We start from the raw sequence: 226,774 nt of genomic DNA on the forward strand, positions 1-226,774 counted from the left end.
GGTCGCGGTGCCGCCCGCCCAGGACACCGCCGTACTCCACGCGGTACCGGAACCACCCCTGCCGCCGCCCCTCCCGCCCGGCCCGGTCCGCCGTGCCCCGCTCGGCCTGGTGGCCGGCGCCCGCAGCGGCGACAAGGGTGGCGACGCCAACGTCGGCGTGTGGGCGCGGACCGAGGACGCCTGGCGCTGGCTCGCCCACGAACTGACCGGCGACCGGTTCCGCGAGCTGATCCCGGAGGCCCGCGACCTGCCCGTCACCCGGCACCGACTCCCCAACCTGCGCGCCCTCAACTTCGTCGTGGAGGGCATCCTCGGCGAGGGCGTCGCCGCACAGGCCCGCTTCGATCCCCAGGCCAAGGCGCTCGGCGAGTGGCTGCGCTCCCGGCACCTGGACATCCCGGAGTGCCTGCTGTGACCGCCCCGCCGCACGCTCCCGTCCCGGTCGGCGCCGCCGTGCCCGTGCCGCCGTACACGTCCGTCCCGGTCGGCGCCGCTGTGCCCGTGCCGCCGTACACGTCCGTCCCGGTCGGCGCCGCTGTGCCCGTCCCGCCGTACACGCCCGTCCCGGACGGCCCCGTCGTGACCGCCCCGCCGTACACCCCGGAGGCCCCGCTGTGACCGTCCTGTCCTCCGCCCTGGACCCGGCCGCCCCCGACCACCGCGCCCACCGCGAGGCGATGCTCGCCAAACTCGCCGACCTGGACGCCGAGCACGCCAAGGCCCTCGCGGGCGGCGGCGAGAAGTACGTCGCCCGGCACCGGAAGCGCGGCAAGCTGCTGGCCCGCGAGCGCATCGAGCTGCTCCTCGACCCCGACACGCCGTTCCTGGAGCTGTCGCCGCTGGCCGCCTGGGGCAGCGAGTACACGGTCGGCGCCTCCCTCGTCACCGGCATCGGCGTCGTGGAGGGCATCGAGTGCCTGATCACCGCCAACGACCCGACCGTGCGCGGCGGCGCCAGCAACCCCTGGTCGCTGAAGAAGGCCCTGCGCGCCAACGACATCGCGCTCGCCAACCGGCTGCCCTGCATCAGCCTGGTGGAGTCCGGCGGCGCCGACCTGCCCTCCCAGAAGGAGATCTTCATCCCGGGCGGCGCGATCTTCCGGGACCTGACCCGGCTGTCGGCGGCCGGCATCCCCACGGTCGCCGTCGTCTTCGGCAACTCCACCGCCGGGGGCGCCTACATCCCCGGCATGTCCGACCACGTGATCATGGTCAAGGAGCGGGCCAAGGTGTTCCTCGGCGGGCCGCCGCTGGTCAAGATGGCCACCGGTGAGGAGAGCGACGACGAGTCGCTGGGCGGCGCCGAGATGCACGCGCGCACCTCCGGCCTCGCCGACCACTTCGCCGTCGACGAACCGGACGCCCTGCGCCAGGCCCGCCGCGTGGTCGCCCGCCTCAACCACCGCAAGGCGTACGCCGATCCGCCGCTGGCCGAACCGCCGAAGTACGACCCCGAGGAACTCCTCGGCATCGTCCCCGGCGACCTGCGCACCCCCTTCGACCCGCGCGAGGTGATCGCGCGGATCGTCGACGCCTCCGACTTCGACGAGTTCAAGCCCCTGTACGGGACCAGCCTGACCACCGGCTGGGCGAGCCTGCACGGCTATCCGGTCGGCATCCTCGCCAACGCCCGGGGCGTCCTGTTCAGCGAGGAGTCGCAGAAGGCGGCCCAGTTCATCCAGCTCGCCAACCAGCGGGACATCCCGCTGCTGTTCCTCCACAACACCACCGGCTACATGGTCGGCAAGGAGTACGAGCAGGGCGGCATCATCAAGCACGGCGCCATGATGATCAACGCGGTCTCCAACTCCCGCGTCCCCCACCTGTCCGTCCTGATGGGGGCCTCCTACGGCGCCGGTCACTACGGCATGTGCGGCCGCGCCTACGACCCGCGCTTCCTCTTCGCCTGGCCCAGCGCCAAGTCCGCCGTCATGGGCCCGCAGCAGCTCGCCGGCGTCCTGTCCATCGTCGCCCGCCAGTCGGCCGCCGCGAAGGGACAGCCGTACGACGACGAGGGCGACGCCGCCCTGCGCGCCATGGTGGAGCAGCAGATCGAGTCCGAGTCGCTGCCCATGTTCCTGTCCGGGCGGCTCTACGACGACGGCGTCATCGACCCCCGCGACACCCGCACCGTGCTCGGCCTGTGCCTGTCCGCCGTCCACACCGCCCGCTACGAGGGCGCGCGCGGCGGCTTCGGCGTCTTCCGGATGTGAGGAACCACGTGATTGCTTCCGTACTGGTCGCCAACCGGGGCGAGATCGCCTGCCGCGTCTTCCGCACCTGCCGCGAGGCGGGCATCCGCACCGTCGCCGTGCACTCGGACGCCGACGAGAACGCCCTGCACGTGCGCGTGGCCGACGCCGCCGTACGCCTGCCGGGCGCGTCGCCCGCCGACACCTACCTGCGCGGCGACCTGATCGTGAAGGCCGCGGTCGCCGCCGGAGCCGACGCCGTCCACCCCGGCTACGGCTTCCTCTCCGAGAACGCCGACTTCGCGCGCGCGGTGCGGGACGCGGGGCTGGTGTGGATCGGGCCGCCGCCCGAGGCCATCGAGGCGATGGCGTCCAAGACGCGTGCCAAGCAGCTGATGGGCCTCGCGCCCCTCACCGACGTCACCGAGGCCGACCTGCCGGTGCTGGTGAAGGCGGCGGCCGGCGGCGGCGGACGCGGCATGCGCGTCGTCCGGGACCTCGCCGACCTCGACGCCGAACTGACCGCCGCCCGCGCTGAGGCCGCGAGCGCCTTCGGCGACGGCGAGGTGTTCGTCGAGCCGTACCTGGAGAACGGCCGCCACGTCGAGGTGCAGATCCTCGCCGACACCCACGGCACCGTGTGGGCGCTCGGCACCCGCGACTGCTCCCTCCAGCGCCGCCACCAGAAGGTGATCGAGGAGGCCCCGGCGCCCGGACTGAGCCCCGGGCTCACCGCCGAGCTCCACGACCTCGCCGTACGCGCCGCCCGCGCCGTCGACTACGCCGGCGCCGGGACCGTCGAGTTCCTCGTCGCCGACGGCAGGGCGCACTTCCTGGAGATGAACACCCGCCTCCAGGTCGAACACCCCGTCACCGAGGCCGTCTTCGGCATCGACCTCGTCGCCCTCCAGCTCGCGATCGCCGAAGGACAGGCCCTCGAAGGCGATCCCCCGCCCGCGCGTGGCCACGCCGTCGAGGCCCGCCTGTACGCCGAGGACCCGTCCCGGGGCTGGGCCCCGCAGACCGGCCGCCTGCACCGCCTGACCGTGCCCGACGGCATCCGCCTGGACACCGGCTGCACCGACGGCGACGACATCGGCGTCCACTACGACCCGATGCTCGCCAAGGCGGTCGCCCACGCGCCCACGCGCGCCGAGGCCGTCCGCCGCCTCGCCGGAGCCCTGGAACGGGCGGCGATCCACGGCCCGGTCACCAACCGCGACCTGCTCGTCCGCTCCCTGCGCCACGAGGAGTTCACCTCCGGCCGCATGGACACCGGCTTCTACGACCGCCACCTGACCGGCCTGACGCGGCCCGCCCCCGACCCGCTCGCCCCCCTGGCCGCCGCCCTGGCCGACGCGAGCACCCGCGCCGGCCGCTTCGGCGGCTGGCGCAACCTGCCCTCGGGACCCCAGGTCAAGCGCTACGCCGTGGACGGCGAGGACGTCGAGGTCCGCTACCGCCACACCCGTACCGGTCTCGCCGCCGACGGCGTCCGCGTCGTCCACGCCGACGCCGGCCTGGTCGTCCTCGAGACCGACGGCGTGCAGCGCCGTTTCGCCGTCGCCCGCTACGGCGACCAGGTCCACGTCGACGCCACCCGCCTCACCGCCCTGCCCCGCTTCCCCGACCCCACCACCCAGCACGCCCCCGGCTCCCTCCTGGCGCCGATGCCCGGCACGGTCGTGCGCGTCGCGGACGGCCTGACGGAGGGCGCCACCGTCCAGGCGGGCCAGCCGTTGCTGTGGCTGGAGGCCATGAAGATGGAACACCGGATCACTGCTCCGGCCACGGGAACGCTCGCCGCGCTGAACGCCGTACCGGGACAGCAAGTGACGGTCGGCTCCCTGCTGGCGGTGGTGCAAGCGTCCTAGGGGCGCGGGGAACTGCGCGACAAGCCACGACGAAGCCCGCACCGAAGGAGCACGCAGATGTCCACCCTCGTCGAATCCGAAGAGCACAAGTCCCTCCGCGAGGCGGTATCGGCCTTCGCCAGGACCCAGCCCCACGTCCTCGACGCCGACGACGGCAAACGCCTCTGGCAAGCCGCCGCCAAGCTCGGCTACATAGGCGTCAACCTGCCGGAGGCATACGGCGGAGGCGGCGCCGGCATCACCGAACTCTCCCTCGTCCTCGAAGAGCTGGGCGCCGCGGGCAACCCCCTGCTCATGATGATCGTCTCCCCGGCGATCTGCGGCACCGTCATCGCCCGCTTCGGCACCGAGGAACAGAAGCGCGAGTGGCTCCCGCCGCTCGCCGACGGCACCCGCCTCATGGCCTTCGGCATCACCGAACCCGACGCCGGCTCCAACAGCCACCGCATCACCACCACCGCCCGCCGCGACGCGGCCACCGGGGACTGGATCCTCACCGGACGCAAGGTCTTCGTCTCCGGCGTCGACATCGCCGACGCCACCCTGATCGTCGGCCGCACCGAGGACGCTCGCACCGGCAGGCTCAAGCCCTGCCTGTTCATCGTCCCGCGCGACACCCCCGGCTTCGGGCGCCGCCCCATCGACATGGAACTGAACGCCGTGGAGCGGCAGTTCGAGCTGACCCTGGACGACGTACGGCTGCCCGCCGACGCCCTGGTCGGCGACGAGGACGCGGGGCTCCTCCAGCTCTTCGCCGGTCTCAACCCCGAGCGCGTGATGACGGCCGCGTTCGGCATCGGCATGGGCCGCCACGCCCTCGGCAAGGCCCTCGCCTACGCCCGTGAGCGCACCGTGTGGAAGACCCCCATCGGCGCCCACCAGGCCATCGCGCACCCCCTCGCCCAGGCCCACATCGACCTCGAACTGGCCCGCCTGATGATGCAGAAGGCCGCCCACCTGTACGACGCGGGCGACGACGTGGGCGCCGGCGAGGCCGCCAACATGGCGAAGTACGCGGCCGGGGAGGCCTGCGTGAAGGCCGTCGACCAGGCCGTGCACACCCTCGGCGGCAACGGCCTCACCCGCGAGTACGGTCTCGGCCGGCTGATCACGGCGTCGCGCGTCGCCCGGATCGCCCCGGTGAGCCGGGAGATGATCCTCAACTACGTCTCCCACCAGACCCTGGGCCTTCCCAAGTCGTACTAGGCCGTACACAGCCCGCGTTGGAGGAACCGTGTTCCGCAGCGAGTACGCAGACGTCCCGCCCGTCGACCTGCCCATCCACGACGCGGTGCTCGGCGGGGCCGCCGCCTTCGGCGCCACCCCGGCGCTGATCGACGGCACCGACGGCACCACCCTCACCTACGAGCAGGTGGACCGCTTCCACCGGCGCGTCGCCGCCGCCCTCGCCGCCTCCGGCGTGCGCAAGGGCGACGTCCTCGCCCTGCACAGCCCCAACACCGTCGCCTTCCCCCTGGCCTTCTACGCCGCCACCCGCGCGGGCGCCTCCGTCACCACCGTGCACCCGCTCGCCACCGCCGAGGAGTTCGCCAAACAGCTCAAGGACTGCGCCGCCCGCTGGATCGTCACCGTCTCACCGCTCCTCGCCACCGCCCGCCGGGCCGCCGAACTGGCAGGCGGCGTCCAGGAGATCCTGGTCTGCGACAGCGCGCCCGGCCACCGCTCCCTCGTCGACACGCTGGCCTCGACCGCACCCGAACCGTCCGTCGCCTTCGACCCCGCGGAGGACGTCGCCGCCCTGCCGTACTCCTCGGGCACCACCGGCACGCCCAAAGGCGTGATGCTCACCCACCGGCAGATCGCCACCAACCTCACCCAGCTCGAACCGCTGATGCCCGCCGCACCCGGCGACCGCGTCCTCGCCGTGCTGCCGTTCTTCCACATCTACGGCCTCACCGCCCTGATGAACGCCCCGCTGCGGCTCGGCGCCACCGTCGTCGTGCTGCCCCGCTTCGACCTGGAGCAGTTCCTCGCCGCCATCCAGAACCACCGCATCACCAGCCTCTACGTCGCCCCGCCGATCGTCCTGGCCCTCGCCAAGCACCCCCTGGTCACCGACTACGACCTGTCCTCGCTGAAGTACGTCGTCAGCGCCGCCGCCCCGCTGGACGCGCGCCTCGCCGCCGCCTGCTCCCAGCGGCTCGGCCTGCCGCCCGTCGGCCAGGCCTACGGCATGACGGAACTGTCCCCGGGCACCCACGTCGTCCCCCTCGACGCCATGGCCGCCGCGCCACCCGGCACCGTCGGCAAGCTCATCGCCGGCACCGAGATGCGGATCATCTCCCTCACCGAACCCGGCAAGGACCTCAGAACCGGCGAAGCCGGGGAGATCCTCATCCGCGGGCCGCAGGTCATGAAGGGCTACCTGGGCCGGCCCGACGCCACCGCCGCCATGATCGACGAGGAGGGCTGGCTGCACACCGGCGACGTCGGACACGTGGACGCCGACGGCTGGCTGTTCGTCGTCGACCGGGTCAAGGAACTGATCAAGTACAAGGGCTTCCAGGTGGCCCCCGCCGAACTGGAGGCCCTCCTGCTCACCCACCCCGGCGTCGCCGACGCGGCCGTCATCGGCGCCTACGACGACGACGGCAACGAAGTACCGCACGCCTTCGTCGTCCGTCGGCCGACCGCACCCCGGCTCGCCGAGGGCGAGATCATGATGTACGTCGCCGAACGCGTCGCCCCCTACAAACGCGTCCGCCGGGTCACCTTCGCCGACGCCGTCCCCCGGGCCGCCTCCGGCAAGATCCTCCGCCGGCAGCTGAGGGAGCAGCGATGACCCTGATCAACCGCACCGGCGCCAGGGGCGTCGAGACCCTCACCCTCGACGCGCCGCACAACCGCAACGCCCTGTCCGCGGCCCTCGTCGGCGACCTCGCCGACGCCCTCGCCGAGGCGGGCGGCGACCCCGGCGTCCGCGCCGTCGTCCTCACCCACACCGGCACCACCTTCAGCGCCGGCGCCGACCTGCGCGACCCGCCCGACCCCGACGCCCTGGTCGGCCTGTTCCGGCAGATCGCCGAAGTGCCGAAGCCGGTGATCGCCCGGGTCGCCGGACACGTCCGCGCGGGCGGCCTCGGCCTGGTCGCCGCCTGCGACATCGCGGCGGCCTCCACCGCGTCCACCTTCGCCTTCACCGAGGTCCGCATCGGCGTGGCACCCGCCGTGATCTCCCTGACCCTGCTGCCCCGCACCGACCCCCGCGCCCTCGCCCGCTACTACCTCACCGGCGAGCGCTTCGACGCCGCCGAGGCCGCCCGCATCGGCCTGGTCACGGCGGCGGGCGACGACGTGGACGCCGTACTCGAACCCGTCCTCGACGGTGTGCGCCGTGCCTCACCCCAGGGTCTGGCCGAGACGAAACGGCTGCTCACGGCTAGGGTGCTGGAAGCCTTCGACCGGGACGCGGCCGGCCTGACCGCGCTCTCGGCCCGGCTGTTCGCCTCTCCGCAGGCCCGCGAGGGGATGACGGCCTTCCTCGAACGACGGGATCCGCAATGGGTGGTGTGAGCGGCGCCGTGGGCGCGGCCGAGCGCGCGGAGCGCGTACCCAAGCAGGACCGCAGCCGGGCCACCCGGCAGCGGCTCCTGGAGGCCGCCGTGGCCTGCCTCGCCGCACGCGGCTGGGCCGGGTCCACGGTCTCCGTCGTCGCCGAGCACGCCGGTGTCTCCCGCGGCGCCGCCCAGCACCACTTCCCGACCCGGGAGGACCTCTTCACGGCGGCCGTGGAGTACGTCGCCGAGGAACGCTCCACCGCGCTGCGCGCCCTCTTCCCCGACGGTGCCACCGCCGGTGACCGGCGCGCCGTGGTCGCCGCCCTCGTCGACCTCTACACCGGCCCCCTCTTCCGCGCCGCCCTGCACCTGTGGGTCGCCGCCTCCAACGAGGAGCAGCTGCGCGGCCGGGTCACCGAACTGGAGGCCCGCGTCGGCCGCGAGAGCCACCGCGTCGCCGTCGACCTCCTGGCCGCCGACGAGACCCGCCCCGGCGCCCGCGAAACCGTCCAGGGCCTCCTGGACATGGCCCGCGGCCTGGGCCTGGCCAACCTCCTCACCGACGACGCGGCCCGACGGGAGAGAGTGGTCGAGCAGTGGACGCGCCTGCTGGAGCAGGCGCTGGACTGAGCCGGACGGTCACCGCACGGCGTACGTCCGGGGCAGGCTCCGGGCGAGGCGCCGAGACCCGTCACGGACTCAGCCGCTCCACCCGCCAGCCCCCGCCGCCCTCCGCCACGTACCGCAGCCGGTCGTGCAGCCGGTTCTCCCGGCCCTGCCAGAACTCCACCGCCCCCGGCACCACCCGGAACCCGCCCCAGTGCGGCGGCACCGGCACCTGCTCGCCCTCCGGATAGCGCGCGGCCAGCTCCGCGTACGCCGAGTCCAGGGCGTCGCGGCCCGGCACCACCGAGGACTGGACGCTCGCCCAGGCACCCAGCTGCGAGCCGTGCGGCCGGGTCCGGAAGTAGGCGGCGGTCTCGTCCCGCCCGGTGCGGCGCGCCACACCCGTGACCACGACCTGCCGGGCCATGGGGTGCCAGGGGAACAGCAGCGAGACGTACGGGTTCGCCTCCAGCTCGCGCGCCTTGCGGGAGTCGTAGTTGGTGTAGAAGACGAACCCCTGCTCGTCGAAGTGCTTCAGCAGCACCGTGCGCGAGCTGGGCCGCCCCTCGGCGTCCGCGGTGGACACCACCATGGCGTTCGGCTCGAACAGCCCGCCGTCCGTCGCCGCCTGCTTGAACCAGCGCGCGAACTGCTCGACGGGCGTCGCCGCCAGCTCGGGCTCGGCCAGCCCCTCGGCCCGGTACTGCTTGCGCATCGAGGCGAGGTCGAAGGGGACGTCGGCGCCGGCGGGGCGGGTGGAATCGGCTTCGCGATCGGTCACGCCGCCCATCCTGCCGCATCCCCCCGTCCCCCGGACCCGGCTGGCACCGAGTGCCGCACCCACTCCCCAAGCGCGGCACGCGGGGATATCGTGCTTGCTCCCGCTCCGGCCGGATGACCGACGGCCGCACGGGGCATCACAGGGGTGACCGGCAGGACCGCGAGTCGAACAGGACCGTGGATCCATGGGGGCGCCGCACCGTCTCCCGCCCAGGTCGCCGTACACCACTGATCACGAGGAGCCGCCTGATGTCCGACTTCGTACCCGGGCTAGAGGGAGTCGTCGCCTTCGAGACGGAGATCGCCGAACCCGACAAGGAGGGCGGCGCCCTGCGCTACCGCGGCGTCGACATCGAGGACCTCGTCGGGCACGTCTCCTTCGGCAACGTGTGGGGCCTGCTCGTCGACGGAGCCTTCAACCCCGGCCTGCCGCCCGCCGAGCCCTTCCCCATCCCCGTGCACTCCGGCGACATCAGGGTCGACGTCCAGTCCGCCCTCGCCATGCTCGCGCCCGCCTGGGGCCTCAAGCCCCTCCTGGACATCGACGCCGGGCAGGCCCGCGACGACCTCGCCCGCGCCGCCGTCATGGCCCTGTCCTACGTCGCCCAGTCGGCGCGCGGCCAGGGCCTGCCCATGGTCCCGCAGCGCGAGATCGACAAGGCCGAGTCGGTCGTCGAACGCTTCATGATCCGCTGGCGCGGCGAACCCGACCCCAAGCACGTCGCCGCCGTCGACGCCTACTGGACCTCCGCCGCCGAGCACGGCATGAACGCCTCCACCTTCACCGCCCGCGTCATCGCCTCCACCGGCGCGGACGTGGCCGCCGCCCTCTCCGGGGCCGTCGGCGCCATGTCGGGGCCGCTGCACGGCGGCGCCCCCTCGCGCGTCCTGCACATGATCGAGGAGATCGAGCGCACCGGCGACGCCGAGGCCTACGTCAAGAAGACCCTCGACGCCGGCGAACGCCTCATGGGCTTCGGCCACCGCGTCTACCGCGCCGAGGACCCCCGCGCCCGCGTCCTGCGCCGCACCGCCCGCGAGCTGGGCGCCCCGCGCTACGAGGTCGCCGAGGCCCTGGAGAAGGCCGCCCTCGCCGAGCTCCACGCCCGCCGCCCCGACCGCGTGCTGGCCACCAACGTCGAGTTCTGGGCCGCGATCATGCTGGACTTCGCGGAGGTCCCGGCGCCCATGTTCACCTCGATGTTCACCTGCGCCCGCACCGCCGGCTGGTCCGCCCACATCCTGGAGCAGAAGCGCACCGGCCGCCTGGTCCGCCCGTCCGCCCGCTACGTCGGCCCGGGCACCCGCGACCCGCGCGAGATCGAGGGCTACGACGACATCGCGGGCTGACCGCCCCGGTCCCGGAACGCAGGCGACCCGCGAGTCTGGTTCCTCCGTGGAGGAGCCGGCCGGACGTACCGGCGACTCGCGGGTCGGGTGACTGCATTGGGATTGGGCCGGCTGCACGCGTCTTTCACGCGCTGGTCCGGCGCCGCACTCCGTGTGGTGCCGGGCCGCTAGCCCGCAGCCACCTCACGCGTCCGGTTGTCATACATTCGCCGGATCACCTCCCTTCGGTGTGAGGCCCACACTAGGAATGAGTCGCGCCTCCATCAACCTCTTTTTGAGAGGGATTCGACTCGGCTCGTGCGCCGTACTCGTACCCGTCGCCCCGCTGCAACGGTCGCAGACGCTCGTGGAACACGTCGATCCGGCCTCCCGGCGTGGTGACGCTGTGCTGGCCCCTGGCACGGACCGATACTCGGCCGGTCCAAGTGCCCACCCACATGCCCGAGGTCACGACGGCACGCACGAGATCCCCGGTCACGTATCCGAAGTGCTGTTTGGTGCGGGATCGGTGCAACCGCGGAAATCCATAGCGGTCTGGCGTGGTGCGTGCGTACGATCCCCGCCCAGTGGCTTTGGCGACGAGGACCTGTTCGGCGACACGTACGATCCGGCTCCCGGAATCGTGATCAAGGTACCCGACCGACAGGGCGTCCATGGTGTGCGTCTTGTAGAGGCCGGAGAGGTCCCGCGCCTTCTTGGTGAGCCGACCGGACCAGCCATGTACCGGTCTGCCGAGAACGCTCAGCGCTTCGGTGAGCCGAGGCGAGACGGCATTCATGACTGCGGCGTCGTCGAGCGGCGAGAGGACCTGCTGGAGGACCGTGGCGAGTCGCTCGGGCCGGTGTGCCAGAAAGTCCTCGACAGTTCGGCTTCCCTTGGCCTGGTTGCACGGCACACAGGCCAGAACCAGGTTCGAGATGCGGTTTGAGCCGCCTCGGCTGCGGGGTCTGACGTGCTCCACATTGAGACGGACCCCGGCGACCCCGCAATAGGCACAGGTACTGTCCCACCTGGCCCGCAGACGCGTACGGGTATGCCCGCCCGAGTGACCTCGCCTGCGCATGTTGAAGGCGGCGCTTTCCACGTGAATCTCGGTGACGGGGGCGTAGCGGGTCAGACGGTTGGCCAGCGAGGTGGTGGTGTCGACTCGGTGACGCACGGAAGGTGGCAGCCACCCGATGGGCCGGGTGCGGTTCCATGAGCGTGGTGCTCGGTAGCGGCGGTTGGCCGAGCGCCGCCGACGTCGATATCCGGCGCGCTGTTGCATGCACGCGCGAATCTGGTCACCGCGATGCTGGAGCTCGACCGAGAACAGACCACGGCGGACCGTGATCACGGCATTGTGTGTGCCGGATTCCTTCTTTTCGTCGGTGAGGACGAGGCCCGTGCCGTGGGAGCCGGGGTCGATGCGCAGCTGTACGCCGTCAACGCATGACTTCGTGCGGGTCCGGTCCTTCAGCCGGATGGCAAAGGGCACGCGGCGGACAACCACCGCCCTGCCGCGTGCCAGCAGCTTCCGGGCACGAGCGGGGTGGCAGGGCATGAGTGGCTGCCCGTCCCTGGACAGTACGAAGACCCTGGCCGCGCCGATGCCCCCTTCGTAGACCGGTTCGACTGTGGGAACGTCACCGCTCCCCTTCTCTGCCGCCTGCGCCACCGGGGCAGCGCTCTTGGCGTGACGCCGACGAGCTTCGGTGCCTCGCTCGCCGGTCTCCCCTCGCCCATGTCTCCTACCGGCGTCCCGCGTTGCGGCGGGGTCTCCGTGAGCCGTTTCGTCCCTGCTCCCCGGGGTGTCTGCTCCCACGGATTCCAGAGCAGGCTGCTGAGGAAGCACAGCCTGGTGGGTCTGCTCGCCTGTAGGCAACGTAGTCATCGGGGCACCTCCCTGGTCCACCGGACCTTGATGACTGGGGCTGGTCACTCGACGACCTCACGGTGGGGAGCGAGTGACCTCCCTTCTTCGGCTCCTTCGACGCTAGGGGGCCGCGGGCGACCGATGCGGGCGCGCTCCGGAGAATCGCCCGGATGTGCGAAATTCGGGCTTGCCCGCGACGCGCGGTCGAAGCATCTGCTATGCGTCAACCGGCGCGTGATCTTGGCGTATCAGCTGATTGATCACTTCCCGGCTGGTCACCTACCGTTCGGCCCATGACGAAGCGACAGGGGGAGCCTTCGGTGCGGCGAGCGATCGGCAGCGGTTCGACGTTCGAGGAACGGATCGGGTACGCCCGGGCCGTCGTCGACGGGGACCGGGTGCACGTGTCGGGGACGACCGGCTTCGACTACGCGTCGATGACGATCCCCGAGGGCGTGGTGGAACAGGCCGAGCAGTGCCTGCGGAACATCGGGGCCGCGCTGGCCGCGGCGGGGTGCACCTTCGAGGACGTCGTCCGGGTGCGGTACCTGCTGCCCGCCCGGGAGGACTTCGAGCCGTGCTGGCCCGTGCTGCGGGAGGCGTTCGGGCGGGTGCGGCCGGCCGCGACGATGATGGTGTGCGGGCTCGCGGACGAACGCATGCGCATCGAGATCGAGGTGGACGCGCGGCGGGGCCCGGTCGCCGCCGGAGCGGGCTCGGGGCTGCGGATCGAGCCGGTGGACGGGGACGCCATGGTGGAGGAGTGGCGGCACGTGCACAACGTGATCGTGCCGCCGGCCGCCATGACCCCGGACGAGGCGCGGGAACGCGCCGGGCGCAACCGGCTGGCCAACGCCTACCTCGGGGACGTCCTCGTCGGCTGCTCCACCGTGCGGCCGCCCGGGGGCGGGGAGCGGGTGGCGACCGTGATCGCCCGGGTGCTGCCGGCGTACCGGGGACGCGGGATCGGCACGGCGCTCCACGAGGAGGGCCTGGCGCACGCGCGCGTGCTGGGCGCCTCGGTGGTGGAGACCGTGGTGCTGGCGGCCAACGCCGACGGACTGCGGTTCGCCGGGGCGCGGGGGTACGTGGAGACGGAGCGGTACGTGCTCGACGGCGAGCGCGACGAGTGGGTCGACCTGAGGCTCGCCGACGCCCCGGACGGCTCCCACGGGGCGCCCTCATGACGGGGGCTTATGCCGAGTTTCCGCAGTACAACGATTTCCGCGAAGTTGTGGGAACCCGGTGTGTGCTGCATCACGTTCGAGTTGAATGAAGGCCAGCGAGTGAACCGACGTACGGTACGGCGGACGCAGCCTGCAGGGGGTCCAGGTGAGTGCTTCCCGGCGTAGTGGGACCACCGACGAGCTGGGGCCGGACGAGCCGGAGCAGCCCGAGCGGGACGGCGCGGACCTGTTGGCCGCGCTCCTCGACGGCATGGACGCGGCCTTGTGCGCCTTCGACGCGGACGGGGTGGTGACCCATTGGAACCGCGAGGCGGAGCGGATCCTCGGCTGGAGCGCGGCCGAGGCCGTGGGACGGCAGGGCTTCGCGGGCTGGGCCGTGCGCAGCGCGGACGCCGGTGAGGTCGAGGACCGGCTGCTGTCCGCCATGCGGGCGCCCGGGCGCCAGGTGCACGAGTTCGCCCTGCTGACCAAGGACGGCGGCCGGGTGCTGGTGCGGACGCAGTCCGCGGCGGTGCGGGGCGCCGACGGGAGGCCCGCGGGCGTGTACTGCGCGTTCAGCGAGGTGCACGCGCAGATCGACCTGGAGCGGTCCATCGCGCTGAGCGAGGCCCTGCTCGAGGACGCGAGCTGGGGTGTCGTCCTGGTCGACGCGGACCTGCGGCCCGCCGTGGTCAACGCGCACGCGGCGCGTGCCCTGGGTGCCGGGCGCACGTCGGTGCTCGGGCGGCCGCTCGGCGACTTGCTCGCCCAGGGCGTCGAGGAGCTGGAGAACGCGCTGACGCACGTCCTGGCGGAGGGCGCGCCGCCCGCGCCGGCCGAGGTGTGGGTGAGCCTGCGCACGCCGGAGGGTGAGCGGCGCCGGTGCTGGCGCAGCGGGTTCGTGCGGCTGGCCTCGCCGCTCGCCGAGGAGCCGGTGCCCCTGGGCGTCGGCTGGCTGTTCCAGGACGTCACGGAGTCCAGGCAGGCCGAGCAGGAGGCGTCGCTGCTGCGGTTCCGGGCCAACCAGCTGCACCGGGCGGCGCGTGCCGCGGCCGAGTGCGAGGACCCGGCGGAGGCAGCCGTCGTCCACCTGGACTTCGCGCTGGCCGGGTTCGCCGACCACGCCCTGATCGACCGGGTCGTGGGCGGGGCGGTGCCGGACACCGACGCGGCCGAGCCGGTGCGGCTGGTGCGGGTCGCGGCCACGCCGTCCGGCGCGCCGGGGCCGAGCGTGCCGTCCGGGACCTCCGGGCTGCCGGTGCGCTACGGCGAGGGGCACCCCGCCGTGCAGTGCGTCGAGCGGGCGGGCTCGGTGCGGGCCAGTGCGGGTGTGCGGACGGTGCCCGAGGAGCAGGTGCGGCGGTGGGCCACGGCCCGGCAGTGGCCGGCGGACACCGTGCACGGCTTGTGCGCGGTGCTGCGCAGCCGCGGCCGGACCCTCGGCGTCGTCACGTTCCTGCGGGGCGCGGGCCGCAGCGCGTTCGAGCGGCAGGACGTGATGTACGCCGAGGACGTGGCGGTACGGATCGCGATGGCGCTGGACCTGGCCGGCGCGGCGGAGCAGCGGTAGCGCCGGTCCGGCGGATCACACCGCGGGTAAGCCGCGGCGCCTCGTCGGCACCGGCGACGCCGGTCGCGGTGGGTGCGCGGGACGGCGGAGGAGGCGTGGGCGCGGGGCGCCGGCGGGCGAGGCGGCGTGGCGAGCGGGCGCGCCCCGCGCTGCGCCTGCGGCATGCTCCAGCGGCCCCAGCGAGCGCCGGTGGTCTGCGTGGCCGCGGCGCGCGCCCCGACGGCGGCCGGCGGGTCTCCGGCCGAGCGGTTCACGGCCCGAGCGGCCCCGGCGGCGGTCGCGGAGCCCGGCGGTCTGCGGAAGCCTGGCGGTCGGCGGGCCCCGAGCGCGCGCTCAGCTGGTAGAAGCTGCGGTCCCGGTACCGGCGCCCCGGCGGCGGGGCGCGCTCACGGCCCGAGCGGCTCACGGCCCGAGCGGCCCCGGCGGTCGCGGAGCCCGGCGGTCTGCGGGAGCCTGGCGGTCAGCGGGCCCCGGTGGTCGGCGGGCCCGGCCCGCTTTCAGCGACGGTAGAAGATGCGGTCCCGGTACTGCTCCAGGACGCGGCCGTTCCACTCGTGGCCGCCGTCCACGTTGCCCGAGCGCAGCAGCGGGGGTTCGACGCCGCGGTCGGCGAGGGTGGCGGCCGCCGTGGCCGTCATCGCCTGCATGAGGGCGCTGGTGACGACCGTGGAGGCCGGCGCGAAGGGCGCCGGGACGGTGTCGAGGCTCAGCTCCGCGTCACCGACGGCGATCTTCGAGTCCAGCACGAGGTCGCAGTGGTCCTTGAGGAACGTGCCGGAGGAGTGCCGCGAGGTCGTCTCGGAGGCGTACGCCACCGAGGTCACGCCGATGACCCGGACGCCGAGGGCCCGGGCGTTCATGGCCATCTCCACGGGCAGGGCGTTGCGCCCGGACAGCGAGATGATCACGAGGGCGTCGCCCTCGCGCAGCGGGGAGGAGTCCAGCACGGCGCTCGCGAGGCCGTCGACGCGCTCCAGGGCGGAGCCGAGCGTGGCCGGCATCACGTCGACGCCGACGACGCCGGGCACGGTGAGCAGGTTCATCAGGGCGAGCCCGCCGGCCCGGTACACCACGTCCTGGGCGGCGAGCGAGGAGTGCCCGGCGCCGAAGGCGAAGAGCCGGCCGCCGCTCTGCACGGTGTCGGCGAGCAGCGTGCCGGCCGCCTCGATGCCGTCCGCCTCCTCGTCGCGCACGCGGCGCAGGAGATCGATCGCCGCGTCGAGGAACTGGCCGGCCGGCTTGCGGTCGCTCATGCGGGGCCCCTTCGGTGTGGCTGTGTCGCGGATCACGGTGCGGTCTGGACCAGTGCGGTGTCAATACGGCGTCGACGCGGCGGGGCCGGTGCGAGCGGGCGTGTCGGGGCACCGCTTCCGACGGCGGGGCACGGTTGTCGGTGGTATGCGTCAGAATTGGTGCAGGGCCAGCGCACGCGCCGGTGGGCCGTAGCCTCCGGCAATCTCATCGAGGGGCACGAATGTCCGGACTGATCGACACCACGGAGATGTACCTCCGCACCATCCTCGAGCTGGAGGAGGAAGGTGTGGTCCCGATGCGTGCGCGGATCGCCGAGCGGCTCGACCAGAGCGGTCCGACGGTCAGCCAGACGGTGGCGCGCATGGAGCGCGACGGCCTGGTGGCCGTGGCGGCCGACCGGCATCTGGAGCTGACCGAGGAGGGCAGGCGGCTGGCGACGCGCGTGATGCGCAAGCACCGGCTCGCGGAGTGCCTGCTCGTCGACGTGATCGGCCTGGAGTGGGAGCAGGTGCACGCCGAGGCGTGTCGCTGGGAGCACGTGATGAGCGAGGCCGTCGAGCGCCGCGTCCTGGAGCTGCTGCGGCACCCGACCGAGTCGCCGTACGGGAACCCGATCCCGGGCCTGGAGGAGCTGGGCGAGAAGGACGGCGCCGATCCGTTCCTGGACGAGAGCATGGTGTCCCTCGCCGACCTCGACCCGGGGCTCGAAGGCAAGACGGTCGTCGTGCGCCGCATCGGCGAGCCGATCCAGACGGACGCGCAGCTGATGTACACGCTGCGCCGGGCCGGGGTGCAGCCGGGCTCGGTGGTGAGCGTGACCGAGTCGGCCGGCGGCGTGCTGGTGGGCAGTGGCGGCGAGGCCGCCGAGCTGGAGGCGGAGACCGCTTCCCACGTGTTCGTCGCCAAGCGCTAACCGGACCCGGCAGGGCCCGGTGACCGGGTCCCGTCGATTCGGCGGCCCGGTGCCGCCGAACGGCAGCGGCCGGACGCTTCGCGTGCCAGGCTGTGCCGTGGGGCGGTGGACGCGAGAGGCGAGACGCGAGGGACTCCGGCCGCGGCTGACAGCGATGTCGCCGGGGGCCGGAGAGGGGGAGGGAACATGACGGAGAGACGGAGAGGGCCCCGGCGCCGAGTGGCGCCGGGGCCTGTCCTCCCCTGTGCTGACCTGGAGCCCCGAGCTCTCAAGGTCAATCCCCTCGGACCGTTTTCCCCGAGCGGTCCGCCTCCCGTTGAAGATCTCCCCCGGGTGGCTGCGATCAATCCCTGAGGGGTGTCACTCGAACGAGGGGTGTTGTCCTCCGGGACGGCTCTTTCGAATGGGTATTCGATACTCTGCACGGCAGGCAGGACACGGTTCACAGGACCGGCCGGCCCGCGAGGGCGGGCGGGTCCGAGCGGAGCTTGGGGGTGCCAGGACCTATGGCGCGGCGCATCGATGTGACCGGCGCGGGCGGCGTGCGCCTCGCCGCCTGGGAGTTCGGGGACCCTCCCAAGACCGACCGGACGCAGGGCGCCACCGCTCCCGCGTCCGGCGCCCAGGACCTGCCCGGCGTGCTGTTATTGCACGGCCTTATGGGCCGTGCCTCGCACTGGGCCCCCACCGCCCGCTGGCTCTCCGCCCGGCACCGGGCCGTCGCCCTGGACCAGCGCGGCCACGGCCGCAGCGACAAGCCCCCGCGCGGCTCCTACACCCGCGAGGCCTACGTCGGGGACGTCGAGGCCGCCCTGGAGCAGCTCGGTCTCGGTCCGGCCGTCCTCATCGGCCACGCCATGGGCGCGCTGACCGCCTGGCAGCTCGCCGCCAAGCGCCCCGACCTGGTCCGCGGTCTGATCATCTGCGACATGCGCGCCTCCGCCCTCGGCGCCGCGTCCCAGCACACCTGGACCGAGTGGTTCCGTGCCTGGCCGGTCCCCTTCGCCACGCTCGCCGACGTCCGCAAGTGGTTCGGCGAGGACGACCCCTGGGTGGAGCGCCCCAACCCGGCCCGCGGCGAGTTTTACGCGGAGGTGATGGCGGAGTCCCCGGACGGCTGGCGTCCCGTCTTCGAGCCGGAGCAGATGCTGCGCTCCCGGGAGACCTGGGTGTACGACGCCCACTGGGAGGAGCTGACCCAGGTGCGCTGCCCCGCCCTGGTCGTGCGTGGTCTCGACGGCGAGCTGGGCCGCGCCGAGGCCCAGGAGATGGTCCGCGTCCTGCCGAAGGGCCAGTACGCGGAGGTGGCCGACGCCGGCCACCTCGTCCACTACGACCAGCCGGAGGCCTGGCGGGCGGCCATCGAGCCCTTCCTGGACAGCCTCAGGGACACCTGAGGCCCCCGGACGGCCGGGGCACCCGAGCGCCCCGGACGGCCCAGGTCGCCCACCCGCTCGCGGTCACCGCCGGACGGGACTCTCACCCCCTGCTGACCGCCGTGAGGATCTCCGGCAGCCGCCGGGCCGTGCGCGGCGCGGCCAGCCGCAGGCCGAGCAGCGTCAGCGCCGCGCCGTACACGGCGCCGACCGGCAGCAGCAGCCGGGCCCACCCGTCCGCGCCGCCGACGTGCAGCCAGACCGTCAGCGCGATCACGGGCGCGCACAGCAGGGCCGCGCCCGCCATGCCGCCGAAGATCGAGATCCAGGCGAGCCCGACCTGTCCCGGGGCGACGTTCTTGTACCCCTCCTGCGGGATGGAGTACGGGAAGCGCGCCGAGGTCCACGCGCCGGTCGCCAGCATCGCGCCGAGCAGCGCGAAGGACAGGCCGAGCGCCTCGGGCAGGGTCCGCCAGTCGCCGAGCATCGCGGTGGTCAGGACCGTCACCAGGGTCGCGTACGGCAGGGTGATCAGCAGCAGCGCCAGCGCGCGGGCCCGCAGCTCGACGTAGGCGTCCCGGGTCGACGAGATGGTCATGGCGACCATCCAGAACGCGGACGTGTCCTGCCCGAACTGGTTGTACATCTGGATGCCGAGCATCCCGGCGGCGAAGCAGGCGAAGTAGACCGAGCCGGTGCCCTGCCAGGCGTTGAACACCGGCACGATCAGGCCGATGGCCAGCGAGGTCACCCACGCCGCCTTGGTCTTCGGGTCGCGCCACACGTAGCGCAGGGTGCGTTCCATGGTGGTGCCGGTGCGGCCCGCCGGCAGCCACCGGGCGGCGCCCGCCGAGCCGCGCTCGCGCGCCGCCCCGGTGTCGCCCTGGACCGTGGAGCCGTCGGGCGCCGTCATCAGCCGCGTCAGATGCCGCGCCCACACCCGCAGCAGCAGCACCAGCGCCGCCGCGGTCAGCGCCAGCTGGGCGACCGCGACGCCGTACGACCCGTCGCTCGCCGCGTCCATCGCGCCGACCGCCGACGCGGGCGGCACCCACCGCAGCACGTCGGCCACCGGGTCGAGCTCTCCGAGCCCCGACGAGCCCAGCCGCTGCGCGCCGAAGTTCACGAGCTGCGCGCCGATCGCGACGACCAGCCCGCTGAGCACCGCGAGATCGCGTCCCCTGCGGCTGGTCAGCAGCCGTACGTTGGCCGCGGCGACGGCCCGCGCGAGGGTCACGCACACCAGCAGCGCCAGGACCGCGCCGACGACACCGACGACGTACGCCGGCCCGCCGTGCGCGACCGCGACCACGGAACCGGCGAACAGGCACAGCGTGAACAGCGGGCCGATGCCCACCAGCGAGGACGTGAGCAGGGCCCGCACCAGGGGGCCGGGCCGCAGCGGCAGCATCACCAGCCGGGTGGGGTCGAGCGTCTCGTCGCCGCCCGGGAAGAACAGCGGCATCACCGCCCAGCCCACCGCGAGCACCGCGGCGAGCAGCACGACCAGCGCGTCCACGTGCGCGTACCCGCGCAGCGCGATCAGGCCGATCAGCTGGAGCGCGGCGAAGAGCAGCACGAGGACGGCCGAGGCGATCCAGGCGGCCCGTCGACCGCCGGACTGCCGCAGCCCGTTGCGCAGGAGCGACAGCTTCAGCCGCACGAAGACCGAGGTGAGCGAGGGGACGGAGCCGCGCGGGGAACCCGGCGGGGACGACGCCGGCGGAACCGATGCGTCCGGCGAGGTCGGCGCGCTCATCGGGACCCGCCGCCCAGCCAGTCCAGGTCCGAACCGGCGTCCCGGCCCTGTGCGCCGACGAGTTCGAGGAACGCCTCCTGCAACGACGCCGCCCCGCCGCGCACCTCGGCGAGGGTGCCGGTGGCGCGGATGCGGCCGGCGGCCATGACGGCCACCCAGTCGCACAGGGACTCCACCAGCTCCATGACGTGGGAGGAGAAGACGACGGTGGCGCCGGAGGCGGTGTAGCGCTCCAGGACGCCCCGGATGGTCTGGGCGGAGACCGGGTCGACGCCCTCGAACGGCTCGTCCAGGAACAGCACTTCCGGGTTGTGCAGCAGCGCGGCCGCCAGCCCGATCTTCTTCCGCATGCCGGTCGAGTAGTCGACGACCAGCTTGTGCTGGGCACCCGCGAGGTCGAGCACGTCGAGGAGCTGCGTGGCCCGCTTGTCGACCTCGTCGCCGGGCAGCCCGCGCAACCGGCCCGTGTAGCCGAGCAGTTCCCGGCCGGAGAGCCGCTCGAACAGCCGCAGCCCTTCGGGCAGCACGCCGATCCTGGCCTTCACCTCCACCGGATCGCGCCACACGTCGTGCCCGACGACCTCGACCGTCCCCTGGTCCGGCCGCAGCAGTCCGGTGACCATGGAGAGCGTGGTGGTCTTCCCGGCCCCGTTCGGCCCGACCAGCCCGATGAACTTGCCCGCCGGCAGCTCCAGATCGATCCCGCCCACGGCCACCTGCTGCCCGAACCGCTTCCAGAGCCCCTGAACCCGCACGGCGCTGTTGCTCACCACGTCTCCCTCCGTCAACTGCGCACCCTACGGGGGAGGAGCGCCGGCAAGGGGCGCGGGACCGTGTCGACATGCGGCTCCGCCGCGTGAGCGCGATCAACCACGGACGACCGGCAGCCGCCAGGACACAGCCACCCGGCAGATGAAGGGGCGCCCCCTAACGATCCCGACCGCACGCATACGCCAACGCCGAGATCAACTCCTCGACGTCCGGCAGCCACCGGTTCGCGGGCGTCGGCCGGCAGGCCCACTGCACCGCCCCCCACGTCCCCATCCGCGTCGGCGGCGCCGCCACGTACGCCCCCTCGCCCAGCACGCCCAGATCGAGAACCCGCGGCGACCACCCCGACCGCCGCACCAGATCGGGCACCTTCGCCCCGGCCCCCGGAAGGACGAAGAACCGCATCCGCCGGTCCGGCGCCAGCGTCACCGGGCCCAGGTTCAGCTCCATCCGCTGCATCCGGGCCAGCGCCAGGAACCCGGCGGTCTCGGGCACGTCGACCGCGTCGAAGGTCCGCCCCGTGGGCAGCAGGATCGACGCCGTCTGCTGCTTCTGCCACATCCGCCGGGCGACGGTCGCGCTGCCGGTCGCCTGCGCCGCCCAGTCCTCGCGCGCCGGGTGCGCCCCCGGGGCGGCGCACGCCGCGTCCCCGCAGGAGCAGCACTGCCCTCCGCCGGCGGGCACCAGCCAGGTGCCGGGAAACACGTCCCAGTGGCGCTCCTCGGCGTAGCGAACGGCGGTCTCCAGCAGCGACGTGCCGCGCTGCTGCGGGATCTGGGCGGCTTCGGTGCCGGGGATGGTCTCTTCCACGAGAACCTCAACTCCCGCGCCCACCGGGGGTTACGGGGGCCCTGCGCGCGGGGGAGGGGCATCGTCGCCGCGGTCGGGGCGCACGGGTGCACATCCGGGGGCGCGCGGGAGGATTCACCGCGGGAGCTGGGTAGCCACGGGTGGGGCCGACGGGCCGACGTGTGCCGGCGCCCCGGAAGTTCACGCAATCCTCGCAAGCTCCGCAAGTCTCGCATTGTCGGCACATCGACGGGGCATTGATCTTCAGGGCCGGATCCGTCTCGTCCGACGGTCCGCCGGGACAGATCGAGACCGCATGAGACCGCATGGGGGTTACGCCATGGCCGCAAGGCCTCTCGTCGCGCGGCAGCCGAACGAACGACTGCAGGCGCTCATTCAGGAAGCGGGCTGCTCGAACGCGGGCCTCGCCCGCCGGGTCAACGTGTGCGGGGTCGAGCACGGTCTCGACCTGCGGTACGACAAGACCTCCGTGGCCCGCTGGCTGCGCGGACAGCAACCGCGGGGCCGGGCCCCGGCGATCATCGCCGAGGCGCTCGGACGCAAGCTCGGCCGCACGGTCACGATCGACGAGATCGGCATGGCCAACGGCAAGAACCTCGCCTCCGGCGTCGGCCTCCAGTTCTCGCCGACGGTACTGGGGGCCATCGAGCAGGTCTGCGAGCTGTGGCGCAGCGACGTGGGCCGCCGGGACTTCCTGTCCGGCTCCTCGGTCGCCGCCTCGGCGCTGGTGGAACCCAGCCGGGACTGGCTGATCTCCGCCCCCGACTCGCAGGTGTCGCGTTCGGCGGGGCCGCGGGTGGGCCCGTCCGACGTGGCGGCGGTGCGGGCGATGACGCAGGCGCTGGTGGACCTGGACCACCAGTACGGCAGCGGGCACGTGCGCCCGGTCCTCGTGCACTACCTGAACAGCGTCGTCTCCGGGCTGCTGGCCGGTTCCTACCGGGAGGCGGTCGGACGCGAGTTGTTCGCCACGGTCGCCCGCCTGACCGAGCTGGCCGGGTACATGGCCGTCGACACCGGCCAACCGGGTCTCGCCCAGCGGTACTACATCCAGTCGTTGCGGCTCGCGCAGGCAGCCGGGGACCGCGGCTACGGCGGATACGTGCTGGCCGCGTCCATGAGCCACCTCGCCGCACAGCTCGGGAACCCGCGCGAGATCGCCCAGTTGGCCCGGGCGGCGCAGGAGGGCGCACGCGGGCGGGTGACGCCGCGCGCGGAGTCGATGTTCCACGCGGCCGAGGCCCGCGGCCACGCGCTCCTGGGCGACGTCCGGGCGGCCCACGAGGCGGCCGGACGGGCGGTCGGCGCGATGGAGTCGGCCGACGCGGCCGCCGGGGACGACCCGGTGTGGATCGCGCACTTCGACGAGGCGTACCTCGCCGACGAGTTGGCGCACTGCCACCGTGACCTCGGGCAGGCCGACGCGGCGGCGCGCTACGCCCGCCAGTCCCTGGACGGGCACCCCGAGTCGCGGGCCCGCAGGCGGGCCATCGGCCATGTGCTGTTGGCCACGGCGCAGGTGCAGCAGCGCGAGATCGAACAGGCCTGCCACACGGCGACGAAGGCGGTGGAACTGCTGGAGACGCTGCGCTCCAACCGGGGCGCCGAGTACCTGGACGACTTCCAGGCCCGGCTCGAGCCGTACCGGGAAGAAGCCGTGGTCAGAGAGTTCGGCGCGCGGCTCGACCTACAGGCCGCCGCGTGAGGGGACGGGGCGCGGATGAGTGAACTGGCGTGAGAATCCGCCGCGGTGAGCGCGAAGGGACATCAACAGCGTGCCGCGGCCGGGTTTTGTTACCGCCGTCACAGGGAAGGAGTTGACGCCCCGGGCGGCGTGGCAGCGGGCTCGGGGGACCCGGTAGCGTGAGCCGACGATTCCGAAGGTCCCCCATTCGTAGGAGTCCCGGTGACGCAGAGTGGACAGGGCGAGGAGCCCTCGGCGCGGCAAGCGCGCGAAGGCATCGTGCTGCCCTCGGACGGCGGCGAGCCCTTGCTGCCCGGCCGGACCGGCACGCCCGTCGGCCCGCAGGCCGGTGGCCCGCCCGCGTCGGCGCCGCCCGGCGGCCAGGCATGGGACCGGCCCTGGGGGCCCGAGCAGCAGCAGAGCCCGCCGCCGGACCAGGGCTGGCCCACCCCGCCCGGAGCCCAGCCGTGGGGTGCACCGGAGTCCCCCCAGCCGTCCGCGCCGTCGCCCGACCCGTCCTACGCGCCGCACGCCTGGCCGCCCGCGCAGGGCGGCCCGGCCCAGGCGCCCGGCGCCCTGCCGCCGCAGTCAGGCCCCGGTCCGCTCCCGCCGGAGGGCGCGCAGCCCCCGGCGTACGGAGCGGCGGCTGGCGACCCGTATCCGGGCGGTCAGCCGTCGTACGGTCAGCACCAACAGCAGCAGTACCAGCAGCACCAGCAGTACGAACAGCACCAGCAGCACCAGCCGGACCAGCAACACCACCAGCACCAGCAGCAGTACGGCGGGGCGGTCGCGCCGCTGCCGTCCGCGCCCCTGCCGCCCGCCGACGAGGGTGCCACGCAGTACATGCCGCCGGTCGTGCCGTCCGCCGACGAGGGCGCCACCCAGTACATACCGCACATACCGCCCGCGGGACCGGGTGCGCTGCCGCCGGAGAGACCCGCGCAGCCGCACGCCGCCGAGTCGACGCAGTACCTCGGCCAGGCCCCGCAGTACCCCGCGCAGCCCGCGGCCGGGCACCAGCCCCCCGCGTCCCACCCCGACGCGGAGGCCACGCAGTACATCGCGCCGGTGCCCGGTGGCCCCGCCCCGTTCGGTGCCGGCCCCGGTGCCGACGAGGGGCGTCAGCCGCCCGCCGAGTTCGACAACCTCTTCCGCGGCGCGCCCGGCGCCGACGGCCCGGCCTCGGCCACCCAGCAGATGCCCCGCTTCGACGCGCCCCAGGCGCAGTACTCCGGCGACCGGCCCGGATACGCCCCGCAGGGCCCGCGCGGCGGTGACGGCAGGCGGCGCGGGACCGGCGGCGACGACGGCGGCCGGGGCGGACGCTCCGGTTCGCGGCTGCCGCTGATCGCGGCCGTCGGTGTGGGCATCGCGGTCGTCGGGATCGGCGCCGGCGCGATGATGGCGAGCGGAGGGGGAGACGAGGACAAGGGCGGCAACCAGACGGTGTCCGCCACCGCCCCCGCCTCCGAGTCCGAGGCCGCCTCGGCCTCGCCGTCCGTCGACCCGGTCCGGCAGCAGGCCGTCGAGCTGGACAAGCTGCTCGCCGACAGCGGCGACAGCCGCACCACGGTGATCAACGCCGTGAGCGACGTGCGGACCTGCGACAACCTGTCGCAGGCGGCCAAGGACCTGCGCGACGCCGCCAAGCAGCGCAGCGGGCTGGTCGACAGCCTCGGCAAGCTCTCCGTGGACAAGCTGCCCCGGCACACCGAGCTGACCGCCGCGCTCACCAAGGCGTGGCAGGCCTCGGCGTCGGCCGACAACCACTACGCGGCCTGGGCCGACCGTACGGCCGGCAAGAAGGGCTGCAAGAAGGGCAAGGCCACCACGCAGCCCTCGCTGGCCAACCGGGAGAGCGGCACGGCCAGCAAGGAGAAGGCCGAGGCGGCGAAGCTGTGGAACGCCATCGCCAAGCAGTACGGCCTCACCGAGCGGCAGCCCACCCAGCTGTGAGCCACCGGGCCGCCCCGGCCGGGCTGCCCTCGTGGCGGGCTGCCGGGGCTCCCCCTAGACCACGTTCGCGCTCTGCAGCGTGCGGGTGGTGTCGACGGCGCCCTCGCGGGCCGAGGTCAGGTGGCCGTCCCGCACGACCTGGAGGGTGACCTCGGCGTTGACCAGGCGCGGGAAGCCGACCGAGGCCAGCTTGTCGGCGAAGGTCCACCGCAGGGCGGGCGTCAGCCCGCCCGTGCCGACCTCCAGGCCGTCGTCGAGGGCCCGTCGGACGGTGTCGGCGCTCACCTCGCCGTCGCCGAGCGAGTCGACGACCTCCTTGAACACGGTGTACGCGATCCAGGTCGTCTGCACCCCGGCGTCCGCCGCGTCGACGGCGTTGTCGCCGAACGCCTGCTCCTTGATCAGCTCCTTCATCCCGGCCCAGGCCGGGTCGTCCGCCGGCGGGTACCAGCCGGTGACGTACGCCCCTTCGTAGGGCCCGGACGCCCCGCCGCTCGCGTTGACCGTCGTCTGGTCGACGCTGCCGAGCACGGTCGCGGTCCGCACGCCGGGGTGGTCCTCGCGGGCCCGCCGGAAGGAGTCCATGAAGGTGCCGGTGCGGTCCCCGAGGACGGGCACCACACACCCCGGCGTCCCCCCGCCGGTCCGCTCCTCCCGGGCCAGCGCCTGCGCGGACTGGTCGTCGTAGGCGGTGGCGTCCTCCGCCGCCCGCTGGTCGTGCGACCGCTCGTGCCCGCCCGAGACCAGCCCCGAGTCCAGCAGCGCGGGCAGCTGGTCGCCCGCGATGGTGTCGGGGCGGACCAGCGTGACCGGCCCGCAGGACCCGGCGAGGGTGCTGCCGAGCCCCGCGAGCAGGGCCGGCTGGCCCCCGTTGACCGGGTACGACAGCGGGCTGGTGAACTCCGCGTTGGTCAGCCCGTATCCCCCGATGTACGGGATGCGGGCGCCCTCCAGCACGGGGAAGAACGAGTCGGCGTACTGGCTGTAGGAGCCCACCACGGCGACCGCCTTCTCCTTGACGGCACGGCGGGCGCATTTCGCCGCGGCCACGCTGTCGTTGTGGTCGTTGCAGGTCAGGACGTTGAGCTTGCGGCCGCCGAGGCCGCCCTGGGCGTTGACCCAGCGGGCGTAGGCCTGGGCGAGCGCGGGCATGCCCGGCTTGTTGGTCGCGCCGGTGTCCTGCGGCGCCCAGGTCATGACGGTGATCGGGCCGTCGCCCCCGGAGCCCCCCGTGGCACCGGGGACGACCCCGCAGCCGGCGGCGAGCGCCGCGCACGCCGCCAGCGCACCTGCGGACAGCGCGCCGGTGCGGATGGCCCGGGAACGGCCGCGGGGGCCGCCGGGGAGGGTGCTGCGGGTGGGTCGCCTGCCGGTCATGTCCCCGCACGATTCCTTCACCCGGCCAACCCGGGAGTGACCGGCGGTCAACGCGTGGTGACGCGGAGGTGAATTGCGGGGGCCGGCGGTGCGCGGGGAGGGGGAACGTAGGATCGATGACCGTGCAAGGTTCGGAGAAGTCTTCCCGTCGCGGCCGTCGCTCCACCACCATGGGCGGCATGCCTCTCAACGACATGCCGTGGTGGCGCTGGCGCAGTCAGGTGCGCTCCGCGCTGCACATGCTCTCCGCCCCCGCCTTCCAGCGGGACGTCTGGCTGGCCGGCGTCGACGGCTACGGGGACGTCACCGACGCCGTGTACCGGCTGGTGGAGGACACCTGGCTCGACCACTGGTCGGCGGAGAAGTACGTGGGCACGGTCTTCCGCGACTCGCAGGAGGCGGCGCTCGTCGACACGGCCGTGCTGCGGGTCCTGCGGATCATGCACCAGGTCGGACCGGACGCGCCGGTGACCGCGTACCTGGAGCACACGGACTGGCCGGAAGCGGTGCGGGCGGCCCGCGACGCGCACGTACGGCTGGCCACCAGCGACGGCGAGGACCCGGAGGCCGAGCCGCGCACGCTCGAGGTGCTGCAGATCCTCACCCGGTCCGCCTGACGGGACGGCACGCGGGCCGCGGGACCGGATATGGGACCCTGTGCTGCATGAACGCGCAGTCCTCCGCCGCCGTCCCCTCGGCCGACGCCCCGGCCGACCAGTACGTCCTCACCCTGTCCTGCCCCGACAAGCAGGGCATCGTGCACGCCGTCTCGAGCTACCTGTTCATGACCGGCTGCAACATCGAGGACAGTCAGCAGTTCGGGGACCACGACACGGGTCTGTTCTTCATGCGGGTCCACTTCTCGGCCGGTGAGCCGGTGACCGTGGACAAGCTGCGCGCCAGCTTCACCGCGATCGGGGACGCCTTCCACATGGACTGGCAGATCAACCGGGCCGACGCGAAGATGCGCATCGTGCTCATGGTGAGCAGGTTCGGTCACTGCCTGAACGACCTGCTCTTCCGCGCGCGGATCGGCGCGCTGCCCGTGGAGATCGCGGCCGTGGTGTCCAACCACACCGACTTCGCGGAGCTGGTGGGGTCCTACGGCATCCCGTTCCACCACATCCCCGTGACGAAGGACACCAAGCCGGAGGCCGAGGCCCGGGTCCTGGAGATCGTGCGCGAGGAGAACGTCGAACTCGTCGTGCTGGCCCGCTACATGCAGGTCCTGTCGGACGACCTCTGCAAGCGGCTCAGCGGCCGCATCATCAACATCCACCACTCCTTCCTGCCGAGCTTCAAGGGCGCGAAGCCGTACCACCAGGCGCACACCCGGGGCGTGAAGCTGATCGGCGCGACCGCGCACTACGTGACGGCCGACCTCGACGAGGGGCCGATCATCGAGCAGGAGGTCGAGCGGGTCGGCCACGACGTCACCCCGGACCAGCTGGTGGCGATCGGCCGGGACGTGGAGTGCCAGGCGCTGGCGCGCGCCGTGAAGTGGCACGCGGAGCGGCGGATCCTGCTGAACGGCCGCCGCACGGTCGTCTTCGCGTAGCACCGCACGGTCGTCCTCGTCCGGAGCCGTACGGTCGTCCTCGTCCGGAGCCGTACGGTCGCCTTCGTCCGGATCGCACGTCTTCGCCCGGGACCCGTCCGACGGGTTCCGGGCGAAGACGTGGGGGCCTCGGTGGTCACCGCGGTCACTTCGGGTCGCTGTTGAACTTCGAGGTCGACCAGAGGTAGCCGAGCACGGTCAGGGCGAGGCACCAGCCGACGGCGAGCCAGCCGTTGTGCCCGATCTCCGTGCCGAGGAGCAGGCCGCGCAGGGTCTCGATGGCGGGCGTGAAGGGCTGGTACTCGGCGACCGGCTGGAACCAGCCCGGCATCGCGTCGACGGGGACGAAGGCGCTGGAGATCAGCGGGAGGAAGATCAGCGGCATCGCGTTGTTGCTGGCCGCCTCTGCGCTCGGGCTGCTCAGGCCCATGCCGACCGCGATCCAGGTCAGCGCCAGCGTGAAGAGCACCAGGAGCCCGAAGGCCGCCAGCCACTCCAGGGCGCCGGCGTCCGCGGAACGGAAGCCGATGGCCACGCCGACGGCGCCGACGAGGACCACGCTCATGACCGACTGCACCACGCTGCCGACGACGTGTCCGACGAGGACGGATCCGCGGTGGATGGCCATGGTCCGGAAGCGGGCGATGATGCCTTCGGTCATGTCGTTGGAGACGGAGACCGCGGTGCCGATCGTGGTGGAGCCGATGGTCATCAGGAGCAGGCCGGGCACGAGGTAGGCGACATAGGCGGACCGGTCGCCGCCGCCGATGCCGGCGCTCATCGTGTCGCCGAAGACGTAGACGAAGAGCAGCATCAGCATGACCGGCGTGAGCAGCAGGTTCAGGGTGAGGGACGGGTAGCGCCGGGCGTGCAGGAGGTTGCGGCGCAGCATCGTGGACGAGTCGCGCACGGCGAGGGAGAGGGTGCTCATCGGACGGTCTCCTTCATCGGGTCGGCCGGGTCGGCCGGGTCGGCCGGGTCGGCCGGGTCGGCCGGGTCGGCAGGATCGGTCTGGGCGGGGAGGGCGGTGGTGGCGGTGAGGGCGAAGAAGACGTCGTCCAGGTCGGGGGTGTGCACGGTCAGTTCGTCGGCTTCGACGCCCGCGCGGTCCAGACGGTCGAGGACGGTGCGCAGCGCGCGCTGGCTGCCGTCGCTGGGGACCTGGAGGGTGAGGGAGTCGTCGTGCCGGGCGCCGGTGGGCAGGGCGGTGGCGGCGTCGCGGTAGGCGGTGGGGTCGGTGAAGCGGAGCCGGACGTGTCCGCCGGGGACGAGGCGTTTGAGTTCGTCGGCGGTGCCTTCGGCGACGATCCGTCCGCCGTCGAGTACGGCGATGCGGTCGGCGAGTTCGTCGGCTTCCTCCAGGTACTGGGTGGTGAGGAAGACGGTGACGCCGCCGGTGACGAGCTCGCGGATGATCTGCCACATGGAGTGGCGGGAGCGGGGGTCGAGGCCGGTGGTGGGTTCGTCGAGGAAGATGATCCTGGGGTCGCCGACCAGGGTCATGGCGATGTCGAGGCGGCGTTGCATGCCGCCGGAGTAGGTGGAGGCGGGCTTCTTGGCGGCCTCGGTGAGGTCGAAGCGTTCCAGCAGTTCGGCGGCGACCCGCCGTCCTTCGGCGCGGGGCAGGTGGTGCAGGTCCGCCATGAGGAGCATGTTCTCCTCGCCGGTGATCAGGCCGTCCACGGCGGAGAACTGGCCGGTGACCCCGATCGCGGCCCGCACGGCCTGCGGAGCGGTGGCCAGGTCGTGCCCGCCGACGCGGACGGTGCCCGCGTCGGCGGTGACGAGCGTGGAGAGGATCTTGACGGCGGTGGTCTTGCCGGCGCCGTTCGGGCCGAGCAGGGAGAAGATCGTTCCTTCGGGTACGGCCAGGTCGACACCGTCGAGGACGGTCTTGTCGCCGTAGGACTTGTGCAGTCCGTTCGCCGCGATGGCCAGTTCTGTCATGGCTGTTGCTCCTCAGAGGCTGCGGGCGGTGATGTCGCCGTGGTCGGTGGTCGCGTGGATGGTGAGGGCGGGGGTGCCGTCGGTGTTGCGCAGCGCGTTGTGGACGCGGCCGAAGCCGGTGCCGGAGTCCAGGGCGGCACTGACGCCGGTGGCGGCGCCGACCGAGATGTCGCCGGACCGGGTGCGCAGCACGACCTCGCCGCCGACGGCCTCGGTGATCCGGATGTCGCCCTTCTCGGTGCGGATCTCGGCCGGGCCGCCCAGGCGGCCGATCGTGATGTCGCCGGCGCTGGTCGTGAGGCGGACGCTCGCGGCCTCGTCGAGCTTGACCGGGCCCTGGGCGCCCTCGTAGCCGACGTCGCCGAGCCGTCCGACGCCCCGGAACTCGGCGGCGGCCGTCCTGGCCTCGACGCGGGAGCCGGCCGGCAGCCGCAGCGTCACCTCCACGGACCCGGCGGAGCCGATGAACTGGTTCTTCGCCGGGGCCTCGATCCGCAGGACGCCGTCGGCGAACCCGACCCTGGTCTGCTCGGCCAGCTTCACGTCCCGCCCCTTCGACGCGTCGGCGGGCAGGACCTCGACCGTGGCGTCGGCCCGGTCGGCGGCGATGACCTGGACGCGGCCGGCGGGAACGTCGAGGACGGCGGAGATCGGGGCGGGGGTGTCGAAGGTCTGCATGGTGCCCTCCTGGGCTCGTTCGCTCTTTCTGACACCGGAAACGCTACGTTGCGTTCATGGATTGCTCAAGATAGTTGTTGCCTTGTTTCTTAATAACCGCAGGTCATTTACAGTATTTCGTTGCAACAAGCCGAGAAGTAACGCAACGTCAGGCTCGCGTACATTGCAATGAAGTGGAAGTGAACGCTATGGTCGGACCCACCGAGGAGCGCGAAGGAGATCACCATGCCGGGAGGCAGGCTCAGCCAGCAGGAACGTCAGCAGATCGCACTGGGGCTGGCCGACGGCCTCGCCTACGCGGAGATCGCCCGACGTCTCGACCGGCCCACCTCGACCGTCACGCGCGAGGTGATGCGCAACGGCGGCCCCACCGCCTACCGCGCCGACCTCGCCCACCGGGCCACCGAGCGCCGCTCCCACCGGCGCAGGCAGGCGGCTCCCCGGGGAGCGGAGGCGCCCCCGCCCGTCCACGGGCGGGACACCGAGGCGGTGCGGGAGTTCGAGGAGACGCTGACCACCGTCTTCATGCAGAACGGCACGCCGAAGATGATGGCCCGGGTGATGGCGTGCCTCTGCGTCAGCGACACCGGCAGCCTGACCGCGTCCGAACTCGTCGGGCGCCTCCAGGTCAGCCCGGCGTCCATCTCCAAGGCGGTCGCGTTCCTCGACAGTCAGGGCCTGGTCCGCCGGGAACGCGACGATGCGCGCCGCGAGCGCTACGTCATCGACGACGACGTCTGGTACCAGTCCATGGTCGCCAGCGCCCGCGGGACCCTCCAGGTGGCCGAGACCGCACGCCAGGGCGTGGCCGTCCTGGGCTCCGGCACCCCGGCGGCCGAGCGCCTGGAGAACATCGCCCGCTTCCTCGACTACATCTCCGAGAGCATCATCCGGGCCGCCGACCAGGCCCGCGAGGTCCTCCACACGGCGCCCGCCGCGCCTGCGGACGCCGACACCGACACCGACACCGAGTGAACCCCGGCGCCGACGGCGAATGGACCCCCGGCCGGGCGGGTCCCGTCGCACGACCCGGGCTCCGGACCTGCCAGGGCCCGCGCCACGTCGGCGCCCCCGCCCGCCGGGGCCCGCGCCGAGCCGGGGCCCGCACCGCGTGCGGGACCGGCCCCTACATCCGGCTCAGGCAGGCCGCCGCGAACAGGACGTCCCTGATCGCCTCACGGTCGCCCACCTGACCGGCCGCCGCCTCGGCCGGAGGCACGTGACCCGCCGCCAGCCGGCAGAACTCCACGCCGTCCAGGGCGACGTGGGCCACCTCGTGGTCGGCGGATCCCACCGCGCCGGGCGAGTCCAGCGGGATGAGCCACTCGCCGCCGCCCGAGCCCTCGATCTCCAGCCGCAGGCTGCGTCCCGGCTCACCCGCGGTCACCAGGTGCGGGCGGTCGCCGGGCGCGGCCAGACCGGCCCGGCGACGGGCCGCGAGGGCTCCGGGCAGCAACCGGGCCGCGAGGTCGATCATGCCGTTGAGATGACGCCCGGACGGCGGCTCGTACGGGTAGTCCACCGCGTCGGCGATGTCCTCCGCGTGCACCCAGCACTCGAACGCCCGGTCCAGCATGGCGTCCCGCAGCGGCAGCTCGAAGTCGCCGTACGAGACCGGCATCCCGCCCGCGTCACCGGTGAACGCCACCGTCCGGACGATGCCGTGACTCTGCTCACGCCAGGGCGCCCGCACCGCGCGGGTGGGCGGGTAGTGGGAGGCCCGCCAGTACGCCTCCGTGCGGGCGGCCGGTGCCCCGGTCGGGGCGGCGATGTCCCCGAGGGGGTCGTCGAGGCCCAGGGCGCTCGCCACGGTCCCGTCGACCGACAGCAGGTGCGCGATGACCCCCGCGACGGTGGTGCGGCGGCTCGCGGCGCCGTCCTCTTCGTACCAGCGCAGCCGGACCGGGGCGTGCCACTCGGCGTCCCCGAAGTCCTGGAGCAGCGCGTCCAGGCGCGCGGTCTCGGCGTCGTAGGGAGCGGCCCAGTCGGGCACCGGGATGCGGGGCGGGCGCCGCTCCAGGCAGCCGTCCAGGACGCGGGTGCGCAGCGCGGGGTCCAGATCGAGGCTCTCCGGCCGCTGGAGCAGCGTGACCGCCTCGCGCAGGCGCAGCGCCTCGTCGGCGCAGGCGTCGCACTCCCCGAGGTGCTCCTCGACGGCGGCCGCCTCCTGCGCCGAGCAGGCGGCCAGTGCCCACGCCCCGAGCAGCGACGTCAGCACGTGGTGCTCCAGCGCGGCCGGCGCCACCTCGGGCAGCGCTCGCCCACCGTCCTCGACGGGGGCCCGGGGCAGCGGTATGCGCGCGCCGCCGCCCTTCCCGTGGCCGTCAGGGCGGACAGGGCCCTCGGTCCCGGGACGCTCGGGAGTGCCGTGGCTCCCATGACCCCCGTCGTCCCCGACGCCCCGGTCGTTCTGGATGGACCCGCCGTTCCCGCCGTTCCCGTCGTACGCGCCGTTCCCGTCGTACGCGCCGTTCCCGTCGTACGTGCCGGTCTCGTCGTACTCGTCGCTCGCGCCGTCCCCGTCGTACGCCGTCATGCCGCACCCCCGTATCCGGGCGGTGCCCCGGGCGGTCGCGCCGCGGTGCCGGCGTCGCGGGCCGTGGCCAGGAGCTGGAGGCCGAGACGCAGCCGGCGGCGGGCCTCGTCCTCCGTGACGCCGAGGTCGGCGGCGGTCTGGCGGTAGTCGCGGCGCTGGAAGTAGGCCAGCTCCAGGGCGGCGCGCAGCGGAGCCGGCATGGACTGGACGATGTAGTCGGCGCGGGCGGCGACCGAGGCGCGGCGCACCTTGGTCTCCAGCTCCTCCGCGGTGCCGGGGCCGCCCCGGACGAGGGCCGCCGTCTCGGTGGCACGCAGCCGCTGGACGGCGAACCGGTGGGTGAGCGCGGCGACCCAGGTGCGCAGCGGGCCCTGCCGGGGGTCGTAGGCGTCGGGGTGCTCCCAGACGTGCGCGAAGACGTCGCGCGTGATGCGGTCGGCGGCCCGCTCGTCGTCGAGCACCCGGTGTGCCAGGCCGTGCACCAGCGAGGCGAACCGGTCGTACAGCTCACCCAGGGCGGCTGCCTCGCCGCGTGCGAGCCGCTGCTGCATCTTGCGGTCCCAGCGCAGCGGCACGTCCCTCTTCGCCATGCGGTCCCTCCACCCCCTCTTCGGACCCAGCCTGCGGCCACCCCGTCCCCGAATGTAGTCGGCACGTCCGACCGCGCACGCCCCTTTGTGGCAATGTGCGCCCCCGGTCGACCGGAGGTGATATGCGCCTCCACTACCCTCTAGCGTGGGACTGGAATCGATCGAATGGGATCGAAAGCGTCTGGAACAAGCCTTTTCTGATCGGGCTCCGTTTCCATCACGGCGTTTGCGGGCACGGCCGCTGGGCAGGCGCGCGGCCAAGAAGCGTAAGTAGGGCTTCCGGTTCGGCCGAAGCCGTGCGTTCCGACGAATGAAGGGCATGGTGGTGACGCTCAACGTGACCGGCGGCGAGCAGGGCCCGTGGGCCGTGCTCCAGGTGTCGGGCGAACTGGACCTGGTGACGTCACCGGTGCTGCGGCAGCGCGTGCACGACGAGGTGGCGGAGGGGCGGCACAGCCTCGTCCTGGACCTCTCCGAGGTCCTCTTCTGCGATTCCAGCGGGGTCGGCGTCCTCATCGCCTCCCGGCGGCTCATCCGCTCCTGCCAGGGCAGGCTGCGCCTGATACTGCCCGCCCAGGGCGCCGTCGACGGCTCCCACGTCAACCGCGTCCTCGGTGCGCTCGGCGTGCGCCGGCTCTTCGACTGCCACCCCGACCTCGCCTCGGCGACCGGGGACGAGCCGCGCCCCCTGTCCGCGTGACCGGTGCCGCGGCACCGGCACGGCACGCCGCGGCCCATCGCGGCAAGTCCCGTCCGCGACGGCGTCAGGCGACGTACGCTCCGGGCGGAACGTACCCGAACACCGACGTGAGGCGGCCGGAGAGAACCATGGTCAACAGCGAGTACGAGCGCAGGATTGCCGCGCGGTTCACCACCTTCGACCAGGACGGCAACGGCCACATCGACCGTTCCGACTTCAGCGGGGCGGCCAAGGCCCTGCTCGCCGAGTTCGGCGTCGCCGCCCGCTCCGAGAAGGGCCAGGCCCTGTACGGCGGCGCGGAGGCCCTCTGGCAGGGGCTGGCCGGCATCGCCGACCGGGACGGCGACCAGCGCATCACCCGTGAGGAGTTCGTCACGGGGGCGGTCAAGCGGCTGCGGGACAAGCCGGACCGGTTCGCCGAGATCGCCCGCCCCTTCCTGCACGCCGCCCTGGACGTCGCCGACGCCGACGGTGACGGAACGGCCACCGTCGCGGACACCGCGCGGGCGCTGACCGCGTTCGGCGTGCCCGGGGAGCTCGCCCGGTCGGCCGCCGAGGCGCTCGACACGGACGGCGACGGCAAGGTGGGGGAGTCGGAGATCGTGCCGGCCTTCGCCCGCTACTTCACCGTCCCGGAGTAGCCCCCGCTCGGGCGCCGCATGTCGCGGATCGTGGCAGAGCGGCGTCACGGAGCGTTGATACCGGGTGGTGTCCGCGGCGTGAGCCGTCACGGCCCGGAGTCGGTGCCACGCTCCGGTACCTTGTGGGGGATGCGAGTGGTCCTGAGCGTCAGCCGTACCGGAGTTGCCCCTGGGGCGGCCCCGGAACCGGCGGTGTGCGCCTTGCCCCGCAGGGTGGAACGGCCGTCGGCCGCCGCCTGTTCGACTTCCCGGAACGTGCGTCGCACAGTATGCCGCACACGTACTCCTTCGCGCTGGAATATGCCCGAAGCGCTTGTTGACGTGACTGTCCGTCAACCATGCTGTGCCACAAGGGATTCACGTTCGGTGATCCTCGTCCCGGTCGTTGTTCTGGCCATGCTGGAAATGGCCATGATCGTGGCCCTCATGAGGCGCGAGCCTTTGTGTCCGCCGGTTCGGATGGTGTGAGCGGTGCAGGTGCTTCAAGTGCAGCTGGAGGTCCGTCCAGACCCCTCGGAAGTGGGTCGCGCCCGGCGCTGGGCGCGGTCACGACTCGCCGGGTCGGGGATACGTGCCGATGAACCACTCGCCGAGACGCTGGTCCTGCTCGTCTCGGAACTCGTCACCAACGCCGTGGTGCACACCGGGCGTTCGGCGGTCCTGCGGCTGGTGCTGCCGGGCCCGGTGACCGAGGAGACGAAGGAGGCCGTCGTCCGCCTGGAGGTGGAGGACGCCAGCGACCGGGCCCCCGTGCCCCGTTGTGCGGGCGGCGAGGCGACGGGCGGCCGGGGACTGGCCCTCGTGGACGGTCTCGCCGACCGCTGGGGCTGGAGCCGGGAGGGCACCGGCAAGCGCATCTGGTGCGAGCTGGACCGCTCCTCCGGCGGCGAGGGCACCGCACCCGACTGCGGGAGCGGCGGCGGCGCGGTGGCGTACGAGGGCTTCGCGTACGAGGTCGTGTAGCCGTGCGCCGGGGTGTGCTTCCGTGCGCGTCCCCGGCCGAGCGGGCCGCACGGGAGGAAACCCCGCCCGCCGGTTGACGGATCGTGACCATGTCCTCACGCTGGTAGCCACGATTCGCCGCGAGGGGACGACGAGGGCTCGGTGACGGAGCCCTCGACGAGCGTGGGTCGTGTCGGCGGCGGTTCCCTCGGGGGTGACGGGAGCCGGGCGGGAGCGCCGGAGTCGGGTGGCGGCGCGCGATGCCGTGCTCGGGGCGGACAGCGCCGCGCCGCCGGCCGACGAGTTCGGGAGGGACCGCTCATTCTCCACAGGCTGTGGACAGTTCCGCGCGGAAGGTCCGCCGGTACGCGGTCGGTGTGACCCCGAGCGCCGCCTGCAGGTGCTGCCGCATCGACTGCGCCGTGCCGAACCCGGCGTCCTGGGCGACCTGGTCGACCGAGAGTGTCGTGGACTCCAGCAGGTGCCGGGCCCGTTCGACGCGCTGCCGGGTGAGCCACTGACCCGGACTGACACCGACCTCCTCGCGGAAGCGGCGGGTGAAGGTGCGGACCGACATCGACTCCCGCGCCGCCATGTCCCGCAGCTGGATCGGCTCGTGCAGACGGCCGAGCGCCCAGGCCCGGGCGCCCGTCGTGGACGACTGCTGCGGATCGGGCACCGGCCGCTCGATGTACTGCGCCTGGCCGCCGTCCCGGTGGGGCGGTACCACGGTGCGGCGGGCCACCTCGTTGGCGACGGCGGTGCCGTGGTCCCGGCGCACGAGGTGCACGCACAGGTCGATCCCGGCGGCGACTCCGGCCGAGGTGAGCACGTCGCCGTCGTCGACGAACAGCACGTCGGCGTCCACCCGCACCTTCGGGAACAGCCGCTGGAAGTGCTCGGCCGAGGCCCAGTGCGTGGTCGCCGGGCGGCCGTCGAGGTACCCGGCGGCGGCCAGCACGTAACCGCCCGTGCAGATCGCCACCAGCCGGGTGCCGGGCCGCACGAAGGACAGCGCGGCGGCCAGCTCCGCGGTCAGCACGCCCTCCTCGTGCACCGGGCCCAGCTCGTAGGAGGCGGGGACCACGACCGTGTCGGCGGTGGCCAGCGCCTCGGGGCCGTTGCCGACCAGGATGTCGAAGTCGGCGTCCGTGGCGACCGGGCCCGGCGGCCGGACCGAGCAGGTCACGACCTCGTACAGCGGACGCCTGCGCTCGTCGCGGGCGAGGCCGAAGATGCGCTGTGCGATGCCCAGTTCGAAGGGGAGCAGACCGTCGAGGGCGAGGACGGCGACGCGGTGCGGCCGGTCGGGGGTGCCGGTGGTCCCGTAGGGAGCGGGGACAGGTGCGGCGGTGGAGGCGGCGGCGGGGGCGGGGGCCGCGCTGGAGGAGGCGGTGGGGACGGGGGCTGCGGTGGAGGAGGCGGCGCGGGCGGAGGGCATGGCCCGATCCTAGCGAACCGTGTCCTTCGGGCCACTCGTCCGGACGGGGCGCGCTGCCGAAACTCGTTGACGTGACCGAGACAACCGACGCCCTCGCAGTCCCGCAGGCCCCGCAGGAGCCCTCCCGCCGCCGTCGGCGTGTGCACCGCGCCTGGTGGGTCGCCGCCGTCACCTTCGTGACGATCATCGGCGCCGCCGCCTTCCGCTCCCTGCCCGGCATCCTCATCGACCCGCTCCACACGGAGTTCGGCTGGTCGCGCGGCACGATCGGCGCCGCCGTCTCCGTCAACCTGGCCCTGTACGGGCTGACCGCCCCCTTCGCCGCCGCGCTGATGGACCGCTTCGGCATCCGGCGGGTCGTCGCCGTCGCGCTGATGGTGATCTCGCTCGGCTCGGGCCTGACGGTGTGGATGGACTCCGCCTGGCAGCTCATCCTGTGCTGGGGCCTGCTGGTCGGCCTCGGCTCCGGCTCGATGGCCCTGGCCTTCGCCGCCACCGTCACCAACCGCTGGTTCACCGAGCGGCGCGGCCTGGTCACCGGCGTGCTCACCGCCGCCTCCGCCTCCGGGCAGCTGATCTTCCTGCCGCTGCTGTCCTGGATCGTCGAGACGTACGACTGGCGCCCGGCGGCCGTCACCGTCGCCCTCGCCGCCCTGGCCGTCGTCCCCTTCGTCTGGCTCCTCCTGCACGACCACCCGGCCGACCTCGGCCAGAAGCCGTACGGCGCCGAGGCGTTCGTGCCCAAGCCCGCCCCCGTGCCCGGCGCCGCCCGGCGCGCCGTGACGGTCCTGTTCTCCGCCGTCCGCACCGGCCCGTTCTGGCTGCTGGCCGGCACCTTCGCGATCTGCGGCGCCTCGACCAACGGCCTGATCCAGACCCACTTCGTGCCCGCCGCCCACGACCACGGCATGCCGATCACCGCCGCGGCCTCGCTGCTCGCCGTCATCGGCGTCTTCGACGTGGTCGGCACGATCGCCTCCGGCTGGTTCACCGACCGCTTCGAACCGCGCCGCCTGCTCGCGGTGTACTACGCCCTGCGCGGCGTCTCCCTGCTCTTCCTGCCCATGCTGCTCGCGCCGAGCGTCCACCCGCCGATGGTCTTCTTCATCGTCTTCTACGGCCTCGACTGGGTCGCCACCGTCCCGCCCACCCTCGCCCTGTGCCGCGAGCAGTACGGCGAGGACAGCGCGATCGTCTTCGGCTGGGTGCTCGCCTCCCACCAGGTGGGCGCCGCCCTCGTCGCCTTCCTCGGCGGCCTGGCCCGCGACCGCTTCGGCTCGTACGACGTGGTGTGGATCGCCTCCGGGGCGCTGTGCGCGGCGGCGGCCCTGATGGCCCTGGTGATCCGGCGGCGGCCGGCACCGGTGGTGAGGGCCGTGTGAGCTGGTCGTAGGGTGCGGACATGGGGTGGGGAGCACGGCCGGAGGCCGAGATCGTGCGCGGGACAGGGGCGGGCGAATGGAGCCGCGCGGCAGCCCTGTGCGCGGGGCAGCTGCCGGTGCTCTGGCTGGCCTGGTGGTTCGTGACGGTGGCCGGGACGGACGACTACGGCTACGGCGGGGGCGGTTATCTCGGCATCATCTGCGTTCCGGTGGTCCTGCCGTTGCTCGGGCTTGCCCACGCCACCGTGCAGATCATGCCCGCCGTGGCACTCTCCCGGCTCGTGCCGCACCGGCTGCGGGTGCCCGAGTGGGCCTGGCGCCTGGTGGGCTCCGCGGCCGTCGGCGCCTGCTGGTTCGCGCTGGGGAACGCGGTCTGGGGCTGGTCGCTCGCTGTCCTCCCGTGGTTCGCCGGGGCCGGAGTCCTGCCGGTGCTGGGCCTGGCGGCCCTGCGCCGACGCAAGTGGGGGGTGTGGCGGAGCTGGCTGCTGTCGGCCGTCGCCGGCTTCCTCCTGTTCGTCATCGTCGTGCCGATCGGGGAGGTACTCGTCGACGACTACGAACCCCCTCGGCTGTCCGCGGCGCGGGTCGCCGGGGACTGGCACGGGGGGCACGGCAGCGTGCTGCGGCTGGATCCGGGCGGAGAGGCCCGGCTGACCCGCCTGCCGGTCCAGGCGGGCGACGCCGAGGAGGGCGACCTCTCCCTGTGCGACGGGTCCGGCACGTGGACGTTCGAGCGGGACGACGAGTTCATGGACACCGACCGCGACGGCGTCCTCCTGCACATCGACGGCGCGTGCGGCGGGCGGACGTACTGGACCATCGGCGGCACCGAGCAGGACCCCGAGCTCTTCGTCCGCTTCGGCGACCCCGACGGCGGCGACCTGCGCATCCTCACCCGGGACTAGCCGTCCCGTACGGGCCGGGGGCCGGCCGTGCCGCCGGGGTCGGGGTCAGCCCGGCAGGCGGGAGACCCGTCCCGCCTCCCGCTTCGACACCGACGCGGCGATGCGCCCGGCGTCGATCGCCAGCTCGCGGAGCATCCCGCTGATCGGGTTGGTGAACCCGGTGAAGTACAGGCCGGGCGCGCCGGCCGGGGTGCGGCCCCCGTGGGCGACCGGACGGCCGGTGCCGTCGAGGACGCCGAGGTGCCCGACCAGCCCCTCCAGGCCCCGCCGGTACCCCGTGGCCGCGATCACCGCGTCCGGGGCGACGCGGGTGCCGTCGGCGAGGACTGCCTTGCCGTCCTCGAAGGCGTCGACGGCGGCCACCACCTCCACCCGGCCCGAGCGGACCGCGTCGATCAGACCGACGTCCTGCACCGGGATCGCGCCCTGGGCGGCCCGGGTCAGCAGGCCCGCCTCCGGGCGGGGCAGCCCGTGGGCCGACAGGTCGGGCGTGCTGATCCTGGCCAGCGGACGGGCGAGCCGGTCGGCGAGCGCGGTCGGCAGGCGGCGGACCAGGACGCCGTTGTACTGGGCGGCCCACCCCGCGGTCGAGCGCCGGACGATGTGCGGCGCGGTGCGCACCGAGAGCCGGACCCGCGCGGCCCCGCCCTCCACCAGGTCCACGGCGATCTCGGCGCCGGTGTTGCCCACGCCGACCACCAGGACGTCCCGGCCGGCGTACGGGGCCGGGGAGCGGTACTCGGCGGCGTGCCGGAACTCGCCGGTGTACGTGTCCCGGCCGGGCCAGTCCGGCAGGCGCGGGGTGTGGTTGTAGCCGGTGGCGACCACCACCGCGGAGCCGGTCAGCTCCCGGCCCCCGGAGGCGTGCAGCAGCCAGCCGGCGCCGTCGGGCGCCCGCTCGACGCGGAAGACCTCCACCCCGGTGACGATCTCCAGCTGGTGGTACTCGGCGTACTTCTCCAGGTACCGGACCACGTCGTCCCGGGCCACCCAGCGCCCGAAGCGGCGCGGCATCGGCAGGCCGGGCAGCGCAGACAGGCGACGGGTGGTGTGCAGCCGCAGCCGGTCGTAGTGCCGCCGCCAGGAGGAGCCGACGTGCTCGGCCCGTTCCAGGACCACGGCCCGCAGCCCGCGGGCGCGCAGCGCCTGGGCGACGGCGAGACCGCCGGGGCCTGCGCCTATGACGTACACGGGGCGGCCCGCGGGGTGGGCGGGCTGCTGCGGTTCAGCGGACGCTGTGGAGTCGGCCATGCGGCGAGCGTAATCGCGCTCTGGGTTGATGGGTCTCGGTCAAGACCGGAATCGGTTGCGGATCGGTCACGCCTGGGGGCCGTTGGGCTTGAATGGCCGGATGGCCCACACACGCAGGTACACCCTCGACCCCTCCCTCGTCCCCTCCGAACCCCGCGGGGGCGGCCTGAGCCTGAGGGCCTGGGACGCCACCTCCGACGAGGACGCCCAGACGTGGCTGGTCGGTTGTCTAGACCCGGACTTCCAGCGCTGGAACACTCCGCTCAAGCCGTGGACCGACCTCGCCGGTGCCAGGGAGTCGCTGCGGGCCCGGGCGCGGGACGCGGCGGACGGCAGGTCGGCCTCGTTCCGGATCACGGACGACGAGAGCGGCGCGGCCCTGGGGCACGTCGGCGTCAACGAGATCAGCCTGCCGATGAAGACGGCCCGGGTCGGCTACTGGGTGCTCCCCGAGGCCCGGGGCCGGGGCGTCGCGACCCGGGCCCTGCTGCTCGCCACCCGCTGGGCCTGTGCCGAACTCGGCCTGCACCGCCTGGAACTGGGGCACGCGGTGGGGCACGAGGTCTCCTGCCGGGTCGCCGAGCGCAGCGGCTACCGCGCCGAGGGGATCCTGCGCGGGGCCATGTTCGAGGCCGGGCGGCACGACGCCTTCCGGGACGTGCACCTGCACGCGCGGCTGGCGACGGACGAGGAGCCGGCGCCGCCCGGCGCGCGCTGAGCGCGGTTCACGGCCACAGCAGCCGCCGGTCCCAGCCGTCGTCCCCGGTGCGCCGGTAGACCAGCCGTACGTGGCGCCGGCGGGCCTCGCCCTGGAAGAACTCCACCTCGTCGGGGCGCAGCCGGTACAGCGTCCAGGACGGGGCCGGCGCGTCCGGTTCCCGCCCGGCCCGTTCCCAGGCCGCCTCGGAGGCGCGGGCCAGCTCGTCCGTCGAGCCCAGCTCCGCGCTCTGCCGTCCGGTGAGCGCGGCGGCCAGGGCGCCGGTCGAGCGCGCGTGCAGGTCGGCCCGCGCCTCCTCGGCCGGAGCGGCGGCCACCGGGCCGCGCAGCCGCACCTGGCGGCCCAGCACCGGCCAGTAGAAGACGAGCGCGGCGTACGGGCGGGCGCCGAGGTGGCGGCCCTTGCGGCTGCCTGCGTGGGTGGCGAAGGCCCAGCCGTCCCCGTCCGCGCCGTGCAGCATGACGACGCGCGCGTCCGGCAGGCCCTCGGCGTCCGACGTCGCCAGCGACATCGTGTGCGGCTCGCGCTCGCCGGCCCCGGCCGCCTCGGTGAACCACCGGGTGAACAGCTCCAGCGGGTCGCCGGGCGCACCGGCCGGGTCGAGGGGCGGCAGTGCGGTGACCGCGGGGTCCCACACCCGCAGCGACCTCAGCAGCTCGTGAAGATCGGTTCCCATCCCCCGATTGTCGTGCCCTCAGGGACGCCCGGGGCTCATACGGAGCCGAGGTCGGTGGAGACCCAGCGTTCGGGCCGCATCCGGAGGATGACCTGCTCGCCGTGGTTCTCCCAGGCGAAGGCGACGTAACCGTCGACCTTCTCGGCCGGGAGGTAGCGCGCGGACATCTCCCGCAGGGCCTCCTCGGTCGCGGCGGCCGTCTCGACGACCGGTCCCTCCACCGACACGTAGCGGATGGTGGGCTCCAGCCGGTCGACCATCAGGGAGAACCGGCCCGCCCTGCCGATCAGCTCGTTCTTGCGGCTGTTCAGGCCCGTCATGATCCACACATCGCCGCCGGGCTCGTACTGGTACCAGATCGGCACGGTCAGCGGGGCGCGGCCCGCTCCCGCGTCGACGGCGAGCGCGGCGATGTGCGGCTCGGCCAGGAACGTCTCACGCTCTTCGCGGGTCAGGGCCATGTCGGTCTCCTCCAGCGGGTGCGGAAGCGGATGTCGCTGTGGGGCACAACACCGGCCGGACAGAAGGCTGTTCCCCGGGCGGGCGGCGACGGCGCGCTGGAGGCGCGGTGGGCCGGGAGCGGCGGACGGTGACGCGGCCGGGATGACAGGGTGCCGCGCGACGGGCCGCTGATTGCGTGGTGTTACTTCGTGGGCTTCTTTCCGGTCATGCCGAGATACGTCAACAGGGCGAGATGCGGCTTGAGTTCCGCCTGTTTCACGCCCCACGAGGAGAACCCCTTCTGGTGCGAGGCGGCGGCCGCGAGCATGACGACCAGAGACCCGGCGATCGCCGCGGGGTTCACGTCCTTGTCGACCTTGCCCTTTGCCTGGAGATCGGCGACGGAATCCGTGAGGGAGGAATTCACCGAATTCAGGATCTTCATGCGGATTTTGGCGAAGCGCTTGTCGCCCTCCGCCGCACCGAGATCCACGACGCGCAGAATGGCGTCGTTCTTCCGCCAGAACTCCAGGAATCCGTCGACGAGTTCCTGTGCCGTCTGCCAGCCGGCCTTGCCGACCCACGAGCGGCCCGCCGTCAGTTCGGCCAGCGAGGAACTCTCGGCGGCCATGCGGTCGGCGATCTCCAGGACGGCACCCTCGACGTCCGGGAAGTACTGGTAGAAGGTCGCGGGCGACGTGCCCGCCCGGCGGGCGACATCGATGACTTTGACATCGCGATAGGGGGAGGAGCTGAGCATTTCGCTGAGGCAGTCGAGCAGTTTCTGCCGGGTCGCCTGCCCACGTCGACCGGCCACGCGGCCGTCGACGGTACGCACTTGTCCTGTCATGCCGTCAGCTTACCGACGGGTGATCGGAGCGCTATTCGGCCGACTGCAAATGGGGTGCGGGCGCGAAGAGAGGCTGGTGTGCCTGCTCTGCGCGGTGCTCTCGGCGCGGTTACTTTGGCGGCATGGCCGAAAACGGGGCATTCGAGAACAGCGCGTCAAACGGTCCGGCCGCCCGCCGGGAGGGCGTCCCCTGCTGGGTGGACGCACAGCTCTCCGACGTGGCGGCGGGCAGGCGTTTCTACGGCGAGCTGTTCGGCTGGACCTTCCGGACCGCGGACGGGGACGCGGACGCGGGGGAGGGACCCGCGGCGGAGTCGGTGCGGGCGTGCCTGGACGGCGAGCCGGTCGCCGCGCTGGTCCGCAAGACGGACGGCCGAATGCCCACCGTGTGGTCCGTGTACTTCCACACCCCGGACGCCGTCGCCCTGGCCGCGCGCGTCCGGGCGGGCGGCGGCCGGCTCGTCACGCCGCCCCACCGGGTCGGCGACCTGGGCGCCGCCGCCCTCGCCGCCGACCCCGACGGTGCGGTCTTCGGGCTCTGGCAGCCGGGCCGCCTCACCGGCTTCGGACGCCGCCGCGAGCCGGGCACCTTCGCCTGGGCCGAGCTGTACACGCGGGACACGGAGGCCGCCAACGCCTTCTACGGCGACCTGTTCCACGACGCCCTCTTCGCCGAGGACGCCTCCCCGGACTTCGGCCGGGCCCGGGTCTCCGACGTCTTCCCCGCCGAGATGCCGCCGCACTTCCTCGTCCACTTCCTGGTCGAGGACCTGACCGCCGGGCTCGCCGCGGTGACACGGCTCGGCGGGCGGGTGCGGGTGCCGGCCTTCGAGGCGTCGTACGGGCGGGTGGCCGTGGTCTCCGACGGGCAGGGAGCGTCGTTCGCGCTGCTGGAGCGCTGAACTAGGCCGCTGAACGGGGCCGGGGAAGGGCCGCGCGCGAGACCCTTTGCCCGTAATCAGGTAAGACACCCCGATTGTCGCCAGGTTCGCCACCAGCGCTTCGGACAGGAAGAATCGGGGTGCGTGGCGCCACACGGGTGCGGTGGTGAGACGCTGCACTTCGGTCGCGTACATATGTGGGTGGCGCGGCTCGTACGGGGAGGTGGCAGGCAAGTGGTGGATCAGCTGACGCAGCACGATCCGCGGCGGATCGGGCCGTTCGAGGTGCTGGGGCGGCTCGGCGCCGGCGGCATGGGGCTGGTCTATCTCGCGCGCTCGGCGTCCGGGCGGCGCGTGGCGATCAAGACGGTGCGCACGGAGCTGGCGGAGGACCAGCTGTTCCGCGTCCGCTTCACCCGCGAGGTGGAGGCGGCCCGCGCGGTCTCCGGCTTCTACACCGCCGCCGTGGTCGACGCCGACCCGCGCGCCGCGGTGCCGTGGCTGGCCACGGCCTACGTGCCCGCGCCCTCCCTCGAGGAGATAGTGAACGAGTGCGGGCCGCTGCCGGCCCAGGCGGTGCGCTGGCTGGCCGCGGGCGTCGCGGAGGCGCTCCAGTCCATCCACGGCGCGGGCCTGGTCCACCGCGACCTGAAGCCCTCCAACGTCCTCGTCGTCGAGGACGGCCCGCGCGTGATCGACTTCGGCATCGCGTCCGGCGTCTCCAACACCCGGCTGACCATGACGAACGTCGCCGTCGGCACCCCGGCCTACATGTCCCCGGAGCAGGCGAAGGACTCCCGCAGCGTCACCGGCGCCAGCGACGTGTTCTCGCTCGGTTCGATGCTGGTCTTCGCCGCCACCGGGCACCCGCCCTTCCACGGCGCCAACCCGGTCGAGACGGTCTTCATGCTGCTGCGCGAGGGCCCCGACCTGGAGGGGCTGCCCGACGAGCTGCGCCCGCTCATCGAGTCCTGCATGCAGATGGAGGCCACCGGCCGGCCCAACCCCGCCGACCTCCAGGCCCAGCTCGCCCCGCACCTGTTCGGCTCCGGCTCCGACGACAGCGGTACGGCGTCGGCCTGGCTGCCCGAGCGGGCCGTGAGCCTGATCGAGGGCCGCCGGGGCGGCCGCCCCGCGGTCAAGCCCGCCACCACGGCGGGCGGCCGGGTACCGGGCCCGTCCGGTGCCCGCGGACCCGGCCACGCGCCCCCGCTGCCGCCCCCGCCCGCGCACGACCCCGTCGTACCGGCGCGGCCCGCGCACGGCCCGGCGGTGCCCGCCCCCGACGGCGGGCCGGTCCGGCTGCCCGGTGCCGCGGTGCCCATCGGCCCGGGACCGCGCGTCGCCGACATGCGCGCCGCCGTCGTCGCCGCGCCCCCTCCGGAGTCCGCCCTCGCCGCGTCCTGGTCCCGCCCGCGCCCGGGCGTCAACGGCGCCGACCCCGCCGTACCGGCCCCGACGTCCGCGCCGGTGTCCGCCCCGGAGGCGTCGCCGGCCGGCTGGCGCCCCTGGCGGTTCCGGATGTCCAACGACGTCTGGGGCACGCCCCGGGTCGCCGACGAGCTGGTCTACGTCACCTCCTTCGAGGTGCACGCCCTGGACGTGGGCACCGGGCGCCGCCGCTTCAAGACCAGGGACGTCGCCTGGTCGATGGCGGTCGCGGACGACCGTGTGCACGCCTCCGACGGACCCACCCTCTTCGCCCTGGACGCCCGCGAGGGCGCCGACCTGTGGCGCGTCCAGACCGACGCCTGGGTGTACTCGCTCCGGGCCGAGCGCGGCACCGTCCTCACCGCCACCCGCGGCGGCGGCGTCCAGGCCTGGGAGGCCTCGGGCGGGCAGAAGCTGTGGGAGATCACCGGCGCCCAGACCGACTTCGAGTCCCCCGAGGCGGGCGCCGCGCTGCACGACGGCACGGCGTACGTGTGGCAGGACGCCCGCCTGCGCGCCCTGGACGCCCGCACCGGCGACGAGAGATGGTCGTACCCGATCGGCGACGCGGCCTCCTGCGGCGGCGTCCCGGTCCGCCTCACCCAGGCACCCGACGGCTACGTGTACGTCGCGGCCGGCACCCGGGTCCTCGCCCTGGAGGCCGCCTCGGGCCACGTCCGCTGGCACTTCGAGGCCCCCGCGGTCTTCCTCGCCCCGCCCACCTTCGTACCGGGCCCCGCGGTGACCGGTGGCGGGGTCTACCTCGCCGACTACCTCGGCACCGTCTACGCCCTGGACGCCACCGACGGCCGTGACCGCTGGCGCATCGCGACCGAGGCCCGCTCCTCGACCGATCCGGTGCTGGTCGTCGCCGGCCACGTCCACGTGGGCAGCGGCAAGGGCCTCTACACGCTGGACGCGGTCACCGGCACCCCCAAGTGGCGCTTTCAGGCGGGCGGCGACATCGTGGGCGCGCCCGCGGTCGCCGAGGGCCGCATCCACTTCGGCTCGACCGACCACCTGCTCTACACGCTGAAGGCCGACGACGGCCGCCTGCGCTGGAAGCTCGCCACCGGCGGCGAGATCACCGGGTCCCCGGTGGTCCGCGACGGCATCGTGTACGCGTGCAGCAAGGACCGCTGCGTCTACGCCCTGGACGCGGAGAAGGGCACGGGGACGGCCCGCACGACGTGAGGACGGTGGTACGTCCGCGGCCCCCGCGTCGCGCGGACGGCCGTACCGCCGCGGTCCGTACGGCGTGGAGGGCCGTGCCCGGCTGGTGACGTGTCCGTGACATCCACGCCCTAGCGTGATCGTCATGACGACACGGGGGCGAGCACTCAGGTACACGGCGATCTCGGCACTGGTGGTCCTCAGCCTGACCGGCTTCTCGACCGGCCGCCACGGCCACGGTCACGGAGGCGACGGGGGCGGTTGCAGCAGCTCCGGCCAGGACCACGACAGTTCGTCGTCCACATCGGGCGGCGGCGCCTACAAGGACGACGACGACACCTACGGCAGCGGCGGCAGCGGCTACCACGACCACGACGACGACACCTACGGCGACGACACCGGCAGCGGGGACGGCGGCAGCACCGACGCCGTCGAGGCCGCCGCCTTGTCGCTGGTCGCCTGCGCCGAGGAGGGCCAGCCGTACGCCACCGTCGAGGTCACCAACCCGAACGCCGTGGAGTACACGTTCCCCGTCACGGTCCTCTTCAAGGACGCGGACGGCACGACCCTCACCGAGGGCAGCGAGGAGGTCACCGTCCCCGCGGACGGTGTCACCCCGGTCCGCGTCCCCTACGACGGCTCCGCCGTGCCGGACCACTGCGAACTGGACCACACGGTGACGGAGCCGGTCTCCTGAATCCCCCCGCGCACACGTCGGCCGCGGCGGCTCCCCTCCGCGCCGCCGCGGCCGATCCCCGTGCCGGAAGAAGGTCTACTTGCCGCCGCCGTCCAGGCCCAGGGCCGGAGGTGCGGGAGCGTGGTTCTCCAGCGTCGTGATCTGCTCCTCGGCCGGGGGCTGGGGAGCGTGGTTCTCCAGGAGCCTGGCCTCGCCACCGCCGACGGGCGGCGCCGGAGCGTGGTTCTCCATGGTGACGACCTCGGCCGGCTTCTTCTCGGTCTCGCTCATGCTGCTCCCCTGGAACTCGTGGAGTACGGCTACCGATCGCCCCTGTCCGGCGACTCCCCCGAGTATCGCCGGACAGAGGCTCCGCGCGGCCTCCCGGGTGGGCGGCCGCGGTGACCCGCCTGCCCCCCGACGCGACGGATCCGGGTAAGAGCATGGCCCGCGGCCATAAACGTTCGATGAACGCCCGTGCCGCCGCCCCGTCACGCGGCGTCGACGGGTGAGCCGAGCAGGCGGCGCACCTCCGACACCTCGGGGGCGTCGGCGCGTTCCAGCAGCGTCAGGGCCTCCAGCCAGCAGGCGCGCGCCCGGTCGCTCTGCCCGAGGGCGCCGAGGCTGCGCCCCAGGGTGTTCAGGATGCTGCCCCGGATGAGGTCGCCGCCGATGAAGCCGATCGCCAGGGCCTGTTCCGCGTGCTGGGCCGCCGCCGCGGGACGGTTCGCGGCCAGGTGCAGCTGCGCGATGCGGAAGTGCGCGGTGCCCTCCCACAGCCGCTGGCGGTTGCTGCCGAACATCACCAGGGCGTCCTGCATCTGCCGCAGGCCCTCGGCGTGCCGGTCCGCCCGCAGCAGCGCCACCCCGAGCGCGTAACGGGCGTTCGCCAGGCGCAGCGTGAGGCCGAGCTGCCGGAAGATCTCCACACCCTGCTGCGCCAGCGCGATCGCGCTGCGGGTCCGGTTCATGCGTTCGTGCAGCCGCGAGAGGTTGCACAGGGCGCTCGCCTCGCCGGGACGGTTGTCGTCCGCGCGGTAGCCGTCCCGGGCGGTCGTCAGCAGCTCCTCCGCCTCCTCGTACCGGCCCTGGCTCAGGGCGATGATGCCCCGGTCGGTGGCGGCCCAGCCGATGGGCGTGGAGTCCGCCGCCTCGGTGGCCAGCTCGATGGCGATCCGCGCCTCGTCGTCCGCCCGCGCGTACTGGCCGGCCGCCAGGCACACGTTGGACAGGGCGGTCCTGGCCCGGCTCTCCGCCCGGATGTCGGCGCCGGCCCTGGCGGCGTCGCGCAGCGCCGTCGCGGCCGTCTCGTACTGCCTGGCGTTGGCCCCGGACTCGGCCAGGTCCTTGGTCGCCCACAGCAGGTCGACGGCCCGGCGCAGAGCGCTGCCCGTCACCTGCTGCTGGGCGCAGGCCAGCAGGTTCTGCGCCTCCGTGTAGAGCCAGTCCAGGGCGTCACCCCGGTCCTCGAAGACCAGGCCCGTGTAGGAGGTGGGCTCCAGGTGCTCGACCGTCCGGTCGCCCGGCCGCTCGATCGCGTACACCCCCGCCGCCGTGGCCAGGTAGAAGTCCAGCAGCCGCGACAGCGCCGCCGTCCGCTCGCTCGGCGGGTCCTCGTCCCGCTGCGCGCAGGCACGCGCGTAGAGGCGGACCAGGTCGTGGAAGCGGTAGCGGCCCGGCGCCGCCGATTCGAGCAGCGAGGTGTCCACCAGGGACTCCAGGAGGTCCTCCGTGTCCTCCACCGGGAGGTCGAGGACCGCCGCCGCGGCCGCCAGCGAGATGTCCGGGCCGTCCGCGAGGCCCAGCAGCCGGAAGGCGCGGGCCTGGGCCGTCTCCAGCTGGCCGTAGCCCAGCTCGAAGGTGGCCTCGACCGCGAGGTCCCCGGCCTGCAACTCGTCCAGCCGGCGCCGCTCGTCCGCCAGTTTGGCCGCGAGGACGGAGACGGTCCAGGTGCGGCGGGCCGCCAGCCGGGACGCGGCGATGCGGATCGCCAGCGGCAGGAATCCGCACGCACCGACCACGTCCAGGGCCGCCTCCCGCTCCGAGGCGACCCGCTCCTCGCCGACGATCCTCGTGAAGAGGGCCAGCGCCTCCTCGGGCGACATCACGTCCAGGTCGACCAGGTGCGCCCCGGCGAGGCCCACCATCCGCACCCGCGCCGTCACCAGCGCGGCGCAGCCCTCCGTGCCGGGCAGCAGGGGCCGCACCTGGGCGGCGTCGCGGGCGTTGTCCAGCAGGACGAGGACCCGGCGGCCGTCCAGGACGGAGCGGTACAGGGCGGCGCGCTCCTCCAGGGAGTCGGGGATCGCCGCATCGGCGGTGCCCAGGGCGCGCAGGAAGGAGCCCAGCACCGTCTCCGGCTCCGCGGGCCGCGCGCCGGCGCCCTGGAGGTCGACGTACAGCTGTCCGTCGGGGAAGGCGGCCCGCGCCTGGTGGGCGACGTGCACCGCGAGGGTCGTCTTGCCGACGCCGCCGATCCCGGCGAGCGCCGAGACCGCCATCACGCGGCCCGTCGCCGGGTCCCCGGACGCCGAGGACAACACGTCGCTCAGCTCGCGGACGAAGGACGCGCGGCCGGTGAAGTCGGGAACCGTGGCCGGGAGTTGCGCCGGGCGCACCAAGGGGGTCGCCGCCGCCGCGGCCGGGGCAGAGGGCTCGGCCAGGCCGGGGTCGGCCCGCAGGATGCGCTGTTGCAGGTCCCGGAGGCCGGGCCGCGGGTCGACGCCCAGCTCGTCGGCGAGCAGGCGGCGCGTGTCCGCGTAGACGGCCAGGGCCTCCGCCTGGCGGCCGCTGCGGTACAGCGCCAGCATCAGCAGCTCGCGCAGGCGTTCGCGCATTGGGTGGACCGCCGTGAGCGCCGTCAGCTCCGAGACCGCCTCCGCGTGGCAGCCCTGGTCGAGGTCCATGTCGAGCCGCGTCTCCAGCAGTTGGAGCCGCCACTCGTCCAGCCGGACGCGCTGCGTGCGGGCGTACGGACCCGGCACGCCGGCCAGTACTTCGCCGTCCCACAGGGCCAGCGCGCGGCGCAGCAGCTCACGGGCGTGGCCCAGGTCGCCGGAGCTCCGCGCCTTCTCGGCCCCGGCCGCCAGGTCCTGGGCCCGCGCCAGGTCCAACGCCCCCTCGGCCAGGCCCCGTACGGCGTACCCGCCCGACTCGCTGGCCAGCACCCCCGGGTCGAGCACCTTCCGCAGCCGGGACGCGTACGTCCGCACCGCCGCCAGCGCCTGCGGGGGCGGCTCCTCGCCCCACAGGGCGTCGATCAGCTCGGCCGCGGTGGCGGTACGGCCCTCGCGCAGCAACAGGGCGGCCAGCAGCGCCCGCTGCTGGGGCGAGCCGGTGGCCAGCGGCTCCTCGCCCCGCCAGGCGCGCACCGGTCCGAGCACGCCGAAGCGGAGCGCGGCCGACCCGTCCGGTTCCGCCGGGAATCCGGGACGCCGCTGCTCCGGAACCCGCGGTACACCGTCCATGCCGTCCCCCTAGACATCCTGAGCAACCAGGTCAGTTTGCCTTGTTCATGCCGACCACGTCAGCCGTGGGAGACGCCGATCACAGCTTCTCCATCAGCTTCGTTCCCCCGGCCCCTCCAACTCCACCCGCACCGTGAGCAGTCCCGTCCGGGCGCCCATCGCCCGTACCGCCAGGCTGTTGTAGCGGGGGAGGCGGCGCAGCCGGGCGAGCGGGTCGTCGTCGGGCAGGAGGTGGGCCGTCCCCGGGTACCAGCGGCCCCGCAGCCGGACCCGGACGCGGGGATCGGCCCGGATGTTGCGGACGTACTGGGACCGCTCGCCGAACTCCGACACCAGCCAGAAGGAGTCGCCGGTGCGGCGCCCGCCCACCGGGGTCCGGCGGGGGAGGCCGGAGACCCGGCCGGTGGTCTCCAGCAGGGTCTGGCCGGGCAGCCGGCGCACGACCGCGTTGAGCCGGCGCTGGAAGGCCGTCACGGCCCGGTACTTCTTCTCGGCGTTGGAAGACATCGTCCGTTCACGCTCCCGTCTCGTGTGGCTCCATGTTCCCCGGAAAACCTCAAGGGGACGGTGTGGACGGGTCGGAGAGACGGGTGGTGCGGGCGTGCGGGTCGTGACCTGGAACCTGTGGTGGAGGTTCGGCCCGTGGGCCGACCGGCGTGAGGCGATCCTCGCCGTGCTGCGGGAGCTGAAGCCGGACGCCGTCGGGCTCCAGGAGGTGTGGGCCGTCGACGGAGGCGAGAACCTCGCCGAGTCGCTCGCCCGTGACCTGGGCCTGCACTGCGCCTGGTGGCCCTCGCCCGCGCCCGAGCGGTGGCAGCGGCGGATCGGGGACCACGCGGTGGGCGTCGGCACCGCGGTGCTCAGCCGCTGGCCCGTCGTGGAGCGGGCGGTGCTGAGGCTGCCCGCCCCCGCGGAACTGGACGACGGGCGGCTGGCGGCGTACGCCCGGCTGGACGCGCCCGGGCGCCAGGTCCCCTTCTTCACCGTCCATCTGACCTCGGGCGGTCACGCCCGTGCGGTGCGCCGCGAACAGGCCGCCGCCCTCGCCGGGTTCGTCGACCGGCACCGGCACGGCACCGCCCACCCGGCCGTCGTCACCGGCGACTTCAACGCCCGCCCCGAGTCGCCGGAGGTCCGCCTGCTGCGGGCCGCGGGACTGCGCGACGCCTGGGCGCTGGCCGACCCGGACGAGCCCTCCGGCACCTGGGACACCGCGAACCCGTACGTGGACCACGCGGACGGCGAGCCGAGCGTACGGATCGACTACGTCCGCGTGGGCCCGCCGGGACCCGGCGGACTCGGCCGGGTCCTCGCGGTGCGGCGGGCCGGTGCCGGTCCCGTCGACGGAGTCTGGCCCTCCGACCACGCGGCGGTCGTCGCGGACCTGGCCGACACCGGCGCGGCCACCGCACCGGAGACACCGGATCGGTGACGGCGGCCGGCGCCCCGGCATGGACGTGGCCGTCGGGGCCGGTCACCGTCCCGCCGGCACCGCGTCGGTCACCGCCCCGTCGGCACCCCGTCGGCTACCGTCCGAGGAACACCGGGTTGGTGAAGGCGGCCAGTGCCCCCGGCAGGGGGCCCGCCGCCGTCTCGTGCCGTACCTCCGCCCGCACGTAGGCGGCGTACGAGGCGGTCGTGCGCCACTCCACGGTGCCCGCGCCGGACACCGGCAGGGGATCGCCGGTGAACAGCACCCCCTGGTCCGTCACGAACCGGACCGTGCAGCGCGGGGCGCCGGTCACCTCCAGGCGGACGGTGACCGGGGTGTCGCGGTCCACGCGCAGCCGCTCGCCGATGCCGGCGTACTCGCCCCGGCCGCCGGACGCGGTGAAGGACAGCGACAGCTTCGACGACTCGGCCACGTACGAGCGCCCGGCCCTGATGCCCTCCTGGATCGCCTCCCGGGTCAGGTCGTCGGCGAGGACGACGGTCTGCGGGCGGCCGATCACGTCGGGGGAGCGGTGGGAGTCGCTGCTGCCCATCGCCGGGAGCCAGCCCCGCCCGGCGTCCCGCACGGCGGCGACCAGCATGCCGTCCCAGTCGGCCAGCGCCACCTCGTCGTCCGGCGTGTAGGCCCCGTTCCACACCTCGACCGCGTCCGCCTCCCCGAACCCTAACTTCCAGTTGCAGCCGATGCAGGTGGCGTGCGGATGGGCCGGCACCACCAGGCCGCCGGCGCGGCGGATCTGCCGGGCGAACCGGCCGAAGCGGTTGTCGCGCGCCCGGTAGCGCCAGTCGACGAAGGTGCCGGGATCGGTGCCGAGGGCGACGACGTGGCCGTTGCGGGTCGTCACCTCCTCGCCGAGCAGGATCAGCAGGTCGTCCCCGGCGAGGCCGGCCCAGTGCGGGTGCGCTGAGTGCGTGTTGTGCTCGGAGGAGTTGATGAAGTCCAGGCCCGCCGCGCGCGCCTGCTCCGCGATCTCGGCGAGGGTGTAGCGGCCGTCGGAGTACTCGGAGTGCAGGTGGCAGTCGCCCCGGTACCAGGCCCGGCCCCGGCCCCGGGCGCGCTCGGGCGGGTACACCGGCCGGGGCGCCGGCTCCTCCTCGCCGTAGGTCAGCGTGATCGTGATCTCGTACGCCAGGCCCTGCGGGGCGACCGTGTACGGGCCGAGCGCGATGTGCCAGGTGCCCGCCCGCACCGGCCCCGCGACGTAACCCGGCGTGGCGGCGTCCGCGCGGACGAAGAACTCCGTGCGCGCCCCGCCCGACCAGCCGCGGAAGCCCCGGCCGCCCAGCTCGGTGCCGCGCTCGTCGAAGAGGCCGATGTCGAGGGCGTTGCCCTGGGTGCCGGCCGGGACGGCGGGGCGGTCGTAGGTGTAGGCGACGTGGATCTCGCGGACCCCGCGGGGGACGTCGACCGGCACGTACACGAAGTCGGGGGAGCCGGGCGGCAGGGTGCCGCGCACGGTTCTCCTGCGCTGTTCCCGGGGTGCCGCCGCGGCGAAGCTCACGCTTCCCAAGGTAAGCGCGGCGGCGGCGCCCGTCGCGAACACGGCGCGCCTGCCGATCCCGGTGCGCCCGTGCCCGTGCTCGTGCCCGTGCCCGTGCTCGTGCTCCTGCTCGTGGTCGTCCTCGCACATGCTGCTGCTCCAGGTGTCGTCGTCGTGTGTCGTCGGTGACATGACGTCGGTGGTGCAGGGGTGGTGCGTGCAACCCTCGTATTGAGCCGTGAACTCCCGGGCAAGGAAAGGGGTTCGGCGCATTGAGGGGGCATTGAGGTCCGGAAACGCCGGCCGGGCCGCCGGGACGGGCGGGCGGAGCCGATCACGCCGCTCGTATGCTCGAAGGATGACGACTTCCGCGACCTCCGGAACCGGACCCGCCGACCCCGCAGGGCCCACCGAGAACTCCATGCGTCGCGCCCTCAAACGCGCCCGGGACGGCGTCGCCCTCGACGTGTCCGAGGCCGCCGTGCTGCTCCAGGCGCGCGGCGAGCACCTCGACGCCCTCACCGCGTCCGCCGCCCGGGTCCGGGACGCGGGCCTGGAGGCCGCCGGACGGCCCGGCGTCATCACGTACTCGAAGAGCGTCTTCGTCCCGCTGACCCGGCTGTGCCGGGACAAGTGCCACTACTGCACCTTCGTCACCGTCCCCGGCAAGCTGCGCCGGGCGGGCCACGGGATGTTCATGTCCCCGGACGAGGTGCTCGACATCGCGCGCAAAGGCGCGGCCCTCGGCTGCAAGGAAGCCCTCATCACCCTCGGCGACAAGCCCGAGGAGCGCTGGCCCGAGGCCCGGGAGTGGCTCGACGCGCACGGATACGACGACACGATCGCCTACGTCCGCGCGATCTCGATCCGCATCCTGGAGGAGACGGGGCTGCTCCCGCACCTCAACCCCGGCGTCATGACCTGGACGGACTTCCAGCGGCTCAAGCCCGTCGCCCCCTCCATGGGCATGATGCTGGAGACCACCGCGACCCGCCTGTGGTCCGAGCCCGGCGGCCCGCACCACGGCTCCCCGGACAAGGAACCGGCCGTACGGCTGCGCGTCCTGGAGGACGCCGGGCGCTCCTCGGTGCCCTTCACCTCCGGCGTCCTCATCGGCATCGGCGAGACGTACGAGGAGCGGGCCGAGTCCCTCTTCGCGCTGCGCAAGGTCTCCCGCGCCTACCACGGCGTCCAGGAGCTGATCATCCAGAACTTCCGCGCCAAGCCCGACACGGCGATGCGCGGCATGCCGGACGCGGAGCTGGACGAGCTGGTCGCCACGGTCGCCGTCGCCCGGCACATCATGGGCCCCTCCGCATGCCTCCAGGCACCGCCGAACCTGGTGGACGCGGAGTACGAGCGGCTGATCGGCGCGGGCATCGACGACTGGGGCGGCGTCTCCCCGCTGACCATCGACCACGTGAACCCCGAGCGCCCCTGGCCGCAGATCGACGAACTCGCCGCGAAGTCCGGGGCCGCCGGGTTCACGCTGCGGGAACGTCTCTGCGTGTACCCGGAGTTCGTCAAGCGCGGGGAGCCCTGGCTGGACCCGCGGCTGCGCCCGCACGTGGCCGCGCTCGCCGACCCGGAGACCGGCCTGGCCCGCGCGGACGCGGTGGTCGAGGGACACGCGTGGCAGGAGCCGGACGAGGCGTTCACCGCCACCGGCCGCACCGACCTGCACGCCACCATCGACACCGAGGGCCGCACGTCGGACCGCCGCGACGACTTCGACGAGGTGTACGGCGACTGGGGCGCCCTGCGCGAGGCCGCCGCCCCCGGCATGGCGCCCGAGCGCATCGACACCGACGTCCGCGCCGCGCTCGCCACGGCGGCCGACGACCCCACGCGGCTGACGGACGACGAGGCACTCGCCCTGCTGCACGCCGACGGCCCCGCGCTGGACGCCCTGTGCGGCATCGCGGACGACGTCCGCCGCAGCACCGTCGGCGACGACGTGACGTACATCGTCACCCGCAACATCAACTTCACCAACGTCTGCTACACCGGCTGCCGCTTCTGCGCCTTCGCCCAGCGCCGCACCGACGCCGACGCCTACACGCTCTCCCTGGACCAGGTCGCCGACCGCGCCCAGCAGGCGTGGGAGGTGGGCGCGGTGGAGGTCTGCATGCAGGGCGGCATCCACCCGGACCTGCCCGGCACCGCGTACTTCGACATCGCGCGGGCGGTGAAGGCCCGCGTGCCCGGCATGCACGTGCACGCCTTCTCACCGATGGAGGTCGTCAACGGCGCCACCCGCACCGGCCTGTCGATCCGCGAGTGGCTGACCGCCGCGAAGGAAGCGGGCCTGGACTCGATCCCGGGCACGGCCGCGGAGATCCTCGACGACGAGGTCCGCTGGATCCTCACCAAGGGCAAGCTGCCGACGGCCACCTGGATCGAGGTGATCGAGACGGCCCACGAGCTGGGCATCCGCTCCTCGTCCACGATGATGTACGGCCACGTCGACCAGCCCCGCCACTGGCTGGGCCACCTGCGCACCCTCGCCGGGATCCAGCGGCGCACCGGCGGCTTCACCGAGTTCGTGACGCTCCCCTTCATCCACACCAACGCCCCGGTGTACCTGGCCGGCATCGCCCGGCCCGGCCCCACCCCGCGCGACAACCGCGCGGTGACCGCGATGGCCCGCCTGCTCCTGCACCCGCACATCCCCAACATCCAGACCAGCTGGGTGAAACTGGGCACGGAGGGCGCGGCGGAGATGCTCCGCTCCGGCGCCAACGACCTGGGCGGCACCCTCATGGAGGAGACGATCTCCCGCATGGCGGGCTCGTCCTACGGGTCGTACAAATCGGTCAAGGACCTGGTCGCGGTCGCGGACGCGGCGGGCCGTCCGGCGAAGCCGCGCACCACGCTGTACGGCCCGGTCCCCGAGGAGCGGCAGCGGGCGGCGCGGGACTCGGACGGGCACCTGCCTCAGCTGCTGCCGGTCCTGGACTGAGGAGGCGCGGGGCCGGGGGCGCGGGCTTCGGGAGTGCGGCGGACGCGCAGTACGATGATCTGGCCCCCGGTGTGTCGGGGTTCTCGTAGCTGAGGAGATGCGTGCCCGTGCCAGCCCGACTTCCCTCATGGGCGTGGGTCTCCGGTCTGACCGTGGGGGCGATCGCGGCGGTGACCGTCCTGGCCGTGCAGGCGGACCAGGGGCCCCAGCCCACCGCCGCGGCGGCCAAGCCGAAGCCGTCGGCCTCGGCGGACGCGCACCCCAGGCCGAAGGAGACCGCGCCGGCCCGGGTACCGGCGGATTCCGGCACCGGGCGGCGCGTCGTCTACTCGGTCGGCCAGGACCGGGTGTGGCTGGTCGACGCCAGCGACGCCACCCGGCGCTCCTTCAAGGTGTGGCCGGGCACGGTCGACCCCGACCCGGGCAAGTACAGCGTCGGCACCCGCCGTGAGGAGCCGACGACGGGCTCCGACGGGGTCCGCATCGAGCAGATCCTGTACTTCACCCAGGAGGACGGCGTCTGGGTCGCCTTCTCCAACGCGGTGGACGGCTCCTCGCCGCCGCCGGCCGCCTCCGGCGCCAGGACCGGCGGCATACGGCTGCCCAAGGCGGACGGTGACGCGCTCTGGGAGTTCGGCACGTCCGGCACGACGGTCACTGTGGTCGCCTAGCCTCCGTCTCTCCGGACGGCAGGTGCGCCACGATCAGCACGACGCCGCTGAACAGCAGCACGCGCGTCGCCGCCTCCAGCCCGTTCCAGTCCTCCGACTGCCACATCGCGAACCACTCCCCGCCGATCGCGAGGAACCCGGCGCCGAAGAGCAGCATCAGCATGAGCGTGCCGTACGTGGTGAAGCGCCGCGCGGGAGCGTGCTGCCGGCGTATCCAGAGCCAGGTCGCCCAGATCAGCACGAGCGCGGCGGCGGTCTCCCACACGATGATCGCCACGTAGGCGGTGTCCTGGAGACCCTTGCTCGTGATCGCCCGCCACATCAGGTCGTCGTCCTTGAACGTGGTGTCCATGGCGAGGACGTGGTGCACGTACTGCTGGTTGTTGTCGAAGTCGGTGATGTTCCCGAGGGCGACGAGGGCGATGTAGAGGGCGAGGACCGCGGTGAGCACGGTGGAGGCGAGTAAAAGGGTGCTGCGGGGGTTCTTGGTCATGGCAGCACTATCCCGAAGCCGGACACCCGGCGGGCGGGAGGGTCCGGGAACGTGATCCCTTCGCAGCGTTCCGGCAGTTCCTCGCCGCGCTGACGGAGCACGGAGGGTGCCCGTCAGCCGTCCGTCGCGACGGTGTGCACGAACACGGTCCAGGAGACGTCGGTGAAGGTCAGACGGGCGCCTTCGCGGTCCTTGGAGTCGCGGACGTGGACGGCGGGGTGGGCGGGGGCTATGGCGACCTCGACGCAGTCGGGGCCGTCATTGCTGCTGTAGCTGCTCTTGAACCACTGCAAGGTGGCGGTCATGTCTCTTCTCCCATGACTTTCTCGATGAAGGCCAGTGACTCACGGGGCGCGAGAGCCTGCGCCCGGATCATTCCATAGCGCATCTCGAGAACCTGGACGTCCCTGGGATCACTGACGAGCCGACTGTGCAGTTGGGCCTCCAGGTGCCCGAGCGTCTTGCCGTCCAGGAGCTTGAGCAGTCGCAGCGATCCGGCCATTCCCGCGTGATCGTCGCGGTCCGTCGGCATGACCTGGATCTCGACGTGCCTCAACCGACCCACCTCCAGCAGGTGTTCGAGCTGTTGACGCAGCACCGTTCTGCCGCCGAGCGGGCGCCGTAGCGTCACCTCTTCCTGGACGAAGGTGAGCTGGGGCCGGGGGACACGCTCGAACACGGTCTTCCGAGCCATGCGGGCCGAGACGTAGCGGTCGACTTCCTCCTCCGTGAACGCCGGTCGGCGCATCGCGTACAACGCGCGCGCGTACTCGGGGGTCTGCAACAGCCCGTGGACGTGGTGGCCCGCGTAGGCCCCCAACTCGACCGCCTCCTCCTCCAGCTTGGCCAGGTCCCGCACCTTCTTCGGGTAGCGGGCCTTCTCCACGTCCTCCTTCATCGTCGCGAGCTTCCCGCCCGCGCCCAGCACCTCGTCGGCCTTGTCCAGGAAGTCGGGCTTGGGCACCCGCCGGCCGCGCTCGACCGACGAGACCATGTCCTCGCCGTACCCGATGGCGGCCCCCAGTTCGGCCTGGCGCAGACCCGCCGCCTCCCGCCACAGCTTGATCTGCCGCCCGACCGCCTTGAGCACGGCCGCGGCCTCCTCGTCCTCCATGTCATCCCTCCCGACGTACGACCCGTACGACCACGGCAGGCACCCGGACAGTCACTCTCGGTACCGAGGTCGTTGCTGTTCAGAGTAGGGACGGGCGGCCACGCTGGGTGACGTGAACCAGAAATCGGACCTGCCTTTCGCGCCGAACGCGCCCCACTTCGCCGTCCAGTTGTCCGCGACCCGCAGAGGAGCCCGGCTGGCGCGGCTGCTCACGGAACGCCAACTCGACGACTGGGGAGTGCCGTCCGAGGGGGCGGTCCAGGTCGTCGCCGAACTCGCGGCGAACGCGGTGCTGCACGGCCGGGTGCCGGGACGGGACTTCCGGCTGGCTCTGCGGCTGCTGCCGGGCGGGGCCCTCCGCGTCGAGGTCACGGACGCCCGGGGCGACCGGGTCCCGTGTCTCCCCGGCCCGGCGTCCGACGACGCGGAGGCCGGGCGCGGACTGCGCATCGTGGCGGCGTACGCGGACCGCTGGGGCGTTCGCGAGGGACCGGCTCCTTCGAAGACCGTCTGGGCCGAGCTGCCACCCGGTCGTGGCCGCCCGCCGGGGCTCGATGGCGGGGCCGAGGGCCGAGCTCGGGGCAGGCAGTCGCCCGAAAAGGGTGAGCACTCGGCGGAGAAATGTCATCAACGCGCTCATTGAAGCGTTTGGATGACACATCGGGCCGGACTGCTCACACCTTTCGGGTCACACGGCCATCCCCACGGCGAGGGCCGCGGCGTTCAGCGCCAGGTAGCCGAGGGGGAACGCGATGTTGTGGAAGACCCGGGCACGGACATGCGCGGCGACCGCGCCCACGAAGAAGAGGACGAGACCGGCCGCCGCAGCGCTCCCGAGCGGCCTGGCGCCCAGCAGCCCGGCGAGGAGCCCGGCGGCTCCGGCCGCCTTGAGACCGGCCAGCCACGGGAGCCACGACGGGGGGACCCCCACCTCGGCCGAGTTGGCGAGGACGAACCGGGCCCGCAGCAGGTCCGCGACGGCTATCCCGGCATCGGCGACGATCGCGGTGACACCGACGACCACATAGGCGGTGAACATGGGCTCCCCTTTCGGCGCGACCTGCGTCCAGCCTCGTCGGCACCCACCGCGGCGTCCAATACCTGCTTCTATAACCTGGCGGAATGGACGTGGACACCCGATTGCTGCGGTACTTCGCGGCCGTGGCGGAGGAAGGCAGCCTGACCCGCGCGGCTCAGCGGCTGTACGTCTCCCAGCCGGCGCTGACCAAGCAGATCCGGCAGCTGGAGTCCGCACTGGGCGTGCCTCTTTTCACGCGCTCCCGCAGCGGCATGGCCCTCACCGAGCCGGGCCGGGCGCTGGCGGCCCGCGTGCCCGGTCTCCTCGCCGGGTGGGAGGCGGCGCTGCGCGAGACGAGGTCCACGGCGAGCCGGGCGGACCGGATCCTGCGGGTCGGCTTCCTCGCCAGTGCGGCCAACGAGGCGACGCAGCCGATCATCGCCGCGTTCGCCCGGCGCCGTCCGGACTGGCGGGCCGAGATGCGGCAGGCCTCGTGGTCGAACCCCTCCGCCGGACTCGCCGACTCGGACGTCGACGTCGCCCTGGTGCGGCTGCCGTTCCCCGGCCAGGAGGCGCTGCGGGTGGTGGAGCTGTTCAGCGAGCCCCGCTGCGTCGTGCTCCCTGCGGCACACCCGCTGGCCGCGCGCGAGACGATCGACTTCCGTGAACTGCGGGACGAACCCTTCGTGGCCGCCCCGCCCGAAACGGGGCCCTGGCGTGCGTACTGGCTGGGCGCCGACGAGCGCGACGGCCACCCGGTCCGCGTCGGCGCCGTCACCGAGCACCCGGACGACTGGCTCACCGCGATCGCCAACGGCTACGGCATCGCCCTCGCACCCGAGTCGGCGGCCCGCTTCTACACCCGTCCCGGCGTCGTCCACCGCCCCGTCACCGGGATCGCCCCCAGCCGGGTCGGTGTCGCCTGGGACCCCGCCGACGACGCCGACCCCGTGGTCCGGGACTTCGTCCGCTGCTGCCGCGAGGTGTGCGCCCGCACGTGAACGTTTCCACACCGTTCCAGCCCTGACCGACCACTTCTGTTCGCATACAGTGCTGGGCGTCGTACGTACGCACAGCGCCGAGCGGAGGTCCAGGTGGGCGCGACAGCCCGTGCCGTGTGGGGGCGTGCCGAGCAGCAGGACTTCCGCAGCCGGGTGCGCGGCACGCTGCTCGGTGCGGCCGTCGGGGACGCCCTGGGAGCGCCCGTCGACGGTCTCGCCCTCGACGCGATCCGGGAGGCGCACGGAGCGGAGGGGCTGTCCGACCTCGCCACCGCCTACGGCCGGCGCGGTGCCGTCACCCACCTGACCCAGCTCACCCTGTTCTCCGTGGACGGGCTGATCCGCGCCCAGGTACGGCGTGACACCGGCGCCTGGCACCCGCCGACCGACCTGCACCGGGCCTACCGGCGCTGGGCCGCCACCCAGCGCGACTGGGGGCCCGACCTGCGGCGCAAGGAGGACGGCTGGCTGGCCCACGAGGAGTGGCTGTACGCCCGCCGGGACGCCCCGCGCTCCCTGCTGCTCGGCCTCGGCGACGAGACGATGGGCACCCCCGAGGCACCCAAGAACCCCGACGAGCGCGGTCCGGAGGCCGCCGCCCGCTCGGCGCCGTTCGGGCTCCTGGTCGGCTGGGAGCCGCAACTGGTCGCCCAGCTCGCCGTGGAGTGCGCCGCGCAGACCCACGGCCACCCCACCGGGCGCCTGGCGGCGGGCGCGTACGCCGTGATCGTGCACGGGCTGGCGCGTGGCGAGAGCCTGGACGCCGCCGTGCAGCGGGCCCTCGCACTGCTCGCCGCCCGGCCGGGACACGAGCCCGTGGCGGACGCCCTCCAGCACGCGCTGGGCGCGGTGCGGCAAGGGCTGCCGACCCCGGCACGGGTGACCGAGCTGATCGGCGCGGGCACGGCGGAGGGCCTGGTCGCCGCCGCCGTGTACTGCGCCCTCGTCGGCGAGGACGTACGGCACGGGCTGCGGCTCGCCGTCAACCACGACGGTGCCTCGGCGGCGACCGGGGCCCTGACGGGCGGCCTGCTCGGCGCCCTGCACGGCGAGACGGCCCTGCCCCCGGCCTGGCTGGCCGAACTGGAGGGCCGTCCGACCCTCCTGGAGCTGGCCGACGACTTCGCCATGGAGATGACCCAGGGCCCCGCCCTGCACGGCCCGGCGGGTTCGTCTCCCGGATGGCTGGCGCGGTACCCGCGAGCCTGAGGTCACGTCCGGAGAAGCGCCGCACCGGGGGCCGCCGCTAGCGTGGCGGCCATGGACATCAGCATTCACACCACGGTGCTTCCGCACGACGACCCGGACGCGTCCCTGGCCTTCTACCGGGACGTCCTCGGCTTCGAGGTCCGCAAGGACGTCGGCGACGGCAGGATGCGCTGGATCACGGTCGGGCCGGCCGGCCAGCCGGACGTCTCGCTGCTGCTCGCGCCGCCCGCCGCGGACCCCGGCATCACCGAGGCCGAGCGCCGCACCGTCGCCGAGATGATGGCCAAGGGCACCTACGGGTGGCTCCTCCTGGCCACCGAGGACCTCGACGGCACCTTCGAGAAGGCCCGCGCCGGGGACGCCGAGATCGTCCAGGAGCCGACCGAGCAGCCGTACGGCATCCGGGACTGCGCCGTCCGGGACCCCGCAGGCAACCAGATCCGCATCCAGGAAGTGCGCTGAACCGGCGCGGCCGGTGACCGCGGTCCGCGGTCACCGGCCCCGCCGGTGGGACGGGTGCCCGTCGGGGATCTCTAGTCGCCCACCCGGTTGCGGCCCACCACGTCGTCCACCCCGCCCGCGGGCGCCGGGACCGCGGCCGCCGCGCCGGAGTGGCCGTCGTCCCCGTCCGTGTTGACGCGCTCGATGATCGCGAGCCGCTCCGGGGTGTCCTCCGGCTTCAGGAAGCCGACCACGACGTACAGGACCAGCGAGACCGCCAGCGGGATGGAGACCTGGTACTCCAGCGGCACCCCGCCGTCCACGTTCCAGTTGATCGGGTAGTTGACCAGCCAGAAGGCGAGCAGGCCCAGGGCCCAGCTGGTGAGCGCGGCCGTCGGGCCGGAGCGGCGGAAGGGCCGCAGCAGACCGAGCATCATCGGGATCGCGATCGGGCCCATCAGACCGGCCACCCACTTGATCACGACGGTGATGATGTCCTTGAACGTCGGCGAGTCGACCTGGGTCGCCACCGCCATCGAGAGACCGAGGAAGACCACGGTGGTCAGCCGGGCCGCCAGCAGCCCCGACCGCTGCCCCCAGTTGCGCGCCGCCTTCGACAGCACCGGCGCCACGTCACGGGTGAAGACGGCCGCGATGGCGTTGGCGTCCGACGAGCACATGGCCATGGTGTGCGAGAAGAACCCGACGATGACCAGGCCGAGCAGCCCGTGCGGCAGCAGCTGCTCGGTCATCAGGGCGTAGGAGTCGGAACCGTCCGGCTTCTGCGACTCCACCAGCAGCGGCGCCATCCACATCGGGAAGAACAGCACCAGCGGCCAGACCAGCCACAGCACCGCCGACAGCCGCGCCGAACGCTCCGCCTCGCGGGCGTTGCGCGTGGCCATGTAGCGCTGGGCCTGGTTGAGCATGCCGCCGTTGTACTCGAAGAGCTTGATGAAGAGGAACGCGAGCAGGAACACCGTGCCGTACGGGCCGACCAGCGGTTTGCCGTGGCCCTGGAGGGCGGGCTCGTCCCAGACACCGAAGAAGCCGCCGTGGTCGCCGAGCTTCATCACGACGGCCACGAACATCGCGACACCGGCCAGCAGCTGGATGATGAACTGGCCCAGCTCGGTCAGCGCGTCCGCCCACAGACCGCCGATCGTGCAGTAGATGCCCGTGATGACACCGGTGATCAGGATGCCCTGGTTGAGGGTGATGCCCGTGAAGACCGAGAGCAGGGTGGCGATGGCCGCCCACTTCGCGGCCACGTCCACGATCTTCAGCAGCATGCCGGACCAGGCCAGCGCCTGCTGGGTGGGCAGGTTGTACCGGTTCTTGAGGTACTCCAGCGGCGAGGCCACGTGCAGCCGTGAGCGCAGCCGGTTGATGCGCGGCGCGAACAGCTTGGAGCCGATGGCGATGCCGAGGGCGATGGGGAACGACCACGTCACGAAGGACGTGACGCCGTAGGTGTAGGCGATGCCGGCGTAGCCGGTGAACATCACCGCGCTGTAGCCCGACATGTGGTGCGAGATGCCGGACAGCCACCAGGGCATCTTGCCGCCGGCCGTGAAGAAGTCGCTGACGTCGTCCACGCGTTTGTGCGACCAGACGCCGATCGCCACCATGACGGCGAAGTAGCCGATGAGCACGGACCAGTCGAGACCGTTCATGTGCCCCCTTCCGGGGTCCGCCTTGTGAACTCCGCTCAGCCGGTTGGCACTTCGCTAGAGCGGAGCAAGGGCGTGGCAGGCCGCGAAGTGCCCGCTCATCGTGGGTGCGACGACGCGGGCACGACAAGGAAGGGGAAGGTCAAGAGACAGTAAAAAGGTTCGGATCGCTGACCTGCGTTCACCTACATGAACAATCTCGGGCGGCCTCCGAAGAGACCGCCCGGGCCGCCGCCGGTCCGCCGCCGGCCGCTACTTCAGCTCGTCGGGGCACGGCGTGCCCCGCTTCAGCCCGTACGGCGACGCCAGCCGGTACGTCCCCGCCTCGGGGGCGACGAGCGTCGTCCACACGTCGCCCTCGGCGGTCTCCTCGGTCTCCGCCAGACAGCCGTTCACGTTGTCGTACGTCTTCGGCGTGCCCTCCGGGGCGTTCTCGGAGGCCTCCGTCTCCTGGGGCGGCTGGAGCTTTTCGCCCTCCTCGTCGACGAGGCTCAGCCACGGCGAGTACGGCATCCGGATCAGGATGCGCCCGGGCCGCTGCACGTCGATGACCCACTCGTCCTGCTCGGCCCGCCGGACCACCGCGTCGGGCTCCGCCAGCGGCGTCGGGTCGGTCACCTGGAACAGCTGCCAGTTGGCGTCGCCCCAGATCTGCTTCAGATAGGGCAGGCCCCGCTGCAACAGCTCCCGCTCCCGCTTGCCGCCGTCACCGTCCGGCTCGCCCTTGGGCAGCACCACGTAGTGCACGGCCCAGCGCTTCAGCCACTCGTGGTAGTTCGCCGAGTTGAGCGTGTCGTCGTAGAAGAGCGGATTACGCTCCATGTCGGCCTGCCGGGTCCAGCCGCGGGCCAGGTTCACGTACGGCGCGAGCGCCGACGCCTCCCGGTGGGAGCGGGCCGGCACGGCCTCCACCCGGCCCTGCTCCGCGCCGACCTCCTGCAACTCGTTGACGAGCGGCGCCAGCTCGCGCGCCCAGGAGGCGGCGGGCGTGGTGTGGACGGCGTCGTCGGCCGACTTGAAGCCGATCCAGCCCGCGAAGACGGCGAGCGAGGCCACCAGCGCGTACCACTTGCGTGACTTGGGCACCGTGAACGGCAGCGCCGCCACCAGCACCACCCCGGCGAAGAGCATCGGCAGGCGGGTGATGTTGGAGCCGATCTGCGAGCTGATCAGCCAGACCAGCAGCACGGCCAGGCCGTAGACCGCCGACGTGATCCGCACCGTCTTCCAGGTGCTTGGCACGAGCCAGTACACCAGGCCCGCGAACAGGATCGGCAGCACCGTCGAACCGAACCCCATCGGCTGCGTGCCGGAGAAGGGGAACAGCACGGCCGAAAGACCGACGACCACGCTCGGGGCCAGGCCCAGCGACCAGGCCCCCGGCCGGCGCTTCTGCAGGAACAGCGCCACCGCCACCAGGCCCACGAACAGCCCGGAGACCGGCGAGGCCATCGTCGACAGCGCGGCCAGCGGCGCCGCGCACAGTCCCTTGGCCCAGCGCTCGTACCGCCAGCGGTGCGGCCAGCAGAACACGGCGGCGACCGCGCCGAGCCCGAACATCATGCCGAGCCCGAACGTCACCCGGCCCGACACCGCGTTGGCCAGCAGCCCGAACAGGCCCGCCAGCGACGCCCACAGCGGATTGCGGACCACCCGGCTGCGGATCAGGACCATCGTCAGCAGCCCGGCCGAGATCGTCCCCGCGATCATCATCGTGGTGCGCACGCCGAGCACCGACATCAGGTACGGCGAGATCACGCTGTACGAGACCGGGTGCATGCCGCCGTACCAGGCGAGGTTGTACGCCGAGTCCGGATGGCGGCCGACGAACTCGGCCCAGGCGTCCTGCGCCGCGAGGTCGCCGCCGCTGTTCGCGAAGGTGAAGAACCACACTATGTGGAGCACCCCGGCGAGGGCGGTCACGGACAGCACGGGGTGGCGCAGCATGCGCTCGCGCAGGGCCAGGAAGGCGGTGTTCACGGCCGACGGCGCCTTCGGGCCGCCGGGCTCGGGCTCACCGTCGCCGTCCGCCGGGCCGGGCCCGTCGCGCCGGTCCTCCGGGCTCTCGGTCCCCGCCGGGCTCGCCCCGGCGTCCCTGCGGGGCCCGGGCACCCGCGGTCGCGGGCCGGCTCCCGGCCCCGGATCGGCGTCGTCGGCGCGTGTCGGCTCCGCAGTGGCCACCTGAAGGCACTCCCCGTGTCCCGTCTTCTTCTTCGGGCCGTGTCCCGTTCCCACGACCGGCGACTGCCCCGCTTCGTGACGCTAGCACGCGGCCCCGCACGGGTGCCTCCTCCGTTTCCGGGGCCTCCCGGCGCCCCGGGGCTCCGTGCGGCCCTCGCGGGCCCCGCGGCGTCCCGAGGCGCCCCGGGGAACGCGAGCGCCCCCACGGCCGGGTGACCGCGGGGGCGTTCGGTGTGGGGCGTGGGGTGTCGCGGGCGGCCCGGACGGGCCCGGGTCAGCCCAGCCGGGTCAGCTTGTCCGAGAAGCCGGGCTCGGCGAGGTCGTCCCGCAGGGCCACCGGCACCTTCACCGCGCCGCTGGTGCCGCCGTCGCCGACCGTGAGGGTGCCGACCTTGGTACCGGCCTTCGCCGTGTGCGGCACCTCGTCCGCGTCGAAGGTCAGCTTCACGGTCAGTCCGCCCCAGCCGACGGCCTTGACGTCCTGCGTGGCGACGACCGGCGTACGGCCCCCGAGACCGTCGTCGACGTACCCGACGACGCTGCCCTTCTCGATGATCGTCGACGACTTCAGGGTGCCCTGCGCGGCCCGGATCAGCTGGTCGCCGGCGTCCAGGGCGGCGGCGAGGATGCCCTTGTCCGCGGTGGCGGGCTGGCGCACCACGGCCCCGACGACGGTCCGGGTCTCACCGCCGACCTCCTTCTTCGCCGCGAAGACGAGGTTGCCGAGCGCGGAGGTGGTGGTGCCGGTCTTGATGCCCACGACGTCGTTGTGACCGACCAACTGGTTCCAGTTGCCGTGGTTCGTGCCCTTGTAGTCGTCGTACGACATCATCGCGGCGACTTCGCGGAACGCGGGCGCCTTCATCGCCTCCTTGGCCAGCTTCACCTGGTCCACCGCCGTGCTCACCGTCGTGTTGTTCAGTCCCGACGGGTCGGTGTACGTGGTGTTGGTCATGCCGAGGTCCTTCGCGGCGGCGTTCATCTTCTCGACGAACCCCTTCTCGGACCCCGAGTCCCAGCGGGCGAGCAGACGCGCCACGTTGTTCGCGGACGCGATCAGGATCGCCTTGAGGGCCTCGCGCTGGGAGATCGAGTCGCCCGCGTAGACGTGGACGGTCGACTCGTCGCCCGCCTCCGACTGCTCCTCCGCCGCCTGGTCGATCTTGATCTTCGGCCCCTCGGCGCCGCTCTTGAGCGGGTGGTCGCGCAGGATGACGTACGCGGTCATGACCTTGGCCACGCTCGCGATCGGCACCGGCTTCTGGTCGCCGGACGAGCCGAACGTGCCGATGCCCTGCACGTCGAGCGCGGCCTGCCCGCTGGAGGGCCACGGCATCTCCGGCTTGCCGCCCTCGAAGGTGAAGCTGTCCTTCGCCGTGAGGTCGAGGGTCGGCGCGGGCAGCGGGCGCATGGACTGCACGATGCCGATGATGATCACCAGCAGGATGACCAGCGGCGTCCAGATCTTGACCCGGCGCACCGTCGTCCGCAGCGGGGTCTCCGGGGGCGGCGGGGTGTTGGTCAGCTCCGCCAGCAGGTCCAGCGGCGGCTTGGGCGGCAGCGGCTGCTGGGTGGTCCGGTCCGGCCCGACGTGCGAGACGGGCGCGGTGACCCCGGTGCGTGGCGTCCGGGCCGCCGCGGGGGCCTCCTCGGGGGCCGCCCCGGGGCTCTTCGGCGCCTGCGGTGCCTGCGGGGGCCTGCGGGTCGCCGGGTCGTCCGGATTCCGCAACGCCACGAACTTGCTGGTCCGCTCGGCGGCACCGGGGTCGGCGTCGCCCGCGCCGGTCTTGCCGGCGGCGCCGGGACCGGTCTTGCCGGTGGCGCCCGCGCCGGTCTTGCCGGTGGCGTTGGGGTCAGCCTTGCCGGTGGCGCCCGGACCGGTCTTGCCGGTGGCGCTCGGGCCGGTCCTGCCGGCGGCGGAGGCGGCGTCGCCGAGCTTCAGCATGGTCGTCGGCTGATCGACGGCGGGTCGCGGCGCCTTGAACACGGCCGTGGGCTGATCCACCTGCGGCTCACTGCCGGCCTCACCCTCGCCCTCGTCCGCCGCCGAATCCGACGCCGGGGCGGCGCTGGAGTCCGCGGGAGCGTCCGGGTCCGCGTCGGCGGCCGGGCCCTTGCCCGAGCCGGAAGTGGAACCCGAGCCGGAAGCGGGGGACGACTGCGCCCCGGAGGTCGCATCCGCCCCGGAGGCCGCATCCGAACCCGTGGGGGCGACCGCGTCCGAGCCGGAGCCGAGGCCGGTGGCCCCGCCGGTACCGGAGGTTGCGTCCGAGCCGGAGTCCGGGCGGGACGCGACGTCCGCGCCCGTGTCGGCGCCGGAGTCCGTGGTCGTGACGGGCTTCGAGCCGGTGGCCGCATCCGAGTCCGGGCCACCGGCCGCACCGGAGCGGGCGTCCGCGCCCGTGTCCGTGCCCGCGGTGGCGTCCGAGCGGGAGCCGGAGGCCGGGCTCGTGTCCGAGTCGGAGTCCGCGCCTGCAACGGCGTCCGAGCGGGAGCCGGAGTTCGTGTCCGTGTCCGGGGCCGAGCCGCTGGCTGCGCCCGTGACGGAGTCCGAGCCCGCGCCCCGGCGGGAAGCCGTACCCGTGTCGGTGCCGGTGGCCGAGTCCGCGTCCGAGCCGGTGGCTGCGTCGGAACGTGCAGCCGCGTCCCCGCCCGGACCGGAAGCCGAGTCCTGGGCGGAGCCCGAGCCGGACGCGGCGTCCGCACCCGTGTCCGGACCGGAAACCGAGGTCGTACCGGACTCGGAGCCGGAGGCGGTGGCCGGAGCGGAGACGCCGTCGGAGCCGGAGCCGGAGCCGGAGCCGGACTCGGAGCCGGAGCCGGAGGCGTCCGCGGTGGCTGCCTCGGGCTCCCCGGTGCCCTGTCGCGGGCCGGGCTCGTCGTTGTCGCCGCCCTCGGCCGGGGCGGCCTTCAGGCCCTCGGGCGCGTCGGCGCCGGCGGAAGCGCCCTCGCCGCCCTCCAGACGTGCGTTGGCGGCGGCACGCTCGTCCGCGGTGGCCACCCAGGCCGCGACGACGTCCCGCAGCCGGCCTTCGTTCGCGGCGGCAGGCTTCTCGCGGTCGGTCTCCGCCGCGCCGGACGCCTCGTCGTCGGCCTCCCCGTCGGCGGCGTCCGCCTCCGGTGCCGTCCCACGGGCCGACAGCACCCGGGTCGCGGTGTCGACGCCCCCGCGGGACCCCGCACCCCCCGCGGAGCGCTTCGCGTCCTCCCGTGCCGCCCCGAGCCGCGGATCACGCTGTTCGCTCGCCTCGGTCCTGGCTTCGGGAACCGGACCCGCGCTCCCCGACGTCGGTTCTTCCGACGACTCGCGCTGCTTCGACCTGTCGGGGGACTCGCCCGCCACCGATGCCTCCTCCATGCGCCGCACGTGCTGTGCGCGCTACCGAACCCGTACCGAAACCATTTACCAGTGTCCTGTGTACGGGTGGAACCCACGCGGAAGACGAGAACGACATACCTACTGGTTCCACTACGAAGCGGTCACGCACCCTCGACAGACCAATGTGAGAGGGGTCACCCTGTCTGTCATCCACGCGGGGAGGCATGGATGGGCAGGAGCCGCAGAACACTTCCGGAGGAGCTTCTGCTGCTGGCGTTGGACCCGACCACGGGTACCACCGCGCAGCCGCAGTCGCTCGACCTCGGTCTGGCCGGAGCACAGCTGGTGGAGCTGGCGCTGGCCGGACGGATAGCCCCAGACGGGGATCGTATCGCCGTGGTGGCCCCACGGCCGACAGGAGATCCAACACTGGACTGCGCGTTGGAGTTGCTGCGAAGGCGTGGCGCTCCCGTGCGTGCGGTCAACTGGATAGGAGGGCCCCGCCTGGGGCTGCGCCAGACCTATCTCTCGCATCTGGAGCGATGCGGCATGGTGCATGCCGTGGAGGGCCAGATGTGCGGGGTGCTGCCGACGACTCGCTACCAGGCGACGGACACGGCGATCAGCAGGGAGATCAAGGCCCGGCTGGACTCGGCGATCCGCACCGGCGTCCCGCCGGACCCGCGGACCGCGGCGCTCGCCGCGCTGGCCCACGCGGTCGGGCTCGGCAAGCACCTCTACCCGGGCAACGAAGGACGCTCGTCACGGTCCCGGCTGCGGGACCTCATCAGGCACGACCCCATGGGCGGACTGGTGGCGCACGCGGTGATGGACGTCCAGAACGGCGCTGCGGCACAGCCACGCCGCAGTCCGGCCCCGGCCGGCCGTCAGGCCCCGGGACCGGGGGGCAGGCCCGTCCCGGAACCCGCCCGCGGTGTTCCGGCGCAACCACGCCACGGATCCATGGCGCGAGCGGTGGCCCACTAGCCCCACGAGCACACCGCACGGCATCACGGCGCACGGCACCACAGAGCACCGACGGCACCGACAGCACGAGCACCCGCACCAACAGCACCAACAGCACCGCCGCACCGCCAGTCCCCAAGCCCGGTCACGGGAGCCGCAGGTCCGCGCGGGGTGGCGGAACCGACCGCACGTCCGGCCCACCCGGACCGCGGAAAGGTTCCGCCACCCCGCGCGGCCGCATGTGGGGGTGGTGTTCCGAACTGGCGTGTACGCGGCGCATATCGACCGTTTCCCAGCGGTAGAAAGCACCTTGGTGGCAGTCTGCTCAGCAGCAGATACACAAAGTGGCAAGTGCGAGTCACCCAGCCGGAGGTGCACGTCCCGTGGCGTCGAGTGTCAATCCCACCGTAAGGCGGCGTCGGCTGGGCCAGGAGCTGCGCCGGCTCCGGGAGCAGAAGGGCATGACGGCCGAGGAGGTCGCCGAGCGCCTGCTGGTCTCCCAGTCGAAGATCAGCCGTCTGGAGAACGGGCGGCGCAGCATCAGTCAGCGGGACGTCCGCGACCTGTGCGGGGTGTACGAGGTCGAGGACCAGCGGGTCGTCGACTCGCTGATGCAGATGGCGAAGGACTCGCGCCAGCAGGGCTGGTGGCACGCCTTCGGGGACATCCCGTACAGCGTCTACATCGGCCTGGAGACCGACGCCGAGTCGCTGCGCACCTACGAACCCCAGATCATCACCGGCCTGTTGCAGACCCGGCCCTACGCCGAGGCCCTCATCCAGGGCGCGTTGCCCGAGACGTCGGTCGCCGACGTGGAGAAGCGGGTGCAGGTCCGCATACGGCGGCAGGAGCGCATCTCCGCCGAGCACAACCCGCTGCGGCTGTGGGTGGTCCTCGACGAGGCGAGCCTGCGCCGCGTGGTGGGCGGCAGGCAGGTGATGCGGGAGCAGCTGGAGCACGTCGCCGAGATGTCGCAGCTGCCGCACATCACGGTGCAGGTGCTGCCGTTCGACGTCGGGGCGCACCCCGGCATCAACGGCCAGTACTCCATCCTGGAGTTCGCCGACACCGCCGACTCCAGCGTGGTGTACATCGAGGGCGTGACCAGTGACCTGTACCTGGAGAAGGCACCGGACGTGCAGAAGTACACGGTGATGTACGAGCACCTGCGGGCGCAGGCCCTCAACGTGGAACAGTCGCGGCAGCTCATCGAGGACGTGGCGAAGGAATACGCCCGCTGAGCCGCTGAGTCGCTGAGCTGCTGGGCCGTTCAGGCCCTCAAGGCCGGGGGAGGCGGGATAGTACATCCCCGCCACGGGGTACTGGAAGACTCACCTGGAATATGCCACCCGGTCGAGTGAACGGCTGCTCCGTGCGGGAAGGCCAGCGAGTAGCGTCGATCACGCCAAAGATCAAACGTCATTGGCGTGAACCACACTCGCGACTCGCCATCGGAGCAGACATGGCAATTGTTCAGGGCGCCCAGGATTCGTGGACCAAGTCCTCCTACTCCGGAGGAAACGGCGCGTGCGTCGAGGTCAGGTCACCGCTCGTGGCGGCGCTCGCCGTCCGCGACTCCAAGGTGACCGCCGGCCCGGTCCTCGCCTTCCCCGCCGACGCGTGGAACGCCTTCGTGACCTCGGTCAAGGAGTAACGCCGCCACGCGGCACCCGCCCGTACCGCCGACGGAGCCCTCTCGACCAGTTCGCCGACCTCGCCGAGAGGGCCCCGTCGCCCCAACCCGCCCGACCCGGCCCCACCTCACCGGGAAGGCCGCGCCGCATACGGGCCAGGGGCAAGGTCAACCGGCGAGGTGCGCCTCCACCGCCGCCACGACCTCCGCCGACTCCGGCTCGGTCTGCGGGGAGAACCGGGCGGCGACCTTCCCGTCCCGCCCGATCAGGAACTTCTCGAAGTTCCAGCGGATGTCCCCGCTGTGGCCCTCGGCGTCCGCGAAGCCGGTCAGCCGGTCGTACAGCGGATGCCGGCCCTCCCCGTTGACCTCGGCCTTCTCGGTCATCGGGAAGGTGACGCCGTACGTCGCCGAGCAGAACTCGGCGATCTCGTCGGCGCTGCCCGGCTCCTGGCCCATGAACTGGTTGCAGGGCACGCCCAGCACGGTGAACCCCTGCTCGGCGTACCGCTCCTGAAGCCGCTCCAGGCCGGAGTACTGCGGGGTGAGCCCGCACTTGGAGGCCACGTTCACCACCAGCACGACCCGGCCCGCGTACTGGGAGAGGTCCGCGGCCCCGCCCTGGAGGGCGCCGATCTCGACGTCGAGGGGAAGGCTGTCGTCGTTCCGCGTGTTCGGTGAGCTCGTCATGCACCGGATGCTAGTCCGGCGCGGTGCCTGCCCGGCTCCCCGCCTCCGTCAGCACCTCCCCGGCCGCCGTCCGCGAGTACAGCACCGAGCGGCCCGCACGGCGCCGCTCCACCAGGCCCGCGTCGAGGAGTACCCGCAGGTGCCGGCCGACCGAGCCGAGGCCCTGCCCGGTCACGCCGACCAGCTGGCTGGTGCTCATGGGGGTGGCCAGCAGCGTCAGCACGGCCGCGCGGGCCGGTCCGAGCAGCGTGCCGAGGGCGGCGGGCACCCGCCGGGCCCCGTCGTCCGCGAGGGCGCCCGCGCACGGGTAGACCACCGCGTACCGCTCCGGCTCCTGCCACGCGACCCAGCCCTGCCGCTGCGCGGTGACCGGGACGAGGATCAGCTCGGCGCCGGCCAGCTCGCGCGGCGGGTACGGGTTGAGGTTGATCTGGAGCCGGTTGCCGCCCAGCCAGCGGGTGCCGGGCCGCAGCGCGTCGAGCACCGTCGCCCAGCCGCCCCGGCTCACCTGGGCGGTCCGTGCGACGACGTCCGCCTCCAGGACCCGGCGGCGCCGCTCCCAGTCCGGCCGTACCGCCCGCGCCCAGACCTCCTCGACGAGCGCGGCGGCCCGCTCGGGAAGGTCGTCGCGGTCCAGTACGGCCGGGAGCGGGCCCCCGCAGGAGACGGCGAGGTCGGCGCGGGCCCGGTCGGGCCGGGCCGACCGGATCCGCTCGACGCCCTCCTCGAAGGTGAGGCCCTCGGCCGGGGCCGGGGTCAGGAAGTCGGCGTTCCACCCGCGGCCGAGTCCCGCGCCGACCAGCAGCGCGGCCACCGGGTCGGCCGCCATGCGGCGCAGGTGGGCGGGACGGTGGGTGTCGAGCCACGCCCGTTCGCCGGGGTGCCCGGCCGCCCCGGAGTGCAGCAGCTTCAGGCAGGCCAGCGTCTCGTCGAGCGGCGAGACGACGAAACGGCTGCGGGCGAGCGTGTCGGCGTTGACCTCCCACCAGCCCATGCGGCTGCCCCCTTCGGCCCTCACCTTTCGCGTCCCTGCGAAACATTAACGGCCGGTCTCCCGCCCGTCCCACACTCCGGACATGCCCGACACGAGCCGCAGAAGCTACGCGAACCTCTTCCGCACCCGGGAGTTCACCCCGCTCCTCCTCTCCACCGCCGCCGGCGTCGCCGCCCAGACGGTGAGCGGCCTCGCCCTCGGCACCCTGGTCTTCCGGGCGACGAACTCGCCCCTGCTGTCCGCGGTCAGCATGTTCGGCCCGGCGCTCGCCCAGGTGGTGGGTGCCACGTTCTTCCTGTCCGCCGCCGACCGGCTGCCCCCGCGGGCGACGCTGGTGGGACTCCCGCTGGGCTTCACCCTCACCACCGCGGCTCTCGCGCTGCCCGGCCTGCCGGTGTGGGGGATGCTCGCCGTCGTCCTGGTGAAGGGCCTGATCGCCTCCGTCGGCGGCGGGGTCCGCTGGGGACTGCTGACCGAGATCCTGACCAGGGACGGCTACCTGACGGGGCGTTCCCTCTTCAACATGATGCACGGCCTCCTCCAGATCGCCGGCTACGCGGTCGGCGGGGTCCTCGTGGCCCTGCTGTCACCGCGGCTGTGCCTGCTGCTCGCCGCAGGTCTGTACGTCACGGCCGCCTGCGTCGCCCTCCGGCTGAGCCGCCGCCCGCCGCGCACCGCCGGCCGCCCCTCCGTACGGGCCACCTGGCGGGCCAACGCCCTGCTGTTCTCCTCCCGCCCGCGCCGCCACCTGTACCTGGCGCTGTGGCTCCCCAACGGCCTCGTCGTGGGCTGCGAGTCGCTGTACGTCTCCTACGACCCCCGCGCCGCGGGCACGCTGTTCGCCTGCGCCGCGCTCGGCATGCTCGCCGGGGACGTGACGGTCGGCCGGCTGCTCCCGGCCGGGGTCCGCCCGCGTCTCGGGGTGCCGCTCCTGGTGCTGCTGGCCACGCCGTACCTGGTCCTCGTCCTGCACCCGCCGCTGCCGCTGACGGCGGTACTGGTGGCCGTGGCGTCGGTGGGTTTCGGGGCGACCCTGGTGCAGCAGGAGCGCCTGATCGCCCTGACCCCGGACGACCTGTCCGGGCACGCCCTGGGTCTGCATTCCTCGGGGATGCTCACCATGCAGGGCGTCGCGGCGACCCTGGCGGGCACGGTGGCCCAGTTCACCTCACCCGCGACGGCCATGACCGTGATGGCGCTCGCCTCGCTCACGGTCACGCTGACGCTGACGGTGGTGAGCCGGCGGGACGCGGCCGACGGCGGTCTGCTGCCGACGCGGGCGGCGGTGCGGTCCGCGTGACGTGACGGGGCGCACGGCCGGAGGGCGCGGCGCCCCGGACCGTACCGGACCGTACCGGACCGGACGCGCGGGTCGCCGGCCGCCCGGTACCGGGCCGGGCACCGGTCAGGACCGGACCTCGATCCTGGCCAGGGAGCCGGTCAGGACCGGACCTCGATCCTGGCCAGGGAGCCGGTCTCCAGCGCGCACCACAGGGCGCCGTCGTGCACGGCGATGCCGTGCGGTTCGCTGTCGGCGCGGGAGAGCGCGTACGCGGTGACGTCGCCGTCGACGGTGATCCGGCCCACCCGGCCGCTGCCCCACTCGGTGAACCACAGCGCGCCGTCCGGCCCCGCCGTCACCGCGTGCGGCCTGGCCGCCGGGTCGGACAGCGGGAACTCGGTGATGTCGCCGCCGACGGTGATCCGCCCGATCCGCCCGGCCCCGATCTCGGTGAACCACAGGGCGCCGTCCGGGCCCGCGGCGATGCCCACCGGCGCGGCGGCCGGCGTCGGCAGCGGATACGCGGTGCCGTGGCCGTCGGTGGTCAGGCGTCCGACGGCGTTGCCCTGGTTGAGCGTGCACCACAGGGCGCCGTCCGGCCCGGTCGTGAGGGCGGACGGGAAGGCGCCGGGCGCCGGGTACTCGGTGACCTCGCCGTCCATGGTGATGCGCCCGACGCGATCGGCCGCGGAGAGCGTGAACCACACGGCACCGTCCGGTCCCGCGGTGATCCCGAACGGACCACCCTCGGGGGTGAGCGGGGCGAAGGACGCGTAGTCGCCCCCGGGCGTGATCCGGCCGATGCGGTGGGTCCGGTACTCGGTGAACCACAGGGCGCCGTCCGGCCCCGGCGCGATCACGGTCGGGCCCTCGCCGACCGGGTGCACGGTCACCCGCCCGTCGCCCGGGTCCCGGCGGGCGACCGCACCCCGGTGGACGAGGGTGAACCACAGGGCGCCGTCGGGTCCCTCGGCGAGCGCGTACGGACCGGCGTCCGCGTCGCTCACCGTGAACTCCCTTACGGATCCGGTGCCGTGCTTCTCGCTGAACGCGTTCACCGACGCCACGCTAGGGCGAGCCGGTTCCGCCCGCCAACGCTTTTTGCCCGCGGCGCACGGGCGCCGCGCCCACGGGTGCCGTACGGGTCGCCGGCACGACCCCGGTGTGCGGATGCGGGGGCGCCCGGGCGAGCGCAGACTGACCTGGTGAGCGGAACCCGCACCGAGCGGGACGAGACCGCGCCCGGTGCCGGTCGCCGCGTCCCCTCCCAGCCCCTGGCCCTCGCCGCCATGATGTTCGCGGTGGCGATGACGTTCATCGACCAGACCATCGTCTCGATCGCCGCCCCCGACATCGTCTCCGAACTCGGCCTGTCGGCCTCGGGCATGCAGTGGGTGGTCAACGCCTACCTGCTCTCCCTGGCCGCCTTCTTCGCCCTGGGCGGTCGCCTCGCGGACCTGTGGGGACCGCGCCGCGTGGTCGTCGTCGGCACCCTGGTCTTCGTCCTCTCCTCGGTCCTGTGCGGCTGCGTGCCCTCCGGCGACTACGCGCTGACCTGGCTCATCGTCTTCCGCGCCGTCCAGGGCCTGGGCGCCGCGCTGCTCTTCCCGGCCGCGCTCGCCGTGGTCGTCGCCGTGTTCCCCGTCGAGCGCCGGGGCCGCGCGCTCGCCCTCTTCTTCGGCCTCACCGGCGCCCTGACCGCCGTGGGGCCGCTGCTCGGCGGCTGGCTCACGTCCTGGACCTGGCGGGCGATCTTCTGGGTCAACGTCCCCGTGGCCGTCGCCGCACTGGTCCTGACCGCGCTGGCCGGCATCCCCGACCGGCGGCGCGAGGAGTCACTGGACGTGAAGGGCGCCCTGCTGATCGTCGCCGGCATGGGTCTGAGCGTGCTCGGCTTCCAGCAGTCGGCGGCCTGGGGCTGGGACAACGCGGCGACCTGGGTCTGCATCGCGGGCGGCCTCGCGATCCTCTACGCGTTCTGCCGCTACGAACTGCGCACCCGCCACCCCCTGGTCAACCTCGCCGTCTTCCGCGACCGCGCCTTCACCGTTGACGCGCTGGTCCTCTTCTTCGCCATGCTGGCGTTCGTCCCGCTGTTCTTCTTCGCCTCGGTCTACGCCCAGGTCTCGCTGAGCGCCTCGCCCAACCAGGCCGCCCTGTACCTGCTGTACTTCTTCGCGGGGTTCGCCCTCGCCTCCCAGTGGGGCGGCCGCATCCTCGACAAGCGCGGCGCCCGCCCGGCGATGCGGATCGGCTGCGCCCTGGGCGCCGTCGGCTTCGCCCTGTGGGCGGGCAAGCTGACCGACCTGTCCATGCACGACCAGTGGCCCTACGCCGCCCTCGCCGGCGCGGGCATCGGCTTCGTCCTCGCCCCCGCGTCGACGGACGCCGTCAACCGTTCGATCGACTCCTCGTACGGCGAGGTCACCGGCATCACCCAGACCGTCCGCAACTACGCCGCCAGCGTCGGCCTGGCCGTCTTCGGCACCCTGCTGACGCACTCCATGACCGACCGGGTCGAGGAGACCCTGAGCACCCGCGGGGTACCGCCGGACGCCCGGCACTCCATGGCCCGGGACGTCACGGAGGCGATCACCGGCAACGCGGACACCCGCGCCCCGACGGGCGACGGCCCGGCCCAGAGCGCCATGCGGGACGCGATGTCCGCCGTCCGCCTCGACTTCGCCGAGGCCAACCAGTACGTCTTCTACGGCATGGCCGTCGCCCTCGCCGTCGGCTACTTCTGCGCGCTGCGGCACCCGGGCGGCCGGGTGGCGGGCGTGGACGCGGCGCCGGGCGGCGCCGCTTCGCGCTCCGAGGATCCCCCCGGCCCGGTCAGCGGCCCCGCCGGTGACGGGAGTTGAGCCGGGCGGCCTGACGCGTCAGGTGGTCGCGCTCGGCGAGCCCGGACGCCTTGTGGGCCGCCTCGGCGTACAGCCGCGCCGCCGTGTCCAGGTCGCCGTCGCGCTCGTGCAGGTACGCCGCCACCGCCGTGTACCGGGGCAGCGCGTCGTCCAGCGCCGCGAGCGCCGCCAGCCCGGCGCGCGGCCCGTCGGCCTCCCCGACGGCGACCGCACGGTTGAGCCGCACCACCGGGTTGTCGGTCAGCCGCGCGAGCTCGTCGTACCACTCCACGATCTGCACCCAGTCGGTCTCCCCGGCGGTGGGCGCGTCCGCGTGCAGCGCGGCGATCGCGGCCTGCGCCTGGAACTCGCCCAGCCGGTCCCGGGCGAGGGCCGCCTGGAGGATCCGCACCCCCTCGGCGATCGACGCGGTGTCCCACCGTCCGCGGTCCTGCTCGGCGAGCGGCACCAGGGAGCCGTCGGGCGCGGTCCGCGCGGCGCGCCGCGCGTGGTGGAGCAGCATCAGCGCCAGCAGCCCCGCCACCTCCGGGTGGTCGACCGAGGCGGCGAGCTGCCGGGTGAGCCGGATGGCCTCGGCGGCGAGGTCGACGTCGCCGGAGTACCCCTCGTTGAAGACCAGGTAGAGCACGCGCAGCACGGTGGCGACGTCACCGGGCCGGTCGAACCGGACGCCGGAGACGGTGCGCTTGGCCCGGCTGATCCGCTGCGCCATGGTCGCCTCGGGCACCAGGTACGCCTGCGCGATCTGCCGGGTGGTCAGCCCGCCGACGGCGCGCAGGGTGAGCGCCACGGCCGAGGACGGCGTCAGCGAGGGATGCGCGCACAGGAAGTACAGCTGGAGGGTGTCGTCCACGTCCGGCGCGGGTCCGGGCGCCGGTTCCTCCTCGACGCGGTCCTCGCGGCGCCGCCGGGCGGTGTCGGCGCGGGTCGCGTCGAGGAACCGCCGCCAGGCCACGGCGACCAGCCACCCCTTCGGGTCCCGCGGCGGGTCGTCCGGCCACCCGCGGACCGCCTCGACCAGCGCGTCCTGCACCGCGTCCTCGGCCGCCGCGAAGTCGGCTCCGCGGCGGACGAGGACGGTCAGCACGCCGGGCGTGAGGCTCCTGATCAGGGCCTCGTCCATGGTCGGGTCACTCCGTGACGGTCGGGGGCTCGACCATGAACGGACGCAGCTCCAGCCACTCGTGGATCGGCCTGCCGCCCGCGCCCGGGGCGGCGGACAGCTCCCCGGCCAGCTCCACGGCACGCTCGTAGCTGTCGACGTCGATCACCATCCAGCCGGCGATGAGGTCCTTGGTCTCGGCGAACGGCCCGTCGGTGACCGGCGGCTTCCCCTCGCCGTCGTAGCGGACCCACGTCCCCTCGGGCGCGAGAGCCTGCCCGTCGACGAACTCCCCGGTCTTCTCGAGCCGCTCCGAGAAGTCCCGCATGTACTGGATGTGGGCCGAGATCTCCTCCGGCGTCCACTGGTCCATCGGCGCGCAGTTGACCGGTTCCGGGGCGCCTCGGTAGTGCTTGAGCAGCAGGTACTTGGCCATGGTGGTCGTCTCCTCGGTGCTGGTGCGGCCCATTGTGGCCGCCTTCACCCCTGGGACGGAGCCGGACGCGCGTTCTCGACACGGAGACGGGCGCCGGCCGGAAGTTTTTTCCGGGAGCCCCTCTCAGTCCTCCTCCGGCGCCCGCCCCACGACGTCTCGCAGCACCCCATCCACGCCGTGCAGGAAGGTCTCGGAGACCAGCTCGGGGTCGAAGAGGCACCCGGCCGCCATCGCACCGTCCCGGAGCATCACGAAGTGCCGCCCGGCGGCCTCGGCGGGCGTGCCGGTCTCCCCGGCCCGGGTCAGCAACTCCGTGACGGTGTCCAGGAACCACTGCCGGTGGGCCAGTACGGCCCGGTGGACGGAGTGGTCCGGGTCCGGGTACTCGGCCACGGCGTTCAGGAAGGCACAGCCGCGGAAACCGGGGGACCGGATCCCGTCCACGATGGACCGCGCCACGGCCCGGACCCGCCCCACGGCCGAGGGCGTACTGCCCGCGGCCGCCGCCACCTGCCCCCGGATGCCCCGGTCGGCCTGGTCGAGGTAGGCGAGGATGAGGTCTTCCTTGCCCGCGAAGTGCCGGTACAGCGTGGCCCGGGTGACCTGCGCCTGTGCGGTGATCCGGTCGATGCCGACGGAGTGGATGCCCTCCGCGTAGAAGATCTCGGTGGCGGTGCCGAGCAGCCGGGCTCGCGCTTCGGAGGTGGTGCGGTTTTCCGCGCTCGGACTCATGCGGTCAGCGTACCAAGGGAGTGAGGGAGAACGTTCGGTCTTGACAAGGAGGGTGGCCGGCTCTTGACTACGAGATGAGACCGAACGTTCTACCTCACCGGTTCGGCGCCCCACCTCTCCCGAAAGGCCCTCCCGTGCCCTCTGTGCCTTCCGTGCCTTCTGCGTCCTCTGCGTCCTCTGTGCCTTCGGTTGCCGCCGCCGGCGCCGCAGCGCCCGCCGGCGCCCCGGTCACCCTCCGCAAGCTGTACTTCGTCCGCTTCGCGTTCGCCGCCGTATGGGCCGCCCTGCTCTTCGCCACCGCCGACACGCTGGGCCCGCTCAGCACGACGCTGCTGCTGGTCTACCCGCTGTTCGACGTCGGGGCCGCGGTGGTCGACGTACGGTCCGTGCGGGCGAGCGGCGGCCCGGCCGTCCCCCTGTACGCCAACATCGCGATCAGCTCCCTGACGGTCCTGGCCCTCGCCCTCGCCGCGACCTCGGGCATCCCCGCCGTCCTGCGCGTCTGGGGCGCCTGGGCCGTCACCGCGGGCATCGTCCAGCTCGTCACGGGTGCCGTCCGCCGCAGGCTCGGCGGTCAGTGGCCGATGATCGTCAGCGGCGCCGTCTCGACGCTGGCCGGGATCTCGTTCGTCACGCAGGCGGGCGCCGGTGACCCGTCACTGGGGAGCCTCGCGGGCTACGCCTTCCTGGGCGGGGTCTTCTTCCTGGCGTCGGCGGTCCGCCTGACCCGGGGGACACGCCGCCGGGCCTGACCGGGAGCGTCCCGTGGCCCGCCCCGGTCCTGACCGGGGCGGGATCCCGGGCCCGGCCGGTCCTGACCGGGGCGTGACCCGAGCCGGGCCGTCCCCGGCCGGGAGTGTGATCCCGGGCCCCGCGAGCACTCGGGGCAGTACCGGGGGAGCCGCGAGCGACGGAAGGGAGCCGACCGTGCCGCACCACTCACCCACACCACCCGAGCCGGAGAAGCGGAATCCGAGGGCGGAGGGGAAGCCGCCCGAAGGCACCGCCGACCTCCAGTTCATCGGCAACGCCACCCTGCTGATCCGCTACGGCGACCTCACCCTCCTCACGGACCCCAACTTCCTCCACCGCGGCCAGCGGGCCCACCTGGGCTACGGTCTGGTCGCGCGCCGGGTCACCGAACCGGCCCTCGACGTGACGGAACTGCCGCACCAGGACCTGGACGCCGTGGTCCTCTCCCACCTGCACGGCGACCACTTCGACCGGGTGGCCCGCCGCGGCCTGGACCGGGGCCTGCCGTTCGTCACCACCCCGCACGGCTCCCGCCTGCTGAAGGGCCTGTACGGCTTCCGCCGCGCCACCGGCCTGCACACCTGGCAGTCCCACACCCTGCGCCACGGCGACTCCACCGTCCGCGTCACCTCGCTCCCCGGCCGCCACGCCCCCGGCCCCGCCCGGTTCCTGCTGCCGCCCGTGATGGGCAGCCTGCTGGAGTTCGGCGACCGTACGGGCGAGACCCGGCTCGTCCTCTACCTCTCCGGCGACACCCTGATGTACGAGGGCCTGCGCGAGATCGCCGAGCGGTACCCGAACATCCACCTGGCGGTCCTGCACCTCGGCGGCACCACCCTGCCCGGCGCACTCGTGGTCACCATGGACGCCGAGCAGGGCGCCGACCTGCTCGACCTGCTGCGCCCCCGCCGGGCCCTGCCCGTCCACTACGACGACTACACGGTCTTCCGCTCCCCGCTGGACGACTTCCTCACCGCGGCCGCCCGCCGCGGCCACGCCGCCCGCCTGCTGCGGTGCGCGCCCGGCGAGCACGTGCGGGTGGGCGCGCGGGCGGGAGCGTGACGGAAGCGGCACGGGCGGGCGGGAGCGTGACGGAAGTGGCGCGCACGGGAAAGCAAGGAGACCCGGGGCTTGCCCGGCGCACGGACACCCGAGGAAGATCACCACCCGTGCGCCTCAACGAACTCAACGTCCACGAACGCCGGTTGTGGGACGCCTACCCGCAGGGCGGCCCCGTCGACACCCGTGACACCCGGGACGTCCCGGCGCCCCCGGACCCGGTGGTCCGGGCCGACGTCATCACGGCGCTGCTCCTGGGCGCGCATGCCGAGCACGCCCCCGGTGACCACCCCGCACTGCGGCTGACCGGCGCCCGCATCACCGGCCGCCTGGACCTCGCCTTCACCGACGTCGTCGCACCGGTCCGCCTGACCGACTGCCGCTTCGACGAGGCACCGCTGCTGCGGGGCGCCCGCACCCGCGAGCTGATACTGAGGGACTGCGCCCTGCCCGGCCTGGTGGCCGACACGGCGCAGATCGACGGCGGACTGGTCGTCTCCCGCTGCCGCATGACGGGCCCCCTGGTCCTCACCCGGACCGTGATCCAGGGAGATCTGAACCTGTGCGGCACCGCGGTCAGCCACCCCGACGGCGAGGCCATCACGGCCATCCACGCCCAGGTGGGAGGTAACGCACTGTGCACCGACCTGGCCGTAGAGGGGACCTTCCGGCTGTCCGGCGCGGCCATCGACGGCGAGTTCGACCTGGAGGGCGCCTCGCTCCGCGCCCCCGGCCGCCACGCCCTGGACGCCTACCACGTCCGGGTCGCCGAGGACTTCACCTGCCACCCGCGCTTCAGCGCCGAGGGCCGGATCATCCTCTCCGGCGTCACGGTCGGGGCCGCCGTCGGATTCTGCGGGGCCCGGCTGAGCCATCCCGGCGACCTCGCCCTGGAAGCGGTGGACGTCACGGTCGCCCGCAACTTCGACCTGGGCCTCGGACTCACCGTCGACGGCGGGGTGAAGCTCGACGGCACGCACGTCGGCACGGAACTCAGCTTCCGCGACGCCGAACTGGCCCACCCGGGCGGCACCGCCCTGTCCCTGCGGGCCACCCGGGCCCGGGACACGGACCTGCGCACCCGAGGCCCGGTCGTCGGAGCGGTGGACGTCCGCAAGGCCCACCTCGGCACGCTGCACGACGCCCGGGACACCTGGCCCGCCGACCTCCGCCTGACCGACACGACGTACGACACGCTGGCCTCGCCCCTGCCGGCCACCGAGCGCGTCCCTTGGATCCGCCGCTCACCCGGCGGCTACCACCCCCAGCCCTACGAGCAACTGGCGGCGGCCTACCGGCGGATGGGCCACGAGGACGAGGCCCGTACGGTCCTGCTGGCCAAACAACGCCACCGCCGTGCCGGTCTCCCCGCGCCCACCCGCCTGTGGGGCCACGTCCAGGACGTCTCCGTCGGCTACGGCTACCGCCCCCTGCGCGCCGGCCTGTGGCTCCTGGCCCTGCTGGCCTGCGGCGCCCTCTACTTCGCCCTGCACACCCCCGCCCCCCTCGACCCCGGCAAGGCCCCGCCCTTCAACGCCGTCTTCTACACCCTCGACCTCCTCGTCCCCCTCGTCACCTTCGGCCAGGAACCCGCCTTCGCCCCCCGGGGCGCAGGACAGTGGCTGTCCTACGCCCTGATCGCTGCCGGCTGGGTCCTGGCCACCACGGTCACCGCAGGAGCCTCCCGGGCCCTCAGCCGCCAGTGACGCCGCCCCCCGGACGACCGCCGCGCTGCACCACGCACAGGGCCCAGATGATGAAGCCCGAGATGGTGATCATGACGACGGACCACACCGGGTAGTACGGCAGCGACAGGAAGTTGGCGATGATCACCAGCCCGGCGATGGCGACCCCGGTGACGCGTGCCCACATCGCCGTCCTGAGCAGCCCGGCGCTGACGACCATGGCGAGCACGCCCAGCGCGAGATGGATCCACCCCCACCCGGTGAGGTCGAACTGGAACACGTAGTTGGGGGTGGTGACGAAGACGTCGTCCTCGGCGATGGCCATGATGCCCCGGAAGAGGCTGAGCAGCCCGGCGAGGAAGAGCATCACCGCCGCGAAGGCGGTCAGACCCGTCGCCCATTCCTGCCTCGCGGTGTGCGCCGGGTGGTGCATGTGTGTCGCGGTCATCTCGGACCTCGTTTCGTGGGATGCGGACGGTTCAGCGGGCGGAGGCGCCGGTGCCCGGCGCGCCCGACCGCTCTGCCGGGCCGTGACCGGACAGGACCAGTTCCTTCGCCCTGCGGAACTCCTCGTCCGTGATGGCACCCCGGTCCCGGATGTCGGAGAGCCGGGCCAGCTCGTCGACGCTGCTGGTCCCGCCGGCCGCGGTCTTCCTGATGTAGGCGTCGAACTCCTCCTGATGGGCCCGGGCCCGGGTCGTCTCCCGGTGCCCCATGTTCCTGCCGCGGGCGACCACGTAGACGAACACGCCCAGGAAGGGCAGCAGGATGCAGAAGACGAGCCAGCCGGCCTTCGCCCCGCCACTCAGTCCGTCGTCCCGGAAGATGTCGGTGATGACGCGGAAGAGCAGGACGAGCCACATGATCCACAGGAAGATCATCAGCATCGTCCAGAACGCCCCCAGCAGCGGGTAGTCGTACGCCAGGTAGGTCTGTGCGCTCATGTCCGTCCTCCGTTCCGGACGGCCCGGCGGCCGTCGTTCCGTACGGAACCCACGGTGGCCCGGCGGCCGTCGTTCCGTACCGGATCCACGGTGGTCACGAGCGCACCGTGCGGGCATCACCCGGCACGGGTGATTGAGCCGCCGCGGGCCGTCCCGGCCGGGTGCCGGACCGTCGGTGTCATTGGGGACGCGCCCCCAGCGTGAAGCGGGCCGCCGGTCCGCGGCGGCCGGCGTCCCGCCGGGACGGGAGGGCACCGGCCGGACCACGCCGACGAGGCCCGGGTCACCCCTCACGGGTGATCCCGGCCCGCCGTCGGGACGGTGAGGTGGGTTCCGGGAACGATCCGCCCACCGGCCCCGGACGAGACGAAGTGGCGTGAGATGAGCGAAGCGACCTCAGGAGACAGGAGCCGGCCCCCCTCAGGACCGCCCGCACGCGGCCGGATCCGTTCCCGCCGAGGCGTCACGGCGGTAGCCGTCGCGCGTGCGGTGTTCGTCGCCGTCGGACTCGTCACCGCCTACTACCTGCTGCCCCTGGACGAGCGGCTCACGGCCGGCACGGCGGTGCTGCTGGTGTGCGGCCTGCTCGCGGTCCTTCTCGTGTTCTGCTGGGAGGTGCGCGCCATCGCGCGCTCCCCTCACCCACGGCTGAGAGCCGTCGAGGGCCTGGCCGCGACGCTGGTGCTCTTCCTCGTCCTCTTCGCCGGCTCCTACTACCTGCTGGACCGCTCCGCGCCCGGCTCCTTCAGCGAGCCGCTGAACAGGACGGACGCGCTGTACTTCACCCTGACCACGTTCAGCACCGTCGGCTTCGGCGACATCACGGCCCGCTCCGAGACGGGGCGGGTGCTCACCATGGCGCAGATGGCGGGAGGGCTGCTGATCGTCGGTGTCGCCGCCCGCGTGCTGGCGAGCGCCGTGCAGACCGGACTGGACCGCAAGCGCCGGGAACGGACGGGCGCGCCGGGCGCCGGTACCGGTCCCGTACAGGAACCGGAGGCCGGACCATGACCGTACCCAGCGCCTTCACCGCCTCCCTGCCGCCCGCGGAGCGGGCCGCGTACGGCAGGAAGGCCCGCGAACGGGCACCCCGTTCGTGCCACGGCCGGTACGAGACGGGGCAACGGCGCGCCGACCCGGTCGACCTCCTGGAGCGCCAGTCCGCCGAGCGCGTCCCGGCGCTGGTGCCTATCCGCTACGGCCGCATGCTGGAATCGCCCTTCCGCTTCTACCGCGGCGCCGCGGCGATCATGGCGGCGGACCTGGCCCGGCTGCCCGACAGCGGACTCCGGGCGCAGCTGTGCGGGGACGCCCACCCGCTGAACTTCAGGCTCCTCGCCTCACCGGAGCGCCGCCTGGTCTTCGACATCAACGACTTCGACGAGACCTCGCCCGGCCCCTTCGAGTGGGACGTCAAGCGGCTGGTGGCCGGCTTCGTCATCGCGGCCCGGGCGAACGGCTTCTCCCCCAAGGAGCAGAACCGCACCGTACGGGCCTGCGCACGGGCCTACCGGTCGCGCATGCGGGAGTTCGCCGGCCTGCCGACGCTGGACATCTGGTACGCCCAGGACGACGCCGAACACGTACGGCGGCTGCTGGCGACGGAGACCGAGGGGGAGGCGGAGCGCCGGCTCAGGGACGCGGCCGCGAAGGCCCGCACCCGCACGCATCTGAAGGCGTTTGCGAAACTCACCCGCGTCACAGCCGAGGGCCGGCGCATCACACCGGACCCGCCGCTGATCACCCCGCTCGCCGACCTGCTGGCCGAACCGTCCGAGGCGGGCCGGGAGGAGGAACTGCGCTCCCTGGTGAGCGGCTACGCGCGGACCCTGCCGCCCGAGCGACGGCACCTGCTGCGCCACTACCGGCTCGTGGACATGGCCCGGAAGGTGGTCGGCGTCGGCAGTGTCGGCACCCGCTGCTGGGTGCTGCTCCTGCTCGGCAGGGACGACGACGACCCCCTGCTGCTCCAGGCCAAGGAGGCCTCGGAATCGGTGCTGGCCCCCCACACGGGCGGTGAACGCCACGACAACCAGGGCCGCAGGGTCGTGACGGGCCAGCGCCTCATCCAGACGACCAGCGACATCTTCCTGGGCTGGACCCACGTCACCGGCCTAGACGGCAAGGGCCGGGACTTCTACGTGCGCCAGCTGTGGGACTGGAAGGGCATCGCACGGCCGGAGACCATGGGGCCGAACCTGCTGTCCCTCTTCGGGCGGCTGTGCGGGGTCTGCCTGGCGAGGGCCCACGCCCGCTCGGGCGACCCCGTCGCGCTGGCCGCGTACCTGGGGGGCGGCGACCGCTTCGACCGGGCACTCGCCGAGTTCGCCCAGTCGTACGCCGACCAGAACGAACGCGACTACGAGGCCCTGAGGGCGGCCTGCCGCTCCGGCCGGATCACGGCCGCCCGGCCCTGACGTCACCCGGCCCCGACGGCCGCCCGGTCCTGACGGCCGCCCGAAGCCGTTCAGCCGGGCGCCGTCGGGACGACGCCGTCCGTTCCCTGCCGTCCGTCCACGGGTGCCGTCCCGTCCGCCGGTGCCGTCCCGTCCGGCGATGTCACTCCGGGAGCTGCCGCATCTCCATGACCCGCAGGCCCAGCGACTGGCAGCGGGTGAGCAGCCCGTAGAGCTGGGCGTCGTCGATCACGGTGCCGAACAGGACGGTCTGACCGGACATGACGACGTGCTCCAGCTCCGGGAACGCGTTGGCCAGCGTTTCCGACAGGTGTCCCTCGACGCGGATCTCGTAGCGCACGAGCGGTCCTTCCCCTGGACGGGCTCGGGACACCGCCCGGGAGTCCGCGGCGGACGGTGCCCCCGTGACGATCCTGCGCCCGGTCACCCTCGGGCGCCCTCACCCGGTACAGGTGACTCCCACGGCAGCACCGGAGTCTCAGTGCGTCACCGCGATCTTGACGACGACGATCAGCAGACCGAGCAGTGCGTTGACCGAAGCGGTGGTGAGCACGAGCGACCGTGAGGCCCCCGCGCGGTGTGCCGCGGCGACGGACCAGCCCACCTGCCCGGCGACGGCGACGGACAGCGCCAGCCACAGGGCGCCCTGGACGTTCAGACTCAGCAGGGGGCTCACGGCGACGGCCGCGGCCGGCGGCACCGCGGCCTTGACGATCGGCCACTCGTCGCGGCACACCCGCCGGATCACCCCGCGGTCCGGCGGATGCCGGGCGAGGCGCGCTCCGAACAGCTCCGCGTGCACATGGGCGAGCCAGAACACCAGGCTGGTGAGCAAGAGCAACAGGACCAGCTCGGCACGGGGGAAGGAGCCCAGGGAGCCGGCCCCGACGACGACGGAGGCCGCGAGCATGGAGCCGTAGACGCCACCCGTGTAGTCCGCGTGGGCCCGGTGGTCGGCGCGGCGCTCCCGCCGGTCCGCTGCCCGCACGGCCCTGCCCGTGTCCCTGGACACCACGCTCTCCTTCCGAGGCCGGATCCACGCCCGCCGGAACCGGGCCGTCCACGAAGCGGCCGCCGCGCCCCGCCCCGCGTCGCTCCCGGCGCCACGCTCCGCCCCGCGTTCTCCCATCGCAGCCGAGGGCGGCGCCGCGCGCCTCACCCCCCGCGGGGGAGGCCGTGCCGCAGTGCCCTGACGCACTCGCCGTGGCCGAGGGGCCCTCACCCGTCCCGGCGGCGCCCCCTCACAGCTGACCGAGCTCGCGCGCACGGCGCACCGCGTCGCCGCGCCGGTTCACCGCCAGCTTCCGGTACGCGCTCTTGAGGTGGGTCTTGACCGTGTTCACGGACACGTACAGATCGGCGGCGATCTCCTCGGTGGTCATCATGCGCGCCAGCCGCCGCAGGACGTCGCGCTCCCGTCCGCTCAGCTCCACCGGCACCAGGGGCGCCTGATCGGACCCGGGCGGCGGCGGCTCGCCCCGCCCCCGCGGCCGGCCGGGCAGCAGCCAGCCGTCCGCGAGGTCGCGCAGCGAGGCCGTGGCCAGCAGCGGTTCGATCCAGTCCCCGGCCTGGAGGAAGGGGCGCCGCAGCCGCTCACGCCGGGCGTCGAGAAGAGCGCGTGCCACGAGTGCGCGGGCGGTGACCGCGTCCCCCGACCCCTGAGCCGCCCGGGCCCGGGCGAGCGCCGCCCCCACGCTCACCGCGGGGCCGGCGCGTCCCTGGGCCCGGACGGCACCGAGTACCTCGGCCGCCGCACCGGGACTCCCCGCGGCGACCTGGATCGCCGCCGCCTCCACGGCGCACGCGGGCTGGTCGCGGCGTACCCCCCGGAGCAGCCCTACGGCTTCGTCCGGCCGTCCGTCGGCGAGGCAGGCGGCGGAGCGGACGACGGCCGCGTGGCTCTCCGCCCAGGGGGACGCCACGGCCGCGGACAGGACCGGCTCCACGGCCTCGGCGGCGGCGTGCGGTTCACCGGCGTCGAGGAGGAGGCGGGAGAGGACCAGCGCTCGCCCCGCCGTCGGCACGGGGTCGTGCTCCCGCGCCGGCAGTCCGGCCGTCTCGTCGAGCAGGGCCCGCGCCCGGTCCAGCTCCTGACGGTCCACCGCCACCGCGGCCAGGACCAGCCGGCCCAGACCCGCACCGGGCGGCCGCGGCAGGCCCGCCCGCTCCGCCTCGGACACGGAGGCCAGAGCCCTGCGCTCCGCCCGGCCGAGCCAGCCGCTCAGGTAGTCGATCAGCGCCAGGTGCCCCATCGACTCCGCGCGGGGCAGGACGGTCGCGGAGCCGCCCCGGGCGTCGGTCACCCGGGTCAGCGCGGCACGCGCGTCCTCGAAGCGTCCTTCCCACAGGCGGGCGGACCCCACGTGTGTCAGCAGCAGGGCGGTCAGCTCCGGATGCTCGTCCAGCAGCCGGTCCGGCAGGTCCCGGCGGAGTTCCTCGGCCGCCACGGCGGCCCGCTCGGCCTTCGGAGGGCACCCGGTGAGCCGGGCGGCGAGCGCCTCCAGCAGCGCGCAGCTGAGCCGGGCCGCCGCCGGCCCCGGGAAGCCGGACTCCTCGGCGTCGGACAGCTGGTCCCGGGCCCGCCGCAGCCGGTCCAGACCGCGATCGAGGTCCCGTCGGGTCAGCGCCCCGGCCGCCCGTACGAGGTCACTGGCCGGGCTCGCGGCTTCGGGCCCCATTCCGGCGAAGAGCTGGGCCAGGGCGTCCGAGCGCAGGCCCGTGAAGAGCTGGCCGATGGCGAGGTCGTCGACGAGCGCGCCGGCGGCCAGGTCGAAGTCGCCGCCCGCGACGCCGTGGGTCAGCGTCTCCGCGAGGAAGCCGGAACGGCGAAGCCACCGGGCGGCCCGCAGGTGCAGCTCCGGTTCCACCCCGGGCATGCGTGCGCGCAGGTGGGCCCGGAGTATCTCCCGGAAGAGCGGGTGCAGCCGGTACCAGGAGTGCCCCAGCCGCTCGATGAACGCGTTCTCCCGGTACAGCCCCGCCAGGAGCCGTTCGGCATCGGTCCGCAGCGTCAGGGCGTCGGCCAGGGCCGGGCAGAAACGGTCCAGGACGCTGACCCGCAGCAGCAGGTCCTGTTCCTCCTCCGGCCTCCCCCTCAGGACCTCCGCCAGCAGGAAGTCCGCGACCGTGCTGTGGTCCGCCTCGAACTCCTTCAGGTACTGCTCCGGGTCGCTGCTCTCCCGCGCCGCCAGGGCGGACAGCCGCAGCCCTGCGGCCCAGCCCCGGGTGCGCTCCACCAGGGCGGACGCGGCCGGCGGGGAGAGGCGCAGCCCGTGCAGGCGCAGCAGCGCCTCCGCCTCCTCCGGGGTGAAGGACAGCTCGGCCCCGCGGATCTCCGTCAGCTGGTCCGCGGTCCGGTACCGGTGCAGCGGGAGCAGCGGCTCGGTCCGGGTGACGAGGACCAGGCGCAGCCCCTGCCCGGCGTGGTGCAGGACGAACTCCACCTGCTCCGCCACCTCGGGCGCCGTCATCCGGTCGTACTCGTCCAGCACGAGCACCACGGGACGGTCACGGGCGTTCAGCTCGGCGGCGAGCGAGGACAGCAGCCCGCGTCCCACGCCGCCCGAGTCCGCGGGCCTCCCGGCGCCGACGTCCGCCCGCGCCCCGCACCTGCGCAGCGACTCGAAGACGTAGGCCCAGAAGACCCCGGGCCGGAGATCCCCGGCTTCGACGGTCAGCCAGGCGACCGGCAGCCGCAGCCCCGACGCCCAGTCCGCCGTCAGGAGCGTCTTGCCGGCCCCGGCCGAACCGTTGACCAGCGTCAGCGGCGTACGCAACGCCTGGTCCAGATGCGCGACGAGCCTCGGCCGCCGCAGGAAGGTGGCAGGCCGCGACGGCGCGGCGAACCGTGTACGCAGGTACGGATCCCCCAACGGGTCGGTCCCGGCGCCGACGGGCTCCGGTGAGGCCCCACCGGTCGTGACCACGCCCCTCACCCCCGCGGCCCCGGGCCGCCGGTGCCGAACAGGACGGTGCTGGACAGAACGGTGCCGGAGCGGGCGATCCAGCGGTGCATCGCGACCCCCTTCCGACGGCGGCGACGTCGCCACCACGGTGGCCTGCCGCGGGGGGTCGCTCCGGCGCCCGGCGCGCGTCGTCCCGCGGCTGCTCCCAGTATCGCTTCGGGCAGCCGCCCGGGCACGCCGACGCCGAGCCCTCACACGGCCGACGCACCCCGCCCGGCGCCGCTCACCGCGCCGTCGGAGCCGACCACCGCTCGGGGCGGGTCCCGGGCCACCTCCCGCACGACGCACGAAGACCCTCCCGCCGCTCGGACGGAAGGGCCTCCCGGATGCTCCGCCGTGCCCACTCCCGCGGCACGGCCGGCAGGTCAGTTCGCGTTCGTCCGGCCGTCGCGAACCCACGTGACCGTGGTCAGGATCGCCGTGACGAACATCAGGACACTGAAGGTGCCCACCGACTCGACGTACTGCTCGTAGCCGTCCGCGCGCAACTGAAGCGTCAGAGCGCCGAGCGCGGTCCCCAACGTGGCGGTAGCGGCGGCCATGGCGACGAACGGGCCCTTGGTCATCGGTGTTTCCCCCAAGCCGAGAGACAACTGGTCGCCGTCGAGGCTACATCCGTCGTGATCGCCGGCGTCCAGCCGGACCACCGGGGTCAGGAACGGATGAACGCGAGGATGTCCGGGTTGAGGACCTCCGGGTGCGTCGACAGCATCCCGTGCGGATAGCCCTCGTAGGACTTGAGGGTCCCGTTCTTCAGGAGCTTGACCGTCAGAGGCGCCGAGTCGTCGTACGGGACGACCTGGTCGTCGGTTCCGTGCGCGACGAGCACGGGCACCTCGATCTGCCGCAGGTCCTCGGTGAAGTCGGTCTCGGAGAACGCCGCGATGCACTCGTAGTGCGCGTTCGCGGCGCCCATCATGCCCTGGCGCCACCAGTTGTCGATCAGGCCCTGCGACACCTCGGCTCCGGGACGGTTGAAGCCGTAGAACGGCCCCGAGGGAATGTCGATGAACGACTGAGCCCGATTCTCGGCGACACCCGCACGGAAGCCGTCGAAGACCTCCCTCGGCAGGCCGCCCGGGTTGGCCTCCGTCTTCAGCATCAGCGGAGGAACGGCGCCCACCAGGACCGCCTTCGAGACGCGGCCGGGCTTGGCGCGGGCCACGTAGCGGGTGACCTCGCCGCCGCCGGTGGAGTGGCCGATGTGCACGGCGCCCCGCAGGTCGAGCGCGTCGGTCAGGGCGGTCACGTCCGCGGCGTAGGTGTCCATGTCGTGGCCGGTCGCGGTCTGGGTGGAGCGTCCGTGGCCCCGCCGGTCATGGGCGATGACCCGGTAGCCCTGCGCCAGGAAGAACAACATCTGGTTGTCCCAGTCGTCGGCGCTCAGCGGCCACCCGTGGTGGAAGACGATCGGCTCCCCCTCCCGCGGACCCCAGTCCTTGTAGAAGATCGTGGTGCCGTCGTCGGTGGTGACTGTACCCATCGGTGACTCTCCGCTCGTCCGGGCGCACCCCAGCCACAGCCACGGAGGAATCGGTAGGGGGTACGCGGGATCTGCACGCCAGCAGGCGCGGTCCAGATGCACGGCCCACGTTACGCCCCGCCCCCGCGAGCCACATCCGCAGCTTGCCGCCGCCCGCCAAGCCTCGGTCGGACGGAAGCTGCGACCGTCAACGCGGACGGCTTCGAGACCCGCGATCACGGCCGCCGAGGCGCCTGCTCAACCGACGGCGACCGGTCCGACCGCCCGTCCTTGCGCTTCTCCATGGAGTCCCACGACCCTTGTTCCCCGCTCCGTTCCGCTCCCTCGGGCACGTAGGGGCCACAGAGGTGCTGTCGACGTCCAGGCCCGTGTCACACCGCGATGGGGGCAGTCAGCGTCGGGTCCTGGCCGGAGCGGCGCAGTGCCCTGGCGACGAATCCGGACGTCACCAGCTCGGTCACGAGGCCGCTGAGGAACTGAGTGGTCTCCGGACGCCGCTCCCTCGTGGTACCCATGGCCTGCCGGATCGTCATGAACGCGGGCTCCAGCAGCCGCAGTTCCGGCCTCTGGGAAACATGCGCGGTCAGCGGCTGGCGGATGCCGGCCGCCACGTCCAGGCCCTCGGCGCGGAAGACGTCGATCCCCTCGTCGCCGCGCACCACGGTGGCATGACGCAGGGTGCGGCTCAGGTAGAGGTCGTACGCGGACCCCTTCTTGACGCCGATGCGCACCCCGGCCCGGTCCACGTCATGTGCAGAGACGAACGCCGAGTCCACCGGTGCCGCGTACACCCCTTCGATGTGCACGTACGGCGTGCTGAACGCGACCTCCTTCTCACGGTCCGGGTCCACTGCCAGGAAACACAGGTCGGCGTGGCCCTCGGTCATCGCGGCGTACGACTTCCGGGCCGCATCGAAGCAGATGAACTCCACCGGCAGAGCCAGACGCGCGGCCACCTCACGGGCAAGCTCGACGGCGACCCCGGAGGGCTCGTCGGGGGTGCCCTGAGCAAGGACCGGATTGCCCAGGTTGATGGAGACCCGCAACACCCCGGAGGGGGCCAGGTCGTGCGCAAGCTCTGCGTCCATGGCTGTTGCCTGCTCCTTCGAGGTCAAAGCCTCGGGACCATTGCTGCGGGACAGCCCGATCAGGCCGGGGCGGGCAACTGGGCGTCCGTACTCCAGGATGCGCGGCAGCACGTCACGCATGCGTGCCAGGTCCGCCGCAGGCGCGCGAAGCACCGCCTCGACGACGGGGTCGGTCAACCCGAGGGCGGTCAACGAGGCAGGATCCAGGCTCACCCGCAGCACATCGCCGCTCAGCTCGACTTCGCGGACGCAGCCGTAGGCGGTGCCCTGGCCGGGTGTGACAAGGCAATGGGTGTCCATGCCCAGGGACACTTCCTGTGCGTCGGGCTCGCCGAAGTCGCACATGAACAATAGGGAGAACGCTTCCGCGTCGTCCGACTCGGCCAGGCCCGCCATCATGCAGTCGTCTTCGTCAGGGTCGTCGAGCCCGCAAGCAACCCGTGCCGTGAATCTGTACGTCATGCATGAGTTCTAGCACTGGTGTCCGACAGTCGTGATCACGTGCGATGTGGGCCGGCGGGGCATACGGTGCGGGCCGGAGTGCGCCGACGCATGCGCGGAGGCATTCTGAGGTCACCTGTGGTCGCGGGCGACCGACAAGAAGGGTCCAGTCATGCGGGTGGTACTCCTGGCGGATCCGGATGCGCCGACGGAGATCGCTCGGCGTGTGGCGCGGAGACTTCCTGATCGGCTCGCCGAGAAGTCGGGCCGGGGGAGACGGTTCGACGTCGAGGTGGTCAGTGAGCCGTTCACCTCGGCGACGGAGGACCCGCCCACCTTGATGCGCCGGATGAGGGACCGGGGGCGTGCGGAGAACTGGGACATCGTCGTGGGCCTCACCGATCTCCCGCTGCACTCGCATGGGCGCAAGCTCGTGGTCGATCTGAGTCACGAAGACGGACTGGCGCTGCTGTCCCTTCCCTCGCTGGGGGGCCTGCGGCTGCAGAAGAGGGCCCGGCGAGCCGTGGAGGAAGCCGTACTCAGCTTGGCGGATGCGTGCGCCAGGGAGGGTGAGGAAGACGGATCGAGCCGGCTGTCGCTGGGGCCCTCCGTCGGCCGTCACGCGCCTGTCCGATCAGACCCGGTCGATGAGGAGGAATCCGTCGACCTGAGGTACGTCACCAGTGGGCCGCGCGGATACCTCAGGGTTCTGGTCGGCATGGTTCGCGCCAACCGGCCGTGGCGCTTGGTGCCGGGCCTGTCGAAGGCCCTGGCAGCCGCACTCGCCACGGGAGCCATCGCTACGGTGAACTCCACCGTCTGGAGTCTCGCCACGTCTCTGAGCACGCCACGCCTCGTGATCGCCACGGTCGGCTCTCTCGCGCTCATGATCGGCTGGCTGATCGTGGACGCGCACCTGTGGCACCGAACGGCGGAGGAGTCCCCGGAGGCGAGGAAGCAGGCAGCCCTCTACAACATCTCGACCGTCGTGACGGTGGGCATCGGGGTGGTCATCTGCTACGTGGGCCTGCTGGTCATCAACTTCGTGTGGGCGTTGTTCATCCTCAACGACAGGGTGTTCACCTCCTTCACTCGAAACCCGCTGGACGCCACGGCGTACTGGACGCTGTCCTGGTTCGTCGCTTCGATCGCCACGGTGGGCGGCGCCCTCGGATCGGGCTTGGAGACCGACGAGGCGATCCGGGCAGCCGCCTACTCCAAGCGCGAGCAGGAGCGTCGCCGCATGCTGCAGGGCGATCAGGACCACTAGCAAGACGCGTCTACAGGGCAACGACAGAGTCCGGAGAATTGCGCCGATCGGGCGGTGCGTGGCTGTTATGCGTGGAGGTCCACGGGGACCCGGACAGCATGCCGCCGGAACACCGGAGTTCGCCCGGCTGGACGGCGGCACCACCGTTCCCCCTTGATCCGGGTGAACGGCCCGCAGAGGCGTGCCGGAGTCGAGTCCCCCTCGCAGCGACTCACGGGAGTCAGGCTCTACGCCGTCTCGACCCGTCAGTGCCGTGCTCGAGCAGCGGCACCGAAGGAAGTCATCATGAAAGCAGCGGTATACGAAGGTCCCCGAACGGTCGCGGTGAAGGACGTACCGGACGCGAAGATCGAGCATCCCTGCGACATCATCGTCAAGATCACCGCGACCAACATCTGCGGTTCCGACCTGCACATGTACGAGGGCCGCACCTCGTTCGAGTCCGGCCGCACGCTGGGACACGAGAACATGGGCCAGGTCGTGGAGGTCGGCCCGGCCGTGAGCAAGGTGAAGGTCGGCGAGTACGTGGTCCTGCCCTTCAACATCGCCTGCGGCTTCTGCAAGCAGTGCGAGCGAGGGCTGACCAACTACTGCCTGACCATGCAGCCGGAACCCGCCCTCGCCGGAGCCGCCTTCGGTTTCGCCGACATGGGCCCCTACCAGGGTGGCCAGGCAGAACTGCTGCGTGTGCCCTACGGGGACTTCAACGCGCTGCGCCTGGGCGAGGACGCCGCCGAGCGGCAGAGCGACTACGTGATGCTCGCCGACATCTTCCCCACCGGTTACCACGCCACCGAGATGGCCCACGTCAAACCCGGCGACCAGACGATCGTCTTCGGGGCCGGGCCCGTCGGGCTGATGGCGGCCTACTCCGCCGTGCTCAAGGGCGCCGGCCGCGTCTGGGTGGCCGACCACCAGCCCGACCGGCTGCGCAAGGCGGAGGAGATCGGGGCCATCCCGATCAACACCGCCGAGCAGGACCCGGCGGAGGTCGTCAAGGAGGCAACGCTCGGTCTGGGCGCCGACAACGGGTGTGAGTGCGTCGGGTACCAGGCACATGACCCCGAGGGCCACGAGGACGCCAGCCTCACGCTCAACAACCTGATCGACTCGGTCAGGTTCACGGGAGACATCGGTGTGGTGGGCGTGTACCTGCCTCAGGACCCTGGCGGCGAAGAGGCCCAAGGCGAGCTGGAGGCACAGGGCAAGGTGCCCATCGACTTCGGCATGATGTGGTTCAAGGGCCAGCACATGGGGACCGGACAGGCGCCGGTGAAGAGGTACAACCGGGCACTGCGGGACCTGATCGCCGGCGAGAAGGCGACGCCGAGCTTCATCGTCTCCCACGAGCTCGGCCTGGACGAGGCCCCCACCGCCTATGAGCACTTCGACGCCCGTGACGAGGGCTGGACGAAGGTGGTGCTGCATCCCGACGGCCACAGCAACGGCCACAAGCAGTAGGGGCCCCGGGGGACTGCCCTCCGCTCTCCACCCCGGACCGGTCCGACCGACTCGTGGCGAGCGGTCCGGGGCGGGGTCGGCCCCGGCATCAGGTGACGTCGCCCTCCGCTTCAGCGTCGACGGTCCGAGCGCCCACCTCGGCGCCCCCAGCAGCCTCGCCTGCTCGCTCTTCAGGAGTCCGACTACGTCTTCACCACCCGTACCGGCCGCCAGGCCGTGCAGCGGAACGGGCACCGCCACGCTCCTCACAGCGGCCGTCGTCGCGCCTCGCGTGATGAGGGAGATCCTCGGGCACGCGCAGGGCAGCAGCACCATCGCCCTGATCGTGAGTGACCGCCCTGTTGCTGTCAGACGTGGATGTCATAAGACGTGGATGTCACAAGGGGGCCACCTCCGGAAATCCGGAGGTGGCCCCCTTCTGAACTGGTGCCCCCGGCAGGATTCGAACCTGCGACACCCGCTTTAGGAGAGCGGTGCTCTATCCCCTGAGCTACGAAGGCGGGGCCGCCGCTGTGGGCGGTGGTGCCAACAGGTTAGCTGATCGAAGGGCCGGGGTGGGGGTCACGTCGGGGGGACGTGGACGAAGTGGCCCGCTACGCGGAGGTCGGCCTCGACGGCGGTCGCCGTTCGGGTCAGTTCGGGGAGGATCTCCGTCTCGCAGGCCCCGGTCGTGCGGCGGGCGGCGTGCAGGGCCACGTTGAGCGCCGCCACCACCCGGCCCGTGCGGTCGCGCACCGGGACCGCGATGGCGCGCAGGCCGGCCTCCAGTTCCTCGTCGACCAGGGCGTAGCCCCGTGCGCGGACCTCGGGAAGGGCCAGCAGGACGCGGCCCAGGGCCGTCGCGTGGGCCGGGAGGCGGGCGCCGACGGTCACGCGGGCGCTCAGGACGCGGGGCGCGGACGCCCGGGCCGTGTACTGGATCTCCCCGCCCGAGTCGGACAGGACGGCGAGGGACGTCGACTCGTGGACGCGGTCGGCGAGGGCGTTCAGGTGGGGCTGGGCGATCTCGGGGAGGGAGGTGCGGGACAGGGGCGGGAAGCCGAGGGAGAGGACCCGGGGGGTGAGGGCGAAGGTGCCGTCGGGGGCGGGGGACACCAGGCCCGCGTGCGTGAGGGTGATCAGGGCCCTGCGTGCGGTGGCCCGGGCCAGGCCCGTCGCCCCGGCGACCTGGGTCAGGGTCAGCGCGGAGCGGCCCGCGCCGAAGGCGGTCAGTACGGTCAGGCCGCGGGCGAGGGACTCCACGAACTCCCGGCCCAGTTTCTGTTTCGACGCGCCCGTCCAGGTGGCCAGGCCCGCGCGGGGCGGTTCGGGGTGCGGGGGAGGGGCGGTGCGCAGGTCGTCCTCCATCGCGGCGACCGCCGTGCGCAGACGGGGGAGCAGGGCCGCCCGAAGGTCCGTCGCCGGGTGGCGGCTGGTGTGGCTCACCACGCTCGCCACGCAGGCCACGGCGCCGGTGCCGGGGTCCCGTACGGGAACCGAGAGTGCCACCAGGCCCGGTTCGATCAGCTGGTCGTCCAAGGCGTGGCCGTCGGCCGCCGCCCGCTCCGTACGGCGAACGAAGTCCTCGTCGGGGGTGGGGTGTTCGCGGGGCGGTACGGCGGGGAAGGTGCGGTCCGCCGGGTCCGCGGTCCGGCGCTCACGCCAGTGGTGCCAGTCGGCGTCCGTCCACCGCGTGGCGAAGAGGGGTCCTGGGGCGGTGCGTTCGGCGGGGAGCAGGTCGCCGATGCGGAAGCTGAGGGACATGGCGCGGCGCCGGGTGGCCTGGTGGATGAAGCGGATGCCGTCCCGGTCGCCGACCGCCAGCGACACCGACTCGTCCAGTTCGTCGGCCAGGGCGTCGGCGCGGGCGGAGAGGAGGGCGGGCAGGCGCAGGGCGGCCAGGTAGGCGTTGCCCAGTTCCATCAGGCGGGGGGCCAGGGTCACGTCGCGGCCGTCCAGGCGGACGTATCCCATGCGCGCGAGGGTCGAGGTGAGGCGGTCCACCGTGGAGCGGGCCAGGCCGGTGCTCTTCTCCAGGGCGCTGAGGCTGAGGGTGCCGCCGTCCGCGTCGGTCAGCCGGTGGAGTACGGCGATGCCCCGGAGGAGCGGGGTGACCGCCTCGGCCGGTGCCACCGCTTCCGGTGCGGTGCCCGTGGCCGAAAGGCTGGTGCCGGTGCCGGTGCCGGTGCCGGTGCCGGTGCCGGTGCCGGTGCCGGTGCCCGCGCCCGTGCCCGGCGCGGTGTCCGTGTCCGGTGCGGCGGCGGCCCGGTCGTGGGGCCCGTCGGGGGCGGCGACGTGAGGGGTGTGGGCGGGCATCGACTCTCCGGTACGGCGATCACGGCAGGGCGCCGGCGCCTACGGTAGCCCCGCCCGGCCTCGCTTCGGGACGTCGGTGCGACGCGTCCCGCCGGCCCACCGTCCGGGACCCGGGCGGCCTACTTCCGTGTCACCCGTATCCGCATGTCTCCCCCCGCCTCCTTCTCCGACACCTTGATCGTGACGCCCTTGCGCGGGTCCTGGAAGGTCTCGCCCTCGGTGAAGGTGGCGTCCGAGAGTTCGGCGTGGACGTTGGGGCTGCGGGTGCAGCCGCCGCTGTCGCGCTGGGAGTCGTAGATGCGGACCGGGCCCATTCCGGTGTCGACGTCCGCGTCGACCTTGTAGATCAGTACGCCGGGCCGGCACACCGTCTCGTCGTTGCCCGCGCGGGTGCGCAGTTCGACCGCGTAGCCGGAGGTGCCGCTCAGCGGGAGGACGACCAGCTTGTCGCCGCCCTTGCGGGCCAGCGGGGTCAGTGTGTACTCGGTCGTCCCGGGCGCGGACGCGCAGTGCACCTGGCTGCGGTCGAGCCAGCCCAGCTTCCACTTGTGCCAGCCGAGGAGGTCGTTGTTGGCGCCCCAGTCCTCGCTCATGATGTCCCAGTGGCCCACGGCTCCGCCGCCCTCCTGGGTGTAGAGGTCCGGCAGGCCGAAGACGTGGCCGTTCTCGTGCGGGAGGACCCGGTAGCCGGTCGTGTCGTAGGAGCCGGAGCCGTCGTCCTGGCGGGAGTAGACGAAGGAGGCGTTGGCCACCGGGACGCCGTCGGCGACCGGGGCCTCCTGGTTCCCGGCGAAGGTCACGGACAGCACCGTGTCCAGGGCGGAGGGGCCCGCGTTCGGGGTGACCAGGACGTTCAGGAGGTCGTACGAGCGGAAATTCACCTTCGGGTCGGCCGCGGCGACCAGGTCCTGGACCAGTTCGCGGTAGCCGGGTTCGAAGGGGGCGCCGCGCTCTATGCCGTACTCCGCGAACGACTTGGGCATCCGCAGCCAGTCCCGGATCGGGGCCTCGGGGCGGTAGTCGAGGCGGCCGTAGCTGCTGGTGCCGAACCACTGCCGGGTCTTCGGGAAGAACTCCGCGTACCGGTCGAGCGCCTTGCCCTCGCCGGGGGCGTCGGAGAAGTCGACCATCAGGTTGAGGGCGCGGACGGTGCCGGTCGAGCGGGCGTAGCCGGTGGAGGTCGGCACGCCCTCGGACATCTGGATCTCCGCGCCCCCACTGATCATGCAGGGGCCGTGTGCGGAGGAGCGGGAGAGGGCGGCGGGGCCGGGGCCCGCCATCGAGGTGCCGGGCGCGAGCCGGCCGGTGCCGGCCGAGGTGCTGAGCGCGAGGGTCAGTACGGCGACGGTGCCGGCTGCGGCCAGCCGGCGCGGGCGTATGCGGCGGTTCGGCGGCTGCACCTGCCCGTGCGGCTGCATGCGGACCTCCCCGTGCCACGGCAGCCGCCCGACACCGACTGCGCCCTTGGGCTCACCCTGTGCCGCGGGGTGGGTGGGCGCGCGCTGGAGCGGCCGATCGTGGGTTTCTCGCCGGTAGCCGCCGGGCGGGGCAGGGGTCCGCAGCCGGTGTGACCCACGTCACTGGAATGTTTTCCGGGAGCGGGAAATAACCGGGGATCGATTCCCCGTTTAGACCTGTGTCCGAGCGAAACGGGGATTCCTTCCCCGGATCGCGAACCAGGTGGCCGACAGGGGCCGACGGTGGCCGTCGAAGGCCGTCAACGGCCAGGACGGCCATCAGCAGTCACATCCGTCACCGTCACATCCGTCACCGACACCGAGGAGTCGCCGTGCAGACCGCGATGCCTGATCAGCGCAAGGTGGCCCGGCCCCGTGCCGATGCTCTGCGCAATCGGGAGCGGATCGTCACCGCCGCCCGCGAGATGTTCGTCGAGCACGGCCCGGACGTGCCGCTCGACGACGTCGCCCGCCGGGCCGGCGTCGGCAACGCCACGGTGTACCGCAACTTCCCCGACCGCGACGCCCTCGTCCGCGAGGTCGTCTGCTCGGTCATGGACCGTACGGCACGGGCGGCCGAGCTGGCGCTCGCGGAGACCGGCGACGCGTTCGGGGCGCTGGAGCGCTTCGTGCACGTCTCCGCCGACGAGCGGATCAGCGCCCTGTGCCCCATGGTGTCCAGCACCTTCGACCAGCACCACCCCGACCTGGAGGCGTCACGCGAACGGGTCGAGCGGCTGGTCGCCGAGGTCATGGACCGGGCCAAGGCGGCCGGTCAGCTCCGCGACGACGTGGACGTGGGTGATCTGATGATCGCCGCGGCCCAGCTCAGCCGGCCCCCGGCCGGAACGGGATGCGTCAACGCCGACCGGTTCGTCCACCGTCATCTTCAGCTGTTCCTGGACGGGCTGCGGGCTCCGGCCCGCTCCGTCCTCCCGGGTGCGGCCGTCACTCTGGAGGATCTGCGCCGGCCCTGCGACCAGTAGTTCCGCCACGTCCATCAGATCCGCGCCTTCCAGCGGATCCACCCGGATCCACCGGATCCGCCGTTTCCACCGGATCCACCCGATCCACCGGATCCGCCGGCTTCACCACCGGATCCGCCACCGATGCCACGCTCCCGGCTCCACCGTCGCTGCCGGTAACGGGCAGTCGGTGCGGCCTCAGTCGTCCCTTTTCTCGTCTTTTTCCGTCACGAAGTCCGAAGTGGGTATCCCCATGTCTCAATCAGCCGTCAAGGCCTCCGGCGTCACCGACGCCCCGGACGCCGGACGCTGGAAAGCGCTCGTCTTCATCGCGCTCGCCCAGCTGATGGTCGTCCTCGACTCCACCATCGTGAACATCGCCCTGCCCTCCGCCCAGCAGGACCTCGGGATCTCCGACGGCAACCGGCAGTGGGTCGTCACGGCCTACGCCCTCGCCTTCGGCGGTCTGCTGCTGTTCGGTGGCCGGATAGCCGACAAGTGGGGCCGCAAGCGCACCTTCGTCACCGGCCTGGCCGGCTTCGCCGCGGCCTCCGCGCTCGGCGGCGCGGCCACCAACGAGGCGATGATGTTCGGCTCCCGCGCCCTCCAGGGCGTCTTCGGTGCCCTGCTCGCGCCCGCCGCGCTCTCCCTGCTCGCCGTGATGTTCACGGACGCCAAGGAGCGGGCCAAGGCGTTCGGCATCTACGGTGCCATCGCGGGCGGCGGCGCCGCCGTGGGTCTGATCCTCGGCGGTTTCCTCACCGAGTACCTGAACTGGCGCTGGACCTTCTTCGTCAACGTCCCGTTCGCGGCCGTCGCCGCGGCCGGCGCCTACCTCGTCATCCGCGAGCCGAAGGGCGGACGCAACCGCGCGCCGCTCGACATCCCCGGCGTGATCCTGTCCACCCTCGGTCTGGTCGCGCTCGTCTACGGCTTCACCCGCGCCGAGTCCGAGGGCTGGAGCGACGCGGTGACGGTCGGCATGTTCGTCGGTTCCGCCGTGCTCCTGCTGGCCTTCGTGCTGGTCGAGTCGAAGGTGAAGACCCCGCTGCTGCCGCTGCGCGTGATCACCGAGCGCAACCGGGGCGGCATCTACCTCTCGCTGGGCCTGGCGATCATCGCGATGTTCGGCCTGTTCCTCTTCCTGACCTACTACCTCCAGGTCGTGAAGGGCTACACGCCGGTGAAGACCGGCTTCGCCTTCCTGCCGATGGTCGTCGGCATGATCACGGGTTCCACCCAGATCGGCACCCGTCTGATGACCCGGGTCCCGCCCCGGCTGCTGATGGGCCCCGGCTTCCTGGTCGCCGCCGTCGGCATGCTGCTGCTGACCCAGCTGGAGGTCGACACCTCCTACGCCGGTGTGCTGCTGCCCGGCATGCTGCTGCTCGGCCTCGGCATGGGTACGGCGTTCATGCCGGCGATGTCCATGGCCACCATGGGCGTGGAGCCGCGGGACGCCGGTGTGGCCTCCGCGATGGTCAACACCTCGCAGCAGGTGGGCGGCGCGATCGGTACGGCGCTGCTGAACACGATCGCCGCCTCCGCCACCACCTCGTACATCACCGACCACATCGGGAGCGCGACCTCGCGCTCGCAGCAGCAGCTGGTCCAGGTGCAGGGTCAGGTGCAGGGCTACACCAGCGCGATCTGGTTCGCCGTCGGCATCCTGGTCGTGGCGGCCGCGATCGCCCTGACCTTCGTCAACGCCGGACGGCCGGGCGGCAGCACCGTCGCCGGGTCCGGTGCGGGCGACGCGGTCGAGGACGAGCTGCCGGTGCCGGTCGTCGCCCACTGACGACGCCTGACCCGGTACCCGCTCGGACCTCGGGCCCCTGTTCCACCCGTGCGCACGGGGAGGGGACGCCCCGTCCGCACGGTTCCCCCGGACCTGCCCCGGCCGCGCGCTCAGCGCAGCCAGGGCAGGTCCGCACCCGCTTCGCTCGGCTGAAGTCCCTCGGCGACGATCGTCATGATCTCGCCGAGGGACTTCTGCTGTTCCGGGGTGAGCCGGTCGAAGACGGCCTGGCGCACGGCGTTCACGTGGCCCGGCGCGGTCCGGCGCAGCACGTCGTACCCCTCGTCCGTGAGGATGGCGAACTGGCCGCGCTTGTCGGAGGGGCAGTCCTCGCGGCGGACCCAGCCGTTCTTCTCCAGGCGGGCGACCGCGTGCGAGAGCCGGGAGCGGGTGATCTTCGCGTACTTGGCCAGCTCCGTCATCCGCAGCCGCCGACGCGGCGACTCGGCCAGCTTGACCAGCAGGCCGTAGTAGACGTGCGGCATGCCCGCGTCGCGCTGGAGCTGCCGGTCGAGGTGGTCCTCGAGGAGGGTGGCGGCCTCGATGTAGGAGCGCCAGACGAGCTGCTCCTCGGCGGTGAGCCAACGGGGATCGTCGTTCATGCCCCCACTGTACGAAACGACTTCTTGAACATTAAACAAAAGGGGCGTAGATTTGCCGGGAAGAAAGATTGAGAGTTCAAGTATTGGAGTGGTAGTCATGGCCACCGCCGCCCCGCAGGAGCGCATGCCCGCCCTCTACCTCAGCCACGGCGCCCCGCCGCTCGCCGACGACCCCGTCTGGCCCGGTGAACTGGCCGCCTGGGCCGCCGCCCTGCCGCGCCCCCGGGCGATCCTCGTCGTCTCCGCCCACTGGGAGGAGGCCCCGCTCGCCCTCGGTGCCACCAGGACCGTCCCCCTGGAGTACGACTTCTGGGGCTTCCCGGAGCACTACTACCAGGTGCGTTACGAGGCCCCCGGTGCCCCCGCGCTCGCCGAGTCCGTACGGAAGCTGCTGCGCGCCCCCGGTACGCCCGTGCAGGACGTCCCCGACCGCGGCCTCGACCACGGCGCATACGTGCCGCTGGTCGAGATGTACCCCGGCGCCGACGTCCCGGTCCTCCAGGTCTCCATGCCGACCCTCGACCCGGCGCGGCTCATGGAGATCGGCCGCAGGCTCGCGCCGCTGCGGGACGAGGGCGTGCTGATCATCGGCTCCGGCTTCTTCACCCACAACCTCGCCGCGCTCCGCCAGGGCGGCATCCCCTCCTGGTCGGCCGAGTTCGACGACTGGGGCCGGCGCGCACTGGAGGGCGGGGACGTGGACGGGCTGCTCGACTTCGCCCGCAAGTCCCCTGCGGGACGGCTCGCCCACCCGCGCACCGAGCACTTCGCCCCCCTGTTCGTGACCATGGGCGCGGCGGACGCGGCGGGTGAGCTGGACCTGCGGCGGTCGGTGATCGACGGGTTCTGGATGGGCCTGGCCAAGCGCTCGGTGCAGTTCGGCTGACCGTCGCCGGGCCGCCGCAGCCTCCGCGGCCCGACCGCCGGCTACAGGGGCTTCTCGTACCAGGCCACGTCCCAGTACTGCCCGAACTTGCGGCCCACCTCCCCGTACGTCCCCACGTGCCGGAAGCCGAAGCGGGCGTGCAGGCGTTCCGACGCCGGGTTGGGCTGCGCGATGCCCGCGTAGGCCCGGTGCACGTCCTCGGCGGCCAGGGCGTCGAAGAGGGACGTGTAGAGCAGCGAGCCGATCCCGCGGCCGCCAGCGTCCGGGGCGACGTAGACGGTGGTCTCCACCGAGGTCCGGTAGGCGGACTTCGCGCGGTAGGGGCTCGAGGTGGCGTACCCCAGGATCTCCTGTGAGTGCGCGTCCGTCGCAACCCTGAGGCGGTACGGGCCGTCTTCAGGGTGGGAGAGCAGCCAGGGGCGGCGCTCTTCCGGAGTGAACGGCTCGGTGTCGAACGTGATGGGCGTCTCACGTACGTAGTGGTTGTAGAGGTCGGTGAGGGCCTTCAGATCGTCCTCGATCCCCGGCCTGACCTGGATCTCCGCGCTCTCCGACGGCATCGCCCCTCCTCGTGTGGCGGCACAGGGTACTGCATGATCAGAAAAATCGAGGGGCGGGTTGGGAATTCTGTCCGGATTCCAGTCGTTGTTTCCATCGGATGCAGGGCACCCGAGGAGAGTCCCCGGCAGGGACGGAGACAACACCACACGGAGCCCGACCGTCCACAGGACCCACCCGCTGAACCACCATCGCAAGGGAGCACGCATGGCAACCCGTGCCGTCGCCCGTCGTAAGTCCGCCACCGGCGAGACCTCCGGCGCGGCAACCAGCGTCCGCGCCAACGGCGGAGAGCTCGCCGACCGCGATCTGGTCGGCATGTACCTCGACGAGATCGCCCGGACCCCGCTGCTCGACGCCGCCAAGGAGGTCGAGCTGTCCCAGACCATCGAGGCCGGTGTGTTCGCGCGGCAGGTCCTCGAAGGCTACGAGGAGACCGGGGCGGACGCCACCCGGGAGGAGCTCCAGGCCCTGATCGACGAGAGCGAGCGGGCCAAGGACGTCTTCATCCGCTCCAACCTCCGGCTGGTCGTCGCGGTCGCCCGCCGCTACCCGCGCAGCGGTCTGCCGCTCCTCGACCTGATCCAGGAGGGCAACGCCGGCCTGGTGCGCGCGGTCGAGAAGTTCGACTACCGCAAGGGCTTCAAGTTCTCGACGTACGCGACCTGGTGGATCCGTCAGGCCATCACCCGTTCCATCGCCGACCAGTCGCGCACCATCCGGCTGCCCGTCCACCTGGTGGAGGAGCTGGGCCGGATCCGGCGCGTGCAGCGCGAGTTCAACCGGGAGCACGGCCGCGAGCCGGAGCCCGCCGAGATCGCGGCCGAGCTGGGCTCGACGCCGGAGCGCGTCACCGACGTGCTCGACTGGGCCCGCGACCCGGTCTCGCTGAACATGTCGGTGGACGACGAGGGTGAGACCCAGTTCGGCGACCTGCTGGAGGACACCTCCGCCGTGTCGCCCGAGCAGTCGGTGCTGACGCTGCTGCGCAGTGAGGAGCTGGACGACCTCATCGGCCGCCTCGACCCGCGCACGGCCTCCATCATCAAGATGCGGTACGGCATCGACGACGGCCGCGAGCGCACGCTGACCGAGGTCGGCAAGGAGCACGGCCTCACGCGCGAGCGCATCCGCCAGATCGAGAAGCACGCGCTGCTGGAGCTGAAGAAGCTGGCCCGCGACACCGGCTTCGAGGCGGCGGCGTAACGCCACCGGTCACCACGAGCGCGACGGCGGGTCGGTCCCAGGGACCGGCCCGCCGCGGCGTCTGTCGGAGGGGTGTGTGCTCCCGTCCGCGGCGGGCCCGCTGCCGGACGGTCGGCCGTCGTGCGGAGGGCGGTGGCGCGGAGGACGGTGGCGCAGCTGCTCGCCTCGCTTCCTGCGCCGACCGGGCGGACCGGGCGGGTAGGACCGGCCGGTCGCGTGACGCCGGGGGCGGGACGTGGCGGGTGGGGCGTGCGCCGGGTGCTGAACGCGGCGCGAACATGGCCGTACAACGCCGCTTCAACCCGTCGCGACCGGGAACAAGAACCCCGGGCCCGTCCGTCACGAGCCTCAGGGCCGGCCTCACGCGATGCCGCCCCACCACACCCGCAGACCATGTCCCGACGCACTCCCCCCGGCGCCGGGACTTCCCGAGCCGGGCTCGGTGCCCCTCCCCCCGGGCGCCGCAGCCCGGCTCCCTGCGCTGCGGAGCGTCGGCCGGCACGGGGTGGAGGCGGCGGGTGGAGGCGGCGGGGAGGCGGGGCACCCCGAACCTGAACCCCGGGGTGGCCCGCCGAATGGCAGATTCTGCCACAGCGGCATAGCCTGCCGAAGTGAGCACCACCGTCCCAGCATTTCCCGACCCCGGTCCGGGGCCGGTCTCCCTGACCGAGCGGCGCAAGGCCGAGACCCGGATGGAGATCGCCCGGGCGGCGGCCCGCCTCTTCGTCGGCCAGGGCCTGCGGGCCACCCGGGCCGAGGACATCGCACGGGCCGCCGGTGTCGCCCCGCGCACCTTCTACCGCTACTTCGCGGCCAAGGAGGAGGCGATCGCCCCGCTCTACGCCCTGGGCGCGGAGCGCTGGGTGCGCGCGGTGCGCGACGCCCCGGCCGCACTGACCCCGCCCGAGGCCCTGGAACACGCCGTGCGGCACGCGCTGACCCCGGGCGCCGGTGTCTCGGCGCCCTCCTGGGAGTGGGCCCGCACCCTCATCCGGCTGGCCGCGAGCAGTCCGGCGCTGCGCAAGGTGTGGGCGGAGGTCTGCCTCGCCACGGAACGGGGGCTGGTGGGGGCGCTGGCCGCGCGGATGTCCGGGGGCGACGACAACGTTGCCGCACGGCTGGCCGCCACGTCCCGGCTGCAGTTCGCGGCCGCCGTGGCGAGTGCGGCCGTGCGGGTGGCGGCGGAGTACTGGGCGTCGTCGTCCCCGCAGGAGACGCGCAGCCCGCTGGACCAGGCGCTGCTGAATCTGGAGGTACTGCGGGACTTCGCCTGGGAGGACGGCGCCGGGGAGCACGGCACCGTCGAGGACCGCATCGGGGAGGACGGCACCGGCGAGGACCGCACCGGCGAGGACCGCACCGGGGAGGACGGCACCGGGCAGGAGGGGTGACGACCGGATGCGGGCGGTGCGGCGGCCGGTCAGCCGGGCTCCGCCGCCCGTCCCAGCCGGGCGCCCAGCTCCCGTACGCACTCCACCAGCTCCGCCGGTTCGCGGACCCGGAACTCCATCCCGGTCGTCGCCAGCCGGACCGCGATCCACTCCACCGAACCGCTCACGGTCGCCCGCACCACGCACGACGGGGAGCCGTCCACCGGCTCCGGCGTGCCCATCCAGGGCGGCAGCAGGGGCGCGACGGCCTCGGCCGGCGCGTGGAAGACGACCGTGATCTCGTAGCTGTCGTTCCGGCGCTGCATCGAACGCCGTAGATATTCGGCCGCGTCCCCGGTCGGCAGCTCCCGCGGCGCGAAACGCGCCCCCGTGGCGAAGGGCCGGCTCACCCGGTCGACCCGGAAGGTCCGCCAGTCGTCCCGGTCGACGTCGTACGCGACCAGGTACCAGCGCCGCCCCGTCGACACCAGCCGGTACGGCTCCGTCACGCGCCGCGTCTCGGTGCCGTCCGCCGCGCGGTAGGCGAACCGCAGCCGCTCGTGCCCGGCCACCGTCGACGCCATCACGGTCAGCGTCTCCGGCGCGATGCTGGGACCGTCCCCGCTGGTCAGCGGCGTGGTCGCGGACTGGAGCGTGGCGACCCGGTGCCGCAGCCGGGACGGCAGCACCTGCTCCAGCTTGGCCAGCGCCCGCACCGACGCCTCGTCCAGACCGGCGACCGCGTGCCCGGCGCCCGCCCGCAGCCCGACCGCGATGGCCACCGCCTCCTCGTCGTCGAGGACGAGCGGCGGCATCGCCTTGCCCGCCACCAGCCGGTAGCCGCCGTCGGAGCCCATCGTGGCCTGGACCGGGTAGCCCAGCTCGCGCAGGCGGTCGATGTCCCGCCGGACCGTGCGCCGGGAGACCCCGAGCCGGTCGGCCAGCTCGCCGCCGGGCCATTCGCGGGGCGTCTGGAGGAGCGAGAGAAGCGTCAGCAGCCGGGCCGGGGTGTCCGTCGTCATGCGGTCGAGCATGCCGCATATCTAGGACACGATCAGACCTACTGGCCTCCTACCTTCCTCCCATGACCTCCACGCACACCTCCGGCCCGGCACCGGTTCCACCCGCCGTACCCGTCCCGCCCTCCGCGCCCTCCGCGCCCGCGACTCCCGCGACGCCCGCCGCGGGCGACCGGCGTCGCTGGTTCGCCCTCGCGATCGTGATGACCGCGGCGTTCATGGACCTGGTGGACGTCACCATCGTCAACATCGCCATCCCCTCGATCCGGGAGAACGAGGGCGCCTCCTTCAGCCAGATCCAGTGGATCACCGCCGGTTACGCCCTCGCCTTCGCGGCCGGCCTGATCACCGGGGGGCGGCTCGGCGACATCCACGGCCGCAAGCGGGTCTTCCTCGTCGGCATCGGCGGCTTCACCCTGGCCTCGGCGCTGTGCGGTGTCGCGGCGAACCCGGAGATGCTGGTGGCCTCCCGCATCCTCCAGGGCGGCATGGCGGCGCTGATGGTGCCGCAGGTGCTGTCGATCGTGCACGCCACCTTCCCGGCGCACGAACGGGGGAAGGTCTTCGGGCTGTTCGGCGCGATCGTCGGCCTCGGCGCCGTCTCCGGCCCGCTGCTGGGCGCCCTGCTCACCGAGTGGAACCTCTTCGGGCTCGAATGGCGGCCCATCTTCCTCATCAACCTGCCGGTCGGTGTCGCGGGCCTCGTCCTCGGCAGCCGCTTCATCACGGAGTCCAAGGCGCCGCGCGCGCTCCGCCTCGACCTGGTCGGGGTCGCGCTGGTCACGCTCGGGCTGCTGATGCTGGTCTACCCGCTCACCCGGGGCGAGGAGCTGGGCTGGCCGCTGTGGGGCCACCTGACGATGGCCGGCTCGCTCGTGGTCCTCGCGGTCCTGGTCGCCTACGAGCGGCGCAAGAGCGCGCGGGACGGGTCGCCGCTGGTGGAACTGTCGCTGTTCCAGGTGAAGAGCTTCGCCGCCGGGATCGCCGTGCAGACGGTCTTCGGGGTCGCGCTCGGCGTGTTCTTCCTGGTGTGGACGCTGTACCTGCAGGTGGGGCTCGGCTGGACGCCGCTGCGGGCCGGCCTGACCGGCGTGCCGTTCTCGATCGCCGTCTCCGCGGCCGCCGGGATCTCGGTGCAGAAGCTCGTCCCGCGCTTCGGACGCAAGGTGCTCCAGGCGGGCGCGCTGGTGATGGCGGCCGGAGTGCTCCTCTACCTCTGGGAGGCCGGTCACTACGGGCTCGCCATCACGTCCTGGCAGATGGCGCTGCCGCTGGTGGTGATGGGCCTCGGCATGGGTCTGATCGTCGCGCCGCTGACCGACGCGGTGCTCTCCCAGGTGCCGCGCGAGCACGCCGGGGCGGCGTCGGGGCTCATCAACACCGTGCAGCAGATGGGCAACGCGCTCGGCCTCGGGCTCGTGTCGGTGGTCTTCTACGGTGCCATGAGCGATCACCTCACCCCCGCCCGCCTCGGCCCGGCCTACGTGGACGCCTTCCAGAACGCGCTGGGATGGGTGGCCGCGGTGCTGGCCGTCATCTTCCTGCTGATGTTCGCGCTGCCCAGGCGGCCGGCCCAGCACGTGGAAGGCAGCGGGGCGGACGACCCGGCGGAGGCGAGGGAACCGGCGCTGGTCTGAGACCGAAGCGGCGGGTGCCGTCCGGGACCGAAGCGGCGGGCGCCGTCCGGGACCGAAGCGGGCGGGGTCTTCCGTGAAGTGCAGGGGGCCTTCCGGGATTGAAGTGGGGGGGGGGGGGGGGGGGGGGGGGCCGGGGGCGCGGGGGGGGGCCCCCCCCCCCCCCCCCCCCCCCCCCCCCCCCGCCCCCGCGGCGGGGGGGGGGGGGGGGGCGGGGGGGGGGGGGGGGGGGGGCGGGGGGGGGCGGGCGGGGGGGGCGGGGGGGCGGAGGGCAGAAGCAGGGCGCCCCCCGCCCGCGCCCCCCCCCCCCCCCCCCCCCCCCCCCCCCCCCCCCCCCCCCCCCCCCCCCCCCCCCCCCCCCACTTCGTCCCCCGCCCCACTCTTGCCCGTTCATGTCCGAGTGAGTCTGAGTGCTTCCGGTTCCTGTTTACATTCCGGACAACCGGGCGTAGCCTCCCCGGGAAACCACAGGTTCGGGCACAGGTCGGAGGTGAACGGTCATGTACGCACCGGAGCGGCAGCAGGAGATCCTCCGGCTCGCCCGGGACGGCGGCCGCGTGGACGTGGTGTCGCTGGCCGAGGAGTTCCAGGTGACGGCGGAGACCATCCGCCGCGACCTCAAGGCCCTCGACCGCGCCGGTCTGCTCCGCCGGGTGCACGGCGGGGCGATCCCCGCCGGGCGGCTCGACTTCGAGCCGGACCTCGCCGAGCGCGAGTCCACGGCCGCGGACGAGAAGGACCGCATCGCCAAGGCCGCCCTCGCGGAGCTGCCGATCGAGGGCACGATGATCCTCGACGCCGGTTCCACCGTGGCCCGCATGGCCGCGGCGATCCCGCCGGACGCCTCGCTGACCGTCGTCACCCACAGCCTGCCCATCGCCGCCCGCCTCGCCGACCATCCCGGCGTCCAGCTCCACCTGGTCGGAGGGCGCGTGCGCAACCGCACCCGCGCCGCCGTGGACGCCTGGGCGCTGCGCGCGTACGGCGAGATCCGCGCCGACGTGGCCGTGGTCGCGGCCAACGGGTTCTCCGTGGAGCACGGCCTGACCACCCCCGACCTCGCCGAGGCCGCCGTCAAACGGGCCGCCCTGACCGCCGCCCGGCGTGTGGTGCTGCTGGCCGACTCCTCCAAGTACGCCCAGGAGCACTTCGCCCGCTTCGGCGCCCTGAGCGACGTGGACCTGCTCATCACCGACGACGGCCTGACCCCCGAGGACGCGGGCGACATCGAGCGCGCCGGCACGGAAGTAGTACGCGCATGATCCTGACCGTCACCCCGAATCCGTCGCTGGACCGCACCTACGAGGTGCCCTCCCTCGACCGCGGCGAGGTCGTCCGCGCCACCGGCGAGCGGGTCGATCCCGGCGGCAAGGGCGTGAACGTCTCGCGTGCGGTGACGGCCGCCGGACGGCGCACCGTCGCGGTGCTGCCGCTGGGCGGGGCGCCGGGCGCACTCGTCGCCGACCTGCTCGACGCGCAGGGCATCGAGGTCGCGCCGGTGCCGATCAGCGGGTCCACCCGTTCCAACATCGCGCTCGCCGAGGCCGACGGCGTCCTGACGAAGATCAACGCCCCCGGCCCCGAACTCTCCCCGGCCGAACGGGAGCTGCTCCTGGAGACCGTACGGCGCCAGTCGCCCGGCGCGGACTGGATCGCCTGCTGCGGCAGCCTGCCCCGCGGACTCGCCCCGTCCTGGTACGCCGACCTGGTCGCCCGGGCGCACGCCGCCGGTGCCCGCATCGCCCTGGACACCTCCGGGCCCGCCCTGCTGCGGGCGTTGCGCGAGCGGCCCGACGTGGTCAAGCCGAACGCCGAGGAGCTGTCCGAGGCCGTCGGCCGTCCGCTGGCCACGGTCGGTGACGCCGTGAAGGCCGCCGAGGAACTGCGGGAGCTGGGCGCCCGTTCCGTGCTCGCCAGCCTGGGCGCCGACGGACAACTCCTCGTGGACGACGCGGGCACCTGGTTCGGCACCGCCCGCGTGGACGCCGTACGCAGCAACGTCGGCGCCGGGGACTCCTCCCTCGCCGGCTTCCTCGTCGCCGGCGGGACCGGGCCCGCGGCCCTCGCCTCAGCCGTCGCGCACGGCGCCGCCGCCGTCCAGCTTCCCGGCAGCGTCATGCCGACGCCGTCCGACCTGGAACCGGCCGGCGTGACGGTCACGGCCGAGGTGCCGGTGGACCGCGTCCTGACGGAACCGGCGCCATGACGCCCCGCCCCGCCCGCGCCCACCTCCCCGGGGCCTTTCCCGGCCCCCGCCCCCGTGCCTCCGGTCCCCACCGCCGCACCCCCGTTTCCCACCGCTGTGCCTCCGGTCCCCACCGCCGCACCCCCGTTTCCCACCGCTGTGCCTCCGGTCCCCACCGCCGCACCCCCGTTTCCCACCGCTGTGCCTCCGGCTCCCACCGCCGCACCCCCGTTTCCCACCGCTGTGCCCCCGTCCCCCTCCCCGCCCCCGCCCCTCACCCCACGGTCCGGGCGATACGCGAGCTAAGGAGCCCGCGATGAGCGACATGATCACCGCGGACCTGGTCGACCTCGACCTGTCCGCCGACACCAAGGAAGAGGCGGCGCGTGCCCTCGCGCAGCGGATGGCGGCCCTGGGCCGGGTGACCGACCTGAAGGGCTTCCTCGCCGACGTGGCCGCCCGTGAGGCGCAGATGCCGACCGGCCTCGACGGTGGCATCGGCATCCCGCACTGCCGCAGCGAGCACGTCACCGAGCCGACCCTCGCCTTCGGGCGCAGTGCGGCCGGCGTCGACTTCGGGGCGGCGGACGGACCGGCTGACCTGATCTTCCTGATCGCCGCTCCGGCGGGCGCCGACGACGCCCACCTGACGATCCTCTCCTCGCTGGCCCGGCAGCTGATGAACGCCGAGTTCACCGCGGCGCTGCGCTCGGCGGACAGCACGGCCGCCGCCGCGGCACTGATCCGCGGGGAGGAGCCGGGCGGTGCCGGTGACGCCGGTGCCGACGAGGTGGGTTCGGAAGACGGCCAGGACTCCGTGGCGACCCCGGCGGCGGCCTCCGCCGGGGCCGCCACGGTCGACAGCGCCGCGACGCCCGCGACGCCCGCGACGCCCGCGACGCCGGGACCGGCCGGGGCACCCGGACCGGCCGAGGTGCCGGGACCGGCCGGGGCGTCCGAACCCACCGGGTCCGCGCGGCCGTTCCGGATCGTCGCCGTCACCTCCTGCCCCACCGGCATCGCGCACACCTACATGGCGGCCGAGTCGCTGGAGAACGCCGGCCGCGAGGAGGGTGTCGAGATCGTCGTCGAGACCCAGGGCTCGGCCGGATTCACCCGGCTCGACCCGGCGGTGATCGCGGCCGCGGACGGCGTGATCCTCGCCCACGACGTGGCCGTACGCGACCAGGACCGCTTCGCCGGGAAGCCCACCGTCGACACCGGCGTCAAGGCGGCCATCAACCGGCCCGGCGCGCTGATCGGCGAGGTCCGCGAGAAGGCGGCCCGCGGTGAGGTCACGGCGGCCGCCGGCGGCCGGGGCGGCGCGGACGGGACGACACCCGTCGAGCGCGGCGGGGAGTCCGGTGAGGGCTACGGCACCAAGCTGCGCAAGTGGCTGATGTCCGGCGTCAGTTACATGGTCCCCTTCGTCGCCGCGGGCGGTCTGCTGATCGCCCTCGGCTTCGCGATCGGCGGCTACGAGATCAACAAGGCGCCCGCCGTGACGGAGCACTTCGTGTGGACCCAGGCGGACAGCTGGGGCGCGCTGCTGTTCCAGATCGGCGGCGTGGCCTTCGCCTTCCTCGTCCCGGTGCTGGCCGGCTACATCGCCTACGGCATGGCCGACCGGCCGGGCCTGGTCCCCGGCTTCGTCGGCGGCTCGATCGCACTCACCGTCAACGCCGGTTTCCTCGGCGGCCTGGCGGCCGGTCTGATTTCCGGTGCGGTGGTGCTGGCGATCCAGCGCGTGCGGATACCGAAGGCGCTGCGCGGCATCATGCCGGTGGTGGTGATCCCGCTGATCTCGGCGGCGGTCGTCGGATTCCTGATGTTCGTGGTGATCGGCAAGCCCATCGCCTCGGCGCAGTCGGGGATGACCGACTGGCTGAGCGGGCTGTCCGGCACCAACGCGATCCTGCTCGGCGCGCTGCTCGGCCTGATGATGTGCTTCGACCTCGGCGGCCCGGTCAACAAGGTCGCCTACGCCTTCGCCACCGCCGGCATCGCCGTCGCCGACCCCAGCGACTCCGCGATGAAGATCATGGCGGCGGTGATGGCGGCCGGCATGGTCCCGCCGCTGGCGATGGCCCTGGCCACCACCGTGCGCGGCCGGCTCTTCAACGCCACCGAGCGCGAGAACGGCAAGGCCGCCTGGGTCCTGGGCGCCTCCTTCATCTCCGAGGGAGCCATCCCGTTCGCCGCGGCCGACCCGCTGCGCGTCATCCCGTCCTCGATGGTGGGCGGCGCGGTCACCGGCGCCCTGTCGATGTCCTTCGGCGCGACGCTGCGCGCCCCGCACGGCGGCATCTTCGTGGTCCCGCTGATCGGCAACCCGCTGCTCTACCTGGTCGCCGTCGCCGCCGGGGTGTGTGTCACCACGGCCCTGGTGATCGTCCTCAAGGGGCTGCGCAGGCCGGCGTCCGGAGCGACGGCCCCGGGGACGGACGCGGGAGCGGACCACCCGGGCCCGGCGCCGGAACCGAAGCCGGCCGTGGCCGCGCAAGGGACCTGACGGGAGCGGGGCGCGCCACGGGGGCACCCGCGCCTACGGGGTCACCCGCGCCGCGCGCCGCTCCATCGCCCGGCGGGCCGTGTCCTCGCTGTCGTACACCTCGCACATGTGCCGTCCGTCCGGCGTGGCCGTGTGCTCGACCTCCCACAGGGAGACCTCGGCGCCGTCACGCAGCAGGAACGCGTGCTCGTAGAGCGAGAAGCCGACCCGGGCGCGGCCCGCGCGGCCCGGACCGCCGAAGGCCTGGGTGATCCGGTGCCCGCACGCCGTCGACAACCGGGCGGCGAGGGCGGGCCCCGGCCGGTCCGTGTTCTCCGCGCGGCGCAGCAGCCGGCGGGCGTGGTCCGCGGAGGCCTCGGGAACGTAGGCGTGACGCGGGCTGGGGACCGGCGACAGCTGCACCTGCACCGGCAGCTCGAAGTCGGGAGTCTCGGGCGGCAGCCCGAGCCGGGAACCGGCCGCGCGCAACTCCTCCTCGTCCACGAAGACCTCGTGCCGGGGCTCGCTGCCCGGGGTGGTGTTGTGGACCAGCTCCCACAGCGTGAGGGCGGATCCGTCGGCGAGCAGCCAGGTGTGGCGGTAGGTCTCGCGGTGCAGCCCCGCGCTGTGGTGCGCGGAGTGCAGTGAACCGTCGTGCGCCAGCGCGCAGTCCAGCCGCCGCAGGATCTCGTCCGGCAGCTCGAAGGAGTTCAGGGCACGTCCGAGCAGCCGCATCAGGTGCTCCTCCGGAGACTCCGGCGACTCGGGTGGTTCGTACGCTGCCGTCTCGTACGGAACGCTCAAGGTTTCTCCCGGCGTTGCTGCATGTCACCTTGTGGGTGCATACCGTAGCCCCTCGGTCGGACATCATGTCCGGGAACCGAGAAAACGTACGCACGAAAAACGCGGGGGCCGCGCGAAATGTTCCCGCGCGTCCCGACGAACCGTCAAAATCCGCTGGTCAGAAGCCGTCCCGACCGGTCAGGTCGTTGTGCCCGCGTCTCCCGCGGTCCACTCGCTCCAGGGCATGTTCCAGCCGTTGAGGCCGTTGTCCGGCGCGATCGTGTCGTCCGGGGAGTTCTTGACGATCACCACGTCGCCGACGAGCGAGTTGTCGTAGAACCACTTGCCCGGGGTGTCGCCCTGCGCCCCCTGGGCGTCCGCCAGGCCGACGCAGCCGTGGCTGGTGCCCTGGGCGCCGAAGGGCGGGTTACCGCGGCTGTACCAGTAGTTGCCGTGGATGAAGGTGCCCGACTGGCTCAGCCGCATCGCGTGCGGCACGTCCGGGATGTCGTACTCGCCGCCGAAGCCGACCGTCGACCCGTTCATGCGCGTCTGCTCGGACTTCTCCGAGATCACCATCTGCCCGTTGTACGTCGGGTTCGAGGCGCTGCCCGCCGAGATGGGGACCGACTTGAGCGTCTCGCCGTCGCGTACCACCGTCATGGTCTGCGTGTTCACGTCGACCGTGGAGACCTGTGCGCGGCCCACGGTGAAGGTGACGGTCTTCTTCTGCACGCCGTAGAGGCCGTTAGCACCCTCCACCCCGTCCAGGTCGATCTTCATGGTGACCTTGGAACCGGCCTTCCAGTACTCCTCGGGCCGGAAGTCGAGCCGCTGCCCGCCGAACCAGTGCCCGACCACCTTCTGCCCGCTGCTGGAGGTGACCGTGATGTGCGACTGCACGCTCTTCCGGTCGGTGATCGCCTTGTCGAACGTGAACGACACCGGCATCCCCACCCCGACCGTGCTGCCGCCGTCCGGGGTGTACGTGCCGACGAAACTGTTTGCCGGCGAGACGGTCGTGAAGACCGAGTCGGCGGCGGCCGTGCGGCCGTCGGCGTCCTCGGCCCGCGCCGTGATCCGGTACTTGGTGCCCCGCTCCAACCGCTCCTTCGGCTTCCAGCTGCCTCCGTCGCCGGACACCGCGCCCGGCACGGCGGCACCCGTCTCCGCCACGGTCATCCGCACGTCGGTCAGCTTGCCGTCGCTGACCTTCACACCCGTCGAGTTGACCGAGGCGCCGGTCGACCCGTCCTTGGCCGAGATGACGAGCTTCGCGACCGAGGTGTCGGCGGACCCGGCACCGCCCTTGCCGTCCCGCTTGTCGTCGGCACTGGCGCTTCCACCGCAGGCGGTGAGAGTGAGGGCGCCGACCACCAGGGCGGCACAGGCCCCCAGTACGCGCCGCGTGGCTATGTCCGGCCTTGTCACGGGCTGCTCCAGGTTCGGGTGTTGTGACGGTGTTCGCTTCAGCCGGGTAGAGGGGGGGCGGCGGCCCCCGAGGTTCCCGCCGGCCGCCTTGAGCGCCGACGCGTGACAAAACCCGGACAATCGCAACGCGGACGCCTCAACCCGCCCCGCACAGCCGCCCGTACACCTCCTCTCGCACCTGTCCGCACACCACCTCACGCCCTCCCCGGAGTCCGTCCGTACAACTCCCCGTACGAGGGCCAGGCCCCGCCCGGACCGTCCACCGGCTCGGCGGCCCGCACCGCCCGCACGATCGCGCGCGTCACCACGTCCGCACCCGCCGCCAGCACCTCGTTCAGCGCGAGCGGCTGTCCGGCGTCGAGCGGACGCTCTCCGGTGGCGAGGGCGAACACCGTGTCCCCGTCGCTGAGCAGATGCACCGGCCGTACGGCACGTGCGATGCCGTCGTGGGCGGTGCCGGCCAGCTTCTGCGCCTGCGCCTTGGACAGGTCGGCGTCGGTGGCGACGACGGCGAGCGTGGTGTTCAGCGGAGGCGGCGCGTTCCTCGCCGCGACCTCGGCCAGCCGGCGCCCCGCGGCCTCGTGGACGTCCGGCGCCGGGTACGCCACGCGCCCACCCCGGAACAACTCCCCGTACAGCACCCCCGTCTCCGGATCCGTCACCGATCCCGCCGCGTTGGCCACCACCAGCGCCGCCACCGTGATCCCCGACTCCAGCACCGTGCTCGCCGTGCCGACCCCGCCCTTCAGGGTGCCGACCACGGCGCCGGTGCCCGCCCCGACACACCCCTCGGTCACCTCGGCGCCCGGCGCGCTCGCGTGCGCCGCCGCGGCCGCCGCGTATCCGGTGGCCGCGTCCGGCCTGGCCCGGAAGTCGCCCCCGCGCCCCAGGTCGAAGACGCAGGCCGCCGGCACCACCGGCACCACGTGCGCCGGGTCCGGGCCGACCCGCACCCCGCGGCCCCGCTCCTCCAGCCAGGCCATCACTCCCGAGGCCGCGTCGAGCCCGTACGCGCTGCCGCCGGTCAGCACCACCGCCTGGACCCTCTGCACGAGGTTGCGCGGGTCGAGGGCGTCGGTCTCCTTGGTGCCGGGGCCGCCGCCGCGCACGTCCACGGCGGCGACCGCCCCGCCCTCCGGCGCGAGCACCACCGTCGTCCCGGTCAGCCAGCCGCCCCCGGCGCGCGTCTCGTGCCCCACCGACAGGCCGGCGACGTCCGTCAATGCGTCAACTGTCATGCGGCCAGTGTGGTCCAGTCGCCGACGGCGACACGGGACCCGGCGGGCCCCGAGGGTGCTTCAGGCGGCCGGCGCCGCCGTCCTGCGCTCGCGTTCCGTCCGCCGTGCCGTCAGGGCCACTCCGGCCGCCACGGCCAGCGCGGACACGATCCCCGCCAGGAGCACCGCCTCGTCGCCGAGGAAGGTGCAGCCGATCACCAGCAGCGCGGCCGTCGGCAGCACGAGCTGCTCGGCGACGCCGACCTTGAAGTGCCGGGCGTGCAGCGTCCACACCGTGAGCAGGAACACCGCCGTCGGCACGGTCACCGCCGCGGACGCGGCGAGCGTCGAGAGGTGTGCCTTGCCCACGGCCTGCTCCACCGCCACCTCCAGACCCGCCCCGATGGCCGCCGCCGAGGCGAACACCAGGTAGTGGCCGTAACCCCACAGGAAGGCCTGCCTGCTGGAGCGCAGATAGCTGTGGACGGGCACGACGAAGTAGATCCACCAGGCCGCGAAGACGATCAGCAGTCCGCCCGCGGCGATCGGCAGCACCTCGCCCAGCGCGTCGTTCTCCTCGATGCCGGACTTCACCGCGACCGTGGCCGCGGCGATGGTCTCGCCGAGCACGATGATCGTGAGCAGCCCGTACCGCTCGGCGATGTGGTGCGGATGCCAGGACGACGGGTGCCCGCCCTCGGCGAACGCCGGCACGCACAGCTCCAGCACCACCATCACCAGGAACAGCCAGCCCCGGCCGCCCTCCGGCACGATCAGCAGCCCCAGCCAGCCCAGCTGGCAGATCAGCACCCCGGCGGAGTACCTCCGGGCCATGGTGCTCTCCGGCGGCGCCGCGGACCGGGCCGCCCTGAGCCACTGTGCCGCCATGGCGATCCGCATGATCACGTAGCCGATGACGACGGCCGTCCAGTCGTGCTCCTCGAAGGCCCGGGACACCCCGGCCGCCAGGACCAGCACCCCGGCGATCTGGACCAGCGTGACGACCCGGTAGAGGACGTCGTCGTTGTCGTACGCCGAGGCGAACCAGGTGAAGTTCATCCACGCCCACCAGATGGCGAAGAAGACCATCGCGTAGTTCAGGACGCCTTCGCCGGTATGCCCCTCGGCGACGGCGTGCACCAGTTGCACGCCCGCCTGGGCGATGGCGACGACGAAACACAGGTCGAAGAAGAGCTCCAGCGGTGTGGCGACGCGGTGCGGCTCGTGCCGGTGCCGGGCCTTCAGCCGGCGCACCGGAGGGTGGCCGTCGGACGGCGGTCCGGTGGGTGCGCTCGTGGAAGGAGGAGGGGACGTCATGGCTCACAGCACAGCAGAGACGGCGCGGATGTGCTCGCGGGCTGCCCTCACCCACCCGACGAACCGTACGAAACAGGTACATCTCCCAGGTCGGCCGGACGGGCGGGGCTCCGGGGCCGTGGACGGGGCCTCGTCCAGGGTGCGAGCCGTACCCTGGAGTCATGAGTACCGCCCCCGAACCCGAGCCCCGTGCGCCCCGGCCGGCGCTGGTCTTCGACGACCCGCTGGACCAGCAGACCTCGGACGACACCGACCGCGGCTGGGGCGAGCGGCCCGAGGGCGACAGCGCGGCCGACCTCAAGCGCTTCCTCGACGAGAAGCCGCCCCACCACCTCTGAGCGGCCGCCGCGAGCCCTACGAGCGGTCGTGCCCCGAACCGCGCTGGGCGACCAGCGCGTCGCGGATCTCCTTGAGCACCTCCAGCTCGGAGACCTCGATGACCTCCTGGGTGCTCTCCTTCGCCTTGCGCCGGGCCTCCTGCCGGGCCAGGTACTTCGACATGGGCAGCACCATCAGGAAGTAGACGACGGCCGCGGTGATCAGGAACGTGAGCGTCGCGCCCAGCACGTGGCCCCACAGGATGCGCACGCCCGTCGCGCTGTCGCCCGTCCCGGTGCACGGGGCCTTCAGGCAGGAGCTGTAGGCGTCGAGACTCTGTGTGCCGAACGCTCCGACCAGTGGGTTGATGACCCCCTCCACCACCGAGTTGACGATCTTGGTGAAGGCGGCGCCGATGACGACCGCGACCGCCAGGTCGATGACGTTCCCGCGCATCAGGAAGGCCTTGAAGCCCTGCCACACGCTCGGCTCGTTCTTCTCGCTCACGGGGGGAGCTCTCCTCGCTTGAACAGGTGTAGGTACCAAACGCTCCGCAACCTACGACAGCGTTGCGCCGTCCTGTCCAATCCGGGCCCTCGAACGAGCGACGTGACGGGCTCAGCACAAGGTCACCGCCAACCGTGCCGTGGTAGCGGCGCCGACCAGCCGGTGGGCGGTGGCACGCGGCACCGACACGACGATCAGCGCGCCGCCCGCCGCCGAGTCCTCCACGGATTCCGGCACCCTCGTCACCCGCACCCCGCGTGCGAGCACCGAGGCGTCGCCCGCACCGCCGTCCCCGGTCGCGACGACGTCGACACGGTCGCCCGGCCTGAGCAGCCGCACCGTGGCGGCGTCGGCGATGCGCACCGGCGCCGCCACGAGGCGGGTGGCGCGCCGCTCGCCCACCGGCTCGGCCACCGGATGCCCGCGCGCCCGCTGCGTCTGCTGCCCGTCGGCCCCCCGGTGCGGGCCCGCCGCCACCAGCGCCGCGGCCGTGACGGCCAGCCCGACGGCGAGGGCCCGCCGCCGGTGACGCACGAGCCGGTACAGCCCATGGCGCCCGCCGCGCACCCGCACCGGGGCGAAGTGCGGCACCTCGCAGGTGGCCGGCGCGTCGGTGCCGGGCGGAAGCGGGCCGGGGAACGGGTCGGCGCCGGACGTGACGGCGTCGGACGTGACGCCGCCGGGCGGGACGGGAGAGGGCAGGGCGGGCGGAAAGGGCAGGGCGGGAGGGAACACGGTGACCACCACCTGTGACGAGGGACCGGCTTACGCTCCCACGATGAGGCTTTCCGCCGACTCCCGCCGAGGCCCGTGGACCACCGGCCGGTTGTGGACAACTCCCTCACCGGAACGAGACGTTCCGCTCCTCCGTCTGCTCCTCCACCACCACCCTCTCCTCCTCCGCCACCGTCCTCTCCTCCTCCACCACCGTCCTCTCGCCCTCCTCCGACGGCCCCAGGCGCCGCTACGGCAGCGCGATCCCCGGATCCATCCCGCCCAGCGCCGCCCCGCACGGGCAGTCCCGCGCACCGGTCTCCGGCAGCGCGGCCACCGCGTCGAACAGCACGCTCCGCAGCCGGTCCACGTTCGCCGCGAACACCCGCAGCACCTCCTCGTGCGACACGCCCTCGCCGCTCTCCGCACCGGCGTCGAGGTCGGTCACGAGAGTCAGCGAGGTGTAGCAGAGCTCCAGTTCACGGGCGAGTGCCGCCTCCGGGTGGCCGGTCATGCCCACCACCGACCAGCCCTGGGCCCGGTGCCACCGCGATTCCGCCCGGGTCCCGAAGCGGGGCCCCTCGACCACGACCAGGGTGCCGCCGTCCACCGGTTCCCAGTCCCGCCCCCGGGCGGCCTTCAGGGCGGCGGCCCGCCCCGTGGGGCAGTACGGGTCGGCCAGCGACACGTGCACCACGTTGGGCACCGAGCCGTCGGGGGTCGGCAGCCCGTCGAAGTAGGTCGACGGGCGGGACTTCGTACGGTCGACGAACTGGTCCGGCACCAGCAGCGTGCCCGGACCGTACTCGGGGCGCAGGCCGCCGACCGCGCACGGGCCGAAGACCTGGCGGGCGCCCACCGAACGCAGCGCCCACAGGTTGGCGCGGTAGTTGATCCGGTGCGGCGGCAGATGGTGGCCGCGACCGTGCCGGGGGAGGAAGGCGACGCGCCGGCCGGCGACCTCGCCGAGGAAGAGGGAGTCACTGGGCGGCCCGTATGGGGTGTCCACCCGGACCTCGGTGACGTCGTCGAGGAACGAGTAGAACCCGGAGCCGCCGATCACGCCGATCTCGGCCCGCGCGTCCCCGGCCGCGCTCTCCACGCGCGCGTCCTCCGCCCCCGCGTGCCGGTCGGGCCCGTTCCCGGTGTTCACCTTGTTCGCCATGCCCGCACCCTAACCGCCCCCGGCAACGCCGAGGACCCCGTCGTCGGACGACGACAGGGTCCCGTAAGAACTGGTCCCGCGCGGCGGTGGGCCGGAGGGTCCTACGCGGCGGTGGTGCCGGCGGAGGAGCTGCTCGAACCCGACGACGAGCCGGAGCCCGAAGAGGACGAGGACGAACCCGAGTCCGACGACGAGGAGGCCGAGGACGCCGCGCTCTTGGCGGACGACGACGCGGGCGAGCTGCTCGACGAGCTGCCGCGGCTGTCGTTGCGATAGAAGCCGGAGCCCTTGAAGACGATGCCGACCGCCGAGAACACCTTCTTCAGGCGACCCTGGCAGTTCGGGCACTCGGTGAGGGCGTCGTCGGTGAACTTCTGCACCGCCTCGAGGCCCTCGCCGCACTCGGTGCACTGGTACTGGTACGTCGGCACTGTCTTCCTCCTGGCACTCTCACTCGATGAGTGCTAACGACGGTCTATAGTGACCTATTCCTCGGGATCAGTCCACTGTGGCGGGCGCGCGGTGACCGACACCACGTGCGACCGTCCGGCCCTGGGGCCGGGTCGCCAGCCGCGAGCGCAGCGTCACCAGGACCGCGAGGGCGAGGACCGTGCCGCCCATCGGCACCAGGAACCCGGCGCCCTCCCGGAAGCGGTCCTCCAGCTGTCCGGCGACCGTCACGGCCGCCGCCTGGCCCAGCGCCACCGCGCCGGTCAGCCAGGTGAAGGCCTCGGTGCGGGCGCCCGCCGGGACCAGGCCCTCGACCAGGGTGTAGCCGGTGACGATGGCGGGCGCGACGCACATGCCAACGAGCAGTCCGAGGCCGGCCAGCACGAGCACCGAGTGCGCGGCCCACAGGCCCGACGCGGTCAGCGCGAGGGCGGTGTAGCCGACCAGGAGGCGGCGCTGCGGGGCCACCTTCCAGGCGATGGCGCCGCAGGCCAGGCCGGAGATCATGTTGCCCGCCGCGAAGACGCCGTACAGGACGCCGTTGAGACCGGGCTCGCCGATCGACTCGGTGAACGCCGCCAGCGACACCTGCATGCCGCCGAAGACGGAGCCGATGCCCAGGAAGGCGACGATCAGGACCCGGACGCCGGGGACGCGCAGCGCGGACACGTGCTCCACGCGCGCGTGCTCCTCGCTTGCGCCGCCGACCTTCGGCTGGGTGCTCTTCTGCGCGGCGAACAGCAGTCCGCCCACCAGGGTGAGCGCGGCCTCCGTGACCAGGCCGGCGGCGGGGTCGACGGCCGTGCACAGGGCGGTCGCCAGCAGGGGGCCGAGGACGAAGGTCAGCTCGTCGGTGACGGACTCGAAGGCGGCCGCGGTGCTCAGCAGCGGGGAGTCCTTGAGCCGCACGCCCCAGCGGGCCCGGACCATGGGACCGACCTGCGGCACCGAGGCACCGGTGGGCACCGCCGCGAGGAAAAGCGCCCACAGGGGGGCGTCCGCGAGCGCGAGGACGGTCAGGGTCAGCCCGGACGCCGCGTGCACGAGGACACCGGGCAGCAGGACGGTGCGCTGCCCGTGGCGGTCGGCGAGCCGGCCGCTGTAGGGGGCGAACAGGGCCATGGAGACGCCGGTGACGGCCGCGGCGGCGCCGGCCACCCCGTAGGAGCCGGTGGTGTGCTGCACCAGCAGCACGATGGAGAGCGTGAGCATGGCGAACGGCTGGCGTGCCGCGAAGCCGGGGAGGAGGAACGTCCAGACGCCGCGGGTGCGCAGCAGCTGCCCGTATCCCGGACGGGTGACCGTGGATGCCACGGCCCGTGCCTTTCTGCCGCCTGGTAGCGCCGCCCCGCTTCGTGGTGGTCGTCGTGCGGGAGCGCCGAGAGCTGTCCACTTGCGCGGACTGCGGTAGATGCCGGAGCCCGCGTGGATGAGGGGGCGATCCGACCGCCATACGGTCGCGCCAGCTCTGCTTCAGACAGAGGTGGTTCGATCAGGTGCGGCCTTCATCGTACAGGGGGTGGGAGGGGTGCGACCTGTGAAAGGGAGCACCCCTCATCCGCTCACCTGCGATTGCCGCGGGCGCCCTCGGTGCCTCCGGTGCCCAGCCAGCCGGCCAGCTTGCCGCCGTGGCCGACCGCACGCAGCCGCTCCTCGGCGGCGTCTCGGACGGGGTCGGTGGCGACCACCAGCAGCTCGTCCCCGCGCCGCAGCCCCGTGGTCGGCAGCGGCACGAAGGACGTCCCGTCGCGGACGACCAGCGTGACGGCGGCGCCGGTGGGCAGCCGCAGCTCGTTGACCTCGACGCCGTGCATCCTGGAACCCTCCGGGATCGTCACCGACAGCAGGTGCCCGCGCAGCCGCTCCAGGGGGGCCGACTCGATGCCCAGGTCGGCGGCCTCGTCCCCGGTGCCCAGGCGCAGCTTGCGGGCCAGCCACGGCAGCGTCGGGCCCTGGACCAGGGTGTAGACGACGACCAGCACGAAGACGATGTTGAAGATGCGGTGGCTGCCGGTGACGCCCTCCACCATGGGGATCGTCGCCAGGATGATGGGCACCGCGCCGCGCAGCCCGGCCCACGACATCAGGGCCTGCTCCTGCCACGGCACCCGGAAGGGCGCCAGGCACAGCACGACGCTCAGCGGGCGCGCGACCATGGTGAGCACCAGGCCGATGACCAGGGCGGGCAGGATGTCGTCGCCCAGTTCGTGCGGGGTGACCAGCAGGCCGAGCAGCACGAACATGCCGATCTGGGCGAGCCAGCCGAGCCCGTCCGCGAACCCCCGGGTGGCGGGCCAGTGCGGCAGCCGCGCGTTGCCCATGACCATCGAGGCGAGGTAGACGGCGAGGAAGCCGCTGCCGTGGGCGATCGCGCCGGCCGCGTAGGCGGCGATGGCGATCGACAGGACGGCGATGGGATAGAGGCCGGAGGCGGGCAGCGCCACGCGCTTGAGACCCCAGGACCCCAGCCAGCCCACCGCGAGGCCGATGGCCGCGCCGATGGCCAGTTCCAGGGCGATCTCCCCGATCAGCACGTACCAGTGCTCGATGGGGCCCGCCGTGGAGAAGGCGACCACGAGGATGACCACCGGGGCGTCGTTGAAGCCGGACTCGGCCTCCAGCGTGCCCGTTATCCGCTTCGGCAGCGGGATCCGGCGCAGCACGGAGAAGACGGCCGCGGCGTCCGTGGAGGAGACCACGGCCCCGATGATGAGCGCCTGCCGCCACTCCAGCCCCGTCAGGTAGTGCGCGCCCGTCGCGGTCACGCCGACGCTCACCGCGACTCCGGCCAGGGCCAGTGCGGAGGCGGCCGGCAGGGCCGGTTTCGCCTCCTTCCACTTCGTGCCGAGTCCGCCCTCGGCCAGGATCACGACCAGGGCCCCGTAACCGATGACCTGGACGAGTTCGGCGTCGTCGAACCTGATGTCGCCGATGCCGTCCTGGCCCATGGCGACGCCGATGGCCAGGTAGACGAGCAGACTGGGGAGCCCGCTGCGCGAGGAGATCCGGACCGCCGCCACGGCGATGAGCAGGACGAGCGAGCAGACGAGCAGAAGCTGGTTGAGGTGGTGGACAGTCAGCGGCCGTTCCCTTCCCTGGCGCACAGCACGGATCACGGCGGCGGCGAGCACGCCCGCTCGACGCGCTGGGCGTGCACCGGCGCACCCCCATGGCACACGAATCCGTCATGCTCTGCGGGCAACTACTTCGTTACCTTACCTAACTCTTGACGTTTTCTTGACGCTCGGCTTGGCAAGATCGAACGCTCGTGCGTCCCGGTACCCGACTCCGCGTCAAGGCGGCATTGGGTCTGCGCCTACAGTTGCTCCAGCGCTCGGCGCTCAGCGCTCAGCCTCCGTACGAAGCACAGCCCGCCCCTGCCGCTCGTGTTAGGACAGCAAGGACAGCGATGCCCCCCACCACCACCGCCTCCACGGGTCAGCAGTCCGGCACGTCCCGGACGTCCGGCAGGAAGAAGGGGCGCAAGGGCCGGCTGCTCGTCCTGGTGCTGGTCCTGGCCGTCATCGGCGGCCTCGCCTTCGGGGCGTACTGGACGATCAGCACCGTCCGCGCGTCCTTCCCGCAGACCAAGGGCTCGATCACGCTGGACGGCCTGTCGGGGCCGGTCGACGTGAAGCGCGACGGGTACGGCATCCCGCAGGTCTACGCCTCCACCGACGAGGACCTGTTCATGGCGCAGGGCTACGTCCAGGCGCAGGACCGGTTCTACGAGATGGACGTCCGCCGGCACATGACCGCGGGCCGCCTGTCGGAGATGTTCGGCAAGGGCCAGATCGACAACGACGAGTTCCTGCGCACCCTGGGCTGGCACCGGGTGGCGCAGAAGGAGTACGACGAGAAGCTGTCGGCCTCCACGAAGAAGTACCTCCAGGCGTACTCCAAGGGCGTCAACGCCTACCTGAAGGGCAAGGAGGGCGCGGACATCTCCCTGGAGTACGCCGCGCTCGGGTTCACCAACGACTACAAGCCCCAGGAGTGGACCCCGGTCGACTCGGTGGCCTGGCTCAAGGCGATGGCCTGGGACCTGCGCGGCAACATGCAGGACGAGATCGACCGCGCCCTGATGACCAGCCGCCTGGGCCCCAAGCAGATCGCCGACCTCTACCCGGCGTACCCCTACGACCGCAACAAGGCGATCGTCCAGGAGGGCCAGTACGACGAGCTCACCCGGACGTTCGACGGCGGCGACGGCGGCTCGTCCGGCGGCGACGGCACGGGCACCGGAACGGGCACGGGCACCGGAACGGGCACGGGCACCGGAACGGGCACCGGTACCGGCTCCGGGAACGGCTCGGGCACCGGCTCCGGCAGCGCACTCCAGGGACAACTGGCCGGACTCCAGGAGGTCCTGGACGACGTCCCCACCGCCGTCGGCGTGAACGGCAACGGCATCGGCTCCAACTCCTGGGTCGTCTCCGGCAAGCACACCATCACCGGCAAGCCGCTGCTGGCCAACGACCCGCACCTGTCGCCGTCCCTGCCGTCGGTCTGGTACCAGATGGGCCTGCACTGTCGCACCGTCTCCGCCAAGTGCCAGTACGACGCGGCCGGCTACACCTTCGCGGGCATGCCCGGCGTCGTCATCGGCCACAACCAGGACATCGCCTGGGGCCTGACCAACTCCGGCGCCGACGTCACCGACCTGTACCTGGAGAAGATCACCGGCGCGGGTTACCAGTACGACGGCAAGGTGGTCCCCTTCAAGACGCGCGAGGAGACCATCAAGGTCGCCGGCGGCGACGCCAAGAAGATCGTCGTCCGCGAGACCAACAACGGCCCCCTGCTCTCCGACCGCGACGACGAACTGGTGAAGACCGGCAAGAAGGCCACCGTCGACAGCTCCGCCCCCGACCGGGGCGACGGCTACGGCGTCGCCCTGCGCTGGACCGCGCTGGATCCGGGCACCTCCATGGACGCCGTCTTCGCGATCGACAGGGCGCGCGACTGGGACGACTTCCGCGAGGCCGCCACCCTGTTCGACGTGCCCTCGCAGAACCTGGTCTACGCCGACAGCGAGCACATCGGCTACACGCTGCCCGGCCGCATCCCGGTGCGCGCCGAGGGCCACGACGGGTCCGTCCCGGCGCCGGGCTGGAGCCCCAAGTACCGCTGGACCGGCGAGTACATCGACCAGGACGAGCTGCCCTACGAGTACGACCCGGACCGCGGCTACATCGTCACCGCCAACCAGGCCGTCGTCGACGAGGACGACTACCCGTACACGCTCACCACGGACTGGGGCTACGGCGCCCGCAGCCAGCGCATCACCTCCCTGATCGAGCAGAAGATCAAGGACGGCGGCAAGATCTCCACCGACGACATGCGCCAGATGCAGCTGGACAACAGCAGCGAGATGGCCAAGCTGCTCGTGCCCCAGCTGCTGAAGATCGACATCGCCGACAAGGACGTCCGCGAGGCGCAGAAGCTGCTGGAGGGCTGGGACTACACCCAGGACGCCGACTCGGCCGCCGCCGCCTACTTCAACGCCGTCTGGCGCAACATCCTCAAGCTCGCATTCGGCAACAAGCTGCCCAAGGAGCTGCGGACCGAGGGCCAGTGCCTGTGGGTCGACCCGGTCAACACCACCGGTCCCGCGGACGAGACCAACAAGGTCCGCGAGTGCGGCCAGCGCGAGGCCGGCCAGGCCCAGCCGGACGGCGGTGACCGCTGGTTCGAGGTGGTCCGCACGATGCTGGACAAGCCGAAGAGCGACTGGTGGACGACGCCGGCCAGCGGCACCCGCAAGGGCGCCGACCACAACCGCGACGACCTGTTCAAGCGCGCCATGACCGACGCCCGCTGGGAGCTGACGGCCAAGCTCGGCAAGGACATCGACTCCTGGAACTGGGGCCGGCTGCACCGCCTGTTCCTGAAGAACCAGACCCTGGGCACCGAAGGCCCCGGCTTCCTGAAGTACGCGCTCAACCGCGGTCCCTGGAAGCTGAGCGGCGGCGAGGCGGCGGTCAACGCCTCCGGCTGGAACGCGGCCGGCGGCTACGGGGTGATCTGGGTGCCGTCCATGCGGATGGTGGTCAACCTCGGCGACCTCGACAAGTCCCGCTGGATCAACCTCACCGGCGCCTCCGGACACGCCTACAGCGCCCACTACACCGACCAGACCGACAAGTGGGCCGAGGGCGAGCTGCTGCCGTGGTCCTTCTCCAAGAAGGCGGTCGACGAGAGCACGAGCGACACGCTGGTGCTCAAGCCGTAGCCGTCGCGCGCCGACTGACGGCAAACGGCCTCCACGCACGCGTGGAGGCCGTTTCCCTTTTGCGCCCCGGCGCCGGCGGTACCTGCGCGCCGGCGGGCGCTGGGCGTCAGCGGAACCTGCGCACCCCCGACGGCGTCACCACCGCGTCCACCGGCCGGTCGTGCGGCTCGGCGGGGACGCGCGCGACGACCTCCCGGTCGTACAGCAGCACCAGCAGCGCGGGACGCGCGCCCGCCGCCTCCAGGCGCGCGAGCACCCGGTCGTACGACCCGCCGCCGCGGCCGAGCCGCAGGCCGCGCCCGTCCACCGCCACCCCGGGCAGCAGCACGACGTCGGCCCGCGTCACCGCGTCCGGCCCCAGACGCTCCCCGGCGGGCTCGCACAGCTCCATCCGCCCGCCGTGCCGCACGCGCGCGAGGGAGTCCTCCCCGGTGTACTCGCCCCAGTCCAGGTCATTGTCCGGCAGCAGCGCGGGCAGCAGGACCCGGGCACCCCGCGCGCGCAGCGCGTCCAGGAGCGCGAGAGTGCCGGGCTCGGCGCCCACGGAGACGTACGCCGCCACGGCGCGCGCCCCCGCAAGCTCCGGCAGCCCGAGCGCCCGCCCGGCCAGCGCCCGCGCGGCTGACCGCACGTCATCCGGTGTCAACCTGTTCCTCGCCGCGAGGATGTCCCGCCGCAACGTCCGCTTGTCAGGTTCGTCCACAGGGCCGAGGTGAGACATGGATGACTCCCGTACCGCGCTAATGCGCTCATATGAGCGCCTATGATCCCGAGTCACAGATTCTCCCTATAGGCACCGGATATGGTGGCGCGCATGACTCAGTCCCACCCCAGGATCAGCAAGGCTGTCATCCCAGCAGCCGGTCTCGGTACCCGGTTCCTGCCGGCCACCAAGGCCACTCCCAAGGAGATGCTGCCGGTCGTCGACAAGCCGGCGATCCAGTACGTGGTCGAAGAGGCCGTGGCCGCGGGCCTCGGCGACGTCCTCATGGTCACGGGCCGCAACAAGCGCCCCCTCGAGGACCACTTCGACCGCAACTACGAACTGGAGTCCGCCCTCCAGAAGAAGGGCGACGCGGGCCGCCTGGCCAAGGTCCAGGAGTCCAGCGACCTGGCAATGATCCACTACGTCCGCCAGGGCGACCCCAAGGGCCTGGGCCACGCCGTCCTGTGCGCCGCTCCGCACGTCGGCCACGAGCCCTTCGCGGTGCTGCTCGGCGACGACCTGATCGACCCGCGCGACCCGCTGCTCCAGCGCATGATCGACGTCCAGGAGCAGTACGGCGGCAGCGTGGTCGCCCTCATGGAGGTCGAGCCGGAGCAGATCCACCTCTACGGCTGTGCCTCCGTCGCCCCGACCGGCGACGGCGACGTCGTCAAGGTCACCGGGCTGGTCGAGAAGCCCGAGGCGGCCGAGGCCCCCTCCAACTACGCCATCATCGGCCGTTACGTCCTCGACCCGCGCATCTTCGACATACTCCGCAAGACCGAGCCCGGCCGCGGCGGCGAGATCCAGCTCACCGACGCCCTCCAGCAGCTCGCGGCGGACGAGAAGGCCGGCGGTCCCGTGCACGGCGTCGTCTTCAAGGGCCGCCGTTATGACACCGGTGACCGCGGCGACTACCTGCGTGCCATTGTCAGACTCGCATGCGAACGTGAAGACCTGGGCCCGGACTTCCGGACCTGGCTCCGCAGTTACGTAGCCGAGGAGATGCAAGGACGTTGAGCAGCAGCGCGCACCGTGACACCGGCCACGACCACGCCCTCGCGGACCCGGGACCGGACCGGCTGTGGTCGGTCCAGGACCACCTCGACGACGTCCTGGCCACCGTCCGCCCCCTGGACCCGATCGAGCTGAACCTGCTCGACGCCCAGGGCTGCGTTCTGGTCGACGACATCACGGTGCCGCTGTCCCTGCCGCCGTTCGACAACAGCTCCATGGACGGGTACGCGGTGCGGGTCACCGACGTCGCGGGGGCCAGCGAGGAGTTCCCCGCCGTCCTGGAGGTGGTCGGAGACGTCGCCGCCGGCCAGGCCGACCCGGTCACCGTGGGCCCCGGCCAGGCCGCCCGCATCATGACCGGCGCCCCGCTGCCGCCCGGTGCCGAGGCCGTCGTCCCCGTGGAGTGGACCGACGGCGGGCTCGGCGAGGGCCCCGTGGCGGGCATGCGCGCCCGCAGTCTCGCCCCCGAGGGCGCCGAGGGCCACGTCCACGTGTACCGCCCGGCCGAGGAGCGCGCGCACGTCCGCGCCAAGGGCAGCGACGTCCGCTCCGGCGACCGCGCCCTGGCGGCCGGCACGGTGCTCGGCCCGCCGCAGATCGGCCTGCTCGCCGCGATCGGCCGGGGCACGGTCCGCGTGCGCCCGCGCCCGCGCGTCGTGGTGCTCTCCACCGGCAGCGAACTCGTCCAGCCCGACGAGCAGCTGGCGTCCGGTCAGATCTACGACTCCAACAGCTTCGCGCTCACCGCGGCCGCCCGCGACGCGGGCGCCATCGCCTACCGGGTGGGCGCCGTCACCGACGACGCCGACACCCTGCGGTCCACCATCGAGGACCAACTGGTGCGCGCCGACCTGATGGTCACCACCGGCGGCGTCAGCGTCGGGGCGTACGACGTGGTCAAGGAGGCGCTGGCGCACGTCGGCGACGAGGACGAGCCGGGCAGCGGCGTGGACTTCCGCAAGCTCGCCATGCAGCCCGGCAAGCCCCAGGGTTTCGGCTCGATCGGCCCCGACCACACCCCGCTGCTCGCGCTGCCCGGCAACCCGGTGTCGTCGTACGTCTCCTTCGAGCTGTTCGTACGGCCCGCGATCCGCACCCTGATGGGACTGCCCGACGTGCACCGCCCGACGGTCACCGCGTCGCTGGCCGCGGACAAGGCGCTGACCTCGCCGAAGGGCCGCCGGCAGTTCCTGCGCGGCAGCCACGCCGACGGACGGGTCACCCCCGTCGGCGGCTCCGGCTCCCACCTGGTGGCCGCCCTCGCGCAGGCGAACGCGCTGATCGTCGTCCCCGAGGACACCGAGTCCGTCGAGCCCGGCGCCCGGGTCGAGGTGGTCCTGCTCGGCTGACCGGCCCCCGATGGCGGTACCGTGTCGCGCACAGCAGGCCCACGCGCCGCACCGCGCCGGGCCGTGACCGGGAGCGCCACACGAGCATGAGTACGCAGGACCGAGCGCCGAGCGGCGGACAGGACCCGCAGGACCGGCTGACCCACATCGACGAGGCGGGCGCCGCCCGCATGGTCGACGTGTCCGGCAAGGACGTGACCGCGCGCACCGCCCGCGCCAGTGGACGCGTCCTGGTCGCGCCCCGCGTGGTCGAGCTGCTGCGCGGCGAGGGCGTACCGAAGGGCGACGCCCTGGCCACCGCCCGCATCGCGGGCATCATGGGCGCCAAGCGCACCCCCGACCTGATTCCCCTGTGCCACCCGTTGTCGGTGTCCGGTGTGAAACTGGACCTGTCGGTCGCGGACGACGCCGTGGAGATCACCGCCACGGTGAAGACGACGGATCGCACGGGCGTCGAGATGGAGGCGCTCACCGCGGTCTCCGTCGCCGCGCTCACCGTGGTCGACATGGTCAAGGCGGTCGACAAGGGAGCGGTCATCACGGACGTGCGGGTGGAACAGAAGACGGGCGGCAAGTCCGGCGACTGGAACCGGTCATGACGCCCGGCGGTTCCCTGGGCGGCGCACCGTCCGGCTCGTACACCGCCCTGGTGGTCACGGCGTCCAACCGTGCCGCCGCCGGTGTCTACGAGGACAAGGGCGGCCCGCTGATCGCCGAGGGCCTGCGCCGCTTCGGCTTCAGCGTCGACGGCCCCCGGGTGGTGCCCGACGGCGACCCCGTCGAGGCAGCGCTGCGGGCGGGCGCCGACGCGGGATACGACGTGATCGTCACCACCGGCGGCACCGGCATCTCGCCCACCGACCGCACCCCCGAGGCGACCCGCGCCGTGATCGACCACGAGGTCCCGGGCATCGCGGAGGCGATCCGGGCGTACGGCCGGGACAAGGTGCCGACCGCGGCGCTCTCCAGAGGCCTGGCCGGAGTGGCGGGCAGGACGCTGATCGTCAACCTGCCGGGCTCCTCCGGCGGCGTGAAGGACGGCCTGGCCGTACTGGAGCCGCTGCTGAGGCACGCCGTGGACCAGCTCCGCGGCGGCGACCACCCGAGACCCGCCAGTGACGGGGGTGCGAGCTGAACGGCCCCTCCTGGCCTGCGGAGCTGAGGGACGGCGACATCGTCCTGAGGCCGATAAGGCTGCGCGACCAGCGGATCTGGCGCGAGGTCAACCGGCGCAACCGGGACTGGCTGCGCCCGTGGGAGGCCACCATTCCGCCGCCCGGTCCCGCCGGTCCGATCGCGCACCGGCCGACCTACCGGCAGATGGTGCGGCACCTGAGGTCCGAGGCGCACGCGGGCCGGATGCTGCCGTTCGTGATCGAGTACCAGGGGCGGCTGGTCGGCCAGTTGACGGTGGCCGGCATCACCTGGGGCTCGATGTGCTCCGGACACGTCGGCTACTGGGTGGACGAGGCGGTGGCCGGCCGCGGCGTGATGCCGACGGCCGTGGCGATGGCCGTGGACCACTGTTTCCGCACCGTCGGACTGCACCGCGTCGAGGTCTGTATTCGCCCCGAGAACGCGCCCAGTCGCCGGGTCGTGGAGAAACTCGGATTCCGCGAGGAGGGTCTCAGGCCGCGTTATCTGCACATCGACGGAGCCTGGCGGGACCATCTCGTCTTCGCGCTCACCGCGGAAGAGGTTCCCGAGGGCCTGCTGCGGCGCTGGCGCCGGTCGCGGGACCGCGGTGCGCCGAACGCGGGCAACAGCGGGAGCGGCCCGAGCAGCGGGAACGCCGGGAACACCGGGAATTGAATACACGTTCGAATTTGGTCGCATGGCGATCGTCCGGGGACGGGTAATTTCCCGACCCTGGCAGTCGGCTGATCGGATCGGTCACAAGAAAAGTTCGAAATATCAGCCAGATCGTGCGACACACCGGCTCAATTGGCGGATGGCCTCACACAAACCCCTCTACCGTGTGAGGCGTGAGCAGCAGCGGCCTGATCTACGCAGTCATCGTCGGGGCCTGGGCCGCCTACTTGGTGCCGATGTGGCTCCGTAGGCAGGACGAGCTGAACGAGGCCCGTCCGACGGAACGCTTCAGTACCGCCATCCGGCTGCTGTCCGGACGGGCGGGCATGGAGCGCCGGTACGCCAAGGACCTGCGGTCGCGCCCCGCCGGCGAGGCGGAGCCCGACGCCGACGCCCCGGACGCCGTCACCGACTCGGTGGACGTCCGGGCGTTCGCCGTGTCCAGGACCCGACGGCACACCCGGCCGGCCCCGCCGCAGCAGACGGCGGAGCGGCCCGAGACGGCACGCCCGCAGCCGGGCGGACCCGGGCACCACCCCGGATCCGGGCAGTCCCCGGCCCTCGACCACCCGGTGGAGAGCGGCACGGCACCGGCGCGGGGGCAGGTTCCCCACGCCCGGCGCGCGCCCGAGTCGCCTGCGGCGGCCGCGGCACGGGCCCGGCGCACCAAGGTCCTCGCCCGCCGTCGTCGCACCACCGTGATGCTCTTCCTGGCCTTCACGCTCGGCGCGGTCGTCGCGGCGGTCGGCGGACTCGCGTTCCTGTGGGCGCCGGGGGTGCCGGCGGTGCTGCTCAGCGCCTACATCGCCCACCTGCGCGCGCAGGAACGCCGCCGCTTCGCCTTCCAGATGGACCGCCGCCAGGCCGAGGTCGCCGCTCAGCGGCTGCGCGACCGCGACCCCCGCCCGCGCCGGCGCACACCCGCCGCCCCCGGCGGGCCCGGCGGCCCCGTCGGCGACCTCGACACGGAGGAACCGGACGACGGCCCCGACGCGGAGCCCGGTGCCGGCATGTCGGCGCTCGCCGCGGACCGGCGCGCGCTGGTCGAGCAGACCGACCACGCCGAGTGGGTCGACCAGCAGCGGGAGCGCCGAGGGCGTCCGCAGGGCGACAGCTGGGACCCCGTGCCGGTGCCCCTGCCCACCTACGTGACCGCGCCGGTCGCCCCCCGCGCCACGCCCGACGTGGACCTCGCGGCGCCGGACGCGTGGAGCTCGGCCCGCTCCAGCGCCGTCGCGCCCGACCAGGAGGACGCCGCCCAGGCCTCGACGCCGGACCGGGACCGCCCGGCGGCCCCTGCCGAGGAGCGTCCGGCCGCCGAGGCGGAGGAGCGTCCGGAGACCCCGGGCCGCAGCGACGCACGCCGCGCCGCGTCGGCCCGCCGGGCCAGGGAACGGGGCCGCACCCCGCTCTTCGACCAGTACGAAGACGGCGACCGGCCCCGCGCGGCCAACGAGTAGAAGCGATTTTTGAGCAGGCCGGTCGGGGTGCTAAAGTTTCACTCGTTGCAAGGGCCTGTGGCGCAGTCCGGTAGCGCACCTCGTTCGCATCGAGGGGGCCAGGGGTTCAAATCCCCTCAGGTCCACGCACGGCCGTCCTTGAGTCAGCTCAAGTTCGGTTGACGAGATCCCGGCGATCATGACGATCGCACGGGATCTTCGTCGTTTCCGGGGGTGTTCGCCGGACGTGCCGCGGACGGCGGGCAGTTCGTCCGCCGACGGACAGGCTCACGTCGGCGTTTCCTGGAGACGGTCTGCCGTGCGGGCGCGGGGATCGACGGCCGTACGCACCCCTGAACACAAACACCGGGTCACGTCCGGCAGTTGCGGAAGCCGGCGGTGCTCCGACGCCGGAGAGCCGGCTCACGACGGTGTGATGCCGTCGTGAAGTGCCGGTCCGGCGAGGTGGGCATCCGCACCACTCGGCCGGTGAGCGGCGTGGGGAGGGCGCACCGAGGCGAAGGCCGCGGTGAGCTGGTCGAGCAGGGGCGCCGCGCTGGGGTGGGGATCGCGACGTGACGTGATCGCGTAGATCCCGCGGGTCGGGGGATCGACGAGACCCACGGTGGTGACGTCGGTCCGCAGTGCGCGTGCCAGCACTCCCGGGATCAGTGCGATGGCGTGGCCGGTTGCGACCAGGGCCAGTTTGCCGGGCAGATCCGCCGCGGTGAGGTCGATGCGGGCGCTGACTCCGGCTCGGGCGGCGTGCTGGTGCAGGAGTGCCGCCGAACCGTCGTTGTCCTCGGCCCAGATCTCGTCGGCCAGCGTTCGGATGTGCACCGGGCCGCGCCCGGCCGACGGATGGCCGACGGGCAGTGCGACGGCCATGGCGTCCAGCCCGAGGAACCGGCGTTCGACCCGCGGGTCGACCGGCAGGCCAGGCGGTGCGTCGGTGACGACGGCGATGTCGAGATCGCCGGTGATCACACGGTGGTGCAGCTGTGCGCTCAGGCCGGGAAGCAGGCTCCACCGCACGGAACCGGCCTGCCGCAACAGGGCCCGGACGGCCTCGGGCACGATCCCCGCGGCGAGAGAGGGTGTGGCACCGACGGTCAGTGGCCGGCTGAACGCCCCGTCGCCTGCCTCTCGGGCCGCGCGTACGGCACGGTCCGCCTCGTTGAGCGTGGCCAGAGCGTGGTGGCGGAACACCTCACCGGCCGGGGTCGGGCGCACACCGCGCGCGTGCCGCTCCATCAGGGGCACGCCGAGCTGCCGCTCCAGCCCGGCGATCTGCCGGGAGACGGCCGACTGCGTGTGATGCAGCTCGGCGGCCGCCGCCGACAGCGACCCGAGTCGGCACACGGTCACGAAGGTCCGCCACACCGTCAGTTCCATCACGCCAGTATGCCCAGCCGGTATGCGGACTCCGCAGAGCCGGCCTGCGCGATCTGCGCTTGTCGCAGCCCTGGTGCTGCACCACCCTGGCGCGCATGACCCCACCCCACACGATCGCCGTCCTCGGCCTGGGACGCATGGGCGAGACGATCGCGACACGACTGGCCGTCCAGGGCTGGGACGTCGTCGGCTGGACACGCTCCGGGCACACGTCAGGCACCGTCAGGACGACCGGTGATCCGAAGGGCGCCGTGGCGAAGGCCGACCTCGTGCTCCTGGCACTGTTCGACGGCCCCGCCTGCCGACAGGTCCTCGACGACGTCCGTGACTCCCTGCGGGCGGGGGCGACGGTCCTGAACACCAGCACCGTCGCCCCCGCCGAAGCCGCGGCCCTGGCCCGGCACATCGGCCCGGCCTACATCCACGCGCCCGTGCTCGGCTCCGTACCGGCTGCCGCCGCCGGAGCCCTGCAGATCCTTGCCGCCGCCGACCGGGAAGCACTTGACCGAGTGCGGCCGGTACTGGCGGCGCTGGGCACCGTGCGGCCTGTCGACGACGCCTCCACCGCCGCCGCCCTCAAGCTGATCGCCAACCACAGCCTCGCCGGCGCCGTCCTCGCGCTGCGCGACTCACTACGGCAGGCCGACGCCCTCGGCCTGCCCCGGGCCCAGGTGCTGGACGTCCTCGAACTCGGCCAGCTCGGCGGGCTCGTGGCCCGCAAACGCCCCTTCCTCACCGACCGGCCAGGCGTCGGCACGGCCGAATTCACCATCGGCGCACTGGCCAAGGACATGTCTCTGCTGGCCGCCGCGTCCCAGACCCCCCTGCGCGGCGCGGCCGGCCCGGCCCACATCCCGGCCGACTCCGAGGCCGACATCGCCGTCGCCGCCACGGCCCCCGCCGCGGCGGACGCGGTACTCGAACCACTCCGCGCCTACATTCGCGGACACGCCACCGGCGACCCCGCCCACTTCCGCGACGCGTTCCTTCCCACCGCCCACATCGAGGGAGTCCGCGGCGGCGCATTCGTCTCCTGGACCATGGACGAGTACTGCGCCCTCTTCCTGGGCCGGCCGGCCCCGGACGAGTCGGCCCGCTCCCGCCGCATCGACACCCTCGATGTCCACGGCACCGTCGCCACCGCGACCATGACGCTCTCGCACGGCCCCGACACCTTCACCGACGTCTTCCTGCTGGTCCAAGCCGACGACAGCTGGCGCATCGCCAACAAGGCGTATCACCGTCACCCCTGAGAAGCCGGAGAACCCTCACCGCCCACACAGAGAACGACCTTCAGGGCGTCCGTGCCGGTGTGTGCGGGTGTGTGCCGGTGCGGCGGCCTACGGGAGCTGGAGGGCCTTCGCGTAGCAGAGGCTCTCCTCGTGGAAGCGGTAGTAGCCGAACTTCCCGCACGGCTCGTAGCCGCTGGACGTGTACAGGGCCACGGCCTCCGGCTGCTTGGTGCCCGTCTCCAGCACCATCCGCGTCCGGCCCGCCGCACGGGCGTCCTCCTCCAGGGCGGCCAGGATGCGGCGGGCCAGCCCGCGTCCGCGCATCTGCTCGATCACGAACATCCGCTTCAGCTCCGCGTCCCCGTCGAGGTTCCCCTCGTCGTTGGCGTCCTGGCTGCGCCAGCCGCCCGAGGCGACCGGGACCCCGTCCTCGTCGTACGCGATCAGGTAGTGGCCGTTCGGCGGTGCGAAGTCCGAGGGGTCCAGGTGTGTGGCGTCGCCGCCGTCGCCGTAGCGGACGTCGTACTCGGCCTGGACCTCGTCGTTGAGCTTCACGGCGTCGGGGTGGTCGAAGGGGACCCGGCGTATGTTCATGCTACCTACCGTATATCGATGCGAAGTCCCGGATCGGGGCACCGTCCAGTGTGCCGGTATCGTGCCGGGATGCTCACCGTGACCTCCGTCAACGTCAATGGCCTGCGCGCCGCCGCGAAGAAGGGCTTCGTGGAGTGGCTCGCCGGCACCTCCGCCGACGTGCTGTGCCTTCAGGAGGTGCGGGCCGAAGCCGGCCAGCTGCCCGAACACGTCCGCACCCCCGAGGGCTGGCACGTGACGCACGCCCCCGCGGCCGCCAAGGGCCGCGCCGGCGTCTCGCTCTACACCCGCCGCGAGCCCGACGCCGTCCGGGTCGGCTTCGGTTCGTCCGAGTTCGACGCCGGCGGCCGCTACGTCGAGGCCGACCTGCCCGGTGTGACGGTCGCCTCCCTCTACCTCCCCTCCGGCGAGGTCGGCACCGAGCGCCAGGACGAGAAGGTCCGCTTCATGGGTGAGTTCCTGGCCTACCTGAAGGAGCTGCGCGAGCGCGCCGCCGCCGGGGGGCGGGAGGTCGTGGTCTGCGGCGACTGGAACATCGCCCACCGTGAGGCCGACCTGAAGAACTGGCGCGCCAACAAGAAGAGCTCCGGGTTCCTGCCGGAGGAGCGGGAGTGGCTGAGCCGCGTCCTCGACCCGGCCGACGGCGGCTACGTGGACGTCGTGCGCGCCCTGCACCCGGACGTCGAGGGGCCGTACTCGTGGTGGTCGTACCGGGGCCGGGCCTTCGACAACGACAGCGGGTGGAGGATCGACCTCCACGTCGCCACCCCGGGCCTGGCCGCCAGGGCGATCAAGGGGTACGTCGAGCGGGCCGCCACGCACGCCGAGCGCTGGTCCGACCACGCGCCGGTCACGGTGGTCTACGACCGCTGAGAGGTCACTCGCTCCCCGTCCGGTCCGTCTGCCTGCGCATCCGCCGGTCCAGCGCCAGGGACAGTTCCGCCTCCACCACGCTGCGGGCCAGCGGGCGCAGACGGTGGAGTTCCCGTTCGGGGGCGTGGCGCAGTATCAGGTCGGCGAAGAGTTCGGCGAGGGCGTCGGCGTGTTCGCGGACGCGGGCGCCGGCCTGGAGGACCTCGCCGAGCGGTATGCCCTCGCGGACCAGGGCGGAGGAGACCTCCAGCAGGCGGTGGCTGATGTGGACCAGTTCGTCGCCGTCGGTGCCGAGGTAGCCCAGCTCCATCGCGGCGGCCAGGTTCTCCGGGGTGACCTCGCCCTCGAAGCGGGCGGCGAGTTCCTCGGGGGTGAGGCGGACCGGGGTCTCCTCGGTGGGCTGGCCGAGTCCGAGCAGGTCGCCGACGTCGCGGCCGTGGTCGAAGGCGTCGGCCAGTTCCGCGATGCCGTTCAGGGTGTGGCCGCGGTCCAGCAGCGCGGCGATGGTGCGCAGCCTGGCCAGGTGGTGGTCGTCGTACCAGGCGATGCGGCCCTCGCGGCGGGGTGGCGGGATCAGTTTGCGTTCGCGGTAGAAGCGCAGGGTGCGCACCGTGATGCCGGCCAGCCGGGCCAGTTCCTCTATGCGGTATTCGCGCGTGGTCACGTCCACGACCTTAGGGCGTACCGCCGGTAACTTTCCTCCGCCCGACCCCTACCCATGAGTACGGACCTGCTCTACGCTCCCATTGCGCCAGTGTTCACTGGCATGGTTCGAGACGGTTCCAGGTTCCAGACGGTCCAGGCAAGCGTGGAGGCTCCCAGATGGCCGAGCAAGGGCAGGTTCACGAACACGTACGGGTGGCGGTGATCGGGTCCGGCTTCGGCGGCCTGGGGGCCGCCGTGCGGCTGCGGCGCGAAGGGATCACCGACTTCGTCGTACTGGAGCGGTCCGGCAGCGTCGGCGGCACCTGGCGGGACAACAGCTACCCCGGCTGCGCCTGCGACGTGCCGTCCCACCTGTACTCCTTCTCCTTCGCGCCCAACCCCGAGTGGCCGCGCACCTTCTCCGGGCAGGAGCACATCCGCGCCTACCTGGAGCACGTCACCGACACCTTCGGGCTGCGCCCCCACCTCCGCTTCGACTCGGAGGTGAAGCGGATGGCGTGGGACGGCGAGCAGCTGCGGTGGGAGATCGAGACCGTGCGCGGCACCCTCACTGCCGACGTCGTCGTGTCCGCGACCGGGCCGCTGTCCGACCCCAAGATGCCGGACGTCCCGGGGCTCGACTCCTTCCCCGGCAAGGTCTTCCACTCCGCCCGCTGGGACCACGACTACGACCTCACCGGCAAGCGCGTCGCCATGATCGGCACCGGCGCCTCCGCCATCCAGATCGTGCCGTCCATCCAGCCGACGGTGGGCCGGCTCACCCTCTTCCAGCGCACCCCGGCCTGGGTGATGCCCCGCATGGACCGGGCCATCAGCGGCGCCGAGCGAGCCCTGCACCGGGCGGTGCCCGCCACCACCAGGCTGCGCCGCGGGCTGCTGTGGGGCATCCGGGAACTCCAGGTGCAGGCGTTCACCAAGCACCCCGACGAGCTGGGCTTCGTCGAGCGGATCGCCAAGCGCAACATGGGCGCCGCCATCAAGGACCCGGCCCTGCGCGCCAAGCTCACCCCCGACTACCGCATCGGCTGCAAGCGGATCCTGCTGTCGAGCACGTACTACCCGGCGCTCGCCGAGCCCAACGTCGACGTGGTCGCGAGCGGGCTCAGCGAGGTGCGGGGATCGACGCTGGTCGCCGCCGACGGCACCGAGGCCGAGGCGGACGCGATCATCTTCGGCACCGGCTTCCACGTCACCGACATGCCCATCGCCGAGCGGGTCGTGGGCGCGGACGGGCGGACGCTGGCCGAGACCTGGAAGGGGGGCATGGAGGCGCTGCGCGGCGGCACGGCGGCCGGCTTCCCCAACTTCATGACGGTCATCGGGCCCAACACCGGCCTCGGGAACTCGTCCATGATCCTGATGATCGAGTCCCAGCTGAACTACCTGGCGGACTACCTGCGTCAGCTGAACGTCCTCGGCGGCCGCACCGCCCTCGACCCGCGCCCCGCCGCCGTGCGCAACTGGAACCACCGGGTGCAGGAGCGGATGAAGCGCACGGTGTGGAACACCGGCGGCTGCACCAGCTGGTACCTGGACGCGAGCGGCCGCAACACCACCGTCTGGCCCGGCACGACCGCCGAGTTCCGGCGGGAGACACGGCGCGTGGACCTCGCGGAGTACCAGGTGCTGCGCCCGGCCCCCGCGAAGGCCGCCGCGGAGCCCGCCGCGAGGGCCGCCGACGCGGACGCCGAGGTGAGCGCGTGAGCCGCCCGACGCACGTCGCCGACGGGCCGTACGCCCCGCCCGCGCCCGAGCGCGAGCTGACCGTCACCGCCGCCGACGGCGCCCGGATACACGTGGAGGTGCACGGCCCCGAGGACGCCCCCGCGGTCGTCCTCGCCCACGGCTGGTGCTGCTCCATCGCCTTCTGGGCGGCGCAGATCCGCGAACTGGCCGCCGACCACCGCGTCATCGCCTACGACCAGCGCGGCCACGGACGCAGCCCGGCCAACCCGGCGTACGGCACCGAGCCGCTCGCCGACGACCTCGAAGCCGTCCTCACGGCCACCCTCGCGCCGGGTGAGCGGGCCGTGATCGCCGGGCACTCCATGGGCGGGATGACGCTGATGGCCGCGGCGACCCGCCCCGCGGTGCGCGAGCACGCGGCTGCCGCCCTGCTGTGCAGCACGGGCAGCGCGGGTCTGGTGGCGTCCGCCACCGTGCTGCCGATGCGGGCGGGCCGGGCGCGCACCTGGCTGACCCGGCGGATCCTGGGCTCCCGGGCGCCGCTCGGGCCGGTCACACCGCTCGCCCGCCGGATCCTCAAGTACGGGACGATGGGGCCGGGTTCGGGAGCGCAGGTGGTCGACGCCTGCGCCCGGATCGTGCACGCCTGCCCGAGCCGGGTGCGGCACGGCTGGTCGCAGGTGCTCGACCTGCTCGACCTCGACCACGGCGTACGGGAGTTGCGGATGCCGGTGGAGATCGTGGTGGGTACGGCGGACCGGCTGACGCCGCCCGTGCACGCCCGCGCGCTGGCCGCCGCGCTGCCCGACTGCGTGGGCGTGACCGAACTCCCGGGCCTCGGCCACATGACGCCGGTGGAGGCGCCGGAGCTGGTCACCGGCAAGATACGGGCCCTCGCGGCCACCTACATACCCAGCGCACGCGACGAGCGTGCCGTACACGCCGTGGAGGGCGCATGAGCAGGGTGAGCCTGGAAGGACGGGTCGCCGTCGTCACCGGAGCGGCGCGGGGCGTCGGGGAGTTGATGGCCCGCAAGCTGTCCGCGCGCGGGGTGAAGGTCGCGCTGGTCGGCCTGGAACCGGACGAACTCAAGCAGGTCTCCGCCCGGTTGCACAGCGACAGCGACCACTGGCACGCCGACGTCACCGACCACGAGGCGATGGCCCGGGTGGCGGCGGAGGTCCGGGAACGCTTCGGGAAGGTCGACATCGTCGTCGCCAACGCGGGCGTCGCCACCGGCGGACCCTTCGTCGACTCCGACCCCGAGTCCTGGCGGCGGGTCATCGAGGTCAACCTGATCGGCTCGGCGGTGACCGCCCGCGCCTTCCTGCCCGCGCTGCTGGAGAGCCGCGGCTACCTGCTCCAGATCGCCTCGCTGGCCGCCCTCACCCCCGCCCCGATGATGAGCGCCTACTGCGCCTCCAAGTCCGGCGTCGAGGCGTACGCGCACAGCCTGCGCGGCGAGGTCGGGCACCGGGGCGTGAAGGTCGGCGTCGGCTACCTGTCCTGGACCGACACCGACATGGTGCGCGGCGCCGACCAGGACGACGTGATGCGCGAGCTGCGGCAGCGGCTGCCCTGGCCGTCCAACAAGACCTACCCGCTGGGCCCGGCCGTCGACCGGCTCGTGGAGGGCGTCGAGCGGCGCTCCGCGCACGTCTACGGGCAGTGGTGGCTGCGCGGCATGCAGGGCGTGCGCGGTTACCTGCCCGCGGTCATCGGCACCGTCGGACAGCGTGAGATGCGGCGCTTCGGGGACCGGCTGAACGGCCTGCGGACCGGCCTCGTCGGGGCCGGCGGAGCGGCCGACGAACAGCGTCCGACCAGCGCGACTACGGTCCGTAAGTGATCGACATGCGCACGGTCACGGCTCATGTGAATCTGATCGAGCGCCCGGCCGATCCGGTCGGGCCCGATCACCACAGGAGTGAACCCACATGGGTATGAAGGACCAGTTCCAGGACAAGGCCGAGCGCATGCAGCAGCAGGGCAAGCAGCGCGCCGAGCAGGCGAAGGACCAGTTCCAGAACCGCGACCGCCGTCGTGACGAGGACGAGATCGACCCGTCCTCCTCGCGCCGCCGGGAGTCGGAGCGCCAGGACCCGTCCGCGCGCCGCCGCGACGAGGACGAGCGGCTGGCGGACAGCTTCGACGCCTGACGCACCGCCGCTGTGACGTGAGAGGGCGCCCCCCGTCGTACGGGTGGGCGCCCTTTCCCGTGCCACCGGGCCCTGCGGAGGCTCCTACTCCCGTTCCCGTTCCCGTTCCCGCGGCGGCAGCGGCGGGCGCGAGCGGTCGGGCACGGCGTCGTAACCGGGCGGTGTGGCGGGCGGGTTGGTCTCCAGCAGTTCCAGCGCCAGCCGGACCGCCTCGTCGAGGACCGGGTAGCGGCCCTCGGCCCAGTCCAGGGGGGTGCGCAGCGCCTCGACGTCGGGGGCGACGCCGTAGTTCTCCACGGTCCAGCCGTAGGCGTCGAACCAGGCCGCGTTCATCGGCACCGTGATCACCGAGCCGTCGCCGAGGCGGTGCCGGCCGGTCATGCCGACCACGCCGCCCCAGGTGCGCTGCCCGACCACCGGGCCGAGCCGCAGCAGCTTGAACGCGGCCGTGATCATGTCGCCGTCGGAGGAGGTCGCCTGGTCGGCGACCGCGACGACCGGCCCGCGCGGGGCGTTGGAGGTGTACGACACCGGCTGGGCGTCGCGGGTGAGGTCCCAGCCCAGGATGGTCCGGGTCAGCTTCTCGATGACCAGCTCGCTGATGTGCCCGCCCGCGTTGCCGCGCACGTCCACGATGAGCGCGGGCCGGGACACCTCCATGCGCAGGTCGCGGTTGAACTGCGCCCAGCCGGAACCGCCCATGTCCGGGATGTGCAGGTACCCGCACCGTCCGCCGCTCAACTCCCGTACCACCGCACGGCGTTTGGCCACCCAGTCCTGGTAGCGCAGCGGGCGTTCGTCGACGAGCGGCACGACCGCGACCCGGCGGGAGGGGCCGGGGGCGCCCTCGCCCGGTGCGAAGGTCAGCTCCACCGTCGTGCCGCCGGCGCCCGCCAGCAGCGGGGACGGGCCGAGGGCCGGGTCGACCGGGCGGCCGTCGACGTGGGTCAGTACGGCACCGTCGCGGATGCCCGTGCCGGCCAGCGGGGAGCGGGCCTTGGAGTCCGAGGAGTCGCCCGGCAGGATCCGCCCGACCACCCACCGCCCGTCCCGGCAGGCGAGGTTCGCGCCGAGCAGCCCCTGCCAGCGCTGGTAGTGGGCCGGGCCCTCGTTGCGCCGGCCGGCGACCACGTAGGCGTGCGAGGTGCCCAGCTCACCGAGCACCTCGCGCAGCAGGTCGGCGAACTCGTCGGGGGAGGCGACCCGTTCGAGCAGCGGGCGGTACTGGTCGAGGACCCCGTCCCAGTCGATGCCGCACATCCCCGGGTCCCAGAAGTAGGCGCGGATCAGGCGGCCCGCCTCGTCGTACGCCTGGCGCCACTCGGCGGCCGGGTCGACCTCGTGCAGGATGCGGCGCAGGTCGATCCAGGTGGTCGAGTCGCCGTCGCCGGCCTCGGTCGCCGGTACGGCCCGCAGGTCGCCCTCGTCGAGCACGACCAGGCGGCTGCCGTCGCCGCTGACCCGGAACCAGTCCAGGTGGTCGACCAGTTCGGACTTCTTGGCCTTGGCTAGGTTGAAGTGTTCCAGCGTGGGCCGCTCGCTCGGGTCGGCCGGGTTGGCGAAGGTCTCCCCGAGTGCGCCCGAGATCGGCCAGCGCAGCCAGACCAGGCCGCCGCCCGCGACCGGCTCCAGCGTCGAGTACTTGGACGCGGTGACCGGGAACGGCGTCACGCGGTTCTCCAGCCCCTCGACCTCGACGGTGACCGCGCCGCCCTCGCCGGTCTCGTCCTCCAGCGGGTCCAGGCCCCCGGCGGCCGGGCGGCCCTCGGGGTTGAGGGCGAAGGGGGAGGGGGTCGCGGAGGACAGCGGCACCAGGTAGGGGCGGCAGCCCAGCGGGAAGGACAGGTCGCCGGTGTGCACGTCGTACACCGGGTCGAAGCCGCGCCAGGACAGGAAGGCCAGGTAGCGGCCGTCCCGGGTGAAGACCGGGTTCTCGTCCTCGAAGCGGCCGTTGGTGACGTCGACGACGAGGGTGCCCTCGGGGCCGTCGATCCGGGCCATCTTGATCTGCCGCAGGGTGCGTCCGATGCCGGGGTGCGACCAGGTGAGCCAGGTCCCGTCGGGGGAGAAGGCGAGGTCGCGCACGGGACCGTTGACGGAGCGGATCAGCTCGGTGACCTGGCCCGTGGCGGTCGCGGCGGTGCCCGGCGCCCCCGGCGTCACGGGGTCCCCGGCCCCCGCCTCGGCCTCGTCGGCGTCGTCGTCGGGGGTGGGGGCGTCCGGGGCGACCGGCCCTGTCGCGTCCCCTTCCCCCGTGTCCACCGGGTACCCGGCGCCGGCCGCGTCCAGGGCCAGGGCCGTCTGCGTGTCCGGCTCCGTGACGTCGAGGATCAGCAGCCGCCCGTCGTGCGAGGCCACGGCGAGGCGCTCGCCGGCCGGGTCCGAGACCAGCTCCAGGACCCGCCCCAGCCGTCCGGAGGCCAGCCGCCGGGCCGCGCGGCCGCCGGTCGCCCGTGGCAGGTAGGAGATCTCGACCGCGTCCTCGCCCTCCGCGTCCGTCACGTAAGCGATCCGTCCGCTCTCGCCGAGCATCTCCGGCAGCCGCACCCGCACTCCCGGGGTGTCGGCGATGGTGCGGGCCGGGCCGTCGCGGTGGGTGAGCCAGTACAGGCTGCCGCGTACGACGACGGCGCTCGCGCGGCCCGTCTCGTCGACGGAGACACCGCCGACGTGCTGGGCGGCGGGCACCTGGTACGTACGCCGCCCCGCCCGCGGACCGCTCAGCCGCACGTCGAGCCGGCGGGGCGCAGAGCCGGGCGAGAGGTCGTCGACGATCCACAGGTCGCCCGCGCACTGGTACACCACCCGGGTGCCGTCGCTCGCGGCGTTGCGGGCGTAGAACGCGTCGTGGTCGGTGTGCCGGCGCAGGTCGGAGCCGTCGTGGGCGCAGGAGTAGAGGTTGCCGACGCCCTCGTGGTCGGAGAGGAAGGCGATCCGGCCGCCGACGAACATCGGGGCGGCGAGGTGCCCGCCGAGGTCGGGCAGCAGCCGCTCGCCGTGCAGCCAGAGCCGGCCCGTGGCGCCGCCCCGGTAGCGCTTCCACGCGGCGGGCTCGTGCGGCGGCGTGCCGGTGAGCAGGAGGGTCCTGCGCTCGCCGTCGAGGTCGGCGGCCTGGATGTCGGTGACCGGTCCCCAGGGCAGCTTGCGGCCGGGATCGCCGTCGGGGGCGACCTTGTAGGCCCAGGTGAGGTGCGAGAAGGGCTCGCCGTGCGAGGCGACGGCGAGGACGGCGGTGGTGCCGTCGGCATCGGGAGGAGACCAGCCGCAGACCCGGGTGTCGAGGCCGCCCCAGTGGGTGAGCTGCCGCCCGGGGCCGCCGTCCACCGGCACCAGGTGGACCTCCGGCACGAGGGTGCGCCAGCTGGTGTACGCGATGTGCCGGCCGTCGGGGGAGAAGCGGGGGTGACCGGCCTTGGTGCGGTCGACGGTGAGCCGCCAGGCCCGGCCCGGACCGTCGAGGGACGCGAGCCAGAGGTCGTCCTCGGCCACGAAGCACAGCTGGTCGCCACTGAGGTGCGGAAGGCGCAGATAACTCACCCACCCCATGCTTTTCCGGCTGCCGGATACCGGCAACTTATGCGGTACCGACAACCGTGACCCAGACCACGAACGAAACCGTTTCGTTTCGTTAGGCGGTGGGGTACCGTCGTCATGTACGAAACGGTGTCGTTCTGATCGAGTGGGACAGAGGGGAGTGAGCGAGATGACGGAGACCGCCACCGCGCGCCGCAGCCGGATCACTCCCGAGCGCGAGGCCGAGCTGTACGAGGCCGTGCTCGACCTGCTCCGCGAAGTCGGGTACGACGCCCTCACCATGGACGCCGTGGCCGCCCGCACCCGCTCCAGCAAGGCGACGCTCTACCGCCAGTGGGGCGGCAAGCCCGAGCTGGTCGTCAAAGCGGTCCGGCACGACAAGCCCGGTTCGGTCGGTGACATCGACACCGGCTCGCTCCGCGGCGACCTGCACGCCCTGCTGGTCCGCGAGGACGACTGCACCATGGAGCAGAACTCCGCGCTGATGCGCGGCCTGGCCATGGCGCTGCACCAGAACCCGGACCTGCGCCAGGCCTTCCGGGAGCAGCTCATCGAACCGGAGATGGCCGAGTTCCAGCGCGTGCTGCAACGCGCCGTCGACCGCGGTGAGATCAGAGCGGACTGTCCGGCGCTGGACTTCCTGGTGCACATGATGGTCGGTGGTTTCGCCACCCGCACGCTGCTGGACGACCAGCCGCCGACCCGGGCGTTCCTCGCCTCCTACATCGACGCCGTGATCCTCCCCGCCCTCGGCGTCCCCACCCACTGACACGTCCCCGCAGTTGAGCCCCACCTGACGTATCCGCTCACGTCGTCGGGCCGATCCCCCCTGCCCTGAAGACCCACGACCTGACCGGGAGTACGCCCCCGTGGCCACGTTCCTCTACAAACTCGGCCGGCTCGCCTTCCGCCGACGACACTTCGTCGCCCTGATCTGGGTGGCCCTGCTGACGCTCGCCGGCGTCGGCGCGGCCAGCGCCCCGCCCGCCGGCAACTCCTCCTTCTCCATCCCGGGCACGGAGGCCCAGAAGGCCTTCGACCTGCTGGAACAGCGCTTCCCCGGAGCGAGCGCCGACGGAGCGACCGCCCGGGTCGTCTTCAAGGCACCCTCCGGCGAGAAGATGACGGACGCCGACAACAAGGCGACCGTCCAGAAGACCGTCGACGAGCTCTCCGACGGCTCCGAGGTCGCCTCGGTCGCCGACCCCTACCAGGGCAACGCCGTCAGCAAGGACGGCTCCGTCGCCTACGCCTCGGTGAAGTACGACGTCTCCGGCATGGAGCTGGAGGAGTCCACCAAGGACGCCCTGGAGGACGCCGCCCAGCAGGCACGCGACGCCGGACTGACCGTCGAGATAGGCGGCGACGCGCTCCAGGCCGTCCCGGAGACCGGCGCCACCGAGGTCATCGGCATCGCGGTCGCCGCCGTCGTCCTGGTCATCACCTTCGGGTCCCTGGTCTCGGCCGGGCTGCCCCTGCTCACCGCCCTGATCGGCGTGGGCATCGGCGTCTCCTCGATCACCGCGCTGGCCAGCGCTCTGGAACTGGGCTCGACCACCTCGATCCTGGCCATGATGATCGGCCTCGCGGTCGGCATCGACTACGCCCTGTTCATCGTCTCCCGCTACCGCGCCGAGCTCGCCGAGGGACGTGAGCGCGAGGAGGCCGCCGGACGGGCGGTCGGCACCGCGGGCTCCGCGGTCGTCTTCGCCGGCCTCACGGTCGTCATCGCCCTGGTGGGCCTCGCGGTGGTCAACATCCCGATGCTGACCAAGATGGGCGTCGCGGCGGCCGGCACCGTCGCCATCGCGGTCCTGATCGCCCTGACGATGATCCCCGCGCTGCTGGGCTACGCCGGTCGCCGGGTCAAGCCGGCCGGTGCGAAGAGCAAGCTGCTCGGCCGCTCCCGCACGAGCGAGCCGAAGGAGGCCGACGGCCGGCCGAAGCCCAACATGGGCACCCGCTGGGCCAGCTTCGTCGTCCGTCGCCCCCTGGCCGTCCTCCTCCTGGGCGTCATCGGTCTCGGCGCCGCCGCGGTCCCCGCGACCTCCCTGGAACTGGGCCTGCCCGACGACGGCTCCCAGCCGACGTCCACCACCCAGCGCCGCGCCTACGACCTGCTCTCCGAGGGCTTCGGCCCCGGCTTCAACGGCCCGCTGATGGTCGTCGTCGACGCGAAGGGCAGCGATGCCCCGAAGGACGCCTTCACCGACGTCGAGAAGCAGATCAAGGACCTCGACGGCGTCGTGGCGGTCACCCCGCCGGCTCCCAACAAGGGCGGCGACACCGCGACGATCACCGTCGTCCCGGACTCCAAGCCGTCCTCCGTGCAGACCGAGGACCTGGTGCACGCCATCCGCGACGCGGGCGGCGACATCGAGGCGAAGACCGGCGCCCAGACCCTGGTCACCGGCTCCACGGCGATGAACATCGACGTCAGCCAGAAGCTCAACGACGCGCTGGTGCCGTACCTGGTCCTGGTCGTCGGGCTGGCCTTCCTCCTGCTGATCGTGGTCTTCCGATCGATCCTGGTCCCGCTGAAGGCGGCCCTCGGCTTCCTGCTCTCCGTCATGGCGGCCCTCGGCGCGGTCGTCGCGGTCTTCCAGTGGGGCTGGCTGTCCGGCCTGATGGGCGTCGAGGAGACCGGTCCGGTCATGTCGATGATGCCGATCTTCATGGTCGGCGTGGTCTTCGGCCTGGCCATGGACTACGAGGTCTTCCTGGTCACCCGCATGCGGGAGGCCTTCGTCCACGGCGAGAAGCCCCACCAGGCGATCGTCACCGGCTTCCGGCACGGCGCCCGGGTCGTCACCGCCGCCGCGGTGATCATGATGGCGGTCTTCGCGGGCTTCATCGGCTCCAGCGAGTCCATGGTCAAGATGATCGGCTTCGGCCTCGCCATCGCCGTCTTCTTCGACGCGTTCGTCGTCCGCATGGCCATCGTCCCGGCGGTCCTCGCCCTGCTCGGCAAGAAGGCCTGGTGGCTGCCGAGGTGGCTGGACCGCGCGCTGCCCAACGTGGACGTCGAGGGCGAGGGCCTGCGCACGGCCGGCGAGCGGGGCCCGGGCCCCGACGAGGACCGGGAGCTGGCACGCGCCTGACCCGACCCGCCGCCTCGTGATCCGAGGCGGCACAGACCAGCCGGTGAGGGCTTCCGTGGGGACGGGGCTGCCCTCACCGGCTTCCTCCTTTCCGGGGGCGCCGCGGGGGAGCCGGAACCGGGTCGCCCGTGCACCGCACGGACCAGTACGGTGCCCAGCATGACGACGACCGACGACGCCTCCGGGTCCACCGCCGCCCACCCCCGCTTCGCCGCCGCCCTCGGCGAACTCGGCCTCGGGGACCTGGCCGGCCGGGCCCGGCGCTTCCCGGAGGCCACCCGCACCGCCACCGAGGCCGCCGCCGCGATCGGCTGCGAGCTGAACCAGATCTGCAAGTCACTCGTCTTCGCCGCCGACGGCGTGCCCGTGCTGGTCCTCATGGACGGCGCCTCCCGCGTCGACCTGGACCGGGTCCGCGAGGAACTGGGCGCCGAGAAGGTCACGCGGGCCAGGGCCGACGTCGTACGGGAGACGACCGGGTACGCGATCGGCGGGGTGCCGCCCTTCGGGCACCGGACCAGGACCCGGGTGCTCGCCGACCGGTCGCTGCTCGCCCACGAGACCGTCTGGGCCGCCGCCGGCACCCCGTACGCCGTCTTCCCGATGGAGCCCGGGAAGCTCGTCGCCGCCGCCGGTGCCACCCTCGTGGACGTGCGCGAGCGCTCGGAGTGACCCACCTCCGGCCACCACCGGCCGGGTGGTGCGACCGCCGCGGACGGGCGCACCCTGGAAGGAGGTGTTCCGGAGGTGATCGTCATGATGCACACCACAGTGGGATGGCATGTCGAGCTGGAATTCATGGAGGACGACCAGCACACGCGGGCGGTCGCGATGGTGCGGCTCCCCGACGGCACCGAGGTCCGCGCGCACGGCCACGCCAGCCGTCACCGGGTCGACTCGAGCCAGCCACGGGTCGGCGAGGAGGTGGCGGGCGCACGCGCGCTGAACGAGCTGGCGATGCAGCTGCTCACCAAGGCGCACGAGGAGATCGACGCGGCCTCGGGGCGGACCTCGCACCCCATCCACGTCTGACAGGTGTCAGCCGGCCCGGTCCAGCGAGGCGCGGACCGCCCGTACCAGTGCTTGCGCCCGCGGGTCCGCCGTCACGGTCTTGCGGAAGCCGTTGGTGACGTAGCCGAGGGCGATACCGCTCTCCGGGTCGGCGAAGCCGAGGGAGCCGCCGCGCCCCGGGTGGCCGAAGGAACCGGCGGACAGCAACGGGGACGCGCTGCCGTGCAGCATGTAGCCGAGGCCGAACCGGGTGCCGACGACCAGGATCCGGTCGGGCCCGGCGGACTCCTCGGCGCGGGCCAGCTCCATGGTCGCCGCGTCGAAGAGCCGCACGCCGCGCGTCACGCCGTCGACCTCGCCGATCAGCGCCGCGTAGAAGCGGGCCAGCCCGTCGGCCGTCGCGATGCCGTTGGCGGCCGGGAGGGCGGCGGCCCGGTACACCGGGTCGTTCTGGTCGGGGAAGGGCGTGATCGCGGCGAACGCACGGCGGGTGAGGGAGTCCGGGTCCCCGTAAGCCTCGGTGACCGCCCGCTTGGGGCGCAGCCGCGGGCCGCTCCCCGACGGCGCGGGCTCCTCCAGGCGCCCGACACGGCCGGCCCGGCCCGCCGCCTCCTCCGCGGCGGGCAGCCCCACCCACAGGTCCAGGCCGAGCGGGCGGGCGATCTCGTCCGCGATCCACTGTCCGGCGCCCCGCCCGCCCGTCACCCGGCGGACCAGCTCGTCGAGCAGCCAGCCGTACGTCAGCGCGTGGTAGCCGTGGTCGGTGCCCGGCTCCCAGACGGGGGCCTGCGCGGCGACGGCGGCGGGGCCCCGCAGCGGGTCGAGGGCCTCCTCGGGGGTGAGCGGCCGGTCCAGGACCGGCAGCCCGGCCCGGTGGTTCAGCAGGTGCCGGACCAGCACCCGCTCCTTGCCCCGCGCCTTGAACTCCGGCCAGTACTCGCCCACCGGCGCGTCCAGGTCCAGCTCCCCGCGCCGGTGCAGCAGCAGCGGTACGGCGGCGGCGACGCCCTTGGTCGCCGAGCGGACCACCTGGGCGGTGCCCCGGCGCCACGGCTCGGTGCCCTCCGTACCGTCGACGTCGCGGGCGCCGCCCCACAGGTCGACGACCTTGCGCCCGTCCCGGTAGACGGCGACGGCGGCACCCCGCTCGCCGAGCGCGGTGAAGTTCCGTGCGAACGCGTCCCTCACCGGTTCGAAGCCCTCGGCCACCGTGCCGTGCACGTTCCCGCTCACCCCTGTACGCCCCTTCCGGCCGCTCGCGACAGTGGCTGCAACCGCCACCGGCCGTCCACCATTCCTCACCCGCGCGCCGGCACCGACCGCGGGTCGAAGCCGAAGGGCAGTTCCAGCCGGTGGGCCCGCATCAGCGCGTCGTCCGACAGCAGCTCGGCCGTCGGACCGTCGGCTGCGATCACGCCGTCGCTGAGGACGAGGGCGCGGGGGCACAGCTCCAAGGCGTAGGGCAGGTCGTGGGTGACCATCAGGACCGTGACGTCCAGGGAGCGCAGGATGTCGGCGAGTTCGCGGCGGGAGGCCGGGTCGAGGTTGGAGGAGGGCTCGTCCAGGACCAGGATCTCCGGCTCCATGGCGAGCACCGTCGCCACCGCCACCCGGCGCCGCTGGCCGAAGGAGAGGTGGTGCGGGGGCCGGTCCTTGAACTCCGCCATCCCGACCAGCGTGAGCGCCCGCTCCACGCAGGCATCCAGCTCGGCCCCCTTCACCCCGGCCGCCGCCGGTCCGAACGCCACGTCCTCGCGCACGGTCGGCATGAAGAGCTGGTCGTCGGGGTCCTGGAAGACGATGCCGACCCGGCGCCGGATCTCCGCCATGTTCCGCCGGTCCACCGGCAGCCCGGCCACCGTGACCGTGCCGGTGCCCCCGGACAGGATGCCGTTCAGGTGGAGCACGAGGGTCGTCTTGCCCGCGCCGTTCGGCCCGAGCAGCGCGACCCGCTCGCCGCGGGCGACGGAGAAGTCCACGCCGAACAGGGCCTGGTGCCCGTCGGGGTAGGCGAAGGCGAGGCCACGGACGTCGAGGGAGGCGGGCGCGTCGGTCGCGGGGCCGCTGGTCACGGGGTGGTCGGTCACAGGGTCCATCCCAGCAGACAGACCACCAGCGCCGCACACGGCAGGGTCAGCGCGTACGACCACTGCGCCCGGGACGCGGTCACCTCGTCGATCACCGGCATCGAACCGGCGTACCCGCGGCTGACCATGGCCAGGTGGACGCGTTCGCCGCGCTCGTAGGAGCGGATGAACAGCGCCCCCGCCGACTTGGCGAGCACGCCCCAGTGCCGTACGCCCCTCGCCTCGAAGCCCCGGGACTCCCGGGCGATCCGCATCCGGCGCATCTCGTCCGCGATCACGTCCCCGTACCGGATCATGAACGTCGCGATCTGCACCAGCAGCGGAGGCAGCCGCAGCCGCTGGAGACCGAGGAGCAGTTCCCGCAGCTCGGTGGTGGAGGCCAGGAGCACGGAGGCGGCGACGCCCAGGGTGCCCTTGGCCAGGACGTTCCAGGCGCCCCACAGGCCGCCGACGCTCAGCGACATGCCGAGGACGTCGACCCGCTCGCCCTCCGCCACGAACGGCATGAGCACCGCGAACGCGACGAACGGCACCTCGATCAGCAGCCGCTTGAGCAGGAAGGCCGGGGGGACGCGGGCCGCGTACGCCACCGCCGCCAGCAGCAGCGCGTACAGGCCGAAGGCCCACATCGCCTCGCGCGGCGTCGACACCACGACGACCACGAAGGCGAAGGCCGCGGCGAGCTTGGTGTGCGGCGGCAGCCCGTGCACGGGGGAGCGGCCGTGCCGGTACAGCCGATGGGCGTGGCCGGCCCCCATGTCAGACGGTCGTTTCCGTGTGGGTCGGGGAGGCGTCGTCGCTGCGGCGCCTGCGCACCGTCCAGAACACGGCGGTGCCCGCGACGACGGTGACGCCGACGCCGATCACGCCCGCCAGACCCCCGGAGACCCGGGCGTCGGCGATGTCCTTGACGCCGTAGTCGGCGAGCGGCGAGTCGGCGGCCGCGTGCTCCTCGGCCTTCTCGTCGATGCCCTTGTCGGAGGCGACCTTCTCCAGGCCGTCGGGGTTGGCGGAGGCGTAGAAGCTGACGAAACCGGCCAGCACCAGGGAGGCGACGAGGCCGGTGATCCAGACCTTGCGGTGGGAGCGGGCGGCGACGGGCGCGGGGGCCGGTGCGGCGCCCGAGGGGGCGTCGACCAGCTCGCCGTTCACCCGCAGCTTGAGCCGCTGCTGGAGCCCGCGTGCCCCGTACACCAGGTCCGGGCGCACGGCGATGACGGCGCCGACGGTCAGCGCGGTGATCGCGGCCTCGCCGATGCCGATCAGCACGTGCACGCCGATCATCGCGGTGGCGACCTTGCCGATGGCGACGTCGGTGGTCCCGCCGATCCAGTACAGGAGCGTGAAGGCGAGGGCGGCGGCCGGGACGGACACCAGCGCGGCGACGAAGGAGGCGACGGTGACCGAGCGGCGGGTGCGCGGCAGGACCTTCACCAGGCCCCGGAAGAGGGCGTAGGCGACGACCGTGGTGACGATCGCCATGTCGGTGATGTTGACACCGAGCGCGGTCAGACCGCCGTCGGCGAAGAGGATGCCCTGCATCAGCAGGACGACGGACACACACAGCACGCCGGTGTAGGGCCCGACCAGGATGGCGGCCAAGGCACCGCCGAGCAGATGCCCGCTGGTCCCGGCCGCGACCGGGAAGTTCAGCATCTGCACCGCGAAGATGAACGCCGCGACCAGCCCGGCCAGCGGGGCGGTCCGCTCGTCCAGCTCGCGGCGCGCGCCGCGCAGGCTGACCGCGATGGCGCCGGCGGCGACGACCCCGGTCACGGCGGAGGTCGGGGCGTTGATGAATCCGTCAGGTACATGCACGCATCGATGATAGAGACCAGTTGCAAGTGGTTCGCAAGAGCGAGGTAAAGGCTGATCTCACATGTGATATTCGGCTCGCAGGGCGTGATCCGGGAAATATGGGACATTGGAGAGGGGGTGGACGCACAGCTTCGACGAAGGTGGCACAGCGTAAGGGGCGACCCCATGTCCGTAGTCGAACAGTACGCACGAGCCCACATCCTGACGGACGCGGACCTCCCCGACCAGGACGACGGCGGAGCGATACCCGTCGTGCTGCGCTGGGACCCCGAGCTCGACCCCTCGAAGGTCTGCGTCGCCCTGCCCGGCAGGGGCGGCCGTGCCTCCCGGGCCCGGGAGTGGACCTTCTCCCGCGCCCTGCTCGAACAGGGACTGCGCGCCCCCACCGGGACCGGTGAGGTGCGGGTGTGGCCGTGCGGGCGGGTCCAGGCCGTCGTCGAGTTCCACTCCCCGCAGGGCTGCTCGGTGGTCCAGTTCGAGAACAAGGCGCTCATCCGCTTCCTGCGCCGCACCTACGCGGCGGCCGCGCAGCCGGTGCCCCACTGAGCCGGACCGCCGGCCGCGCCCCCGGGACCGTCAGCCTCCCGCCTTGAGCAGCGCCGCCACCATCGGCCCCGCCGTGTCGCCGCCGTGCCCGCCCTGCTGGACCACGCCCGCCGCGGCCAGATCGCCCCGGTACGCCGTGAACCAGCCGTTCGGCTTGTCCTGCCCGTCGACCTCCGCCGAACCGGTCTTCGCGCCCACGTCGCCGCTCACCCCGGCCATCGCCTCCGCCGCGGTGCCGTACGCCGCCGTGTAGGACATCAGCTCGCGCAGCGCGCCGAGCGTCTCGCCCGACATCGTGCGGGAGGCCGTGGCGAGCGCCCGCCCGTCGGCCGACGGGGCGACCAGGTACGGCTGGTGGAAGGAGCCCGCCTTCACGGTCGCCGCCACCGACGCCATGTTCAGCGGGTTCATCCGCACCCCGCCCTGGCCGATGAGGGAGGCGGCCATCTGCGCCTTGCTCTGCACCGGCACCCTGCCGTCGAAGGTGGACACGCCGACCGACCAGTTGTTCATGGACAGGCCGAAGACCTCCTTGGCCTGCCTGGTCAGGTCGTCGTCCTCCAGCTCGGGGGCCTGGCTGATGAAGGCGGTGTTGCAGGAGCGGGCGAAGCTCGCCTTGAAGGTGCCGTCCTTGATCTCGAACTTGTCGTCGTTCTGGAACTTCCAGCCGCCGTAGCTGAAGTACTTGGGGCACGGGTGCGTCTTGTTCACCGACGCCAGGTCCTTCTCCAGCAGCAGCGAGGCGGTGACGACCTTCATGGTGGAGCCGGGGGCGAGCGAGCCGAGGAAGGCGGTGTTGAAGCCGTGCCCGCCGTTGGCGACCGCGAGGACCTCGCCGGTGGAGGCGCGCAGCAGCACCACCGACGCCCCCTTCCTGCCCTCCACCTGCCGCTCGGCGGCGGCCTGGAGGGCGGGGTCGAGCGTGGTCCTCAACTCACCCGGCGTGCCCTTGCTCAGCTCTATCAGCGTCTTGTCGGCGACATCGGCGGCGCCGGCCTCCTGCGCGCCCTTCCCGTCCCCGGCGGCCTCGCCGCGCACCACGCGCAACTCGATGCCCGGGGTGCCGCCGGCCTTCTTGCCGTACTTGTCGCGCAGGCCGTCCAGGACGGTGCCGAGGGACGGGTACTTCGCGGCGGTGATCTCCGTGCCGTCGCGGCCCAGCGCCTTGACCGGCGGGTCGCCCGCCTTCCCGGTGACCAGCCGGTCGCCGTCCCGCAACTCCGGGTGCACGACGGCGGCGTGCCAGTCGACGCGGGGTTCGCCGTCACCGGCCCGGCGGACGACGGTCAGCGCGCTGTCGTACGCGAACGGAGCGGTCGCCTCGCCGTAGGCGACGGTGGCCTTCACGGAGAACGGCACCTTCGCCCCGGCCGGGGCGCCCGCGGTGAAGGCGGCGCCCTTGACGCGGGCGTCCTTGGTGTACCCGGTGAGCAGGGCCTTCGCGGCACCGGCGTCGTCGGTCGCGGCGGCGGCGCCGGCCACGTCGCCCTTCTGCCAGGCGGTCAGGAACCGCTGGGCCGTCGAGGTGACCTCGGCCGCCGTCAGCGGCCCCGACTTCACCTTCTCCGCGCCCGCCGCCGACTTGGTCCGCGCGGTGCCCTCGCCGCCCGCGTCGCCGCCGTACATCGCGTAGGCACCGAACCCGGCACCGGCCACGACCACCGCGGCCACACTGCCGATCACGGCCGGTCTCGTCCTGCGCCGCCCGGCGGCGGCCCTTCTGCTGCCCACGGTGTCCCGTTCCTCGGTGGCTTCTACGCCCTGGTGGCGGATGCTGCTCACAACGGCGACCACAGTAAGGGCATCCGCGGCCGCGGTCCGCGTCAGCCGCCGACTCGTAGCACGTCTGCGACGATCGGCCCGGCGGCGTCGCCGCCGTGGCCGCCTCCCTGCACCATGGCCGCCGCCGCGACGTCGTCGCGGAAGCCGGTGAACCAGGAGTCCGAGACCGCGTGCCCGTCGACCTCCGCCGACCCGGTCTTGGCGCCGACGTCGCCGCGGAGCCCGGACATGACGTTCACGGCGGTGCCCTGGGTGGCGGTGAGCCGCATCATCTGCTTGAGCTGGGAGACGGTTCCCTGCGGCAGCCCCTGGGCGGTGGCGGGCTCGCGGTCGTCCAGGTCGAAGGGCACCAGGTACGGCTGGCGGAACGCGCCGGTGACGGCGGTCGCCGTCACGGAGGCCATGTTCAGCGGGTTCATCTGGACCTGGCCCTGCCCGATGGCGTTGGCGGCCCGGTCGGGGCCGCCGGAGGCGGGGACGCTGCCGTCGAAGGAGACGATGCCGGTCTGCCAGTTGTCCTGCCCGAGCCCGAAGCGCTCCTGGGCCTCCCGCGTCAGCGAGGAGTCGTCGAGCGGCTTCTCGTCGACGAGCTTGATGAAGCCGGTGTTGCAGGAGCGCATGAAGGTGTTGGCGAGCGTGGCGCTCTCATTGGGCTTCATGGTGGTCAGGTTGTGGAAGGTCTGGCTCTGCCAGGTCGCCGTGTCGGGGCAGGGCGCCGGCCCGTTCATCGACGTCACGCCGTTGTCGATGAGCATGGCGGCGGTGATGATCTTCATGGTGGAGCCGGGGGCGACCTTGCCCTGGAACGCGGCGTTGAAGCCGTCCTCGCGGTCGTTCGCCACGGCCAGCACCTCGCCGGTGCTCGGCTTCACGGCGACCACGGAGGACTCCCCGTACCGCTTCACCGCCTTCTCGGCGGCGGCCTGCACGCTCGCGCTGAGGGTGGTGTGCAGCTTCCCTGGCTTGCCCTCGGTCAGCGTCAGCAGCGGGGTGTCCGGCGCCTGGGTGGTCGTGTGCCGGACCGCCAGCTCGACCCCGGGGGTGCCGCCGACCTTGTCGCCGTACTTCTCCCGCAGCTGGTCGAGGATCGGCCCGAGCGAGGGGTACTTCTCCTTGCTCAGCACGGCGCCGTCGCGTCCGACGGCCTGGATCTGCGGCGTCGCCGACTCCGCGGTGACCAGGGTGTCCCCGTCCTTCAGGTCGGGGTGGACGACGGACGGCTCCCAGTCCACCAGGGCCCGCCCGCTGGTCTCCCCGCGCACCACGGTCAGCGTGCTCTTGTAGCTCAGCGGCTCGGTCGCGCCCTCGTACGACACCTTCGCCTTCACCGTGAACGGCACGGCGGTGCCGGACGCCGTGCCCGGCGTGATCTCGACCTCGCCGATGTGCGCGTCCTCGGCGTAGGCGGTCAGCAGCGTCCCGGCGATCGACGCGTTGTTCGTGTACCCCGCGGCGGTCGACGCGTCGCCCTTCTCCCAGGCCGCGAAGAACTTCTCCGTCGTCTCCGCGACCTCGTCCGCGCTCGGCGGCCCGCTCCGGGGCTCCGACGCGGAGGTCCCCGGCGTCCCGTCCAGCGCCGACACCACGTTGTAGGCGCCGTACCCGGCACCGCCCACCATCACCGCGCACACCCCGCCTATGACGGCGACCTTGACCCCCCTGCCCATCGGCAGTCCCCTCCCCGTGAGTACTCCCGCCCGCCTTCTTGAACGCGTTCAGAAGTAGTTGTAGGTGCACTCTAAACGCAGGGGGTGACCCGCGGTACGGGTGTTTCCGTTTTGGTTGCCCAAAGGAGATCCGGGGCAGGGCGACGCGAAGCGGGACCAGGGGGCGTGGTGCGGGAAACCCGGTCGGGCGGCGGCGGCCGTCAGGGGCGGGCGGCCGTCAGGAGCCGGCGGCCGCGGCCATGGCCTCCGTCGCCGCCCGCCGCAGCGAACGGTCCGTGATCCAGCTGTTCTTCCCGCCGGCCAGATGCGCCACGGCGCGGCCCACCCACTCCGGGTCGCCGAGGAGGTGCGGCTTCCCCTCCTCGACGAGCCGGCGCATCAGAGTCTCCAGCCGCAGGGCGTCCACGGCCCGGTAGGGGCGCTCATGCCGGTCGAAGCGCAGCTGTCGGTCCTCGTACGGGTGGCGCAGCGTCAGGTGCATCCAGCCGCCGGAGCGCCCGGCGACCGTCCCCTTCAGCGTGTACATGCCCCTGCTGCCGGTGTTCCGGGCATGCTTGCCCCAGGTGAGCCAAACGCCGGTCATGATCCTCGACCACGGGACCGACCGTCCCTCGGAGTCCGGCTCGTGCTGCCGGAGCCCGTCCGGGCAGAACTCCACCCAGTGGGTGCCCGGACGTGAGGCGTCTCCGACTCCCCAACGGCCACCGGCCAGTTGCAGCGGTCCGAGGGACGTACCGTCCTCCATCATGCGCGTCATTGAAGCACGCGTCCTGCACGCCGGTGCGCTGCGGATGAAGTCCGCGTGAACCTGCCCCTCAGGGCCCCGACCGGAGCGTTCGTCCCTGGCCCGGGCCGGAACACCGCTGCCAGGCGTCCGCCGGTGGTTCCCGCTGCACGACCGCCGCGTCGATCGCCTCACATGCGGGCGAGGATCTCCGCCTTCTTGGCCGTGAACTCCTCCTCCGAGAGGATGCCGGCATCCCGCAGCTCCGCCAGCTGGCGCAGCTGCTCGACGGGCGTACTCGCCTGCGCCGCGGGGGCCGCTGCCTGAACGGGGCGAGTGACGGCGGGAGAGGCCTGGCCAGGGGCAGGGATCTTGCCGAGCACCAGGTCGGTGAGCAGCGCCTTGATGCCGGGGGCCGAGTCGTGCGGGACCCGGAAATCGATCGTGTTGCCCGAAGCGACCACCACCACCTTGGTGTACATCAGACCGTCCCGCTTGGTCACCACGCTGGAGATGCTCCTGACCGGAATCATCTCGGTCCCCGCGTCGGAGCTGCGGACCCCCGTGGCCAGGAGCGACGCGCCACCGGTGAGGAAGCCCGCGGTGAGCTTCTTGGCGCTCATACCGCGGTTCCGGGTCCACTCGACCCGGTCGTGATGGATGGCCACGTCGGCGTTCTTGCCTTCGATGTGGCTCTTGAAGGTCATCAGCGCATCGCTGGACATGGGAGTGCTCCTGAGTTCAGTACGGCGTGGTACGTGCCGCCTGCAACTAGACACGCGCCGGTAGGTGAAGGTTGTACGAACTTCAACGGGCGTGTCCTCGGCCGCTCCGGCCGGCTAGACCCACGTATCGAGCCACATCCGCGCCCGCCACTCCTCCATGGGAATCGCCGTGCCCGTGTACAGGGGCCAGAAGTAGATGAAGTTCCACGCGATGAGCAGCACCAGGACGCCCGCCCCCGTCGCGCCCGCCACCCGGCGGGTGTCGGAGCAGCCCGGGCGGCCGATGATCGCCCCCAGGAGCATCGCCACCGCGAGGCACAGGAACGGGACGAAGACGACGGCGTAGAAGAGGAAGATCGTGCGCTCCTGGTACAGGAACCAGGGGAGGTAGCCCGCCGCCAGGCCGCAGGCGATGGCGCCCGCGCGCCAGTCGCGGCGGAAGAACCAGCGCCACAGCACGTACAGCAGGGCGAAGCAGCCCACCCACCACAGCAGCGGCGTGCCCAGGGCCAGTACCTCGCGGGCGCACTTCTCGCCCGCGTCGGCCGGGCAGCCGTCCGAGCCCGCCGCCGGGGACTCGTAGAAGTAGGACACCGGGCGGCCCAGGACGAGCCAGCTCCAGGGGTTCGACTGGTACGTGTGCGGCGAGGTGAGGTGGGTGTGGAATTCCAGCACCTGGGTCTCGTAGTGCCACAGGCTGCGCCACCAGTCGGGGAAGAGCCACGACCAGGAGCTGTGCGCGCCGTCCTTGACCGCCCAGTCGCGGTAGTAGCCGCCGGTGCCGTCGGAGGGGGAGAGGATCCAGCCGAGCCAGGACAGCAGGTACGTGCCCAGGGCCACCGGGACCGTGGAGAGGAACGCCCACCCCAGGTCGTGGCGGAGCACCGCGCGGTAGGGGCGGTGGGCGCCGGCGACGCGGCGGGAGCCGACGTCCCACAGGACCGCCATCACGCAGAAGGCCGCCATGATGTACAGGCCGTTCCACTTGGTGGCGGCCGCCAGGCCCAGCATCAGGCCCGCCGCCAGGCGCCAGGGGCGCCACCCGAGACGCAGGGTCTGCGCGATGTGCGCGTCGGGGCGGACCCGGCCGTCCTCGTCCACCGGGAGCGCGGCGGCGAGTCTGCTCCGGGCCTTGTCGCGGTCGACGACCAGGCAGCCGAAGGCGGCCAGCACGAAGAACATCAGCACGCTGTCCAGCAGCGCGGTGCGGCTCATCACGAAGTGCAGGCCGTCCAGCGCCATCAGGGCGCCCGCCAGGCACCCGAGGAAGGTCGAGCGGAACAGCCGGCGGCCGATCCGGCACAGCAGCAGCACCGAGAGGGTGCCGAGCAGCGCCGTCATGAAGCGCCAGCCGAACGGGTCGAAGCCGAACAGCAGCTCGCCGAGGCCGATGACGTACTTGCCGACCGGCGGGTGCACGACGTACGCCGCGTCGGCCGGGATCGGGACGTGACCGCCCGAGCTCAGGATCAGGTCGTTGGCGTTCTTGTCCCAGTTGACCTCGAAGCCGCGGTGGACCAGCGCCCACGCGTCCTTGGCGTAGTACGTCTCGTCGAATATCACCGCCTTCGGGCTGCCCAGGTTCCAGAACCGCAGCAGCCCCGCGAGCAGCGCCACCAGCAGCGGCCCGCCCCACGCCGACCAGCGCACGATCCTGCCGGTGAGCGGCTTCGACAGGCCGAGGAAGGCCCACAGGCGCGGCCCCGGAGTCATGTAGGGCGGCACCAGCCGGTCGCGGACGTCACCGGCCGCGGGTCCCGCCGTGTAGCCGAAGCGGCGCAGCCGCTGCTGCCAGGTGGGCCGCTCGTCGTGCGGGGCCTGCTCGTGCAGGGTGTCCGTGGAGGACGCGGTACTGGTCACCGCGCCATCGTAGGGAACCGCGCTGTGCGCGTCCCGCGCATGGGCCCGCCGGATGCGGATACGTGCCCCCTCCGGGAGGACTGGGAGGATGGGGGAGTGACTGGAACCCTTGTACTCGCGGGCACCCCCATCGGCGACGTCCAGGACGCCCCGCCCCGGCTCGCCGCGGAACTGGCCGGCGCGGACGTCGTCGCCGCCGAGGACACCCGGCGGCTGCGCCGGCTCACCCAGGCGCTCGGTGTCGCCCCCGCGGGGCGTGTCGTGTCGTACTTCGAGGGCAACGAGTCCGCCCGGACGCCCGAGCTGGTCGAGGAGCTGGCCGGCGGAGCGCGGGTGCTGCTGGTCACCGACGCCGGGATGCCGTCGGTCTCCGACCCCGGCTACCGGCTGGTCGCCGCCGCCGTCGAGCGCGGCGTGCGGGTCACCGCCGTCCCCGGCCCGTCCGCCGTGCTGACCGCGCTCGCCCTGTCCGGGCTGCCGGTCGACCGGTTCTGCTTCGAGGGCTTCCTGCCCCGCAAGTCCGGCGAGCGGCTGACCCGGCTGCGGGAGGTCGCCGAGGAACGCCGGACGCTCGTCTACTTCGAGGCCCCGCACCGCCTCGACGACACCCTCGCCGCCATGGCCGAGGTCTTCGGCACCGACCGGCGGGCCGCCGTCTGCCGGGAGCTGACCAAGACGTACGAGGAGGTCAGGCGCGGCGGGCTGGGGGAGCTGGCCGCATGGGCCGCCGAGGGGGTGCGGGGCGAGATCACCGTCGTCGTCGAGGGCGCGCCCGACAAGGGGGCCGAGGAGGTCGACGCCGCGGAACTGGTGCGCCGGGTGCGGGTGCGCGAGGAGGCGGGAGAGCGGCGCAAGGAGGCGATCGCCGCGGTGGCCGCCCAGGCGGGCGTGCCCAAACGGGAGGTCTTCGACGCCGTGGTGGCGGCCAAGAACGCGGACAGGACCGCAGAGAAGAACGCGGGGAACTGAAGAGCCCGCCTTGACCCGGACCGCCCCGCGCTTGACCCGCCCCTGACCTTCCGGGCACTCCTGCCAAGGGCAGCTCAAATCGGCCCAAACACTCGGCAGCGCCTGCTGCTTTCCCGCCGCTGGAGGAGTCCACTGGAGGAAGGAGCGATACGAACCGGAGGAGCCGGGATGAGCATGAGTGAGAGCGCCGTGCGGGCCGGGGAGCGGGCCGGAGCCACCGCCGTCGTCCACGAGTCGTACTCCTTCGCCTGCATGCGCTGCGGGCACGGCTGGGAGCAGTCCTTCGAGATAGAGCACCACACGGACGCCGACGGCCGCGACTTCGTGCTCTACGTCGTGGGCGGCCGCGTGGTGCCGTCGCCGCTGACCCGCCCGGCCTGCGCCACCTGCGACAGCCACGTCGTGCGGATCATGCGACCGGGCCGCGTCGCCTCGGTGCGCGGAGCCGTCCCCGGGGCCCACCGGGTCCCGCCGGCCGGACCCCTGGAGGTGCCGCTGGTCCCCGAGGCGCCCGGCCCGGGGGCACCGGGGCTCGACGCCGGACACCGCCGGCACCGGCACCTGGCCGGCCTGCTGGACGCCCTCCACCTCCACCGCAGGGCGAGCTAGCGCCCGCCGGAGGCGCGCGGGGCTTCCGTAGGATCGAGGCATGCCTTCGAACGCCCCCGGCCGGTCCGACAAGGACACCGCGCCCCCGCTCCCCGAGCCCCTGCGGGTAGCGGTCGCCGACTCGCACACCCACCTCGACATGCAGTCCGGAACGGTGGACGAGGCGCTCGCCAAGGCCGCCTCGGTCGGCGTCACGACCGTCGTCCAGGTCGGCTGCGACCTCGCCGGGTCCCGCTGGGCCGCGGAGACCGCCGCCGCGCACGACGCCGTCCATGCCACCGTCGCCCTGCACCCCAACGAGGCGCCGCGCATCGTGCACGGGGATCCCGACGGGTGGTCGCGGCAGGGGGCGCGGCGGCCCGGCGGGGACGCGGCGCTCGACGAGGCGCTGGCCGAGATCGACCGGCTCGCGGCACTCCCGCAGATCAAGGGCGTCGGCGAGACCGGGCTCGACTACTTCCGCACCGGCCCCGAGGGCAAGGAGGCCCAGGAGCGCTCCTTCCGCGCCCACATCGAGATCGCCAAGCGGCACGGCAAGACCCTCGTCATCCACGACCGCGACGCCCACGCCGACGTTCTGCGCGTCCTCGAGGAGGAGGGCGCCCCCGAGCGGACCGTCTTCCACTGCTACTCCGGCGACGCCGGGATGGCCGGGATCTGCGCCCGCGCCGGCTACTACATGTCCTTCGCCGGGAACGTCACCTTCAAGAACGCCCAGAACCTGCGGGACGCCCTCGCCGTGGCCCCGGCGGAGCTGCTCCTGGTGGAGACCGACGCGCCGTTCCTGACGCCGGTGCCCTACCGGGGACGGCCGAACGCGCCCTACCTGGTGCCGGTCACGGTGCGTGCCATGGCCGAGGTGCGGGGCGTCGACGAGGACACCCTGGCGAGCGCCCTCGCGGCGAACACCGCCCGCGCCTTCGGGTACTGAGCCCGCGACACTCCGCCACGCTGTGTAGCGGGGTGACTTGGGAGAGTGACGGCCGCTCCGCTAGGTTCTGGGGGCCCGATCCGGACCCCTTGGAGCGTGTCGGCGTGAGCGGAACGCAGTTCGAGACAACCGAGGTGTTCGAGGGACTCCCGCACCTCGCACCGTACGGCGGGCATGACGGCGTGTCCGGCGCCTACGACACGTACGGCGCCGACGGCCCCTACGACAGGTACGGCGCCGACAGCCTGTACGACGCGTACGGCGCCGACGGCCCGTACGGCGTGGCCGGTGCCCACGACACGTACGGCCCGTACCCCGCACACATCCCGTACGACGCACAAGGCCCGTACGACGCACACGGCCCGTACGACGCACAAGGCGGGTACGACGTGCACAGCGCGCCGACCCTCCCGTACGGGTACGGCGGCGACACCCGCCGGCCCGCGCCGCCCGTCCACGACGTCCACGCGCCGACCGTGCCCGCACTGCCCCGGCAGGGCGACGGGCGGGCCGAGCGCCGGCGCCGGGCGCGGTGCGCCGAGCGGGCCGACACCTCGCTGCGCCGGCTGCTGCCGCGGGCGCTGGTCGTGGCCTTCCTCGCGGGCGGCACCACCGCCTTCGTCGCCGAGGACAAGGCCGTCGAGCTGACCGTCGACGGCACCCCGCGCACCCTGCACACCTTCGCCGACGACGTGACCGAACTGCTCGCCGAGGAAGGCGTCCGGGTGGGCGCCCACGACGTGATCGCACCCGCCCCCGGCGCCCCGCTGTCCAGCGGCGAGGACGTCACCGTCCGCCACGGACGTCCCGTGCTGCTCACCCTCGACGGCCACCGGCGCACGGTGTGGACGACCGCGGAGACGGTGGCGGGGGCGCTGCGGCAGCTCGGCGTGCGCACCCAGGGCGCGTACCTGTCCGCCGCGCCCGCCCGGCGCATCGGCCGCGAGGGCCTCGCCCTGGTGGTGCGCACCGAACGGGTGGTGACCGTCCTGGCGGACGGCCGGACCCGCACCGTCCGCACCAACGCGGCGACCGTCCGGGAGGTCGTCGAGGAGTCCGGCGTCACCCTGCGCGGCGAGGACACCACCTCCGTCCCCGCGACCGCCTTCCCGCGCGACGGGCAGACCGTCACGGTGCTGCGCATCACCGGGTTCCGGGAGGTCCGCGAGGACCCGATCCCCTTCGGCGAACGGCGGGACGAGGACGCCACCCTCTACCGGGGCACCGAGGTCGTCCAGCAGGCGGGCCGGCCCGGGCTGCGCCGCACCACGTACGCCCTGCGCACCGTCAACGGCGTCCGGCAGAAGCCGCGCCGCCTGCGCACCGAGGTGGTGCGCGAACCCAGCCCGAGGATCGTGCGGGTCGGCACCCGGCCCCGGCCGGCCTCCGTGCACGGCGCCGACCACCTGAACTGGCAGGGCCTGGCCGCCTGCGAGTCCGGCGGCCGCCCCGACGCCGTCGACCCGTCGGGGACGTACGGGGGGCTCTACCAGTTCGACACCGCCACCTGGCACGACCTCGGCGGCGAGGGCCGCCCCCAGGACGCGTCGGCCGCGGAGCAGACCTACCGGGCGCAGAAGCTGTACGTACGCAGCGGCGCCGACGCCTGGCCGCACTGCGGTGTCCGGCTGCGCGGGTGAGGCAGGCCGGGACGGGGGCGCCCCGCCCCCGGCTACCCTTGCGGGGTGAGCAGCCCCACCCCCGACGCCCTCCTGGGACCCGCCGACGTCCGTGAACTCGCGGCGGCACTCGGCGTACGCCCCACCAAGCAGCGCGGCCAGAACTTCGTCATCGACGCGAACACGGTCCGCCGGATCGTCCGCACCGCCGACGTGCGCCCCGACGACGTGGTGGTCGAGGTGGGACCGGGTCTCGGCTCGCTCACCCTGGCCCTCCTGGAGGCCGCCGACCGGGTCACCGCCGTCGAGATCGACGACGTGCTCGCCGCCGCCCTGCCCGCCACCGTCGCCGCCCGCATGCCGCAGCGCGCCGACCGGTTCGCGCTCGTGCACTCCGACGCCATGCACGTGCGGGAGCTGCCCGGCCCGGCCCCGACCGCCCTGGTCGCGAACCTCCCCTACAACGTCGCCGTCCCCGTGCTCCTCCACATGCTCGACACCTTCCCGAGCATCGAGCGCACCCTCGTCATGGTCCAGGCCGAGGTCGCCGACCGGCTCGCCGCCGGACCCGGGTCGAAGGTGTACGGCGTGCCGTCCGTGAAGGCCAACTGGTACGCCGAGGTGAAGCGGGCCGGTTCCATCGGCCGCAACGTCTTCTGGCCGGCGCCGAACGTCGACAGCGGTCTCGTGTCACTCGTCCGGCGGACCGAGCCGCTGAAGACCACCGCGTCCAGGCGCGAGGTGTTCGCCGTGGTGGACGCCGCGTTCGCCCAGCGCCGCAAGACCCTGCGGGCCGCGCTCGCCGGGTGGGCGGGGTCGGCCGCCGCCGCCGAGGCCGCCCTCGTCGGCGCGGGCGTGTCGCCGCAGGCGCGCGGGGAGGCGCTGACCGTGGAAGAGTTCGCGCGTATCGCCGAGCACAAGGAGCAGGGGTGACGAGCAAGTGAGCGTGACGGTCCGCGTCCCCGCCAAGGTCAACGTCCAGCTCGCGGTCGGCGCCGCCCGCCCCGACGGCTTCCACGACCTCGCCAACGTCTTCCTCGCCGTCTCCCTGTACGACGAGATCACCGCGACCCCGGCCGCGGACGGCCTCCGCGTCAGCTGCGCGGGCCCGGACGCCGACCAGGTCCCGCTCGACCGCACCAACCTCGCCGCCCGCGCGGCCGAGGCGCTGGCCGCGCGGTACGGCCGCACACCCGACGTGCACCTCCACATCGCCAAGGACATCCCCGTCGCCGGCGGCATGGCGGGCGGCAGCGCCGACGGCGCGGGAGCGCTGCTCGCCTGCGACGCGCTGTGGGGCACCGGCGCCTGTCGCGAGGAGCTGCTCGACATCTGCGCCGAGCTGGGCAGCGACGTGCCGTTCAGCCTGGTCGGAGGGGCGGCGCTGGGCACGGGGCGGGGCGAGCGGCTGACGGCCCTCGAGGTCGGCGGCGACTTCCACTGGGTCTTCGCGCTGGCCGCGCGAGGACTCTCCACCCCGGCCGTCTTCCGCGAGTTCGACCGGCTGGGGGAGGGCCGGGACATTCCCGAGCCGGTCGCCGACCAGGCCGTGCTCGACGCCCTCGCCAAGGGCGACGCCGCCGCACTCGCCGTGGCCGTCTCCAACGACCTCCAGCCCGCCGCGCTCTCCCTCTTCCCCGAGCTGGCCGACACCCTCGCGGCGGGCCGGGCGGCGGGGGCGCTGGCGGCCCTGGTCTCGGGCTCCGGACCCACGACGGCCTTCCTCGCCCCGGACGCCGGGGCGGCCTCCGACATCGCCGGGGTGCTGAGGGCGTCCGGGACGTGCCGGGACGTGCGCACGGCGGTGGGGGCGGCGGCGGGGGCCACGGTCCTGGACTGAGGCCCGCGGCGGCCGGACTACCCTGGAGGGTCGAGCGATCCCCCAGGCAGGAGAGAAATGGCCGTCAATCTGGTCAATGTCGAGAACGTCAGCAAGGTGTACGGCACCCGTGCACTCCTCGACGGCGTGTCCCTCGGCGTCTCCGAAGGGGACCGCATCGGCGTCGTCGGGCGCAACGGCGACGGCAAGACGACCATGATCCGGATGCTGGCCAGGCTGGAGGAGCCCGACACCGGACGGGTCACCCACTCCGGCGGGCTGCGGCTCGGGGTGCTCACCCAGCACGACTCCCTCGACCCCGCCGCCACCGTCCGGCACGAGGTCATCGGCGACCTGGCCGACCACGAGTGGGCGGGCAGCGCCAAGATCCGGGACGTGCTGACCGGGCTCTTCGGCGGGCTGGACATGCCGGGCTTCCCGCAGGGCCTGGACACCGTCATCGGGCCGCTCTCCGGCGGTGAGCGGCGCCGGATCGCGCTGGCCAAGCTGCTCATCGAGGAGCAGGACCTGATCGTCCTCGACGAGCCCACCAACCACCTCGACGTCGAGGGCATCGCCTGGCTCGCCGCGCACCTGCGCGAGCGGCGCTCCGCCCTCGTGTGCGTCACCCACGACCGGTGGTTCCTCGACCAGGTCTGCACCCGCATGTGGGACGTGCAGAAGGGCGACGTCTACGAGTACGAGGGCGGCTACTCCGACTACGTCTTCGCCCGGGCCGAGCGTGAGCGCATCGCCGCCACCGAGGAGACCAAGCGGCAGAACCTGGTCCGCAAGGAGCTGGCCTGGCTGCGCCGCGGGGCGCCCGCCCGCACCTCCAAGCCCCGCTTCCGCGTCGAGGCCGCCAACGAGCTGATCGCCGACGTGCCGCCGCCCCGGGACAGCAGCGAGCTGATGAAGTTCGCCTCGTCCCGGCTCGGCAAGACCGTCTTCGACCTGGAGGACGTCACCGTCCAGGCCGGTCCCAAGGTGCTGCTCAAGCACGTCACCTGGCAGCTCGGCCCCGGCGACCGCATCGGCCTGGTCGGCGTCAACGGCGCGGGCAAGACCTCCCTGCTGCGCGCCATGGCCGAGGCCGCCCGCAGCGACGGCGAGCAGCAGCCGGCGGGCGGACAGGTGCGGGTCGGCCGGACCGTCAAGCTGGCCTACCTCTCCCAGGAGGTCGCCGAGCTGGACCCCGACTGGCGGGTGCTGGAGGCCGTGCAGCGGGTGCGCGAGCGCGTCGACCTCGGCAAGGGCCGCGAGATGACCGCGGGTCAGCTGTGCGAGACCTTCGGGTTCGGCAAGGAGAAGCAGTGGACGCCGGTCGGGGACCTGTCCGGTGGTGAGCGGCGACGGCTCCAGCTGCTGCGGCTCCTCATGGACGAACCCAACGTCCTCTTCCTCGACGAGCCCACCAACGACCTCGACATCGAGACCCTGACCCAGCTGGAGGACGTCCTCGACGGCTGGCCCGGCTCGATGATCGTCATCTCCCACGACCGGTTCTTCGTCGAGCGCACCACCGACCGGGTCTTCGCCCTGCTCGGCGACGGCGCGCTGCGCATGCTGCCGCGCGGCATCGACGAGTACCTGGAGCGGCGCCGGCGCATGGAGGAGGCCGCCGCGTCGAGCGCCCCGGCCGTGGCGGCCAAGCCGGCCGCGGCCGTGCCCGAGAAGAGCGCCGCCGACGTGCGCGCCGCCAAGAAGGAACTCCAGAAGATCGAGCGGCAGCTGGACAAGGTCTCCGAGAAGGAGACCAAGCTGCACGCTCAGATCGCCGACAACGCCACGGACTTCGCGAAGGTGGCCGAACTGGACGCCGAGCTGCGTGAGCTGGCGGGACAGCGCGACGAGCTGGAGATGCGCTGGCTGGAACTGGCCGAGGACGCCTGAGCCCCCTGCGTGCGGGGGGCGCGGGAGGTGTAAAGGGGGCGTGAAGGCGCGTAACAGAGCCATCACGGCCCGGTCCGCCCTTGGGAACAGGGGTGGACGCGCCCCGGTGGGGGGTTGGCCGCGGGTGATAGAAAGGCCGTCCGAGGACTGTCCCAGCACGGTCCGAGCCAGTGCGAACGATCGCCTTCGACGACTCCGGGGCCAGCGCGTGACCCGGGGCGTGGCCAAAAATCAGTGAGTGAGCAATAAGGGGGAACGCGCTGATGAGCCAGCCGCCGAATCAGCCGCCGCAGCCGGGTGGCTTCGGAGCACCGCAGGACCCGCCTCCGGGAGGCTTCGGGGCACCGACCCCGCCGCCCCCGCAGGGACCGCCGCCCGGCCCGCCGTCCAAGCAGCCGGGCTACGGCTACCCGCAGCAGCCCGGTTACGGCTACCCGCAGCAGCCGGGCCAGCCGGCCCAGCCCGGGCCGTACGGCCAGCAGCCCGGACCGTACAACTCCGGCCCGTACGCCCAGCCGCAGCAGCCGGGACCGTACGGCCAGCAGCCCGGGTACGGCTACCCGCAGCAGCCCTACCCGGGCGCTCCCGGCACCCCGCCGCCTGGCGGCCCCGGGTCCCGCAACCCCTTCAAGGGCAAGCCCGCCCTCGTCGTCGGCGCCGCGGTCGCGGCCCTGCTCGTCATCGGCGGCAGCGTGTGGGCCGTCACCGCGAGCGGCGGCGACGACGAGAAGAAGAAGCCCGTCGCCGCCAAGAGCGACGACCCCAAGCCCTCCGGTTCCAAGGGTGGCGCCCCGGTCGACTCCGGTGACGGCAGCGGCGACGGCGGCGAGGACCCCGAGGACCTCAACGAGGGCCGCCAGGCCGGTGAGTCCAAGGTGCTCTGGTACAAGGAGGCGCCCGACGCCCCCGGATCCGGCGCCGACGCCGACGGCATGTGGATCACCGACACGGCCGCGGTGAAGGTGGCGTACAAGCAGGTCTTCGCCTACAACGTCGGCGACGGCAAGCCCACCTGGGAGCCGGTCACCTTCCCGGAGAAGATCTGCTCGGCCACCCCGGAGAAGACGGCCGCGGACAAGATCGTCGTCGCCTACATGAGCGGCTCCAGCGACCGCGCCAAGTGCAACAAGCTCCAGGAGATCGACCTCGCCACCGGGGCGAAGGGCTGGTCCGGAGAGGTCGCCGACGGCGACCTGTTCGACTCCACGCTCTCCCTCGAACTGACGCTCAGCGGCGACACCATGATGGTCGGCCGCTCCCAGTCCGGCACCGCCTACGACGTCCGCAGCGGCAAGAAGCTGTTCGACAAGAAGAAGTACGGCGACGCCTGCTTCCCGGCCGGATTCGCGGGCAGTGCGAACAAGCTCGTCCAGGTCGCCTCCTGCGGCGCCGGCGGCGACAACGCGCACGACGAGCTCCAGGGGCTCGACCCGAAGACCGGCAAGGTCCTGTGGACCTACAAGTACGACAAGGGCTGGCGGATCGCCCGCACCTACTCCGTCGACCCGCTCGTCGTCTACGCCACCGACGAGGACAAGAAGGTCTGGAACATCTCCAGCTTCACCTCCGCCGGCAAGGTCCAGGAACAGGTCGGCGTCGACGAGGACTTCGCCCCCGAGTGCGGCTGGGCCATCCTCGAACGCGACCTCCAGGGCTGCTCGGGCGTGACCGTCGCCGCGGGCACCCTCTACCTGCCGACCGAGGCGACCAGCGGCGCCAACGAGATCGTCGCCGTCAACCTCGCCACCGGCAAGGAGAAGTGGCGGGTCAAGTCCCCCGCGGACGAGTCGATGATGCCGATGAAGGTCGAGGGCGACCAGCTCATCGCCTACGTCCAGCCGTCCTACGACGCGGGCGGCCAGGTCGTCTCCATCCCGACCGGCGGCAGCAGCCACAAGCCGGTCAAGCTGTTGCAGAACCCGCAGGGTGTCGCGGACATCGAGAACGGCTTCTACTCCAAGGACATCGACTGGGTCGACGGGCGGTTCTACATCTCCACCACCCGCCTCAACGGAAACGACGAGTCGAAGGAGAAGTTGATGCTCGCCTACGGCAAGTGACCTCTTCTCCGGCCGCGTCCGCGGCCGCCGCTCCGGCCGCCTTCGCGCGGCCCGCTCCGTCCCCGTCGTCTCCGCTCTCCGAGGTGCTCACGTCATGACCCAGCCGCCGCCCCCGCCGCCCCACCAGCCCCCGCAGGGCGGCGGCTTCGGCCCGCCGCAGAACCAGCCGCCCGCGAACCAGCCGCCGCAGCCGCCCGCGCCGCCCTCCGGGCCCGACCTCGGCAAGACTCCCCCGCAGCAGCCGGGGTACGGCTACCCGCAGGCACCCGCGACTCCGCCGGCCCCGCCCGCGGGGCCGCCGCCCCAGCAGCCGGGGTACGGGTATCCGCAGGCGCCGCCGCCGCAGCCCCAGCCCGGGTACGGCTACCCGGGTCAGCCGGGTCAGCCGGGTCAGCAGCCCGGGGCGTACGGGCAGCCCACGCAGCCCTATGGCCAGCCCGGTCAGCCCGGTTACGGTTACCAGCCCGGTTACCAGCCGCCGACCATGCCCGTGCAGCCCCAGGCCGCGGGCGGACCGGGCGGCGGCCGGAAGATCAACGCGCAGGTGGCGATCATCGTGGCCGCCGTCGTCGCGATCGCGCTGATCATCGGCGGCGGCGTCTGGTACGCCGGTTCCTCCGGCAAGGACGACGACAAGAACACGGCGAGCTCCAGCGGCGGCAAGGGCGGCGACGGCGGGACCGACCAGAAGGGCGGCGACGGCGGCAAGTCCTCCGGCGCCCAGGAGAAGGCGCCCGCCGACCCGGCCTCCAAGGTGCTCTTCCAGGTCCCCATGCCCGCGGTGAGCAAGGAGGACAACAGCGTCGTCGTCTCCGGCTCGTGGCTCACCGACAAGGTGTACGCCAAGAGCGGCATCGCCGAGATCGTCGGGTACGACCCCGCCGCGGGCACCAAGAAGTGGTCGATCAAGCTGGAAGGCCCCGTCTGCGCCGTCACCCACCACGTCACCGACGACAACAAGACGGTGATCGTCCACCAGCCCGCCATGCCGACCAAGGCGGAGCCCGCGCACGGCTGCACCCAGGTCGCGGTCCTCGACCTGGACGCGGGCAAGAAGGTGTGGACGAAGACCGCCGGTGAAGGACCGATCTCCTTCGACAACGTCACCATCAGCGGTGACACGGTCGCCGCGGGCAGCACCGACGGCGGCGTCGCCTTCGACATCGCCAAGGGCGACATCCTCTGGTCCCCGAAGACGACCGACACCTGCTACGACGCCGGCTACGGCGGCGGCGAGAAGCTGGTCGCGGTACGCAAGTGCGGCACGTACGACGCCCGGCAGCTGAACATCCAGACCATCGACCCGAAGAGCGGCAAGGTGCTCTCCGAGTACAAGATGGCCAAGGGCATCGAGTACGCGGGCATCGTGTCGACGAACCCGCTGGTCGTGGCCGCCGACGTCGGCGACTCCGCCGGGGACGGCAGCGGCATCTCGGACTTCTTCTCCATCGACAACAAGACCGGCAAGCTGCTCACCCGCATCGGGGCACCGGGCGACCAGTACGCGGCCCGCTGCGACAGCATCACCCAGCCCGAGAGCTGCGGAGGGCTCGCGGCCGGCAACGGCAAGCTCTACATCGCGACCGAGGAGCACGAGGGCAGCGGCGAGTCGTACAGCCAGGCCAACGAGGTCGTCGCCTTCGACCTCACCACGGGCAAGCAGACCGGCCAGCGCGCGGACTCCGGTGACGACTACACGATCACCCCGCTGCGCATGGACGGCGGCAACGTGATCGCCTACAAGCGGCCGCCGTACGACAAGGGCGGGCAGATCGTCAGCATCGACGGCGGCACGTTCAAGCAGACGACGCTGCTGGAGAACCCGGCGACCGAAGCGATCCGGGACGTGGAGTCCAGCATGTCGCCGGAGTACTCCGAGCTCATCTACGCGCAGGGGCACCTGTACATGTCGCAGGTGTACGCCAGCGAGCCGAGCAGTGCGGGCGAGAAGGAGTACCTGGCGATCGGGTTCGGCACCAGCGGCTGACGCCGTTCGCCGTCCCTCCTCGGGTGTCCGTCACGGTCCCGTCCCTGTCGTGGGGGCGGGGCCGTTCGCATGCGCGGGGGAGTTGTGGGGGAGTCTCGGTCCTGCGGGGGAGTCTCGGTCCTGCGGGCGGTTCTCGCCGGTAGGGGCAGCGCGCGGGCTGGCTAGCGTGTAGCTTCCGGGAACATGCCGGGCTGTGCCGGGGGCATGCCGGGGTGGGACAGGGTGACTGGGGGGTTGCTCCATGGGAGTACGGCTCATGGTGGTCGACGATCACCGACTGCTGGCGGAGGCGCTGGCTTCGGCGCTGAAGCTGCGGGGGCATCGGGTGCTGGCCGCGGCGGCGCCGGCGGCGGGGGCGGCGGAGCTGGTGATCAGCCGGGCGCCGGAGGTGTGCCTGCTGGGGACGGCGACACCGGCCGAGCCGGGGATCTTCGACCCGGTGGTGCGGATCAAGCGGGAGCGTCCGCAGGTGGCGGTGCTGGTGCTGGGGCCGGTGCCGAGTCCGCGGGGGATCGCGGCGGCGTTCGCGGCGGGGGCGTCGGGGTACGTGCGGCACGACGAGCGCATAGAGGGCGTCGAGCGGGCGATCATGAAGGCGCGGGCGGGGGAGGCGGCGGTGGCGCCGGCGTTGCTCCAGGGGGCCTTCGGTGAGCTGCTGAACCCGGCGGCCCAGCCCGACGACGAGGGGCAGCGGCTGTTGCAGATGCTGACGCCGCGGGAGGTGGAGGTGCTGGTGCGGGTCGCGGACGGCGAGGACACCCGTCTGATCGCGGCGGGCATGGGCATCGCCCCGTCGACGGCCCGCACGCACGTCCAGCGCGTTCTGATGAAGCTCGGGGTCGGCTCCCGCCTGGAGGCAGCGGCACTGGCCGCGCGGACGGGACTGCTGGACCGGGCGGGCGCCTCCGGCGGCTGACCGTCTGCCTGCGGCGCCTGTGCGGGGTTCGGTGTGGTGGGTGTGATGCCTGCGGCGCCTGTGCGGGGTTCGGTTACTGCGATGCCTGCGGCGCCTGTGCGGGTTCGGTGGGGGTGCGTGTAGCGCCTTGGGTTCGGTGGGTGGTGCGGGGCCGGGGGGGGGGGGGGGGGGGGGGGGGGGGGGGGGGGGGGGGGGGGGGGGGGGGGGGGGTGGGGGGGGGGGGGGGGGGGGGGGCCGCGCCGTCCGTCCTCGGAACGGCGCGGAATCGGTCACTTGAAAGGGCTCGCGGCGTTGACGCGCCAACCGCTGCGGGCGGACACCCCCCACCCCGTCCCCTCCCCGCCGTACGCGAGTGCAGGCAGTCGGCCCCCGCCGCCCCCAGCTGCGGGCAGTCGTGCCGCTGGGGCGGCACGGGTGGGCGCAGCGGCACCCCGGCAGCGCCGGGTCACCCGTCTCCTCGCCCCAGCACCCACCCCGGGCCACCGCGCAACGCCGGGCACCCCGCCCGGCGGCACCCGCACCCACCCCGGGCCACCGGCCCACGCCGGGCACGCCGCCGGCGTCAGCGCGGCGGCGTCATGATGTCGCCCGGCGTCGGGACGGCGTCGTCACTTCTCGCCGGCCTCCTCCAGCGGCGGCGTCGGCGGCGCCACCGGCCGCAGTTTCAGCCAGGCCAGGAAGAACACCCCGAGGACCAGCATCCCCACCCCGGTCCACAGATTGATGTTCACCCCCTGCGCCTTGTCGATGTCGTCGTCGGACGCCACGATGCCCGCGATCGTCACGATGACGCCGTAGACCACGAACAGCCCGCCGATGATCCGCCGGATGTCGAACAGCCGCGCGGCGGTCGCGGACTTGGTCTCCAGCTCGGAGACCTCGTCCTGGACGTTCTTGTCGGAGTAGGAATCAGACATGCTCTCTCAATCCTCCCGCGATCAGAACGAGAACGGGATGTAGCAGGCGGCGGCCAGGACGACCGCGCCCCAGCCCAGCAGCGCCGGCCGGCGGTACCACGCGTCGTCGCCCTTGGCGGGCGCCTCGGACATGCCGGGTGAGGTGGTGCCGTAGACCAGGCCCTGCAGCTCGGTGACCGGCTTCGGCTTGGTGAACAGGGACACGGCGACCATGACCACCGCACCGGCGACGAAGCCCGCGATCGCGGAGACGAAGTTGGCGCCCTGGTCGGAGGGGATGTCGATGATGCCCTGCTTGTAGATGACGAAGTAGTTCACCATCGCGGCTGTGGTGCCCGCGATCAGGCCCCAGAAGCCGGACTTCATCGACGCGCGCTTCCAGAACATGCCGATGATGAAGACCACGAACATCGGCACGTTGAAGAAGGAGAAGAGCGTCTGGAGGTAGCTCATGATGTTCGAGAAGGACGAGGCCAGGAACGCCGTGCCGATGGAGGCCAGGACGCCGATCACGGTGATCAGGCGGCCGAAGCGGACGTAGTAGCCGTCCTCGCGGTCCTTCACCACGTACTTCTGCCAGATGTCGGTGGTGAAGACCGTGTTGAAGGAGGAGATGTTGGCCGCCATGCCGGCCATGAAGGCGGCCAGCAGACCGGTCACCGCGATGCCGAGGACACCGTTGGGCAGCAGCTGCTGCATCAGGTACGGGATCGCGTCGTTGTACTGGAGGTCCGAGCCGGGGGTGCCGATCTTGGGGACCAGGACCGCGGCGACCAGACCCGGGATCATCACGACGAAGACGATGAAGATCTTCGGGAAGGCGGCGATCAGCGGGGTGCGCTGGGCCGCGGAGAGGTTCTTCGCCGACAGGGCGCGCTGCACCTCGGCGAAGTTCGTCGTCCAGTAGCCGAAGGAGAGCACGAAGCCGAGGCCGAGGACGATGGTCAGCCAGTTGGCGCCCAGCGGGTTCTCGCTGCCGATGCCCGTGCCGCCCCACGCCGTCATGAAGTCGGAGCCGTGGGACTTGGAGAGCGAGTCGGACAGGCCGTCCCAGCCGCCGACCTTCTTCAGGCCGAGGATCGTGATCGGGATGAGGCCCGCCAGGATCACGAAGAACTGGAGCACCTCGTTGTAGATGGCCGAGGAGAGGCCGCCCAGGGTGATGTACGCCAGGACGAAGAAGCCCGCCACCACGATGGCCACCCACTCCGGCCAGCCCAGCAGCGCCTCGACGACGATCGCGAGGGCGTACAGGTTCACGCCGGCGATCAGGATGGCGGCGACGGCGAAAAGGGCCGAACTGAGGAGGTGGGCGGCCTTGTCGAAGCGGAGCAGGAGGAACTCCGGGACCGAGCGGACCTTCGAGCCGTAGTAGAACGGCATCATCACCAGGCCGAGGAAGACCATCGCCGGGATGGCGCCGATCCAGTACCAGTGGGTCGTGTAGACGCCGTACTGGGCGCTGTTGGCGGCCATGCCGAGGATCTCGGTGGCGCCCAGGTTGGCGGCGACGAAGGCGAGGCCGGTGACCCAGGCGGGCAGCGAGCGGCCGGACAGGAAGAAGTCCAGGCTGGTCTTGACGGAACGCCGGGCGGCGAAGCCGATGCCCAGGACGACCAGGAAGTAGATCCCGAGGATCGTGTAGTCGAGCCAGTTGGTGGGGAGTCGAAGCTCCGCGGCTAGGTAAGTGGAGCTTGTGGGGGTTTGCATTAAGCACTCGCTTCGTTCGCGAACTGATCCGCAGCGGAACCTACGCCTCCGCGTTCAGTAATTGAACACTTTGGGTGATGAACTTTGTTTGATTGTGATGAAGGGGGCCGCCGCGGCACCGGTGGTGGGTTGTGATGTGTTATGTTTGATTGTGTTCGGTGAGTGGTTTCCTTGGTGACCGTTGGGGTGCAGAGGAGTGCGGCAGTGAAGAAGACCTCGACCCGGCTGGCCGACGGTCGCGAGCTGATCTACTACGACCTGCGCGACGACACCGTGCGGGACGCCGTGGACCGCCGTCCGCTGGAGCGGACCGTCACCACCTCCGAGGTCCGCCGCGACCCGCTGCTCGGCGACTCGGTCGCCGTCGCCTCGCACCGCCAGGGCCGCACCTACCACCCGCCGGCCGACCAGTGCCCGTTGTGCCCCTCGGACGGGGAGCGGCTGAGCGAGATCCCGGACTCGTCGTACGACGTGGTGGTCTTCGAGAACCGCTTCCCCTCGCTGGCCGGCGACTCCGGGCGCTGCGAGGTCGTCTGCTTCACCTCCGACCACGACGCCTCCTTCGCCGACCTGAGCGAGGAGCAGGCCCGGCTCGTGCTCGACGCCTGGACGGACCGCACCTCGGAGCTGTCCCATCTGCCCTCCGTCGACCAGGTGTTCTGCTTCGAGAACCGGGGCGCCGAGATCGGCGTGACGCTGGGTCACCCGCACGGGCAGATCTACGCCTACCCGTTCACCACCCCCCGCACCGCCCTGATGCTCCGTTCGCTCGCCGCCCACAAGGACGCGACGGGCGGGGAGAACCTGTTCGACTCCGTCGTGGCCGAGGAGCTGGCCGGCGACCGGGTCGTCCTGGAGGGCGAACACTGGGTCGCCTTCGTGCCCTACGCCGCGCACTGGCCCTACGAGGTGCACCTCTACCCGAAGCGGCGGGTGCCCGACCTGCTCGGCCTCGACGAGGCCGCCCGCACGGAATTCCCCAAGGTCTATCTGGAACTGTTGAGGCGCTTCGACCGGATCTTCGGTGCGGGGGAGCCCCCGACGCCCTACATCGCCGCCTGGCACCAGGCGCCGTTCGGGCAGCTGGAGGAGTTCGACGGTGTGACGCGGGACGACTTCGCGCTGCACCTGGAGCTTTTCACCATCCGCCGTACATCGGGCAAGCTGAAGTTCCTCGCGGGCTCCGAGTCCGGCATGAACGTGTTCATCAACGACGTGCCCCCGGAGCGCGCGGCCGAGCGACTGCGAGAGGTAGCGAGTTCATGAGCGGGAAGTACCTGGTGACAGGTGGCGCGGGATACGTCGGCAGCGTCGTCGCCCAGCACTTGGTGGAAGCCGGGCACGAGGTGGTCGTGCTCGACAATCTGTCGACCGGCTTCCGTGAGGGTGTCCCGGCGGGCGCCTCGTTCGTCGAGGGCGACATCCGCGACGCCGCCAAGTGGCTGGACGCCTCCTTCGACGGTGTCCTGCACTTCGCCGCCTTCTCCCAGGTGGGCGAGTCCGTCGTCAAGCCCGAGAAGTACTGGGACAACAACGTCGGCGGCACCATGGCCCTGCTGGAGGCCATGCGGGGCGCGGGCGTGCGGCGGCTCGTCTTCTCCTCCACGGCCGCCACCTACGGCGAGCCGGACCAGGTCCCGATCGTCGAGTCCGCGCCGACGAGGCCCACGAACCCCTACGGCGCCTCCAAGCTCGCCGTCGACCACATGATCACCGGTGAGGCGGCGGCCCACGGGCTGGGCGCGGTCTCGCTGCGGTACTTCAACGTCGCGGGCGCGTACGGGGAGTACGGCGAGCGGCACGACCCCGAGTCGCACCTCATCCCGCTGGTCCTCCAGGTCGCGCAGGGCCGCCGCGACGCGATCTCCGTCTTCGGCGACGACTACCCGACGCCGGACGGCACCTGCGTCCGCGACTACATCCACGTCGCCGACCTGGCCGAGGCCCACCTGCTGGCCGTCTCGGCCGCCACCCCCGGCGAGCACCTCATCTGCAACCTGGGCAACGGGAACGGGTTCTCCGTGCGCGAGGTCGTCGAGACCGTGCGGCGGGTCACCGGCCACCCGATCCCGGAGGTCGTGGCCCCCCGCCGGGGCGGCGACCCGGCGGTCCTGGTGGCGTCGGCGGACACCGCCCGGGAGAAACTGGGCTGGCGGCCGTCCCGCGCGGACCTCGCGGGCATCGTGGCGGACGCGTGGGAGTTCGCGCAGCGACGCGCGGGCTAGGACGCACGGAATTCACGGACTTTCCGGAAGGGCGAGGGGACAGGGCATGGGCGAGGCTGTCGCGGTAACCGTCGGCGAGCGGTTCCGGGAGCTGTACGGGGCGGATCCGGAGGGCGTGTGGGCGGCGCCGGGCCGGGTGAACCTCATCGGTGAGCACACCGACTACAACGACGGCTTCGTCATGCCCTTCGCCCTGCCCCACCAGGCCGTCGCGGCCGTCTCCCGGCGCGACGACGGCATCCTGCGCCTGCACTCCGCCGACATCGCGGCCGACCCCGTCGAGCTGCGCGTCGCCGACCTGGCCCCCGGCTCGGACAAGTCCTGGACCGCGTACCCCTCGGGCGTCGTCTGGGCGCTGCGCGAGGCCGGTCACGAGCTGACCGGCGCCGACATCCACCTGGCCTCGACCGTCCCGTCGGGCGCGGGGCTCTCCTCCTCCGCGGCCCTGGAGGTCGTGGTGGCACTGGCGTTGAACGACCTCTACGCCTTCGGCCTGCGCGGCTGGCAGCTGGCCCGCCTGTGCCAGCGCGCGGAGAACGTCTACGTCGGCGCGCCCGTCGGCATCATGGACCAGACGGCCGCCGCCTGCTGCGAGGCGGGCCACGCCCTCTTCCTCGACACCCGCGACCTCTCCCAGCGCCAGATCCCCTTCGACCTCGCCTCCGAGGGCATGCGCCTGCTGGTCGTCGACACCCGCGTCAAGCACTCCCACAGCGAGGGCGAGTACGGCAAGCGCCGCGCCGGCTGCGAGAAGGGCGCCGCGCTGCTGGGCGTCGACGCGCTGCGCGACGTGCCGTACGCCGGACTCGACGCGGCACTGGAACGGCTGGCCGACGACGAGGAGGTCGGCCGCCTGGTCCGGCACATCGTCACGGAGAACGAGCGCGTCGAGCGGGTGGTGTCGCTCCTGGAGTCCGGCGAGACCCGGGCCATCGGCCCCGTCCTCGTCGAGGGCCACGCCTCGCTGCGGGACGACTTCCGCATCTCCTGCCCCGAGCTGGACCTGGTCGTCGACACGGCCCTCGCCGCCGGCGCGCTCGGCGCCCGCATGACCGGCGGCGGCTTCGGCGGCTCGGCGATCGTCCTGGTGGAGGCCGCCGACGTGGACGCCGTCACCGGAGCGGTCGAGGACGCCTTCGCGACGGCCGGCTTCACGGCGCCGCGGATGTTCGAAGCGGTGCCCTCGGCGGGGGCCCGGCGTCTGGGCTGACGGACCCGCGGCCCGCGTGGGAACCCCGGGCCTCCGCCGTGCGGGGCGGCGGCCACCGCGTCACCGACCGCCCCGGCCTCGCCCACACCGGCGTCCAGGCGCCCCCGGACCGGTCTCCTCAGCCCCACCGCTTGACCAGCGTGTACTCCGTCACCCCCGGCGGATAGTCGGGGATCACGCACGCCACCTCGTAGCCGTGCCGGGTGTAGAAGCCCGGGGCCTGGAAGTCCCAGGTCTCCACCCGGGCGGCGGCGCACCCGCGCTCGGTGCGGGCGGTGCGTTCCGCCTCGCCGAGCAGGGCGGAGCCGAGGCCCGAGCCGCGGTGGCCGCCGTCCACCCACAGGTACGTCACGTGCAGCCAGGTCGCCCAGGTGTGGCCGACCAGGCCGCCCGCCAGAGCGCCCGCCTCGTCCAGCATCCAGACGTGCAGCGGGAATTCGCGTTCGTGAGGGGTCCCGCGCAGGGAACGCAGGACGGAGGAGGCCGCTGTGTTCGTCTCCCGCAGGCGGATGCGCAGCAGATCGCGCCGTTCCCTGTCGACTTCTGTCACAAGACGAAACATGCGGCTCACCATAAACGTGCCGCCGAGTCAGTTCTGCGAATAGCCTTCCGCTCCCGGCGCCCGCCCGTACTCTGATGAGCAACACCGGTGGGGGCCGGTGTCGTTCAGGGGGCGAGACGGCCGGGTACGGCGCCCGGGGCGGGGCGGTCACCGCTCGGCGGCGGCCGGGCGGCGGCTCCGGCCCGTCCCGGAGCGGCGAGCACACAGCACAGCCGAATACGGGGTCCGGATACGGGCCTCGGGCGTCGTACCCGTGCCGGTGACGCCGTCCGAGGACGGACAGACGATGGGTATCCCCTGCTCCGCGCGGAGCTCGGGGGAGGGGGTTTCGTGGTTCGGATCCGAGTCCTGGTCGTCGACGACCACCGCATCTTCGCCGAGTCGCTCGCCGCCGCCCTGGCCGCCGAGCCCGACGTCGACGTCTCCGCGGCCGGCAGCGGTCCGGCCGCGCTGCGCTGCCTGGAGCGGGCCGCGTCCGAGGGGCGGCGCTTCGACGTGCTCCTCGTCGACGCCGACCTGGGCGGCCACGTGCCCGGCGCGCGGCCCGCCGTGCCCGTGCGGGAGGGCGACGAGGACGGCCTGGTGGACGGCATCTCGCTGGTCGCCGGCGTGCGGTCGGGGCAGTCCGGCGTGCGGATCGTCGTCCTGGCCGAGAAGGACGACCCCCGGCGGGCGGCCCTGGCCCTGGGGGCCGGGGCCTCGGGCTGGGTGGCCAAGGACTGCTCCCTGTCCCGGCTGCTCAACGTCATCCGGGGCGTCCTGCGCGACGAGACGCACCTGCCGCCCGCGCTGCTCACCGGCGTGCTGCGCGAGCTGACCGCCGCCCGCAAGCACCGCACCGAGAGCGAGGTGCTGGTGGAGTCGCTGACCCCGCGCGAGCGCGAGGTGCTGCGCTGCATGGTCGCGGGCCTCGGCCGCAAGGCGGTCGCGGAGCGGCTGTACCTGTCCCCGCACACGGTCCGCACCCACATGCAGAACGTCCTGGGCAAGCTGGGCGTCCACTCCACCCTGGCCGCCGTGGCGCTGGCGCGCAGGGCCGGGGTCGGGCCCGCCGACCTGGCCGGACCCTCAGCCGGGGATGTTGTCGAACGGGGCGGTCAGTTGGCGTAGCAGGGCCGCCAGCTCACTGCGCTGGGCGCGGGACAGCTCGCCCAGGATCGCCCGCTCCTGGGCCAGCAGGCCCGCCAGGGACTGGTCGGCGCGGTCCCGGCCCTCGTCCGTGAGCCGGACCAGGACGCCGCGCCGGTCACTGGGATCGGGCAGGCGCTCCACCAGGCCCTTCTTCGCCAGCCGGTCGATGCGGTTGGTCATCGTGCCCGACGTGACCAGGGTCTGGGTGAGCAACTGCCCCGGCGAGAGCTGGTACGGGGTGCCCGCGCGGCGCAGCGCCGTCAGCACGTCGAACTCCCACGGCTCCAGCTGGTGCTCGGAGAAGGCCAGCCGACGGGCGCGGTCCAGGTGCCGGGCGAGCCTGCTGACGCGGCTGAGCACCTCGAGCGGTTCCACGTCGAGGTCCGGGCGCTCCCGGCGCCACGCTGCGACCAGCCGATCGACCTCGTCCTCCATGACGATCAGTGTAGTGGTTGTGTCGATGTGAAGTCTCTTGATGTCGATTGTCTCGACAACAACAATCTTGACATCGAGACAGATCGGGGGCGACGCTGGTATCCGTCCCGCACGGACCCCCTGGAGGCTCCATGTCCGCCACCGCCCCCACCTGGGACCCCGCCCAGTACCTGCGCCACGCCGGCCCCCGCGCCCGCCCCTTCACCGACCTCCTCGCCCGCGTCGGGGACCTCCCCGCCGACCGGCCCCGCATCGCCGACCTCGGCTGCGGCCCCGGCAACCTCACCGTCCTGCTCGCCGACCGCTGGCCCACCGCCCGCATCACCGGCTACGACAACTCGGCCCCGATGCTCGACCGGGCCCGCCGGTACGCCGGGCCCACCCCCGGCGGCGGCCGCCTCGACTTCGCCCCCGCCGACGCCCGCACCTGGACACCCGACGAGCCGCACGACCTCGTCGTCAGCAACGCCACCCTCCAGTGGGTCCCCGGCCACGCCGACCGCTTCCCCGACTGGATCGGCCGCCTCGCCCCCGGCGGCACCCTCGCCCTCCAGGTGCCCGGCAACTTCGACGCGCCCAGCCACCGCCTGATGCGGGAGCTCGCCCACTCCCCGCGCTGGCGGGACCGGCTCGACGGCGTCCTGCGCCACGAGGACGCCGTCCACACCCCCGAGGACTACCTCGCCCGGCTCACCGCCACCGGCTGCACCGCCGACGTGTGGGAGACCACGTACGTCCACCTGCTGCCCGGCGAGGACGCCGTCCTCGACTGGGTGAAGGGGACGGGGCTGCGGCCCGTACTGGACGCCCTCGACGACGACCCGGCCGCCCGCGACGCCTTCGTCGAGGAGTACCGGGCCGCGCTGCGCGCCGCCTACCCCGCCGGGGCGCACGGCACCCCGTTCCCCTTCCGCCGCGTCTTCGCCGTCGCACGCAAGGGACGCGACGCACCGGAGGGGCCGGAGGGCAGGGAAGGGGAGAGCCGGTGATCCTCGGTCTCGACCACGTGCAGCTCGCCGCACCGCCCGGTTCCGAGGCCGCCCTGCGGGCCTTCTACGGCGGCGTCCTCGGCATGTCCGAGGTGCCCAAGCCGCCCGCGCTCGCCGCCCGCGGCGGCTGCTGGTTCCGGGCCGGCACCGCCCAGCTCCACCTGGGCGTCGAGCCGACCGGGTTCCGGCCCGCCCGCAAGGCCCACCCCGCACTGAGGGTCACCGCGATCGACGCCTGGGCCGCCCGCCTGCACGCCCACGGCACGCCCGTCACCTGGGACCACGACCTGCCCGGCCACCGGCGCTTCCACTGCGCCGACCCGGTCGGCAACCGCCTGGAGTTCCTTCAGCCGGACGCACCGGAGCCGCCTTGACGACCGGCCCGCAGCCGCCCCGAGGCCCGGGCTCTCACACCACGCCCTCGGCGGCGAGCGCGTCGACCGCCTCCTCCGACAGGCCGAGACCACCGAGCACGGCGCGGGTGTGCTCGCCCAGCGCCGGGACCGCCTCCATGCGGGGCGCCTCACCGGTCGGACCGGGCGGGGCCAGCGCCGGGACCGGGCCGGCCGGAGTGTCCACCTCGCGCAGGCGGCCCCGCGCGGCCAGCTGGGGGTGGTCCCACACCTCGGCCAGCGTGTTCACCCGGGCGTTGGCCACCGGCACCGCGTCGAGCAGCTCGACCGACTCGGCGCCGGTCAGCTCCGCGAACCGGGCCGCGATCAGCTCGCCCAGCTCCGCCCGGTGCGCGTCCCGGTCCGCGTTGGTGGCGTAGTGCGGGTGCTCCGCCAGCTCCGGGCGGCCCAGGAAGCCCGCGCAGAAGCCACGCCACTCGCGCTCGTTCTGCACCGCCGTCATCACGACCTTCCCGTCCCCGGCCGTGAACGGACCGTAGGGAAAGATCGTCGCGTGCGCCGCACCCGCCCGCGGCGGCGGCTCGGCGCCGTCGAAGGAGTAGTACATCGGGAAACCCAGCCACTCCACGGTGGCCTCCAGCATCGACACGTCCAGATGGGTGCCCCGCCCCGTGCGCCCGCGTTCCAGCAGCGCACCGAGGACGGAGCTGTACGCGTACATCCCGGCGGCGATGTCCGACACCGGGATGCCCGCCTTCGCCATCTCCCGCGGCGTCCCCGTGACCGACAGCAGCCCCGCCTCCGACTGCACCAGCAGGTCGTACGCCTTGCGGTCCGCGTAGGGACCCGACGCGCCGTAGCCGGAGATGTCGCACACGATCAGCCCCGGATGCGCGGCCAGCAGCTCCTCGGCGCCCAGACCGGCCCGGGCCGCGGCGCCCGGCGCCAGGTTCTGCAGGAAGACGTCGGCGTCCGCGATCAGCCGGCGCAGCAGCTCCAGCCCTCGCGGATCCTTGAAGTCCAGGGTGACGGACTCCTTGTTGCGGTTGACCCACACGAAGTGCGAACTCAGGCCCCGCACCCGCGCGTCGTACGCCCGCGCGAAATCCCCCGTCCCCGGACGCTCCACCTTGATCACGCGCGCGCCGAGGTCCGCGAGCTGACGGCTCGCGTAGGGAGCGGCGATCGCCTGCTCCAGCGAGACGACGGTGATTCCGCGCAGCGGTTGCATGCCCCGGCCCTCAGCTCTTGCGGTGCCCTATCAGGCGCGGCTTCGGCTCCAGACCGTCCAGACCGTGCCACGCCAGGTTCACCAGGTGTGCCGCCACCTCGGCCTTCCTCGGGCGGCGCACGTCCAGCCACCACTGCCCGGTCAGCGCCACCATCCCCACCAGCGCCTGCGCGTACAGCGGGGCCAGCTTGGCGTCGAAACCGCGGCTCTTGAACTCGCGGCCCAGGATGTCCTCCACCTGGGTGGCGATGTCCGAGATGAGGGAGGCGAAGGTACCCGTCGACTGCGGGATGGGGGAGTCGCGGACCAGGATGCGGAAACCGTCCGTGTACTCCTCGATGTAGTCCAGGAGCGCGAAGGCCGCCTGCTCGCACAGCTCACGCGGGTGGCCCGCGGTCAGCGAGCTGGTCACCATGTCCAGCAGCCGCCGCATCTCGCGGTCCACGACCACCGCGTACAGGCCCTCCTTGCCGCCGAAGTGCTCGTACACCACCGGCTTGGAGACCCCGGCCTTCGCCGCGATCTCCTCCACCGACGTGCCCTCGAAACCCTTCGCCGCGAACAGCGTGCGGCCGATCTCCAGCAGCTGCTGGCGCCGCTCGGCACCGGTCATCCGGGTACGGCGTGCCCGCCGCGGCTTCTCGTTGCTCGGGGTGCTGCTGGAGTCGGTCGCCACGGCGTCAATCATGCCGCCTTCGCCGTCTCCTTCCGGCGGCGGGCACCGTCCTGATCCGTGTTGCGGCGCGAATCGATACGCGAGCGTGACGGCCACCGCACGTCGTACGCCCACCCCAGCTGCTCGAACCAGCGGATCAGGCGGGCCGACGAGTCCAGCTGCCCGCGCATCACGCCGTGCCGCGCCGAGGTCGGGTCCGCGTGGTGCAGGTTGTGCCAGGACTCACCGCAGGACAGGATCGCCAGCCACCACACGTTGCCCGAGCGGTCCCGGGACTTGAACGGGCGCTTGCCCACCGCGTGGCAGATCGAGTTGATCGACCACGTCACGTGGTGCAGCAGCGCCACCCGCACGAGTGAACCCCAGAAGAAGCCGGTGAACGCACCCCACCAGGACATCGTGACCAGCCCGCCGATCAGCGCGGGCAGCGCCAGGGACACCACCGTCCACAGGACGAACTGGCGGGAGATCGCCCGCAGCGCCGGGTCCTTGATCAGATCCGGGGCGTACTTCTCCTGCGACGTCTGCTCCTCGTCGAACATCCAGGCGATGTGCGCCCACCACAGGCCCTTCATCAGGGCCGGCACCGTCTCGCCGTACCGCCACGGCGAATGCGGATCGCCCTCGTCGTCGGAGAACTTGTGGTGCTTGCGGTGGTCGGCCACCCAGCGCACCAGCGGCCCCTCGACCGCCATGGAGCCCGCGATCGCCAACGCGATCTTCAACGGCCGCTTCGCCTTGAACGAACCGTGGGTGAAGTGCCGGTGGAAACCGATCGTGATGCCGTGACAGCCCAGGAAGTAGAAGAAGACCAGCAGCCCCAGGTCCAGCCAGCTCACCCCCCACCCCCACGCCAGCGGCACCGCCGCCGCCAGCGCGAGGAACGGAACGGTGATGAAGAGCAGCAGCGTGATCTGCTCCAGCGAACGCTTCTGCTCACCGCCCAGCGTGGCGGAGGGCGCCGCTTCGGCATCGGCCGGCTGCGGAGCGTCTGGGATCACATCGGAACTCGTGGTCATGCGCGTCCCCTGTGGGGTCGAGGGTGGGGGTCGGGGGTGTCGCCGGTGCAGACTGCGGGAACCGCCCGTGAACTTCCTACGGTCCCGTAACCTACGGCGACGTAAGTATGGCAGTGCGTGGCCACGCGGCAAGAGCCCCAGAGCCTGCGCGTCCCGGCCGACACCTATCCTGGGGGTCGGTCGGACAGCGCGGTCCGCTCTGATTACTTCCCGGACGTCCGGCCCGGTAAGCGGCGCCCGCCGCGCGAGGCCGGCCGTCCGGGTTCCCTCCCAGACGAGCTTCAACACTGCAAGGAGCCGCACCTGTGAGCAGTGCCGACGACCAGACCACCACGACGACCGGCAGCGAACTGCGGGCCGACATCCGCCGACTGGGCGACCTCCTCGGAGAGACGCTCGTCCGGCAGGAGGGCCCCGAGCTGCTGGAACTCGTCGAGAAGGTACGCCGACTCACCCGCGAGGACGGCGAGGCCGCCGCCGAACTGCTGCGCGGAACGGAACTGGAGACCGCCGCCAAGCTCGTCCGCGCCTTCTCCACCTACTTCCACCTCGCCAACGTCACCGAACAGGTCCACCGCGGCCGCGAACTGGGCGCCAAGCGCGCCGCCGAGGGCGGACTGCTCGCCCGCACCGCCGACCGGCTCAAGGACGCCGACCCCGAGCACCTGCGCGAGACGGTCCGCAACCTCAACGTGCGCCCCGTCTTCACCGCGCACCCCACCGAGGCCGCCCGCCGCTCCGTCCTCAACAAGCTGCGCCGTATCGCCGCGCTCCTGGACACCCCGGTCAACGAGTCCGACCGCCGCCGCCTGGACACCCGCCTCGCCGAGAACATCGACCTCGTCTGGCAGACCGACGAGCTGCGCGTCGTCCGCCCCGAGCCCGCCGACGAGGCCCGCAACGCCATCTACTACCTCGACGAACTGCACCTGGGCGCCGTCGGCGACGTCCTCGAGGACCTCACCGCCGAACTGGAACGGGCCGGCGTCAAGCTCCCCGACGACACCCGCCCCCTCACCTTCGGCACCTGGATCGGCGGCGACCGCGACGGCAACCCCAACGTCACCCCCCAGGTGACCTGGGACATCCTCATCCTCCAGCACGAACACGGCATCAACGACGCCCTGGAGATGATCGACGAACTGCGCGGCTTCCTCTCCAACTCCATCCGCTACGCCGGAGCCACCGAGGAACTGCTCACCTCCCTCCAGACCGACCTGGAGCGGCTCCCCGAGATCAGCCCCCGCTACAAGCGGCTCAACGCCGAGGAGCCCTACCGGCTCAAGGCCACCTGCATCCGGCAGAAGCTGGAGAACACCAAGCAGCGCCTCGCCAAGGGCACCGCCCACGACGCCGGCCGCGACTACCTCGGCACCGCCGAACTCATCGACGACCTGCGCATCGTCCAGACCTCGCTGCGCGAACACCGCGGCGGCCTCTTCGCCGACGGCCGCCTCGCCCGCACCATCCGCACCCTGGCCGCCTTCGGCCTCCAGCTCGCCACCATGGACGTCCGCGAACACGCCGACGCCCACCACCACGCCCTCGGCCAGCTCTTCGACCGGCTCGGCGAGGAGTCCTGGCGCTACGCCGACATGCCCCGCGAGTACCGCACCAAGCTCCTCGCCAAGGAACTGCGCTCCCGCAGGCCGCTCGCCCCCACCCCGGCCCCCGTGGACGCCCCCGGCGAGAAGACCCTCGGCGTCTTCCAGACCGTCCGCCGCGCCCTGGAGGTCTTCGGCCCCGAGGTCATCGAGTCCTACATCATCTCCATGTGCCAGGGCGCCGACGACGTCTTCGCCGCGGCGGTGCTGGCCCGCGAGGCCGGACTCATCGACCTGCACGCCGGCTGGGCCAAGATCGGCATCGTGCCGCTCCTGGAGACCACCGACGAGCTCAAGGCCGCCGACACCATCCTGGAAGACCTCCTCGCCGACCCCTCCTACCGGCGCCTGGTCGCCCTGCGCGGCGACGTCCAGGAAGTCATGCTCGGCTACTCCGACTCCTCCAAGTTCGGCGGCATCACCACCAGCCAGTGGGAGATCCACCGCGCCCAGCGCAGGCTGCGCGACGTCGCCCACCGTTACGGCGTACGCCTGCGCCTCTTCCACGGCCGCGGCGGCACCGTCGGCCGCGGCGGCGGCCCCACCCACGACGCCATCCTCGCCCAGCCCTGGGGCACCCTGGAAGGCGAGATCAAGGTCACCGAGCAGGGCGAGGTCATCTCCGACAAGTACCTCATCCCCGCCCTCGCCCGGGAGAACCTGGAGCTGACCGTCGCGGCCACCCTCCAGGCCTCCGCCCTGCACACCGCGCCCCGCCAGTCCGACGAGGCCCTGGCCCGCTGGGACGCCGCCATGGACGTCGTCTCCGACGCCGCCCACACCGCCTACCGAAAGCTCGTCGAAGACCCCGACCTGCCCACCTACTTCCTGGCCTCCACACCCGTCGACCAGCTCGCCGACCTGCACCTGGGCTCACGGCCCTCCCGCCGACCCGGCTCCGGCGTCTCCCTCGACGGACTGCGCGCCATCCCGTGGGTCTTCGGCTGGACCCAGTCCCGGCAGATCGTCCCCGGCTGGTACGGCGTCGGCTCCGGCCTCAAGGCACTGCGCGAAGCCGGCCTGGACACCGTCCTCGACGAGATGCACCAGCAGTGGCACTTCTTCCGCAACTTCATCTCCAACGTCGAGATGACCCTCGCCAAGACCGACCTGCGCATCGCCCAGCACTACGTCGACACCCTCGTCCCCGACGAGCTCAAGCACGTCTTCGACGCCATCAAGGCCGAACACGAGCTGACCGTCGCCGAGGTCCTGCGCGTCACCGGCGAGACCGAACTGCTGGACGCCGACCCGGTCCTCAAGCAGACCTTCGCCATCCGCGACGCCTACCTCGACCCGATCTCCTACCTCCAGGTCGCCCTCCTCGGCCGCCAGCGCGAGGCCGCCGCCGCGAACGAGGACCCCGACCCGCTCCTCGCCCGGGCCCTCCTCCTCACCGTCAACGGCGTCGCCGCGGGCCTGCGCAACACCGGCTGACGCGCGAACCCCGCACACAACGGTGCCCCGGGCTCACCAGAGCCCGGGGCACCGTCCGTTCCCACCCGCGCCGAGGCGGGAACCTCACACCGCGAAGAACGCCGCCGTCAGCAGCGCCACCCCCGCCCCCGCCATCACCCACGCCGCCCGGACCCGCCGCAGACCACCCGCCACCACCACCGACGCCAGCAGCAGCGCACCACCCAACGGCACCCACGCGAACAAAACCCCCGCCGCACCCGCACGCACCGCACCGTCACCGCCGGGCTTCAGCACCACGCCGTACGACCGGCCCTCCGCCACCGCGACCGAATCCTCCAGCACCACCCGGCCACGCGCCTGCGACCCCGCCGACACCGGCGCGTACGGACCGCTGCACCAACCGTCGGCACAGCGCGTCACCTCCACCGTGCCCCGCTCCCGCCCCTTGGTCAGCAGCACGTGCTGCGCCGTGCCCCACGACGCCCACACCCCCGCGATCAGGATCAGCGCCGTCACCGTCCCCATCGCCGCGACCCGGCCGAAGGTCAGCAGAGCGGATGACGCGGACGAGGCCTGACGGGAACGAGCGGCGGCGGCAGAGACAGGCATGGCCGGGATCATTGGCCATGCCTGCACGCCCGGTCAACTCACCCGCGCACCATCACCGGACAAGTCACGAGTTGTACGCGCTCTGCGCCCGCTCAAGACCCTCGATCACCAGAGCCTCCACCGCGTCCGCCGCCCGGTCCACGAAGTAGTCCAGCTCCTTGCGCTCCGCCGACGAGAAATCCCGCAGCACGAAATCCGCCACCGGCATCCGCCCCGGCGGCCGCCCGATCCCGAACCGCACCCGGTGGTACTCCGCACCCAGCGACTTCGTGATCGACTTCAGCCCGTTGTGCCCGTTGTCCCCGCCACCCAGCTTCAACCGCAGCACGCCGTAATCGATGTCCAGCTCGTCGTGCACCGCCACGATGTTGCCCACCGGCACCTTGTAGAAGTCCCGCAACGCCGTCACCGGGCCCCCCGACACGTTCATGAACGACATCGGCTTCGCCAGGATCACCCGCCGGTTCGCCGGCCCCGGCGGACCGATCCGCCCCTCGACCACCTGCGCCTGCGCCTTGCCGTGCCGCTTGAACCGCCCCCCGATCCGCTCCGCCAGCAGATCCGCCACCATGAAACCGACGTTGTGCCGGTTCGAGGCGTACTCGGAGCCCGGATTGCCGAGACCGGCCACCAGCCACGGAGCACCCGCGTCCGTCGTCACGTCCATCTCTCCCTCACGTCCCTCGCACCCGTCCCTGCCCGTCCCCACATACGCGTCGGCCGCCGCCCCGCACGGGAGCAGCGGCCGACCACATGATGACCCAGGAAGGGATCAGGCCTCGGCGGCCTCGTCGCCCTCACCCTCGGACTCGGCCGGAGCCTCCTCCGCCTGCGCGGCCAGAACCTGCAGCACCACGGCGTCGTCCTCGACGGCCAGCGACACACCGGAAGGCAGCTTGACGTCCTTGGCGTGGATCGAGGCACCGGCCTCCAGACCCTCCACCGACACGGTGACCTGCTCCGGGATGTGCGTGGCCTCGGCCTCGACCGGCAGCGCGTCCAGGACGTACTCCAGCAGGAAGTTGCCCGGGGCCAGCTCGCCCTCGGCCTGCACCGGGATCTCGACCTGGACCTTCTCGCCGCGCTTCACCAGCAGCAGGTCGACGTGCTCAAGGAAACCCTTGATCGGGTCACGCTGGACCGACTTCGGGATCGCCAGCTCGTTCGTCTTGCCGTCGACGTCCAGCGCGATCAGCACGTTCGGCGTACGCAGCGCCAGCAGCAGCTCGTGACCCGGCAGGGTCAGGTGCAGCGGGTCCGTACCGTGGCCGTACAGGACACCGGGAACCTTGTTGTCACGGCGGATACGACGCGCGGCACCCTTGCCGAACTCGGTGCGCGTCTCGGCGGTGAGCTTCACCTCGGACATGATCACTCCTCGTGGAAAACAGAAACGGACGTGGTCACCCGGCCACGAACGGCCTGCTACGAAGAGCGCGTCGATAACGGAGCGCCACACCCGAGAACACGGGTACGGCCTCCCTCGCCGAGCAACCTGAGCAGTCTACTCGGAGAGGAAGGCCGTACCCAAAACGATCAACAAGCGGCACCGGCGCCTGCAGAACGGTTACTGCATGACGCTCACTGCTCGTCGAACAGGCTCGTCACCGAACCGTCCTCGAACACCTCACGCACCGCACGCGCGATCGTCGGCGCGATCGACAGCACCGTGATCTTGTCCAGCTCCAGCTCGTTCGGCGTCGGCAGCGTGTTCGTGAACACGAACTCACTCACCTTCGAGTTCTTCAACCGGTCCGCCGCCGGACCCGACAGCACACCGTGCGTCGCCGTCACGATCACATCCTCCGCGCCGTGCGCGAACAACGCGTCCGCAGCGGCGCAGATCGTGCCACCCGTGTCGATCATGTCGTCGACCAGGACGCAGATACGCCCCTCCACATCACCCACGACCTCGTGCACCGTGACCTGGTTCGCCACGTCCTTGTCACGCCGCTTGTGCACGATCGCCAGCGGAGCGCCCAGACGGTCGCACCAACGGTCCGCCACCCGCACCCGGCCCGCGTCCGGAGACACCACCGTCAGCTTCGAACGGTCCACCTTCGCACCCACGTAGTCCGCCAGCAGCGGCAACGCGAACAGGTGGTCCACCGGACCGTCGAAGAAGCCCTGGATCTGATCCGTGTGCAGATCCACCGCCAGAATCCGGTCCGCACCCGCGGTCTTCATCAGATCCGCCACCAGACGCGCCGAAATCGGTTCACGCCCACGGTGCTTCTTGTCCTGCCGCGCGTAACCGTAGAACGGCACGATCACGGTGATGGAGCGAGCCGACGCACGCTTCAACGCGTCGATCATGATCAACTGCTCCATGACCCACTTGTTGATCGGAGCCGTGTGGCTCTGGATCAGGAAACAGTCCGCACCACGCGCCGACTCCTGATACCGCACATAGATCTCACCGTTGGCGAAGTCGAAGGCCTTCGTCGGGACGACCCCGACCCCCAGCTGCTGGGCGACCTCCTCGGCAAGCTCGGGGTGTGCGCGGCCGGAGAAGAACATCATCTTCTTCTCGCCGGTCGTCTTGATCCCGGTCACAGCACTTTCTCCTCAGAGGTTCGCAGCTGAGCTCATGGGCGCTCTCCCGACTGGCCGCGGGGGCGTCTCAGCTGGTGGGGTGCGGATGTGCACTTATCACGGTACGCCGTGTTCGACGCGCCGGTTTCCGGTCAGTCCTCGCCGCCCGCCTCACGGGACACCGCCTCGGCAGCCTTCGCCGCCGCGCTCCCCGGACGCTTCCGAGCCACCCAACCCTCGATATTCCGCTGCTGGCCACGGGCCACGGCCAGCGAACCGGGCGGCACATCCTTCGTGATCACCGAGCCGGCGGCGGTGTAGGCACCGTCCCCGACCGTGACAGGAGCCACAAACATGTTGTCCGAACCCGTACGGCAGTGCGAGCCGATCGTCGTGTGGTGCTTGTCCTGACCGTCGTAGTTCACGAACACGCTCGCCGCACCGATGTTCGTGAAATCACCGATCGTCGCGTCACCCATGTAGGACAGGTGCGGAACCTTCGTCCCCTCACCGATCGACGCGTTCTTCGCCTCGACGAACGTACCGATCTTCGACTTCAGCCCGAGACGCGTACCCGGCCGCAGATAGGCGTACGGCCCCACCGAAGCCTGCGGACCCACATGAGCGCTCACCGCGACCGTGTTGTCCACCCGCGCCCCCGCGTCCACCCGGGTGTCCGTCAGACGCGTGTTCGGACCCACCTCGCAGCCCTCCGCGAGATGCGTGGCACCGTGCAGCTGCGTGCCCGGATGCAGGACCACGTCCTGCTCGAACGACACCGTCACGTCCACCCACGTCGTCGCCGGATCCACCACCGTCACGCCGGCCAGCATCGCCCCGGTCAGCAACCGGTCGTTCAGGATCCGCCGGGCCTCCGCGAGCTGCACCCGGTTGTTGATCCCCGCGATCTCCCGGTGGTCACCCGCCACCGACGCACCCACCCGGTGCCCCGCCTCGCGCAGGATCCCCAGCACGTCCGTTAGGTACTCCTCACCCTGACTGTTGTCCGTGCGCACCTTGCCCAGCGCCTCCGCGAGCAACCGCCCGTCGAAGGCGAACACACCCGAGTTGATCTCCCGGATCGCCCGCTGCGACTCCGAGGCGTCCTTGTGCTCCACGATCGCCGTCACGGCACCCGAGGCACCGTCCCGCACGATCCGCCCGTACCCCGTCGCGTCCGGCACCTCCGCCGTCAGCACCGTCACCGCGTTCCCGTCGGAGGAGTGCGTCGCGGCGAGGGCCTTCAGCGTCCCGCCGGTCAGCAGCGGAGTGTCACCGCAGACCACGACCACGGTCCCGTCCACGGCACCGCCCAGCACCTCCAGACCGATCCGCACGGCGTGCCCGGTGCCGTTCTGCTGCTCCTGGACGGCGGTGCGGACGTCGGGGGCGACCTCGGCGAGGTGCGCGGCGACCTTCTCGCGGGCGTGCCCGACGACGGCGACCAGGTTCTCGGGGTCCAGCTCACCGGCCGCGGCGAGCACGTGCCCGACGAGGGACCGGCCGCACAGCTCGTGCAGGACCTTGGGGGTGGCCGACTTCATACGGGTGCCCTCACCCGCTGCGAGAACGACGACGGCTGCCGGGCGATTGGCGCTCACGGGATGCCCTTCGGCTTTGAGGGGGTGGGGGTGGACCTCCGCAGGATACCGGGGTGGTTGGTGGGGGACATGAGTGCGGGCCCTGACATCGGCTTTCACCGGTCAGGACCCGAACCAAGCAATTGCTCCCGGGGGAGGACTCGAACCCCCATGATCAGAACCAAAATCTGACGTCTTGCCCTTAGACGACCCGGGATTACCGCTATGTCCGATTCTCTAGATCGGCCGCGGAGGCAGCACCTACTATGCCGTACCACCAGCCCTCAATGCGACGGTACAAGTCGGCTCCGCGGCGCACGTCGACACGCAGGCAACCCCGGTAGTTCTCGTTGAGGTTCTTCCGGTTGGTGCGGGGGTTGTGGCGCTTGAGGGTGGTCTTCATCAGATCGGCGGGCTCAATGCCGACATGGTCCGCCCAGAAGGCCTCCGCCTTCGTGACGTCGGCGGTTTCGTGGATGTGCACGGCGAATCTGAGGCATGCGGGATCCACGCGCAGCAGCCTCAGCCAGGCCATGAAGAGCGAGATGACGTCGGGGTCGCTGTTGATGAAGGACACGCGCTCGCGGCGGCTGTAGGGCTTGCTCTTGGCTCCTTCCGCCCAATAGAGGGCTACGCCCACAACGAAGAGTTCGCGGTCGGTCAGCTCTCCCGTCTCTGTCGCCGCCTGCCGCTTGGTCCGCCAGCGGTCTTCCTCTCGTGCCTGAAGCTTGGCCTCCCAGCCCCTTCTGGCGATCGCGGAGACCTCCTGACGTGTGCGCGCCGGTCGCTCCGGCTTCGGCAGGTCCCGTACCCACAGCGAGATCGAGCTCTTGCTGCATCCCAGCTCCACCTGGATCCGGTCGTAGGTCCATCCCTGGAGGCGCAGCTCTCGTGCCCGCTCCCTGACGTCGTCCTTCGCGTTCGGGCGCTTCGTCCATTCCGGCGGCGGCTCGCCCTCCAGGAGCCGGTTGAGGATGTCGTTGTTGTCGACGTGCAGTCGGTCGCGGATCTGGCGTCGGCTGAGTCCCTCGCGCCGCAGCGCCACCGCCCGCTCCCGCAGGCCTTCGAAATCCGCGTACTTGTTCTGTGAACGTGCCATGGGCATACCGTCCGGCCGGAATGGTCGCCTCCGGTGATGAACGGCTCGGGGTTCACCAGTTCGAGGGATATCGCGTCGTATCGTTTGTCGAAAGTCACCGGAAAAGGGGCGGTCGGCGCCCGTAGGCTGGAGGCATGACCACGACGGGGGAAGACCACGTACCGGCCCGGGGCGGGCCCTGGTGGTGGGACAGACGGCGCGGTGCGGTACTCGACGTGAGCCTCGGTGCCGTGTCCGCGCTGGAGTGTGCGGCGGAGGGGATTCCGTTCGCGCGGGACGCCGGGATCCCCACGGCGATGGGGGTGCTGTTCGGGCTGCTGGCCGGTTCGGTGCTGGTGGTGCGGCGGAAGTGGCCGATCGCGGTGGTGCTGGTGGCGCTCGCGATCACGCCGGCCGAGATGGGCGTCCTGCTGGGGGTCGTCGGCCTGTACACGCTGGCGGCGTGCGAGTTGCCGCGGCGGATCATCGGGGCGCTGGCCGGGATGTCGTTCCTGGGGACGCTGATCGTGACGTTCGTGCGGTTGCGGCAGGACATGGGCCAGGACGGGGTGGATCTGGGGGAGTGGTTCTTCGCGTTCGCGGCGATCGGGTCGTCGTTGGGCCTGACCGCGCCGCCGTTGCTGCTGGGCCTGTACGTGGGGCAGCGGCGCCGGTTGATGGAGAGTCTGCGGGAGCGGGCGGACAGCCTGGAGCGGGAGTTGCAGTTGCTCGCGGAGCGCGCGGAGGAGCGTGCGGAGTGGGCGCGCGGTGAGGAGCGGACGCGGATCGCGCGGGAGATGCACGACGTGGTGGCGCACCGGGTGAGTCTGATGGTGGTGCACGCGGCGGCGCTTCAGGCGGTGGCGCGGAAGGATCCGGAGAAGGCGGTGAAGAACGCGGCGCTGGTGGGGGACATGGGGCGGCAGGCGTTGACGGAGTTGCGGGAGATGCTCGGGGTGCTGCGCAGTGGCGGGGAGGGTGCGCGGGCGGAGCGTGCGGCGGTGCCGTTGGCGGCGGTGGGGGTGGCCGCGGCTGCGGCGGCTTCGCGGGCGGCGGGGGACGAGGAGTCGTCGTCGGAGGGGCCGAGTCTGTCGGAGCTGGACGAGTTGATCGGGCAGTCGGAGGCGGCGGGGATGGTGGTGGCGCTGTCCGTGGAGGGGGAGGGGCGTGTGTATGCGGCGGAGGTGGAGTCGACGGCGTTCCGGGTGGTGCAGGAGGCGTTGACGAACGTGCACAAGCATGCGGCGGGTGCGAAGACGCATGTGCGGTTGGCGCACCGGGCGTCGGAGATCGCGATGCAGGTGGAGAACGAGCCGCCGCCGGTGGCCTCGGCGGCCGGGTCGGCGCGGTTGCCGTCGGGGGGCAACGGGCTGGTGGGGATGAAGGAGCGGGTGGCGGCTCTGGGGGGTGTGTTCGTGTCGGGGCCGACCGATGCGGGGGGTTTCCGGGTGTCGGCGGTGATTCCGGCGTCGTAGGCCGTCGTGCGGTGGGCCCGGGTGTCGGCTGGTGGTGATCGGCCGTGCGTGATCAGCCGGTGGTGAGGCGGGTGGGCTGGGTGCCGGCGACGAGGGTGGCCAGAGCGGTGTCGATGTCGGGGCCGAGGTACCAGTCGCCGGTGTGGTCGAGGGTGTAGACGCGGCCTTCGGTGTCGATGGCGAGGAGGGCGTTGCTGTCGGTCTCGGTGCCGAGGGGGCAGGTCCGGGTGTCGAGGGCGCGGCCGAGGTCGCCGAGGGTGCGGGCCATGTGGAGGCCGTGCAGGGGGTCGAGGTGCAGGGCGCTGGGGGCGATCTGGCGGCCGGGGCCGGTGGGGGTGATGTGGAGGCCGCCGAATTCGGCCCAGGCTTCGACGGCGGCGGGGAAGACGGTGTGGCGGTGTCCTGCGGGTGAGGTGTGTTCGCGCAGGGTGTCGGCCCAGATCTCGGCCTGTTTGATGTCCCAGCGTCCCGGTTGCCAGCCGGCGTCGCGCAGTGCCGCGTCGACGGGGACGGGGAAGCGGGTGGTGGAGGTGCGGTCGGCTTGCATCGGCCCTTGGTTCGTGTCGGTCGGGGGTCGGGTCGTGTGTGGTGCGGCTCGGGGTGGGGGTCGGGTGCCGGGTCAGTCCTCGTTCGTCGTGGGGTCGACGACGCGGACGCCGAAGTGGGCGGTGAGGGCGGTGCAGGCGCGGCAGGGGGTGGCGAAGGAGCCGTGGAGGGGGTCGCCGTCCTCGCGGATGCGGCGGGTGGTGAGTTTGGCGTGTTTGAGCGCTTTGCGGGCTTCGCCGTTGGTCATGGGTTTGCGGGCGGCGCGTTTGCTGCGGGCGGCGTCGGCGGTGGCGAGGTGCCGTGAGATGAGGATGGTTTCGGCGCAGCGTCCGGTGTAGCGGTCTCGTTGGCCGCTGGTGAGGGTGTCGAGGAAGTCCTGGACGAGGTGGTGCAGGGCGGGCGGCGTGTCGGCGCGGGTGGCGGTGCCGGTGAGGGTGGTGCCGCGGACGGAGAGGGCGGCGGCGACGGTGGGGAGTATGCCGTCGCGGCGGTGCCGGAGGGTGGGGGTGCGGGCGGCGTCGGTGCTGCTCCAGCCGATGCGGGGGTCGCCGCCGCGGGGGTCGTCGGACCGCCCGGTGTCGGGTCCCGTCTGTGTGGCACTCATGATCGTCTTCCCCTCCTGAGCGTCCCCCCGAAGGTCACAGAGTGCCAAATGCCGTGGCTGCTGCGGAAGCTGGGGCGTGGCGACACGCCCGGGTATGGGCGGTGTGTCACGGGAGGGTGACGGCTGGTCACGGAAGGGGAGGTGCGGTTGTGGGGTGCGGGGTCCGGTGCCGGTGACCCCTCTGGCGGTACCGCATAGGCTGTCGGCACCGCGTTCGGACGCGGTGGACGAGACAGCGCAGGCAGATCAGACGGATCTGGCAGCAGACAGACGCCGCAGGGGGCAACCGCCATGACGACAGGTCGGCTCGGGCAAGCAGCCGCGCCGCCGAACGCGGCCTACGCCGGGCAGGTCGTGCATTTCCCGGATCCGGTGCGGGCGGCCCGTCACCCGAGAGGGGTACGGGTGGACGCGGAGGGTTACCCGGACTTCTCGCCGTACGCGCGTGCGGTCGCGGAGATCGCGGATCCGCCGGAGGGGTTCGGGGTCGACGAGTTGCGGCTGACGGACTACGTGTCGGCGAACGCGGCTCTGTCGGCGTCGGGGCACGAGTTGTGGGACACGGTGCCGGCGGTGGCGACGCCGCACGGCTGGACGTGGCACCACGTGGCGGGTTCGCGGCGGATGGAGCTGGTCCCGGTCGAGGTGAAGGCACTGTTGCGGCACCACGGTGGGATCTCGACGACGGCGGTGGACCAGGGCAAGCGGGGCACGCGGCCGTTGCAGGAGACGCGTCCGGCGCACTTCGGGCTGCCGAAGTCGGGGGTGGCGGTCTCGGAGCAGCAGGTGCAGGGGGTCGAGGAGGACCTCGGGTACCGGTTGCCGGGTGCGTACCGGTCGTTCCTGAAGGCGGCGGGCGGTTGTGCGCCGGTGGGTACGGCGCTCGACGCGGAGCTGGGGCTGCTGGTGGACCAGCCGTTCTTCACGGTGCGTGAGGAGGCGGCGGTCAACGACCTGGTCTATGTGAACAAGTGTCTGCGGGACCACCTGACGAAGGACTACCTGGGTGTCGCGTTCGTCCAGGGCGGTCTGCTCGCCGTGAAGGTGAAGGGCGAGCGGATCGGTTCGGTGTGGTTCTGCGCGTACGACGACGTGCGGGACGTGGATCCCTCGTGGCCGCCGGCGGACCGTGTGGAGCGGTTGCTGCTGCCGTGCGGTGAGGACTTCGACGCGTTCCTGTCGCGTCTGGCGGGTTCTCCGCCGGAGTTGGAGACGGTGGCGAACCTGATGGTGGACGGCGGTTTCGCGCGTGCGGTGCCCGTGTCGGCGTCGGTAGGGGAGTGAGCTGACGATGGTGACGTTCGCGCAGGCGCAGGAGCGCGCGGAGGAGTGGGTCAACGGCGAGCTGCCGGCGTACCAGCACCGTGAGGTGCGGGTGCGGGAGTTCGATCTCGGTTTCGTGGTGTGGGCCGAGGACCGTGCGGACGGGCCCCGTTCGGACGGGGGCGCGCAGCGGCTGGTCATCGCCCGGGACAGCGGCGAGGCGACGTTGTGGCCGTCGCTGCCGGTGGGTGAGGTGATCCGCCGGTACGAGGAGGAGTACGGCCGTCCCGACGAGGTGGAGGCCCCGGTCGCGGCGCCCGCGGCGCGGGTGGATCTGAACCAGACGTCGTTCCTGTTGAGTCCGCCGGAGTGGTTGCAGGAGGCGGCGGACCGGATCGGTATCCCGGATCGCCGGCGTGCGGATGACGAGGGTGACTCCCGGGGTGCCGGTGACTCGGGTGAATCCGCGGGTGCGGGTGCGGTCGATGGCGGGCTTCCCGGGACGCGGGCCGGTGCGCCGTCGGCTCCGGCGGCGTCGGCGGACGACTCGTCGGCGGGCGGTGCGCAGTGGCCGGCCGCGGGCTCGGATTCGGGTTCGGGTTCGGGTTCGAGTGGTTCCGGGGCGGGTGCGTCCGGTGCGCCGGGTGGCCCGAGTGCGCCGAGTGCGCCTGCCGGGGCGACGCCCTGGGCGGGGACGGACACCAACGGGGACGCCGGTGAGGACCGTTCCGTGCCGTTGCCCCAGACGGTGTTCGCGCCGCCGCTGAGCGGTGCCGACGAGGACGCGCCGCGGCCGTCGGCGACGCCGGACGCCAAGACGGCGCTGATGTCGGGGGGCAGTCAGCTTCCGCCGACGGCGCTCGCACCGGCGATCGGCGACTCGAACGCGCCGGGCCCGATCACCCCGGCCGGCCCGAACACCCCGGCCGGCCCGAACACCCCGGTCGGCCCGAACGCCCCGGCTGGGCCGAGTGCGCCGGGCGGGTCCTCCGGGGCGGGTGTGCCGCCGTCCGTGCCGTCGGCGCCGCCCGCGGCACAGCCGTCGGCCGGTCCGGGGGCGCCCGCGACGCCGCCCCCGTCGTCGGCCGCGCAGGCCGGGGACATCGCCGACGCCGCGACCAGCAAGGCTTCGCCTCCGCCGCGCCGTGGTGGCGGCTCGTCCACGCCGCCTCCGCCGAGCGCCCCGGGTGTGCCGGGCGCGCGTCCGGGGAGCACGCCCGCGCCGGGTGGGCCTGCGGGTGGCTATGTGCCGACGCAGCTGGTGTCGTCGCTCGGTCCCGAAGGCCCGGGCGGCCCGGGCACGCCGCCGCCCTCCGCTCCGGGCACCCCGCCGCCGGGCGCCCCGCAGCCCCCGGCCGCTCCGGGGGCGCCGGGTACGCCGCCGCCGGGCGCGCCGGGCGGGACGCCGCCGGGCGGGATGCACCACGCCGCCACGATGCTGGCCGACCCGGGCCGACCGGGCGGTGCCGCCCCGATGCCGCCCGGTCCTCCCGGTGCTCCGGGCGCGCCCTCGGGTCCGGGTACGCCGCCGCCTCCGTCGGCCGCTCCCGGTGCGCCCGGCGTGCCCGGACCGCAGGCTTCGGCGGGGGGTGCGGGCGGCGCCGTGCACCATGCGCAGACCGTGCTGGCGGCGCCCTCCGTGGGCGGTCCCGGTGGCGTGGGTGCGCCGCCGCCTCCGCCGCCCGGGGCTCCGGGTGCTCCCGGTGCCGTGCCGCCGCCGCCCGGGCAGCCGGGGCCGCCGCCCGCGTACGGCTATCCGCCGCAGCCCACCGGGCAGCCGACCGTCGGTCCCGGCTACCAGGCCGTGCTGCGCTACCGCGCGCAGGACGGTTCCGAGCAGCAGCTGATCCGGCGTTCCGCGCCGGGGACGCCGCACCCGGAGTGGCAGATCTTCCACGAGCTGCGTGCCATGAACGTGCCGCCGGACCAGGTGCTGGAGCTGCACACCGAGCTGGAGTCGTGCGAGCTGCCGGGCGCGTACTGCGCGCGGATGATCCGGGAGCAGTGGCCGCAGGCGCGGATCGCCTCGATCGCGCCGTACGGTCCGGACCACGGGAGCCGGCAGCAGGGCATGCAGCAACTCCTGGCGCACCAGGGGGAGCTGCACCAGGTGGCCGACGGGCCGGCGCGTCCGGCGCCGGTGCGGGCGCCGCTGCCGCAGGTGCAGCCGGCGCCGCCGGTCCCGCCGGAGGGCATCGGGCAGGAGCTCGCGGCGGCGTTCGGGCCGGGGGTCTTCCGGTTCGAGCAGGCCGCGGTGTCCCGGCAGGGGGTGCCGCCGGTGGTGGCGCACACGCTGGTGGCGGCGGGGCTGCCGATGGACATGGGCCCGTTCTTCTGGGCGCAGGCGCAGCCGGGCCGTCCGGTGCCGACGCTGGCGGAGCTGGCGATGGAGCGCGGTGTGCAGCCGGCTTCGGACGCGGGGTCGTACCTCGTCGTGGGCAGCGACTTCGGCCGGGCGATCTGCGTGCAGTACGGCACGGCGGCCATCGTGGCGGTGCCGGTGGAGGCGGGTCCGGGCGGGGCGCCCGTGCCGCCGCAGTTCGTGAACTCGGGGCTGCCGGAGTTCGCGCGCTGCCTGGCGCTGCTGGGCCGGATGTGGCGGCTCAGGTTCGGTCTGAACCAGGAGCAGGCGGGTCGCTGGACGGTGGACTTCCAGGCCCAGCTGGCCGCGCTGGACCCGGCGGCGCTCGGGTCGCCGGAGAGCTGGTGGTCGGTGCTGCTGGAGCAGATGTGGGACGGGTTGCTGTGAGGCGCTCGCGCCGCTGACGTGTCCGACGGGCGGGGCCCGGTCGACCTGTGGGTCGGCCGGGCCCCGCCCGTTTGCGTGCGGTGTGTCGGGTTATGTGGGTTTACGTCCGATCCATAGAGTCGGTCGGGTCCATGTGATGCGGCAGGTTCACCGATGGGTGAGCGGAGGGTGCAGGGGTGATGGGCATGAACGGTGCATCGGCGTCTCCCCACGGCTTCGTGACCGTACGCGGGCTCGAGCGCGGCTACCGTCCCGAGGAGGTGGAGGCTTACGCCGCTGCCCTCTCCGAGGAGCGTGACGCGGCCTGGGAGCGGGCCGCCCGGCTCACCGTGCTGGCCAGGGAGATGGAGGAGGACCTGGGGGACCTGGAGGAGGCGGTCGAGCAGCTCGCCCCGCAGGACTACGAGGTGCTGGGGGAGCAGGCGCGGGACCTGTTCCGGCTGGTCGAGGAGGAGGCCGCGGCGGTCCGCGAGCGGGCGCGTGACGCCGCTCGGGGGATGCTGGAGGACGCGCGGGCGTACGCGGCCGAGGTGCGGGAGGCGGCCCGGGCGCACGCCGACGCCCTGCGCGCGGAGGCCGACGAGCGGGCCGGACAGCTGCTGCTCGCGGCGCGCGCGGAGGCCGGCGAGGTGCGGATCCAGGCACGGCGCGAGGTGAAGGCGGGGCGCGGGGAGTCGCTGGCGGCGCTGCGCGAGACGCGCCGGCGCGCCACCGCGACGGCCGCCGAGCAGAGCAGGGAGCTCGCCGAGCGGTGGGCCGCCGCCGAGCGGGCCGAGGAGGAGCGCGCGCGGGCCCTGGACGCCCGCCACGCGGAGTCGGTGGCACGGGCCGAGCAGGGGGTGCGCGAGGCCGAGCGCGAGGTGGCCGAGGCACGGGAGGCGGCGGAGCGGCGTCAGGAGGAGGCCCGGGCGCGGGCGGCCGAGGTGGTCGCCGAGGCCCGGGTGCGTCAGGAGGCCGTCGCCCGGGACACGGAACGCGTGCTGCGCGAGCACGGGGAGCGGTGGGACGAACTGCAGGCCCACATGGACTCGGTGCGCAGCAACCTGAGTTCGCTGACCGGCCGGATGGTGGACTGACCCGCCCGGATTCGACGCAGGGTGACCCACCCGGATCCGGCGCAGGGTGACCCGCCCGGATCCGACGCCGGGCCCCGCCCCGGTCCGCCCCCGGATCGACGCCGGACCCGCTTCGGCCGACCGCCGGGCCGCCGCGTGGGGCGGGGCTGCGTCGGGGGCGGTGTCGGGGTGTTCCCGGGGTGAGTCCGCGGCTCCCGCTTGCCCCTGACGTGGCGGCAGGGTGGAGGCTCGTTGCGTCTTCGGGTGGAGAACGACCCCCAGGCGGGTCCACCGAGGGGTGGACGGCCCCTAGGGGTACCTCCGTACTACGGCTCGGGGAGGGTTCGTACCGACGGAGGACGAGAGGGGCCCGGTGGCGTCCTTAGTCTGGCTTTACGCCGCTGGGGGGCGGTGAACCGGAACAACGGGGGTGGGGTTTTCCTCAGCAGAAGACTGCGCTGAACACCAGCGCGGACGGCCCCGGTTCCGGACAGACTCTTTCGAGACGGCGGCACCACGCACACGCGGCACCGACGAGGCCGCACCCGCACGACGTCACACCGGCGAAGCCACCCACGCACGACGGTCGCGGCACCGGCGGCTCACTCGATGACCGACATAGGAGACTTGACATGACATCGGCCGTACGTATTCCCACGCACGGGGGCACCGGAGGGCGGACGGCCGTTGCGGCGCGAGCGCGGCAGGTCGTGAAGGCCTACGGGTCGGGCGAGACCCGGGTGGTCGCGCTGGACCACGTGGACGTGGACATAGCCCGGGGGCAGTTCACCGCGATCATGGGCCCTTCGGGTTCCGGCAAGTCCACGCTGATGCACTGCCTGGCGGGCCTGGACACCGTCACCGGCGGGCAGATCTACCTCGACGAGACCGAGATCACCGGCCTGAAGGACAAGAAGCTCACGCAGCTGCGCCGGGACCGGATCGGCTTCATCTTCCAGGCGTTCAACCTGCTCCCGACGCTCAACGCGATCGAGAACATCACGCTGCCCATGGACATCGCGGGCCGCAAGTACGACCGCGCGTGGCTGGAGCGGGTGGTGGAGACCGTCGGGCTCGCCGGACGGCTCAAGCACCGGCCCACCCAGCTCTCCGGCGGCCAGCAGCAGCGTGTCGCCGTCGCGCGGGCCCTGGCCGCCCGGCCCGAGATCATCTTCGGGGACGAGCCGACCGGGAACCTCGACTCGCGCGCCGGCGCCGAGGTGCTCGGCTTCCTGCGCCGGTCGGTCACCGAACTGGGCCAGACCATCGTCATGGTCACCCACGACCCGGTGGCCGCCAGCTACGCGGACCGGGTGCTGTACCTCGCCGACGGCCGGATCGTGGACGAGATGTACCAGCCCACCGCCGAGGCCGTGCTCGACCGGATGAAGGACTTCGACGCCCGGGGGCGCACGTCATGACCGTCGTGAAGACCTCGTTGCGCAACTTCTTCGCCCACAAGGGCCGCATGGCGCTGTCCGCGGTGGCGGTGCTGCTGTCGGTGGCGTTCGTGTGCGGCACCCTGGTGTTCACCGACACGATGAACACCACCTTCGACAAGCTCTTCGCCGTCACCTCGTCCGACGTGACGGTCTCCCCGAAGGACGCCAAGGCCGAGGACACCCCGCAGAACGGGGTGCCCGAGTCGCTGCCCGCGTCCACGCTGGAGAAGATCCGCTCGGTGGACGGCGTGAAGTCCGTCGAGGGTGCGGTCGTCTCGATGAACGTGACCGTCGTCAACGCCGACAACGACAACGTGGGCGCCACCAGCGGCGCCCCGACCCTCGCCGGGAACTGGACCAGGAACGACCTGCGGTCCATGGAGATCACCTCGGGACACGCCCCGCGCGGCCCCACCGAGACGATGGTCGACTCCGGCACGGCCGACAAGCACGACCTGAAGATCGGCGACGAACTGCGCACCATCGCGCAGACCGGTGACTTCAAGGCGAAGATCGTCGGTATCGCGTCCTTCACCGTCACCAACCCCGGTGCCGCGGTCGTCTACTTCGACACCCCCACCGCCCAGCGTGAACTGCTCGGCGGCGCGGACCGGTTCAGCCAGTTCAACGTCACCGCCGCGTCCGGTGTGACCGACGCCCAGCTCAAGCGGAACGTCTCGGACGTCCTGGGCGGCACGTTCAAGATCCAGACGGCCAAGGAGGCGTCCGACGAGGGACGCGAGGACGTCGGCGAGTTCATGAACGTCATCAAGTACGCCATGCTCGGCTTCGCCGGGATCGCGTTCCTGGTCGGCATCTTCCTGATCATCAACACCTTCTCCATGCTGGTCGCCCAGCGCACCCGCGAGATCGGCCTGATGCGGGCCATCGGCTCCTCCCGCCGGCAGGTCAACCGCTCGGTGCTGGTCGAGGCCCTCCTCCTCGGCGTCGTGGGCTCGGTCCTCGGCGTCGCGGCCGGTGTCGGCATCGCCGTCGGGCTGATGAAGCTGATGTCGGCGGCGGGCATGAACCTGTCCACCGACGACCTGACGATCAAGACGGCGACCCCCGTGGTCGGCCTGGTCCTCGGCGTCGTCGTCACCGTCCTGGCCGCCTACCTGCCGGCCCGCCGGGCCGGGAAGATCTCCCCGATGGCCGCCCTGCGCGACGCCGGCACTCCGGCCGACGGCAAGGCCGGCTGGATACGCGGCCTGATCGGCCTGGTGCTCACCGGCGCCGGCGTGGCCGCCCTGCTCACGGCCGCCTCCGCCGACAAGGCGAGCGACGGCTCCATGATGCTCGGCGCGGGCATCGTGCTCTCCCTCATCGGCTTCGTGGTCATCGGCCCTCTGCTGGCCGGGGTCGTGGTGCGGGTGATCAGCGCGGTGCTGCTGCGGGCCTTCGGTCCGGTGGGCCGGCTGGCCGAGCGCAACGCCCTGCGCAACCCGCGCCGTACCGGTGCCACCGGCGCCGCCCTGATGATCGGCCTCGCGCTGGTGGCCTGCCTGTCCGTCGTCGGCTCCTCCATGGTGGCCTCCGCCACCGGCGAGCTGGACAAGACGGTCGGCGCGGACTTCATCGTCCAGGGCAACCAGCGGATCGTGCCGCAGGCCGAGAAGGCCATGACCGGCACGCCCGAACTGGAGCACGTCACCCGCTACAAGGTGCTCGACGCGACGCTGACCTCGCCCGACGGCAAGACGGACGACGACGGCCTCACCGCCGCCGACCCCACCTACGCAGAGGACGTGCGCCGCGAGACGACGGAGGGGGAGCTGTCCGCCGCCTACGGCACCGACGCCATGTCGGTCGGCTCGGACTACGCCGAGAAGCACGGCGTGCACGTCGGCGACACCGTCTCCGTCGCCTTCAAGGGCGGCGACACCGCGAAGCTCAAGGTCGCCGCGATCACCAGCGACGACGTGGCCATCGACCAGGGCGCCCGGTACATCAGCATCGCCACGATGGAGAAGTACCTGCCCGCGGCGAACGTCCCGCCGAACATGATCATGTTCGCCAAGGCGAAGGACGGCCGGTCCGACCAGGCCTACGCGGCGCTGAAGAAGTCGCTGGACGCCTACCCGCAGTACAAGGTGGCCGACCAGACGGACTACAAGCAGGAGCTGAAGGACCAGATCGGCCAGCTGCTGAACATGGTGTACGGCCTGCTCGCCCTGGCGATCATCGTCGCCGTCCTCGGTGTGGTGAACACCCTGGCGCTGTCGGTGGTCGAGCGGACCCGCGAGATCGGCCTGATGCGGGCGATCGGCCTCTCCCGCCGCCAGCTGCGCCGCATGATCCGCATGGAGTCTGTGGTCATCGCCCTCTTCGGTGCGCTGCTCGGTCTCGGCCTCGGCATGGGCTGGGGTGCCACGGCGCAGAAGCTGCTCGCCCTGGAAGGCCTGAAGGTCCTGGACATCCCCTGGCCGACGATCATCGGCGTGTTCATCGGCTCGGCCTTCGTGGGTCTGTTCGCCGCCCTGGTCCCGGCCTTCCGGGCGGGCCGCATGAACGTCCTGAACGCCATCGCGACGGAGTAGCACCCCTCGCCACGGCCACCGCACACGGGGGTTGCGGAGGAGGGCCCGGCGCCGAAGTCCCAAGGGGACGGAGGCGCCGGGCCTCTTTTGTGGGGACTTTCCGTCCCACCGAGACGGGTGGTGAGTGGGCACAGGCCCGGGGGTCCAGGGGGCGGAGCCCCCTGGTACCGCCACCGCGACGCGGCGCACCACGCACCCGGCGTCGTCCACAGGCCCCGGCGCACCCGGTCGGGGAGACGTACGCTGGAGACACCCCGGCCCGCAGCGCGCGTCGGGCCCGTCGTGTTGTACACCCCCGTACGGAAAGCGTCCCGAATGAGCCTGCACGGTCTGCTCGACGCCGTCGTCAAGGACACCGCCCTCGCGGAAGCGATCTCGGCGGCCGCAGACGGCAACCGCATGCACGTCGACCTGGTCGGTCCGCCCGCCGCCCGCCCCTTCGCGATCGCCGCCCTGGCCCGTGAGACGGGCCGCCCGGTGCTGGCCGTGACGGCGACGGGACGCGAGGCGGAGGACCTGGCCGCGGCCCTGCGCTCCCTGCTGCCGCCCGAGGGCGTCGTGGAGTACCCCTCGTGGGAGACCCTCCCGCACGAGCGGCTCAGCCCCCGCAGCGACACCGTCGGCCGCCGCCTGGCCGTCCTGCGGCGCCTGGCGCACCCGCGCCCCGACGACCCCGAGACCGGTCCCGTCTCCGTCGTCGTCGCGCCCGTGCGCTCCGTGCTCCAGCCGCAGGTCAAGGGGCTCGGCGACCTGGAGCCCGTGGCCCTGCGCACCGGGCAGGGCGCCGACCTGGGGGAGATCGTCGAGGCGCTGGCCGCGGCGGCGTACGCGCGCGTCGAGCTGGTGGAGAAGCGTGGCGAGTTCGCCGTGCGCGGCGGCATCCTGGACGTCTTCCCGCCGACCGAGGAGCACCCGCTCCGCGTCGAGTTCTGGGGCGACGACGTCGAGGAGATCCGCTACTTCAAGGTGGCCGACCAGCGTTCCCTGGAGGTCGCCGAGCACGGTCTGTGGGCGCCGCCCTGCCGTGAGCTGCTGCTCACCCGGGACGTGCGCGAGCGGGCCGCCGCCCTCGCCGAGGACCACCCCGAGCTGGGCGAGCTGCTCGGCAAGATCGCCGAGGGCATCGCGGTGGAGGGCATGGAATCCCTGGCGCCGGTCCTCGTCGACGACATGGAGCTGCTCCTCGACGTGCTGCCCAAGGGCTCGATGTCCGTGGTGTGCGACCCGGAGCGGGTGCGCACCCGGGCCGCGGACCTGGTGGCGACGTCGCAGGAGTTCCTCCAGGCGTCCTGGGCCGCCACGGCGGGCGGCGGCGAGGCGCCGATCGACGTGGACGCGGCGTCCCTGTGGTCCATCGCGGACGTCCGGCAGCGGGCCCGCGAGCTGGACATGATGTGGTGGTCCGTCTCGCCCTTCGCCGCCGACGAGACGCTGACCTCGGACGTCGGCGCGGCGGGCGACTCCGACACCCTCAAGCTCGGCATGCACGCCCCCGAGACCTACCGCGGCGACACCGCGAAGGCACTGGCCGACACCAAGGGCTGGCTCGCCGACGGCTGGCGTGCCGTCTACCTCACCGAGGGCCACGGCCCCGCGTCCCGCACCGTCGAGGTCCTCGGCGGCGAGGGCATCGCCGCCCGCCTCGACAACGACCTCGGCGTCCTCAGCCCCTCCGTCGTGCACGTCTCCTGCGGCTCGATCGACCACGGCTTCGTCGACCCGGCCCTCAAGCTCGCCGTGCTCACCGAGACCGACCTGACCGGGCAGAAGGCCGCCGGCCGGGAGGGCGCGCGGATGCCCGCGCGGCGCCGCAAGACCATCGACCCGCTCACCCTGGAGGCGGGCGACTACATCGTCCACGAGCAGCACGGCGTGGGCCGCTACATCGAGATGGTGCAGCGCACCGTTCAGGGCGCCACCCGTGAGTACCTGGTGGTGGAGTACGCCCCCGCCAAGCGCGGCCAGCCCGGTGACCGGCTGTACATCCCCACCGACCAGCTGGAGCAGATCACCAAGTACGTCGGCGGCGAGGCGCCCACCCTGCACCGGCTCGGCGGCGCCGACTGGACCAAGACCAAGGCCCGTGCGAAGAAGGCGGTCAAGGAGATCGCCGCCGACCTGATCAAGCTGTACAGCGCGCGGATGGCGGCGCCGGGCCACGCGTTCGGCGCGGACACCCCCTGGCAGCGCGAGCTGGAGGACGCCTTCCCGTACGCGGAGACGCCCGACCAGCTCACCACCATCGCCGAGGTCAAGGACGACATGGAGAAGACGGTCCCGATGGACCGGCTGATCTGCGGCGACGTCGGCTACGGCAAGACCGAGATCGCGGTCCGCGCCGCCTTCAAGGCCGTCCAGGACGGCAAGCAGGTCGCCGTCCTCGTGCCCACCACCCTGTTGGTGCAGCAGCACTTCGGGACGTTCAGCGAGCGCTACGCCCAGTTCCCGGTGAGTGTGAAGGCGCTGTCCCGCTTCCAGACCGACACCGAGTCCAAGGCGACCCTGGAGGGTCTGCGCGAGGGATCGGTGGACATCGTCATCGGCACCCACCGCCTGTTCTCCTCGGAGACCAAGTTCAAGGACCTGGGCCTGGTCATCGTCGACGAGGAGCAGCGCTTCGGCGTCGAGCACAAGGAGCAGCTGAAGAAGCTGCGCGCCAACGTCGACGTGCTGACCATGTCCGCCACCCCCATCCCGCGCACCCTGGAGATGGCGGTCACCGGCATCCGCGAGATGTCCACGATCACCACCCCGCCGGAGGAGCGGCACCCGGTGCTGACCTTCGTCGGCCCCTACGAGCACAAGCAGATCGGCGCCGCGATCCGCCGCGAGCTGCTGCGCGAGGGCCAGGTCTTCTACATCCACAACCGCGTCGAGTCCATCGACCGCGCGGCGGCCAGGCTGCGCGAGATCGTCCCCGAGGCGCGCATCGCCACCGCCCACGGCCAGATGTCGGAGCAGGCGCTGGAGCAGGTCGTCGTCGACTTCTGGGAGAAGAAGTTCGACGTGCTGGTCTCCACCACGATCGTCGAGTCCGGCATCGACATCTCCAACGCCAACACCCTCATCGTCGAGCGCGGCGACAACTTCGGCCTCAGCCAGCTGCACCAGCTGCGCGGCCGCGTCGGCCGGGGCCGCGAGCGGGGCTACGCGTACTTCCTCTACCCGCCGGAGAAGCCGCTCACGGAGACGGCGCACGAGCGGCTCGCCACCATCGCCCAGCACACCGAGATGGGCGCGGGCATGTACGTCGCGATGAAGGACCTGGCGATCCGCGGCGCGGGCAACCTGCTCGGCGGCGAGCAGTCCGGCCACATCGCGGGCGTCGGCTTCGACCTGTACGTGCGGATGGTCGGCGAGGCCGTCGCCGACTACCGGGCCTCGCTGGAAGGCGGTGTGGAGGAGGAGCCGCCGCTGGAGGTCAAGATCGAGCTTCCCGTCGACGCGCACGTCCCCCACGACTACGCCCCCGGCGAGCGACTGCGCCTCCAGGCCTACCGGTCCATCGCCTCCGCCAACAGCGAGGAGGACGTCAAGGCCGTACGCGAGGAACTCGTCGACCGGTACGGCAAGCTGCCGGAGCCGGTGGAGAACCTGCTGCTGGTGGCGGGCCTGCGGATGCTCGCGCGGGCGTGCGCCGTCGGCGAGGTCGTGCTCCAGGGCAACAACATCCGCTTCGCGCCGGTGGAGTTGCGCGAGTCCCAGGAACTGAGGCTGAAGCGGCTCTACCCCGGCAGCGTCATCAAGGCGGGCACGCACCAGGTGCTCGTACCGCGTCCGAAGACCGCGAAGGTGGGCGGCAAGCCGCTGGTCGGCCGGGAACTGCTCGGCTGGGTGGGCGAGTTCCTCACCTCGATCCTCGGGTCGTAACGCCCGCACCGGACGTCGCGGACGCCGAAGAGGCGGTTCAGCCGCCGAAGAAGCCGAAGAAGCCGTCCACGGGGTGGTCCCGTGGACGGCTTCGACGTGTCAGGCCGCGGGAGGCCGCTAGTGCTCCCGGCCGCCGCCCTGGTCGCGTCCGAAGCCGAGCTTGCCCTCGGCCTGCTGCTGCGCGGCGTCGACCTGCTTCTCGTACTTGCCGCCGGTCCTCTGGTTGACCTGGCGCTCGGCGGTGTCGGACATCTTCCGGGACTTGTCCTTGTCCTTGCCGGCCATGCTCTTCATCTTGTCGAGGATGCCCATGCAGGAGCTCCTTCCGAGACGTGACTCACTGTCGACCGTACGACAGATATGTCCCGAGTGCCCACTACCGTCCGAATAAGGCCCGCTATGGCGCGCACCGCTCCCTCGCTACGGTGGTGGTCGCGAACGGCCAGGGGAGGGCGCACATGAGGCGGCACAGCAGGATCCGCACCGGATGGGCCGCGGGCGCGGCCCTCGCCCTGGCGCTGGTGACCGGCTGCGAAGGCCTGGAGACGGGCGGCGACACCCCGGCCACGGGCGGCGGTGGCGCCGAGGCCCCCGCCGCGGGCCACGCCGTCAGCCCGCTGGGCAACCCGGACGGCACCGAACCGGGCCTCGCCCCGGTCGCGGGCGACAGCCCGCAGGCCGAGGCCCGCAAACTGATCGACGGCCTGGCGACCAAGGGGCGCGGACCGAAGACGGGGTACGACCGCGACGAGTTCGGTTACGCCTGGATGGACACCGCCGACGGTGTCCCGCTCGCCCGCAACGGCTGCGACACGCGCAACGACCTGCTCAAGCGCGACGGCCAGGAGGTGCGCTTCCGGTCCGGCTCCGATTGCGTGGTCATCGCCATGACGCTGGACGACCCGTACACCGGGACGAGCATCGAGTGGCGCAAGCAGAAGGCGAGCGAAGTTCAGATCGACCACGTCGTGCCGCTGTCGTACAGCTGGCAGATGGGTTCCTCGCGGTGGCCGGAGGGCAAGCGCGAGCAGCTGGCCAACGACCCGCTCAACCTGCTCCCCGTCGAGGGACGCGCCAACTCCGCCAAACGCGACTCCGGGCCGGCCTCCTGGCTGCCGCCCAGCAAGCCGGTGCGCTGCGCGTACGCGGTGCGGTTCGCCCAGGTCGCGGCCAAGTACGAACTGGCGGTGACGAAGGCCGACAAGGCGGCGATGTCCGAGCAGTGCGGGGGCTGACGGCCGCACCGTCCCTCCGGTCGCCGTCCGCCGTCAGAACTGGCCGTTGCCGAGCAGCTCGCCGTCGGCGTCGTAGATGGTGACCAGACCGTTCTCGCTGTCCTTCCAGTCGGCGAACGCGGAGGCGATGAGCTTGGCCGGCCCGGTGCCCTCGCCCATGATGCCGCCGGTGAAGTCGGTGTAGACGTCGGCGGCGTCGAGGATGTCGTTCTGCTCGTCGGCGCCCTGCACCTTGGTGACGTGGGAGACGGCGTCCTGCTCGTTGGCCGAGCCGTTCTTCTTGACGAACGTCTTGAACTGCTCGGCCTGGGAGGCCTTCTCGACGGCCTTGTCCTCGGCGGGCTTCGCGTCGGAGGCGCCGTCCGTCTTCGCGTCGCCGTCCGTCTTCGCGCCGCCCGGCTTCTCGCCCGCGCCGGCGGAGGTCCGGCTGCCGCTCCCGGTGTCACCGTCCCCGTCGCCCGCGTTCGCCGACACCGCGCCGATGACGGCGATCCCCACCACGGCACCCAGCGCGATCTTGGCCTTCATACCCATGACGTCAGTCCTCTCCCCAGAGACAGCTCGAACGACCGTGAACCGAGGCTTGTCACCCCGGTCGGTTCAATGCGTCAATGACACCAGAGCTTGTGAATCGAGTCAACACAGTTCACAGGGGTCGGTCAGTACACGATGTGAACCGGGGTCGGGCCTCGCGCATCGGTAGGATCGGCGTCACACACCAGGACGAGGGGGCCCGACCGTGCAGGACAACGGGACAGAGGTGACCGCCGCCGGCATCGCTCGGCTCGCCGGCGTCGGCCGCGCCGCCGTCAGCAACTGGCGCCGCCGGCACGCGGACTTCCCCAAACCGGTCGGCGGCACCGAGACCAGCCCCTCCTTCGCCCTCGCCGACGTGGAGGCCTGGCTGCGCGCCCAGGGCAAACTCGCCGAGGTCCCCCCGCGCGAACGCGTCTGGCAGCAACTCGCCGGCCACCCCGAAGGACCGCTCACCGCCCTGGCACACGCGGGCTGCGTCCTCCTGCTCATCCACGACCGTCCGACCCTGTGGCTGGAAGCGAGCGCAGGCTCCGACGAACGCCTCGCCGCCATGCTCCCCGCGGCCCTCGGCCAGGTGCTCGACGCCCGCTTCGGCACCGGCCCCGAGCGCACCGTCGCCACCCCCACCGGCCCCCGGCTGCTCCCCTCCGCCCCCCTCCTGCGCGGCGTCGCCGAGCTCGCCGCCGGACCGGGCGCCCGCAAGACCTACGAGTTCCTGCTCGGCCGGCACCTCGACGCCAACCCGCGGCACTACACCCTCACCCCCGACCCCCTCGCCGAGCTGATGGCCGAACTCGCCGGCCCGGCCCGCACGGTCCTCGACCCCGCCTGCGGCACCGGCGCACTGCTGCGCGCCGCCGCCGGCACCACCCGGCCCGGGCAGGAGCTGTACGGCCAGGACAGCGACCCCGGCCTGGCCGCCCTCACCGCCCTGCGGCTCGCCCTGAGCACGGACGCCGCCGTGCGGATCGCCGCCGGTGACAGCCTGCGCGCCGACGCCCGCACCGGCCTGCGCGCCGACGCCGCGCTCTGCCACCCCCCGTTCAACGAGCGCAACTGGGGCCACGACGAACTCGCCTACGACGCCCGCTGGGAGTACGGCTTCCCGGCCCGCACCGAGTCCGAACTGGCCTGGGTCCAGCACGCCCTGGCCCGCGTCAGGGACGGCGGTGGCGTCGTCGTCCTCATGCCGCCCGCCGCCGCCTCCCGCCGCTCCGGCCGCCGCGTCCGCGCCGACCTGCTGCGCCGGGGAGCGCTGCGCGCCGTCATCGCCCTGCCCCTCGGCGCGGCGCCCCCGTACAACCTCCCCCTGCACCTGTGGGTGCTGCGCAGGCCCGAGAAGGCACCGGCCCAGCCCGGCGTACTGCTCGCCGACACCGGGCAGTTCGCCGGAGAGGGACGCGGCGGTCCGGACTGGCGGTCCGTGCGGGAGACCCTGCTCGACGTCTGGCGCGACTTCGACCGCACCGGCCGGCTCGACGAACGGCCCGGCCTGGCCCGCTGCCTGCCCGTCATCGACCTCCTCGACGACGACGTCGACCTGGCCCCCGCCCGCCACCTGCCGCCGCCCACCGCCACCGGCGACGCCGCACGGCTCACCGACGTACGCGAGCGCCTCGACGAGACCCTGCGGCTGACCGCGCGGCTCGCCCCCGCGCCGCCCGGCCCCGGGCGCACCGCGCACCACCGGCCGCTCACCACCGTCGGCGAACTCGCCCGCGCCGGTGCCCTCGTCCTGCGCACCGGCACCAACGGCGGCCACGCGCGCGTGCCCGTCCTCACCGACCACGACGTCCTCACCGGGACCGGCCCCTCGGGCACCCTCCAGGAGAGCGACGAGGACCCCGTGCTCACCGAGCCGGGCGACGTCGTCGTGCCCGTCCTCGGCGGCGGTTCCGTCGCCCGCGTGATCGACGACGCCACGGCCGGCGCCGCCCTGGGACGCAACCTCGTGCTCCTGCGCCCCGACCCGGCCGCCCTCGACCCCTGGTTCCTCGCCGGGTTCCTGCGCGGCACCGCCAACCACCGGCAGGCCAGCAGCTACGCCTCGACCGCCACCCGCCTCGACGTACGGCGCCTCCAGCTGCCCCGCCTCCCCCTCGACGCCCAGCGCGGCTACGGCGAACGCTTCCGCGCCCTCGACGAGTTCGAGCGCGCGCTGCGGCTCGCGGGCCGGCTGGGGGAGCAGCTGGTGCGCGGCATGTACGACGGCCTCACCGACGGCACGGCGACCCCCGGCTGAGCGGCCGGCGCGGGCGAAGTGACCAGGACGACAACGGTTCGGTACAACCCCGAGCCGCTCGTCCGTGTCGGCCTATACGCTCGACCCCGCACCGGTCGCCCGGTGCACGTCCCGCCCGTCGGATCGTCCGGTCCCCCGGTCACCGGTCATCCGGTCCTCCGGGCCTCAGGTCTCCAGGAGAAGTCATGCACGGCCACGGCTACGCGCCGCCACCGCCGCCGCGCCGCCCCAGCACAGCGGTGCTGGTCCTGCTGCGCGTCTTCTTCGTGGCCCTGCCCCTGCTGAGCATCGGGTTCCTCGCCTGGATCTCACCCCTGTACGCGGCGATCACGAGCCGCCGCCCGCGCGACTGGTGGGCGTTCGCGGCGACGGCCGCCGTCCTCGTGGTCAGCTTCTGCTTCCTGGCCACCGACGACACCGACGACTTCAGCAGCCCGGCCGGCACCACCGGCATGATCATCCTGCTGCTCAACGCCTGCGCCTGCGCCGGCTACTTCCTCTACGCGGACATCCGGCACCACCAGCGGCAGCTCCCCGCCGGACACCCCGGCCCGGCACCGTTCCCGGCCCCCGCCACCGGCTACGGACACCCGCAGCCCCCGTACCCCTACGCCCCGGTCCCCGGCCCCGCCCCCGCGCACACCCCGGCCGTGCCGTACCAGACCCCGCCGCCGCAGCACCCGCCGGCCGCCCCGGCCCGCATCGACCAGGTCCGCGCCGAGCTCGACGAACTCAGCGACTACCTGCGCCACCACGACGGCGGCGGCCGTCCCGGCGGCGGCCGTCCCGACGGCGGCCACCCGGGCGGCGGCCCCCACCAGAGCGGAAGATGACCGTGGCGACAGGACGCGTCGTCGCCGGCCGGTACGAGCTGTCCACGCTCATCGGCCAGGGCGGCATGGGCCAGGTCTGGACGGCCTACGACCGGCGCCTCGACCGGCGCGTGGCCGTGAAACTGCTGCGCCCCGACAAGGTGGCCGGACAGGAGGCCGACGAACTGCGCCGCCGGTTCGTGCGCGAGTGCCGGATCACCGCCCAGGTCGACCACCCCGGCCTGGTCACCGTGCACGACGCGGGCAGCGAGGGCGAGGAACTCTTCCTCGTCATGCAGTACGTCGACGGCGCCGACCTCTCCGACCACCTCGCCGAGCACGACCCGTACCCCTGGCAGTGGGCCGTCGCGGTCGCCGCCCAGCTGTGCGCCGTACTGAGCGCCGTGCACGCCGTGCCGATCGTCCACCGCGACCTCAAACCGCGCAATGTGATGGTCAGACAGGACGGCAGCGTCACCGTCCTCGACCTCGGCGTCGCCTCCGTCATGGACGCCGACACCACCCGCCTCACCCACACCGGCACCCCCATCGGCTCACCCGCCTACATGGCGCCCGAACAGGCCATGGGCGGCGCCGTCGGCCCCTACACCGACCTGTACGCACTCGGCGTGCTGCTGCACGAACTGCTCAGCGGCGACGTCCCGTTCGCGGGCTCGACCGCCCTCGGCGTGCTGCACCGGCACCTGTACGAGCCGCCGCTGCCCGTGCGCCGCGTCCGCCCCGAGGTCCCCGAGGCGCTCGAAGCCCTGGTCCTGCGCCTGCTCGCCAAGGACCCGCAGCACCGCCCCGACTCCGCCCAGGAGGTCTACGAGCACCTGGCCCTGCTGCTGCCCGCGCGCGGCATGCCCACCGGCGGCCCCCTGGACCCCACCCGCCCCTTCGTGCGCCCGCACGCCCCCTGGCCCGACCGCGCCCGCACCCCCGCGCCGCAACCGGCACCCGTACCGCCCGCCGCCGAGGCCGCCAAGCCGGACGTCGCCCGCGCCGTCGACGACGTCAAACGCCTCCTCGGCGAAGGCCGCATCACCCAGGCCGTCGACATCCTCGGCGCCATCCTGCCCGCCGCCGCCGAACAGCACGGCGAGCGCTCCCCGGTCGTGCGCACCCTGCGCAAGCAGTACGCGGCGACCCTCATGGACGACGGCCAGTACCGGCGCGCCCTGCCCGAGCTGCGCCGCCTCGCCGACGAACGCGCCGCCGAGGCCGGCCAGGCCGACCCCCAGTCCCTGCGCCACCGCTACGACGCCGCCCAGTGCCTGGAACAGCTCGGCGAACCCGCCGCTGCCCTCGCCGAGTACCGCGGGCTGCTGCCGTACTACGAGAACCAGTACGTCGCCGGCGACCCCGACCTCGCCCACGACGTCCGGCGCCGCATCGGCCACCTCCTGCTCGCCCTCGGCGACCGCGCCGCCGCCCACGACACACTGGTCCGCCTGCTGCACGACGTGGAGCGCCTGCACGGCCCCGGCCACCCGCTCGCCGCCGACATCCGGCGCACCCTCCAGTGGCTCGGCCAGGTGCGCGGCTGACCACCGGCCGGCCGCCGCCCGGCCACCACCCGGAGGCCGCCGGGCCCGGGCGGGCGCGAGGCGGTGCCCGAAGTCCCGATGAATCGTTGGTCCAATGGGTTGGCCAGAGCCGGGCCACTGCCTAACATCGATCATCGCAAGACTTTGTGCACCGTCGCACAATCTCCAAACGGGAGGTTCCCTTGCACCGCCGCAGCCGCCGTCGCTCCGCGCTTCTCCTCACCGCCGCGATCGCCGCAGCGGCACCCCTGCTCACCGCCTGCGGCAACGACGCGCATCCGGGCGCGGCGGCCGTCGTCGGCGACCAGCGGATCACCGTCGCCCAACTGGAGAACCGCGTCGACGAGGTGCGCGAGGCCCAGCGCGCCGCCGTCCCGGACGACACCCAGTACGAGCAGGTCGTCGCCAAGACCGGCACCCTCACCCGCGACACCCTGCACGGCATGGTCCTCGACCGCGTCCTGCACCGCGCCGCCCGCGACGCCGGCGTGACCGTCAGCCGCAAGGAGGTCGAGGGCATGCGCGGCGGCCTGGAGGAACAGGCCGGCGGCCCCCGGCAGCTGGAGACGGCCTGGCTCCAGCAGTACGGCGTCGCCCCCGCACGCCTCGACGACAACCTCCGCGTCCAGCTGGAGGCCCAGAAACTCGCCCAGAGCCTCGGCACCGACACCAGCAGGCCCGAGTTCTGGCAGGCCCTGTCCGACGCCTCCAAGAAGCTCGACATCGACCTCAACCCGCGCTACGGCGCCTGGGACGTCCAGAAGAGCGGCCGCGTCGACGCACCGGCGCCGTGGCTGCGGGAGATCGCGGCGGCCGAGGTCCAGCAGCCCGCATAGCCCCACTGAGCAGCGACGATACGGCCCCCTGTGGACAACTCGGGGGGCCGTCGGCGGCGTGCGTTAGGTTCGGGGAGTGAACGCAACCACCGCCGACGCGACCACCCCCGGCCAGGGCCGCATCGTCCTGCTCACCACCAGCCACCGGGTCGCCCCCGGCCTGCTGTCCTGGCCCGCCTGGCAGGCCCTGCGCACCGCCGACCGCGTCCTGTGCGCCGACGGAGCCCACCCGCAGCTGCCGTACCTGCGCGAGGCGGGCGTCCGCGTCGACGAGGCGGCCCCCACCGCCGAGGAGCTGGTGGACGCCTGCGCCGGCGGCCGCACCGCGGTCGTCGTCGCCACCGGCGAAGGCGACCCCGCGCTCACCGACGGTCTGGCCCGCCTCGCCGGCTCCGGCCGCGTCCGCATGCCCGACCTCGAACTGCTCCCCGCCTCCTACGACCTCCCCGGCGCCCGCCTCCTCGACCTCGTCCAGGTCATGGACCGCATCCGCCTCGAATGCCCCTGGTCCTCGCAGCGCACCCACCGGGGCCTGGCCAAGTACGCCATCGAGGAGGCGTACGAACTCGTCGAGGCCATCGAGGACGGCGACCGCGACGAACTGCGCGAAGAACTCGGCGACGTGCTCCTCCAGGTCGTCTTCCACGCCCGCATCGCCGAGGACGACCCCGACGCCCCGTTCTCCGTCGACGACGTGGCCGGCACCATCGTCGACAAGCTCGTCCACCGCCACCCGCACGTCTTCGGCGACGAGAAGGCGGACACCCCCGAGGAGGTCCGCGCCCACTGGCTGCGCACCAAGGCCGCCGAGAAGCAGCGCACCTCCGTCACCGAAGGCGTCCCCCTCGGCCAGCCCGGCCTCGCCCTCGCCGCCAAGCTCGCCTCCCGCGTCCGCACGGCGGGCCTGCCCGTCCCGCTGCCCACCGGCGAGGGCATCGGCTACCAGCTCCTCGCCCTCGCCGCCCGCGCCGAGTCCGAGGGCACCGACCCCGAAGCGGCCCTGAGAGCAGCGGCCCGCACCTACCGCGACGCGATCCGGGCGGTCGAGGGATGACCGGCCTCCCGCCCGCCCCCGGCCCCGCTTCCGGCCCCGCCCCCGAGCTGTTCACCTGGGAGTTCGCGAGCGACCCCTACCCGGCCTACGCCTGGCTGCGCCGGCACGCCCCCGTGCACCGCACCCGGCTGCCCAGCGGAGTGGAGGCCTGGCTGGTCACCCGGTACGCGGACGCGAAGCAGGCCCTCGCCGACCCGCGGCTGTCCAAGAACCCGGCGCACCACGACGAGCCCGCGCACGCCAAGGGCAAGACCGGCATTCCGGGGGAGCGGAAGGCCGAGCTGATGACCCATCTGCTGAACATCGACCCGCCGGACCACACCCGGTTGCGCCGACTGGTCAGCAAGGCGTTCACGCCCCGCCGGGTGGCCGAGTTCGCCCCCCGGGTGCAGGAGCTGGCCGACGGCCTCATCGACCGGTTCGCGGCCACCGGCTCCGCCGACCTGATCCACGACTTCGCCTTCCCGCTGCCCATCTACGCTATCTGCGACCTGCTCGGCGTCCCCCGCGAGGACCAGGACGACTTCCGGGACTGGGCGGGCATGATGATCCGTCACGGAGGCGGCCCGCGAGGCGGCGTCGCGCGGTCGGTGAAGAAGATGCGCGGCTACCTCGCCGACCTCATCCACCGCAAGCGCGCCGCACTGCCGCCCGAGCCCGCCCCCGGCGAGGACCTCATCTCCGGCCTGATCCGCGCCTCCGACCACGGCGAGCACCTCACCGAGAACGAGGCCGCGGCCATGGCCTTCATCCTGCTCTTCGCAGGGTTCGAAACCACGGTGAACCTGATCGGCAACGGCACGTACGCGCTGCTCACCCACCCCGAGCAGCGGGAGCGGCTGCAGACGTCCCTCACCGCCGGCGAGCGCGGCCTGCTGGAGACCGGTGTCGAGGAACTCCTCCGCTACGACGGCCCGGTGGAGCTGGCCACCTGGCGCTTCGCCACCCGGCCGCTGACCATCGGCGGACAGGACGTGGCGGCCGGGGACCCCGTCCTCGTCGTCCTCGCCGCCGCCGACCGGGACCCGGAGCGGTTCACCGACCCGGACACCCTGGACCTCGCCCGGCGCGACAGCCAGCACCTCGGGTACGGCCACGGCATCCACTACTGCCTCGGCGCACCGCTCGCCAGGCTGGAGGGTCAGACGGCGCTGGCCACGCTCCTCACCAGGCTGCCCGACCTCCGCCTCGCCGCGGACCCGGCCGAACTGAGGTGGCGCGGCGGGCTCATCATGCGCGGTCTGCGTACGTTGCCCGTGTCGTTCACACCGCACGCGGCGCCGGCCGACCGCGGTGGATCACCGACGCAAAAGTGACACGCGCTCAACTCTGTGATCTTCACGTGATCTGCGCGGCATGAACTTGTGACTAGTGATGATCTCCCTATACGTTCACGGATCAACGTGGTGTCGAGCGTCATCCGCCGCGTGGGTCCCCGTCGTCTCGTGAAAGGTCGTCGCATGCTCTCCGGGAACGGTCGTCACCGTCGCCCCCGCCAGGCTCCCGCTCTGGTCGTCGCCGCCGGTGTGACCGGCTCCGCCATCGCGATCCCGCTGCTCGGTGCCACCGGCGCCCACGCGGCGGACTCGGCGACCTGGGACCAGGTGGCCGAGTGCGAGACCGGCGGCGCCTGGAGCCAGAACAGCGGCAACGGGTACTACGGCGGCCTGCAGCTGTCCCAGGAGGCCTGGGAGCGGTACGGCGGCCTCGACTACGCCCCGAGCGCCGACGAGGCAAGCCGTTCGCAGCAGATACGGATCGCCGAGAAGGTCCACGCGGACCAGGGCATCGCCGCCTGGCCGACCTGCGGCCTGCTCGCCGGTCTGGGCAACGACTCGGGAGCCGTGGGCGGCGGCTCGGCCGGTGACGGTGCGTCGGAAGGTTCGGACGCGTCGGGCAAGACCGACGGCTCCGGGTCGGCCGGGTCGCCGACGGCCACCGAAACGCCCGATGCATCCGAGTCGTCGGGGTCGTCCCGGTCGACGGGGTCCTCCGACGCCTCCGGGTCCTCAGGGTCTTCAGGGTCCTCCGAGTCGACCGGGAAGTCCGACTCGGGCGATGCGAACGAAGCGCCCCCTTCGTCCCCTTCGCCCTCTTCCTCGCCGGCCGGCACCCCCTCCGAGGCGTCGTCCGGTGACGCGAGTTCGTCCACCAAGTCGGACACTTCCGCCGAATCCGACCCCGACGCCCGTGCCGAACAGCAGGGCGGCGAGGGGGCGTCCGGCTCCGGACGGCACCGCGGCGACAGTGCGGACGAGGATGCGGGCGGCAGGGGCCGCGCGGACGAGACGGCGGGGCGGCACGCCTCGCGCGACGGTGAGCCGCGAGAGGTCGAGGACGGTGCGTACACCGTCCGTTCCGGGGACAGCCTGTGGGCCATCGCCGACTCCCTTGGCGTCGACGGCGGGTGGCACGCGCTGTACGCCGGCAACAAGACGGTCGTCGGTGCCGACCCGGACCACATCCTCCCCGGTCAGACGCTCACGGTCACGGGCGAATCGGTCGAAAAGCAGGGGTAGTTCGCGTCACGGTTGGAGATCATATGTCCCTTTTGGATCTCGTGAGAGATAGGTCTCAGAAGCCGTGATCGTCTTTGAAAATCCGCGGAGCGCGTGTCTACGGTCGTGACCGCTCGCCACCGCGGGCCCCGACAGCCGCAACGCCGAATCCTGCCAGCGGCCGTACGGGAACAGTCGTCGCGTCAAGCGCCGAAGGCAGGAGCGGGGGACCCAAGGTAAGTGCCGCACCGGGGCAGTTGAGCCGGAGCGGCTAGGGGTGGAGCCGAGTTCCGCGAGGAACCCGGCCGGGCAACTCAACCGGCCCGAACCCGACAGCTCACCTCGCAGGCGTCGGTGAGGGGATCAACCATGCTGTTTTCCAGCAAGGGCAAGCACCGTCGTCCGTCCAAGGCCACCCGTGTCATCGCCGTCGCCGGCGTCACCGGTGCCGCCGTCGCCGCCCCGCTGATGGCGGCCGGCAACGCCTCCGCCGCCACCGCGTCCGAGTGGGACGCCGTCGCCCAGTGCGAGGCCGGCGGCAACTGGTCCATCAACACCGGCAACGGTTACTACGGCGGTCTGCAGTTCTCCGCCTCCACCTGGGCCGCCTACGGCGGTACGCAGTACGCCTCCACCGCCGACCAGGCGAGCAAGGCGCAGCAGATCGAGATCGGCGAGAAGGTCCTCGCGGGTCAGGGCAAGGGTGCCTGGCCGGTCTGCGGCACCGGCCTGTCGGGTGCCGCGTACAGCGGTGGCGGCTCGGACAGCGGCTCCGGCAGCTCCGAGGGCTCGCAGAGCCAGAGCGGCGGCTCCACCGCCGAGCGCTCCACCGAGCAGAAGGCCTCGCGCTCCGAGGAGCGCCCGGCCGCCGAGCCGAAGGCCGACAAGCCCGCCGAGAAGAAGACCGTCACCACCCCGACCGGCAAGAAGGTCGAGAAGGGTGACGGCGAGTACAAGGTCGTCAAGGGCGACACCCTCAGCACGATCGCCCACGAGCACGACGTCAAGGGCGGCTGGGCGAAGCTGTTCAAGCTGAACGACGACATCGTCGACGACGCCGACCTCATCTACCCGGGCCAGCAGCTGCACCTGAAGTAAACGGCGGCGGCTCCCGCGACTCCCGCCCCGGTGCGTGTTCCCCCGTACGCACCGGGGCGGGCTTTTTCGCGTCGGGCGCCCGGACGGGAGTCCGCTCCCGTGCCCGGCGCGGACCCGGCCGGTGCCCGCCCGGCGTCGGCCCCCGCGCCCGGCACTGGTTGGGTCCCGGTTTCCGGAAACGTCTTTGTTCCGTTCGGAAACAATTTACTCTCGGTTCTGTCCAGCGGGTGGGCGATCGGCTGGCCGATCGCCCCGGGCCGGTTAGGCTCGGTCCCGCAGAGCCGCCGCGGTCCTGCGGGACCCGCGCGTCACACCGAAGCGTCACATTGAAGAAGGAGATGCTCGTGCCGTCCATCGACGTCGTCGTAGCCCGGGAAATCCTGGACTCCCGAGGCAACCCCACGGTCGAGGTCGAGGTCGGCCTCGACGACGGCAGCACGGGTCGTGCCGCCGTTCCGTCCGGCGCCTCCACCGGTGCCTTCGAGGCCATCGAACTCCGTGACGGCGACCCGGGCCGTTACCTCGGCAAGGGTGTCGAGAAGGCCGTCCTGGCCGTCATCGAGCAGATCGGCCCGGAGCTGGTCGGCTACGACGCCACCGAGCAGCGCCTGATCGACCAGGCCATGTTCGACCTGGACGCCACCGACAACAAGGGCTCGCTCGGCGCCAACGCCATCCTCGGCGTCTCCCTCGCCGTCGCCCACGCCGCCTCCGAGGCGTCGGACCTGCCGCTCTTCCGCTACCTGGGCGGCCCGAACGCGCACCTGCTGCCGGTGCCGATGATGAACATCCTGAACGGCGGCTCGCACGCCGACTCCAACGTGGACATCCAGGAGTTCATGATCGCCCCGATCGGCGCGGAGTCCTTCTCCGAGGCCCTGCGCTGGGGTGCCGAGGTCTACCACACCCTCAAGAAGG

195 protein-coding genes, 3 tRNA genes, 2 pseudogenes and 1 riboswitch (2 of these 201 only partly in view) are annotated in these 226,774 nt (G+C 72.9%); of the genes and pseudogenes, 109 read left to right on the forward strand and 91 right to left on the reverse strand.

Translation table 11 applies throughout. The annotated features are described in order from the left end of the window. The 8 genes in view from ACIBCJ_RS21565 to ACIBCJ_RS21600 are tightly spaced (at most 57 nt apart) and all read left to right on the forward strand, a layout consistent with a single transcriptional unit that may run on beyond the window. On the forward strand, positions 1–415 hold the final stretch of the coding sequence (locus ACIBCJ_RS21565) for an acyclic terpene utilization AtuA family protein (RefSeq protein WP_365980753.1). It extends 1,256 nt beyond the left edge of the window; only the last 415 of its 1,671 coding nucleotides appear in the window; its start codon lies beyond the left edge, outside the window; it ends in the stop codon at positions 413–415. Continuing rightward, positions 412–618, forward strand: a complete 207-nt coding sequence (locus ACIBCJ_RS21570) for a hypothetical protein (RefSeq protein ID WP_365980752.1) — start codon at positions 412–414, stop codon at positions 616–618. Before ACIBCJ_RS21565 ends, ACIBCJ_RS21570 begins: the two co-directional genes overlap by 4 nt. Then, a complete protein-coding gene (locus ACIBCJ_RS21575) occupies positions 615–2,213 on the forward strand; it encodes a carboxyl transferase domain-containing protein (protein ID WP_365980751.1) in 1,599 nt (532 codons plus the stop codon). Before ACIBCJ_RS21570 ends, ACIBCJ_RS21575 begins: the two co-directional genes overlap by 4 nt. Positions 2,214–2,221: 8 nt before the next feature. After that, positions 2,222–4,066, forward strand: coding sequence for a biotin carboxylase N-terminal domain-containing protein (locus ACIBCJ_RS21580; protein ID WP_365980750.1), 1,845 nt, complete (start codon positions 2,222–2,224; stop codon positions 4,064–4,066). A 57-nt stretch (positions 4,067–4,123) separates the two neighbouring features. Beyond that, positions 4,124–5,272 carry an acyl-CoA dehydrogenase family protein gene (locus tag ACIBCJ_RS21585; RefSeq protein WP_362502402.1) on the forward strand — a complete coding sequence of 383 codons (1,149 nt, stop codon included), beginning with the start codon at positions 4,124–4,126 and terminating at the stop codon, positions 5,270–5,272. A gap of 28 nt (positions 5,273–5,300) precedes the next feature. After that, positions 5,301–6,869 (forward strand): 4-coumarate--CoA ligase family protein, encoded by a 1,569-nt coding sequence (locus ACIBCJ_RS21590; RefSeq protein ID WP_365980749.1) that lies wholly within the window; start codon positions 5,301–5,303, stop codon positions 6,867–6,869. Continuing rightward, on the forward strand, positions 6,866–7,600 hold the full coding sequence (locus ACIBCJ_RS21595) for an enoyl-CoA hydratase family protein (protein ID WP_365980748.1): 735 nt from the start codon (positions 6,866–6,868) through the stop codon (positions 7,598–7,600). The genes ACIBCJ_RS21590 and ACIBCJ_RS21595 overlap by 4 nt, the downstream gene beginning before the upstream one ends. Then, entirely contained in the window at positions 7,588–8,214 is a 627-nt protein-coding gene (locus ACIBCJ_RS21600) for a TetR/AcrR family transcriptional regulator (protein WP_362502411.1), read from the forward strand. The genes ACIBCJ_RS21595 and ACIBCJ_RS21600 overlap by 13 nt, the downstream gene beginning before the upstream one ends. 61 nt (positions 8,215–8,275) lie before the next feature. On the opposite strand, the gene pdxH is transcribed toward ACIBCJ_RS21600, so the two are convergent. Beyond that, positions 8,276–8,980, reverse strand: a complete 705-nt coding sequence (gene pdxH / locus ACIBCJ_RS21605) for a pyridoxamine 5'-phosphate oxidase (RefSeq protein WP_365980747.1) — start codon at positions 8,978–8,980, stop codon at positions 8,276–8,278. Between the two features lie 239 nt (positions 8,981–9,219). Here pdxH and ACIBCJ_RS21610 point away from each other — a divergent pair, with 239 nt between their 5' ends. After that, complete coding sequence (locus tag ACIBCJ_RS21610) at positions 9,220–10,320, forward strand: citrate synthase 2 (protein ID WP_133888965.1); 1,101 nt, start codon at positions 9,220–9,222, stop codon at positions 10,318–10,320. A gap of 241 nt (positions 10,321–10,561) precedes the next feature. Here the strand turns inward: ACIBCJ_RS21610 and iscB are convergent, their stop codons facing one another. Beyond that, positions 10,562–11,977 (reverse strand): RNA-guided endonuclease IscB, encoded by a 1,416-nt coding sequence (iscB, locus tag ACIBCJ_RS21615; RefSeq protein WP_365980746.1) that lies wholly within the window; start codon positions 11,975–11,977, stop codon positions 10,562–10,564. A gap of 491 nt (positions 11,978–12,468) precedes the next feature. Between iscB and ACIBCJ_RS21620 the strand changes: the two genes are divergently transcribed. Further along, positions 12,469–13,362, forward strand: a complete 894-nt coding sequence (locus tag ACIBCJ_RS21620; protein ID WP_365980745.1) for a GNAT family N-acetyltransferase — start codon at positions 12,469–12,471, stop codon at positions 13,360–13,362. Positions 13,363–13,507: 145 nt separating this feature from the next. Then, the gene (locus tag ACIBCJ_RS21625) at positions 13,508–14,911 is read left to right on the forward strand and encodes a PAS domain-containing protein (RefSeq protein ID WP_362101476.1); all 1,404 of its coding nucleotides are present in this window, start codon (positions 13,508–13,510) and stop codon (positions 14,909–14,911) included. 497 nt (positions 14,912–15,408) lie between these two features. Here the strand turns inward: ACIBCJ_RS21625 and ACIBCJ_RS21630 are convergent, their stop codons facing one another. Then, on the reverse strand, positions 15,409–16,164 hold the full coding sequence (locus ACIBCJ_RS21630) for an SIS domain-containing protein (RefSeq protein WP_362101473.1): 756 nt from the start codon (positions 16,162–16,164) through the stop codon (positions 15,409–15,411). Positions 16,165–16,385: 221 nt separating this feature from the next. Between ACIBCJ_RS21630 and ACIBCJ_RS21635 the strand changes: the two genes are divergently transcribed. Then, positions 16,386–17,078 (forward strand): metal-dependent transcriptional regulator, encoded by a 693-nt coding sequence (locus ACIBCJ_RS21635; RefSeq protein WP_362101471.1) that lies wholly within the window; start codon positions 16,386–16,388, stop codon positions 17,076–17,078. Positions 17,079–17,584: 506 nt separating this feature from the next. After that, positions 17,585–18,475 carry an alpha/beta hydrolase gene (locus ACIBCJ_RS21640; RefSeq protein ID WP_362101468.1) on the forward strand — a complete coding sequence of 297 codons (891 nt, stop codon included), beginning with the start codon at positions 17,585–17,587 and terminating at the stop codon, positions 18,473–18,475. An 82-nt stretch (positions 18,476–18,557) separates the two neighbouring features. On the opposite strand, the gene ACIBCJ_RS21645 is transcribed toward ACIBCJ_RS21640, so the two are convergent. The 3 genes from ACIBCJ_RS21645 to ACIBCJ_RS21655 form a co-directional block, all read right to left on the reverse strand. After that, positions 18,558–20,213, reverse strand: coding sequence for a transporter (locus tag ACIBCJ_RS21645; protein ID WP_365980744.1), 1,656 nt, complete (start codon positions 20,211–20,213; stop codon positions 18,558–18,560). Further along, entirely contained in the window at positions 20,210–21,001 is a 792-nt protein-coding gene (locus ACIBCJ_RS21650; RefSeq protein ID WP_365980742.1) for an ABC transporter ATP-binding protein, read from the reverse strand. The genes ACIBCJ_RS21645 and ACIBCJ_RS21650 overlap by 4 nt, the downstream gene beginning before the upstream one ends. A 139-nt stretch (positions 21,002–21,140) precedes the next feature. Beyond that, positions 21,141–21,794, reverse strand: coding sequence for a bifunctional DNA primase/polymerase (locus ACIBCJ_RS21655; protein ID WP_362101460.1), 654 nt, complete (start codon positions 21,792–21,794; stop codon positions 21,141–21,143). A 319-nt stretch (positions 21,795–22,113) separates the two neighbouring features. Here ACIBCJ_RS21655 and ACIBCJ_RS21660 point away from each other — a divergent pair, with 319 nt between their 5' ends. After that, positions 22,114–23,499, forward strand: a complete 1,386-nt coding sequence (locus ACIBCJ_RS21660; protein ID WP_133888974.1) for a transcriptional regulator — start codon at positions 22,114–22,116, stop codon at positions 23,497–23,499. A gap of 201 nt (positions 23,500–23,700) precedes the next feature. Next, a complete protein-coding gene (locus ACIBCJ_RS21665; RefSeq protein WP_365980741.1) occupies positions 23,701–25,437 on the forward strand; it encodes a hypothetical protein in 1,737 nt (578 codons plus the stop codon). A gap of 54 nt (positions 25,438–25,491) precedes the next feature. Here the strand turns inward: ACIBCJ_RS21665 and ACIBCJ_RS21670 are convergent, their stop codons facing one another. Then, positions 25,492–26,814: an ABC transporter substrate-binding protein gene (locus tag ACIBCJ_RS21670; protein ID WP_365980740.1), complete on the reverse strand. Its 1,323-nt coding sequence runs from the start codon at positions 26,812–26,814 to the stop codon at positions 25,492–25,494. 116 nt (positions 26,815–26,930) lie between these two features. Between ACIBCJ_RS21670 and ACIBCJ_RS21675 the strand changes: the two genes are divergently transcribed. Both ACIBCJ_RS21675 and purU read left to right on the forward strand, forming a co-directional pair. Then, entirely contained in the window at positions 26,931–27,431 is a 501-nt protein-coding gene (locus ACIBCJ_RS21675; protein ID WP_133888976.1) for a hypothetical protein, read from the forward strand. 47 nt (positions 27,432–27,478) lie between these two features. After that, positions 27,479–28,372: a formyltetrahydrofolate deformylase gene (gene purU / locus ACIBCJ_RS21680; protein ID WP_362101448.1), complete on the forward strand. Its 894-nt coding sequence runs from the start codon at positions 27,479–27,481 to the stop codon at positions 28,370–28,372. A 145-nt stretch (positions 28,373–28,517) separates the two neighbouring features. Here the strand turns inward: purU and ACIBCJ_RS21685 are convergent, their stop codons facing one another. The 3 genes from ACIBCJ_RS21685 to ACIBCJ_RS21695 are packed head-to-tail and all read right to left on the reverse strand — an operon-like array spanning position 28,518 to position 30,997. Next, positions 28,518–29,303 carry an ABC transporter permease gene (locus tag ACIBCJ_RS21685; protein WP_362101445.1) on the reverse strand — a complete coding sequence of 262 codons (786 nt, stop codon included), beginning with the start codon at positions 29,301–29,303 and terminating at the stop codon, positions 28,518–28,520. Then, positions 29,300–30,319 (reverse strand): ATP-binding cassette domain-containing protein, encoded by a 1,020-nt coding sequence (locus ACIBCJ_RS21690; RefSeq protein WP_365980737.1) that lies wholly within the window; start codon positions 30,317–30,319, stop codon positions 29,300–29,302. Before ACIBCJ_RS21690 ends, ACIBCJ_RS21685 begins: the two co-directional genes overlap by 4 nt. Before the next feature lie 12 nt (positions 30,320–30,331). Beyond that, positions 30,332–30,997, reverse strand: a complete 666-nt coding sequence (locus ACIBCJ_RS21695; RefSeq protein ID WP_365980736.1) for a DUF4097 family beta strand repeat-containing protein — start codon at positions 30,995–30,997, stop codon at positions 30,332–30,334. A gap of 225 nt (positions 30,998–31,222) precedes the next feature. On the opposite strand from ACIBCJ_RS21695, the gene ACIBCJ_RS21700 reads away from it, so the two are divergent. Further along, a complete protein-coding gene (locus ACIBCJ_RS21700; RefSeq protein WP_362101436.1) occupies positions 31,223–31,972 on the forward strand; it encodes a helix-turn-helix domain-containing protein in 750 nt (249 codons plus the stop codon). A gap of 151 nt (positions 31,973–32,123) precedes the next feature. Here ACIBCJ_RS21700 and ACIBCJ_RS21705 read toward each other — a convergent pair whose 3' ends face one another. Both ACIBCJ_RS21705 and ACIBCJ_RS21710 read right to left on the reverse strand, forming a co-directional pair. Next, entirely contained in the window at positions 32,124–33,533 is a 1,410-nt protein-coding gene (locus tag ACIBCJ_RS21705) for a maleylpyruvate isomerase N-terminal domain-containing protein (protein ID WP_365980735.1), read from the reverse strand. Beyond that, positions 33,530–34,123, reverse strand: a complete 594-nt coding sequence (locus ACIBCJ_RS21710; protein WP_362101430.1) for a sigma-70 family RNA polymerase sigma factor — start codon at positions 34,121–34,123, stop codon at positions 33,530–33,532. Before ACIBCJ_RS21710 ends, ACIBCJ_RS21705 begins: the two co-directional genes overlap by 4 nt. Positions 34,124–34,442: 319 nt before the next feature. On the opposite strand from ACIBCJ_RS21710, the gene ACIBCJ_RS21715 reads away from it, so the two are divergent. The 3 genes from ACIBCJ_RS21715 to ACIBCJ_RS21725 all read left to right on the forward strand — a co-directional run bounded on the left by ACIBCJ_RS21715 (position 34,443) and on the right by ACIBCJ_RS21725 (position 36,427). Continuing rightward, the gene (locus ACIBCJ_RS21715) at positions 34,443–34,823 is read left to right on the forward strand and encodes an STAS domain-containing protein (protein WP_362101875.1); all 381 of its coding nucleotides are present in this window, start codon (positions 34,443–34,445) and stop codon (positions 34,821–34,823) included. A gap of 128 nt (positions 34,824–34,951) precedes the next feature. Further along, positions 34,952–35,464, forward strand: a complete 513-nt coding sequence (locus ACIBCJ_RS21720; RefSeq protein ID WP_362502439.1) for an EF-hand domain-containing protein — start codon at positions 34,952–34,954, stop codon at positions 35,462–35,464. 486 nt (positions 35,465–35,950) lie between these two features. After that, entirely contained in the window at positions 35,951–36,427 is a 477-nt protein-coding gene (locus ACIBCJ_RS21725) for an ATP-binding protein (protein WP_362101872.1), read from the forward strand. A gap of 298 nt (positions 36,428–36,725) precedes the next feature. Here ACIBCJ_RS21725 and ACIBCJ_RS21730 read toward each other — a convergent pair whose 3' ends face one another. Further along, the gene (locus ACIBCJ_RS21730; RefSeq protein WP_365980733.1) at positions 36,726–37,847 is read right to left on the reverse strand and encodes a helix-turn-helix domain-containing protein; all 1,122 of its coding nucleotides are present in this window, start codon (positions 37,845–37,847) and stop codon (positions 36,726–36,728) included. Between the two features lie 71 nt (positions 37,848–37,918). On the opposite strand from ACIBCJ_RS21730, the gene ACIBCJ_RS21735 reads away from it, so the two are divergent. Together ACIBCJ_RS21735 and ACIBCJ_RS21740 are read left to right on the forward strand one after the other, a co-directional pair. After that, on the forward strand, positions 37,919–39,229 hold the full coding sequence (locus ACIBCJ_RS21735; RefSeq protein WP_362101421.1) for an MFS transporter: 1,311 nt from the start codon (positions 37,919–37,921) through the stop codon (positions 39,227–39,229). Between the two features lie 20 nt (positions 39,230–39,249). Next, the gene (locus ACIBCJ_RS21740; RefSeq protein ID WP_365980731.1) at positions 39,250–40,134 is read left to right on the forward strand and encodes a hypothetical protein; all 885 of its coding nucleotides are present in this window, start codon (positions 39,250–39,252) and stop codon (positions 40,132–40,134) included. A gap of 45 nt (positions 40,135–40,179) precedes the next feature. Here ACIBCJ_RS21740 and ACIBCJ_RS21745 read toward each other — a convergent pair whose 3' ends face one another. Next, on the reverse strand, positions 40,180–41,385 hold the full coding sequence (locus ACIBCJ_RS21745; RefSeq protein WP_365980730.1) for an NAD(P)/FAD-dependent oxidoreductase: 1,206 nt from the start codon (positions 41,383–41,385) through the stop codon (positions 40,180–40,182). Between the two features lie 100 nt (positions 41,386–41,485). Here ACIBCJ_RS21745 and ACIBCJ_RS21750 point away from each other — a divergent pair, with 100 nt between their 5' ends. Continuing rightward, the gene (locus ACIBCJ_RS21750; protein WP_362502455.1) at positions 41,486–42,103 is read left to right on the forward strand and encodes a GNAT family protein; all 618 of its coding nucleotides are present in this window, start codon (positions 41,486–41,488) and stop codon (positions 42,101–42,103) included. Between the two features lie 7 nt (positions 42,104–42,110). Here the strand turns inward: ACIBCJ_RS21750 and ACIBCJ_RS21755 are convergent, their stop codons facing one another. From ACIBCJ_RS21755 to ACIBCJ_RS21765, 3 genes are all read right to left on the reverse strand, one after another. Continuing rightward, the gene (locus tag ACIBCJ_RS21755) at positions 42,111–42,779 is read right to left on the reverse strand and encodes a pyridoxal 5'-phosphate synthase (protein ID WP_365980729.1); all 669 of its coding nucleotides are present in this window, start codon (positions 42,777–42,779) and stop codon (positions 42,111–42,113) included. A 35-nt stretch (positions 42,780–42,814) separates the two neighbouring features. After that, positions 42,815–43,240: a pyridoxamine 5'-phosphate oxidase family protein gene (locus ACIBCJ_RS21760; protein ID WP_362502460.1), complete on the reverse strand. Its 426-nt coding sequence runs from the start codon at positions 43,238–43,240 to the stop codon at positions 42,815–42,817. A gap of 182 nt (positions 43,241–43,422) precedes the next feature. Further along, positions 43,423–44,070 carry a TetR family transcriptional regulator gene (locus tag ACIBCJ_RS21765; RefSeq protein WP_362101406.1) on the reverse strand — a complete coding sequence of 216 codons (648 nt, stop codon included), beginning with the start codon at positions 44,068–44,070 and terminating at the stop codon, positions 43,423–43,425. Positions 44,071–44,192: 122 nt separating this feature from the next. Between ACIBCJ_RS21765 and ACIBCJ_RS21770 the strand changes: the two genes are divergently transcribed. The 3 genes from ACIBCJ_RS21770 (at position 44,193) to ACIBCJ_RS21780 (ending at position 48,252) form a co-directional block, all read left to right on the forward strand. Further along, a complete protein-coding gene (locus tag ACIBCJ_RS21770) occupies positions 44,193–44,972 on the forward strand; it encodes a VOC family protein (protein ID WP_365980728.1) in 780 nt (259 codons plus the stop codon). A gap of 213 nt (positions 44,973–45,185) precedes the next feature. Further along, positions 45,186–47,576 carry a PQQ-binding-like beta-propeller repeat protein gene (locus ACIBCJ_RS21775; protein ID WP_362502466.1) on the forward strand — a complete coding sequence of 797 codons (2,391 nt, stop codon included), beginning with the start codon at positions 45,186–45,188 and terminating at the stop codon, positions 47,574–47,576. 124 nt (positions 47,577–47,700) lie between these two features. Next, positions 47,701–48,252, forward strand: coding sequence for a hypothetical protein (locus tag ACIBCJ_RS21780; RefSeq protein ID WP_362502469.1), 552 nt, complete (start codon positions 47,701–47,703; stop codon positions 48,250–48,252). A 75-nt stretch (positions 48,253–48,327) separates the two neighbouring features. On the opposite strand, the gene ACIBCJ_RS21785 is transcribed toward ACIBCJ_RS21780, so the two are convergent. The 3 genes from ACIBCJ_RS21785 to ACIBCJ_RS21795 all read right to left on the reverse strand — a co-directional run bounded on the left by ACIBCJ_RS21785 (position 48,328) and on the right by ACIBCJ_RS21795 (position 52,205). Beyond that, positions 48,328–48,522 carry a hypothetical protein gene (locus ACIBCJ_RS21785; protein ID WP_362097457.1) on the reverse strand — a complete coding sequence of 65 codons (195 nt, stop codon included), beginning with the start codon at positions 48,520–48,522 and terminating at the stop codon, positions 48,328–48,330. 200 nt (positions 48,523–48,722) lie between these two features. Continuing rightward, complete coding sequence (locus ACIBCJ_RS21790) at positions 48,723–51,698, reverse strand: BTAD domain-containing putative transcriptional regulator (protein ID WP_365980727.1); 2,976 nt, start codon at positions 51,696–51,698, stop codon at positions 48,723–48,725. A 93-nt stretch (positions 51,699–51,791) separates the two neighbouring features. Next, positions 51,792–52,205 (reverse strand): nitroreductase family deazaflavin-dependent oxidoreductase, encoded by a 414-nt coding sequence (locus ACIBCJ_RS21795; protein ID WP_362502475.1) that lies wholly within the window; start codon positions 52,203–52,205, stop codon positions 51,792–51,794. 94 nt (positions 52,206–52,299) lie between these two features. Between ACIBCJ_RS21795 and ACIBCJ_RS21800 the strand changes: the two genes are divergently transcribed. Beyond that, positions 52,300–53,130, forward strand: coding sequence for an endonuclease/exonuclease/phosphatase family protein (locus ACIBCJ_RS21800; RefSeq protein WP_362097464.1), 831 nt, complete (start codon positions 52,300–52,302; stop codon positions 53,128–53,130). 94 nt (positions 53,131–53,224) lie between these two features. Here ACIBCJ_RS21800 and ACIBCJ_RS21805 read toward each other — a convergent pair whose 3' ends face one another. Beyond that, entirely contained in the window at positions 53,225–54,781 is a 1,557-nt protein-coding gene (locus ACIBCJ_RS21805) for a CehA/McbA family metallohydrolase (protein WP_399283068.1), read from the reverse strand. Positions 54,782–54,989: 208 nt separating this feature from the next. Here ACIBCJ_RS21805 and ACIBCJ_RS21810 point away from each other — a divergent pair, with 208 nt between their 5' ends. After that, positions 54,990–57,593, forward strand: a complete 2,604-nt coding sequence (locus ACIBCJ_RS21810; protein ID WP_365980724.1) for a bifunctional FO biosynthesis protein CofGH — start codon at positions 54,990–54,992, stop codon at positions 57,591–57,593. Positions 57,594–57,700: 107 nt separating this feature from the next. After that, positions 57,701–58,264: a hypothetical protein gene (locus tag ACIBCJ_RS21815; protein ID WP_362097470.1), complete on the forward strand. Its 564-nt coding sequence runs from the start codon at positions 57,701–57,703 to the stop codon at positions 58,262–58,264. Here ACIBCJ_RS21815 and ACIBCJ_RS21820 read toward each other — a convergent pair. The 3 genes from ACIBCJ_RS21820 to ACIBCJ_RS21830 all read right to left on the reverse strand — a co-directional run bounded on the left by ACIBCJ_RS21820 (position 58,248) and on the right by ACIBCJ_RS21830 (position 59,871). Next, complete coding sequence (locus ACIBCJ_RS21820) at positions 58,248–58,757, reverse strand: DUF2165 domain-containing protein (RefSeq protein WP_362502481.1); 510 nt, start codon at positions 58,755–58,757, stop codon at positions 58,248–58,250. The genes ACIBCJ_RS21815 and ACIBCJ_RS21820 overlap by 17 nt on opposite strands. Before the next feature lie 113 nt (positions 58,758–58,870). After that, on the reverse strand, positions 58,871–59,062 hold the full coding sequence (locus ACIBCJ_RS21825) for a DUF397 domain-containing protein (protein WP_365980723.1): 192 nt from the start codon (positions 59,060–59,062) through the stop codon (positions 58,871–58,873). Then, positions 59,059–59,871, reverse strand: coding sequence for a helix-turn-helix transcriptional regulator (locus ACIBCJ_RS21830; protein WP_365980722.1), 813 nt, complete (start codon positions 59,869–59,871; stop codon positions 59,059–59,061). Before ACIBCJ_RS21830 ends, ACIBCJ_RS21825 begins: the two co-directional genes overlap by 4 nt. 112 nt (positions 59,872–59,983) lie before the next feature. On the opposite strand from ACIBCJ_RS21830, the pseudogene ACIBCJ_RS21835 reads away from it, so the two are divergent. Next, positions 59,984–60,400, forward strand: a pseudogene (locus tag ACIBCJ_RS21835) (ATP-binding protein); the annotation flags it as partial. Positions 60,401–60,559: 159 nt separating this feature from the next. Here the strand turns inward: ACIBCJ_RS21835 and ACIBCJ_RS21840 are convergent. Beyond that, positions 60,560–60,910 (reverse strand): DoxX family protein, encoded by a 351-nt coding sequence (locus ACIBCJ_RS21840; protein WP_362502487.1) that lies wholly within the window; start codon positions 60,908–60,910, stop codon positions 60,560–60,562. A gap of 83 nt (positions 60,911–60,993) precedes the next feature. Here ACIBCJ_RS21840 and ACIBCJ_RS21845 point away from each other — a divergent pair, with 83 nt between their 5' ends. From ACIBCJ_RS21845 to ACIBCJ_RS21855, 3 genes are all read left to right on the forward strand, one after another. Further along, positions 60,994–61,890 carry a LysR family transcriptional regulator gene (locus tag ACIBCJ_RS21845; RefSeq protein WP_365980721.1) on the forward strand — a complete coding sequence of 299 codons (897 nt, stop codon included), beginning with the start codon at positions 60,994–60,996 and terminating at the stop codon, positions 61,888–61,890. Positions 61,891–61,983: 93 nt separating this feature from the next. Then, positions 61,984–63,099 (forward strand): ADP-ribosylglycohydrolase family protein, encoded by a 1,116-nt coding sequence (locus ACIBCJ_RS21850; protein WP_365980720.1) that lies wholly within the window; start codon positions 61,984–61,986, stop codon positions 63,097–63,099. A gap of 51 nt (positions 63,100–63,150) precedes the next feature. Next, positions 63,151–63,561, forward strand: a complete 411-nt coding sequence (locus tag ACIBCJ_RS21855) for a VOC family protein (protein WP_362097488.1) — start codon at positions 63,151–63,153, stop codon at positions 63,559–63,561. A gap of 71 nt (positions 63,562–63,632) precedes the next feature. Here the strand turns inward: ACIBCJ_RS21855 and ACIBCJ_RS21860 are convergent, their stop codons facing one another. The 3 genes from ACIBCJ_RS21860 to ACIBCJ_RS21870 all read right to left on the reverse strand — a co-directional run bounded on the left by ACIBCJ_RS21860 (position 63,633) and on the right by ACIBCJ_RS21870 (position 70,752). Continuing rightward, positions 63,633–65,216 (reverse strand): sodium:solute symporter family protein, encoded by a 1,584-nt coding sequence (locus ACIBCJ_RS21860; protein ID WP_362097491.1) that lies wholly within the window; start codon positions 65,214–65,216, stop codon positions 63,633–63,635. A gap of 249 nt (positions 65,217–65,465) precedes the next feature. Beyond that, the gene (locus ACIBCJ_RS21865) at positions 65,466–67,394 is read right to left on the reverse strand and encodes an MFS transporter (RefSeq protein ID WP_362097493.1); all 1,929 of its coding nucleotides are present in this window, start codon (positions 67,392–67,394) and stop codon (positions 65,466–65,468) included. A 274-nt stretch (positions 67,395–67,668) separates the two neighbouring features. After that, on the reverse strand, positions 67,669–70,752 hold the full coding sequence (locus tag ACIBCJ_RS21870; protein ID WP_365980719.1) for a D-alanyl-D-alanine carboxypeptidase: 3,084 nt from the start codon (positions 70,750–70,752) through the stop codon (positions 67,669–67,671). A 189-nt stretch (positions 70,753–70,941) separates the two neighbouring features. Here ACIBCJ_RS21870 and ACIBCJ_RS21875 point away from each other — a divergent pair, with 189 nt between their 5' ends. The 3 genes from ACIBCJ_RS21875 (at position 70,942) to ACIBCJ_RS21885 (ending at position 73,333) form a co-directional block, all read left to right on the forward strand. Continuing rightward, the gene (locus tag ACIBCJ_RS21875) at positions 70,942–71,700 is read left to right on the forward strand and encodes a GPP34 family phosphoprotein (RefSeq protein ID WP_362097498.1); all 759 of its coding nucleotides are present in this window, start codon (positions 70,942–70,944) and stop codon (positions 71,698–71,700) included. Positions 71,701–72,062: 362 nt separating this feature from the next. Beyond that, positions 72,063–72,920 carry a helix-turn-helix transcriptional regulator gene (locus tag ACIBCJ_RS21880; protein ID WP_362097501.1) on the forward strand — a complete coding sequence of 286 codons (858 nt, stop codon included), beginning with the start codon at positions 72,063–72,065 and terminating at the stop codon, positions 72,918–72,920. Between the two features lie 221 nt (positions 72,921–73,141). Then, positions 73,142–73,333, forward strand: a complete 192-nt coding sequence (locus ACIBCJ_RS21885) for a DUF397 domain-containing protein (RefSeq protein ID WP_133889013.1) — start codon at positions 73,142–73,144, stop codon at positions 73,331–73,333. 147 nt (positions 73,334–73,480) lie between these two features. Here ACIBCJ_RS21885 and ACIBCJ_RS21890 read toward each other — a convergent pair whose 3' ends face one another. Both ACIBCJ_RS21890 and ACIBCJ_RS21895 read right to left on the reverse strand, forming a co-directional pair. After that, positions 73,481–74,002: a glutathione peroxidase gene (locus ACIBCJ_RS21890; RefSeq protein ID WP_133889014.1), complete on the reverse strand. Its 522-nt coding sequence runs from the start codon at positions 74,000–74,002 to the stop codon at positions 73,481–73,483. A 10-nt stretch (positions 74,003–74,012) separates the two neighbouring features. Further along, positions 74,013–74,996: a winged helix-turn-helix domain-containing protein gene (locus ACIBCJ_RS21895; RefSeq protein ID WP_365980849.1), complete on the reverse strand. Its 984-nt coding sequence runs from the start codon at positions 74,994–74,996 to the stop codon at positions 74,013–74,015. Between the two features lie 82 nt (positions 74,997–75,078). Between ACIBCJ_RS21895 and ACIBCJ_RS21900 the strand changes: the two genes are divergently transcribed. Then, the gene (locus ACIBCJ_RS21900; protein ID WP_365980718.1) at positions 75,079–76,296 is read left to right on the forward strand and encodes an MFS transporter; all 1,218 of its coding nucleotides are present in this window, start codon (positions 75,079–75,081) and stop codon (positions 76,294–76,296) included. 140 nt (positions 76,297–76,436) lie between these two features. Here ACIBCJ_RS21900 and ACIBCJ_RS21905 read toward each other — a convergent pair whose 3' ends face one another. Then, positions 76,437–77,336 (reverse strand): virginiamycin B lyase, encoded by a 900-nt coding sequence (locus ACIBCJ_RS21905; protein ID WP_365980717.1) that lies wholly within the window; start codon positions 77,334–77,336, stop codon positions 76,437–76,439. Positions 77,337–77,567: 231 nt separating this feature from the next. Here ACIBCJ_RS21905 and ACIBCJ_RS21910 point away from each other — a divergent pair, with 231 nt between their 5' ends. Next, positions 77,568–79,142 (forward strand): MFS transporter, encoded by a 1,575-nt coding sequence (locus ACIBCJ_RS21910; RefSeq protein ID WP_365980848.1) that lies wholly within the window; start codon positions 77,568–77,570, stop codon positions 79,140–79,142. Here the strand turns inward: ACIBCJ_RS21910 and ACIBCJ_RS21915 are convergent. The 3 genes from ACIBCJ_RS21915 to ACIBCJ_RS21925 form a co-directional block, all read right to left on the reverse strand. Next, positions 79,114–80,265: a DUF6596 domain-containing protein gene (locus tag ACIBCJ_RS21915; RefSeq protein WP_362097512.1), complete on the reverse strand. Its 1,152-nt coding sequence runs from the start codon at positions 80,263–80,265 to the stop codon at positions 79,114–79,116. The two genes, ACIBCJ_RS21910 and ACIBCJ_RS21915, sit on opposite strands and share 29 nt — an antisense overlap. 7 nt (positions 80,266–80,272) lie before the next feature. Then, a complete protein-coding gene (locus ACIBCJ_RS21920; protein ID WP_362098000.1) occupies positions 80,273–80,680 on the reverse strand; it encodes a YciI family protein in 408 nt (135 codons plus the stop codon). 123 nt (positions 80,681–80,803) lie between these two features. Next, positions 80,804–81,412 carry a TetR/AcrR family transcriptional regulator gene (locus ACIBCJ_RS21925; RefSeq protein ID WP_365980716.1) on the reverse strand — a complete coding sequence of 203 codons (609 nt, stop codon included), beginning with the start codon at positions 81,410–81,412 and terminating at the stop codon, positions 80,804–80,806. A 179-nt stretch (positions 81,413–81,591) separates the two neighbouring features. Between ACIBCJ_RS21925 and ACIBCJ_RS21930 the strand changes: the two genes are divergently transcribed. The 3 genes from ACIBCJ_RS21930 to ACIBCJ_RS21940 all read left to right on the forward strand — a co-directional run bounded on the left by ACIBCJ_RS21930 (position 81,592) and on the right by ACIBCJ_RS21940 (position 84,930). Next, the gene (locus ACIBCJ_RS21930; RefSeq protein ID WP_362097518.1) at positions 81,592–82,164 is read left to right on the forward strand and encodes a hypothetical protein; all 573 of its coding nucleotides are present in this window, start codon (positions 81,592–81,594) and stop codon (positions 82,162–82,164) included. A 175-nt stretch (positions 82,165–82,339) separates the two neighbouring features. After that, entirely contained in the window at positions 82,340–83,227 is an 888-nt protein-coding gene (locus ACIBCJ_RS21935) for an MBL fold metallo-hydrolase (RefSeq protein ID WP_399282998.1), read from the forward strand. Between the two features lie 107 nt (positions 83,228–83,334). Beyond that, a complete protein-coding gene (locus ACIBCJ_RS21940; protein ID WP_365980715.1) occupies positions 83,335–84,930 on the forward strand; it encodes an oxidoreductase in 1,596 nt (531 codons plus the stop codon). Here the strand turns inward: ACIBCJ_RS21940 and ACIBCJ_RS21945 are convergent. Together ACIBCJ_RS21945 and ACIBCJ_RS21950 are read right to left on the reverse strand one after the other, a co-directional pair. Continuing rightward, positions 84,917–85,357, reverse strand: coding sequence for a hypothetical protein (locus tag ACIBCJ_RS21945; protein ID WP_362097523.1), 441 nt, complete (start codon positions 85,355–85,357; stop codon positions 84,917–84,919). The two genes, ACIBCJ_RS21940 and ACIBCJ_RS21945, sit on opposite strands and share 14 nt — an antisense overlap. A 31-nt stretch (positions 85,358–85,388) precedes the next feature. Beyond that, positions 85,389–85,853 (reverse strand): SHOCT domain-containing protein, encoded by a 465-nt coding sequence (locus ACIBCJ_RS21950; RefSeq protein ID WP_362097526.1) that lies wholly within the window; start codon positions 85,851–85,853, stop codon positions 85,389–85,391. 381 nt (positions 85,854–86,234) lie between these two features. Here ACIBCJ_RS21950 and ACIBCJ_RS21955 point away from each other — a divergent pair, with 381 nt between their 5' ends. Beyond that, on the forward strand, positions 86,235–86,864 hold the full coding sequence (locus ACIBCJ_RS21955) for a potassium channel family protein (RefSeq protein WP_365980714.1): 630 nt from the start codon (positions 86,235–86,237) through the stop codon (positions 86,862–86,864). Continuing rightward, complete coding sequence (locus ACIBCJ_RS21960; protein ID WP_365980713.1) at positions 86,861–88,270, forward strand: DUF2252 domain-containing protein; 1,410 nt, start codon at positions 86,861–86,863, stop codon at positions 88,268–88,270. Before ACIBCJ_RS21955 ends, ACIBCJ_RS21960 begins: the two co-directional genes overlap by 4 nt. 142 nt (positions 88,271–88,412) lie before the next feature. On the opposite strand, the gene ACIBCJ_RS21965 is transcribed toward ACIBCJ_RS21960, so the two are convergent. The 7 genes and pseudogenes from ACIBCJ_RS21965 to ACIBCJ_RS21995 all read right to left on the reverse strand — a co-directional run. Beyond that, positions 88,413–88,610 carry a hypothetical protein gene (locus ACIBCJ_RS21965; protein ID WP_133889026.1) on the reverse strand — a complete coding sequence of 66 codons (198 nt, stop codon included), beginning with the start codon at positions 88,608–88,610 and terminating at the stop codon, positions 88,413–88,415. A 138-nt stretch (positions 88,611–88,748) separates the two neighbouring features. Beyond that, positions 88,749–89,282 (reverse strand): hypothetical protein, encoded by a 534-nt coding sequence (locus ACIBCJ_RS21970; protein WP_393530466.1) that lies wholly within the window; start codon positions 89,280–89,282, stop codon positions 88,749–88,751. 229 nt (positions 89,283–89,511) lie between these two features. Beyond that, positions 89,512–92,196, reverse strand: coding sequence for a LuxR C-terminal-related transcriptional regulator (locus tag ACIBCJ_RS21975; protein WP_365980712.1), 2,685 nt, complete (start codon positions 92,194–92,196; stop codon positions 89,512–89,514). Between the two features lie 404 nt (positions 92,197–92,600). Continuing rightward, a complete protein-coding gene (locus ACIBCJ_RS21980; RefSeq protein WP_365980711.1) occupies positions 92,601–92,882 on the reverse strand; it encodes an SCO3870 family protein in 282 nt (93 codons plus the stop codon). Positions 92,883–92,887: 5 nt separating this feature from the next. After that, positions 92,888–93,718, reverse strand: coding sequence for an alpha/beta hydrolase (locus ACIBCJ_RS21985; protein WP_362097544.1), 831 nt, complete (start codon positions 93,716–93,718; stop codon positions 92,888–92,890). Positions 93,719–94,089: 371 nt separating this feature from the next. Continuing rightward, complete coding sequence (locus ACIBCJ_RS21990; protein WP_399283072.1) at positions 94,090–94,806, reverse strand: transporter substrate-binding domain-containing protein; 717 nt, start codon at positions 94,804–94,806, stop codon at positions 94,090–94,092. Between the two features lie 66 nt (positions 94,807–94,872). Beyond that, positions 94,873–95,268: pseudogene (locus ACIBCJ_RS21995) on the reverse strand (Imm10 family immunity protein); the annotation flags it as partial. 151 nt (positions 95,269–95,419) lie between these two features. Here ACIBCJ_RS21995 and ACIBCJ_RS22000 point away from each other — a divergent pair. Further along, complete coding sequence (locus ACIBCJ_RS22000) at positions 95,420–96,517, forward strand: hypothetical protein (RefSeq protein ID WP_362097547.1); 1,098 nt, start codon at positions 95,420–95,422, stop codon at positions 96,515–96,517. A 285-nt stretch (positions 96,518–96,802) separates the two neighbouring features. Beyond that, positions 96,803–97,978, forward strand: a complete 1,176-nt coding sequence (locus ACIBCJ_RS22005; protein WP_362097549.1) for a glutathione-independent formaldehyde dehydrogenase — start codon at positions 96,803–96,805, stop codon at positions 97,976–97,978. Between the two features lie 424 nt (positions 97,979–98,402). Here ACIBCJ_RS22005 and ACIBCJ_RS22010 read toward each other — a convergent pair. The 3 genes from ACIBCJ_RS22010 to ACIBCJ_RS22020 form a co-directional block, all read right to left on the reverse strand. Further along, positions 98,403–98,478 (reverse strand) — tRNA-Arg (locus ACIBCJ_RS22010). Between the two features lie 61 nt (positions 98,479–98,539). Continuing rightward, the gene (locus ACIBCJ_RS22015) at positions 98,540–100,273 is read right to left on the reverse strand and encodes an IclR family transcriptional regulator C-terminal domain-containing protein (protein ID WP_365980710.1); all 1,734 of its coding nucleotides are present in this window, start codon (positions 100,271–100,273) and stop codon (positions 98,540–98,542) included. Positions 100,274–100,392: 119 nt separating this feature from the next. Continuing rightward, a complete protein-coding gene (locus tag ACIBCJ_RS22020; protein WP_365980708.1) occupies positions 100,393–101,691 on the reverse strand; it encodes a M6 family metalloprotease domain-containing protein in 1,299 nt (432 codons plus the stop codon). A gap of 371 nt (positions 101,692–102,062) precedes the next feature. On the opposite strand from ACIBCJ_RS22020, the gene ACIBCJ_RS22025 reads away from it, so the two are divergent. Beyond that, entirely contained in the window at positions 102,063–102,716 is a 654-nt protein-coding gene (locus tag ACIBCJ_RS22025) for a TetR/AcrR family transcriptional regulator (RefSeq protein WP_208298414.1), read from the forward strand. A gap of 232 nt (positions 102,717–102,948) precedes the next feature. Further along, positions 102,949–104,493, forward strand: coding sequence for an MFS transporter (locus ACIBCJ_RS22030; protein WP_362097558.1), 1,545 nt, complete (start codon positions 102,949–102,951; stop codon positions 104,491–104,493). Positions 104,494–104,603: 110 nt separating this feature from the next. Here the strand turns inward: ACIBCJ_RS22030 and ACIBCJ_RS22035 are convergent, their stop codons facing one another. Continuing rightward, positions 104,604–105,095, reverse strand: coding sequence for a MarR family winged helix-turn-helix transcriptional regulator (locus ACIBCJ_RS22035; protein WP_133889066.1), 492 nt, complete (start codon positions 105,093–105,095; stop codon positions 104,604–104,606). Positions 105,096–105,219: 124 nt separating this feature from the next. Between ACIBCJ_RS22035 and ACIBCJ_RS22040 the strand changes: the two genes are divergently transcribed. After that, positions 105,220–105,981 (forward strand): class III extradiol ring-cleavage dioxygenase, encoded by a 762-nt coding sequence (locus ACIBCJ_RS22040; RefSeq protein WP_362502557.1) that lies wholly within the window; start codon positions 105,220–105,222, stop codon positions 105,979–105,981. 41 nt (positions 105,982–106,022) lie between these two features. Here the strand turns inward: ACIBCJ_RS22040 and ACIBCJ_RS22045 are convergent, their stop codons facing one another. Beyond that, positions 106,023–106,541, reverse strand: a complete 519-nt coding sequence (locus tag ACIBCJ_RS22045) for an N-acetyltransferase family protein (RefSeq protein WP_365980707.1) — start codon at positions 106,539–106,541, stop codon at positions 106,023–106,025. Positions 106,542–106,746: 205 nt separating this feature from the next. Between ACIBCJ_RS22045 and ACIBCJ_RS22050 the strand changes: the two genes are divergently transcribed. Both ACIBCJ_RS22050 and ACIBCJ_RS22055 read left to right on the forward strand, forming a co-directional pair. After that, positions 106,747–107,745, forward strand: coding sequence for a sigma-70 family RNA polymerase sigma factor (locus ACIBCJ_RS22050; protein ID WP_362097565.1), 999 nt, complete (start codon positions 106,747–106,749; stop codon positions 107,743–107,745). Positions 107,746–108,356: 611 nt separating this feature from the next. Beyond that, complete coding sequence (locus ACIBCJ_RS22055; protein WP_365980706.1) at positions 108,357–109,136, forward strand: TetR family transcriptional regulator; 780 nt, start codon at positions 108,357–108,359, stop codon at positions 109,134–109,136. A gap of 29 nt (positions 109,137–109,165) precedes the next feature. On the opposite strand, the gene ACIBCJ_RS22060 is transcribed toward ACIBCJ_RS22055, so the two are convergent. Continuing rightward, positions 109,166–110,137, reverse strand: a complete 972-nt coding sequence (locus tag ACIBCJ_RS22060) for a YafY family protein (protein WP_362502536.1) — start codon at positions 110,135–110,137, stop codon at positions 109,166–109,168. Positions 110,138–110,337: 200 nt separating this feature from the next. Here ACIBCJ_RS22060 and ACIBCJ_RS22065 point away from each other — a divergent pair, with 200 nt between their 5' ends. The 4 genes from ACIBCJ_RS22065 to ACIBCJ_RS22080 all read left to right on the forward strand — a co-directional run bounded on the left by ACIBCJ_RS22065 (position 110,338) and on the right by ACIBCJ_RS22080 (position 116,465). Then, positions 110,338–111,771 (forward strand): MFS transporter, encoded by a 1,434-nt coding sequence (locus ACIBCJ_RS22065; RefSeq protein ID WP_399283074.1) that lies wholly within the window; start codon positions 110,338–110,340, stop codon positions 111,769–111,771. A 497-nt stretch (positions 111,772–112,268) separates the two neighbouring features. After that, positions 112,269–113,030 carry a DeoR/GlpR family DNA-binding transcription regulator gene (locus ACIBCJ_RS22070; protein WP_365980704.1) on the forward strand — a complete coding sequence of 254 codons (762 nt, stop codon included), beginning with the start codon at positions 112,269–112,271 and terminating at the stop codon, positions 113,028–113,030. Further along, entirely contained in the window at positions 113,027–113,974 is a 948-nt protein-coding gene (gene pfkB / locus ACIBCJ_RS22075; RefSeq protein ID WP_362506448.1) for a 1-phosphofructokinase, read from the forward strand. Before ACIBCJ_RS22070 ends, pfkB begins: the two co-directional genes overlap by 4 nt. A gap of 295 nt (positions 113,975–114,269) precedes the next feature. Continuing rightward, positions 114,270–116,465: a fructose-specific PTS transporter subunit EIIC gene (locus ACIBCJ_RS22080; protein WP_365980703.1), complete on the forward strand. Its 2,196-nt coding sequence runs from the start codon at positions 114,270–114,272 to the stop codon at positions 116,463–116,465. 33 nt (positions 116,466–116,498) lie between these two features. Here the strand turns inward: ACIBCJ_RS22080 and ACIBCJ_RS22085 are convergent, their stop codons facing one another. From ACIBCJ_RS22085 to ACIBCJ_RS22100, 4 genes are all read right to left on the reverse strand, one after another. Further along, entirely contained in the window at positions 116,499–117,248 is a 750-nt protein-coding gene (locus ACIBCJ_RS22085; protein ID WP_362097585.1) for a DUF6227 family protein, read from the reverse strand. Between the two features lie 177 nt (positions 117,249–117,425). After that, a complete protein-coding gene (locus ACIBCJ_RS22090; protein WP_362097589.1) occupies positions 117,426–118,658 on the reverse strand; it encodes an Ig-like domain-containing protein in 1,233 nt (410 codons plus the stop codon). 194 nt (positions 118,659–118,852) lie between these two features. Beyond that, a complete protein-coding gene (locus tag ACIBCJ_RS22095; protein WP_365980702.1) occupies positions 118,853–119,896 on the reverse strand; it encodes a P1 family peptidase in 1,044 nt (347 codons plus the stop codon). Between the two features lie 60 nt (positions 119,897–119,956). Beyond that, the gene (locus ACIBCJ_RS22100; RefSeq protein ID WP_365980701.1) at positions 119,957–121,192 is read right to left on the reverse strand and encodes a low temperature requirement protein A; all 1,236 of its coding nucleotides are present in this window, start codon (positions 121,190–121,192) and stop codon (positions 119,957–119,959) included. A 161-nt stretch (positions 121,193–121,353) separates the two neighbouring features. On the opposite strand from ACIBCJ_RS22100, the gene ACIBCJ_RS22105 reads away from it, so the two are divergent. Next, the gene (locus ACIBCJ_RS22105) at positions 121,354–121,530 is read left to right on the forward strand and encodes a hypothetical protein (RefSeq protein ID WP_122617522.1); all 177 of its coding nucleotides are present in this window, start codon (positions 121,354–121,356) and stop codon (positions 121,528–121,530) included. A gap of 16 nt (positions 121,531–121,546) precedes the next feature. Here ACIBCJ_RS22105 and mscL read toward each other — a convergent pair whose 3' ends face one another. From mscL to ACIBCJ_RS22135, 6 genes are all read right to left on the reverse strand, one after another. Then, positions 121,547–122,017, reverse strand: coding sequence for a large conductance mechanosensitive channel protein MscL (mscL, locus tag ACIBCJ_RS22110; RefSeq protein ID WP_362097599.1), 471 nt, complete (start codon positions 122,015–122,017; stop codon positions 121,547–121,549). 111 nt (positions 122,018–122,128) lie between these two features. Beyond that, positions 122,129–122,752, reverse strand: a complete 624-nt coding sequence (locus ACIBCJ_RS22115) for a hypothetical protein (RefSeq protein WP_399283009.1) — start codon at positions 122,750–122,752, stop codon at positions 122,129–122,131. A 229-nt stretch (positions 122,753–122,981) separates the two neighbouring features. Beyond that, positions 122,982–123,896, reverse strand: a complete 915-nt coding sequence (locus tag ACIBCJ_RS22120) for an S-methyl-5'-thioadenosine phosphorylase (RefSeq protein WP_365980700.1) — start codon at positions 123,894–123,896, stop codon at positions 122,982–122,984. A gap of 101 nt (positions 123,897–123,997) precedes the next feature. Next, the gene (locus ACIBCJ_RS22125; RefSeq protein WP_362097602.1) at positions 123,998–124,327 is read right to left on the reverse strand and encodes an FmdB family zinc ribbon protein; all 330 of its coding nucleotides are present in this window, start codon (positions 124,325–124,327) and stop codon (positions 123,998–124,000) included. Positions 124,328–124,394: 67 nt separating this feature from the next. Continuing rightward, positions 124,395–125,660: an MFS transporter gene (locus tag ACIBCJ_RS22130; protein ID WP_365980699.1), complete on the reverse strand. Its 1,266-nt coding sequence runs from the start codon at positions 125,658–125,660 to the stop codon at positions 124,395–124,397. 248 nt (positions 125,661–125,908) lie between these two features. Further along, a complete protein-coding gene (locus tag ACIBCJ_RS22135) occupies positions 125,909–127,450 on the reverse strand; it encodes a potassium/proton antiporter (RefSeq protein ID WP_393530082.1) in 1,542 nt (513 codons plus the stop codon). Between the two features lie 305 nt (positions 127,451–127,755). Between ACIBCJ_RS22135 and ACIBCJ_RS22140 the strand changes: the two genes are divergently transcribed. Continuing rightward, the gene (locus ACIBCJ_RS22140; protein WP_365980698.1) at positions 127,756–130,581 is read left to right on the forward strand and encodes a penicillin acylase family protein; all 2,826 of its coding nucleotides are present in this window, start codon (positions 127,756–127,758) and stop codon (positions 130,579–130,581) included. 106 nt (positions 130,582–130,687) lie between these two features. Here ACIBCJ_RS22140 and ACIBCJ_RS22145 read toward each other — a convergent pair whose 3' ends face one another. Then, the gene (locus ACIBCJ_RS22145; RefSeq protein ID WP_365980697.1) at positions 130,688–131,302 is read right to left on the reverse strand and encodes a 5-formyltetrahydrofolate cyclo-ligase; all 615 of its coding nucleotides are present in this window, start codon (positions 131,300–131,302) and stop codon (positions 130,688–130,690) included. A gap of 93 nt (positions 131,303–131,395) precedes the next feature. Between ACIBCJ_RS22145 and galU the strand changes: the two genes are divergently transcribed. The 7 genes from galU to ACIBCJ_RS22180 all read left to right on the forward strand — a co-directional run bounded on the left by galU (position 131,396) and on the right by ACIBCJ_RS22180 (position 137,050). Next, the gene (gene galU, locus ACIBCJ_RS22150; protein WP_133889082.1) at positions 131,396–132,307 is read left to right on the forward strand and encodes a UTP--glucose-1-phosphate uridylyltransferase GalU; all 912 of its coding nucleotides are present in this window, start codon (positions 131,396–131,398) and stop codon (positions 132,305–132,307) included. Continuing rightward, positions 132,304–133,653 (forward strand): gephyrin-like molybdotransferase Glp, encoded by a 1,350-nt coding sequence (gene glp, locus ACIBCJ_RS22155; RefSeq protein WP_399283013.1) that lies wholly within the window; start codon positions 132,304–132,306, stop codon positions 133,651–133,653. The genes galU and glp overlap by 4 nt, the downstream gene beginning before the upstream one ends. An 86-nt stretch (positions 133,654–133,739) precedes the next feature. Next, positions 133,740–134,252 carry a cyclic pyranopterin monophosphate synthase MoaC gene (moaC, locus tag ACIBCJ_RS22160; protein WP_362506417.1) on the forward strand — a complete coding sequence of 171 codons (513 nt, stop codon included), beginning with the start codon at positions 133,740–133,742 and terminating at the stop codon, positions 134,250–134,252. Further along, positions 134,249–134,788: a MogA/MoaB family molybdenum cofactor biosynthesis protein gene (locus ACIBCJ_RS22165; protein ID WP_365980696.1), complete on the forward strand. Its 540-nt coding sequence runs from the start codon at positions 134,249–134,251 to the stop codon at positions 134,786–134,788. Before moaC ends, ACIBCJ_RS22165 begins: the two co-directional genes overlap by 4 nt. Further along, positions 134,785–135,465: a GNAT family N-acetyltransferase gene (locus ACIBCJ_RS22170; RefSeq protein WP_393530116.1), complete on the forward strand. Its 681-nt coding sequence runs from the start codon at positions 134,785–134,787 to the stop codon at positions 135,463–135,465. The genes ACIBCJ_RS22165 and ACIBCJ_RS22170 overlap by 4 nt, the downstream gene beginning before the upstream one ends. Positions 135,466–135,638: 173 nt before the next feature. After that, the gene (gene glpR, locus ACIBCJ_RS22175) at positions 135,639–136,925 is read left to right on the forward strand and encodes a gephyrin-like molybdotransferase receptor GlpR (RefSeq protein ID WP_362097619.1); all 1,287 of its coding nucleotides are present in this window, start codon (positions 135,639–135,641) and stop codon (positions 136,923–136,925) included. Between the two features lie 51 nt (positions 136,926–136,976). Beyond that, positions 136,977–137,050, forward strand: a tRNA-Ala gene (locus tag ACIBCJ_RS22180). A 277-nt stretch (positions 137,051–137,327) separates the two neighbouring features. Here the strand turns inward: ACIBCJ_RS22180 and ACIBCJ_RS22185 are convergent. Then, positions 137,328–138,299, reverse strand: a complete 972-nt coding sequence (locus ACIBCJ_RS22185; protein ID WP_365980694.1) for a LysR family transcriptional regulator — start codon at positions 138,297–138,299, stop codon at positions 137,328–137,330. Positions 138,300–138,394: 95 nt separating this feature from the next. On the opposite strand from ACIBCJ_RS22185, the gene ACIBCJ_RS22190 reads away from it, so the two are divergent. Further along, positions 138,395–139,552 carry a nuclear transport factor 2 family protein gene (locus ACIBCJ_RS22190; RefSeq protein ID WP_365980693.1) on the forward strand — a complete coding sequence of 386 codons (1,158 nt, stop codon included), beginning with the start codon at positions 138,395–138,397 and terminating at the stop codon, positions 139,550–139,552. Positions 139,553–139,639: 87 nt separating this feature from the next. On the opposite strand, the gene ACIBCJ_RS22195 is transcribed toward ACIBCJ_RS22190, so the two are convergent. Further along, positions 139,640–140,125 (reverse strand): GNAT family N-acetyltransferase, encoded by a 486-nt coding sequence (locus ACIBCJ_RS22195; RefSeq protein WP_362097628.1) that lies wholly within the window; start codon positions 140,123–140,125, stop codon positions 139,640–139,642. A 69-nt stretch (positions 140,126–140,194) separates the two neighbouring features. On the opposite strand from ACIBCJ_RS22195, the gene ACIBCJ_RS22200 reads away from it, so the two are divergent. After that, positions 140,195–140,998, forward strand: a complete 804-nt coding sequence (locus ACIBCJ_RS22200) for an exodeoxyribonuclease III (protein WP_365980692.1) — start codon at positions 140,195–140,197, stop codon at positions 140,996–140,998. 4 nt (positions 140,999–141,002) lie between these two features. Here ACIBCJ_RS22200 and ACIBCJ_RS22205 read toward each other — a convergent pair whose 3' ends face one another. Next, on the reverse strand, positions 141,003–141,662 hold the full coding sequence (locus ACIBCJ_RS22205; RefSeq protein ID WP_362097634.1) for a MerR family transcriptional regulator: 660 nt from the start codon (positions 141,660–141,662) through the stop codon (positions 141,003–141,005). A 158-nt stretch (positions 141,663–141,820) separates the two neighbouring features. On the opposite strand from ACIBCJ_RS22205, the gene ACIBCJ_RS22210 reads away from it, so the two are divergent. The 4 genes from ACIBCJ_RS22210 (at position 141,821) to ACIBCJ_RS22225 (ending at position 145,509) form a co-directional block, all read left to right on the forward strand. Continuing rightward, positions 141,821–143,368: an NAD(P)/FAD-dependent oxidoreductase gene (locus ACIBCJ_RS22210; protein WP_362097637.1), complete on the forward strand. Its 1,548-nt coding sequence runs from the start codon at positions 141,821–141,823 to the stop codon at positions 143,366–143,368. After that, on the forward strand, positions 143,365–144,309 hold the full coding sequence (locus ACIBCJ_RS22215) for an alpha/beta hydrolase (protein WP_362097640.1): 945 nt from the start codon (positions 143,365–143,367) through the stop codon (positions 144,307–144,309). The genes ACIBCJ_RS22210 and ACIBCJ_RS22215 overlap by 4 nt, the downstream gene beginning before the upstream one ends. After that, on the forward strand, positions 144,306–145,199 hold the full coding sequence (locus tag ACIBCJ_RS22220; RefSeq protein WP_362097642.1) for an SDR family oxidoreductase: 894 nt from the start codon (positions 144,306–144,308) through the stop codon (positions 145,197–145,199). Before ACIBCJ_RS22215 ends, ACIBCJ_RS22220 begins: the two co-directional genes overlap by 4 nt. Positions 145,200–145,287: 88 nt before the next feature. Beyond that, a complete protein-coding gene (locus ACIBCJ_RS22225) occupies positions 145,288–145,509 on the forward strand; it encodes a hypothetical protein (RefSeq protein ID WP_362097645.1) in 222 nt (73 codons plus the stop codon). An 84-nt stretch (positions 145,510–145,593) separates the two neighbouring features. On the opposite strand, the gene ACIBCJ_RS22230 is transcribed toward ACIBCJ_RS22225, so the two are convergent. Further along, positions 145,594–149,055 (reverse strand): S41 family peptidase, encoded by a 3,462-nt coding sequence (locus tag ACIBCJ_RS22230; protein ID WP_365980690.1) that lies wholly within the window; start codon positions 149,053–149,055, stop codon positions 145,594–145,596. 157 nt (positions 149,056–149,212) lie between these two features. Between ACIBCJ_RS22230 and ACIBCJ_RS22235 the strand changes: the two genes are divergently transcribed. The 4 genes from ACIBCJ_RS22235 to ACIBCJ_RS22250 all read left to right on the forward strand — a co-directional run bounded on the left by ACIBCJ_RS22235 (position 149,213) and on the right by ACIBCJ_RS22250 (position 153,176). Further along, the gene (locus ACIBCJ_RS22235) at positions 149,213–149,812 is read left to right on the forward strand and encodes a TetR/AcrR family transcriptional regulator (protein WP_362097651.1); all 600 of its coding nucleotides are present in this window, start codon (positions 149,213–149,215) and stop codon (positions 149,810–149,812) included. 100 nt (positions 149,813–149,912) lie between these two features. After that, positions 149,913–152,144 carry an MMPL family transporter gene (locus ACIBCJ_RS22240; RefSeq protein WP_365980689.1) on the forward strand — a complete coding sequence of 744 codons (2,232 nt, stop codon included), beginning with the start codon at positions 149,913–149,915 and terminating at the stop codon, positions 152,142–152,144. A 159-nt stretch (positions 152,145–152,303) separates the two neighbouring features. Further along, positions 152,304–152,816, forward strand: a complete 513-nt coding sequence (locus ACIBCJ_RS22245; RefSeq protein WP_362097655.1) for a YbaK/EbsC family protein — start codon at positions 152,304–152,306, stop codon at positions 152,814–152,816. A gap of 84 nt (positions 152,817–152,900) precedes the next feature. After that, the gene (locus ACIBCJ_RS22250) at positions 152,901–153,176 is read left to right on the forward strand and encodes a DUF1876 domain-containing protein (RefSeq protein ID WP_362097658.1); all 276 of its coding nucleotides are present in this window, start codon (positions 152,901–152,903) and stop codon (positions 153,174–153,176) included. A gap of 6 nt (positions 153,177–153,182) precedes the next feature. On the opposite strand, the gene ACIBCJ_RS22255 is transcribed toward ACIBCJ_RS22250, so the two are convergent. The 4 genes from ACIBCJ_RS22255 to ACIBCJ_RS22270 form a co-directional block, all read right to left on the reverse strand. Next, on the reverse strand, positions 153,183–154,388 hold the full coding sequence (locus tag ACIBCJ_RS22255) for a serine hydrolase domain-containing protein (protein ID WP_362097661.1): 1,206 nt from the start codon (positions 154,386–154,388) through the stop codon (positions 153,183–153,185). Positions 154,389–154,453: 65 nt separating this feature from the next. Next, positions 154,454–155,251, reverse strand: a complete 798-nt coding sequence (locus tag ACIBCJ_RS22260) for an ABC transporter ATP-binding protein (RefSeq protein WP_362097665.1) — start codon at positions 155,249–155,251, stop codon at positions 154,454–154,456. Further along, positions 155,239–156,000, reverse strand: coding sequence for a cobalt ECF transporter T component CbiQ (cbiQ, locus tag ACIBCJ_RS22265; RefSeq protein ID WP_365980688.1), 762 nt, complete (start codon positions 155,998–156,000; stop codon positions 155,239–155,241). Before cbiQ ends, ACIBCJ_RS22260 begins: the two co-directional genes overlap by 13 nt. A 1-nt stretch (position 156,001) precedes the next feature. Continuing rightward, positions 156,002–157,060, reverse strand: a complete 1,059-nt coding sequence (locus ACIBCJ_RS22270; RefSeq protein WP_362506386.1) for an energy-coupling factor ABC transporter permease — start codon at positions 157,058–157,060, stop codon at positions 156,002–156,004. 165 nt (positions 157,061–157,225) lie between these two features. Here ACIBCJ_RS22270 and ACIBCJ_RS22275 point away from each other — a divergent pair, with 165 nt between their 5' ends. Next, positions 157,226–157,606, forward strand: coding sequence for an SsgA family sporulation/cell division regulator (locus ACIBCJ_RS22275; RefSeq protein ID WP_362097674.1), 381 nt, complete (start codon positions 157,226–157,228; stop codon positions 157,604–157,606). Positions 157,607–157,636: 30 nt separating this feature from the next. Here the strand turns inward: ACIBCJ_RS22275 and ACIBCJ_RS22280 are convergent, their stop codons facing one another. The 5 genes from ACIBCJ_RS22280 to ACIBCJ_RS22300 form a co-directional block, all read right to left on the reverse strand. Further along, a complete protein-coding gene (locus ACIBCJ_RS22280; protein WP_365980844.1) occupies positions 157,637–159,337 on the reverse strand; it encodes a penicillin-binding transpeptidase domain-containing protein in 1,701 nt (566 codons plus the stop codon). Positions 159,338–159,429: 92 nt separating this feature from the next. Then, complete coding sequence (locus ACIBCJ_RS22285; RefSeq protein WP_365980687.1) at positions 159,430–161,055, reverse strand: penicillin-binding transpeptidase domain-containing protein; 1,626 nt, start codon at positions 161,053–161,055, stop codon at positions 159,430–159,432. 217 nt (positions 161,056–161,272) lie between these two features. After that, positions 161,273–161,803, reverse strand: a complete 531-nt coding sequence (locus ACIBCJ_RS22290) for a hypothetical protein (RefSeq protein ID WP_365980686.1) — start codon at positions 161,801–161,803, stop codon at positions 161,273–161,275. Between the two features lie 167 nt (positions 161,804–161,970). Next, a complete protein-coding gene (locus ACIBCJ_RS22295) occupies positions 161,971–162,504 on the reverse strand; it encodes an SHOCT domain-containing protein (protein WP_365980685.1) in 534 nt (177 codons plus the stop codon). Between the two features lie 114 nt (positions 162,505–162,618). After that, positions 162,619–164,364 (reverse strand): phospholipid carrier-dependent glycosyltransferase, encoded by a 1,746-nt coding sequence (locus ACIBCJ_RS22300; protein WP_365980684.1) that lies wholly within the window; start codon positions 164,362–164,364, stop codon positions 162,619–162,621. A 96-nt stretch (positions 164,365–164,460) separates the two neighbouring features. On the opposite strand from ACIBCJ_RS22300, the gene rsmI reads away from it, so the two are divergent. The 10 genes from rsmI (at position 164,461) to ACIBCJ_RS22350 (ending at position 177,167) form a co-directional block, all read left to right on the forward strand. Further along, positions 164,461–165,333 (forward strand): 16S rRNA (cytidine(1402)-2'-O)-methyltransferase, encoded by an 873-nt coding sequence (gene rsmI, locus ACIBCJ_RS22305; protein ID WP_133889109.1) that lies wholly within the window; start codon positions 164,461–164,463, stop codon positions 165,331–165,333. Between the two features lie 168 nt (positions 165,334–165,501). Further along, positions 165,502–165,942: a hypothetical protein gene (locus ACIBCJ_RS22310; protein WP_362097686.1), complete on the forward strand. Its 441-nt coding sequence runs from the start codon at positions 165,502–165,504 to the stop codon at positions 165,940–165,942. 40 nt (positions 165,943–165,982) lie between these two features. Then, positions 165,983–166,873 carry a TatD family hydrolase gene (locus ACIBCJ_RS22315; protein ID WP_365980683.1) on the forward strand — a complete coding sequence of 297 codons (891 nt, stop codon included), beginning with the start codon at positions 165,983–165,985 and terminating at the stop codon, positions 166,871–166,873. Between the two features lie 281 nt (positions 166,874–167,154). Beyond that, complete coding sequence (locus tag ACIBCJ_RS22320; protein WP_365980843.1) at positions 167,155–168,513, forward strand: ubiquitin-like domain-containing protein; 1,359 nt, start codon at positions 167,155–167,157, stop codon at positions 168,511–168,513. Between the two features lie 45 nt (positions 168,514–168,558). Continuing rightward, entirely contained in the window at positions 168,559–169,425 is an 867-nt protein-coding gene (gene rsmA, locus ACIBCJ_RS22325; RefSeq protein WP_362506374.1) for a 16S rRNA (adenine(1518)-N(6)/adenine(1519)-N(6))-dimethyltransferase RsmA, read from the forward strand. 7 nt (positions 169,426–169,432) lie between these two features. After that, positions 169,433–170,332: a 4-(cytidine 5'-diphospho)-2-C-methyl-D-erythritol kinase gene (locus ACIBCJ_RS22330; RefSeq protein WP_365980682.1), complete on the forward strand. Its 900-nt coding sequence runs from the start codon at positions 169,433–169,435 to the stop codon at positions 170,330–170,332. 57 nt (positions 170,333–170,389) lie between these two features. Continuing rightward, on the forward strand, positions 170,390–172,204 hold the full coding sequence (locus tag ACIBCJ_RS22335) for an ABC-F family ATP-binding cassette domain-containing protein (protein WP_365980681.1): 1,815 nt from the start codon (positions 170,390–170,392) through the stop codon (positions 172,202–172,204). 263 nt (positions 172,205–172,467) lie between these two features. Continuing rightward, a complete protein-coding gene (locus tag ACIBCJ_RS22340; protein ID WP_362506365.1) occupies positions 172,468–174,264 on the forward strand; it encodes a PQQ-binding-like beta-propeller repeat protein in 1,797 nt (598 codons plus the stop codon). 94 nt (positions 174,265–174,358) lie between these two features. After that, positions 174,359–176,251 (forward strand): PQQ-binding-like beta-propeller repeat protein, encoded by a 1,893-nt coding sequence (locus ACIBCJ_RS22345; protein ID WP_365980680.1) that lies wholly within the window; start codon positions 174,359–174,361, stop codon positions 176,249–176,251. Between the two features lie 241 nt (positions 176,252–176,492). Beyond that, complete coding sequence (locus tag ACIBCJ_RS22350; RefSeq protein WP_052843784.1) at positions 176,493–177,167, forward strand: response regulator transcription factor; 675 nt, start codon at positions 176,493–176,495, stop codon at positions 177,165–177,167. A gap of 608 nt (positions 177,168–177,775) precedes the next feature. Here the strand turns inward: ACIBCJ_RS22350 and ACIBCJ_RS22355 are convergent. Continuing rightward, positions 177,776–178,084: a hypothetical protein gene (locus ACIBCJ_RS22355; protein WP_362097704.1), complete on the reverse strand. Its 309-nt coding sequence runs from the start codon at positions 178,082–178,084 to the stop codon at positions 177,776–177,778. Positions 178,085–178,105: 21 nt separating this feature from the next. Next, on the reverse strand, positions 178,106–179,794 hold the full coding sequence (locus tag ACIBCJ_RS22360; protein ID WP_362097707.1) for a sodium:solute symporter family protein: 1,689 nt from the start codon (positions 179,792–179,794) through the stop codon (positions 178,106–178,108). Positions 179,795–179,998: 204 nt separating this feature from the next. Between ACIBCJ_RS22360 and galT the strand changes: the two genes are divergently transcribed. From galT to galK, 3 genes are read left to right on the forward strand one after another with little or no spacing between them, the layout of a single operon-like run. Next, the gene (galT, locus tag ACIBCJ_RS22365; RefSeq protein WP_362097710.1) at positions 179,999–181,060 is read left to right on the forward strand and encodes a galactose-1-phosphate uridylyltransferase; all 1,062 of its coding nucleotides are present in this window, start codon (positions 179,999–180,001) and stop codon (positions 181,058–181,060) included. Continuing rightward, entirely contained in the window at positions 181,057–182,019 is a 963-nt protein-coding gene (gene galE, locus ACIBCJ_RS22370) for a UDP-glucose 4-epimerase GalE (protein WP_362506356.1), read from the forward strand. Before galT ends, galE begins: the two co-directional genes overlap by 4 nt. Positions 182,020–182,065: 46 nt before the next feature. Next, complete coding sequence (gene galK, locus ACIBCJ_RS22375) at positions 182,066–183,229, forward strand: galactokinase (RefSeq protein WP_365981506.1); 1,164 nt, start codon at positions 182,066–182,068, stop codon at positions 183,227–183,229. 118 nt (positions 183,230–183,347) lie between these two features. On the opposite strand, the gene ACIBCJ_RS22380 is transcribed toward galK, so the two are convergent. Further along, a complete protein-coding gene (locus tag ACIBCJ_RS22380) occupies positions 183,348–183,803 on the reverse strand; it encodes a GNAT family N-acetyltransferase (protein ID WP_362097719.1) in 456 nt (151 codons plus the stop codon). A 318-nt stretch (positions 183,804–184,121) separates the two neighbouring features. Here ACIBCJ_RS22380 and ACIBCJ_RS22385 point away from each other — a divergent pair, with 318 nt between their 5' ends. Then, positions 184,122–184,901 (forward strand): response regulator transcription factor, encoded by a 780-nt coding sequence (locus tag ACIBCJ_RS22385; protein ID WP_362097723.1) that lies wholly within the window; start codon positions 184,122–184,124, stop codon positions 184,899–184,901. Here ACIBCJ_RS22385 and tamR read toward each other — a convergent pair. Further along, positions 184,860–185,357 carry a MarR family transcriptional regulator TamR gene (gene tamR, locus ACIBCJ_RS22390; protein WP_007450665.1) on the reverse strand — a complete coding sequence of 166 codons (498 nt, stop codon included), beginning with the start codon at positions 185,355–185,357 and terminating at the stop codon, positions 184,860–184,862. The two genes, ACIBCJ_RS22385 and tamR, sit on opposite strands and share 42 nt — an antisense overlap. A 131-nt stretch (positions 185,358–185,488) precedes the next feature. Between tamR and ACIBCJ_RS22395 the strand changes: the two genes are divergently transcribed. Together ACIBCJ_RS22395 and ACIBCJ_RS22400 are read left to right on the forward strand one after the other, a co-directional pair. Next, positions 185,489–186,346, forward strand: a complete 858-nt coding sequence (locus ACIBCJ_RS22395; RefSeq protein WP_365981505.1) for a trans-aconitate 2-methyltransferase — start codon at positions 185,489–185,491, stop codon at positions 186,344–186,346. Continuing rightward, positions 186,343–186,720, forward strand: a complete 378-nt coding sequence (locus ACIBCJ_RS22400) for a VOC family protein (RefSeq protein ID WP_365981504.1) — start codon at positions 186,343–186,345, stop codon at positions 186,718–186,720. Before ACIBCJ_RS22395 ends, ACIBCJ_RS22400 begins: the two co-directional genes overlap by 4 nt. Before the next feature lie 34 nt (positions 186,721–186,754). Here the strand turns inward: ACIBCJ_RS22400 and ACIBCJ_RS22405 are convergent, their stop codons facing one another. From ACIBCJ_RS22405 to ACIBCJ_RS22415, 3 genes are read right to left on the reverse strand one after another with little or no spacing between them, the layout of a single operon-like run. Continuing rightward, positions 186,755–187,930 (reverse strand): CaiB/BaiF CoA-transferase family protein, encoded by a 1,176-nt coding sequence (locus tag ACIBCJ_RS22405; RefSeq protein WP_365981503.1) that lies wholly within the window; start codon positions 187,928–187,930, stop codon positions 186,755–186,757. Between the two features lie 10 nt (positions 187,931–187,940). Further along, a complete protein-coding gene (locus tag ACIBCJ_RS22410; RefSeq protein ID WP_365981502.1) occupies positions 187,941–188,618 on the reverse strand; it encodes a TetR/AcrR family transcriptional regulator in 678 nt (225 codons plus the stop codon). Continuing rightward, entirely contained in the window at positions 188,615–189,625 is a 1,011-nt protein-coding gene (locus ACIBCJ_RS22415) for an acyl-CoA desaturase (RefSeq protein ID WP_362097737.1), read from the reverse strand. The genes ACIBCJ_RS22410 and ACIBCJ_RS22415 overlap by 4 nt, the downstream gene beginning before the upstream one ends. A 305-nt stretch (positions 189,626–189,930) precedes the next feature. Between ACIBCJ_RS22415 and ppc the strand changes: the two genes are divergently transcribed. Continuing rightward, a complete protein-coding gene (ppc, locus tag ACIBCJ_RS22420; RefSeq protein ID WP_365981501.1) occupies positions 189,931–192,666 on the forward strand; it encodes a phosphoenolpyruvate carboxylase in 2,736 nt (911 codons plus the stop codon). 84 nt (positions 192,667–192,750) lie between these two features. Here ppc and ACIBCJ_RS22425 read toward each other — a convergent pair whose 3' ends face one another. The 7 genes from ACIBCJ_RS22425 to ACIBCJ_RS22455 form a co-directional block, all read right to left on the reverse strand. After that, on the reverse strand, positions 192,751–193,269 hold the full coding sequence (locus ACIBCJ_RS22425) for a hypothetical protein (protein ID WP_362098034.1): 519 nt from the start codon (positions 193,267–193,269) through the stop codon (positions 192,751–192,753). A gap of 52 nt (positions 193,270–193,321) precedes the next feature. Beyond that, positions 193,322–193,924, reverse strand: a complete 603-nt coding sequence (gene pth, locus ACIBCJ_RS22430) for an aminoacyl-tRNA hydrolase (protein ID WP_365981500.1) — start codon at positions 193,922–193,924, stop codon at positions 193,322–193,324. 105 nt (positions 193,925–194,029) lie between these two features. After that, positions 194,030–194,626 carry a 50S ribosomal protein L25/general stress protein Ctc gene (locus ACIBCJ_RS22435; protein WP_362097746.1) on the reverse strand — a complete coding sequence of 199 codons (597 nt, stop codon included), beginning with the start codon at positions 194,624–194,626 and terminating at the stop codon, positions 194,030–194,032. A gap of 212 nt (positions 194,627–194,838) precedes the next feature. Next, positions 194,839–195,813, reverse strand: a complete 975-nt coding sequence (locus ACIBCJ_RS22440; protein WP_362097748.1) for a ribose-phosphate diphosphokinase — start codon at positions 195,811–195,813, stop codon at positions 194,839–194,841. Positions 195,814–195,944: 131 nt separating this feature from the next. Further along, a complete protein-coding gene (gene glmU / locus ACIBCJ_RS22445) occupies positions 195,945–197,393 on the reverse strand; it encodes a bifunctional UDP-N-acetylglucosamine diphosphorylase/glucosamine-1-phosphate N-acetyltransferase GlmU (RefSeq protein ID WP_365981499.1) in 1,449 nt (482 codons plus the stop codon). A gap of 125 nt (positions 197,394–197,518) precedes the next feature. Continuing rightward, positions 197,519–197,589: transfer RNA gene (locus ACIBCJ_RS22450), tRNA-Gln, on the reverse strand. 6 nt (positions 197,590–197,595) lie between these two features. Further along, complete coding sequence (locus ACIBCJ_RS22455) at positions 197,596–198,471, reverse strand: hypothetical protein (RefSeq protein ID WP_365981498.1); 876 nt, start codon at positions 198,469–198,471, stop codon at positions 197,596–197,598. Positions 198,472–198,605: 134 nt separating this feature from the next. On the opposite strand from ACIBCJ_RS22455, the gene ACIBCJ_RS22460 reads away from it, so the two are divergent. After that, the gene (locus ACIBCJ_RS22460) at positions 198,606–199,925 is read left to right on the forward strand and encodes a histidine kinase (RefSeq protein WP_362097757.1); all 1,320 of its coding nucleotides are present in this window, start codon (positions 198,606–198,608) and stop codon (positions 199,923–199,925) included. A gap of 52 nt (positions 199,926–199,977) precedes the next feature. Here ACIBCJ_RS22460 and ACIBCJ_RS22465 read toward each other — a convergent pair whose 3' ends face one another. Further along, positions 199,978–200,472: an SUKH-3 domain-containing protein gene (locus ACIBCJ_RS22465; RefSeq protein WP_362097759.1), complete on the reverse strand. Its 495-nt coding sequence runs from the start codon at positions 200,470–200,472 to the stop codon at positions 199,978–199,980. 72 nt (positions 200,473–200,544) lie between these two features. Further along, entirely contained in the window at positions 200,545–201,075 is a 531-nt protein-coding gene (locus ACIBCJ_RS22470) for a YwqJ-related putative deaminase (protein ID WP_362097762.1), read from the reverse strand. Positions 201,076–201,366: 291 nt separating this feature from the next. On the opposite strand from ACIBCJ_RS22470, the gene ACIBCJ_RS22475 reads away from it, so the two are divergent. From ACIBCJ_RS22475 to mfd, 6 genes are all read left to right on the forward strand, one after another. Then, positions 201,367–202,359 (forward strand): SMI1/KNR4 family protein, encoded by a 993-nt coding sequence (locus ACIBCJ_RS22475; protein WP_365981497.1) that lies wholly within the window; start codon positions 201,367–201,369, stop codon positions 202,357–202,359. A 7-nt stretch (positions 202,360–202,366) separates the two neighbouring features. Continuing rightward, positions 202,367–205,087, forward strand: a complete 2,721-nt coding sequence (locus tag ACIBCJ_RS22480; protein WP_365981496.1) for an SUKH-4 family immunity protein — start codon at positions 202,367–202,369, stop codon at positions 205,085–205,087. A gap of 185 nt (positions 205,088–205,272) precedes the next feature. After that, entirely contained in the window at positions 205,273–206,163 is an 891-nt protein-coding gene (locus tag ACIBCJ_RS22485) for a cellulose-binding protein (protein ID WP_365981495.1), read from the forward strand. 611 nt (positions 206,164–206,774) lie between these two features. Next, positions 206,775–207,563, forward strand: a complete 789-nt coding sequence (locus ACIBCJ_RS22490) for an ABC transporter ATP-binding protein (protein WP_133890603.1) — start codon at positions 206,775–206,777, stop codon at positions 207,561–207,563. Further along, the gene (locus tag ACIBCJ_RS22495; protein ID WP_365981493.1) at positions 207,560–210,124 is read left to right on the forward strand and encodes an FtsX-like permease family protein; all 2,565 of its coding nucleotides are present in this window, start codon (positions 207,560–207,562) and stop codon (positions 210,122–210,124) included. The genes ACIBCJ_RS22490 and ACIBCJ_RS22495 overlap by 4 nt, the downstream gene beginning before the upstream one ends. Before the next feature lie 315 nt (positions 210,125–210,439). Then, a complete protein-coding gene (gene mfd, locus ACIBCJ_RS22500; RefSeq protein WP_365981492.1) occupies positions 210,440–213,994 on the forward strand; it encodes a transcription-repair coupling factor in 3,555 nt (1,184 codons plus the stop codon). 117 nt (positions 213,995–214,111) lie between these two features. On the opposite strand, the gene ACIBCJ_RS22505 is transcribed toward mfd, so the two are convergent. Continuing rightward, positions 214,112–214,306: an antitoxin gene (locus ACIBCJ_RS22505; protein WP_362097779.1), complete on the reverse strand. Its 195-nt coding sequence runs from the start codon at positions 214,304–214,306 to the stop codon at positions 214,112–214,114. A gap of 146 nt (positions 214,307–214,452) precedes the next feature. Between ACIBCJ_RS22505 and ACIBCJ_RS22510 the strand changes: the two genes are divergently transcribed. Further along, the gene (locus ACIBCJ_RS22510) at positions 214,453–215,229 is read left to right on the forward strand and encodes an HNH endonuclease family protein (protein ID WP_365981491.1); all 777 of its coding nucleotides are present in this window, start codon (positions 214,453–214,455) and stop codon (positions 215,227–215,229) included. Between the two features lie 33 nt (positions 215,230–215,262). Here ACIBCJ_RS22510 and ACIBCJ_RS22515 read toward each other — a convergent pair whose 3' ends face one another. Continuing rightward, positions 215,263–215,763: a hypothetical protein gene (locus tag ACIBCJ_RS22515; protein WP_365981490.1), complete on the reverse strand. Its 501-nt coding sequence runs from the start codon at positions 215,761–215,763 to the stop codon at positions 215,263–215,265. A 205-nt stretch (positions 215,764–215,968) separates the two neighbouring features. Here ACIBCJ_RS22515 and ACIBCJ_RS22520 point away from each other — a divergent pair, with 205 nt between their 5' ends. The 9 genes from ACIBCJ_RS22520 to eno all read left to right on the forward strand — a co-directional run. Continuing rightward, positions 215,969–218,008: an N-6 DNA methylase gene (locus ACIBCJ_RS22520; protein WP_365981489.1), complete on the forward strand. Its 2,040-nt coding sequence runs from the start codon at positions 215,969–215,971 to the stop codon at positions 218,006–218,008. Between the two features lie 185 nt (positions 218,009–218,193). Next, the gene (locus tag ACIBCJ_RS22525) at positions 218,194–218,841 is read left to right on the forward strand and encodes a hypothetical protein (RefSeq protein ID WP_365981488.1); all 648 of its coding nucleotides are present in this window, start codon (positions 218,194–218,196) and stop codon (positions 218,839–218,841) included. Next, positions 218,838–220,370 (forward strand): serine/threonine protein kinase PkaE, encoded by a 1,533-nt coding sequence (gene pkaE, locus ACIBCJ_RS22530; RefSeq protein ID WP_365981487.1) that lies wholly within the window; start codon positions 218,838–218,840, stop codon positions 220,368–220,370. Before ACIBCJ_RS22525 ends, pkaE begins: the two co-directional genes overlap by 4 nt. A gap of 182 nt (positions 220,371–220,552) precedes the next feature. Then, complete coding sequence (locus ACIBCJ_RS22535; protein WP_362097796.1) at positions 220,553–221,206, forward strand: SurA N-terminal domain-containing protein; 654 nt, start codon at positions 220,553–220,555, stop codon at positions 221,204–221,206. Between the two features lie 76 nt (positions 221,207–221,282). Continuing rightward, complete coding sequence (locus tag ACIBCJ_RS22540; RefSeq protein ID WP_362502308.1) at positions 221,283–222,260, forward strand: nucleoside triphosphate pyrophosphohydrolase; 978 nt, start codon at positions 221,283–221,285, stop codon at positions 222,258–222,260. Further along, positions 222,257–223,576: a cytochrome P450 gene (locus ACIBCJ_RS22545; protein WP_362502305.1), complete on the forward strand. Its 1,320-nt coding sequence runs from the start codon at positions 222,257–222,259 to the stop codon at positions 223,574–223,576. Before ACIBCJ_RS22540 ends, ACIBCJ_RS22545 begins: the two co-directional genes overlap by 4 nt. Before the next feature lie 144 nt (positions 223,577–223,720). Beyond that, complete coding sequence (locus ACIBCJ_RS22550; protein ID WP_365981486.1) at positions 223,721–224,779, forward strand: transglycosylase family protein; 1,059 nt, start codon at positions 223,721–223,723, stop codon at positions 224,777–224,779. 177 nt (positions 224,780–224,956) lie between these two features. Continuing rightward, positions 224,957–225,124: riboswitch (cyclic di-AMP (ydaO/yuaA leader) on the forward strand. A gap of 3 nt (positions 225,125–225,127) precedes the next feature. Continuing rightward, positions 225,128–225,856, forward strand: coding sequence for a transglycosylase family protein (locus ACIBCJ_RS22555; protein WP_362502300.1), 729 nt, complete (start codon positions 225,128–225,130; stop codon positions 225,854–225,856). 344 nt (positions 225,857–226,200) lie between these two features. Next, positions 226,201–226,774: the 5' portion of a phosphopyruvate hydratase gene (gene eno / locus ACIBCJ_RS22560; protein WP_133890589.1), read on the forward strand. Its footprint extends 707 nt past the window's final position; 574 of the gene's 1,281 nt are visible here — the first part of the coding sequence; its start codon is at positions 226,201–226,203; its stop codon lies beyond the right edge, outside the window.

Source organism: Streptomyces sp. NPDC051136 (genome assembly GCF_044455745.1).
In the GTDB taxonomy this organism is placed as follows: Bacteria; Actinomycetota; Actinomycetes; order Streptomycetales; family Streptomycetaceae; genus Streptomyces.

Excerpts from the sequence above, each read along its gene's own strand:
- ACIBCJ_RS21585 (WP_362502402.1), top strand. The coding sequence starts at position 4,124 with ATGTCCACCCTCGTCGAATCCGAAGAGCACAAGTCCCTCCGCGAGGCG.
- ACIBCJ_RS21595 (WP_365980748.1), top strand. The coding sequence starts at position 6,866 with ATGACCCTGATCAACCGCACCGGCGCCAGGGGCGTCGAGACCCTCACC.
- ACIBCJ_RS21600 (WP_362502411.1), top strand. The coding sequence starts at position 7,588 with ATGGGTGGTGTGAGCGGCGCCGTGGGCGCGGCCGAGCGCGCGGAGCGC.
- pdxH (WP_365980747.1), bottom strand. The coding sequence starts at position 8,980 with ATGGGCGGCGTGACCGATCGCGAAGCCGATTCCACCCGCCCCGCCGGC.
- ACIBCJ_RS21610 (WP_133888965.1), top strand. The coding sequence starts at position 9,220 with ATGTCCGACTTCGTACCCGGGCTAGAGGGAGTCGTCGCCTTCGAGACG.
- ACIBCJ_RS21620 (WP_365980745.1), top strand. The coding sequence starts at position 12,469 with ATGACGAAGCGACAGGGGGAGCCTTCGGTGCGGCGAGCGATCGGCAGC.
- ACIBCJ_RS21630 (WP_362101473.1), bottom strand. The coding sequence starts at position 16,164 with ATGAGCGACCGCAAGCCGGCCGGCCAGTTCCTCGACGCGGCGATCGAT.
- ACIBCJ_RS21635 (WP_362101471.1), top strand. The coding sequence starts at position 16,386 with ATGTCCGGACTGATCGACACCACGGAGATGTACCTCCGCACCATCCTC.
- ACIBCJ_RS21640 (WP_362101468.1), top strand. The coding sequence starts at position 17,585 with ATGGCGCGGCGCATCGATGTGACCGGCGCGGGCGGCGTGCGCCTCGCC.
- ACIBCJ_RS21645 (WP_365980744.1), bottom strand. The coding sequence starts at position 20,213 with ATGAGCGCGCCGACCTCGCCGGACGCATCGGTTCCGCCGGCGTCGTCC.
- ACIBCJ_RS21660 (WP_133888974.1), top strand. The coding sequence starts at position 22,114 with ATGGCCGCAAGGCCTCTCGTCGCGCGGCAGCCGAACGAACGACTGCAG.
- ACIBCJ_RS21670 (WP_365980740.1), bottom strand. The coding sequence starts at position 26,814 with ATGACCGGCAGGCGACCCACCCGCAGCACCCTCCCCGGCGGCCCCCGC.
- ACIBCJ_RS21675 (WP_133888976.1), top strand. The coding sequence starts at position 26,931 with ATGACCGTGCAAGGTTCGGAGAAGTCTTCCCGTCGCGGCCGTCGCTCC.
- purU (WP_362101448.1), top strand. The coding sequence starts at position 27,479 with ATGAACGCGCAGTCCTCCGCCGCCGTCCCCTCGGCCGACGCCCCGGCC.
- ACIBCJ_RS21685 (WP_362101445.1), bottom strand. The coding sequence starts at position 29,303 with ATGAGCACCCTCTCCCTCGCCGTGCGCGACTCGTCCACGATGCTGCGC.
- ACIBCJ_RS21690 (WP_365980737.1), bottom strand. The coding sequence starts at position 30,319 with ATGACAGAACTGGCCATCGCGGCGAACGGACTGCACAAGTCCTACGGC.
- ACIBCJ_RS21695 (WP_365980736.1), bottom strand. The coding sequence starts at position 30,997 with ATGCAGACCTTCGACACCCCCGCCCCGATCTCCGCCGTCCTCGACGTT.
- ACIBCJ_RS21700 (WP_362101436.1), top strand. The coding sequence starts at position 31,223 with ATGCCGGGAGGCAGGCTCAGCCAGCAGGAACGTCAGCAGATCGCACTG.
- ACIBCJ_RS21705 (WP_365980735.1), bottom strand. The coding sequence starts at position 33,533 with ATGACGGCGTACGACGGGGACGGCGCGAGCGACGAGTACGACGAGACC.
- ACIBCJ_RS21710 (WP_362101430.1), bottom strand. The coding sequence starts at position 34,123 with ATGGCGAAGAGGGACGTGCCGCTGCGCTGGGACCGCAAGATGCAGCAG.
- ACIBCJ_RS21715 (WP_362101875.1), top strand. The coding sequence starts at position 34,443 with ATGGTGGTGACGCTCAACGTGACCGGCGGCGAGCAGGGCCCGTGGGCC.
- ACIBCJ_RS21720 (WP_362502439.1), top strand. The coding sequence starts at position 34,952 with ATGGTCAACAGCGAGTACGAGCGCAGGATTGCCGCGCGGTTCACCACC.
- ACIBCJ_RS21730 (WP_365980733.1), bottom strand. The coding sequence starts at position 37,847 with ATGCCCTCCGCCCGCGCCGCCTCCTCCACCGCAGCCCCCGTCCCCACC.
- ACIBCJ_RS21740 (WP_365980731.1), top strand. The coding sequence starts at position 39,250 with ATGGGGTGGGGAGCACGGCCGGAGGCCGAGATCGTGCGCGGGACAGGG.
- ACIBCJ_RS21745 (WP_365980730.1), bottom strand. The coding sequence starts at position 41,385 with ATGGCCGACTCCACAGCGTCCGCTGAACCGCAGCAGCCCGCCCACCCC.
- ACIBCJ_RS21750 (WP_362502455.1), top strand. The coding sequence starts at position 41,486 with ATGGCCCACACACGCAGGTACACCCTCGACCCCTCCCTCGTCCCCTCC.
- ACIBCJ_RS21755 (WP_365980729.1), bottom strand. The coding sequence starts at position 42,779 with ATGGGAACCGATCTTCACGAGCTGCTGAGGTCGCTGCGGGTGTGGGAC.
- ACIBCJ_RS21760 (WP_362502460.1), bottom strand. The coding sequence starts at position 43,240 with ATGGCCCTGACCCGCGAAGAGCGTGAGACGTTCCTGGCCGAGCCGCAC.
- ACIBCJ_RS21765 (WP_362101406.1), bottom strand. The coding sequence starts at position 44,070 with ATGACAGGACAAGTGCGTACCGTCGACGGCCGCGTGGCCGGTCGACGT.
- ACIBCJ_RS21770 (WP_365980728.1), top strand. The coding sequence starts at position 44,193 with ATGGCCGAAAACGGGGCATTCGAGAACAGCGCGTCAAACGGTCCGGCC.
- ACIBCJ_RS21780 (WP_362502469.1), top strand. The coding sequence starts at position 47,701 with ATGACGACACGGGGGCGAGCACTCAGGTACACGGCGATCTCGGCACTG.
- ACIBCJ_RS21785 (WP_362097457.1), bottom strand. The coding sequence starts at position 48,522 with ATGAGCGAGACCGAGAAGAAGCCGGCCGAGGTCGTCACCATGGAGAAC.
- ACIBCJ_RS21790 (WP_365980727.1), bottom strand. The coding sequence starts at position 51,698 with ATGGACGGTGTACCGCGGGTTCCGGAGCAGCGGCGTCCCGGATTCCCG.
- ACIBCJ_RS21795 (WP_362502475.1), bottom strand. The coding sequence starts at position 52,205 with ATGTCTTCCAACGCCGAGAAGAAGTACCGGGCCGTGACGGCCTTCCAG.
- ACIBCJ_RS21805 (WP_399283068.1), bottom strand. The coding sequence starts at position 54,781 with ATGTGCGAGGACGACCACGAGCAGGAGCACGAGCACGGGCACGGGCAC.
- ACIBCJ_RS21810 (WP_365980724.1), top strand. The coding sequence starts at position 54,990 with ATGACGACTTCCGCGACCTCCGGAACCGGACCCGCCGACCCCGCAGGG.
- ACIBCJ_RS21820 (WP_362502481.1), bottom strand. The coding sequence starts at position 58,757 with ATGACCAAGAACCCCCGCAGCACCCTTTTACTCGCCTCCACCGTGCTC.
- ACIBCJ_RS21825 (WP_365980723.1), bottom strand. The coding sequence starts at position 59,062 with ATGACCGCCACCTTGCAGTGGTTCAAGAGCAGCTACAGCAGCAATGAC.
- ACIBCJ_RS21830 (WP_365980722.1), bottom strand. The coding sequence starts at position 59,871 with ATGGAGGACGAGGAGGCCGCGGCCGTGCTCAAGGCGGTCGGGCGGCAG.
- ACIBCJ_RS21840 (WP_362502487.1), bottom strand. The coding sequence starts at position 60,910 with ATGTTCACCGCCTATGTGGTCGTCGGTGTCACCGCGATCGTCGCCGAT.
- ACIBCJ_RS21845 (WP_365980721.1), top strand. The coding sequence starts at position 60,994 with ATGGACGTGGACACCCGATTGCTGCGGTACTTCGCGGCCGTGGCGGAG.
- ACIBCJ_RS21855 (WP_362097488.1), top strand. The coding sequence starts at position 63,151 with ATGGACATCAGCATTCACACCACGGTGCTTCCGCACGACGACCCGGAC.
- ACIBCJ_RS21860 (WP_362097491.1), bottom strand. The coding sequence starts at position 65,216 with ATGAACGGTCTCGACTGGTCCGTGCTCATCGGCTACTTCGCCGTCATG.
- ACIBCJ_RS21870 (WP_365980719.1), bottom strand. The coding sequence starts at position 70,752 with ATGGAGGAGGCATCGGTGGCGGGCGAGTCCCCCGACAGGTCGAAGCAG.
- ACIBCJ_RS21875 (WP_362097498.1), top strand. The coding sequence starts at position 70,942 with ATGGGCAGGAGCCGCAGAACACTTCCGGAGGAGCTTCTGCTGCTGGCG.
- ACIBCJ_RS21885 (WP_133889013.1), top strand. The coding sequence starts at position 73,142 with ATGGCAATTGTTCAGGGCGCCCAGGATTCGTGGACCAAGTCCTCCTAC.
- ACIBCJ_RS21890 (WP_133889014.1), bottom strand. The coding sequence starts at position 74,002 with ATGACGAGCTCACCGAACACGCGGAACGACGACAGCCTTCCCCTCGAC.
- ACIBCJ_RS21895 (WP_365980849.1), bottom strand. The coding sequence starts at position 74,996 with ATGGGCTGGTGGGAGGTCAACGCCGACACGCTCGCCCGCAGCCGTTTC.
- ACIBCJ_RS21900 (WP_365980718.1), top strand. The coding sequence starts at position 75,079 with ATGCCCGACACGAGCCGCAGAAGCTACGCGAACCTCTTCCGCACCCGG.
- ACIBCJ_RS21910 (WP_365980848.1), top strand. The coding sequence starts at position 77,568 with ATGATGTTCGCGGTGGCGATGACGTTCATCGACCAGACCATCGTCTCG.
- ACIBCJ_RS21915 (WP_362097512.1), bottom strand. The coding sequence starts at position 80,265 with ATGGACGAGGCCCTGATCAGGAGCCTCACGCCCGGCGTGCTGACCGTC.
- ACIBCJ_RS21920 (WP_362098000.1), bottom strand. The coding sequence starts at position 80,680 with ATGGCCAAGTACCTGCTGCTCAAGCACTACCGAGGCGCCCCGGAACCG.
- ACIBCJ_RS21925 (WP_365980716.1), bottom strand. The coding sequence starts at position 81,412 with ATGAGTCCGAGCGCGGAAAACCGCACCACCTCCGAAGCGCGAGCCCGG.
- ACIBCJ_RS21945 (WP_362097523.1), bottom strand. The coding sequence starts at position 85,357 with ATGACCGCGACACACATGCACCACCCGGCGCACACCGCGAGGCAGGAA.
- ACIBCJ_RS21950 (WP_362097526.1), bottom strand. The coding sequence starts at position 85,853 with ATGAGCGCACAGACCTACCTGGCGTACGACTACCCGCTGCTGGGGGCG.
- ACIBCJ_RS21955 (WP_365980714.1), top strand. The coding sequence starts at position 86,235 with ATGAGCGAAGCGACCTCAGGAGACAGGAGCCGGCCCCCCTCAGGACCG.
- ACIBCJ_RS21960 (WP_365980713.1), top strand. The coding sequence starts at position 86,861 with ATGACCGTACCCAGCGCCTTCACCGCCTCCCTGCCGCCCGCGGAGCGG.
- ACIBCJ_RS21985 (WP_362097544.1), bottom strand. The coding sequence starts at position 93,718 with ATGGGTACAGTCACCACCGACGACGGCACCACGATCTTCTACAAGGAC.
- ACIBCJ_RS21990 (WP_399283072.1), bottom strand. The coding sequence starts at position 94,806 with ATGGACGCAGAGCTTGCGCACGACCTGGCCCCCTCCGGGGTGTTGCGG.
- ACIBCJ_RS22000 (WP_362097547.1), top strand. The coding sequence starts at position 95,420 with ATGCGGGTGGTACTCCTGGCGGATCCGGATGCGCCGACGGAGATCGCT.
- ACIBCJ_RS22005 (WP_362097549.1), top strand. The coding sequence starts at position 96,803 with ATGAAAGCAGCGGTATACGAAGGTCCCCGAACGGTCGCGGTGAAGGAC.
- ACIBCJ_RS22015 (WP_365980710.1), bottom strand. The coding sequence starts at position 100,273 with ATGCCCGCCCACACCCCTCACGTCGCCGCCCCCGACGGGCCCCACGAC.
- ACIBCJ_RS22020 (WP_365980708.1), bottom strand. The coding sequence starts at position 101,691 with ATGCAGCCGCACGGGCAGGTGCAGCCGCCGAACCGCCGCATACGCCCG.
- ACIBCJ_RS22030 (WP_362097558.1), top strand. The coding sequence starts at position 102,949 with ATGTCTCAATCAGCCGTCAAGGCCTCCGGCGTCACCGACGCCCCGGAC.
- ACIBCJ_RS22035 (WP_133889066.1), bottom strand. The coding sequence starts at position 105,095 with ATGAACGACGATCCCCGTTGGCTCACCGCCGAGGAGCAGCTCGTCTGG.
- ACIBCJ_RS22040 (WP_362502557.1), top strand. The coding sequence starts at position 105,220 with ATGCCCGCCCTCTACCTCAGCCACGGCGCCCCGCCGCTCGCCGACGAC.
- ACIBCJ_RS22045 (WP_365980707.1), bottom strand. The coding sequence starts at position 106,541 with ATGCCGTCGGAGAGCGCGGAGATCCAGGTCAGGCCGGGGATCGAGGAC.
- ACIBCJ_RS22050 (WP_362097565.1), top strand. The coding sequence starts at position 106,747 with ATGGCAACCCGTGCCGTCGCCCGTCGTAAGTCCGCCACCGGCGAGACC.
- ACIBCJ_RS22060 (WP_362502536.1), bottom strand. The coding sequence starts at position 110,137 with ATGACGACGGACACCCCGGCCCGGCTGCTGACGCTTCTCTCGCTCCTC.
- ACIBCJ_RS22065 (WP_399283074.1), top strand. The coding sequence starts at position 110,338 with ATGACCGCGGCGTTCATGGACCTGGTGGACGTCACCATCGTCAACATC.
- ACIBCJ_RS22070 (WP_365980704.1), top strand. The coding sequence starts at position 112,269 with ATGTACGCACCGGAGCGGCAGCAGGAGATCCTCCGGCTCGCCCGGGAC.
- pfkB (WP_362506448.1), top strand. The coding sequence starts at position 113,027 with ATGATCCTGACCGTCACCCCGAATCCGTCGCTGGACCGCACCTACGAG.
- ACIBCJ_RS22080 (WP_365980703.1), top strand. The coding sequence starts at position 114,270 with ATGAGCGACATGATCACCGCGGACCTGGTCGACCTCGACCTGTCCGCC.
- ACIBCJ_RS22095 (WP_365980702.1), bottom strand. The coding sequence starts at position 119,896 with ATGACAGTTGACGCATTGACGGACGTCGCCGGCCTGTCGGTGGGGCAC.
- ACIBCJ_RS22100 (WP_365980701.1), bottom strand. The coding sequence starts at position 121,192 with ATGACGTCCCCTCCTCCTTCCACGAGCGCACCCACCGGACCGCCGTCC.
- ACIBCJ_RS22105 (WP_122617522.1), top strand. The coding sequence starts at position 121,354 with ATGAGTACCGCCCCCGAACCCGAGCCCCGTGCGCCCCGGCCGGCGCTG.
- ACIBCJ_RS22120 (WP_365980700.1), bottom strand. The coding sequence starts at position 123,896 with ATGGCGAACAAGGTGAACACCGGGAACGGGCCCGACCGGCACGCGGGG.
- ACIBCJ_RS22140 (WP_365980698.1), top strand. The coding sequence starts at position 127,756 with ATGCCCCCCACCACCACCGCCTCCACGGGTCAGCAGTCCGGCACGTCC.
- ACIBCJ_RS22145 (WP_365980697.1), bottom strand. The coding sequence starts at position 131,302 with ATGTCTCACCTCGGCCCTGTGGACGAACCTGACAAGCGGACGTTGCGG.
- galU (WP_133889082.1), top strand. The coding sequence starts at position 131,396 with ATGACTCAGTCCCACCCCAGGATCAGCAAGGCTGTCATCCCAGCAGCC.
- moaC (WP_362506417.1), top strand. The coding sequence starts at position 133,740 with ATGAGTACGCAGGACCGAGCGCCGAGCGGCGGACAGGACCCGCAGGAC.
- ACIBCJ_RS22165 (WP_365980696.1), top strand. The coding sequence starts at position 134,249 with ATGACGCCCGGCGGTTCCCTGGGCGGCGCACCGTCCGGCTCGTACACC.
- ACIBCJ_RS22185 (WP_365980694.1), bottom strand. The coding sequence starts at position 138,299 with ATGGAACTGACGGTGTGGCGGACCTTCGTGACCGTGTGCCGACTCGGG.
- ACIBCJ_RS22190 (WP_365980693.1), top strand. The coding sequence starts at position 138,395 with ATGACCCCACCCCACACGATCGCCGTCCTCGGCCTGGGACGCATGGGC.
- ACIBCJ_RS22195 (WP_362097628.1), bottom strand. The coding sequence starts at position 140,125 with ATGAACATACGCCGGGTCCCCTTCGACCACCCCGACGCCGTGAAGCTC.
- ACIBCJ_RS22200 (WP_365980692.1), top strand. The coding sequence starts at position 140,195 with ATGCTCACCGTGACCTCCGTCAACGTCAATGGCCTGCGCGCCGCCGCG.
- ACIBCJ_RS22210 (WP_362097637.1), top strand. The coding sequence starts at position 141,821 with ATGGCCGAGCAAGGGCAGGTTCACGAACACGTACGGGTGGCGGTGATC.
- ACIBCJ_RS22220 (WP_362097642.1), top strand. The coding sequence starts at position 144,306 with ATGAGCAGGGTGAGCCTGGAAGGACGGGTCGCCGTCGTCACCGGAGCG.
- ACIBCJ_RS22225 (WP_362097645.1), top strand. The coding sequence starts at position 145,288 with ATGGGTATGAAGGACCAGTTCCAGGACAAGGCCGAGCGCATGCAGCAG.
- ACIBCJ_RS22230 (WP_365980690.1), bottom strand. The coding sequence starts at position 149,055 with ATGGGGTGGGTGAGTTATCTGCGCCTTCCGCACCTCAGTGGCGACCAG.
- ACIBCJ_RS22235 (WP_362097651.1), top strand. The coding sequence starts at position 149,213 with ATGACGGAGACCGCCACCGCGCGCCGCAGCCGGATCACTCCCGAGCGC.
- ACIBCJ_RS22245 (WP_362097655.1), top strand. The coding sequence starts at position 152,304 with ATGACGACGACCGACGACGCCTCCGGGTCCACCGCCGCCCACCCCCGC.
- ACIBCJ_RS22250 (WP_362097658.1), top strand. The coding sequence starts at position 152,901 with ATGATGCACACCACAGTGGGATGGCATGTCGAGCTGGAATTCATGGAG.
- ACIBCJ_RS22260 (WP_362097665.1), bottom strand. The coding sequence starts at position 155,251 with ATGGACCCTGTGACCGACCACCCCGTGACCAGCGGCCCCGCGACCGAC.
- cbiQ (WP_365980688.1), bottom strand. The coding sequence starts at position 156,000 with ATGGGGGCCGGCCACGCCCATCGGCTGTACCGGCACGGCCGCTCCCCC.
- ACIBCJ_RS22275 (WP_362097674.1), top strand. The coding sequence starts at position 157,226 with ATGTCCGTAGTCGAACAGTACGCACGAGCCCACATCCTGACGGACGCG.
- ACIBCJ_RS22285 (WP_365980687.1), bottom strand. The coding sequence starts at position 161,055 with ATGGGCAGGGGGGTCAAGGTCGCCGTCATAGGCGGGGTGTGCGCGGTG.
- ACIBCJ_RS22290 (WP_365980686.1), bottom strand. The coding sequence starts at position 161,803 with ATGATGGAGGACGGTACGTCCCTCGGACCGCTGCAACTGGCCGGTGGC.
- ACIBCJ_RS22295 (WP_365980685.1), bottom strand. The coding sequence starts at position 162,504 with ATGTCCAGCGATGCGCTGATGACCTTCAAGAGCCACATCGAAGGCAAG.
- ACIBCJ_RS22310 (WP_362097686.1), top strand. The coding sequence starts at position 165,502 with ATGAGCATGAGTGAGAGCGCCGTGCGGGCCGGGGAGCGGGCCGGAGCC.
- ACIBCJ_RS22315 (WP_365980683.1), top strand. The coding sequence starts at position 165,983 with ATGCCTTCGAACGCCCCCGGCCGGTCCGACAAGGACACCGCGCCCCCG.
- ACIBCJ_RS22335 (WP_365980681.1), top strand. The coding sequence starts at position 170,390 with ATGGCCGTCAATCTGGTCAATGTCGAGAACGTCAGCAAGGTGTACGGC.
- ACIBCJ_RS22340 (WP_362506365.1), top strand. The coding sequence starts at position 172,468 with ATGAGCCAGCCGCCGAATCAGCCGCCGCAGCCGGGTGGCTTCGGAGCA.
- ACIBCJ_RS22345 (WP_365980680.1), top strand. The coding sequence starts at position 174,359 with ATGACCCAGCCGCCGCCCCCGCCGCCCCACCAGCCCCCGCAGGGCGGC.
- ACIBCJ_RS22350 (WP_052843784.1), top strand. The coding sequence starts at position 176,493 with ATGGGAGTACGGCTCATGGTGGTCGACGATCACCGACTGCTGGCGGAG.
- ACIBCJ_RS22355 (WP_362097704.1), bottom strand. The coding sequence starts at position 178,084 with ATGTCTGATTCCTACTCCGACAAGAACGTCCAGGACGAGGTCTCCGAG.
- ACIBCJ_RS22360 (WP_362097707.1), bottom strand. The coding sequence starts at position 179,794 with ATGCAAACCCCCACAAGCTCCACTTACCTAGCCGCGGAGCTTCGACTC.
- galE (WP_362506356.1), top strand. The coding sequence starts at position 181,057 with ATGAGCGGGAAGTACCTGGTGACAGGTGGCGCGGGATACGTCGGCAGC.
- galK (WP_365981506.1), top strand. The coding sequence starts at position 182,066 with ATGGGCGAGGCTGTCGCGGTAACCGTCGGCGAGCGGTTCCGGGAGCTG.
- ACIBCJ_RS22380 (WP_362097719.1), bottom strand. The coding sequence starts at position 183,803 with ATGGTGAGCCGCATGTTTCGTCTTGTGACAGAAGTCGACAGGGAACGG.
- tamR (WP_007450665.1), bottom strand. The coding sequence starts at position 185,357 with ATGGAGGACGAGGTCGATCGGCTGGTCGCAGCGTGGCGCCGGGAGCGC.
- ACIBCJ_RS22395 (WP_365981505.1), top strand. The coding sequence starts at position 185,489 with ATGTCCGCCACCGCCCCCACCTGGGACCCCGCCCAGTACCTGCGCCAC.
- ACIBCJ_RS22405 (WP_365981503.1), bottom strand. The coding sequence starts at position 187,930 with ATGCAACCGCTGCGCGGAATCACCGTCGTCTCGCTGGAGCAGGCGATC.
- ACIBCJ_RS22410 (WP_365981502.1), bottom strand. The coding sequence starts at position 188,618 with ATGATTGACGCCGTGGCGACCGACTCCAGCAGCACCCCGAGCAACGAG.
- ACIBCJ_RS22415 (WP_362097737.1), bottom strand. The coding sequence starts at position 189,625 with ATGACCACGAGTTCCGATGTGATCCCAGACGCTCCGCAGCCGGCCGAT.
- ACIBCJ_RS22425 (WP_362098034.1), bottom strand. The coding sequence starts at position 193,269 with ATGATCCCGGCCATGCCTGTCTCTGCCGCCGCCGCTCGTTCCCGTCAG.
- pth (WP_365981500.1), bottom strand. The coding sequence starts at position 193,924 with ATGGACGTGACGACGGACGCGGGTGCTCCGTGGCTGGTGGCCGGTCTC.
- ACIBCJ_RS22435 (WP_362097746.1), bottom strand. The coding sequence starts at position 194,626 with ATGTCCGAGGTGAAGCTCACCGCCGAGACGCGCACCGAGTTCGGCAAG.
- ACIBCJ_RS22455 (WP_365981498.1), bottom strand. The coding sequence starts at position 198,471 with ATGGCACGTTCACAGAACAAGTACGCGGATTTCGAAGGCCTGCGGGAG.
- ACIBCJ_RS22460 (WP_362097757.1), top strand. The coding sequence starts at position 198,606 with ATGACCACGACGGGGGAAGACCACGTACCGGCCCGGGGCGGGCCCTGG.
- ACIBCJ_RS22465 (WP_362097759.1), bottom strand. The coding sequence starts at position 200,472 with ATGCAAGCCGACCGCACCTCCACCACCCGCTTCCCCGTCCCCGTCGAC.
- ACIBCJ_RS22470 (WP_362097762.1), bottom strand. The coding sequence starts at position 201,075 with ATGAGTGCCACACAGACGGGACCCGACACCGGGCGGTCCGACGACCCC.
- ACIBCJ_RS22475 (WP_365981497.1), top strand. The coding sequence starts at position 201,367 with ATGACGACAGGTCGGCTCGGGCAAGCAGCCGCGCCGCCGAACGCGGCC.
- ACIBCJ_RS22480 (WP_365981496.1), top strand. The coding sequence starts at position 202,367 with ATGGTGACGTTCGCGCAGGCGCAGGAGCGCGCGGAGGAGTGGGTCAAC.
- ACIBCJ_RS22485 (WP_365981495.1), top strand. The coding sequence starts at position 205,273 with ATGAACGGTGCATCGGCGTCTCCCCACGGCTTCGTGACCGTACGCGGG.
- ACIBCJ_RS22490 (WP_133890603.1), top strand. The coding sequence starts at position 206,775 with ATGACATCGGCCGTACGTATTCCCACGCACGGGGGCACCGGAGGGCGG.
- ACIBCJ_RS22495 (WP_365981493.1), top strand. The coding sequence starts at position 207,560 with ATGACCGTCGTGAAGACCTCGTTGCGCAACTTCTTCGCCCACAAGGGC.
- mfd (WP_365981492.1), top strand. The coding sequence starts at position 210,440 with ATGAGCCTGCACGGTCTGCTCGACGCCGTCGTCAAGGACACCGCCCTC.
- ACIBCJ_RS22505 (WP_362097779.1), bottom strand. The coding sequence starts at position 214,306 with ATGGGCATCCTCGACAAGATGAAGAGCATGGCCGGCAAGGACAAGGAC.
- ACIBCJ_RS22510 (WP_365981491.1), top strand. The coding sequence starts at position 214,453 with ATGAGGCGGCACAGCAGGATCCGCACCGGATGGGCCGCGGGCGCGGCC.
- ACIBCJ_RS22515 (WP_365981490.1), bottom strand. The coding sequence starts at position 215,763 with ATGGGTATGAAGGCCAAGATCGCGCTGGGTGCCGTGGTGGGGATCGCC.
- ACIBCJ_RS22525 (WP_365981488.1), top strand. The coding sequence starts at position 218,194 with ATGCACGGCCACGGCTACGCGCCGCCACCGCCGCCGCGCCGCCCCAGC.
- pkaE (WP_365981487.1), top strand. The coding sequence starts at position 218,838 with ATGACCGTGGCGACAGGACGCGTCGTCGCCGGCCGGTACGAGCTGTCC.
- ACIBCJ_RS22545 (WP_362502305.1), top strand. The coding sequence starts at position 222,257 with ATGACCGGCCTCCCGCCCGCCCCCGGCCCCGCTTCCGGCCCCGCCCCC.
- ACIBCJ_RS22550 (WP_365981486.1), top strand. The coding sequence starts at position 223,721 with ATGCTCTCCGGGAACGGTCGTCACCGTCGCCCCCGCCAGGCTCCCGCT.
- ACIBCJ_RS22555 (WP_362502300.1), top strand. The coding sequence starts at position 225,128 with ATGCTGTTTTCCAGCAAGGGCAAGCACCGTCGTCCGTCCAAGGCCACC.